Annotated in this window: 217 protein-coding genes, 4 tRNA genes, 2 pseudogenes and 1 riboswitch (2 of these 224 cut by a window edge); of the genes and pseudogenes, 115 read left to right on the top strand and 108 right to left on the bottom strand. The window is 59.3% G+C overall.

What is annotated here, in order from left to right:
• From JZY08_RS08580 to JZY08_RS08560, 5 genes are all read left to right on the top strand, one after another.
• Positions 1-184, top strand: the 3' end of a protein-coding gene (locus JZY08_RS08580; RefSeq protein ID WP_216329921.1) for a methyl-accepting chemotaxis protein. 1631 nt of this gene lie to the left of the window's left edge; only the last 184 of its 1815 coding nucleotides appear in the window; its start codon lies off the left edge, out of view; its stop codon occupies positions 182-184.
• Between the two features lie 397 nt (positions 185-581).
• The gene (locus tag JZY08_RS08575) at positions 582-1859 is read left to right on the top strand and encodes an extensin family protein (RefSeq protein ID WP_216329920.1); all 1278 of its coding nucleotides are present in this window, start codon (positions 582-584) and stop codon (positions 1857-1859) included.
• A 433-nt stretch (positions 1860-2292) separates the two neighbouring features.
• Entirely contained in the window at positions 2293-3114 is an 822-nt protein-coding gene (locus JZY08_RS08570) for a sulfite exporter TauE/SafE family protein (protein WP_216329919.1), read from the top strand.
• 115 nt (positions 3115-3229) lie between these two features.
• Positions 3230-4156, top strand: a complete 927-nt coding sequence (locus JZY08_RS08565; protein ID WP_216329918.1) for an ABC transporter ATP-binding protein — start codon at positions 3230-3232, stop codon at positions 4154-4156.
• On the top strand, positions 4153-4914 hold the full coding sequence (locus JZY08_RS08560) for an ABC transporter permease (RefSeq protein WP_003495259.1): 762 nt from the start codon (positions 4153-4155) through the stop codon (positions 4912-4914). The genes JZY08_RS08565 and JZY08_RS08560 overlap by 4 nt, the downstream gene beginning before the upstream one ends.
• Positions 4915-4993: 79 nt before the next feature.
• Here the strand turns inward: JZY08_RS08560 and ribB are convergent, their stop codons facing one another.
• The 4 genes from ribB to JZY08_RS08540 all read right to left on the bottom strand — a co-directional run bounded on the left by ribB (position 4994) and on the right by JZY08_RS08540 (position 7767).
• The gene (ribB, locus tag JZY08_RS08555) at positions 4994-5635 is read right to left on the bottom strand and encodes a 3,4-dihydroxy-2-butanone-4-phosphate synthase (protein ID WP_216329917.1); all 642 of its coding nucleotides are present in this window, start codon (positions 5633-5635) and stop codon (positions 4994-4996) included.
• Between the two features lie 118 nt (positions 5636-5753).
• Positions 5754-5903: riboswitch (FMN riboswitch) on the bottom strand.
• 160 nt (positions 5904-6063) lie between these two features.
• On the bottom strand, positions 6064-6771 hold the full coding sequence (locus tag JZY08_RS08550) for a TIGR02281 family clan AA aspartic protease (RefSeq protein WP_216329916.1): 708 nt from the start codon (positions 6769-6771) through the stop codon (positions 6064-6066).
• Complete coding sequence (locus JZY08_RS08545) at positions 6768-6962, bottom strand: DUF1289 domain-containing protein (protein WP_216329915.1); 195 nt, start codon at positions 6960-6962, stop codon at positions 6768-6770. The genes JZY08_RS08550 and JZY08_RS08545 overlap by 4 nt, the downstream gene beginning before the upstream one ends.
• 19 nt (positions 6963-6981) lie before the next feature.
• Complete coding sequence (locus JZY08_RS08540) at positions 6982-7767, bottom strand: adenosylcobinamide-GDP ribazoletransferase (protein WP_216329914.1); 786 nt, start codon at positions 7765-7767, stop codon at positions 6982-6984.
• A 153-nt stretch (positions 7768-7920) separates the two neighbouring features.
• Between JZY08_RS08540 and cobT the strand changes: the two genes are divergently transcribed.
• On the top strand, positions 7921-8943 hold the full coding sequence (cobT, locus tag JZY08_RS08535) for a nicotinate-nucleotide--dimethylbenzimidazole phosphoribosyltransferase (RefSeq protein WP_003495271.1): 1023 nt from the start codon (positions 7921-7923) through the stop codon (positions 8941-8943).
• 8 nt (positions 8944-8951) lie between these two features.
• Positions 8952-9356 carry a diacylglycerol kinase gene (locus JZY08_RS08530; protein ID WP_003495273.1) on the top strand — a complete coding sequence of 135 codons (405 nt, stop codon included), beginning with the start codon at positions 8952-8954 and terminating at the stop codon, positions 9354-9356.
• Between the two features lie 6 nt (positions 9357-9362).
• Here JZY08_RS08530 and pdhS2 read toward each other — a convergent pair whose 3' ends face one another.
• Positions 9363-10898, bottom strand: a complete 1536-nt coding sequence (pdhS2, locus tag JZY08_RS08525) for a two-component system sensor histidine kinase PdhS2 (protein WP_003495275.1) — start codon at positions 10896-10898, stop codon at positions 9363-9365.
• Positions 10899-11006: 108 nt separating this feature from the next.
• Between pdhS2 and JZY08_RS08520 the strand changes: the two genes are divergently transcribed.
• The 4 genes from JZY08_RS08520 to JZY08_RS08505 all read left to right on the top strand — a co-directional run bounded on the left by JZY08_RS08520 (position 11007) and on the right by JZY08_RS08505 (position 14061).
• Positions 11007-11600, top strand: coding sequence for a thermonuclease family protein (locus JZY08_RS08520; protein WP_216329913.1), 594 nt, complete (start codon positions 11007-11009; stop codon positions 11598-11600).
• Complete coding sequence (locus JZY08_RS08515) at positions 11593-12246, top strand: uracil-DNA glycosylase family protein (protein ID WP_216329912.1); 654 nt, start codon at positions 11593-11595, stop codon at positions 12244-12246. The genes JZY08_RS08520 and JZY08_RS08515 overlap by 8 nt, the downstream gene beginning before the upstream one ends.
• 70 nt (positions 12247-12316) lie before the next feature.
• Positions 12317-12805 carry an Lrp/AsnC family transcriptional regulator gene (locus JZY08_RS08510; protein WP_003507846.1) on the top strand — a complete coding sequence of 163 codons (489 nt, stop codon included), beginning with the start codon at positions 12317-12319 and terminating at the stop codon, positions 12803-12805.
• Between the two features lie 290 nt (positions 12806-13095).
• On the top strand, positions 13096-14061 hold the full coding sequence (locus tag JZY08_RS08505; protein WP_216329911.1) for an aliphatic sulfonate ABC transporter substrate-binding protein: 966 nt from the start codon (positions 13096-13098) through the stop codon (positions 14059-14061).
• A 269-nt stretch (positions 14062-14330) separates the two neighbouring features.
• Here JZY08_RS08505 and JZY08_RS08500 read toward each other — a convergent pair whose 3' ends face one another.
• The 5 genes from JZY08_RS08500 to JZY08_RS08480 all read right to left on the bottom strand — a co-directional run bounded on the left by JZY08_RS08500 (position 14331) and on the right by JZY08_RS08480 (position 18201).
• Complete coding sequence (locus JZY08_RS08500; protein WP_003495286.1) at positions 14331-15155, bottom strand: class I SAM-dependent methyltransferase; 825 nt, start codon at positions 15153-15155, stop codon at positions 14331-14333.
• 84 nt (positions 15156-15239) lie between these two features.
• The gene (locus JZY08_RS08495) at positions 15240-15506 is read right to left on the bottom strand and encodes an usg protein (RefSeq protein ID WP_035224318.1); all 267 of its coding nucleotides are present in this window, start codon (positions 15504-15506) and stop codon (positions 15240-15242) included.
• A 177-nt stretch (positions 15507-15683) separates the two neighbouring features.
• Positions 15684-16514, bottom strand: a complete 831-nt coding sequence (locus tag JZY08_RS08490; protein ID WP_003495290.1) for an ABC transporter permease — start codon at positions 16512-16514, stop codon at positions 15684-15686.
• Entirely contained in the window at positions 16511-17314 is an 804-nt protein-coding gene (locus JZY08_RS08485) for an ABC transporter permease (protein WP_216329910.1), read from the bottom strand. The genes JZY08_RS08490 and JZY08_RS08485 overlap by 4 nt, the downstream gene beginning before the upstream one ends.
• Positions 17315-17427: 113 nt before the next feature.
• Positions 17428-18201, bottom strand: coding sequence for an ABC transporter substrate-binding protein (locus JZY08_RS08480; RefSeq protein WP_216329909.1), 774 nt, complete (start codon positions 18199-18201; stop codon positions 17428-17430).
• A gap of 346 nt (positions 18202-18547) precedes the next feature.
• Here JZY08_RS08480 and JZY08_RS08475 point away from each other — a divergent pair, with 346 nt between their 5' ends.
• The gene (locus JZY08_RS08475) at positions 18548-20821 is read left to right on the top strand and encodes an OmpA family protein (RefSeq protein ID WP_216329908.1); all 2274 of its coding nucleotides are present in this window, start codon (positions 18548-18550) and stop codon (positions 20819-20821) included.
• A gap of 126 nt (positions 20822-20947) precedes the next feature.
• Here the strand turns inward: JZY08_RS08475 and JZY08_RS08470 are convergent, their stop codons facing one another.
• Complete coding sequence (locus JZY08_RS08470; protein ID WP_003495301.1) at positions 20948-21871, bottom strand: pseudouridine-5'-phosphate glycosidase; 924 nt, start codon at positions 21869-21871, stop codon at positions 20948-20950.
• A gap of 29 nt (positions 21872-21900) precedes the next feature.
• Positions 21901-22842, bottom strand: a complete 942-nt coding sequence (locus JZY08_RS08465) for a carbohydrate kinase family protein (RefSeq protein WP_216329907.1) — start codon at positions 22840-22842, stop codon at positions 21901-21903.
• A gap of 246 nt (positions 22843-23088) precedes the next feature.
• Between JZY08_RS08465 and recA the strand changes: the two genes are divergently transcribed.
• The 3 genes from recA (at position 23089) to JZY08_RS08450 (ending at position 27526) form a co-directional block, all read left to right on the top strand.
• Positions 23089-24180, top strand: coding sequence for a recombinase RecA (gene recA, locus JZY08_RS08460; RefSeq protein ID WP_003495306.1), 1092 nt, complete (start codon positions 23089-23091; stop codon positions 24178-24180).
• A 231-nt stretch (positions 24181-24411) separates the two neighbouring features.
• The gene (alaS, locus tag JZY08_RS08455) at positions 24412-27075 is read left to right on the top strand and encodes an alanine--tRNA ligase (protein WP_216329906.1); all 2664 of its coding nucleotides are present in this window, start codon (positions 24412-24414) and stop codon (positions 27073-27075) included.
• A gap of 67 nt (positions 27076-27142) precedes the next feature.
• Complete coding sequence (locus JZY08_RS08450; protein WP_216329905.1) at positions 27143-27526, top strand: VOC family protein; 384 nt, start codon at positions 27143-27145, stop codon at positions 27524-27526.
• 76 nt (positions 27527-27602) lie between these two features.
• Here the strand turns inward: JZY08_RS08450 and JZY08_RS08445 are convergent, their stop codons facing one another.
• Positions 27603-28229 carry a glutathione S-transferase family protein gene (locus JZY08_RS08445; protein WP_216329904.1) on the bottom strand — a complete coding sequence of 209 codons (627 nt, stop codon included), beginning with the start codon at positions 28227-28229 and terminating at the stop codon, positions 27603-27605.
• Positions 28230-28616: 387 nt separating this feature from the next.
• Positions 28617-29153 carry a DUF1772 domain-containing protein gene (locus JZY08_RS08440; protein WP_216329903.1) on the bottom strand — a complete coding sequence of 179 codons (537 nt, stop codon included), beginning with the start codon at positions 29151-29153 and terminating at the stop codon, positions 28617-28619.
• Positions 29154-29233: 80 nt separating this feature from the next.
• On the opposite strand from JZY08_RS08440, the gene JZY08_RS08435 reads away from it, so the two are divergent.
• On the top strand, positions 29234-29845 hold the full coding sequence (locus JZY08_RS08435) for a TetR/AcrR family transcriptional regulator (RefSeq protein ID WP_216329902.1): 612 nt from the start codon (positions 29234-29236) through the stop codon (positions 29843-29845).
• 32 nt (positions 29846-29877) lie between these two features.
• Here the strand turns inward: JZY08_RS08435 and JZY08_RS08430 are convergent, their stop codons facing one another.
• Positions 29878-31092, bottom strand: coding sequence for an NADP-dependent isocitrate dehydrogenase (locus tag JZY08_RS08430; RefSeq protein WP_035242772.1), 1215 nt, complete (start codon positions 31090-31092; stop codon positions 29878-29880).
• A 214-nt stretch (positions 31093-31306) separates the two neighbouring features.
• On the opposite strand from JZY08_RS08430, the gene JZY08_RS08425 reads away from it, so the two are divergent.
• The 8 genes from JZY08_RS08425 (at position 31307) to JZY08_RS08390 (ending at position 38085) form a co-directional block, all read left to right on the top strand.
• On the top strand, positions 31307-31837 hold the full coding sequence (locus tag JZY08_RS08425; protein WP_216329901.1) for a hypothetical protein: 531 nt from the start codon (positions 31307-31309) through the stop codon (positions 31835-31837).
• A 114-nt stretch (positions 31838-31951) separates the two neighbouring features.
• Positions 31952-32785 carry an RNA methyltransferase gene (locus JZY08_RS08420; protein ID WP_216329900.1) on the top strand — a complete coding sequence of 278 codons (834 nt, stop codon included), beginning with the start codon at positions 31952-31954 and terminating at the stop codon, positions 32783-32785.
• Positions 32769-33590: a glutamate racemase gene (murI, locus tag JZY08_RS08415; protein WP_003495324.1), complete on the top strand. Its 822-nt coding sequence runs from the start codon at positions 32769-32771 to the stop codon at positions 33588-33590. The genes JZY08_RS08420 and murI overlap by 17 nt, the downstream gene beginning before the upstream one ends.
• Before the next feature lie 378 nt (positions 33591-33968).
• The gene (locus tag JZY08_RS08410) at positions 33969-34208 is read left to right on the top strand and encodes a hypothetical protein (protein WP_035242365.1); all 240 of its coding nucleotides are present in this window, start codon (positions 33969-33971) and stop codon (positions 34206-34208) included.
• Positions 34209-34518: 310 nt separating this feature from the next.
• The gene (locus JZY08_RS08405) at positions 34519-34827 is read left to right on the top strand and encodes a HigA family addiction module antitoxin (protein ID WP_216329899.1); all 309 of its coding nucleotides are present in this window, start codon (positions 34519-34521) and stop codon (positions 34825-34827) included.
• A 53-nt stretch (positions 34828-34880) separates the two neighbouring features.
• A complete protein-coding gene (locus tag JZY08_RS08400; RefSeq protein WP_216329898.1) occupies positions 34881-35516 on the top strand; it encodes a LysE family translocator in 636 nt (211 codons plus the stop codon).
• A gap of 37 nt (positions 35517-35553) precedes the next feature.
• The gene (locus tag JZY08_RS08395; protein ID WP_216329897.1) at positions 35554-36441 is read left to right on the top strand and encodes an EamA family transporter; all 888 of its coding nucleotides are present in this window, start codon (positions 35554-35556) and stop codon (positions 36439-36441) included.
• Between the two features lie 126 nt (positions 36442-36567).
• Positions 36568-38085 carry an ATP-binding protein gene (locus JZY08_RS08390; protein ID WP_164056566.1) on the top strand — a complete coding sequence of 506 codons (1518 nt, stop codon included), beginning with the start codon at positions 36568-36570 and terminating at the stop codon, positions 38083-38085.
• A 190-nt stretch (positions 38086-38275) separates the two neighbouring features.
• On the opposite strand, the gene JZY08_RS08385 is transcribed toward JZY08_RS08390, so the two are convergent.
• On the bottom strand, positions 38276-39259 hold the full coding sequence (locus JZY08_RS08385) for a TerC family protein (RefSeq protein ID WP_216329896.1): 984 nt from the start codon (positions 39257-39259) through the stop codon (positions 38276-38278).
• Positions 39260-39710: 451 nt separating this feature from the next.
• Here JZY08_RS08385 and rpsD point away from each other — a divergent pair, with 451 nt between their 5' ends.
• The 5 genes from rpsD to JZY08_RS08360 all read left to right on the top strand — a co-directional run bounded on the left by rpsD (position 39711) and on the right by JZY08_RS08360 (position 44014).
• Positions 39711-40328, top strand: coding sequence for a 30S ribosomal protein S4 (gene rpsD, locus JZY08_RS08380; protein ID WP_003507896.1), 618 nt, complete (start codon positions 39711-39713; stop codon positions 40326-40328).
• Between the two features lie 69 nt (positions 40329-40397).
• Complete coding sequence (locus JZY08_RS08375) at positions 40398-41327, top strand: glutaminase (RefSeq protein WP_003495341.1); 930 nt, start codon at positions 40398-40400, stop codon at positions 41325-41327.
• A gap of 65 nt (positions 41328-41392) precedes the next feature.
• Positions 41393-42316: a tRNA 2-thiocytidine(32) synthetase TtcA gene (ttcA, locus tag JZY08_RS08370; RefSeq protein WP_216331531.1), complete on the top strand. Its 924-nt coding sequence runs from the start codon at positions 41393-41395 to the stop codon at positions 42314-42316.
• Positions 42317-42332: 16 nt separating this feature from the next.
• Positions 42333-43160 (top strand): inositol monophosphatase family protein, encoded by an 828-nt coding sequence (locus JZY08_RS08365; protein ID WP_082182529.1) that lies wholly within the window; start codon positions 42333-42335, stop codon positions 43158-43160.
• A 29-nt stretch (positions 43161-43189) separates the two neighbouring features.
• Positions 43190-44014, top strand: a complete 825-nt coding sequence (locus tag JZY08_RS08360; protein ID WP_003495348.1) for an inositol monophosphatase family protein — start codon at positions 43190-43192, stop codon at positions 44012-44014.
• 228 nt (positions 44015-44242) lie between these two features.
• Here JZY08_RS08360 and JZY08_RS08355 read toward each other — a convergent pair whose 3' ends face one another.
• The 3 genes from JZY08_RS08355 to JZY08_RS08345 all read right to left on the bottom strand — a co-directional run bounded on the left by JZY08_RS08355 (position 44243) and on the right by JZY08_RS08345 (position 46322).
• Positions 44243-45451: a multidrug effflux MFS transporter gene (locus JZY08_RS08355; protein WP_003495349.1), complete on the bottom strand. Its 1209-nt coding sequence runs from the start codon at positions 45449-45451 to the stop codon at positions 44243-44245.
• A gap of 137 nt (positions 45452-45588) precedes the next feature.
• Positions 45589-45924 carry a Grx4 family monothiol glutaredoxin gene (grxD, locus tag JZY08_RS08350; RefSeq protein ID WP_003520429.1) on the bottom strand — a complete coding sequence of 112 codons (336 nt, stop codon included), beginning with the start codon at positions 45922-45924 and terminating at the stop codon, positions 45589-45591.
• Positions 45925-46070: 146 nt separating this feature from the next.
• Entirely contained in the window at positions 46071-46322 is a 252-nt protein-coding gene (locus JZY08_RS08345) for a hypothetical protein (protein ID WP_035242371.1), read from the bottom strand.
• Positions 46323-46432: 110 nt separating this feature from the next.
• On the opposite strand from JZY08_RS08345, the gene JZY08_RS08340 reads away from it, so the two are divergent.
• Positions 46433-47581 carry a hypothetical protein gene (locus JZY08_RS08340; protein ID WP_216329895.1) on the top strand — a complete coding sequence of 383 codons (1149 nt, stop codon included), beginning with the start codon at positions 46433-46435 and terminating at the stop codon, positions 47579-47581.
• A gap of 143 nt (positions 47582-47724) precedes the next feature.
• On the opposite strand, the gene JZY08_RS08335 is transcribed toward JZY08_RS08340, so the two are convergent.
• From JZY08_RS08335 to JZY08_RS08320, 4 genes are all read right to left on the bottom strand, one after another.
• A complete protein-coding gene (locus tag JZY08_RS08335) occupies positions 47725-47958 on the bottom strand; it encodes a BolA/IbaG family iron-sulfur metabolism protein (RefSeq protein ID WP_003507909.1) in 234 nt (77 codons plus the stop codon).
• Between the two features lie 16 nt (positions 47959-47974).
• Positions 47975-50209, bottom strand: a complete 2235-nt coding sequence (gene purL / locus JZY08_RS08330) for a phosphoribosylformylglycinamidine synthase subunit PurL (RefSeq protein ID WP_216329894.1) — start codon at positions 50207-50209, stop codon at positions 47975-47977.
• A 114-nt stretch (positions 50210-50323) separates the two neighbouring features.
• Positions 50324-50920 (bottom strand): acyloxyacyl hydrolase, encoded by a 597-nt coding sequence (locus tag JZY08_RS08325; RefSeq protein ID WP_216329893.1) that lies wholly within the window; start codon positions 50918-50920, stop codon positions 50324-50326.
• 107 nt (positions 50921-51027) lie between these two features.
• The gene (locus JZY08_RS08320; RefSeq protein ID WP_216329892.1) at positions 51028-52446 is read right to left on the bottom strand and encodes a PLP-dependent aminotransferase family protein; all 1419 of its coding nucleotides are present in this window, start codon (positions 52444-52446) and stop codon (positions 51028-51030) included.
• A 93-nt stretch (positions 52447-52539) separates the two neighbouring features.
• Between JZY08_RS08320 and JZY08_RS08315 the strand changes: the two genes are divergently transcribed.
• Positions 52540-52845: a DUF1127 domain-containing protein gene (locus tag JZY08_RS08315; protein ID WP_003495365.1), complete on the top strand. Its 306-nt coding sequence runs from the start codon at positions 52540-52542 to the stop codon at positions 52843-52845.
• Positions 52846-53226: 381 nt separating this feature from the next.
• Here JZY08_RS08315 and JZY08_RS08310 read toward each other — a convergent pair whose 3' ends face one another.
• From JZY08_RS08310 to JZY08_RS08240, 15 genes are all read right to left on the bottom strand, one after another.
• Positions 53227-53631, bottom strand: a complete 405-nt coding sequence (locus tag JZY08_RS08310) for a hypothetical protein (RefSeq protein ID WP_216329891.1) — start codon at positions 53629-53631, stop codon at positions 53227-53229.
• A 78-nt stretch (positions 53632-53709) separates the two neighbouring features.
• Positions 53710-54381, bottom strand: coding sequence for a phosphoribosylformylglycinamidine synthase subunit PurQ (gene purQ / locus JZY08_RS08305; protein WP_082182522.1), 672 nt, complete (start codon positions 54379-54381; stop codon positions 53710-53712).
• 21 nt (positions 54382-54402) lie between these two features.
• Positions 54403-54645 carry a phosphoribosylformylglycinamidine synthase subunit PurS gene (purS, locus tag JZY08_RS08300; protein ID WP_003495372.1) on the bottom strand — a complete coding sequence of 81 codons (243 nt, stop codon included), beginning with the start codon at positions 54643-54645 and terminating at the stop codon, positions 54403-54405.
• 55 nt (positions 54646-54700) lie between these two features.
• Complete coding sequence (gene purC, locus JZY08_RS08295) at positions 54701-55465, bottom strand: phosphoribosylaminoimidazolesuccinocarboxamide synthase (protein ID WP_003495374.1); 765 nt, start codon at positions 55463-55465, stop codon at positions 54701-54703.
• Between the two features lie 203 nt (positions 55466-55668).
• Positions 55669-56232, bottom strand: a complete 564-nt coding sequence (locus JZY08_RS08290; protein WP_003495376.1) for an alpha/beta hydrolase — start codon at positions 56230-56232, stop codon at positions 55669-55671.
• 68 nt (positions 56233-56300) lie between these two features.
• Positions 56301-57608, bottom strand: coding sequence for an adenylosuccinate lyase (gene purB / locus JZY08_RS08285; protein WP_216329890.1), 1308 nt, complete (start codon positions 57606-57608; stop codon positions 56301-56303).
• A 124-nt stretch (positions 57609-57732) separates the two neighbouring features.
• Positions 57733-58257: a hypothetical protein gene (locus JZY08_RS08280; protein ID WP_216329889.1), complete on the bottom strand. Its 525-nt coding sequence runs from the start codon at positions 58255-58257 to the stop codon at positions 57733-57735.
• Positions 58258-58318: 61 nt separating this feature from the next.
• Positions 58319-58996 (bottom strand): ribulose-phosphate 3-epimerase, encoded by a 678-nt coding sequence (gene rpe, locus JZY08_RS08275; protein ID WP_003495381.1) that lies wholly within the window; start codon positions 58994-58996, stop codon positions 58319-58321.
• Positions 58997-59101: 105 nt separating this feature from the next.
• Positions 59102-60229, bottom strand: a complete 1128-nt coding sequence (locus tag JZY08_RS08270) for a branched-chain amino acid ABC transporter substrate-binding protein (protein WP_253204004.1) — start codon at positions 60227-60229, stop codon at positions 59102-59104.
• 616 nt (positions 60230-60845) lie between these two features.
• Positions 60846-62059 (bottom strand): IS3 family transposase gene (locus tag JZY08_RS08265; RefSeq protein WP_149149104.1). Its coding sequence is split into 2 segments (ribosomal slippage): positions 60846-61723 and positions 61723-62059, totalling 1215 coding nucleotides; the frame shifts between segments, so codons are not numbered across the junction.
• 321 nt (positions 62060-62380) lie between these two features.
• Positions 62381-62797, bottom strand: a complete 417-nt coding sequence (locus JZY08_RS08260) for an NUDIX domain-containing protein (protein WP_216329888.1) — start codon at positions 62795-62797, stop codon at positions 62381-62383.
• A 29-nt stretch (positions 62798-62826) separates the two neighbouring features.
• Positions 62827-64332, bottom strand: a complete 1506-nt coding sequence (locus JZY08_RS08255) for a DEAD/DEAH box helicase (RefSeq protein WP_003495387.1) — start codon at positions 64330-64332, stop codon at positions 62827-62829.
• Between the two features lie 219 nt (positions 64333-64551).
• Positions 64552-65850, bottom strand: coding sequence for a M23 family metallopeptidase (locus tag JZY08_RS08250; RefSeq protein WP_216329887.1), 1299 nt, complete (start codon positions 65848-65850; stop codon positions 64552-64554).
• A 166-nt stretch (positions 65851-66016) separates the two neighbouring features.
• Positions 66017-66844 (bottom strand): ferritin-like domain-containing protein, encoded by an 828-nt coding sequence (locus JZY08_RS08245; RefSeq protein WP_216329886.1) that lies wholly within the window; start codon positions 66842-66844, stop codon positions 66017-66019.
• A 13-nt stretch (positions 66845-66857) separates the two neighbouring features.
• The gene (locus JZY08_RS08240; RefSeq protein ID WP_082182516.1) at positions 66858-67325 is read right to left on the bottom strand and encodes a peroxiredoxin; all 468 of its coding nucleotides are present in this window, start codon (positions 67323-67325) and stop codon (positions 66858-66860) included.
• Between the two features lie 119 nt (positions 67326-67444).
• Between JZY08_RS08240 and JZY08_RS08235 the strand changes: the two genes are divergently transcribed.
• Complete coding sequence (locus JZY08_RS08235) at positions 67445-70828, top strand: DUF3971 domain-containing protein (RefSeq protein WP_216329885.1); 3384 nt, start codon at positions 67445-67447, stop codon at positions 70826-70828.
• Between the two features lie 185 nt (positions 70829-71013).
• Here JZY08_RS08235 and tyrS read toward each other — a convergent pair whose 3' ends face one another.
• Positions 71014-72267, bottom strand: coding sequence for a tyrosine--tRNA ligase (tyrS, locus tag JZY08_RS08230; protein ID WP_216329884.1), 1254 nt, complete (start codon positions 72265-72267; stop codon positions 71014-71016).
• A gap of 150 nt (positions 72268-72417) precedes the next feature.
• Here tyrS and JZY08_RS08225 point away from each other — a divergent pair, with 150 nt between their 5' ends.
• Complete coding sequence (locus JZY08_RS08225; protein ID WP_216329883.1) at positions 72418-73539, top strand: anhydro-N-acetylmuramic acid kinase; 1122 nt, start codon at positions 72418-72420, stop codon at positions 73537-73539.
• A 240-nt stretch (positions 73540-73779) separates the two neighbouring features.
• On the opposite strand, the gene JZY08_RS08220 is transcribed toward JZY08_RS08225, so the two are convergent.
• Positions 73780-74457 carry an alpha/beta hydrolase gene (locus JZY08_RS08220; RefSeq protein WP_020012833.1) on the bottom strand — a complete coding sequence of 226 codons (678 nt, stop codon included), beginning with the start codon at positions 74455-74457 and terminating at the stop codon, positions 73780-73782.
• Between the two features lie 210 nt (positions 74458-74667).
• Between JZY08_RS08220 and JZY08_RS08215 the strand changes: the two genes are divergently transcribed.
• The 8 genes from JZY08_RS08215 (at position 74668) to sufA (ending at position 82225) form a co-directional block, all read left to right on the top strand.
• Complete coding sequence (locus JZY08_RS08215; protein ID WP_216329882.1) at positions 74668-75837, top strand: cysteine desulfurase family protein; 1170 nt, start codon at positions 74668-74670, stop codon at positions 75835-75837.
• Positions 75838-76034: 197 nt separating this feature from the next.
• A complete protein-coding gene (sufB, locus tag JZY08_RS08210; RefSeq protein WP_035242383.1) occupies positions 76035-77504 on the top strand; it encodes a Fe-S cluster assembly protein SufB in 1470 nt (489 codons plus the stop codon).
• A gap of 55 nt (positions 77505-77559) precedes the next feature.
• Entirely contained in the window at positions 77560-77901 is a 342-nt protein-coding gene (locus JZY08_RS08205) for a GIY-YIG nuclease family protein (RefSeq protein WP_035242385.1), read from the top strand.
• A gap of 112 nt (positions 77902-78013) precedes the next feature.
• On the top strand, positions 78014-78769 hold the full coding sequence (gene sufC, locus JZY08_RS08200; protein ID WP_003522658.1) for a Fe-S cluster assembly ATPase SufC: 756 nt from the start codon (positions 78014-78016) through the stop codon (positions 78767-78769).
• A 24-nt stretch (positions 78770-78793) separates the two neighbouring features.
• The gene (gene sufD, locus JZY08_RS08195; protein ID WP_216329881.1) at positions 78794-80065 is read left to right on the top strand and encodes a Fe-S cluster assembly protein SufD; all 1272 of its coding nucleotides are present in this window, start codon (positions 78794-78796) and stop codon (positions 80063-80065) included.
• Entirely contained in the window at positions 80058-81308 is a 1251-nt protein-coding gene (locus tag JZY08_RS08190; protein ID WP_080834821.1) for a cysteine desulfurase, read from the top strand. Before sufD ends, JZY08_RS08190 begins: the two co-directional genes overlap by 8 nt.
• Positions 81309-81346: 38 nt before the next feature.
• Complete coding sequence (locus JZY08_RS08185; RefSeq protein ID WP_003495414.1) at positions 81347-81730, top strand: SUF system Fe-S cluster assembly protein; 384 nt, start codon at positions 81347-81349, stop codon at positions 81728-81730.
• Between the two features lie 105 nt (positions 81731-81835).
• Positions 81836-82225, top strand: coding sequence for a Fe-S cluster assembly scaffold SufA (gene sufA, locus JZY08_RS08180; protein ID WP_059760334.1), 390 nt, complete (start codon positions 81836-81838; stop codon positions 82223-82225).
• 217 nt (positions 82226-82442) lie between these two features.
• Here sufA and JZY08_RS08175 read toward each other — a convergent pair whose 3' ends face one another.
• From JZY08_RS08175 to JZY08_RS08160, 4 genes are all read right to left on the bottom strand, one after another.
• Positions 82443-82718, bottom strand: a complete 276-nt coding sequence (locus JZY08_RS08175; RefSeq protein WP_003495416.1) for a hypothetical protein — start codon at positions 82716-82718, stop codon at positions 82443-82445.
• A gap of 62 nt (positions 82719-82780) precedes the next feature.
• The gene (locus tag JZY08_RS08170; protein ID WP_082182509.1) at positions 82781-83989 is read right to left on the bottom strand and encodes an ABC transporter permease; all 1209 of its coding nucleotides are present in this window, start codon (positions 83987-83989) and stop codon (positions 82781-82783) included.
• A complete protein-coding gene (locus JZY08_RS08165; RefSeq protein ID WP_216329880.1) occupies positions 83979-84698 on the bottom strand; it encodes an ABC transporter ATP-binding protein in 720 nt (239 codons plus the stop codon). Before JZY08_RS08165 ends, JZY08_RS08170 begins: the two co-directional genes overlap by 11 nt.
• A gap of 14 nt (positions 84699-84712) precedes the next feature.
• Positions 84713-86011 carry an efflux RND transporter periplasmic adaptor subunit gene (locus JZY08_RS08160; protein ID WP_003495419.1) on the bottom strand — a complete coding sequence of 433 codons (1299 nt, stop codon included), beginning with the start codon at positions 86009-86011 and terminating at the stop codon, positions 84713-84715.
• A 236-nt stretch (positions 86012-86247) separates the two neighbouring features.
• Between JZY08_RS08160 and JZY08_RS08155 the strand changes: the two genes are divergently transcribed.
• From JZY08_RS08155 to JZY08_RS08130, 6 genes are all read left to right on the top strand, one after another.
• A complete protein-coding gene (locus JZY08_RS08155) occupies positions 86248-86403 on the top strand; it encodes a hypothetical protein (protein ID WP_003495420.1) in 156 nt (51 codons plus the stop codon).
• A gap of 226 nt (positions 86404-86629) precedes the next feature.
• Positions 86630-87382, top strand: a complete 753-nt coding sequence (locus JZY08_RS08150; RefSeq protein ID WP_216329879.1) for a MurR/RpiR family transcriptional regulator — start codon at positions 86630-86632, stop codon at positions 87380-87382.
• A gap of 166 nt (positions 87383-87548) precedes the next feature.
• Positions 87549-88748: an ABC transporter ATP-binding protein gene (locus JZY08_RS08145; RefSeq protein WP_035242388.1), complete on the top strand. Its 1200-nt coding sequence runs from the start codon at positions 87549-87551 to the stop codon at positions 88746-88748.
• Positions 88732-89634, top strand: a complete 903-nt coding sequence (locus JZY08_RS08140; protein WP_003495423.1) for a carbohydrate ABC transporter permease — start codon at positions 88732-88734, stop codon at positions 89632-89634. Before JZY08_RS08145 ends, JZY08_RS08140 begins: the two co-directional genes overlap by 17 nt.
• The gene (locus JZY08_RS08135; protein WP_216329878.1) at positions 89631-90467 is read left to right on the top strand and encodes a carbohydrate ABC transporter permease; all 837 of its coding nucleotides are present in this window, start codon (positions 89631-89633) and stop codon (positions 90465-90467) included. Before JZY08_RS08140 ends, JZY08_RS08135 begins: the two co-directional genes overlap by 4 nt.
• Positions 90468-90539: 72 nt before the next feature.
• On the top strand, positions 90540-91832 hold the full coding sequence (locus JZY08_RS08130; protein ID WP_216329877.1) for an ABC transporter substrate-binding protein: 1293 nt from the start codon (positions 90540-90542) through the stop codon (positions 91830-91832).
• Between the two features lie 123 nt (positions 91833-91955).
• On the opposite strand, the gene JZY08_RS08125 is transcribed toward JZY08_RS08130, so the two are convergent.
• Entirely contained in the window at positions 91956-92945 is a 990-nt protein-coding gene (locus JZY08_RS08125) for an aldo/keto reductase (RefSeq protein WP_216329876.1), read from the bottom strand.
• A gap of 114 nt (positions 92946-93059) precedes the next feature.
• On the opposite strand from JZY08_RS08125, the gene JZY08_RS08120 reads away from it, so the two are divergent.
• The 7 genes from JZY08_RS08120 to JZY08_RS08090 all read left to right on the top strand — a co-directional run bounded on the left by JZY08_RS08120 (position 93060) and on the right by JZY08_RS08090 (position 98521).
• On the top strand, positions 93060-93953 hold the full coding sequence (locus JZY08_RS08120; protein ID WP_003495427.1) for a LysR family transcriptional regulator: 894 nt from the start codon (positions 93060-93062) through the stop codon (positions 93951-93953).
• A 120-nt stretch (positions 93954-94073) separates the two neighbouring features.
• Positions 94074-95159, top strand: a complete 1086-nt coding sequence (locus JZY08_RS08115) for an alpha/beta fold hydrolase (protein ID WP_216329875.1) — start codon at positions 94074-94076, stop codon at positions 95157-95159.
• A gap of 167 nt (positions 95160-95326) precedes the next feature.
• The gene (locus tag JZY08_RS08110; RefSeq protein WP_253204003.1) at positions 95327-96337 is read left to right on the top strand and encodes an alpha/beta hydrolase; all 1011 of its coding nucleotides are present in this window, start codon (positions 95327-95329) and stop codon (positions 96335-96337) included.
• Positions 96338-96522: 185 nt separating this feature from the next.
• Positions 96523-96879, top strand: a complete 357-nt coding sequence (locus tag JZY08_RS08105) for a carboxymuconolactone decarboxylase family protein (protein ID WP_253204068.1) — start codon at positions 96523-96525, stop codon at positions 96877-96879.
• A gap of 3 nt (positions 96880-96882) precedes the next feature.
• Entirely contained in the window at positions 96883-97371 is a 489-nt protein-coding gene (locus JZY08_RS08100) for a cupin domain-containing protein (RefSeq protein ID WP_216329872.1), read from the top strand.
• An 8-nt stretch (positions 97372-97379) separates the two neighbouring features.
• Positions 97380-97841 carry a cytochrome P460 family protein gene (locus JZY08_RS08095; protein WP_216331529.1) on the top strand — a complete coding sequence of 154 codons (462 nt, stop codon included), beginning with the start codon at positions 97380-97382 and terminating at the stop codon, positions 97839-97841.
• Positions 97838-98521 (top strand): DUF4405 domain-containing protein, encoded by a 684-nt coding sequence (locus tag JZY08_RS08090; RefSeq protein ID WP_137037840.1) that lies wholly within the window; start codon positions 97838-97840, stop codon positions 98519-98521. The genes JZY08_RS08095 and JZY08_RS08090 overlap by 4 nt, the downstream gene beginning before the upstream one ends.
• A gap of 212 nt (positions 98522-98733) precedes the next feature.
• Here JZY08_RS08090 and JZY08_RS08085 read toward each other — a convergent pair whose 3' ends face one another.
• Genes JZY08_RS08085 through JZY08_RS08065 form a run of 5 tightly spaced genes read right to left on the bottom strand, consistent with a single transcriptional unit; the run spans position 98734 to position 104698 of the window.
• Positions 98734-100578, bottom strand: coding sequence for a TniQ family protein (locus JZY08_RS08085; protein ID WP_003495434.1), 1845 nt, complete (start codon positions 100576-100578; stop codon positions 98734-98736).
• Positions 100578-101567: an ATP-binding protein gene (locus tag JZY08_RS08080; protein WP_003495435.1), complete on the bottom strand. Its 990-nt coding sequence runs from the start codon at positions 101565-101567 to the stop codon at positions 100578-100580. Before JZY08_RS08080 ends, JZY08_RS08085 begins: the two co-directional genes overlap by 1 nt.
• A gap of 2 nt (positions 101568-101569) precedes the next feature.
• On the bottom strand, positions 101570-103795 hold the full coding sequence (locus tag JZY08_RS08075; protein WP_003495437.1) for a Mu transposase C-terminal domain-containing protein: 2226 nt from the start codon (positions 103793-103795) through the stop codon (positions 101570-101572).
• 47 nt (positions 103796-103842) lie between these two features.
• Positions 103843-104481, bottom strand: coding sequence for a hypothetical protein (locus tag JZY08_RS08070; protein ID WP_003495439.1), 639 nt, complete (start codon positions 104479-104481; stop codon positions 103843-103845).
• Between the two features lie 37 nt (positions 104482-104518).
• Complete coding sequence (locus JZY08_RS08065) at positions 104519-104698, bottom strand: hypothetical protein (protein ID WP_035242391.1); 180 nt, start codon at positions 104696-104698, stop codon at positions 104519-104521.
• Positions 104699-105080: 382 nt separating this feature from the next.
• On the opposite strand from JZY08_RS08065, the gene JZY08_RS08060 reads away from it, so the two are divergent.
• From JZY08_RS08060 to JZY08_RS08050, 3 genes are read left to right on the top strand one after another with little or no spacing between them, the layout of a single operon-like run.
• The gene (locus tag JZY08_RS08060) at positions 105081-106064 is read left to right on the top strand and encodes an ABC-three component system protein (protein WP_139009073.1); all 984 of its coding nucleotides are present in this window, start codon (positions 105081-105083) and stop codon (positions 106062-106064) included.
• On the top strand, positions 106048-106299 hold the full coding sequence (locus tag JZY08_RS08055; protein WP_035242392.1) for an ABC-three component system middle component 6: 252 nt from the start codon (positions 106048-106050) through the stop codon (positions 106297-106299). The genes JZY08_RS08060 and JZY08_RS08055 overlap by 17 nt, the downstream gene beginning before the upstream one ends.
• The gene (locus JZY08_RS08050) at positions 106296-108056 is read left to right on the top strand and encodes a DUF2326 domain-containing protein (protein WP_216329871.1); all 1761 of its coding nucleotides are present in this window, start codon (positions 106296-106298) and stop codon (positions 108054-108056) included. Before JZY08_RS08055 ends, JZY08_RS08050 begins: the two co-directional genes overlap by 4 nt.
• A gap of 93 nt (positions 108057-108149) precedes the next feature.
• Here JZY08_RS08050 and JZY08_RS08045 read toward each other — a convergent pair whose 3' ends face one another.
• The gene (locus JZY08_RS08045) at positions 108150-108674 is read right to left on the bottom strand and encodes a DUF6428 family protein (RefSeq protein ID WP_035242394.1); all 525 of its coding nucleotides are present in this window, start codon (positions 108672-108674) and stop codon (positions 108150-108152) included.
• Positions 108675-108717: 43 nt separating this feature from the next.
• On the opposite strand from JZY08_RS08045, the gene JZY08_RS08040 reads away from it, so the two are divergent.
• Both JZY08_RS08040 and arsK read left to right on the top strand, forming a co-directional pair.
• Positions 108718-109059: a helix-turn-helix transcriptional regulator gene (locus JZY08_RS08040; RefSeq protein WP_035242396.1), complete on the top strand. Its 342-nt coding sequence runs from the start codon at positions 108718-108720 to the stop codon at positions 109057-109059.
• A 19-nt stretch (positions 109060-109078) separates the two neighbouring features.
• On the top strand, positions 109079-110281 hold the full coding sequence (arsK, locus tag JZY08_RS08035; protein WP_003495449.1) for an arsenite efflux MFS transporter ArsK: 1203 nt from the start codon (positions 109079-109081) through the stop codon (positions 110279-110281).
• A 105-nt stretch (positions 110282-110386) separates the two neighbouring features.
• Here arsK and JZY08_RS27550 read toward each other — a convergent pair.
• Positions 110387-110571, bottom strand: a pseudogene (locus JZY08_RS27550) (arsenical resistance protein ArsH); the annotation flags it as partial.
• 209 nt (positions 110572-110780) lie between these two features.
• Here JZY08_RS27550 and JZY08_RS08030 point away from each other — a divergent pair.
• Complete coding sequence (locus tag JZY08_RS08030) at positions 110781-111947, top strand: IS110 family transposase (RefSeq protein ID WP_072495381.1); 1167 nt, start codon at positions 110781-110783, stop codon at positions 111945-111947.
• A gap of 132 nt (positions 111948-112079) precedes the next feature.
• Here JZY08_RS08030 and istB read toward each other — a convergent pair whose 3' ends face one another.
• The 8 genes and pseudogenes from istB to JZY08_RS07990 form a co-directional block, all read right to left on the bottom strand.
• A complete protein-coding gene (gene istB / locus JZY08_RS08025; RefSeq protein WP_246669768.1) occupies positions 112080-112985 on the bottom strand; it encodes an IS21-like element helper ATPase IstB in 906 nt (301 codons plus the stop codon).
• Positions 112927-114486 (bottom strand): annotated as a pseudogene (gene istA / locus JZY08_RS08020) (IS21 family transposase). Before istA ends, istB begins: the two are co-directional and overlap by 59 nt.
• An 846-nt stretch (positions 114487-115332) precedes the next feature.
• Positions 115333-116043 carry an arsenical resistance protein ArsH gene (gene arsH, locus JZY08_RS08015; protein WP_035242401.1) on the bottom strand — a complete coding sequence of 237 codons (711 nt, stop codon included), beginning with the start codon at positions 116041-116043 and terminating at the stop codon, positions 115333-115335.
• On the bottom strand, positions 116036-116458 hold the full coding sequence (gene arsC, locus JZY08_RS08010) for an arsenate reductase (glutaredoxin) (protein WP_003495454.1): 423 nt from the start codon (positions 116456-116458) through the stop codon (positions 116036-116038). Before arsC ends, arsH begins: the two co-directional genes overlap by 8 nt.
• A 2-nt stretch (positions 116459-116460) precedes the next feature.
• Positions 116461-117519, bottom strand: coding sequence for an ACR3 family arsenite efflux transporter (arsB, locus tag JZY08_RS08005; protein ID WP_003495455.1), 1059 nt, complete (start codon positions 117517-117519; stop codon positions 116461-116463).
• A gap of 1 nt (position 117520) precedes the next feature.
• Positions 117521-118048 (bottom strand): arsenate reductase ArsC, encoded by a 528-nt coding sequence (locus tag JZY08_RS08000; protein WP_003495457.1) that lies wholly within the window; start codon positions 118046-118048, stop codon positions 117521-117523.
• A 15-nt stretch (positions 118049-118063) separates the two neighbouring features.
• Positions 118064-118504 carry an arsenic resistance N-acetyltransferase ArsN2 gene (arsN2, locus tag JZY08_RS07995; RefSeq protein ID WP_035242403.1) on the bottom strand — a complete coding sequence of 147 codons (441 nt, stop codon included), beginning with the start codon at positions 118502-118504 and terminating at the stop codon, positions 118064-118066.
• Positions 118501-118854: a helix-turn-helix transcriptional regulator gene (locus JZY08_RS07990; RefSeq protein ID WP_035242404.1), complete on the bottom strand. Its 354-nt coding sequence runs from the start codon at positions 118852-118854 to the stop codon at positions 118501-118503. The genes arsN2 and JZY08_RS07990 overlap by 4 nt, the downstream gene beginning before the upstream one ends.
• Before the next feature lie 232 nt (positions 118855-119086).
• On the opposite strand from JZY08_RS07990, the gene JZY08_RS07985 reads away from it, so the two are divergent.
• On the top strand, positions 119087-119704 hold the full coding sequence (locus tag JZY08_RS07985) for a hypothetical protein (RefSeq protein ID WP_035242405.1): 618 nt from the start codon (positions 119087-119089) through the stop codon (positions 119702-119704).
• A 44-nt stretch (positions 119705-119748) separates the two neighbouring features.
• Positions 119749-121722 carry an AAA family ATPase gene (locus tag JZY08_RS07980; protein ID WP_003495461.1) on the top strand — a complete coding sequence of 658 codons (1974 nt, stop codon included), beginning with the start codon at positions 119749-119751 and terminating at the stop codon, positions 121720-121722.
• Here the strand turns inward: JZY08_RS07980 and JZY08_RS07975 are convergent.
• Complete coding sequence (locus JZY08_RS07975; RefSeq protein ID WP_139009075.1) at positions 121678-122253, bottom strand: type II toxin-antitoxin system VapC family toxin; 576 nt, start codon at positions 122251-122253, stop codon at positions 121678-121680. The two genes, JZY08_RS07980 and JZY08_RS07975, sit on opposite strands and share 45 nt — an antisense overlap.
• 114 nt (positions 122254-122367) lie before the next feature.
• On the opposite strand from JZY08_RS07975, the gene JZY08_RS07970 reads away from it, so the two are divergent.
• Positions 122368-122568 carry a hypothetical protein gene (locus tag JZY08_RS07970; protein WP_035224282.1) on the top strand — a complete coding sequence of 67 codons (201 nt, stop codon included), beginning with the start codon at positions 122368-122370 and terminating at the stop codon, positions 122566-122568.
• 186 nt (positions 122569-122754) lie between these two features.
• Positions 122755-128301, top strand: a complete 5547-nt coding sequence (locus JZY08_RS07965; protein WP_003495465.1) for a DUF3320 domain-containing protein — start codon at positions 122755-122757, stop codon at positions 128299-128301.
• Positions 128302-128781: 480 nt separating this feature from the next.
• Here JZY08_RS07965 and JZY08_RS07960 read toward each other — a convergent pair.
• Both JZY08_RS07960 and JZY08_RS07955 read right to left on the bottom strand, forming a co-directional pair.
• Positions 128782-128858 (bottom strand) — tRNA-Arg (locus tag JZY08_RS07960).
• Between the two features lie 42 nt (positions 128859-128900).
• Positions 128901-129206: an ETC complex I subunit gene (locus JZY08_RS07955; protein ID WP_003495468.1), complete on the bottom strand. Its 306-nt coding sequence runs from the start codon at positions 129204-129206 to the stop codon at positions 128901-128903.
• 267 nt (positions 129207-129473) lie between these two features.
• Here JZY08_RS07955 and JZY08_RS07950 point away from each other — a divergent pair.
• A tRNA-Pro gene (locus JZY08_RS07950) sits at positions 129474-129550 on the top strand.
• A 55-nt stretch (positions 129551-129605) separates the two neighbouring features.
• Here JZY08_RS07950 and JZY08_RS07945 read toward each other — a convergent pair.
• Both JZY08_RS07945 and JZY08_RS07940 read right to left on the bottom strand, forming a co-directional pair.
• Positions 129606-130748, bottom strand: a complete 1143-nt coding sequence (locus tag JZY08_RS07945; protein WP_216329870.1) for a ceramide glucosyltransferase — start codon at positions 130746-130748, stop codon at positions 129606-129608.
• Positions 130749-130963: 215 nt separating this feature from the next.
• A complete protein-coding gene (locus JZY08_RS07940; protein WP_035242407.1) occupies positions 130964-131233 on the bottom strand; it encodes a DUF982 domain-containing protein in 270 nt (89 codons plus the stop codon).
• A 213-nt stretch (positions 131234-131446) separates the two neighbouring features.
• Between JZY08_RS07940 and JZY08_RS07935 the strand changes: the two genes are divergently transcribed.
• Positions 131447-131695, top strand: a complete 249-nt coding sequence (locus tag JZY08_RS07935) for a BON domain-containing protein (RefSeq protein WP_003495474.1) — start codon at positions 131447-131449, stop codon at positions 131693-131695.
• Between the two features lie 59 nt (positions 131696-131754).
• Here JZY08_RS07935 and JZY08_RS07930 read toward each other — a convergent pair whose 3' ends face one another.
• Positions 131755-132237: a DUF192 domain-containing protein gene (locus tag JZY08_RS07930; protein WP_216329869.1), complete on the bottom strand. Its 483-nt coding sequence runs from the start codon at positions 132235-132237 to the stop codon at positions 131755-131757.
• Positions 132237-132815 (bottom strand): cold-shock protein, encoded by a 579-nt coding sequence (locus tag JZY08_RS07925; RefSeq protein WP_035242409.1) that lies wholly within the window; start codon positions 132813-132815, stop codon positions 132237-132239. The genes JZY08_RS07930 and JZY08_RS07925 overlap by 1 nt, the downstream gene beginning before the upstream one ends.
• 192 nt (positions 132816-133007) lie before the next feature.
• Here JZY08_RS07925 and JZY08_RS07920 point away from each other — a divergent pair, with 192 nt between their 5' ends.
• The 3 genes from JZY08_RS07920 (at position 133008) to JZY08_RS07910 (ending at position 135722) form a co-directional block, all read left to right on the top strand.
• Entirely contained in the window at positions 133008-133448 is a 441-nt protein-coding gene (locus tag JZY08_RS07920) for a VOC family protein (protein ID WP_035242411.1), read from the top strand.
• A 157-nt stretch (positions 133449-133605) separates the two neighbouring features.
• Entirely contained in the window at positions 133606-134850 is a 1245-nt protein-coding gene (locus JZY08_RS07915; protein WP_216329868.1) for a YcbK family protein, read from the top strand.
• Positions 134851-134978: 128 nt separating this feature from the next.
• Complete coding sequence (locus JZY08_RS07910; RefSeq protein WP_216329867.1) at positions 134979-135722, top strand: glycosyltransferase family 25 protein; 744 nt, start codon at positions 134979-134981, stop codon at positions 135720-135722.
• Between the two features lie 183 nt (positions 135723-135905).
• Here JZY08_RS07910 and JZY08_RS07905 read toward each other — a convergent pair.
• Positions 135906-135981: transfer RNA gene (locus JZY08_RS07905), tRNA-Lys, on the bottom strand.
• 285 nt (positions 135982-136266) lie between these two features.
• On the opposite strand from JZY08_RS07905, the gene JZY08_RS07900 reads away from it, so the two are divergent.
• Together JZY08_RS07900 and JZY08_RS07895 are read left to right on the top strand one after the other, a co-directional pair.
• Entirely contained in the window at positions 136267-137013 is a 747-nt protein-coding gene (locus JZY08_RS07900) for a cytochrome c biogenesis CcdA family protein (protein WP_142172670.1), read from the top strand.
• A 34-nt stretch (positions 137014-137047) separates the two neighbouring features.
• The gene (locus tag JZY08_RS07895; RefSeq protein ID WP_216329866.1) at positions 137048-137986 is read left to right on the top strand and encodes an AEC family transporter; all 939 of its coding nucleotides are present in this window, start codon (positions 137048-137050) and stop codon (positions 137984-137986) included.
• Here JZY08_RS07895 and JZY08_RS07890 read toward each other — a convergent pair.
• A complete protein-coding gene (locus JZY08_RS07890) occupies positions 137970-139178 on the bottom strand; it encodes a UbiH/UbiF family hydroxylase (RefSeq protein ID WP_216329865.1) in 1209 nt (402 codons plus the stop codon). The genes JZY08_RS07895 and JZY08_RS07890 overlap by 17 nt on opposite strands.
• Before the next feature lie 209 nt (positions 139179-139387).
• Here JZY08_RS07890 and pcsA point away from each other — a divergent pair, with 209 nt between their 5' ends.
• The 10 genes from pcsA (at position 139388) to JZY08_RS07840 (ending at position 150859) form a co-directional block, all read left to right on the top strand.
• Positions 139388-140113, top strand: a complete 726-nt coding sequence (pcsA, locus tag JZY08_RS07885) for a phosphatidylcholine synthase (RefSeq protein ID WP_082184713.1) — start codon at positions 139388-139390, stop codon at positions 140111-140113.
• A gap of 351 nt (positions 140114-140464) precedes the next feature.
• Positions 140465-142021: an ABC transporter ATP-binding protein gene (locus JZY08_RS07880; RefSeq protein WP_216331528.1), complete on the top strand. Its 1557-nt coding sequence runs from the start codon at positions 140465-140467 to the stop codon at positions 142019-142021.
• Entirely contained in the window at positions 142011-143102 is a 1092-nt protein-coding gene (locus tag JZY08_RS07875) for an ABC transporter permease (RefSeq protein WP_216329864.1), read from the top strand. Before JZY08_RS07880 ends, JZY08_RS07875 begins: the two co-directional genes overlap by 11 nt.
• The gene (locus JZY08_RS07870; RefSeq protein ID WP_035222932.1) at positions 143102-144022 is read left to right on the top strand and encodes an ABC transporter permease; all 921 of its coding nucleotides are present in this window, start codon (positions 143102-143104) and stop codon (positions 144020-144022) included. Before JZY08_RS07875 ends, JZY08_RS07870 begins: the two co-directional genes overlap by 1 nt.
• 35 nt (positions 144023-144057) lie before the next feature.
• Positions 144058-145131 (top strand): BMP family ABC transporter substrate-binding protein, encoded by a 1074-nt coding sequence (locus JZY08_RS07865; protein WP_216329863.1) that lies wholly within the window; start codon positions 144058-144060, stop codon positions 145129-145131.
• A gap of 311 nt (positions 145132-145442) precedes the next feature.
• Positions 145443-146180 carry a FadR/GntR family transcriptional regulator gene (locus tag JZY08_RS07860; protein WP_082184399.1) on the top strand — a complete coding sequence of 246 codons (738 nt, stop codon included), beginning with the start codon at positions 145443-145445 and terminating at the stop codon, positions 146178-146180.
• A 206-nt stretch (positions 146181-146386) separates the two neighbouring features.
• Positions 146387-147748 carry a bifunctional UDP-N-acetylglucosamine diphosphorylase/glucosamine-1-phosphate N-acetyltransferase GlmU gene (gene glmU / locus JZY08_RS07855; protein WP_216329862.1) on the top strand — a complete coding sequence of 454 codons (1362 nt, stop codon included), beginning with the start codon at positions 146387-146389 and terminating at the stop codon, positions 147746-147748.
• Positions 147749-147850: 102 nt separating this feature from the next.
• Positions 147851-149677: a glutamine--fructose-6-phosphate transaminase (isomerizing) gene (glmS, locus tag JZY08_RS07850; RefSeq protein WP_216329861.1), complete on the top strand. Its 1827-nt coding sequence runs from the start codon at positions 147851-147853 to the stop codon at positions 149675-149677.
• On the top strand, positions 149674-150177 hold the full coding sequence (locus JZY08_RS07845) for a GNAT family N-acetyltransferase (protein ID WP_216329860.1): 504 nt from the start codon (positions 149674-149676) through the stop codon (positions 150175-150177). The genes glmS and JZY08_RS07845 overlap by 4 nt, the downstream gene beginning before the upstream one ends.
• A gap of 13 nt (positions 150178-150190) precedes the next feature.
• Positions 150191-150859, top strand: coding sequence for a DUF502 domain-containing protein (locus JZY08_RS07840; RefSeq protein WP_003495510.1), 669 nt, complete (start codon positions 150191-150193; stop codon positions 150857-150859).
• Positions 150860-150862: 3 nt separating this feature from the next.
• On the opposite strand, the gene JZY08_RS07835 is transcribed toward JZY08_RS07840, so the two are convergent.
• The 5 genes from JZY08_RS07835 to JZY08_RS07815 all read right to left on the bottom strand — a co-directional run bounded on the left by JZY08_RS07835 (position 150863) and on the right by JZY08_RS07815 (position 154151).
• Complete coding sequence (locus JZY08_RS07835) at positions 150863-151246, bottom strand: type II toxin-antitoxin system VapC family toxin (RefSeq protein ID WP_216329859.1); 384 nt, start codon at positions 151244-151246, stop codon at positions 150863-150865.
• Positions 151243-151500 carry a type II toxin-antitoxin system Phd/YefM family antitoxin gene (locus tag JZY08_RS07830; RefSeq protein ID WP_216329858.1) on the bottom strand — a complete coding sequence of 86 codons (258 nt, stop codon included), beginning with the start codon at positions 151498-151500 and terminating at the stop codon, positions 151243-151245. Before JZY08_RS07830 ends, JZY08_RS07835 begins: the two co-directional genes overlap by 4 nt.
• A 54-nt stretch (positions 151501-151554) precedes the next feature.
• A complete protein-coding gene (locus tag JZY08_RS07825; protein ID WP_216329857.1) occupies positions 151555-151827 on the bottom strand; it encodes a hypothetical protein in 273 nt (90 codons plus the stop codon).
• Between the two features lie 14 nt (positions 151828-151841).
• Positions 151842-153947, bottom strand: coding sequence for an ATP-dependent DNA helicase RecG (gene recG / locus JZY08_RS07820; RefSeq protein ID WP_216329856.1), 2106 nt, complete (start codon positions 153945-153947; stop codon positions 151842-151844).
• Between the two features lie 63 nt (positions 153948-154010).
• Positions 154011-154151: a hypothetical protein gene (locus tag JZY08_RS07815; protein ID WP_216329855.1), complete on the bottom strand. Its 141-nt coding sequence runs from the start codon at positions 154149-154151 to the stop codon at positions 154011-154013.
• Between the two features lie 201 nt (positions 154152-154352).
• On the opposite strand from JZY08_RS07815, the gene JZY08_RS07810 reads away from it, so the two are divergent.
• The 3 genes from JZY08_RS07810 (at position 154353) to JZY08_RS07800 (ending at position 158944) form a co-directional block, all read left to right on the top strand.
• The gene (locus JZY08_RS07810) at positions 154353-154664 is read left to right on the top strand and encodes a succinate dehydrogenase assembly factor 2 (protein WP_003508031.1); all 312 of its coding nucleotides are present in this window, start codon (positions 154353-154355) and stop codon (positions 154662-154664) included.
• A 3-nt stretch (positions 154665-154667) separates the two neighbouring features.
• Positions 154668-158165 (top strand): transcription-repair coupling factor, encoded by a 3498-nt coding sequence (gene mfd, locus JZY08_RS07805; protein WP_216329854.1) that lies wholly within the window; start codon positions 154668-154670, stop codon positions 158163-158165.
• A gap of 440 nt (positions 158166-158605) precedes the next feature.
• Positions 158606-158944, top strand: coding sequence for a hypothetical protein (locus tag JZY08_RS07800; RefSeq protein ID WP_035242419.1), 339 nt, complete (start codon positions 158606-158608; stop codon positions 158942-158944).
• Between the two features lie 46 nt (positions 158945-158990).
• Here JZY08_RS07800 and JZY08_RS07795 read toward each other — a convergent pair whose 3' ends face one another.
• From JZY08_RS07795 to JZY08_RS07785, 3 genes are read right to left on the bottom strand one after another with little or no spacing between them, the layout of a single operon-like run.
• Positions 158991-159932, bottom strand: a complete 942-nt coding sequence (locus JZY08_RS07795; protein WP_082184390.1) for a DMT family transporter — start codon at positions 159930-159932, stop codon at positions 158991-158993.
• Positions 159933-159984: 52 nt separating this feature from the next.
• A complete protein-coding gene (locus JZY08_RS07790; RefSeq protein WP_137037765.1) occupies positions 159985-160653 on the bottom strand; it encodes a DsbA family oxidoreductase in 669 nt (222 codons plus the stop codon).
• A 39-nt stretch (positions 160654-160692) separates the two neighbouring features.
• Positions 160693-162540 (bottom strand): extracellular solute-binding protein, encoded by a 1848-nt coding sequence (locus JZY08_RS07785; protein WP_216329853.1) that lies wholly within the window; start codon positions 162538-162540, stop codon positions 160693-160695.
• Positions 162541-162866: 326 nt separating this feature from the next.
• Here JZY08_RS07785 and JZY08_RS07780 point away from each other — a divergent pair, with 326 nt between their 5' ends.
• Positions 162867-163523, top strand: a complete 657-nt coding sequence (locus JZY08_RS07780) for an invasion associated locus B family protein (RefSeq protein WP_003495530.1) — start codon at positions 162867-162869, stop codon at positions 163521-163523.
• 95 nt (positions 163524-163618) lie between these two features.
• On the opposite strand, the gene hspQ is transcribed toward JZY08_RS07780, so the two are convergent.
• From hspQ to JZY08_RS07760, 4 genes are all read right to left on the bottom strand, one after another.
• On the bottom strand, positions 163619-163948 hold the full coding sequence (gene hspQ, locus JZY08_RS07775; protein ID WP_035242421.1) for a heat shock protein HspQ: 330 nt from the start codon (positions 163946-163948) through the stop codon (positions 163619-163621).
• Positions 163949-164040: 92 nt separating this feature from the next.
• Complete coding sequence (locus JZY08_RS07770; protein WP_216329852.1) at positions 164041-164961, bottom strand: DMT family transporter; 921 nt, start codon at positions 164959-164961, stop codon at positions 164041-164043.
• A gap of 96 nt (positions 164962-165057) precedes the next feature.
• Positions 165058-166467, bottom strand: a complete 1410-nt coding sequence (gene glnA, locus JZY08_RS07765) for a type I glutamate--ammonia ligase (protein WP_003495537.1) — start codon at positions 166465-166467, stop codon at positions 165058-165060.
• A 73-nt stretch (positions 166468-166540) separates the two neighbouring features.
• A complete protein-coding gene (locus tag JZY08_RS07760; RefSeq protein WP_003508042.1) occupies positions 166541-166879 on the bottom strand; it encodes a P-II family nitrogen regulator in 339 nt (112 codons plus the stop codon).
• A gap of 358 nt (positions 166880-167237) precedes the next feature.
• On the opposite strand from JZY08_RS07760, the gene JZY08_RS07755 reads away from it, so the two are divergent.
• Entirely contained in the window at positions 167238-168713 is a 1476-nt protein-coding gene (locus JZY08_RS07755; protein ID WP_216329851.1) for an NAD(P)H-hydrate dehydratase, read from the top strand.
• A 257-nt stretch (positions 168714-168970) separates the two neighbouring features.
• On the opposite strand, the gene JZY08_RS07750 is transcribed toward JZY08_RS07755, so the two are convergent.
• Positions 168971-170011 (bottom strand): GlxA family transcriptional regulator, encoded by a 1041-nt coding sequence (locus JZY08_RS07750; RefSeq protein ID WP_216329850.1) that lies wholly within the window; start codon positions 170009-170011, stop codon positions 168971-168973.
• A gap of 271 nt (positions 170012-170282) precedes the next feature.
• Positions 170283-170498, bottom strand: a complete 216-nt coding sequence (locus tag JZY08_RS07745) for a hypothetical protein (protein ID WP_035242783.1) — start codon at positions 170496-170498, stop codon at positions 170283-170285.
• Between the two features lie 241 nt (positions 170499-170739).
• Here JZY08_RS07745 and JZY08_RS07740 point away from each other — a divergent pair, with 241 nt between their 5' ends.
• Positions 170740-171678 carry a LysR family transcriptional regulator gene (locus JZY08_RS07740; RefSeq protein WP_216329849.1) on the top strand — a complete coding sequence of 313 codons (939 nt, stop codon included), beginning with the start codon at positions 170740-170742 and terminating at the stop codon, positions 171676-171678.
• 57 nt (positions 171679-171735) lie between these two features.
• Here the strand turns inward: JZY08_RS07740 and JZY08_RS07735 are convergent, their stop codons facing one another.
• Both JZY08_RS07735 and JZY08_RS07730 read right to left on the bottom strand, forming a co-directional pair.
• Positions 171736-172653, bottom strand: coding sequence for a methylenetetrahydrofolate reductase (locus tag JZY08_RS07735; protein ID WP_216329848.1), 918 nt, complete (start codon positions 172651-172653; stop codon positions 171736-171738).
• Between the two features lie 95 nt (positions 172654-172748).
• On the bottom strand, positions 172749-173525 hold the full coding sequence (locus tag JZY08_RS07730) for a formyl transferase (RefSeq protein ID WP_216331527.1): 777 nt from the start codon (positions 173523-173525) through the stop codon (positions 172749-172751).
• A gap of 176 nt (positions 173526-173701) precedes the next feature.
• On the opposite strand from JZY08_RS07730, the gene JZY08_RS07725 reads away from it, so the two are divergent.
• Both JZY08_RS07725 and JZY08_RS07720 read left to right on the top strand, forming a co-directional pair.
• Entirely contained in the window at positions 173702-173863 is a 162-nt protein-coding gene (locus JZY08_RS07725) for an entericidin A/B family lipoprotein (RefSeq protein ID WP_003495552.1), read from the top strand.
• Positions 173864-173995: 132 nt separating this feature from the next.
• Positions 173996-174748, top strand: coding sequence for a phosphodiester glycosidase family protein (locus tag JZY08_RS07720; protein ID WP_216329847.1), 753 nt, complete (start codon positions 173996-173998; stop codon positions 174746-174748).
• A 9-nt stretch (positions 174749-174757) separates the two neighbouring features.
• Here JZY08_RS07720 and JZY08_RS07715 read toward each other — a convergent pair whose 3' ends face one another.
• On the bottom strand, positions 174758-175108 hold the full coding sequence (locus JZY08_RS07715; protein WP_003495554.1) for a hypothetical protein: 351 nt from the start codon (positions 175106-175108) through the stop codon (positions 174758-174760).
• A gap of 221 nt (positions 175109-175329) precedes the next feature.
• Positions 175330-175743 carry a hypothetical protein gene (locus tag JZY08_RS07710; protein WP_199777860.1) on the bottom strand — a complete coding sequence of 138 codons (414 nt, stop codon included), beginning with the start codon at positions 175741-175743 and terminating at the stop codon, positions 175330-175332.
• Between the two features lie 20 nt (positions 175744-175763).
• Between JZY08_RS07710 and JZY08_RS07705 the strand changes: the two genes are divergently transcribed.
• Complete coding sequence (locus tag JZY08_RS07705) at positions 175764-177167, top strand: L-serine ammonia-lyase (RefSeq protein WP_216331474.1); 1404 nt, start codon at positions 175764-175766, stop codon at positions 177165-177167.
• 65 nt (positions 177168-177232) lie between these two features.
• Positions 177233-177670 carry a DUF1489 family protein gene (locus JZY08_RS07700; RefSeq protein ID WP_216331473.1) on the top strand — a complete coding sequence of 146 codons (438 nt, stop codon included), beginning with the start codon at positions 177233-177235 and terminating at the stop codon, positions 177668-177670.
• A gap of 94 nt (positions 177671-177764) precedes the next feature.
• Here the strand turns inward: JZY08_RS07700 and JZY08_RS07695 are convergent, their stop codons facing one another.
• The 3 genes from JZY08_RS07695 to JZY08_RS07685 form a co-directional block, all read right to left on the bottom strand.
• On the bottom strand, positions 177765-178370 hold the full coding sequence (locus JZY08_RS07695; RefSeq protein ID WP_137037757.1) for a transglutaminase-like cysteine peptidase: 606 nt from the start codon (positions 178368-178370) through the stop codon (positions 177765-177767).
• 786 nt (positions 178371-179156) lie between these two features.
• Complete coding sequence (locus JZY08_RS07690; RefSeq protein WP_216331472.1) at positions 179157-179774, bottom strand: PilZ domain-containing protein; 618 nt, start codon at positions 179772-179774, stop codon at positions 179157-179159.
• A gap of 181 nt (positions 179775-179955) precedes the next feature.
• Entirely contained in the window at positions 179956-180513 is a 558-nt protein-coding gene (locus JZY08_RS07685) for a PAS domain-containing protein (RefSeq protein ID WP_216331471.1), read from the bottom strand.
• Between the two features lie 355 nt (positions 180514-180868).
• Here JZY08_RS07685 and JZY08_RS07680 point away from each other — a divergent pair, with 355 nt between their 5' ends.
• Complete coding sequence (locus tag JZY08_RS07680) at positions 180869-181606, top strand: rhomboid family intramembrane serine protease (RefSeq protein WP_216331470.1); 738 nt, start codon at positions 180869-180871, stop codon at positions 181604-181606.
• A gap of 156 nt (positions 181607-181762) precedes the next feature.
• Positions 181763-182197, top strand: a complete 435-nt coding sequence (locus JZY08_RS07675) for a CBS domain-containing protein (RefSeq protein ID WP_035223011.1) — start codon at positions 181763-181765, stop codon at positions 182195-182197.
• 256 nt (positions 182198-182453) lie between these two features.
• Here the strand turns inward: JZY08_RS07675 and JZY08_RS07670 are convergent, their stop codons facing one another.
• The 3 genes from JZY08_RS07670 to folE all read right to left on the bottom strand — a co-directional run bounded on the left by JZY08_RS07670 (position 182454) and on the right by folE (position 184593).
• A complete protein-coding gene (locus JZY08_RS07670; protein WP_003495567.1) occupies positions 182454-183392 on the bottom strand; it encodes a patatin-like phospholipase family protein in 939 nt (312 codons plus the stop codon).
• A 95-nt stretch (positions 183393-183487) separates the two neighbouring features.
• Positions 183488-183940: a phosphoribosyl-AMP cyclohydrolase gene (hisI, locus tag JZY08_RS07665; RefSeq protein ID WP_216331469.1), complete on the bottom strand. Its 453-nt coding sequence runs from the start codon at positions 183938-183940 to the stop codon at positions 183488-183490.
• Between the two features lie 26 nt (positions 183941-183966).
• Positions 183967-184593 (bottom strand): GTP cyclohydrolase I FolE, encoded by a 627-nt coding sequence (gene folE / locus JZY08_RS07660; RefSeq protein ID WP_003495569.1) that lies wholly within the window; start codon positions 184591-184593, stop codon positions 183967-183969.
• Positions 184594-184879: 286 nt separating this feature from the next.
• Here folE and JZY08_RS07655 point away from each other — a divergent pair, with 286 nt between their 5' ends.
• The 4 genes from JZY08_RS07655 (at position 184880) to thrS (ending at position 188337) form a co-directional block, all read left to right on the top strand.
• Positions 184880-185326 carry an iron-sulfur cluster assembly scaffold protein gene (locus JZY08_RS07655; RefSeq protein ID WP_035223418.1) on the top strand — a complete coding sequence of 149 codons (447 nt, stop codon included), beginning with the start codon at positions 184880-184882 and terminating at the stop codon, positions 185324-185326.
• 3 nt (positions 185327-185329) lie between these two features.
• Positions 185330-185689: a membrane protein insertion efficiency factor YidD gene (gene yidD / locus JZY08_RS07650; protein ID WP_080834697.1), complete on the top strand. Its 360-nt coding sequence runs from the start codon at positions 185330-185332 to the stop codon at positions 185687-185689.
• Positions 185686-186207 (top strand): DUF1697 domain-containing protein, encoded by a 522-nt coding sequence (locus tag JZY08_RS07645; protein ID WP_216331468.1) that lies wholly within the window; start codon positions 185686-185688, stop codon positions 186205-186207. The genes yidD and JZY08_RS07645 overlap by 4 nt, the downstream gene beginning before the upstream one ends.
• A 126-nt stretch (positions 186208-186333) precedes the next feature.
• Complete coding sequence (gene thrS / locus JZY08_RS07640; RefSeq protein WP_035223022.1) at positions 186334-188337, top strand: threonine--tRNA ligase; 2004 nt, start codon at positions 186334-186336, stop codon at positions 188335-188337.
• 240 nt (positions 188338-188577) lie between these two features.
• On the opposite strand, the gene JZY08_RS07635 is transcribed toward thrS, so the two are convergent.
• Positions 188578-189570, bottom strand: coding sequence for a hypothetical protein (locus tag JZY08_RS07635; protein WP_216331467.1), 993 nt, complete (start codon positions 189568-189570; stop codon positions 188578-188580).
• 111 nt (positions 189571-189681) lie between these two features.
• On the opposite strand from JZY08_RS07635, the gene JZY08_RS07630 reads away from it, so the two are divergent.
• The 3 genes from JZY08_RS07630 to JZY08_RS07620 all read left to right on the top strand — a co-directional run bounded on the left by JZY08_RS07630 (position 189682) and on the right by JZY08_RS07620 (position 192140).
• Positions 189682-190263, top strand: coding sequence for a nitroreductase (locus JZY08_RS07630; RefSeq protein ID WP_216331466.1), 582 nt, complete (start codon positions 189682-189684; stop codon positions 190261-190263).
• Positions 190263-190874 carry a flavin reductase family protein gene (locus tag JZY08_RS07625; RefSeq protein WP_216331465.1) on the top strand — a complete coding sequence of 204 codons (612 nt, stop codon included), beginning with the start codon at positions 190263-190265 and terminating at the stop codon, positions 190872-190874. Before JZY08_RS07630 ends, JZY08_RS07625 begins: the two co-directional genes overlap by 1 nt.
• A gap of 111 nt (positions 190875-190985) precedes the next feature.
• Positions 190986-192140 carry a DUF2336 domain-containing protein gene (locus tag JZY08_RS07620; RefSeq protein WP_216331464.1) on the top strand — a complete coding sequence of 385 codons (1155 nt, stop codon included), beginning with the start codon at positions 190986-190988 and terminating at the stop codon, positions 192138-192140.
• A gap of 200 nt (positions 192141-192340) precedes the next feature.
• On the opposite strand, the gene JZY08_RS07615 is transcribed toward JZY08_RS07620, so the two are convergent.
• Positions 192341-192778: a hypothetical protein gene (locus JZY08_RS07615; protein WP_216331463.1), complete on the bottom strand. Its 438-nt coding sequence runs from the start codon at positions 192776-192778 to the stop codon at positions 192341-192343.
• Between the two features lie 105 nt (positions 192779-192883).
• Here JZY08_RS07615 and JZY08_RS07610 point away from each other — a divergent pair, with 105 nt between their 5' ends.
• Positions 192884-193339, top strand: a complete 456-nt coding sequence (locus tag JZY08_RS07610) for a GNAT family N-acetyltransferase (protein WP_216331462.1) — start codon at positions 192884-192886, stop codon at positions 193337-193339.
• 201 nt (positions 193340-193540) lie between these two features.
• On the opposite strand, the gene JZY08_RS07605 is transcribed toward JZY08_RS07610, so the two are convergent.
• Positions 193541-194779 (bottom strand): AI-2E family transporter, encoded by a 1239-nt coding sequence (locus tag JZY08_RS07605; RefSeq protein ID WP_216331461.1) that lies wholly within the window; start codon positions 194777-194779, stop codon positions 193541-193543.
• Between the two features lie 229 nt (positions 194780-195008).
• Here JZY08_RS07605 and JZY08_RS07600 point away from each other — a divergent pair, with 229 nt between their 5' ends.
• On the top strand, positions 195009-196742 hold the full coding sequence (locus tag JZY08_RS07600) for an ABC transporter ATP-binding protein (protein WP_216331460.1): 1734 nt from the start codon (positions 195009-195011) through the stop codon (positions 196740-196742).
• A 25-nt stretch (positions 196743-196767) separates the two neighbouring features.
• On the opposite strand, the gene JZY08_RS07595 is transcribed toward JZY08_RS07600, so the two are convergent.
• Both JZY08_RS07595 and JZY08_RS07590 read right to left on the bottom strand, forming a co-directional pair.
• Complete coding sequence (locus tag JZY08_RS07595) at positions 196768-196995, bottom strand: hypothetical protein (protein WP_082184370.1); 228 nt, start codon at positions 196993-196995, stop codon at positions 196768-196770.
• A gap of 142 nt (positions 196996-197137) precedes the next feature.
• The gene (locus tag JZY08_RS07590; RefSeq protein WP_216331459.1) at positions 197138-197503 is read right to left on the bottom strand and encodes a VOC family protein; all 366 of its coding nucleotides are present in this window, start codon (positions 197501-197503) and stop codon (positions 197138-197140) included.
• A gap of 315 nt (positions 197504-197818) precedes the next feature.
• On the opposite strand from JZY08_RS07590, the gene JZY08_RS07585 reads away from it, so the two are divergent.
• On the top strand, positions 197819-199144 hold the full coding sequence (locus tag JZY08_RS07585; RefSeq protein WP_216331458.1) for an Nramp family divalent metal transporter: 1326 nt from the start codon (positions 197819-197821) through the stop codon (positions 199142-199144).
• A 7-nt stretch (positions 199145-199151) separates the two neighbouring features.
• Here JZY08_RS07585 and JZY08_RS07580 read toward each other — a convergent pair whose 3' ends face one another.
• From JZY08_RS07580 to JZY08_RS07555, 6 genes are all read right to left on the bottom strand, one after another.
• Positions 199152-199484, bottom strand: coding sequence for a helix-turn-helix domain-containing protein (locus JZY08_RS07580; protein WP_164056030.1), 333 nt, complete (start codon positions 199482-199484; stop codon positions 199152-199154).
• Positions 199474-199752, bottom strand: coding sequence for a BrnT family toxin (locus tag JZY08_RS07575; RefSeq protein WP_216331457.1), 279 nt, complete (start codon positions 199750-199752; stop codon positions 199474-199476). Before JZY08_RS07575 ends, JZY08_RS07580 begins: the two co-directional genes overlap by 11 nt.
• Before the next feature lie 114 nt (positions 199753-199866).
• Positions 199867-203685 carry a vitamin B12-dependent ribonucleotide reductase gene (locus JZY08_RS07570; protein ID WP_216331456.1) on the bottom strand — a complete coding sequence of 1273 codons (3819 nt, stop codon included), beginning with the start codon at positions 203683-203685 and terminating at the stop codon, positions 199867-199869.
• A gap of 838 nt (positions 203686-204523) precedes the next feature.
• Positions 204524-205021 (bottom strand): xanthine phosphoribosyltransferase, encoded by a 498-nt coding sequence (gene gpt / locus JZY08_RS07565; RefSeq protein ID WP_035223425.1) that lies wholly within the window; start codon positions 205019-205021, stop codon positions 204524-204526.
• Positions 205022-205300: 279 nt separating this feature from the next.
• Positions 205301-206146, bottom strand: a complete 846-nt coding sequence (locus tag JZY08_RS07560; RefSeq protein WP_003495612.1) for a universal stress protein — start codon at positions 206144-206146, stop codon at positions 205301-205303.
• A 190-nt stretch (positions 206147-206336) separates the two neighbouring features.
• A complete protein-coding gene (locus JZY08_RS07555; protein ID WP_216331455.1) occupies positions 206337-207128 on the bottom strand; it encodes a competence/damage-inducible protein A in 792 nt (263 codons plus the stop codon).
• Between the two features lie 278 nt (positions 207129-207406).
• Here JZY08_RS07555 and wrbA point away from each other — a divergent pair, with 278 nt between their 5' ends.
• On the top strand, positions 207407-208006 hold the full coding sequence (gene wrbA, locus JZY08_RS07550; protein ID WP_035242433.1) for an NAD(P)H:quinone oxidoreductase type IV: 600 nt from the start codon (positions 207407-207409) through the stop codon (positions 208004-208006).
• 483 nt (positions 208007-208489) lie between these two features.
• Here wrbA and JZY08_RS07545 read toward each other — a convergent pair whose 3' ends face one another.
• A complete protein-coding gene (locus JZY08_RS07545) occupies positions 208490-208735 on the bottom strand; it encodes a DUF982 domain-containing protein (RefSeq protein WP_003495620.1) in 246 nt (81 codons plus the stop codon).
• Between the two features lie 93 nt (positions 208736-208828).
• Positions 208829-209134, bottom strand: coding sequence for a hypothetical protein (locus tag JZY08_RS07540; RefSeq protein ID WP_003495622.1), 306 nt, complete (start codon positions 209132-209134; stop codon positions 208829-208831).
• 775 nt (positions 209135-209909) lie between these two features.
• Between JZY08_RS07540 and JZY08_RS07535 the strand changes: the two genes are divergently transcribed.
• The 8 genes from JZY08_RS07535 (at position 209910) to exoR (ending at position 219584) form a co-directional block, all read left to right on the top strand.
• Entirely contained in the window at positions 209910-210062 is a 153-nt protein-coding gene (locus tag JZY08_RS07535; protein ID WP_003495626.1) for a DUF3309 family protein, read from the top strand.
• Between the two features lie 238 nt (positions 210063-210300).
• Positions 210301-210374, top strand: a tRNA-Cys gene (locus JZY08_RS07530).
• 827 nt (positions 210375-211201) lie between these two features.
• A complete protein-coding gene (locus JZY08_RS07525; RefSeq protein WP_216331454.1) occupies positions 211202-211873 on the top strand; it encodes a protein-L-isoaspartate O-methyltransferase in 672 nt (223 codons plus the stop codon).
• 417 nt (positions 211874-212290) lie between these two features.
• Complete coding sequence (popZ, locus tag JZY08_RS07520; RefSeq protein ID WP_216331453.1) at positions 212291-213262, top strand: cell division protein PopZ; 972 nt, start codon at positions 212291-212293, stop codon at positions 213260-213262.
• Between the two features lie 217 nt (positions 213263-213479).
• Complete coding sequence (locus JZY08_RS07515) at positions 213480-216323, top strand: valine--tRNA ligase (protein ID WP_216331452.1); 2844 nt, start codon at positions 213480-213482, stop codon at positions 216321-216323.
• A 612-nt stretch (positions 216324-216935) separates the two neighbouring features.
• A complete protein-coding gene (locus JZY08_RS07510) occupies positions 216936-218225 on the top strand; it encodes an outer membrane protein transport protein (RefSeq protein ID WP_216331451.1) in 1290 nt (429 codons plus the stop codon).
• 269 nt (positions 218226-218494) lie between these two features.
• A complete protein-coding gene (locus JZY08_RS07505) occupies positions 218495-218803 on the top strand; it encodes a hypothetical protein (RefSeq protein WP_246231267.1) in 309 nt (102 codons plus the stop codon).
• Positions 218790-219584: an exopolysaccharide production regulator ExoR gene (gene exoR, locus JZY08_RS07500; RefSeq protein ID WP_035242437.1), complete on the top strand. Its 795-nt coding sequence runs from the start codon at positions 218790-218792 to the stop codon at positions 219582-219584. Before JZY08_RS07505 ends, exoR begins: the two co-directional genes overlap by 14 nt.
• Before the next feature lie 50 nt (positions 219585-219634).
• Here the strand turns inward: exoR and xth are convergent, their stop codons facing one another.
• Complete coding sequence (gene xth / locus JZY08_RS07495; RefSeq protein WP_216331450.1) at positions 219635-220432, bottom strand: exodeoxyribonuclease III; 798 nt, start codon at positions 220430-220432, stop codon at positions 219635-219637.
• Between the two features lie 328 nt (positions 220433-220760).
• Complete coding sequence (gene erpA, locus JZY08_RS07490) at positions 220761-221093, bottom strand: iron-sulfur cluster insertion protein ErpA (RefSeq protein WP_003495641.1); 333 nt, start codon at positions 221091-221093, stop codon at positions 220761-220763.
• Between the two features lie 215 nt (positions 221094-221308).
• Here erpA and JZY08_RS07485 point away from each other — a divergent pair, with 215 nt between their 5' ends.
• The 3 genes from JZY08_RS07485 to JZY08_RS07475 form a co-directional block, all read left to right on the top strand.
• The gene (locus JZY08_RS07485; protein WP_216331449.1) at positions 221309-222526 is read left to right on the top strand and encodes a deoxyguanosinetriphosphate triphosphohydrolase; all 1218 of its coding nucleotides are present in this window, start codon (positions 221309-221311) and stop codon (positions 222524-222526) included.
• Between the two features lie 76 nt (positions 222527-222602).
• Positions 222603-224360 carry an arginine--tRNA ligase gene (gene argS, locus JZY08_RS07480; RefSeq protein ID WP_216331448.1) on the top strand — a complete coding sequence of 586 codons (1758 nt, stop codon included), beginning with the start codon at positions 222603-222605 and terminating at the stop codon, positions 224358-224360.
• 66 nt (positions 224361-224426) lie between these two features.
• Positions 224427-225578: the beginning of an SPOR domain-containing protein gene (locus JZY08_RS07475; protein WP_216331447.1), read on the top strand. Its footprint extends 1911 nt past the window's final position; only the first 1152 of its 3063 coding nucleotides appear in the window; it begins with the start codon at positions 224427-224429; the stop codon falls past the right edge of the window.

The following is a 225578-nucleotide window of genomic DNA, read 5'->3' as shown; positions in this document are numbered from 1 at the left end:
CCTGCAGGAGATCAATACCTCCGTCAACCACATGGATCAGATGACGCAGCAGAATGCCGCTATGGTGGAAGAGACGACGGCAGCCAGCCAGACGCTTGCCGAGGAGAGCCACCAGCTGCGCTCGCTGTTGTCACGCTTCGAACTCGGACAGGGAGCGGGACGCGAGGTTTCAAGGGCGGCGTGATTTTGTCTGTTTCGGGCAAACTGGAGGGCGTGGTTTTGGCTGCGCCTTTGGGTGACTGACAAGCTCTCTTCACACTCGACGTCATCCTCGGGCTCGACCCGAGGATCTACAACCGGGCGTGACCATGGATCCTCGGGTCAAGCCCGAGGATGACGGAGGAGAAGTTTGCGCGCTGGGTGACGGAAGGAGAGGTTTCGGTGCTGGATGTTGGAGGAGAGGCTTCAGCATTTCTGTCATCGCCTTCGAGCCAATTTCGATCGCGACTCCTTCATCTGCAGCGTCACGCACCACCCAGGTTCGTTATTTCCCGCAACCAATAAGGTTTCGTTTACCTCATTTCTTTAAAATTTATCCTGTATTGCCGCGAGTAGCGGCCGCTGAAGGTACAGGTTCTCGTATGGCGTATGTTTCCCTTCCGCGTCGTCTTGTGACGTTGCTGATGATTTCCACGGTTATGGTTTCGTGTTCGGCGGAAGGCCTCGTGCCGCCGGCCGAGGTTGATGGCACCACGCGTGTCAGCGCCATCCGCTCGTCGCGGCAGCAGGGCTACAGCGCGCCATCAGGAGCCGTCTATCAGGCCGAGCGGGTCGGGCAGTCCTCCGATTATCCCGCCGCCGTGTCTCAGCCGATGCCGGAGCCTTACGCCTCGCAGGATCCCCTGCTGCAATCGCCGCAGGGCGGGCAGGGTTACTCAACGCTTGATACCCAGCATCAAGCGCGCATGGCGGCAAGCGGCCACAGCGTACCGACCCAGACCATGCAAAATCAGGCCATGCCCAACCAGCAGGTCGCCTCCAGCCAGATCGCCGAAGGCGAGGGGGTGAACATGGATTCCATGCTGGGCGTGGAGCCGGTGCGCGGGCTTGCGGAAGAGCAGGATGCCGATATTGCCGAGGGCGTTTCGGAGCAGCCGGTGGTGGATGGTATCGGCACCGACAATCCGGTCGCAGTCGCTCCGCCGCGCCGGCAGCAGAGCGCCGGGCAATCGCGGCTGATACCGCCGCCACCCGTTGGCGCGTCTTCCCGCCGCCAGCCGGTGGAGGAGGTGGCCATGTTGATGCCAAACGACCCCATGGCGCGGGGTGGGCCGCAAAGCGATCGCTCCATGCCGCCCGGCGTCATGCCGCCCTCTGAAGTCGCCTGCCGCTCCGAACTGCGTCGCCTCGGTGTTGCTTTCCGCGATGTGGCCCGCATTGCCGATGGTCCGACCTGCGGCATCGACTATCCTATCGAACTTAGCGGGCTCGCCAGCGGCGTTGCCATCCGCCCGGCGGTGAAGCTCAATTGCCAGGTCACGCTTGCCTTCGCCAAATGGGTGAAGTTCGAACTCGTGCCATCCTCGCGCTTCCGTTATTTCTCGGGCGTTGGCCGCATCACGCCGATGGGCGGTTATTCCTGCCGCAAGATGAATTCGCGCTCCAGCAACCCGTGGTCCGAACATGCGCGCGGCAACGCCATCGATATCGGCACCATCACGCTGAAGAATGGCAAGGAGATCGACGTTCGCAGCAAGAGCTTCTTCGCCTTCCGCGAGAAAGCGCTGCTGAAGGCGGTGAGGTCCGATAGCTGCAAATATTTCTCGACCGTTCTCGGGCCGGGCAGCGATCCCAATCACTGGAACCATTTTCACTTCGACCTGCGCACCCGCAAGTCAGGTTATAGGCATTGCGATTAGCGGATTTCAAAGGGTGTTCAGCTTCATTTCCCAGTATTCCGGCGCTGAGCCGGAATCCGGTCGAGGCAGCTCTCGCGTGGCGGGAAGAGTCTTTTCAGCCCAAGGACTTGGGCTGGCTGGATTCCGGCTCAAGGCCGGAATGACGGAGGTGGGGGAGGCGGCTGCATGAGAAGCTCCGCTTGCCTACTCTCGGTCTTCGCAAAAAAAGACCGGCCCGAAGGCCGGTGAAGAAGACTGCCTTATCGGGGGGATATCGGCGTCTTTGCAAGGGCATGCAATGGGACATGGTCCCAAGAAGCGGTCCATCCGGCGCGGGATAGGCGGCAAAAGACATCGCGCCGTACTGACCTGCGGCCAACATGGCTTGCCGCCCGTCTCTGATACGCTATGAGGGTCACATGTTTGTGACAACGGACCCCGGGAGCCCACCTTCATGCCCCCTGTTTCAGAGATAATGGTCTTTGCCGCGGCGCTTGCGGCGGCTGGCGTGATCGCCGGTCTTCTGGCGGGGCTGTTCGGCATCGGCGGCGGCGCGGTGCTGGTGCCCGTCTTCTACCATGTCTTTGGCCTTCTGGAGGTGCCGGAGGCGGTGCGCATGCATCTTTCGCTCGGCACGTCGCTTGCCATCATCGTGCCGACATCCATCCGTTCGTTTCTGACGCATCGCCAGAAGGGCGCGGTCGATATCGATCTGCTGAAGGGCTGGATCGTCGCCGTGCCGCTCGGCACCATCCTCGCATCTGTCGTGGCCGCCCATGCCTCCAGCGTCGCGCTCCGGCTGATCTTCGCCTTCATCGCGCTCGCGCTCGCCTTCCGGATGATCTTCAACCGGGCGAGCTGGCATCTTGGTTCAGACCTGCCGAATAATCCGGGTCGTTTTCTGGTGGGCACGGGCATCGGGCTTTTTTCCGGCCTGATGGGCGTTGGCGGCGGGGTGATGAACAATACCTTCATGACGCTCTACGGACGCACCATCCATCAGGCGGTTGCCACGTCTTCCGGTGTCGGTGTGCTGATTTCGCTGCCGGGTCTCCTGGGTTACATCTGGGCCGGCTGGGGCGATGCGGGCCTGCCGCCATTTTCCACCGGCTTCATCAACTGGATCGCCGTGGTGCTCCTGATCCCCATCACGCTTGTCGTTGCGCCCTATGGCGCGCGGCTGGCGCATGCGCTCAGCAAGAAGCAGCTGGAACGGGCCTTCGGTGTGTTTCTGGTCTTCGTCGCAGCGCAGTTTTTCTATAGCGTCTACGGCTGATTTTCCTTCCCTGCCGAACGCAGTGTTCAGGCCCCTGGACTGGCATTGGACTGGCATTTGCGCGTTCCACGGCCTATATGGCGTGCATCTTACTCGGTTTTTCGAAAGATTCGCGATGAATGCCATTGTTTCGATACGGAATCTGACCAAATCCTACGCAAATGGCTTTCAGGCGTTAAAGGGTGTCAGCCTCGATATCAGAGAGGGCGAAATCCTTGCCCTTCTCGGGCCGAATGGCGCCGGAAAGACCACGCTGATCTCCATCATCTGCGGTCTCGTCAATCCGGGCGAGGGGTCGGTGTTTGTCGGCGGGCATGACGTGGTGAAGGATTTTCGCCAGACCCGCGCCCTGATCGGCCTCGTGCCGCAGGAGCTGACGACCGACCAGTTCGAGACCGTTTGGAACACCGTCAGCTTCTCGCGCGGCCTGCACGGGCAGAAGAAGAACCCGGAGCTGATCGAGCGTATTCTGAAATCCCTGTCGCTCTGGAGCAAGAAGGACAATATGCTGCGGGAGCTTTCCGGCGGCATGAAACGGCGCGTGCTGATTGCCAAGGCGCTGGCGCACGAGCCGAAGGTTCTGTTCCTTGACGAACCCACCGCCGGCGTCGATGTGGCTCTGCGCCGCGACATGTGGAATGTGGTTTCCGAACTGCGCGCCAAGGGCGTCACCATCATCCTGACAACGCATTATATCGAGGAGGCGGAAGAGATCGCCGACCGTGTCGGCGTGATCAATGGCGGCGAATTGCTGTTGGTGGAAGAAAAGACGGCGCTGATGAAGAAGCTCGGCCGCAAGCAGCTTTTCCTTGAGCTTGCGCATCCCGTCGAGAAATTGCCGGATAGTCTTTCGGCTTTCGGCCTGACGCTTTCGGACGACCGCTGCACCGTCACCTATGAAATCGAGGATAATGGCGAGCAGGGACGAATCGCCGATCTTCTCAGCGCTCTTTCCGCCGCCAACATCCATTTCAAGGATATTTCAACGCGGCAGAGTTCGCTTGAGGATATCTTTGTTTCGCTGGTGGGAGGCCAGAAATGAACTTCGAAGCCATCAAGGCCATCTACCTGTTCGAAATGGCGCGTACCCGCCGCACCCTGTTGCAGAGCGTGGTATCGCCGGTCATCTCCACCTCGCTTTATTTCATCGTCTTCGGAACCGCGATCGGTTCGCGGATTCAGGAGGTTGGAGGGGTTTCCTACGGCGCGTTCATAACGCCCGGTCTCATCATGCTGACGCTTCTGACGCAATGCATCAGCAACGGCTCCTTCGGCATCTATTTTCCGAAATTCACCGGCACGGTCTACGAGATTTTGTCAGCGCCCGTATCGATGACGGAAATTGTCGCCGGTTATGTGGGGGCGGCGGCGACGAAAGGCCTGATGATCGGCACGATCATCCTGATAACGGCATCCTTCTTCGTGGATATCACCATCGCCCATCCGTTCATGATGATCCTGTTCTTCGTGCTGACGGCGGTGAGCTTCAGCCTGTTCGGTTTCATCATCGGCATCTGGGCGACGAATTTCGAGCAGCTGAACCTCATCCCCATGCTGGTGGTGCCGCCTCTGACCTTCCTCGGTGGCAGCTTCTATTCCATCGACATGCTGCCGCCCTTCTGGCAGACGGTCAGCCATTTCAATCCGGTGCTGTATCTCATCAGCGGTTTCCGCTGGAGCTTCTACGAGATCGCCGACGTCAATCCCGTCATCAGCCTTGCGATGATCACGCTGTTTCTCGCGATCTGCCTTGGCGTCGTCAGCTGGATGTTCAAGACGGGTTACAGGCTGCGCAACTGAGGTTTCAGCGCTTCAGTTACCCATTTCACGCCCGGCTCACGCCGGGCGTTTTCGTATTCACGACACAGGCATGCGGGGATCACGCAACCTGCTTCTGTGCCACGTCTTCCACAACCTCGCCCTTCAGATGGGAGACGAGGTCCTTGATCGTGACGATGAGCAGGCCGTGGCGCTCGGCGAAGACCTTGAGCTGCGGCAGGCGGGCCATGGTGCCGTCATCATTGGCGATTTCGCAAATGGTCCCGCAGGGGTATTTGCCGGCGAGGCGGCACAGGTCCACCGCTGCTTCGGTGTGGCCGGTGCGACCGAGGACGCCTTGAGGATTGGCGCGCAGCGGGAAGATATGGCCGGGGCGGGCGAAGTCTTCCGGACGCGAACCTTCCGACACCAGTGCACGCACGGTATTGGCCCGGTCCGCCGCCGAAATGCCTGTCGTGGTGCCGGGAATATAGTCCACCGACACGGTGAAGGCCGTCTTGAGGGATTCGGTATTGCGCGACACCATCAGCGGAATGTCGAGCGCATCGAGACGCTCGCCCGGCATGGCGACGCAGATGAGCCCGCGCGCATGGTTCATCATGAAGGCGATCTGCTGCGGTGTGATGCTGTCGGAGGCGGCGATGATATCGCCTTCATTTTCGCGATCCTCGTCGTCAACGACAATCACCATCTCGCCACGGGAAATGGCTTCGATCGCGTCTTCAATTCTAGCAATGGTCATTTTCTTTCAAGCCTTTCAAGGGTTATGCCGTTTTGCGGCATTTTCGCGCTTCGAGAAGCGCCAAATATCCCTTGGGCGAACAATGCAATGCGAAGCCCGCAGAGCGCGGGCGTCAATGCCTTGTCCTCTTCCATCCGGACTATACCGTCGGCTCCGGCCTCTCACCGGATCTGCTGACCTTTCGGTTTTGGAGGCCGAAAGCGCTCGCGGGCTCCGGGAAAATCCCGATACCGCCGGTGGGGAATTGCGCCCCGCCCTGAGAACATTGCCAACATAATTTATCAATCAAGGGGGAATCAAGGGGCAATGCTGCGCTGCGACAGGTGATCGGCGAAAAGAATATCCGATTATTTCCTGACCGGGGAAATTCCTTTCAGAAGCAGGTAACCAGGTCGGAGCAATGTGAATGATCGCCCGGCGGCGAGCTTTTACCGATCCCGCAATCTCAGTTCGTCGGTCTGCATCTGCAGCGAGCCGAGGGTAGACAGGAAGCTCATGCCGAGCAGGCTCTGGCCCAATTGCCCGTCCTGCGCGACGAGAGCAGGGATGTTGCGCCGCATGATGGGGCCGATGCCGATTTCCGACAGGGTGATGGGAGCCGCCGCCGTTCGACCGTTCGCCGTCATGACAGGTACGGTGTAGCGCAGGCTCGTTGTATCGATGCCGATTGTCGCCGCATCCGCATTGGCGAGCACCACGGAGCTTGCACCGGTGTCGACGAGCATGTGGATGGTCTTGCCGTTGACGCCGACATTCGCCTCGAAGTGACCGCTCATCGATTTGTGCAGTATTATCTCCTGTTCGCCACCTGAGGTCGTTACCACCACGGCGCGGCCGGGCATCAACCCGCCCAGCAGCCTGTCGCCGAAGGATTGCAGGTCGTAGCGATAGAGATAAAGCGAGACCAGGCCGAGGATGATGACGAGCCAGACGGCTAGCTGACGAATGACGGTGCCGAAGCTGCCGCGCCTTCCCGCCAGAATGCCGACGGACAGGAGCCCGGCGATCGGCAGGAAATAGATCATCTGTCCGAACTTGTCGTTATCGATGCCGAAGGTGCGGCCGCTGTCGTGATTGACGAGAAGCAGGCCGAGACCGACGGCCAGCAGGAGGAGAACGATAGTCAGCCTGTTCATGCGGTGCGCGTCTCCTTGGCGGCGTCCTTGCCTGCTTTTGCCAGTCTTTCCGGAAGCGCCTGCATGATCTTCCGGCGTTTCTCGTCGCTATAGCTCGCCCAGCCGCCGATTTCCTCCAGCGTGCGGCCGCAGCCGATACAGAGGCTGTTGGTGGCATCAAGGGAGCAGATGTGAATGCAGGGTGTTTCCATGGTGATCTATATCAGGCCGTCATGCTGCGAGGGCAAGGGTGATGAGAATCACGATCTCCGTGATCTGCTGGCAGGCGCCGATGGTATCACCGGTGTGGCCATCGATCTTGCTGACGCAGAGCCTGCCGAATAGCGCCGCCGCCAGATAGGCTGCGGCGACCACGATCACGATCGACACAAAGGACAGGGCGTGCAGCGTGAAGAGCACGAACAGCAAGAGGCCGGTCGCCAGCGCGATGTTGCGCTCGCTTGTCCCCGGCTGCCCGGCGGCGGCGGCGATGCCGGTGGTTTTTGCGGCCGGCAACGCCTGCCAGTGCCACACCATCAGGGCGCGGCTCATCACCAGTGCCGCGATCAGGCAGGCGGCGGCGGTCCTGGCGGGCAGGGTCTCGATCAGCGATGCAAGTGCTGTGGCGCGCAGTGCGAAGGACAGGATCATGGCGATCGTGCCATAGCTGCCGATGCGACTGTCCTTCATGATGTCAAGCGTTCGGGCCCGGTCCTTGCCGCTGCCGAAACCGTCGGCCATGTCGGCCAGCCCGTCTTCATGCAGCGCGCCGGTGATGAGGGCGGTGACGGCGATGGCGAGCCAGCCTGTGAGCTGGGGGGAGGCGTCGAAGGTGGCGAGAAGGACCACAAGGAAAGCCGCGGGCAGGGCGATCAACAGGCCGGCTGCGGGAAAGGCGCGGGCGGTGCGGCGCATCGAGACGTCGTCACCATCACTGAAAAAGCGCGAAGGAACCGGCAGGCGGCTGAGAAAGGCAACGGAATGCACGACATCTGTTATAAAATCCCCGGCCTTCATGCTCTCTCCGCTGCAGTACTTGCATTTCCGGTTGTTCCGCGGCGCATCCGCGATTATGAGAGGCGCAACAAAGACCGATTTGCCGGAAAACACAAGTTTCCGGACGCATGAGCCGATGCGAAAGCCAACCCGGCTACGAAAGAGACTGATACCATGAGCATGAGCGGATTGCCCTTCGATGATTTCCGCGCGCTGCTGCGCGAGCTTCCCGGCCCGGACACGCATGCGCTTGTGGCGGCCAAGGAGCGCAATGCGCAATTGACCAAGCCCGCCGGTTCGCTCGGCCGTCTGGAAGAAATCGCCATGTGGCTCGCCGCATGGTCCGGCCGTTCGCCCGCCGTCACCCGTCCGCTGGTGGCGATCTTTGCCGGCAATCATGGCGTCACGCGTCATGGCATCACGCCCTATCCGACGTCGGTGACGCAGCAGATGGTGGAGAATTTCGCGGCAGGCGGTGCTGCGATCAACCAGATCTGCGTCTCCAACGATCTCGGTCTCAAGATATTCGATCTGGCGCTCGACTATCCGACCGGAGACATCACCTGCGAGCCGGCTCTTTCCGAGCGCGACTGCGCCGCGACCATGGCCTTCGGCATGGAAGCGATTGCCGGCGGAACCGATCTCCTCTGCGTCGGTGAAATGGGTATCGGCAACACGACCATTGCTGCTGCGATCAATCTCGCGCTTTACGGCGGCACGGCGGAAGAGTGGACCGGTCCCGGCACCGGCTCGGAAGGCGATGTCATGGCGCGCAAGATTGCGGCGGTGAAGGCTGCCGTGGAATTCCATAAAGATCACCTGTCCGATCCGCTGGAAATCATGCGCCGTCTTGGCGGACGTGAGATTGCGGCGATTGCCGGCGCCATCCTTGCGGCGCGCGTGCAGCGCATTCCCGTGCTTATCGACGGTTATGTGGCCACGGCCGCTGCCGCATTGTTGAAAGCGGCCAATCCTTCCGCGCTCGACCATTGCCTGATCGGCCATGTCTCGGGTGAACCCGGCCATCTCGCTGCCGTCGAAAAACTTGGCAAGACGCCGCTTCTGGCGCTTGGCATGCGGCTTGGCGAGGGAACGGGTGCTGCTCTGGCCGCCGGTATCGTCAAGGCCGCCGCCGCCTGCCATTCCGGCATGGCGACGTTTGAAGCAGCGGGTGTGGACACCCGCATCAGCCATTGAGGTCGAAGATGGACGCGACGCCGCAAAAGAAGCAAGCTGAGCCCGCCTTCCGCAAGGAAAAGGGTTGGCGGCATCTTTTTGCCGCCGCACGTTATTCCGTGCAGGGGCTGGGAAGGCTATGGCAGGAGGCGGCGTTCCGTCATGAGGTTCTCGCCTTTGGCGTCGGACTTGCCCTGCTTCTGGTGGCCGGAGCGCCCTTTGCGCATCTTCTCGTCTTTACGGTGCTGATGCTGCTTCTGTTTGCGGTCGAGGCGCTCAATACCGCAATTGAGGAACTGGTGGATCGTATTTCGCCGGAAATCTCCTCGGTCGGCCGGCATGCCAAGGATCTCGGCTCCTTCGCCGTCTTCTGCCTTCTGATGGCAAACGGATTTTTCGTGCTTTATTCGCTGGTGACGACGCTGTTCTTCTGAGGTGTCTCAGGCGAAGGATCGCCGGCGCGGCTGGATGGCGTGGGTTTCCTCCACGGCCGGCAGGCTTTGCAGCACGCGCTTTGCCGGCAGGATGGCGATGCCTTCGGTGCCCTCGCGCAATTTCGACTTCAGGATGAACTGGCCATCATGTTTGGCGAGGATGGCCTGAACAATGGGCAGGCCTAGCCCCGTTCCCTGTTCAGCGCTCTTGATAGCGATAGATCCCTGACCGAAGGCCGAAAGGACGATGGGGATTTCGTCTTCGGGAATGCCGGGGCCGTTATCCCTGATCGAGACATATTGCCCGCCGCCCGCCGTCCAGCCTGCCTTTACGAGAATTTCGCCACCCTGCGGCGTGAATTTCACCGCATTGGAGAGGAGGTTCAGGATCACCTGGCGGATAGATTTTTCATCGGCCCATACCTGCGGCAGGCTGCTTTCGAATTGCTGCGAAATCCTGATCGTCTTGGCGCGGGCGCGAAGCTGGATCATGCCGATGCAATCCTCGGCGATTTCCAGCATCGAGATCGATTCCTCGTTGAGGTCGTAGCGGCCGGCTTCGATGCGCGACAGGTCGAGGATTTCGTTGATCAGATCGAGCAGATGCTGGCCGGAGCGGTGGATATCACCGGAATATTCCTTGTAGAGCGGATTATTGAGCGGACCGAGCACTTCCGAGGCCATGACTTCGGAGAAGCCGAGAATGGCGTTGAGCGGGGTCCTGAGCTCATGCGACATGGAGGCGAGAAAGCGTGATTTTGCCAGATTCGCCTCTTCCGCGCGCCGCCGCGCTTCATCCGAGACCGAGTTGGCGACTTCGAGTTCGGCGATCAGATCGTCCTTTTCAGTCTGCGACGAAAGCAGCTTGACGCTGGTCTGATAAAGCCGGCTGGTGATGCGATGACAGAAAAGGATCGCCATGCCGAACATCAGGGCAAGGCCGACATCGAAGGGATCGCGCGATATGGCCGAAGTGACGCAGAGAGCGGCCAGCACCGGCAGGAAGGTCATGAATGTCGCCCGCCGCAGCATGAAATTGGCCATGGCGGTGAGCGAAAGGGCGATCAGCAGTGTCGCGCCCTTGAAGAAGAGGACGAGTGTCGGATCATTGCGCGCCGGTTCGGCGAGCGCAAACATCGCCCAGGCGCAACCGATGAGGATCTGCATGCCAAGGAAGAGATTACGCCAATGCTGCAGATTTTCCGCTGTGATTTCCTGTTTTGCCGCCCTTTTGGCCAGCATCAGCGACATGGCGTGGAAACTGAGGGCGATAAGCGACCAGATGATCAGCCCTATGTCACGGGTGATGTACAAACCGATGATGGAGGCGAGTACGATGAAGAGCGGCATGATCATCGCGCCCTGAAGGGCTTCGGCGATATGCATCGTCAGCATTTCACGTTCATAAGCGTCACTTCCGCCAGCGCCCTGCTGCAGGCGTTCGCGTGTCGTCTTCACCGTGTCGAAAACAGCCTTGTTGCGGTGTTTTTTCGACCGGTCGACGATGATCTTGTCCGTGGACGTGCTGACGCTTTTACTCATTGTTACAACGTGGGGTGACATGAACCCTTGCAGGCTACGCGCAAAATCTTAAGAAGATGCTGCCGTGAAAGGATTTGTTTGCCATTTCTGACAAGGGTTTGTTGTTACATGGGACGAAATGGAGGCAGACGCAGGCGTTTTTCGGCCTTTCGCGACGGCGGGCTTTTTCTGGCGACGGTTTTTCTCGGCATTCTGATTGCCGCCAAGCTGGATCTCGTCAATAGCGAGACCCATAGCGGCCGTTTCTTCGTGATCGATGGCGACACGCTCGCAAAGGGCGGTGAGCGGTTCCGGCTGCTCGGCATCGACGCGCCCGAGCTTTCGCAGACATGCGTGCGCGGCGGCGAGAGCTGGCCCTGCGGCGAGGAGGCGCGCCGCTTTCTGCGAAGGTTGATGGACGACGCCCAAGTCTCCTGTTCCGGCAGTTCCAGAGATCGTTACGGGCGGTTGCTGGTTTATTGTACGGCGGATGAGAAGGATGTTTCGTCGGAAATGGTGGCGGCGGGTTTTGCCGTTGCCTCCGGTTATTTCCAGTTTTCCGGCGAGCAGGCGACAGCGCGCCGCGAGGCACGCGGTATCTGGGCTGGAGAATTCGAAAAACCGGCGGAATGGCGGCGTGAGCACCGTGCGGCCGACATCGAGACGCCAGCGGCTGGGTTTTTGACCATCGTCCGTCATCTTCTGGGGTGGAAAAATGGCTGAGACAGATCGGGCTCCATCGATACCTGATGACGGGCTGGATGGGCTGCGTGCCGAGATCGCCCGCTGTCGCCTCTGTCGTGATACGCCGCTCAAAGGTGCTTCCGATCGTCTGCCGCACGAACCACGGCCGGTGGTGGTGATGTCGAAGAAGGCGCGCATCCTGATTGCCGGGCAGGCGCCTGGGCTTCGTGTGCATGAAACGGGTCTGCCCTTCAACGATGCTTCCGGTGACAGGCTTCGCCAGTGGCTGAATGTGGACCGGGCGACGTTTTACGATCCGGACCGTTTCGCCATCGTGCCGATGGGGTTCTGTTTTCCCGGTTATGACGACAAGGGCAGCGACCTGCCGCCGCGACGCGAATGTGCGCCCAAATGGCGGGAGCGGGTGATGGCGGCCATGCCGCAGGTGGAGCTCATCCTTGCCATTGGCCAATATGCGCAGGCCTTCCACCTTGGTGACAGTCGGCGAAAAACCATGACCGAGACGGTGCGCGACTGGCGCAGCTATTTTCACTCGAATTCGGGGCCGGCCATCTTTGCGCTACCGCATCCGAGCTGGCGTAACACCGGCTGGCTGAAAAAGAACCCGTGGTTTACGGAGGAGCTGCTTCCTGTTCTTCGCCGACATGTGGAAATGCGGCTTTAGTGAAACAATTTTCTGTTTTTCTCTAAAAATTAGTGTATTGAAAGGAAATTAATTCAGGAGGGTAGACGCATTGGATCGCCTAGACCGTAAGATTTTGCGCATTCTGCAAGAAGATTCCACCTTGGCTGTCGCTGATCTGGCGAAGAAGGTCGGCCTTTCCACGACGCCCTGTTGGCGGCGTATCCAGAAGATGGAGGAGGACGGTGTCATCCGTCGGCGCGTGGCGCTGCTGGATCCGGTCAAGGTCAACACCAAGGTCACCGTTTTTGTCTCCATCCGCACCGCTTCCCATTCCATCGAATGGCTGAAGCGGTTTTCCGAGGTGGTGTCCGAGTTTCCGGAAGTCGTTGAGTTTTACCGCATGAGCGGCGATGTCGATTATCTGCTGCGCGTCGTCGTGCCTGACATCGCGGCCTATGACGCCTTCTACAAGCGGATGATCGCCAAGATCGAGATTCGCGACGTGTCGTCGGCCTTTGCCATGGAACAGATCAAATATACGACGGAACTGCCGCTCGATTACATGCTTCTCGACAATCCGAAATCCGGCGAGGAGTGATCCCCGCTTGATCAGGCTTAGATCAATGCCCTTTCCGGCTGCCGGGAAGGGCATTTTCCGTTTGTGGTCTGGTCGGTCCGCAACTGCGCAAGCGGGTTGACTCACAGTCGCGCAAGGAGGTGTGCCAAAGGGCGCTTCCCTGCGGCGCGACAATCTTATTCCGCCCGTAACGGCAAATTCGCACATTCAATTCTCTTCGTGCTGCCGCCGCGCAAAGCGTTATTTTGATAAATTCGCTCGAATATCTACGCTTTCATTATTGAAGGATGGCAACAGCGAAGGATATCCACATGCTCACAAGACGCGGAACATTGGGACTGATTGCGGGTGCGACGGGGGCGGTGTTCCTGCCGCATGTCCGGCGGGCTGGTGCCGCAACCACCACATTGCGGATCGGCTGGCAGAAAAATGGCGTGATTGCGCTGGCGAAAAGCCAGGGTGCGCTCGAAGCGCTGCTGAAGGATCGCGGCATCGAGGTCAAATGGTCGGAGTTTTCCTCCGGACCGCCGCTTCTCGAAGCGCTTGGTGCGGGCGCGCTGGATATCGGGCCGACGGGCGACGTGCCGCCACTCTTCGCGCAGGCCGCCGGTGGCAATCTGCGTTATGTGGGCACCTATAAGGGCGCGGCCGGTGGCTCGGCAATCCTCGTGCAGAAGGATTCGCCGCTGAAGACGCTGGCGGATCTGAAGGGCAGGAAGGTTGCCTTCAAGCGCGGCTCCAGCGCCCACAATGTCACCGTGAAAGCATTGCGGAAGGCGGGGCTGACGCTGAATGATATAACCCCCGTGGATCTCGCCCCGCCGGATGCGGCCGCCGCCTTCCGCAGCGGCAGCATCGATGCCTGGTCGATCTGGGATCCTTATTTCGCGGTGGCCGAAAAAGAACCGACGACACGGGTTCTCGCGACGGCCGAGGGGATTGTCGATCCCTGGAGTTACTTCCTCGCCAATGGCGATTTCGTCGAAAGCAATCCCGATCTCGTGCCCCTGATCCTCAAGGAGCTGGCGAATGTCGGCGCAAGGGCGCAGGCCAATATTGACGCGACGGCGAAGTCGCTGGCGGCGATCACCGGCGTTCCGGAGGATGTCACCAAGGTTTCGCTGACGCGCCCGGGTGCGGATCTCGGACGGGTCTCGCTGGTTCCTGATAAGGCTGTCAGCTATCAGCAGGCGCTTGCCGACGAGTTCTACGATCTGAAAATCGTGCCGAAGAAGCTCAAGGTCGCCGATATCGTCTGGCGGCCGAAGGCGAGCTGAGGCGGGCGGGAAAGTCGAGTCTCTTCAACCGTCTGGCTGTTATTGCTGAGAGATTGATTCAGGTAAGTGCCGTGTTCGTCGCATGCAGGACGAGTGCGTGCCGCTTGTTTCTTCTCCCCGCCGGGGAGAAGGTCGCCGCAGCGGGATTAGGGGGCGACGGCAGGGATATGCGGAGAGCTTACCCTCTCATCTGACCCTTCGGGCCATCTTCTCCCCGGCGGGGAGAAGAAACCTGTGGCAACGTTGAGGTGCAAGAAGTCGAAGCTGCATCAGCCCTTGAGCTTCGCAACCACCAGATGACCCGGTGTCGGGTTGCCGTCCTGCATGCGTACGTTGATATCGGTGACTTCGAGAACCTCGAAACCGGTCGCCGCCAGTCTTTCGCGCACATAGGTTTCCGCATGGGCGAAACGCTGGTGCGGGCCGACGATATAGGGGCGTCCGGCCATGGTCGCTTCCGGTAGAGTTTCCGAGGAGAAGATCAGCAGCCCACCGGGGACGAGGTTTTCGGCGGCGCCGAAAAACAGCGGTTCCAGCGCGCCGAGATAGGGCAGCACATCGGTTGCGGTGATGATGTCGAAGGGCTCGTCGTCATTGTCCTCGAGAAAATCCTCGACTTCGGCGACATAAAGCGTCTCGTAGAGGTCTTTCTCATGGGCGATCTCGACCATGTTTTCGGAAATGTCGATACCGGTGATGTCGTCGGCCATGTCGCGCAGCGCCTCGCCGGTCAGGCCGGTGCCGCAGCCGAGATCGAGCAGGCGCTTGAAGGGGCCGAGCTTCAGCGTCTGCAGGCGCTGGCGCACCATCATCGGCACGGCATAACCGAGTTGTTCGACGAGAATATCTTCGAAGGCTTCGGCATGCTGGTCGAACAGGGTTTCGACATAGGCGTCAGGCGCTTTCGACGGCGGCTCTCCGCGGCCCATGGCGGCGATGCGGACGGCCGCGCCGCCGTGATCTTCCGGATCGATGGCCAGAACCTCTTCATAGGCCTTTACCGCGGCATCCACATCGCCTGCTTTTTCAAGCGCCAGCGCGCGGTTATAGGCTTCGGCAAGCGCCTCTTCGTCAATTTTCTGATTCTTCGTCATCGTGCGGTATCCGTCAGCGTCTTCAGTTGAAGTCTGCTGTAAGCCGCAACGGGCATGGGCGCAATGTTTATATGGCGCGATAGATCAGTGGAGGATGAACTCTCCTTTCAGCGCGCGCCATTCCTGCGCCGAGATCACCTGCCGGTGCACATAGCGGACGGAGTGCAACGGTCCGTCGAGCTTTTCCTGCCAGAATTTGAGGAAACCGTGCATTTCGGGGAAGTCCGGGGCGAGATCATAGTCCTGCCAGACATAGGTCTGAAGAACCAGCGGATGGTCCGGCATGCGATAGAAAATCTGGGCGGTGGTGAGGCCGTAGCCCCTCAGCATCATTTCCATGTCCTTGTTCATGACGGCGGTTCCCGTTTTCATGATTGCCGATAACAGCATTGCCGCTGTATCTGATATGGGAACACGGGATGGTTAATCCAAGCTTGCCAAAGGCACGGACTGTCACAAAATAGTTATATTTTTCAAAATGTTGGCAGCCTTGCTTAGTGAGTGCTGCCAACTCTGCGCGATGGCGCGCTAGCGCTTGAGATGGCGCGTCAGGCGGGCTTCCAGCCATGCCCAGACGTGTCGGAGCGTCTCGACGATCGTCAGGTAGAAGATCGCGGCCCAGAGATAGGCCTGATAATCAAAGGTGCGGGAGAAGGCGTAACGCGTCTGTCCCATCAGGTCGAAGACCGTGACGATGGAGACCACCGCCGAGCCCTTGATCATCAGAATGATCTCGTTGCCATAGGGACGCAGCGCCACGATGAGCGCCTGCGGCAGGATGACCTTGCGCATGGTGATGAATTTCGAGAGGCCGAGCGAGGCGGCGCCTTCGTGCTGGCCTTGCGGCACGCTGCGGATCGCGCCACGCAGGATTTCGGCCTGATAGGCGGCAGTGTTGAGGGTGAGCGACAGGAGGCCGCAATACCACGCCTCACGGAAGAACCACCACAGGCCGACGGTTTCCAGCCCCTGGCGGAAGCTGCCGAGGCCGTAATAGATCAGAAAGAGCTGCGCGAGCAGCGGCGTGCTGCGAAACACGTAGACATAGGCATAGGCCAGCGCGCCGAGGACGCGGTTTTCCGACATGCGGGCAAAGGCGATCGGCACCGAGAGGATGGCGCCGAGGATGATCGAACTGCCGACCAATGTGATGGTGGTAATGAGGCCGTCAATGTAACGCGGCCCGTAACGCTCGAATTTCGCCCAGTCCCAGCCTTCGATCATGGCAAAGAGCAGCCCGGCAGCGAGCAGCAGCCAGAGTGTGATGACGGCAATACCGGCGATGCGCGAGATATTGAGCGGTTTGTCGACGGCAACCGGGGCAGGGCGCGGTGGAATGAGTTCCTGAACGTGGCTCATCGGCTCGCCTCCGATTTGCGCGACCAGCGATCGATGAAGCCGATCCCGATGGAGGAGAGAAGTGCGAGGATAAGATAGAGCAGACAGGCGATACCGTAAAAGAAGAAGGCTTCCTTGCTGACACGGGCGGCGATGCCGGTCTGGCGCACGATATCGGCAAGGCCGATGATCGAGACATAGGAGGTGTCTTTCAGCAGGATGACCCAGAGATTGGTCATGCCGGGCAGGGCGATCCTGATCAGCTGCGGAATGATGATGAGCACCATGGTGCGGCCACGCGAAAGGCCGAGTGCGTGGCCTGCCTCATATTGCCCCTTTGGGATGGCCTTGAAGGCGGATAGCAGCACTTCGGAGGCATAGGACGAAAACACCACGGAAAGCGCGATCATGCCCGCCACGAAGGCGTTGATCTCGACGGGGCCGGTGATGCCGACATAACCCGCGACCGATTGCAGCAATATCTGGATGCCGTAATAGACGATGAAGAGCGTCAGGAGTTCCGGCAGGCCGCGAAAGATGGTGGTGTAGATACCGGCCGCGAGCCTGAGCGATTTTTCCTCGGATTGCGCTGCGAGCGCGATGAGGAAACCGATCAGCAGCCCGACGGGCAGCGTGGCAAGCGCCAGGGTTATGGTGACCTTGACGCCGAAGGCGATTTCGTCGCCCCAGCCGGCATCGCCGCAGGCGACGAGGGTGCCGTTTCCGAAAAGCGAGAAGAGACCGACCGGTCCGCAGAAGGGATCGAGAAGTGTCGAGACATAGGTCCAGAACGCACCTATGGCGGAAAATGCTCCGCTCATGCCAGTTTTCCCCCGCGGTCTTAAGCCGCCGTGATTGTTATGGTTACGTTTTCAAACAAAAATGGCGGAAGGGCAAGCCTTCCGCCACGAGATTTCAACAAGCACTGTGCCTGTTACTGGCCGTAAACGTCGAAATCGAAGTATTTTTTGTTGATTTCCTGATATTTGCCGTTGGCGCGGATGCCGGCGATGGCGGCGGTAAACTTGTCGGCAAGCGCCGTGTCACCCTTGCGCACGGCAACGCCCGCGCCATTGCCGTTGATCTCGACATCCACCGGAAGCGGCGTCAGGATCTTGCAGCAGGCGCCGGCATCCGTCTTCAGCCATTCCGAAAGGACGACGATATCGTCGATGACGGCGTCGATGCGGCCGTTGGCGATATCGAGCTTATATTCGTCCGCGGTCGGATACATTTTCAGGTCGGAACCCGGAAAATGCTTTTCGGCATAGTTGGAGTGGGTGGTGGAGCCCTGGGCGCCGAGCGACTTGCCCTTCAGATCGTCGACCGACTTGATCGTCGAATCCTTCGGCACGGCGATTGCCGGCGGGGTGTTGTAATATTTCTTGGAGAAGTCGACCTTCTCGAGACGCTCGGGCGTGATCGACATCGACGCGATGATGGCATCGAACTTCTTGGCCTGCAGGGCCGGAATGATGCCGTCCCAGTCATTGGTGACGAAGGTGCACTCGGCCTTCATCTCGACGCAGAGCGCCTTGGCGATGTCGATGTCGAAGCCGGTCAGCGTGCCGTCGGCCTCAAGATTGTTGAAAGGCGGGTAGGCGCCTTCGGTGCCGATGACGATCTTGTCCTGCGCGAGGGCAGCACCTGAAAACAGCGAGATGGCGGCAATCGATACGGCTGCAAGCAGACGGGTGGAAATAGGCATTTCGATCCTCTCTTTTGGTCGTTCATCCGCAGTCTGTTGTTTTTTTCAGTGCGGACGCCTTGAGCGCCAGGCGCAACAGAATGGCTTTCACCCTTCGTGGCCTTCGGCATGGCTCAGATTATTCATCCGGTTGGTCAAAAAATGCAACTGCAATATTAGCCAGCGCGATTTGGCCGCGGCGCCATCACGAAAACGCCTTGATCTGTTCATTTCCAGTACAGAAGGCTTTGGTCATCATGGGAACCGAAGCCTGTGCAAGGCGTTGACCAGCGCCTGCACGCGCAGCCGGATTAAAACATGTCGCGACATAAGCGATGTATAACGATTGGCAGATGAGGAAGCACCGATGCTGAAGAAGAACACATTGCTGACGGGGGTGGTTTTCCCCCTCATGTCGCTGGCGATCGCGGTGGAACCGGCCGCCGCCGGTTTTGCCGGGGCCGCGCGGGCGCAGGCGCAGATGCCGCAATCGCAGACTCACGAGTCTGCGGCTCCGATGATATTGGCTCAGGCGCAGCCGGAGGAACAGAACCCGGAAGAGGAGCTGCGAAAGAAGCGCCAGCAGGCCGAAGAGGCGCAGCCGCAGGCCGAACCTCCAAAGCAGGAACAGGCGCCGGAAGCACCACGCGAACGGCCGCCCGAGCCCAAGCAGGAGGCAGCCCCCGCCGAGCCGCGTCCTGAACCTCAACGGGAACCGCAGCGCGAAGCTCAGCCGGAACCCCAGCGCGAGCCTCAGCAGCAGCGCGAGGCCCGCCCCGAGCCTGCGCCTGCCGAGCAGCCGCAGGAGCGCCCACGCCGTCCCGAACGTGCGCAGGAGCCCCAGGGTGGAGGCGAGCAGCAGCCGGCACGCCAGCGTGAAGCCGCACCGGAAGCAGCACCGGCCGAACAGCAGCCAAAGGAACGTCCGCGCAAACCCGAACGGGCAGAACAGCCTGCGGGCGAGGGCGAACAGCGTCCGCGCAAGGAACGCGCGAAGGAGCCGGCTGCCGAACAGCCCGCCGCACGTCCGGAAAATGCCGAACAGCCGGCCAAGCCCCGCGAGCCGGCAGCCGAGAAAAAGCCGCAGGTAGAGGAAAAGGCCCCGGAACAGAAATCGGAACCGGCTGAAAAGGCTGTTCCGGAGAAAAAGCCGGCCGCGCCGGAACCCGCTGCGAAGGAAGCGCCTGTACCCACCGAAGCGCCCACGCCTGCGCGACCGCCGGCTCCCGAGGCGCAGCCCAATCCTGCTCCCGGTCAGCAGCCTTCCGAAAAGCCGCCGGTAGAAGGCCAGGGTAAAACCGAGCCCGCAGCACCGCTGCCAGGCACGCCGACGCCTCCGCCCCCAAATGGCGCCACAACCGGACAGGCGCCTGCCGGCGAACCCGTTCCCAATCAGGTCGCCATTCCGCAGACGGAAGCGCCTGCGTCGACCAAGGAGGAACTGGACAAGGCCAAGGCGATCGCCAAGGATCCGTCCAAGACCGCTGACACGGTCATCCTGCCCGTCGACAAGGGTGCAGCGGTCCTCGATAGCGACAAGGAAGTGGAACGCTCCGGCAACCGTCAGACCCGTGAGGAACGCCGTCGTGAACGCGAACAGGCCGGTGATGTGAAAGTGCCGACCTCCGACGCCGAAGCGCAGCGCGCCGGTGCCGGCGAAGGCAAGGCCCCGCCGCCGCCCGTGAAGATGGAGGCGATCACCTCCCAGCAGGGCGAGCGCATCGACCGCCGTCCGCAATATGAGCGGCCGGAAGGCGTGCGCGAATGGCAGCCGCGTGAAGGCCGTCCACGTGACCGGGACCGCGATGCACCGATCATCCTGCAATTCGGTGATCGCGTTGTGGTGCGCGGCGACGACAACCAGCGCTTCATCCGCGATGGCGGTGAGCCCTATTACGAGCGTCTGCCCGGCGGCCGTGTCCGCGAAACGGTCGAGCGCCGGGATGGCACGCAGGTTGTGACGATCCGCAACCGTTATGGCGACGTGATCCAGCGCTCGCGCATCGACGATCGTGGTCGGGAATATGTGCTGTTCTATGCGCCCGATCTGATGGACGATCCCGACCGTGATTATGTCTATCGCGATCCGGGCCTCGACCTGCCGCCGATGCGCCTGCGCATCCCCGTGCGTGACTACATCATCGACACGTCGAGCGATCCTGACCGCGACTATTACCGCTTCCTGGAACAGCCGCCGGTCGAGCCGGTGGAGCGTGTCTACTCGCTGGATGAAGTGCGCTACTCGGCCCGTATCCGCGACAAGGTGCGCCGTATCGACCTCGATACGATCACCTTCGCCACCGGCAGCGCCGAAATTCCGATGGCGCAGGCACGTTCGCTGCGCAAGGTGGCGGATGCGATCAACAAGGCGCTGGAGAAAAACCCGGGCGAAACCTTCCTCATCGAAGGCCATACCGATGCCGTCGGTTCGGATGAAAGCAATCTCGTGCTTTCCGACGAACGCGCCGCATCCGTCGCCAATGTGCTGACCGATGTCTACGGCATTCCGCCGGAAAACCTGGCGACGCAGGGTTATGGCGAGCGTTACCTGAAGGTTCAGACGCTCGGCCCGGAACAGCAGAACCGCCGCGTCACCATCCGCCGCGTGACACCGCTGGTGAAGCCGGTCGCCCAGAACTGATCGGGTTCAGGTGAAAAACAAAGGCCCGGAAAGCGCAAGCTCTCCGGGCCTTTTTGTTGTTTTTGACGAGCCTTTCCAGCAACTCGGCGTCATCCTCGGGCTTGATCCGAGGATGACTGAGAAGACTCAGTTCAGCGCCACTGCGATCTCTGCCGCAAGCTGGGCATTGTTGCGCACCAGCGCAATATTGGTCTCAAGGCTGCGGCCATCCGTCAGGCGGAAGATATCGCCGAGCAGATAGGGCGTGACTTCCTTGCCGGTGATGTCGTCACGTTCGGCATGGGAGATGGCGCGGTTGATGTAGATTTCCATTTCCTCGCGCGGAATTTCGTCTTCTTCCGGCACGGGATTGGCCACCAGCATGCCGCCATCGATGCCGAGTTGTTCGCGGGTCACCTGGAAATTGGCGATGGCCGCCGGGCTGTTGAGCGACAGCGGGCTCGGCAGGCCGGAGGAACGCGACCAGAAGGCCGGGAATTCTTCCGAACCGAAGGTGACGACCGGTACGCCGTTGGTTTCGAGAACTTCCAGCGTCTTCGGGATGTCCAGAATGGCCTTGGCGCCGGCGCAGACGACGATCACGCCGGTTTTGGCAAGTTCGGTCAGATCGGCGGAAATATCGAAGGTCTCTTCCGCGCCCTTGTGCACACCGCCGATGCCGCCGGTGGCGAAAACGCGGATGCCGGCACGGGCGGCGGCGATCATGGTGGCAGCCACGGTGGTGGCGCCGGTGCGGCGCTCGGCAATCGCGAAGGCGATGTCGGCGCGCGAGACCTTCATGGCGTCGGTGGTCTTTGCGAGCGCCTCAAGCTGGTCCTTCTCGAGGCCGATATGCAGGGTGCCGTGAATGACGGCGATGGTTGCCGGAACGGCGCCCTGATCGCGGATGATCTGCTCGACGCTTTCAGCCATCTCGATGTTGCCGGGATAGGGCATGCCATGGGTGATGATGGTCGATTCAAGGGCGACGATCGGCGCGCCGCGCTGCTTGGCGGCGGCAACCTCTTGCGAATAGACGATGGGCAGGAGCGGGGAGATGGGGCGGGTCATTCTGTCTGTTCCAGGTTCTTAAAACGGGTTCATGCCAGCATTTCGGCCTCGGGGACAAGCCCCAACATGGCCTCGACACTGTCTTTTGATAGGTTTTGGGCGGTGGCGAAGGGTGATTGCACCGTGATGGCGGCTGCCGCGGCACCCAGCCGCAATGCTTGTGCGATGGTTTTGCCCTCGGCGATTGCCGCGAGATAACCGGAGGCCATGGCGTCGCCGGCGCCGGTTACGTCCTTGACCTCGCGGATCAGGGGTGGGTGGAGAATTGCTGTTTCCGTCGCATTGAAGGCCACGACCTCGCTTGCACCACGGGTGACGACGCCACCGGCAAGCCCGGCCTTGCGCAGGATTTCCGGCCAGTCGCGCACATTTGCTGTCGTTTGCCCGGTCAGGGCGCGGGCCTCGGCCTCATTCATGAAAAGCATATCGATATCGGCAAGCGCGCCTTTCAGCTTCACCGCCTTGGCGGGCGAAATGGCGATGGCCGCAAGCGGCTTTTCGCAGGCGCGGGCAACGAGGCCGAGCGCCGTCAGCGTATCTTCGGGCAGATTGGCGTCGCAGAGGAGAAGATCGCTCGCGGTAATCGCTTCACGCACCGCGCGAACTTTAAGGCGGCGCGGGGAAAACAGCCGGTAAAGATCCATATCGGCAAGCGCAATGACGAGATTGCCGTCGCGTTCCATAATGGCGGTGTAGCTCGGCGTGCGGCGGTCGAGGAAGGTGAAGGGCGTATCTTCCACGCCCGCCTGTCTTGCGGCTTCCGCCACGGCTTCACCTGTGACGTCGCCGCCGCGCGGCGCGATGATGCGGACCTGAAAACCGAGCCGGGAGAGATTGCGCGCTGCGTTGAAACCGCCGCCGCCGGCCTCTTCCATCCAGGAGCCGGGATTGCTGGCGCCGGGCGCCGTTTCCGCCTCGATCATGCCGCGCCGGTCTATGTGCGCGCCGCCCAGAACGAGTATTTTCTTCACGCTTGTGTTTCCCTCTCTGGCGGATGGAAAGACCGGACGATTCGGCCTAAAATGGTGTCTTCCTGACCTCGCATCCGGTTTGCGGCGATGGGCCGCGCACGGAAAAACGAAAGCAGAACAAACGACTTATCCCTATTTGTTTTCAATATGCTGGCTCAGCCTTGCTGAATGAGAACAAATAGAGTACATACCATTTCCATACTGCTTCATTGCCTGTGCGGCTTCAATAACCTAAAGGTGGTTCGGATGGCACAAAATTCTTTGCGTCTCGTAGAGGATAAATCGGTGGATAAAAGCAAGGCACTGGAAGCGGCGCTCTCCCAGATCGAACGGTCGTTCGGCAAGGGATCGATCATGAAGCTCGGTTCCAATGAAAACGTGGTTGAGGTGGAGACCGTTTCGACGGGTTCGCTCAGCCTGGATATTGCGCTCGGTATCGGCGGCCTGCCGAAGGGGCGTATCGTTGAGATTTACGGTCCGGAAAGCTCGGGCAAGACCACGCTGGCGTTGCAGACGATTGCGGAAGCCCAGAAGAAAGGCGGTATCTGCGCCTTCGTGGATGCCGAGCATGCGCTCGACCCGGTCTATGCCCGCAAGCTTGGTGTGGATTTGCAGAACCTCCTGATCTCGCAGCCGGATACGGGCGAGCAGGCCCTCGAAATCACCGATACGCTGGTGCGTTCCGGTGCCGTCGATATTCTGGTCGTGGACTCGGTTGCGGCGCTGACGCCGCGGGCCGAAATCGAAGGTGAGATGGGCGACAGCCTGCCGGGTCTTCAAGCGCGTTTGATGAGCCAGGCGCTGCGCAAGCTGACAGCCTCAATCTCCAAGTCCAAGTGCATGGTGATCTTCATCAACCAGATCCGCATGAAGATCGGCGTCATGTTCGGTTCGCCGGAAACGACGACGGGCGGCAACGCGCTGAAGTTTTACGCTTCCGTGCGCCTCGACATTCGCCGCATCGGCGCCGTCAAGGAACGCGAAGAGGTTGTCGGCAACCAGACCCGCGTCAAGGTCGTCAAGAACAAGATGGCGCCGCCCTTCAAGCAGGTGGAATTCGACATCATGTATGGCGAAGGCGTTTCCAAGACCGGCGAGCTTGTCGATCTCGGTGTGAAGGCCGGTATCGTCGAGAAATCCGGTGCCTGGTTCTCCTATAACAGTCAGCGTCTGGGGCAGGGGCGTGAAAACGCCAAGACCTTCCTGCGCGACAATCCGGAAACGGCAAATGAGATCGAGCTGGCATTGCGCCAGAATGCCGGTCTGATCGCCGACCGCTTCCTGCAGAATGGTGGCCCGGACGCCGGCGAAGGCGACGACGGCAGCGACGAAGGCTGATGCATTTCGCGAAGGTCCGGGCATCTTCGCCCGGAGACTTCGCAGAACTTGTATAGATCAAAAGGGGCCGTGCGATTTTTCTTCGCGTGGCCCTTTTTCTTTGCCTATATGTCTTGCTTCGCCTCCATGGCTGGACAGGGCAGGATGCGAACGATAAAAGCCAGTGATTTTGCAATAGAGCCATCGTTTCCGATGGCGGTGATGGACTCCAGCTGTGAGCGGTGTGTGGGCATGAGCGGTGTGAATGAAATTCGGTCGACCTTTCTCGACTACTTCAAGAAGAACGGACACGAGATCGTGCCCTCCAGCCCGCTGGTGCCGCGCAACGATCCGACACTGATGTTCACCAATGCCGGCATGGTGCAGTTCAAGAACGTCTTCACCGGTCTTGAAAGCCGTCCCTATTCCACCGCGGCATCGGCGCAGAAATGCGTGCGCGCCGGCGGCAAGCACAATGATCTGGACAATGTCGGTTATACGGCCCGCCACCATACCTTCTTCGAGATGCTCGGTAATTTCTCCTTCGGCGATTATTTCAAGGAAGAGGCGATCACCCACGCCTGGAACCTGATCACCAAGGAATTCGGCATCGATCGTAACCGTCTGCTGGTCACGGTCTATCACACTGACGACGAGGCCTTTGATCTCTGGAAGAAGATCGCCGGCTTTTCCGACGACCGCATCATCCGCATTCCGACCAGTGACAATTTCTGGGCCATGGGCGATACCGGTCCCTGCGGTCCCTGCTCGGAAATCTTCTACGACCACGGCGACCATATCTGGGGCGGCCCGCCCGGTTCGCCGGAAGAGGATGGCGACCGGTTCATCGAAATCTGGAACCTCGTCTTCATGCAATATGAGCAGCTGACGAAGGAAGAACGCATCGACCTGCCGCGCCCGTCGATTGACACCGGCATGGGTCTCGAGCGTATTTCCGCGCTGCTGCAGGGCAAGCACGACAATTACGACACCGATCTGTTCCGCGCGCTGATTTCGGCCTCCGTTGAAGCAACCGGCGTTCCGGCGGAGGGTGAAAAGCGCGCCAGCCACCGCGTGATCGCCGACCATCTGCGCTCCTCGGCCTTCCTGATTGCCGATGGCGTGCTGCCGTCCAATGAAGGCCGCGGTTATGTTCTCCGCCGCATCATGCGCCGCGCCATGCGCCATGCCGAACTTCTCGGCGCGCGCGAGCCGCTGATCTACAAGCTTTTGCCGGCGCTGGTGCAGCAGATGGGCCGCGCCTATCCGGAACTCGTCCGCGCCGAGGCGCTGATCTCCGAGACGCTGAAACTTGAGGAAACCCGGTTCCGCAAGACGCTGGAACGCGGCCTTTCGCTGCTTTCCGACGCCACTTCGACACTGCACAAGGGCGACATGCTGGACGGCGAAACGGCCTTCAAGCTTTACGACACCTATGGTTTCCCGCTCGATCTGACGCAGGACGCATTGCGCGCCCGCGAAATCGGCGTCGATATTTCCGGCTTTACGGATGCCATGGAGCGCCAGAAGGCGGAAGCGCGCTCGCACTGGGCCGGCTCCGGCGACAAGGCGACGGAAACCGTCTGGTTCGAGCTGAAGGAAAAATTCGGCGCGAGTGAATTCCTGGGATATGACACGGAAACCGCCGAAGGCGTCATTCAGGCGATCGTTAAGGACGGGAAGTCGGTTGACAGCGCCGCCGATGGCGAAACGGTGCAGATCGTCGTCAACCAAACGCCGTTTTATGGTGAGTCCGGTGGTCAGATGGGCGATACCGGCGTGATCTCCTCGGACAATGGCGCCTTTACCGTTTCCGACACCCAGAAGAAGGGTGAAGGCCTCTTCGTGCATACGGGCACCGTTTCCAAGGGCGGCTTCAAGCTCGGCGAAGCCGTGCAGCTGACGGTCGATCATGACCGTCGTTCCCGTCTGCGCGCCAACCACTCCGCCACCCACCTGCTGCATGAGGCGCTGCGCGAGGTACTCGGCACCCATGTGGCCCAGAAGGGTTCGCTGGTCGCGCCCGAGCGCCTGCGCTTCGACGTTTCGCATCCGAAGCCGATGTCGGCCGAAGAGCTGAAGGTTGTCGAAGAAATGGCAAACGAGATCGTGTTGCAGAATTCGCCGGTCGTCACGCGTCTGATGAGCGTTGACGACGCCATTGCCGAGGGCGCCATGGCGCTGTTCGGTGAAAAATACGGCGATGAGGTTCGCGTGGTGTCCATGGGCACCGGCGTGCAGGGGGCGAAAGCCAACCGGCCCTATTCCGTCGAGCTTTGCGGTGGCACCCATGTTGCCGCAACCGGCCAGATCGGCCTTATCCGCATTCTCGGCGAAAGCGCCGTCGGTGCAGGTGTGCGTCGTCTTGAAGCCGTGACGGGGCAGGGCGCGCTTGCCTATCTCGCCGAGCAGGATGAGCGGGTAAAGGCGCTGGCCTCTTCGCTGAAGGTGCAGCCGAGCGATGTGCTGTCGCGTGTCGAGGGCCTTCTCGACGAACGCAAGAAGCTGGAGCGCGAGCTTGCGGATGCCCGCAGGAAACTCGCCATGGGTGGCGGTTCTTCGGATGCCGGCGCCAATGACGTCCAGCAGGTTGCAGGCGTCAATTTCCTCGCAAAATCCCTGTCCGGCATCGATGCCAAGGACCTCAAGGGTCTTGCCGATGAAGCCAAGGCCAATCTCGGTTCCGGCGTCGTGCTGCTGATTGCGGTTTCCGAAGATGGCAAGGCGAGCGCTGTCGCCGCCGTGACCGAAGATCTGACGGCCCGTTTCAGCGCCGTCGATATCGTCCGCACGGCCTCTGCCGCTCTTGGCGGCAAGGGTGGCGGTGGACGCCCTGATATGGCGCAGGCCGGCGGCCCGGATGGCGCCAAGGCGCAGGAGGCCATCGAAGCGGTGGCTGCGGCGCTCGCTGCATGATCTGGAAGAATTGAAGAGGCGGGGTTTTACCCCGCCTTTTTATTCTGGATGGTCCGAAAGGAATGCGATGCGCTTTGTAAATCCCATCCCTTTCGTGCGCGATATCAATCGCTCCAAGGAATTTTATCGTGACAGGCTCGGCCTCACCATAGTGGAGGATTTCGGGAATTTCGTCCTCTTCGAAACCGGCTTTGCAATTCATGATGGGCGGTCGCTTGAAGAGACGGTCTGGCGGACGTCGCGGGGTGCGGAAGAGCCCTATGGCAGACGAAACATGCTGCTTTATTTCGAGCATGCGGATGTGGAAGCGGCTTTTCAAAGCATCGCGCCGCATGTGGAGCTTGTTCATCCTCTTGAGCGGCAGGCCTGGGGCCAAAGGGTGTTTCGTTTTTACGATCCGGATGGGCATGCAATAGAGGTCGGAGAGCCGCTCGGCCAATCCGGGGAGTAACCCGTCGCGAAGATCGAGCCCGACAGACGGCGTCCGCACGGACCACGGTTGATTTGTTGCAAAAGGGGCGGGCTGTTTATCCCGTTGCCTGCAAATCCTTCGCCGCTTCGTCATCCAGCTGGGCGGCCCGCTTGAAGGCCGGGCGGTCGGTCAGATGCGACATGTAATCGATGAAGGCGGGACGTTTTTCGATCGTGCCGAAGTGCAGTCCCCAGCCGACATGGGCGCCGACATAGACATCCGCCGCGGTGAAAAGATCGCCGGCGACATAGCGGTTTTCACTGACGGCGCGTTCAAGGGTGTTCATCACATCCGCATAGCTGCCGCAGCCCGCCATGCGCAGCTTTTCCTTCGGCACTTCAAAACCCATCGCCTTCATGCTGGCCGCCATTTCCAGCGGTCCGGCGGCGAAGAACATCCAGCGGTAATAAAGTCCGCGCGCTTTCGGCGTCGGTGCGAGATTGGCGCCCGGAAAAGCATCGGCGAGATAAGCGCAGATCGCCGCCGCCTCGGTGACTATGGTATCGCCGTGTTTGATGGCGGGCACCTTGGCCATCGGGTTTATCAGCCGGTAGGCGGGCGATTTCATCGAGGTTTCGAAGCCCAGTATCTCCGTTTTATACGGAACGCCGACTTCTTCGAGCATCCAGCGCGCGATGCGACCGCGCGACATGGGATTTGTGTAGAAGATCAACTCACTCATGGCTTTGCCTCCCCAAGCAAAATCGCCTAAGCATCATGAGAAAACCGGTGCGGATTTCTTGCTGTCACGGTGCGTTTTTATGGTCCGCGGCATCATTCGCGCGTCTTTCAGGTTTGCGCCGACGCTGCGTTGAAATTTTGACTGTGCCGGGCAAGTCATGTGTGAGTAAATGCTGTTTCAGCTTTGTCTTATTGTTGTGCTGGCCGCGGCACGGTGCGGAATGGAAGTTTGCGCCTAGTGCAACGTCTAATCAAGATACTGTGAACAAAAAAAGAAACCCGGCGTTGCGGCCGGGTTTTTGTTTCCTGGATATTTCATGCCGCCTGTCAGGACGTGATCACGTCTTTCCTCGAAGGGTCGGCGGATGTGCAGCGAGTGTGGTGCGGGTTAAGCGGCCATGCGTCTTTTGCCATGTCTTGTGGCAGCAAGCAGCGCCACAAAAAAGGCGAGGGTGGTAAGCACGGTGCGGACGAGGTTGGAAAGCGCCCATCGGTCACGCAGTTCCTGCCAGTCGCTCGGTATTTCAGTCGAAACCGTCTTGAAGAACTCGTTGATGGGCACATTGACCATGCGGGTCTGGATCACGACAACCGCGTAGATGACCAGGGCCACGACCCATAGCAGCCGGCTGTCGCGGTCGATGAGTGCTGCGCCGAGAAGCACGGCGAGCGGAACGAAGAAGGCCGCAAAGAAAATGCCGTTGCGGACGCTGATATTGATGCCGTTGAACGCCTGAATGAAAATATCCGCCTCCAGTTGCTGGAAGGCCATCATGACGGGATTGCTGAAGGCGAAGAAAAAACCGGCCATGATGCCAAGACTAAGCGGCGCGAAAAGGCGCAGGGCAATGCGCGCCGGTTCTCTTGTCATTTCCAGTGCGGGAAAGTGCTTTGTTTTTATGTCATGCAGAAATGAGCTGGACATGAAAATCTCCATAGAATATCCGTACGCTATCGTACGGATATTCCGTACGTATCTGTACGGTTTTTGTCAAGGGAGTGCTGATGCGAAGCGAGAGCAAGGAATTACGCCGGCGTGAAATTGTCGAGCACGCCTTCGCCATGCTTGCGCAGGACGGTTACGCCGCGTTTTCCATGCAGGCGCTGGCAAAGGTGAGCAGGTCTTCAAAGGAGACGCTCTACGGCTGGTTCGGGGGAAAGGCCGGTCTTTACGAAGCCATGGTCGCCGAGAATGCCGCAACGCTGGTATTGCCATCGGCGGAGGCGGCGGATGGCGTTGGCGAGCTCTCGCGTTTCGGGGCCGATCTCCTGACGGTGCTTTTGGGAGAACGGGCGGTGCTGCTCAACAGGGTGGCGGCGGCGGAGGCAGGCAGCGAAACCACGCTCGGCGAATTTCTCTCGGCTAAGGGCCGTAGCCATGTCATGCCGAAGCTTGCCATATATTTTGCGGCTTTGGCGCAGCAGGGCGCCATATGTGTCGAGGCTTCGGAAGAGCCTGCGGAAATCTGGTTGTCGCTTCTCGTTGGGGATTTGCAGATCAGACGCGCCACGGGTGCGATTGGCCTTCCGACGGAAGAGGACATAAGGGCGCGATCGGCGCGCGCCGCGATGCTGATATTCCGGCTCTATGGCACGAATGAAAAAACCCGGCGCTGAGGCCGGGTTTTAAAGCTGCTGAGCAAAGAGGCTTAAGCCGCCATCGCCGTCTTGAGGTTCTCGTCGATCTTGTCGAGGAAGGCGGTGGTGGAGAGCCACGGCTGGTCCGGTCCGATGAGGAGCGCCAGATCCTTGGTCATGAAGCCGCTTTCGACAGTGTCGACGCAGACGGTTTCGAGCGTCGTCGCGAACTTCGCCAGCTCGGCATTGTCATCCAGCTTGGCGCGGTGGGCAAGGCCACGGGTCCAGGCGAAGATCGACGCGATCGAGTTGGTCGAGGTTTCCTGACCCTTCTGGTGCTGGCGGTAGTGGCGCGTCACCGTGCCGTGTGCCGCTTCGGCTTCGACCGTGCGGCCGTCCGGCGACAGAAGAACGGAGGTCATCAGGCCGAGCGAACCGAAGCCCTGGGCAACCGTATCGGACTGCACGTCGCCATCGTAGTTCTTGCAGGCCCAGACGTAACCGCCGGACCACTTCAGGGCGGAGGCGACCATGTCGTCGATCAGGCGATGCTCGTAGGTGATGCCGATTTCGTCGAACTTCGCCTTAAACTCGTTCTGGTAGACTTCTTCGAAGATGTCCTTGAAGCGACCGTCATAAGCCTTGAGAATGGTGTTCTTGGTGGACAGGTAGACCGGCCACTTGCGCATCAGGCCGTACATCATGGATGCGCGGGCGAATTCGCGGATGGATTCGTCAAGGTTGTACATGGCGAGTGCAACGCCGGCGCTCGGGGCGTCGAAGACGTCCTTTTCAATGACCGTGCCGTCTTCACCGACGAACTTGATCGTCAGCTTGCCCTTGCCGGGGAACTTGAAATCGGTTGCCTTGTACTGGTCGCCGAAGGCGTGACGGCCGACGACGATCGGCTTCGTCCAGCCGGGAACGAGGCGCGGAACGTTCTTGCAGATGATCGGCTCGCGGAAGATGACGCCGCCCAGAATGTTGCGGATGGTGCCGTTCGGGCTCTTCCACATCTGCTTCAGGCCGAATTCCTCGACGCGCTGCTCATCCGGCGTGATCGTCGCGCACTTGATGCCGACGCCGTGTTTCTTGATGGCGTGTGCCGCATCGATGGTGACCTGGTCGTTGGTGGCGTCGCGGTTTTCAACCGAGAGGTCGTAATATTCGATGTCGAGATCGAGGTATGGCAGGATCAGCTTGTCCTTGATGAGCTGCCAGATGATACGGGTCATTTCGTCGCCGTCGAGATCGACGACCGGATTGGCTACCTTGATCTTTGCCATGAATTCCTCACCTTCGAAGCTGTGGCGCCTGATAACGCCAATAGTCGGAAAAATATCCGGTGCGGCTATAGCATCGCACGCGCCTGAGGCAAAGCCATGGGGGGCGCTTTTTTGGCGCAGCGCAATAACGCTTTGCGCATTGCCAAACCACAATGCCGGAATACAGTCAGGCGAATCGCTTCGCCCGCCATCGGGCCTATCCCGGGATCACATCATGCGGAATATTCTGCTTCTGACTGCCGCCGTCCTCTTTTCCCATAGCGCCCTTGCGGCGGGGCCTGCCGATCCCGTCCAGAAGGTGATGGACATCACCGTCAAGAACTGGTCCGGCGATGCCGAGAACTGGAAATACATCTTCGACGAGGACATGCTGGTGAGCCTGTTCAGCAAGGACTTCGTTGCGCAATATCGCGAAGCCTCCAAGAAGCCTGCCTATGAGGCCGAGAGTGGCGAGACAGGCGACCCCTTCGGTTACGACGTCGTCACCAATTCGCAGGATGGTTGCCCGCTGGAGGATGTGTCGGTGACCGCGGGTGCAGTGAAGGACGGCGTGACGGATGTGACGGCGAAGTTCAAGCTTTGGGCCTGCATGGACGAGGCGGAAATGAAGGCAACGGTCGACGAGGTGCATTTCGATGTCATCGAGGAAGATGGCCGGCCGGTCATCAGCGACATTCACCGGGTTGGCGACGAGGGCAGGGATTCGCTGCGCGAAGAGATGGCGACGATCATCAAGGGGGAGTGAGGGGTGCTTGCATCCCTCCGCCTTTGATTTTAGCGCCGATCTGTGCCAGTGAAGCGCGCTTTAGCGCTTCGGCTCGAAAACCGATGCGACGCTTCAACACACGGACAAACGACGATGGCAGGCACAAACAGCGAGCTTGAACTTGTGGCGGAAGGCCCGGCGATCATTCTGGTCGAACCGCAGCTCGGCGAAAATATCGGCATGGTGGCGCGGGCGATGGCCAATTTCGGCCTTGCCGAATTGCGTCTGGTCAATCCGCGTGACGGCTGGCCGAGCGAGAAGGCGCGGGCTGCCGCTTCCAAGGCCGATCATGTCATCGACGGAACGAAGGTGTTCGAGACGCTTGAAGAGGCGATCAGGGATCTCAACTTTGTTTACGCCACGACCGCACGCGAACGTTACGGTTTCAAGCCGGTGCGTGCGCCCGTCACCGCCGCCGAAACGCTGCGGGCAAAGTTCAAGACGGGGGAAAGAACCGGCATCCTGTTCGGACGTGAGCGCTGGGGCCTGACCAATGAGGAAGTGGCGCTGGCCGACGAGATCGTGACATTTCCGGTTAACCCCGCCTTCGCCTCGCTCAACATCGCGCAGGCCGTGCTTTTGATGTCCTATGAATGGATGAAGTCCGGCATGGACGATCTGGGTGAAACGCTTTTCCAGTCCGTTGAGCAGCGGCCCTCGACCAAGGAACAGGTGTTCGGCCTGTTCGAGCACATAGAGGAAGCGCTCGATGCGCGCGGTTATTTTCATCCGCCCGAAAAAAAGCCGAAAATGGTCGACAATCTGCGCGCGGTGCTGTCGAGACGCGGCTTTTCCGAGCAGGAAATCAGTGTTGTCCGTGGCGTGATCAATTCGCTCGACCGTTTTCCGCGGCAGTGGCCGAAGCAGACGGGAAGAGCAGCGGGGCCATCGGCCGAAAGGGCAGGGGAGAATGCTGAAGACGAGTGAGGCCGCGGCCGACGTGCTGAAACCGGTGCTGGTGTTCGATTCCGGCATTGGCGGGCTGACGGTTCTGCGCGAAGCGCGGGTGTTGATGCCCGAGCGCGGCTTCATCTATGTAGCCGACGATGCGGGCTTCCCGTATGGCGGCTGGGAAGAGGAGGCGCTGAAGGCGCGCATTCTCTCACTCTTCGAAAAGCTGCTTGAAGATTACAGTCCCGAAGTCTGCATCATCGCCTGCAACACCGCCTTCACGCTGGCCGGGGCAGATCTTCGGGCGCGCTTTCCGGACATGACCTTCGTGGGCACCGTTCCCGCCATCAAGCCCGCCGCAGAACGCACCCGCTCCGGTCTCGTTTCCGTGCTGGCGACGCCGGGCACCGTCAAACGCGCCTATACGCGCGACCTCATTCAGTCCTTCGCCACGCAATGCCATGTCCGCCTCGTGGGATCGGAAAATCTGGCACGCATGGCAGAAGGCTGGATCAGGGGCGAGGCTATATCCGACGAAGCCGTGCTTGCCGAAATCGAGCCCTGCTTCATCGACAGCGACGGCAAGCGCACCGATATCGTCGTGCTTGCCTGCACCCACTATCCCTTCATGGCCAATGTGTTTCGCAGGCTGGCGCCCTGGCCGGTCGACTGGCTCGATCCGGCGGAAGCGATTGCCAGGCGCGCGCGTCATCTGGTGCCGCTGCCGCAGGATGCGGAACATCCCGATGGTTTCGACTTCGCCGTCTTCACCTCCGGCAAGCCGGATTTCGCGACGCGGCGGCTGATGCAAGGTTTCGGGCTCAGTGTCTCGTTGAGCTGAGTGTGTGTTGCATTTTTGCATCTTCTCCATCTGAGTTTTGCAATTCGAGATTGCGACCTCTTGTCGCGTCCGGCATCTTGTGTAAGATGCATCTTGTCTGTAACCGCTATAAAAGGAGGCGTGGAATGACTGATTACATGAATATGCGCCTTAACGGCATGTCTGGCATTTCCGGCATGGTCATCGGTGGTTACATGTCCCGAGGCATCGACCTCCGATAAGGCTTATGGCCTGATTTCCCTGCCGTTTGGCATTCTCACTTCGTCCGACATCTGATTGTGCGTCCGCGTGGCCGACAGGCTGCCCCACGCGCTCCCGGCATGTCGTTTTCCATCGATAAAGGACCTGGCCGCTTTGCCGCGCCGGGATGGATTCCCCATGCAGAAAAATCAACCAATGGTAGTATATGCGCTGCCGGATGCGGTCGATCGTTTGTTCGTCACATTCGGCGTCTGGAAGACCCTGCGGGCGGTCATCGTCGCCGCCCTCGTGCCGCGCGCGCCACCGACCGATCTTACCGATCTGCCGGAACGCCTGCTGGACGATATCGGCGTCGAGCCATCCGAGCGGAAGGTGCGTCGGGACTGGGCACCGCCTTACTGGGCGCCGCGGTTTTGATCCGTGGCGGCCTCCTCAGTAAAAGGTGTCGCGGAGGCTCCGTCGCTAGTTTGGATGGCTAATGACAGCCAAAATGCGTTCTCCGTCATGCCGGACTTGATCCGGCATCCAGCCACGGCGCGTCCGCGCCGTGAGAAGAGCCTCTTGCGATCAAAGACTTGATCGCACTGGACCCCGGATCTAGTCCGGGGTGACGGAGCTTGGGGCTGTCATGTCGCCCAAAAGTACCTGTCTCGCGGGATTTCGATCAACAGCTGCCGTCGTCGAATGATGCGTGATACTTTGATTATCATTGAAGGGAGTGGTTCGAATGATGAAATTTCCGGTTCACCCTGGTGAATTGCTACGGGAGGAGGTCATTGCCGCACTTCAGCTTTCCGTGACAGAAGCTGCGGAAAGGCTCGGCCTGTCGCGCGTAGCGCTTTCTCGTGTGCTAAACGGGCGGGCAGGGATCAGTCCCGACCTTGCCTTGCGGCTGGAGCGGGCCGGCGTCAGCACGGCGCGGGCATGGCTTGCCATGCAGTCGAATTACGATCTCGCACAAGCGATGAAACGGGAGCAGCCACCCGTTCGGCCGCTAGATGACAAAGGCGGCATGATCTCCGAAAATTTGGCTTGATGCCGGGCGCTTTTGGTGGCTTGCTCCCAAAATCGCGCAAGGGAGATTTCATCATGCCGCTTGAGAACTGGCTGGCCTTCGTGGCCGCATCCGCCATCATGCTTGCCATTCCGGGACCGACGATCCTGCTGGTAATTTCCTATGCGCTGGGCCACGGCCGCAAGGCAAGCACCGCGACGGTAACGGGTGTGGCGCTTGGGGATTTCACCGCCATGACGGCTTCCATGCTGGGGCTCGGGGCGCTGCTTGCAACATCGGCGGCGCTTTTCACTGGTCTGAAATGGATCGGTGCGGCGTACCTCATCTATCTCGGCATCAAGCTGTGGCGTTCGCCGGTTGGTGACGCGGCGGAAAACACGGGCGTGACGGGCCGTGAAAGACCGCTCAAAATCTTCCTGCATGCCTATATCGTGACGGCGCTGAACCCCAAGAGCATCGTGTTCTTCGTGGCCTTCCTGCCGCAGTTTCTGGTGCCGACGCTGCCATTCTGGCCGCAGGTGTTGATTTTCGAAGCGACATTCCTGGTGCTTGCCACCGTGAACGCGGCGCTTTATGGACTTCTGGCAAGTGCCGCCCGCAATACGATCCGCAAACCGAAGGTTCAGCGCATCGTCAACCGCACGGGTGGCGGTCTCCTGATCGGCGCCGGTCTTGTTGCCTTCGGCTGGAAGAGGGCGGTTTCGGTGTAAAACGCCCGTCGATCGCCTGAAATTCGGACATAACAAAATGGCATTGCCGCATATTCTTCTCGCCCTGATCACCGTGTTTTTGTGGGGCTTCAACTTCGTCGTCATCAAGGTGGGCGTCGCCGACATGCCGCCTTTGTTTCTGACGGGCGTGCGTTATCTCTTTGCGGCCGTGCCCCTGATATTCTTCCTGCCGAAACCCAACGTGCCGTGGCGGCATATGATCGTTTACGGCATGGCGATGGGTTTCGTGCAGTTCGGCCTGCTTTACCCGGCCATCAAGTTCGGCCTGCCTGCGGGGCTTGCTTCGCTCGTCATGCAGTCGCAGGCCTTCTTCACGCTGGCGCTGGCCGTGGTGTTTCTCGGCGAGCGGCCGTTGCCGTCACAGATCATCGGCGCGATCGTTGCTTTTGGCGGGCTGGCGGTCATTGGCGTGGAGCGCATGACGGCCGCAGCGCTGATACCGCTCCTGATGGGCGTCGGCTCGGCCATTGCCTGGGCCTGCGGCAACATCGTCAATCGCCGCATCGGCCAGGTGAACGCGGTCTCCTTCGTCGCATGGACGAGCCTTGTGCCCGTTCTGCCGTTGATCCTGCTTTCGCTTGTGGTGGAAGGACCTGATGCGATTGCGGAAGGGTTGCTCAACGCAACGCCGACGATGGCTTTCGTGGTGATCTACATGGCCTATGGTGCGACCATCGTCGGCGCGGGCATCTGGAGTTACCTGCTTCTGCGTTATCCGGCCGGAACGGTGGCGCCGTTTTCGCTGCTGGTGCCGATTGTCGGTTTCATCAGCGCCTATCTCGCTTTTGCGGAGCATATCACCGTCTTCGAAGTGGTCGGTGCCGCATTGGTTATCACCGGACTGATGCTGAATGTGTTCGGCAGGCGGCTTTCATTTTTGCGGGTCTCATCCGGAGCCGCATAGATGGGGCGTAATTGCCTGTGCATTATCGGCATGGGGCAGACGCAACCGGCGATTTTTTGGTAAAGAGCATGTTCGGCCGCCGTCAAGGGAATCGGCCGGATGACATGCAGCACGAGGAACGGAACATTGCAGGTCGGCATCGACATGGGAACCCTATCGGGCGGGCAGCAGGCCAAGCTCGATATCGAGGAATTGCTTGCGACGCGTTTGCTGGTGCAGGGCAATTCCGGTTCCGGCAAGTCGCATCTTCTGCGCCGGCTGCTGGAGCAATCGGCGCAATGGGTGCAGCAGGTCATCATCGATCCCGAGGGTGATTTCGTCACGCTTTCCGACAAGTTCGGCCATGTGGTGGTGGATGGCGAGCGTACCGAAGCGGAACTTGCCGGCATCGCCAACCGCATTCGCCAGCACCGCGTTTCCTGCGTGCTGACGCTGGAAGGCCTTGATATCGAACAGCAGATGCGGGCCGCCGCCGCCTTCCTCAACGGCATGTTCGATGCGGATCGTGAATTCTGGTATCCGGTGCTTGTCGTGGTGGATGAGGCGCAGATGTTTGCGCCCTCCGTCGGCGGCGAGGTGACGGAAGATGCCCGCAAGGCCTCGCTCGGCGCCATGACCAATCTGATGTGCCGTGGCCGTAAACGCGGGCTTGCCGGCGTCATCGCCACGCAGCGTCTTGCCAAGCTTGCCAAGAACGTGGCGGCGGAAGCCTCCAACTTCCTGATGGGCCGCACCTTTCTCGATATCGACATGGCGCGCGCTGCCGATCTGCTCGGCATGGACCGGCGACAGGCGGAAATGTTCCGCGATCTGCAGCGCGGCAATTTCGTGGCGCTTGGGCCTGCGCTGTCGCGCCGCCCGCTGCCGATCGTCATCGGTGCCGTGGAAACCTCGGCGCGCTCGTCCTCGCCGAAGCTGATGCCGCTGCCGGATGCGCCCCAGGATGTGGAAGACCTGATCTTCACGCCGGACCCGGAAGAGTTCACGCGACCCGCCACGCGCCGCACGCCGCCGGCGCCGCGCCCGACAACCGATATTCTGGCCGAACTCTCCCGTTCCACCCCTGCGGTCGGCGGTCCCTCGCCGGAACAGTCTCCGCGTGCTGGCCAGCCGGAGCTGACGCCGGAGGAGCGCGAGGAGAAGATCGCCGCTGTGCTGGTCGAAATTCTCGACGATCCGCAATCGGCCTATCGCACCGATGCCGTGCTGTACCAGGATTTTCTGGTGCGCGCCCGCATGCGCCGTATTCCCGGAACGCCGATGACGCTTGCGGATTTCCGCCGGCAGGTGGCGATTGCACGCTCAGGCGTGGATGCGACGATGGCGGCAAGCGAAGGCTGGCAGAAGGCGCTGGAGCTGTCGATGTCGGTTTCCGACGATCTGCAGGGGGTTTTCCTGCTGCTGGTCAAGGCGGCGCTGGGTGAAGAACCCTGCCCGTCGGATGCCCGTATTGCTCGCGCTTATGGCACCCATTCCGCCCGCCGCGCGCGCCGGCTGCTCGGTTATTTCGAGGAGAAGGAGCTTGTGGTGGTGCATGCCGATTTCTCCGGCAAGCGCATTGTGGCTTTTCCCGATCTCGATGCAAAGACCGCACCCGGCGATGCGGATGCGGCGGAGGATGATGCGAGGCTGGCGGCGGAGTGAAGTTACGGCAGGTCTGTCTGCGTCGATATACTTACCCGTCATGCCGGACTTGATCCGGCATCCAGCCACGGCGCGTCTGCGCCGTGAGTAGGGTCTTTTGCGATCAAGGACTTGATCGCGCTGGACCCCGGATCAGGTCCGGGGTGACGGCGTGTGAGGAGGCGTTACCGCCTCCTCATCTTGCTCATCCTTATTCGATGGCCTTTGCTTCCTTGCGCGTCGCAATCAGCGAACCGATGATGCCGGTTGCGAGGATGGCGACGGTGACGCCGAGCGAGACTGCCGGCGGGATCTTGGCGATGCCGAGCATGTCGGCCACGAAGATTTTCGAACCGACGAAGACCAGAACCGCAGCCAGCGCATATTTCAAATAAGCGAAGCGGTGGATCAGGGCGGCAAGCGCGAAATAGAGGGCGCGCAGGCCGAGGATCGCGAAGATGTTCGAGGTGTAGACGATAAAGGGATCGGTGGTGATCGCGAAGATCGCCGGGATCGAATCGACCGCGAAGATAAGGTCGGCGATTTCGACCATGATGAGAGCCAGGAAGAGCGGCGTCACGAAGGTCTTGAGTTTGCCGGTGGTCGTATCCGTCTCCTTGACGAAGAATTTCTCGCCATGCAGCTTCTCCGTCACCGGCAGGCGGCTGCGCAGGAATTTCAGGATGCGGTTGTTGCCGATGTCCGATTCGTCATGGTCGGACGAGAACAGCATCTTGAGGCCGGTGAAGACGAGGAAGGCCGCGAAGAGATAAAGCACCCAGTGGAAGTTTTCGACGATGGCCGCACCGCCGGCGATCATGATGCCGCGCAGGACGATGACGCCGAGGATGCCCCAGAGCAGCACGCGATGCTGATATTGGCGGGGAATGGCGAAATAGGAGAAGATCATGGCGATGATGAAGATATTGTCCATCGCCAGGCTTTTTTCGACCACGAAGCCGGTGACATATTCCATCGCCGACTGCTGGCCGGACTGGTACCAGATCCAGCCGCCGAAGGCCAAACCGATGGCGATATAGAAGCCTGACATCAGCAGGCTTTCACGGATGCCGATTTCCTTGGAATTCTTGTGCAATACGCCAAGATCAAGCGCCAGGAGGCCAAGGACAAGAGAAATGAAGACCGCCCACATCCATGTGGGGGTACCGAGAAAATCGTTGAGGAGGAACTCCATCAGTCAACCTTTAGCCGGACGAGGTTGGCTTTGCGGATGGGGAACGTGTGTCAAGAATATACGTGGGCCCCAACCTAAAGAAACTCGACATCACGTGTTGTCCGGTAACACGCCAGAGGGGCCCGAGTTCTGATCACGAGGGAGAGATAGGAGAGCCTTCAGGCTTTTCAAGGGCCGGTTCGAGAAAAAAGCGGCAGGCTTTGTTTGACAAATTTGTAAAACATGTTTAGAAGCCGCCCCAACGCCGGGCAGTGATGTCCGGTGTGTTTTGTTGACTGCCCTGCAGTTTAATAACTGACGTTCGGCGGTCAATATCACCGACATGTCCCGTGGTTTCTCCATTTGCATGTGAGAAGCCTGTCAGAGGCCCTGAAACGGGCTTCAGAGGAGGGCGTGTTTCCTTAAACCGGTTTGGTAACAGACCGGCATAACCTTTTGAGAAGGAAATACGATGAGCAAGCGCGAATCGGCTAAGTACAAAATCGACCGCCGCATGGGCGAAAACATCTGGGGCCGTCCGAAGTCTCCGGTAAACCGCCGCGAATACGGCCCGGGCCAGCACGGCCAGCGCCGCAAGGGCAAGATGAGCGACTTCGGCACGCAGCTGCGCGCCAAGCAGAAGCTCAAGGGCTACTACGGCGAACTGCGCGAAAAGCAGTTCCGCGCCACCTACGACGAAGCAAACCGTCGCAAGGGCGATACCTCCGAGAACCTGATCGGCCTGCTCGAGTCGCGTCTGGACGCCATCGTCTACCGCGCCAAGTTCGTTCCGACCGTTTTCGCATCGCGTCAGTTCATCAACCATGGCCACGTCACGGTTAACGGCGTTCGCGTCAACATCGGTTCTTACCGTTGCAAGCCGGGCGACGTTGTTGAAGTTCGCCAGAAGTCCAAGCAGCTGGTGACCGTTCTCGAAGCCGTTCAGCTCGCAGAACGCGACGTTCCTGATTACATCGAAGTCGATCACAACAAGATGGTTGCGACCTATGCTCGCATCCCGGCTCTGTCTGATGTTCCGTACCCGGTCGTCATGGAACCGCATCTGGTCGTCGAATTCTACTCGCGTTAATCGACGCGTTTCAGTATTGAGAAAGCCGCCCCTCGGGGCGGCTTTTTTGTTTGCTGGGGAAGGCTTTGCATGCAGGACATTCAGGCGATCGTCGATTCCATTTACGACAGCATGGTGCCGCGGCTGGGCGAGGGCAAAGTTGCGGACTATATTCCCGAGCTCGCCAAGGTCGATCCGAACCAGTTCGGCATCGCCATCACCACTGTCGATGGAACCACCTATACGGCCGGCAATGCGCTCACGCCGTTTTCGATCCAGAGCATTTCCAAGGTTTTCATGCTGACGCTGGCGCTCGGCAAGGCGGGAGAGACCGTGTGGAACCGGGTGGGGCGAGAGCCTTCAGGCTCTTCTTTCAACTCCATCGTCCAGCTGGAGCATGAGCACGGCATTCCGCGCAATCCCTTCGTGAATGCCGGCGCCATCGTGGTGACGGATATCGTTCTTTCCGGCCACCAGCCGCGTGAGGCGATCGGCGAACTCTTGCGCTTCGTGCGTTATCTCGCTGACGATGACACGATCAGCATTGACGACACGGTGGCGAAATCCGAGCAGGCGACGGGTTTCCGCAATTTCGCACTCGCCAATTTCATGCGGTCCTTCGGCAATCTGCATCACCCCGTCGAATATACGCTGGGCGTTTATTTTCACCAATGTGCGCTGTCCATGACCTGCGCGCAGCTCTCGCGCGCCGGGCTGTTCCTTGCCAATCGCGGCCGCAATCCGCTGAGCGGCCATACGGTCGTGTCAGACCGGCGGGCGCGGCGCATCAATGCGCTGATGCTGACCTGCGGCCATTATGACGGATCGGGCGATTTCGCCTATCATGTCGGCCTGCCCGGCAAGAGTGGTGTGGGTGGCGGCATCATGGCGGTTGCGCCGGGCAAGGCGTCCATTGCCGTCTGGTCGCCGGGTCTCAACAAAGTGGGCAATTCGGCGCTTGGGTCACATGCGTTGGAAATGCTGGCGACGAAAACCGGCTGGTCGGTATTCGGGGCTTGATATTGCAGGCAGATGCGGGCATTTGCCTGCATTGAGAACGGCAGTCGTGCCGGAGCGAGCTAATGATGAACATTCTCACCAGGATCGATGACATCGCCGATAAGGTCGAGGCAGATCAGGACGCGCCCGAGGAAAACGGCAGCTCGCATCCTCTGTTCGACAATGCACCGCGTTCGGTCTCGTTCAACAAGCTGCGCAAGCGTCTGCTGCGCAATGTGCGTCAGGTCTTTACCGATTTCGGCATGCTGAGCGGCCAGAAACGCTGGCTGGTGGGCCTTTCCGGTGGCAAGGATAGCTATGGGCTGTTGGCGCTGCTGCTCGATCTGAAGTGGCGCGGCCTTTTGCCTGTCGAACTCATCGCCTGCAATCTGGATCAGGGCCAGCCGAATTTTCCCAAGCACGTGCTGCCGGAATATCTGGCGAAGATCGGTGTCGCCCATCGCATCGAATATCGCGATACCTATTCCGTGGTGAAGGAGAAGGTGCCGTCCGGCGGTACCTATTGTTCGCTCTGTTCGCGGCTGCGGCGCGGAAATCTTTATCGCATCGCGCGGGAAGAGGGCTGCGACGCGCTGCTGCTCGGCCACCACCGCGAGGATATTCTCGAGACCTTCTTCATGAATTTCTTCCATGGTGGCCGGCTCGCCGGCATGCCGGCGAAGCTGCTGAACGACGAGGGCGACCTGATGGTCATGCGCCCGCTTGCCTATTGCGCCGAGGAAGATATGGCGAAATTCGCGGCGGCGATGGAGTTCCCGATCATTCCCTGCGACCTCTGCGGCTCGCAGGACGGGCTTCAGCGCAATGCCATGAAGGAGATGCTGGCCGACATCGAAAGGCGCATGCCCGGCCGCAAGGATGTGATGCTGAGGGCGCTTGCCCACGTCAATCCGTCGCATCTGCTCGATCCGAAGCTTTTTGATTTTTCCGCGCTCGCTGTCACCGGGGCGTCACCTGAAGAGCGTACGGAGGCCCGCCCTCCCTTATGAAGAAGTGCCCCGCGCGATGACCCTTTCCGATAAAGATATCGACTTTCTGATTTCCACCGTTGCCGCTGCCGGCCGCCAGGAAATAATGCCCCGCTTCCGCAATCTCGACGCTGGCGCGATCTCCGAAAAGACCTCCGCCGTCGATCTCGTCACCGAGGCGGATATTCTTACGGAAAAGGCGATAACCGCCGCTCTTCTGCAACGGTTTCCGAAGGCCCATATCGTTGGCGAAGAGGCCTATGATGCGGATCAATCCGTCATTCCAGCTCTTGCCGATGCGCCTTTCGCCTTCGTGATCGATCCAATCGACGGCACTTTCAACTATGCTTCGGGCTTTCCCGCTTTCGGCACGCTGCTCGCCGTCACCGTCAAGGGTGAGACGGTCGCGGGCATCATCCACGATCCCGTCATGGGCGATACCATCATCGCGCTGAAAGGTGAGGGCGCGTTTCTCAACCGCAGGGATGGCTCGCAGGCAAAGCTCAAGGTCGCCGATCCTGTGCCATTGTCCGAAATGGTCGGCATCTTTTCCTGGGGTCACAGCCATGAAGATCGCCGCCCGGTGATCGCCGCCAATATGGCCAAGATCAAGATGGCGCTTTCAATCAATTGTTCGGCTCATGAATATTGGCTTGCCTCCGCTGGCAAGCTGCACTTCATCGGCCATGAAAAGCTGATGCCCTGGGATCATCTTGCCGGTGTTCTCATTCATCAGGAAGCGGGCGGCTATACGGCCCGTTTCGACAATACGCCCTACCGGCCGGGACAGACGACGGGTGGCATCCTGTCGGCGCCCGACAAGGAAAGCTGGAAGATGCTGCGCCGGGAAATCGTGGCTTTATAGTTTTACGCTTAGAAGGAAGGATATCGCCCATGGCTATCGAACTCGACATCGCCTCTCTCGCCAATGCGCTTCAGGAGGCGGCGGCAGTGGAAATCCTGCCGAGGTTCCGTAATCTGGGTGAGGGCGACGTCAGGATAAAGAGCGAGGCGATCGACCTCGTGACCGAGGCCGACGAGGCTGCAGAACGGTTGATCCGCGCACGCGTGCAGGAAATCATGCCGGACGCTCTGTTCATCGGCGAAGAGGCCGTTGCGGCAGATGCCTCGCTGCTTGGCAAGCTTGCCGATGCCGATCTTGCCGTGGTGGTCGATCCGATTGACGGCACCTACAATTTCGCCTCAGGCCTGCCGCTGTTCGGCGTGATGATGAGCGTCATCTCCAAGGGCGAGACCGTTGCCGGCCTGATTTTCGATCCGATGGGCAATGACTGGGCTATTGCCGAAAAGGGCTCCGGCGCCTGGCTTTGCAGCGCCGATGGTACGCAGACAGAGATGTCCGTCGTACCCGCGCCTGAACTGTCGCAGATGGTGGGCATCGCCAATACCGGTTATTTTGACGTGGAGACACGCCGCAAGATCCTCATGAACCTCGCGGATGTGCGCCTCTTCACCAGCTATCGTTGCGCCGCGCACGAATACCGCCTGTTCTGCGGCGGCCACATGCATTTCCTGATGTATAACAAGCTGATGCCCTGGGACCATCTGGCCGGCACGCTGCTCTCGCAGGAAGCGGGCGCCTATGCCGCGCGCCTCGACGGCTCGCCCTATCTGCCGCGCCACACGGATGGCGGCCTGCTGCTGGCGCCAAACCAGGAGACCTGGGAATTGCTGCGCGAGAAGATTTTCACGGTTTGAGGCGGTGTTGTGTAAGGGGCCGGGCGGAACGGTTTTTGCCCGTCATGCCGGACTTGATCCGGCATCCAGTAGCCGCGCGTCTGCGTGGCGGAAGACTCTTCTTAGCCCAAAGACTTGGGCTGGACCCCGGATCAAGTCCGGGGTGACGGAATGCGTATGACGTGAACCATCAATCAATAAAAAGGGCGCGGAACAGAATTCCGCGCCCTTTTATTTTTCTAACCGCCCTTACCGTGTCGGCTTGTTGTGCGCCTGAAACAGCACGCCCTTTTCGCCGATCAGCACGAAGACGAGGCCGATGATGGAGACGACGAAGAAGCCCGCCACCATGGGCAGCGCCGTGCCGTCGAAGGCCTGGCCGATGGCTGCGCCGATCAGCGAGCCGCCGACCGTTCCCATGAAGCCGATGACGGAGGAGGCGGTGCCGGCGACGTGGCCGAGCGGCTCCATGGCGAGCGAGTTGAAGTTCGAGCCGATCCAGCCGAACTGGAACATGGCGAGCGCGAAGAACACAATGAAGATCGCAAAGGGCATCGGTTCCGGGCCCATCACTTGCACCAGCAGCCAGATGAAGGTGATGGCGATGAAGCCCAGCAGCGATCCGTGCGACAGCTTGCGCATGCCGAACCTGCCGACCAGCCTTGCATTGATGAAGGACGAGAAGGCCATGAACAAAGCAACGCCCGCAAAGGCCGCCGCAAACCATGCACCGAGCCCGTAAATGCCCTTATAGACCTGTTCAGCCGAATTGATGAAGCCGAACAGCGCACCGAAGATGAAGGTGCTGGAGAGCGTGTAACAGAGCGCGATGCGGTTGGTGAGCACGATCTTGAAGCCGCCAAGCACCGAACGGGCGGTGAAGGGGCGGACATCGTCCGGATGCAGGGTTTCCGGCAGGCGGAAATACATCCAGGCCGTCACGACGGCGGCAATTCCCGCCATGAAGGCGAAGATCAGATGCCAGTCACCGAAAAACAGCACGATCTGGCCAGTGCCGGGTGCAATGACCGGAACGACCATGAACACCATCATGATCAACGACATGACTTCCGCCATCTGACGGCCGCCATAGATGTCACGCACGATCGAGATGGTGATGACGCGCGTTGCCGCCGAACCGATGCCCTGAATGAAACGCAGGACCAGCAGGCCGGAGAATGACGGTACGAAGACCACCGCAATGGCGGAGATGATGTAGATTGCCAGACCGACGAGCATCGGCTTGCGGCGTCCGAAACGGTCCGAGATCGGGCCGTACAGAAGCTGTGCGACGCCGAAGCCGAGAAGATAGGTGGAAATGACATATTGGCGGTGGTTTTCATTCACGACGCCAAGCGATGCACCGATTTCCTGAAGGCCGGGCAGCATGATGTCGATGGCAAGCGCGTTCAGCGCCATCAGCATCGCGGCGAGCGCGATGAATTCCGTGCGCCCCATCGAGCCTGCGCGCGAAGTGGTGGATTGTGAAAGTTCTGTCACAGGATTGCCCCAAAAAGAACGGCAAAGGCGTTGCATGAAGCAACGCCTGGCATAGTTTTCTGACAATCAGGGTGGGCCGGATGAACCGGCCGAAATCAGGCCGCGCCGCGGACGCTGATACCCTGTTCTTGGAAGTGGTTTTGAAGTTCGCCGGACTGGAACATCTCTCTTACGATGTCACAGCCGCCGACGAATTCGCCCTTGACGTAGAGCTGCGGGATGGTCGGCCAGTTGGAATAGTCCTTGATGCCCTGACGGATATCGGCATCGGCAAGCACGTTGATGCCCTTGTAGTCGACGCCGAGATAATCGAGGATCTGTACGACCTGACCGGAAAAACCGCACTGCGGGAATTGCGGGGTTCCCTTCATGAAAAGAACGATGTCGTTGCTCTTCACTTCGCTGTCGATCATATCGTGAATGCCGCTCATAGGCCTATTCCTTTCACATGCGGTTCAAGGCCGCTGCTTTTTCTTTGTCCCTAAATAACATGTCGCGGCGCGATTTCCACCCGTCGGACGGAAAAAATGCGTGGGTGTTGCAATGCGTCACAGCTCGGAAAAGCCCGTTGTTTGGCTCATCGAAGCCGCTGTCTGCTGCGCGCGGCGGCGGTGCGTCTTTTGCTCACCTGTTTCTTGGCCGGCGTGGGTTTGACCGCGGCGTTGATTGCTGCTTCCAGCACGGAGCCGACGATTCCGCCTGCAAGGGACGTGTTGCTTTTTGTCCGGCGGCGGGTGCGGCGGGTCTTGCGAAGACCGGTCTTGGTGAGGATTTCAGACAGTGCGCCCTTGACGACGCCGTTGAGCACTTGATCGACGATGCCAGACAAATTTCCCTCGCCAATAAATAAATCACATTTCCGTCGCGATTTTTACTATACGTGCATCGCCCACTGTATCAAGCGATGCTTTCGGGTGTCTCTAGCCTGAAGGTTTATGCATGCCGACCGTCAAGTCACGACTTGTTCTTTATTTCCCCGGTTTCGATCCGCTCGATGCGGCGGCCCATCACCTGCGTTACCAGCGGGCAGCGGCGCTGGCCGGCAAGACATGGGATGTAGATTATAAGGTGGGAGCGCTGGAGACTTCGCCGGCGGGTGAAACATTCACGGTGGAGGCTTCGGCGGGCGACTGGCGGACGCGTTCGGAGATTTTTGTCTATGACCATAACGACGTTATCTCGCAGTTGCGGGATGCGCCCGTCTGGCGGCAGACATGGCTCGGGTTCAAGGCCGGGGCGGGCATTGTCAGTGAGGGCGGTGCTGCGCGCTATTTCCGCCATGCCTGGCGTTTTGGCCTGTTCTTCATCTTCCCGTTTTTGCTGATGCTTGTCGGCGGTGCGCTTGCTGTCGGCATTGCGCTTTCACCATGGCTTTTTGGTTTGCCGCTCTGGCTGTTTGCGATCAGCCTTCCCGCCGCCGCGCTGTTTTTCGTGAAGGCGTTCCTGCCATTTGCGGAGCGGTTTCACACCCTGCATCTTTATGCGGACTGGCGCTTCGCGCTCGCGGTCGGCCGCGATGAGCCGATTGCGCGTGACTGGATAGAGGAGAGGGCGGCACTTGTTCTGACGGCGCTGGAGCAGCCCGCAGATGAGGTTCTGGTGGTTTCCCACAGCATGGGCGCCAGCCTCGCGCTCGCCGTGATCGGCCGTGTGCTGGAACTCGAACCCGATGCGCTGGATGGCCGGAAATTGTCCTTTGCCACGCTCGGTGGTGCTGCCCTGCAATGCGCGCTGCTGTCGAGTGCGGACAGGCTGCGACAGAGCGTCGGCACGATCGCGCATCACCCGGAGGTGACATGGTTCGATATCCAGTGTCTGACCGATCCGATCCACCTCTACCGCTGCAACACGGTTGCGCTGACCGGCCACAAGGATGCGCCGCAGCCGAAGATCGTGCCGATCCGTTTCAAGCACTCGCTTTCGCCGGAGCGTTATAAGAAGAACAAGCGCAACTTCCTGCGCATGCACCGGCAATATGTTCTGGGGCCGGACCGTAAATCCGGTTACGATTTCACCCTTTTGACGGCAGGGCCTTTGCCGGCCGCAACCTTCGCCGATCTGGATTCGCAGAGCCCGCCCGTTTTGTAAGCGGTTACGTCCCCTTCTGCCGGACAAGAAAAAGCCCGCATGAGAGTATCACGCGGGCTTTTGATTTTAGTCCTGAGCCTTCGTGCGTTTGCTTCAGGCAGGACAGTGAAACTGTCTTGCCCGAACCGCTCTCACGGCCGCGATCATTCGGGAGCCGAGGTCTGCAGGGCAAGGGCGTGCAGAACACCGCCCATATTGCCCTTCAGCGCGTCATAGACCATCTGGTGCTGCTGCACGCGGGTCTTGCCCTTGAATGCTTCCGCGACGACTTCCGCCGCGTAATGGTCGCCATCACCGGCCAGATCGCGGATCGTGACCTTTGCCCCGGGAATTCCCGCCTTAATCATGTCTTCAATGTCGCCGGGTTTCATGGGCATGGTGTTTCTCCTTAATTCATTCTGCGGCGATCAAAGTTTCGCCGTCCATGAATTGAGGGAACCACGATTCATAGGCCAAGTGCAATTCTTTAATCTCGACAGCCCGCGCCGTGCCCAGCTTTACGCTTGCACCGCCGGTGACGCCGATTGCCGGGCAGGAAACGCCTGCCGCCTTGGCCGCCGCCTGCACCTTGTCGAGATCGGCCTTCTTCACCGTCAGAACGTAACGACCCTGGTCTTCGCCATAGAAGGTGAGGACCGGATTGTGGCCTTCGACCGCATCGATCGTCGCGCCAATGCCCGAGGAAATCGCCATTTCGGCAACAGCAAGTGCGAGACCGCCCGAAGAGCAATCGTGAACGGCTGTCGTAAGACCGTCGGTGATGAGCGTGCGGACGAAATCGCCGTTCGTCTTTTCGGCTGCCAGATCCACATGCGGTGCCGGGCCATCGATGCGGCCATGGATGTCGCGCATGTAAACGGACTGGGCGATGTGGGTGCCGAGGCCGGCAGGGGCGCCGATGAGTAGTACCACTTCGTCAGCGGCGGCAAAACGGATGCGCGCCATACGGCCCCAGTCCTTCAGCAGGCCAACGCCGCCGATGGTGGGGGTGGGCAGGATCGCCTGACCGTTGGTCTCGTTATAGAGCGAGACGTTGCCGGAAACGATCGGGAATTCCAGCACGCGGCAGGCTTCGCCGATGCCCTTGATGGCATGCACGAGCTGGCTCATGATCTCCGGCTTTTCCGGATTGCCGAAATTGAGGTTGTCGGTGGCCGCCAGCGGCAGAGCACCGGTTGCGGTGATGTTGCGCCAGCATTCGGCAACGGCCTGCTTGCCGCCTTCGAAGGGATCAGCCTCGACATAACGCGGCGTCACGTCGGAGGAGAAGGCCAGCGCCTTCTTGTCATGGCCTTCGACGCGAACCACGCCCGCATCCCCACCCGGCAGCTGCAGGGAGTTGCCCTGGATCAGCGTATCGTACTGTTCGTATACCCAGCGGCGCGAGGAGTTGTTGGCCGAACCGACCAGCGATACCAGCGCGTCGGCAATGTCTGCGTCTGGAACGTCGTTCTCCGAAAGCGGCGCCTGAACCTTGGCGGGCGTCCACGGACGGTCATATTCCGGGGCCTGATCGCCGAGATCCTTGATCGGCAGGTTGGCGACTTCCTCGCCATTGTGCAGCACGCGGAAGCGCAGGTCGTCGGTGGTCTTGCCGACGATGGCGAAGTCCAGACCCCATTTGACGAAGATCGCCTTGGCGACTTCTTCCTTGGAGGGCTCGAGAACCATGAGCATGCGCTCCTGGCTTTCCGACAGCATCATTTCGTAAGCCGTCATGCGCTCTTCGCGCACCGGTACGGCGTTGAGATCGAGCTCGATGCCGAGATCGCCCTTGGCGCCCATTTCGACGGCCGAGCAGGTGAGGCCGGCTGCACCCATGTCCTGAATGGCGATGACCGCGCCGGTCTTCATCAGTTCGAGGCAGGCTTCCAGCAGGCACTTTTCGGTGAAGGGGTCGCCGACCTGAACCGTCGGGCGCTTTTCTTCGATCGACTCATCGAATTCGGCCGAGGCCATGGTCGCGCCGCCGACGCCGTCGCGGCCGGTCTTCGCACCGAGATAGACCACCGGCAGGCCGACGCCCTTGGCTTCCGACAGGAAGATCGCATTGGACTTGGCAAGGCCGGCGGCAAAGGCGTTAACGAGGATGTTGCCGTTGTAGCGCGGGTCGAACTCCACTTCGCCGCCGACGGTCGGCACGCCGAAGGAGTTGCCGTAACCGCCGACACCGGCGACGACGCCAGCCACTAGGTGGCGGGTCTTCGGATGATCGGGTGCGCCGAAACGCAGGGCGTTCATGGCGGCGATCGGGCGGGCACCCATGGTGAAGACGTCACGCAGGATGCCGCCGACGCCGGTCGCCGCACCCTGATAGGGCTCGATATAGGATGGGTGGTTGTGGCTCTCCATCTTGAAGACGACGCAGTCGCCATCATCGATATCCACCACGCCTGCATTTTCACCGGGGCCCTGAATGACGCGTGGGCCCTTGGTCGGCAGGGTCTTCAGCCACTTCTTGGAGGACTTGTATGAGCAGTGCTCGTTCCACATGGCCGAGAAGATGCCCAGCTCGGTAAAGCTCGGCTCCCGTCCGATCAGGTCGAGGATACGCTGGTATTCGTCGGGCTTCAGCCCGTGGGATGCAACGAGTTCCGGGGTGATCTTGATGGAATTTGAGATAGACATAGGTCTCACGCGGTTCGAGCCGAGGAAAGTTTCCGGTTCTTTACCGCAAGAGGCTTGATCGTGCGACAGGAAAATGCGCCGTTTTGCCGGCAAAACGCTGCTTTGTTGGCTTATTCAGAACTTGTAGCCGACCATTAGTCCCACACGCGTCAGCCCGTCATTGGGGCCGTCGCACAGATTGGCGTGGGAGGCATGTTCGATCTGGGTCGAAATATTCCAGTTGCTGTTGAAGCGATATCCGATGGCGGCATATTCATGAAAAAGCACGCGGCAGCCGAATTCCGCGCCGGTTTCGCCCGGGCCGTTTCTCAGCCTGCCGTCATGCCACAGGCCGCCAAAGCCGAGGTCGACGAAAATTTTCGGATTGAGGTCGAAGGTCCAGTTGACGCCGCCGTAAATAGTATTTGCTTCGCCCTCGGTGCCGATTTCCGCACCCAGATGCAGGCGCGGGCGGGCAAGCTTTTCGCCAAGGGTGATGGCCGATGCGCTCGCGAAGGGATCGAAATACGCGGTAAAGGCCGGGAATACGCCGTCTTCGCCACCGCCACCGCCACCGCGATCGGCGAGCGAGGTTGTGACCCCGAAACGCAATTCATCGAACACCGTGCCGTCTGCGGCGGCGGCCGGCGTCACGTCACTCAACACACATGCTGCGAAAACCATCGCGAGGGCAACAAATACCCTGGCTGAAGTGGAACCGAATGCTGCCATCGAATCATTCCCCGCTCCGGAGTAGGGAAAGGATGGCAGATTCGCCGGTTTGGTAAATAATGAGTTACTGAATTAGAGGTCGTGTTGCAGGAAAGACTCGCTCCCGCTCACGCCTCGCTTTCATAACCGGCCGAACCATTGTCGAGCAGATGCCGCAAGGTGCCGAAGGCATGGGTGAGATCCTCGCGTTTGGGAGGCCCGGAGAAGCTGATGCGGACACGGTGGAAAACCTTCTCCGTGCGCCCGGCCTTGAACTCGTCCTCGTCGTCGATCAGCACGCCTTCCTTCATGGCGGCATTGCGGAATGTGCCGGAAAGCCAGGGCTCGGGCAGCCGCAGCCACAGGAAGGCGATATCCGGCAGGGAGTTGAATTCCAGCCCGGTAAAAACGCGTCTGGCGATCGCCTCGCGCTGGTTGATCTCGGCAATGCAATCCTTGCGGATGTCATCGGCGTCGCCGCTGTTGACGAGCCGCGCATTCAGTTCTGCCAGCATGAAGGGCAGGCCGCCGGTTATCATCGAATGCGAAATGCGTATCCGCGATGAGAATTGTGCCGGGCAGGCGACCCAGCCGCCGCGGACGCCGGCGGAAACGGATTTGGACAGGCCGCCGACAACGAAGGTGATATCGGGCGCAAATTCCGCAATCAGGGGAATGGCCTCGCGGGTCATCGCACCATAGAGATTGTCCTCGACGATCCATACGCCGTATCTGCGGGCGATATCGGCGATTGTACGCCGCCGCTCTTCGGGCAGGGTGGCGCAGGTCGGGTTCTGGCCGGCCGACATCAGGAAGATCATCTTGGGGTGCTGCTGGGCGCAGATGCGCTCGAAATCATCAGGGACAATGCCCTTCTCATCCGCTTCCACCAGCGTTACCCGCCGTCCGGCGAGCGCGGCGCTGCGGCTGATATGGGAATAGGTGAGGGGTTCGAAAACGATCCGGTCGCCCGGCGCCGTCATCGCCGTCACCACGCTCATCACCGCCGCATGGGCGCCGAGCGTCGAAACGATGTTTTCCGGTTTCGGCGACCAGCCGTTCTGGGAAAGCCAGCGGACGCCCGCCATACACCAGCTGTCTGGAAGCGCGCGGGTATAGTTGGCGACTTCGAAAGGATGGTCCCGGGTGACTGCCTCGATGTGCCCGGTGATCAGCGTGCTCTGGCCGACATCGGGTGCTGCGGTGGTATTCAGCCGAAACTCCGCGCTGGTTTCGATCGGGTGGCGTGTGCCGCCGAATGCAGACGCTGCCGGTTCGATACGTGACGACGGGGCAGGGGTCTTGCTCTCGTTGACATAGGTGCCACGCCCGACTTCGCCGCTGACGAGACCACGTTCGTGGATGAGCGCATAGGCCCGGCTGATTGTGCCGATTGTCACGCCGAGATCATAAGCGAGATTGCGTTGCGGCGGCAATTTCGAGCCCGCCTTCAGAATGCCGTCCGAAATCGCGCCTTCGATACTGTCTGCAAGGCGCAGGTAAATGGGCCCATTGCCCTCGGTAATGTCGGGAAGCCAATTTGTCATGGTGACAATTTATGCATTGTATCTGTATCCAAGTCAATTGTATTTATTGGATGCATTAAGTGAGGCTAAACGCACGGAGACAATAGGTGCAATATGCGCAAGATGGATCAATACCTTTCGACAACGGATACAATTTATCCTGACGGTTACGAACGGGAACGCGTGTTCCGCGATGCCGGCGACATGGTCGCACCGGCGCCGTATCCGGCTGAGATCGCTCGCACGCTTATTGGTCGCCTGATTACGGGCTTGTTCAAGTGGCACGACAAACGACAGGGACGGCTCGCTTTGCGTGAACTGTCGGACGATCTTCTGCAGGATATCGGCGTCACGCGCGACGAGGCCTTGAAGGAGGCCGCAAAGTCGCAGCTTTTCTCGTGGCCAACGCGGCCGCTTTAATTTTCTGCCGGAGAGCGGCGCCATCTTTCCCCGGTGCCTGAATTGCCATTCGGCAGGCCCGCCACGCCAGTCCCAACCGGCGTTGGCGGGTCTTTTTGTGTTTGGACTGCTTGGAGCATTTTCGCCAAACCAATACACCTAAACATATGACGTGAGGAGTTTCCTGCCGCGATGCATCCCCACGCCCCTCATTCCTGTGCTTGTCACAGGAATCCAGTCGACGCGGCTCTCGCGCGGCGGTGAGAGTCCTTTCAGCCCAAGGACTTGGGCTGGCTGGATTCCTGTGACAAGCACAGGAATGAGGAAGCGAGCGCGTACTCCAAAGGGCAAGCGTCTTAACCGACGCGCCGGCCTAGAATCTTTTTGTCGCGTACGATGAGATCAGCAGCCCTTGCCGCCATTCGCCCAGCGTTTGACATCGGTTGCGATGCGGCCTGAAACGGTCTCGTTCATCATGGGGCCGAAAGCATCGAGCTTTGCCGGGTTACCCTCGGCCTGTACGACCAGCATGGGGCGCGATTCCGGGCTGTTGCGCGGCACGAGCAGAATGCGCGGCCGACCGGAGAAGGAGTTCAACTCCGGCGCCAGACGGTAGGCCTTGAAAGCTGCATCCCCCGACTTGAACCAGCAGGCATTGGCACCTAGCGCGATCCGTTCCATCGTCGGCAGGGCGGCGCGGGAAACGGAGGCCGCCGGCTGCGGTTTCGGCTGGCAGGCGGCGAGTGCGACGGCAGCAAGGATCAGTCCGGTAGCTTTGTAGGCATTCAGTCGAAAAGCAAGAGACATCAGGTCATCCAGAAGAGAGGCCGAAGCGGCAGCCGCAAGCGGGCATTAAAAAGGCGGGCTTGAAGCCCGCCCGGTCTGTCAGGCTGCGATGACGCCGAGCGCCGAGGCAAAGAGGCCGCGGCCGTCATTGCCGCCATGGGCGGCCTCGATCAGGTTTTCAGGATGCGGCATCATGCCGAGAACGTTGCCCTGAGCGTTAATGACGCCGGCAATGTCGTTCAGCGAGCCGTTGGGGTTGGTGCCGTCAGCATAACGGAACACGACCTGACCGTTGTCTTCAACGGACTTGAGCTCATCCGTATCGAGGAAGTAGTTGCCGTCGTGATGGGCGACGGGGCAACGCAGGACCTGGCCCTTGTCATAGGCACGGGTGAATTCGGTGTCGTTGTTGACGACTTCGAGTTTAACTTCACGGCAGACGAATTTCAGGGAGGCGTTGCGCATCAGAGCGCCCGGCAGCATGCCCGCTTCGACCAGTATCTGGAATCCGTTGCAGACGCCGAGAACCTTGACGCCCTTTTCGGCCTTTTCGCGGATGGCCTGCATGACCGGCATGCGGGCGGCAATGGCGCCGCAACGCAGATAGTCACCGTAGGAGAAGCCGCCGGGAATGACGATCAGGTCCACATCCGGAAGTGCCGTTTCCGTCTGCCAGATGGTGACGGGCGCCGTGCCGGAGATTTTCGTGAGCGCCGCGATCATGTCGCGGTCGCGGTTCAGGCCGGGAAGTTGGACGACAGCGGATTTCATGGTCGGCGGCTCCTGCGGCTTTTAGAGAATGGCGATAGAGTAGTTTTCGATAACCGTATTGGCCAGAAGCTTTTCGCACATCGCCTTCAGGTCGGTCTCGGCCTTGGCCTTGTCGGCGCCTTCGAGCTCCAGGTCGAAGACCTTGCCCTGACGGACATGGCCGACGCCGCCGAAACCGAGGCTGCCGAGCGCGCCTTCGATTGCCTTGCCCTGCGGATCGAGAACGCCGTTCTTCAGCGTAACAGTCACCCGTGCCTTGATCACCTGATCTTCTCCTGATTTTACCTTGCTAGGCCAATATTACTTCACGCGGCCGATATTACTTTACCAGGACTGGGCCGGTGCCGCGGATCGGTTCGTTTTCATTGATGATGCCGAGACGGCGCGCAACTTCGGAATAGGCTTCGAGAAGCCCGCCCATGTCGCGGCGGAACAGATCCTTGTCCATCTTCTTCTGGGTCTCGATGTCCCAGAGACGGCAGCTGTCTGGCGAAATCTCGTCGGCGAGGATGATGCGCATCATGTCGCCTTCGAAAAGGCGGCCGCATTCGATCTTGAAATCGACGAGCTGGATGCCGACGCCGAGGAAGAGGCCGGACAGGAAGTCGTTGACGCGGATGGCAAGCGCCATGATGTCGTCAAGCTCGGCGGGGTTGGCCCAGCCGAAAGCCGTGATGTGCTCTTCGGAGACCATCGGGTCTTCCAGCTCGTCCGACTTGTAATAGAATTCGATGATGGAGCGCGGAAGAACCACGCCTTCCTCGATGCCGAGACGCTTGGAGAGAGAGCCGGCGGCGACATTGCGCACGACGATCTCGAGCGGGATCATCTCCACTTCCTTGATCAACTGCTCGCGCATGTTGAGGCGGCGGATGAAGTGCGTGGGAATGCCGATCTTGTTCAGATGCGTGAAGACATATTCGCAGATACGGTTGTTCAGCACACCCTTGCCGTCGATGACTTCGTGTTTCTTCTTGTTGAAGGCGGTCGCATCGTCCTTGAAGAACTGGATAAGCGTGCCTGGCTCCGGACCTTCGTAAAGGATCTTGGCCTTGCCTTCGTAAATACGGCGGCGACGGTTCATAATGGCAGGTCTCTTGGTTGACGCCGATTCTGGTGGCGTTACGTTTCTGTCTTTGAGCGGTCCCATAAAGGAAAAGAGTGCATTCTACAATGCAGCGCGCATATCTTCCCTTCAATTCTTATGTCGGGCCGACAATGTCCCATGGCTGAAAATCGGCCGGCGCGAGCGGCAAGGGGCGGGACGGGTCTCGCCCTTCGTACCTCTCAGGGCTCGTTTGCCTTCAGGCGGCTCAGGAACTGGGCGAACACCATGCCGCCTTCGGGCCATGGGCCATGGCCGGACTCGGCGTTGATATGACCGGACATGCCGGCATCGATCAGCAGCGAACCCCAGGCGGCGGCAATATCGTCGGCATGTTCGTAGGAGCCGAAGGGATCGTTGCGGCTGGCGATGGTGATGGCCGGAAATGGCAGCGGATCGCGCGGATAGGGGCCGAAGGTCATCAGATGTTTCGGCCGGATATCCGGATTGGCGACATCCGGCGGTGCGACGAGAAGCGCGCCTGCAACTTTCCTGCCGATTTCCGGAATGGCGTGGATGACGGTCGGCACACCCAGCGAATGGGCGACGAGAACGACGGGCTTGGTCGAGGCGTTGACCTCTTCCACGAGCCGCGCCACCCAATCGTGCCTCACCGGTTTTGTCCACTCCGCCTGCTCGACACGGCGCGCGGTGGAAAGCTTGCGCTCCCAGCGGGTCTGCCAGTGGTCTGGGCCGGAATTGGTGTAACCCGGTACGATGAGGATATCTGCTTCTGAAACTTTCATGCGCCCATATCTGTGTCGTGATGCCGCCGCGATCAAGGCCGCGACGGCATTAACTTCAGGGTGTTTGCTCAGGCGTTGCCGAAGACGCGCTTGAAGATCGTGTCGACATGCTTGGTGTGGTAGCCGAGATCGAACTTCTCGCGGATGGCATCTTCGGGAAGGGCGGCACGCACTTCCTCGTCGCCCAGCAGTTCCTCCAGGAAATCCGCACCATGTTCCCAGACCTTCATGGCGTTGCGCTGCACCAGGCGGTAGGCGTCCTCGCGGGAAACGCCGGCCTGCGTCAGCGCCAGCAGCACGCGCTGCGAATGCACGAGGCCACGGAACTTGTTCATGTTTTTCAACATGTTGTCCGGGTAGATCACCAGCTTTTCGATGACGCCGGCCAAACGGTTCAGCGCGAAATCGAGGGTAACGGTGGTGTCAGGGCCGATGGCGCGCTCCACGGAGGAGTGGCTGATATCGCGCTCATGCCAGAGCGCCACGTTTTCCATCGCCGGAACGACCGACATACGCACCAGACGGGCAAGGCCCGTCAGGTTTTCGGTGAGCACCGGGTTGCGCTTGTGCGGCATGGCGGAGGAACCCTTCTGGCCGGGAGAGAAGAACTCTTCCGCTTCCAGAACCTCGGTGCGCTGCATGTGGCGGATTTCGATGGCGACGTTTTCGATCGACGAGGCGATGACGCCGAGGACGGCGAAGAACATGGCGTGACGGTCACGCGGGATGACCTGCGTGGAGACCGGCTCGGGAATGAGGCCGAGCTTGGCGCAGACATGCTCTTCGACGCGCGGATCGATATTGGCGAAGGTGCCGACGGCGCCGGAGATCGCGCCAGTGGCGATTTCCGCGCGGGCATTGACGAGGCGCTCGCGGTTGCGGTGCATCTCGGCATAAAAGCGGGCAAAGGTCAGGCCCATGGTGGTCGGCTCGGCATGGATGCCGTGGCTGCGGCCGATGCGCACCGTGTTCTTATGCTCGAAGGCGCGGGTCTTCAGTGCGGCGAGCACCCGGTCCATATCGGCGAGCAGCAGATCGGCGGCGCGGACGAGCTGGATGTTGAGCGTGGTGTCCAGCACGTCCGACGAGGTCATGCCCTGGTGAACGAAACGGCTGTCGGGGCCGACAAATTCGGCAAGGTGCGTCAGGAAAGCGATGACGTCGTGCTTGGTGACGGCCTCGATCTCGTCGATGCGGGCGACATCGAAGGTGGCGCTGCCGCCCTTTTCCCAGATCGTCTGTGCTGCCGATTTCGGAATGACGCCGAGTTCGGCAAGCGCGTCACAGGCATGCGCCTCGATCTCGAACCAGATGCGGAACTTCGTTTCCGGCGACCAGATGGCGACCATTTCCGGTCGGGAGTAACGAGGGATCATGGCAATGACTTTCTTAGTGGAGGAATTCTTGGTGGAGGAATTTGCTGCCCGTTTAGCAAAGTGTTCCGATAATCTCAATCAACTATAGAGCCAGCGCACCGGCTCGATGCGCCTATTACAAATGTCAAAGCGTCCTTTGGACGTCCGGACGGTCATGGGTCCGTCGGCAGAGGATTGCGCCCGCCAGCGCCAGCGGAACAGCGGCAAATGGAAAATAGAGGCGAAGGCCGAGAATGCAGAACTGGTAGATCGCGCCGAGGGAGGTGAAGAGCTGCTGGAAAAACCAGATGCGGGAAAGTGCCGGTGCATGCCATTGCGCATAAAAGATGCGGTACTGGAAAGCGAAAAGCGCCGCCGCGACCGCTATGGTGAAGAATGCGATGGCAAGGCAGCTTGCCGCAAAGCGCAGCGGCAGGCCGGCGGATGCGGGGAGGAAGCGCAAGGCAACCATGGCCAGTGGCCAGCCGAGGAGGCCGCCGCAGAAGAACAGTATGGCGATATCAGCGGCATGGTCGGTTTCGAACCGGTTTCTTGAATAAAGACCAAGGGCGGCGCTGGCCGCCGAAGAGGCGGCCCAGACGAGCGGGGCGAGAAGTGGAAACAGCCATGCCGATAATGTGTTGCCGGATTCCTGCCTGTCGCTGTCCATCAAAGCCCCCACCCAAACGCCCTGTCGTCCCGCTTGCGGCGTCTCCGCGTTCGGCGGCGGGTCAGGACTGCCCGGCTTCAGCCGCCGTGCGCAGCAGCGAGACCGTTTTGCGATAATCTTCGACGCCGTCGCCCTTGAAGACGGCGGAACCGGCCACCAGCGCATTGGCGCCGGCGGCAATGATTGCGCCGGCCGTCTGTGCCGTTACGCCGCCATCCACTTCAAGCTCGATCGGCCGGTCGCCGATCATCGCTTTTGCCGCGCGGATTTTGTCGAGCATGGCGGGAATGAATTTCTGGCCGCCGAAACCGGGGTTGACGCTCATGATCAGAATGAGATCGACATCATCAAGCACGTTTTCGATGACGGAAAGTGGTGTGGCGGGATTGAGCGTCACGCCGGCCTTCAGCCCGAGTGTGCGGATGGTCTGGAGCGAGCGATGCAGATGCGGCCCGGCCTCCGCATGGACGGTGATGCCGTCACAGCCCGCCTTGGCGAAGGCTTCGAGATAGGGATCGACGGGGGCAATCATCAGATGGCAGTCGAAAAAGGCATTGCTGTGCGGGCGGAGCGCCTTGATGACGTCAGGACCGAACGAGATGTTGGGCACGAAATGGCCGTCCATGACATCGAGGTGGATCCAGTCCGCGCCTGCTTCCGTGACATCGGCGACTTCCTGTCCCAGCTTGGCGAAATTGGCAGCCAGGATGGACGGTGCTATGCGGATGGGCAGGGACATGGGGCAAACTCCTCTCGACGCGTTAAGCTGCCTTTAGCATCATGTTTCGGGGTTTGAAACGGCCTCGGCCGCGACTTGTTGAATTTCCGGCACGACCGGCTTCGCTTACTGTCTTTCGGCCTTGTCCGCAGGTTCGAAGCGCTGGCCATTCCAGCGCTGCAGGCGATAGGGGTTGTCGGAAACCTCATGCGACGGATTGAAAACGATATCGCCGATGATCGTTTTGAACGGAGTGCCGCTTGCCAGTATTTCGGGTGCAGGTTTTCCCTGCGATTGCGCCGCCTCCGCGAGTGCTGCGGTCAATTCCGTCGCCGCATAGGCGGGCAGGGTGTAACCTTCGGGTTCAATGTTGGCGGCGCGCAATTCACCGGCGACGGCCTGTGCCGAGGGCAGCGTGTCATAGGCGGGGCGCGTGATCGCCAGCACGTTCTGAGCAAGTGCGACGGGATTGTTCGCCGCATTCATGGCATCGCCGCCCATGATGGTGAGGGGAATGTTTTCGGAAGCAGCATCCCTGGCGATGATGGCGACATCGTTGCGCTCGGCGCCGATGAAGACATGGGTAATGCCGGTTCGTGCCAGCCGGCGCACGAGTGCCACCTGCTGTTCCTGGCCCGGACGTATCGTATCGGCAAAGGTGGGTTTCAGCCCGTTTTGCTCCAGCGTCGAACGAATGCGGTCCACCAGGTCGCGGCTGAAGATCGTGCCGTCATCCACAAGTCCGATGGAATGTCCTTTCCAGTCGCGCAGGATGATTTCTGCGGCCCTGTCCGACTCGGCCTTGTCCGATGGGGCAAGGCGGAAAAGCGGCCAGCCGTATTTAAGGGCGTCTTCCATCAGGATCGGGGCACGGCTGGAGAGCGTGATCGCCGGAATGGCGGCCGCCTTGAGAGGCGGCAGAACGCCCTGCAGCGTCTCGGTGCATAAAAATCCGATCGCGGCGCTGACCTTGGCGGCCACAAGACCGTCGGCAATCGCGCCGCCGCTGCCGTCTTCGCAGCTTTCATGGATTTCGACGATATCCAGCCCGAGCTTGGCGGCCGCTGCCTTTGCGCCCTGCCGCACCTGCTGCCCCAGAAGCTCATAAGGACCGTTCTGCGGAGCAACGATGCCAATCGATGCCGCACTTGCTGAGCCCGCAAAGGCAAAACCGGCGATAATCGTTAGCAGGCGAAGTGAAAGCATGACGTGATCGAAATCCTGTTGTCCCGGCTTGATGTTTATCGGCAACAATCGGTTTTCCAAAGGAAAAATCACCGATACCCCAGCAGAATCGCACATCGCCGGCCCTGACACGGTGGTTCAGGCCAGACCTTACATGATTTGAAAGATCGGAAGACGACAACACGTCCTGGTTGTTGGGCTTTGATGCAATTATGTGCGATCTGCCGATTATATCTGCTCTGGAGCTAAAGGAATTTCCGTCGAGTGCCAAAAGAAGTATCGACTGCGCTCAGTGAGAGGCTCTTTACTTTATAATGCTGTAACATGTCGCGGTTATAAGCAGATTTTGTGCAGAATAGTAGCATAATCTGCACTTTTAAAGTGCAGCGCGATAGGCTGCACATTTTATTTTCATTTCTTTAATGCATTGATATACAAAGCTAATATTCGGCTTTTTTTGTTCGACATTTGCTTTTTGCCATGTTTTTTTCGCATTTGCGAGAAGATTTGCTTGACGGAAAGTAAATGTTTAGCTTAGATATACGTGTTTCAGGGGACGACTGAAATTGGCTGTAAAAAGCCTCGGAAGTGTTCCGATTATAAGCACTGCCAGACTATATTACATTCTTTATTGTATTTATTTCATCACGTATTGGAGTGCTCCCCGTTTCACCGGACAGGTCGGCTAGATTGATTTTGCCCTGATGAACTGCCGAGGGGAAGCCATCTTGAGCGCTGAATGTGGATGGATTTCGTTGTAGTCTTCGATCCATCCGTCGATGAGCCGGAGCGCCGTTTCGGCGTCCGGTAGTGCAGAGATGCGGATGTAATCCCGCTTCAGGGTTTTGACGAATGCCTCGGACATTCCGTTCGACTGCGGGCTGGCCACCGGCGTGAAGCAGGGCGTCAGATTGAGCGCCTGGGCAAACAGCCTCGTGTCCCGTGCTGTATAAGCCGAACCGTTGTCCGAGAGATGCTCGATAGCATGCGGGGCTCGGGTTGCATGGAAGCGTTTCTCGACCGCCTCCAGCATCATGTCGCGGACATCCGAGCCGGATATTCCGGCATTGGCGACCGCTGTCCAGGCGATGATCTCGCGGTCGAAGGCGTCAATGATGAAAGCGAGGCGAACGACCTCCCCATCCCAGCAGGTGAACTCCAGACCATCGGAGCACCAGCGCAGGTTGGAGCGCATGACCATGACCTTGCCGTCGTGGAGGCGGCCCTTGCGAACGGCCGTATGCTTCTCCAGCAGCATGGCGTGGTTGCCCATGATGCGATGGACCCGTTTGGCGTTGACGACAGGCTTATCGGCGGCTCGCCTTTCGCGATTGAGGAGCGCGGCGATCCGCCGATAGCCATAGGTTGGCCTTTGATCCACCAGCCTGCGGATGGCGGGCAGAAGCTCTGCATCCCCGACCTTATGGTATGCTCCACGCGGCTTCGATCTACCTTTCAGCCGCTCGATGACGTTGGAACGGGAGACGCCCAGCGTGTCTGCGACGGTCTTCATCGGGAACCGTCCTTCGGCAACAAGATCGGCCGCGATATCCGTTTTTTTGAGTCCGCTTTGGAAAGGGCTTCGCGGAGGATTTCGACCTCCATCGTCTTGCGGCCGAGCATGCGCTCCAACTCGCGGACGCGATCTTCCAGTTTCTTCACTTCCGAATTGCCGACTACCGGCTCGTCAGAATCCACGGCTGCAGCACCTCCCTCGCTCAAGAGCCTACGCCACCGATAAAGCAGATTGGGGGCAACGCCGTGACGGCGAGCGGTCGAAGATACCGTCTCGCCTGGTTCGAAACTCTGCTCAATGATCGTCAGCTTTTGCTCGGTTGTCCATCGCCTGCGGCGAACATCACCCGTCAGCAGTTCAACGTGTCGATACTCGTTAGACATAAGCCTATCCTCAAGCCTGTGCTTGAGCCTTTCTGCTTATGCCGACTGTCCGGTCGAAATGGGGGGCAGTTCACGTATAAACCGCTTCAGGCAACTGAGGCGGTTTTTTAAATGGTGCTAAATTAAGCAATTTAAAATTGTATTTGCGCGGCTTTGCGCAAAAGCATTCTCTTATAATTATATTTACCGAAAAGAAATCGCGCGCAGAGTTGGTTTATACCGGGTGTGAGAGCATGTCTGCTCCCTGGCAGATATTCCCCTGTGGACGAGAAAACCCCGCCGTGCTCCGCTGAATCGGTGATGTCCGTTTGTTGTCCGGCTTTATTTCAGGGCGCTCAGCGCGTCTTTTGCAAAGGCGGAGATCGGTGCAGGAAGCGCATCGAGGTCGAACCAGCCGATATCGGAAAGCTTGTCCGGTTCGGTCAGCGCCGGCTCGCCCTGTGCATCGCGTGTCACGAAGATCAGCGAGACCCAGTGATGGCGGTCTTGCGGATTGATATATTCGCTGTGACAGAGAAATTCGACCGTGCCGATCGTTAGCCCGGTCTCTTCTTCGGCCTCTCGCCTTGCTGCGGCGAGGGCGGATTCCAGGTGGTCAACCTTGCCGCCTGGAATATTCCAGTATCCGACCTCCGGCGCTTTCAGGCGCCGGCATAAAAGCAGCCTGCCGTCACGTAAAATGGCAAGGCCAACGCCGACGCCCGGAAAATCTTGTCCTGGCTTGATGGTCGGCGTCATGCCGTCATTCCTGCGTCAGTCTTGTGGGCTCAGGCCTTGGCGTTGGCCACGATCAGCATGAATGCGGGAATGTCGTCGCCGAAACCAACGGGCGTCGGGCCATCATCATGGTCGCGATAATGGCGGCGGCGGTCGCGGTTATCGTCATTGGCGTGCGGCTGGTTGCGATTGTTGCGCTCAGAATTGCGCGGGGTCTTTTCCGGTCTGCGTTCTGCTTTCACCTTGTCGTCTCCATGAGCCGGGATGTCCGTGTCCACAGCGGATTGTGCAACCTGATTGATGTTTTCGACCGGCGATACGGGTGCATCGCGACGGTTCCTGTCGCGGCCCCTGCCGCCACGTTCCTTGCTGCCCCGGCGGCCTGCATTGCTCTCAAAGCTTTCCATGGGGGCGGGGAGTGAGGAGAGATCACCATTCAGCCACTCGATCTTCTCGGCGATCAGCTTCTCGATCGCGTCCAGATATTTTGCGTCGCTTTTGGTGACGAGGGTAAAGGCCTTGCCCGAACGGCCCGCGCGACCTGTGCGGCCGATGCGGTGGACATAGTCTTCAGCATGAATGGGAACATCGAAGTTGAAGACGTGGCTGACATCGGGAATGTCCAGTCCGCGTGCGGCAACGTCGGAAGCGACCAGCAGCGTCAGGTTTCCATCGCGGAAATTCTGCAGCATCGTGGTGCGCGAACGCTGGTCCATGTCGCCATGCAGGGCGCCGACGGAAAAGCCGTGACGATCCAGCGAACGGAACAGGTCGGCGACATCCTTTTTGCGGTTGCAGAAGATGATGGCGTTCTTCAGTTCGGCCTCTTCGGCACGGACGAGATCGCGCAGGACAGCGCGCTTCTCATAGTCCTTGTTGTGCGCGGCGACGATGCGCTGCGTCACGGTCTTTGCCGTGGAGGAGGGCTTGGCAACCTCGATACGGGTCGGGTTCTGCAGGAAGCGATCGGCTAGCTTCTGGATTTCCGGCGGCATCGTGGCTGAGAAGAACAGCGTCTGCCGGGTAAAGGGGATCATCTTGGCGATACGCTCGATATCGGGAATGAAGCCCATGTCCAGCATGCGGTCGGCCTCGTCGATGACGAGGATTTCCACGCCGGTCATCAGAAGCTTGCCACGTTCGCAATGGTCGAGAAGACGGCCGGGTGTACAGATGAGAACGTCGGCGCCGCGCTCAAGCTTGCGGTCCTGATCTTCGAAGGAGACGCCACCGATCAGAAGGGCGACGTTCAGCTTGTGATTCTTGCCGTATTTCTCGAAGTTTTCAGCCACCTGCGCCGCGAGTTCGCGGGTCGGCTCGAGGATCAGCGTGCGCGGCATTCTGGCCCGCGCGCGGCCCTTCTCGAGCAGAGTGAGCATGGGCAGAACGAAGGAAGCGGTTTTCCCCGTGCCTGTCTGTGCGATACCGCAGATATCACGCTTTTCCAGCGCGGGCGGAATTGCGCCGGCCTGAATGGGTGTCGGCGTCGTGTAGCCGGCATCTGCAATAGCGGAAAGAACTTTTTGGCTCAGGCCAAGATCAGAGAATGTTGTCAAAGGAAGAACTTTTTCCGTTCTGGTTCGGGAAGAACACCTGCGTGCCGCTGCGACACTTGCAAAGACTTGGCGCGGGGATATGCCCAAATTGCCGGAAAGTCAAGGAAACAACGGGAAATGCACGCGAAACGTCGCGGTTCGGGCGACGCATTTTAGCCTTCTGCACCGTTTTGCGCGATTTATCGTCAAAAGCGCAAAAAAAGCGTTAAAATCGGGCCACTATTTAAGATAGGTTTTAAGCTCTGCCCCGGCGATCAGGAACCGCATCGGATCAACGGGCGTATCGTTGCGGCGTACCTCGTAATGCACATGCGGACCGGTCGAGCGACCGGTGCTGCCGGCACGGCCGATGACGTCGCCGGCCTCCACCTTGTCGCCGGCCCTGACCAGAATGGCGGAGAGATGACCGAATCGCGTTGATACGCCCTGGCCGTGATCGATCTCGACCATATTGCCGTAGCCGCCGGAATTTTCCGCCACCGTGACCTTGCCAGCCCCCGTCGCTTTTACGTCGGCACCGGTTTCGGCGCGAAAATCGATGCCGGTGTGCAAGGCGGGCCGCCCGAGGAACGGATCCATCCGGTTGCCGAATCGGCTGGTGATCGTTCTGCCGGGGGCCGGATTGCCGAAGGGCAGGGCGGTAGCACTTTCCTTGACGATATCCAGCCGGTTGAGTGCGTTGTCGAGATTGGTGAGGGACAGATTGAATGGATCGGCCTCGCTGCGCTGCGGGTCGGCGTAGGGGCCGCCAACATCGTCCATGCCGCTTTCATCAATTTTCAGTCCCGCCTGGCGGATGATGTCCTGCATCGCGCTCGCCTTGTCCTCGGCGTCGCTGGTCAGTCTCGCTATGCGCGATATCTGCTGGCGCTCGATGTCCTTCAGTGAAAGCGTCACCTTGGAGAACACCCGGTCGGCCCGGTCGGAAGGTGTTTCGCCGGCTTCGGGCGCGTAGGCTGCCCGTTTGTCGGCGCCGGCGGCGTTTTCCGGCTGCAATTTCCGGGGCGCCATCAGCTTTTCGATGGCGGAAAGACCGCCTGACATATCGGCGCGTTTTTCCGGCGCCATCGCGTTTGAAAGAGGGGAAGGTGCGGCCGGCGAGGCGGCGATGCCGGAATTTTCCGCGCGTTCCAGCAACTCGCTCATGCGTCCGTGCCTGGAGGTGAGGGCGGCCTGCTGTTCCAGCAGTTTTTCCACTTTCTTTTCAACCACCTGCTGATCAAGCAATTGCCGTGAGGTAACGCGGTCCACCTGCGCCCTCAGCGCTGCGATGCGGTCTTCGTAATCGTTCTGTATGCGGGTCTGGCGCGCCATGGTTGCGCCGATCAGGTCGTCGCGCAGGATGAGATAACCAGTAGCCCCGAGATAACCGAGCGAAAAAAGACCGATGGTGCAGCCGGCAAGTGCCGACATCCATGGCCGGATCGTCAGATGCCGGACCTTGTCACCGCGCGCCAGAATGAGGACGTGTGGCTCACGCTTTTTGCCGAATACCCGGTTTTCCGTTGTATCAGTCAAAATCTCTCTCCGGGCTGGCCGATTTTCGCAAAGCACGACGCGCAGATTCAACAGTTTGGAGCGTCATTTGCGCGTCCGAGTGGACGCACGGTGCTCTAAAGGAAATCATAATTCGTTAAGGTTAACGAAGTTTTGCCGGAGAGGCCCTCAGGGCGGGAAAGTGGCGTCAGCTGTTGCTGACGGCGGTAAGCGAGCGATAAAAGGCTGGCGTCAGCCCGGCTTCGGCACGGGCGAGATCGTTGAAAGGTGGCTTCAGCGGACCGCGGAAATTGCTGCGCACCAGCTGTTTGAAGGTGGCTGCCGGGTCCTTCTTTTCGCGCGCGCACAGAAACCGGAACCATTTGGCGCCGATGGCGACGTGGCCCTTTTCATCATTGTAGATGACATCGAGAACGGCCGCACTGTCGAGGTCTCCGGTTTCCCGCATCTTCGCCTGCAGGGAGGGCGTCACATCCAGCCCGCGGGCTTCAAGAATGAGAGGGACGACCGCGAGCCGCGCGGTCAGGTCGTTGCGGGTCGAGTGGGCCGCCTGCCAAAGCCCGTCATGGGCCGGCAGATCGCCATAGTCGGCGCCCAGGCTTCGCAGCCGGTCACGCACCAGCCGGAAATGTTTCGCCTCCTCGAAGGCAACCTGCATCCACCCATCGAAAAAGGAGTGTGGCACCGGCTCGCTGGCATAACGGGCAACGATGTCGAGCGCGAGATCAACGGCGTTCAGCTCGATATGGGCGATGGCGTGAAGGAGCGCTATGCGGCCCTTGACGGTGTGAAGCGAGCGGCGCTCGACGGCGGTCGGCGGAACGAGTTCCGGCTTTTCCGGCCTGCCCGGACGTTCGGGCAGAGGTGGATCGAGCGGGGAGCGCAGCGACAGGCGACGTTCAAACCATCGCGTCGCCGTCTCCTGCGCCAATGCGGTTTTTCGGTCGAGATCGGCGCTGGCGATCGCCTCGGTGGCGCCGCCGCGCAGCGAGATGATTTTGAAAGGGGGCGTCACGAGGCGCCGTCTCTCAGAGCTTGCCTGCTGCCTCAAGGACGGCCTGTGCGTGGCCCGGAACCTTCACCTTGTTCCAGATTTCCGCGATCTTGCCATCCGGTGCTACGAGGAAGGTGGTGCGTTCGACACCCATGTATTTTTTGCCATACATGCTTTTTTCCTTCCAGACGCCATAGGCCTCGAGAGCTTTCCTGTCCTCGTCGGAGGCAAGCATGACGCTGAGCGCGTGTTTTGCGGCAAACTTGTCGTGGCTTTTGACGCTATCAGGGGAAATGCCGATGACAACCGTGTTGGCGGCCTCGAATTCTCCGCCAAGGGCGCTGAAGTCGATCGCTTCGGCGGTGCAGCCGGATGTATCGTCCTTCGGGTAGAAATAGAGAACGACCGCCTTGCCTCGCAGGCCGGACAATGTCACCGTTCCTTCACCGTTACGGGGCAAAGTGAAATCCGGAGCCGGGCTGCCAATCGTCAAGTCTGTCATAATCCACCTTTCTTTCGCCGGGATGTTGAGTGAAAGTCGCCACATTCGATATATAGCGAAACGGCGCGTCGTCCAGTGTTGGGGCGAAACAAAAGCTATTCAGGGGCAAACACGGGCGTATGGCTGAAATACGGGGTGAAAAGGTTACGTTCGGCAAGCGTGATATCGTTGCGCTGCACGATCTCCCTTCGGCGCAGGCGGAAGATCCGATCATCGTGCATTGCCCGCCGCCCCGTTCCATGGCGCGCGCCTTCATCAAGATTTTCGCGGCTCTTTTCGTGCTCGCCTTTCTGTCGATCGGCGGCATCATCGTCTCCGTCGAGACCGGATCGATTGACAAGACCCTTTCCAGCCAGGCGCAGCAGGCGCTGGAAAGGGCGCTCGGCCCTCACTACAGCGCGCGGATAGGCTCGTCGGCCATCCGGTTCTCGACCGGGCTGCGGCTGGCGCTGGTGGCGCAGGATGTCGATATCGTCGAAAAGGAGTCCGGCCAGCATCTGAGCCGGGCGCGGGCGATCGGCATGGCGCTCGATCCGCTTGCGCTTCTGGCAGGCCGTGTCTCGGTGCAAAGCCTTGAAGCCGACGGCATGGAACTGGACACCGCGCTGCTGCCCAAGGGTAACGGGTTTGATCTGTCCAGCGTCAAGCTCGACGCCGTGCCGCAGCAATTGCAGGCGGCCTTCGGGCAGCTTGACAAGCTCGCGCAGGCTTTCTTGAGCAGCGGGACCGAGGAAATCGATATTTCCAGCGTCTCGGTTCACCTGCCGCCTGGCGAACTGGGCAAACCGCGCACCATCGAGGTGCGGGAACTGTCACTGACGCCCGACCAGCAGGGCGGATATTCGCTTGATGGCGAAACGTTGTTTAACGGGGAAATTGCCAGCGTGTCGCTGAAGACCTCCGGGGCTGGCGGTACGATCGATGGCTTTCAGGCCCGGATCGACGGTTTCGATATCGGTCCGTTTCTGGAGAAATATGATCCGCAGGGCAATCTTCATGAGGGGCTGAACGTCAAGACCGGTGTCAGCATCGTGGCCCGCCGCGCCATGGAAGGGCATGAGCCGCGGCTGGAAGTCTCGGTCGGCATGGGCAACGGAACGCTTCTCATCGGTGGCGAGGCCCAGCCCTTTACCACCGGCACCGTCAATGCGCGCTACGATTTTCAAAAGAGCACGCTTTTGATCGAAAATTCACGGGTGGAGCTGGGGCGGACGGTTGTTCCGGTTGTTGGCGAGATCAGGGATACGGAGGAGGGCTTCGGTCTTTCGCTGCGGATCGACAATGCCGTGGCTTCCGCCGAAGCTTCGGGCGAGGAGCCCGTACCTTTCAGCCTGAAGGCGGACGGGCAGTTCACGGCGGCCACGAAGCAGCTTGAGGTTCCCTCGCTCTATGTCAGCGGCCCGCTTGGAGACATGGCGGGATCGCTGAAGATCCGGTTCGGCGAGGGATCGCCGGAAATCAGTTTCGCGGGGCAGATTCCGAAGATGGAGGCGACGGCTGTCAAGCAGCTCTGGCCGTTCTGGATGGCGCACAAGCCGCGTGAATGGGTGGTTTCCAATCTCTATGGCGGCACGATCACGAACGGCTCGATTGCCGTCTTCATTCCGCAGGGGCGGATGTGCGGTCCCGGTTGCCCGCTGGTGCTCGGCGACAGCGAAATGCAGATTCGCTTCGATATTGACGATACGCGGCTTAACACCACCGGCGATATTCCGCCGCTGCGCGATGTCGATGCGCATTTCAATCTCGTCGGCGGCCAGATGGGTGTCGATATCAAGCGGGCGACATCCTATTTCCCGTCCAACCGCTCGCTGGCGCTGGAAAACAGCCGTTTCATCATCTCCGACGTTTATGACAAGCCGCTGCTCGGCAACCTCGAACTGAATGTTGCAGGTGCGGCTGATGCGGTTGCCGAACTTGCGACGCTGAAACCCATCAATGCCCTCAAAGATACGCAGTTCAAGCCGGATGACTTCACCGGTGACGTGAAGGCGAATGCGAAGCTGACCATCGGGCTGCTCTCCAGCCAAAATCCGCCGCCGCCGGTATGGACGGCCGATCTCGATCTCAAGAACCTGTCGCTGACAAAGCCGTTCGCCGGACACAAGGTGACCGCGCTCGACGGTTTCATGTCGTTGAACGACCATCAGCTCAGGCTTGAGGGCAAGGGCCGTGTCGACGACGTGCCGATGGATATCGCGATGACGGAGCCTGTGCGCAAGAACAGCGACGTTGCACCGACGCTGTCGCTGAAGGCAACCCTGAACGAGACGCAGGTCGCCAAGCTCGCGCCGGAGCTGTCCACCGTTCTTGGCGGCACGACGGTGGTGGAAATCGAGGGTGCAGATCCGAAACGTCAGAACATCCGGCTTGATCTGGCCAAGGCGTCGATCATCCTGCCGGGGCTCGGCTGGAGCAAGGGCATCGGCATTCCGGCAAAAGCCGCCTTCACCCTGGAAGCCGCCGATGGCCGCACCACGATCAGCGATTTTTCCCTCGACGGTGACGGTTTCGGCGCTGCCGGTGACATTGCTTTCAGCAAGAACGGGTTGATCTCGGCCGATCTCAGTCGCGTGCAACTGTCGCCTGCCGATAATTACGCCGTTTCGGTCGCCGCCTCGAAGAATGGCTATAATATCAATGCTTCGGGAAAATCCGCTGATCTCCGGCCCTTCATATCCAAGCTTCGCAGCCCTTCGAGTGGGGGCGACGGCGCATCACGCTCGCAGCCATCCCTTGCCGTCAAGGCGCAGTTCGACAAGGTCTACGGTTTCAACGACGAAATCCTCGCCAATGTCAGTGCCGATGTCAGCGTGCGGGACGGCAAGGTTCGGTCGGTCGATGTGCGCGGTGTCACCGGCAATGGCCAGGCCGTCGTCGCGCAGACCACCAATCGCGGCGCGACGGGGACTGTGACGCTGACCAGCAGCGATGCCGGATCTCTGGCGCGCTTCGCCAATATCTATAGCCGCATCCGCGGCGGTCTGCTCAATCTTGCGCTGACGACTGCCAATGGCAGCGACTGGAGCGGCTCGCTCGACCTGCGCAATTTTTCCGTCGTCAACGAAGCGAAGCTGCAAGACATCGTCGCCACGCCCGCCGGTGAGGATGGCAGGAGCCTCAACAATGCGGTGCGCCGCAATATCGATGTCAGCTCGGAAAAATTCCAGCGCGGTTTTGCCCGGCTCGTTTACGTCAATGGCTCGGTTGCGGTGGAAAACGGGGTGGTGCGTGGCGAACAGATCGGCGCAACCTTCCAGGGGCTGTTGAAAGACCAGAGCGGCCGCATGGACATGACCGGCACCTTCATGCCCGCCTATGGGCTGAACAGGCTGTTCGGCGAGTTGCCCTTCATCGGCATCTTCCTCGGCAACGGCCGCGACCGGGGGCTGCTCGGCATCACCTTCAAATTATCAGGCCAGACGGATCAGCCGAAGCTGACGATCAATCCGCTGTCGCTGATTGCGCCTGGTGTGTTCCGGCAGATATTCGAGTTTCAGTAAGAAACCTCACATCGCGAGGCAGCCTCACACCCCACGTCATCCTCGGACTTGATCCGAGGATCCATGGTGCGCCGGATTGTGGATCCTCGGGGCAAGCCCGAGGATGACGGTGGAGGGATCGCTGCCTCTTATCGTCACTCCCGAGAGCCGTTTTCGCGGCTCCCGGAAGACTATCTTTATGCCCCTTACGCCGGGCGAACCAGAACGTGCTTCTTCTTGCCGACCGACAGCTTGATGACGCCGTCACCGGTCACTTCACCGGTGCCGATCATCTGGCGCTCATCGGAGACGCCCTGATCGTTGATCTTCACCGCACCGCCCTGGACATGGCGGCGGGCCTCGCCGTTCGAACCGGCAAGACCGGCACGGACGATGAGCGAGAGGACACCGATACCGGCTTCGAGTTCTGAGGCGGGAACCTCGATGGAGGGCAGGTTTTCAGCAAGCACGCCTTCCTCGAAAGTCTTGCGCGCCGTCTCGGCTGCTTCTTCCGCAGCGGCTCGGCCATGCAGCATGGCGGTGATTTCGGTTGCGAGGATTTTTTTGACTTCGTTGATTTCCGAACCGCTGAGGCTGGAAAGGCGAGCGATTTCGTCCATCGGCAACGTCGTATAGAGCTTGAGGAAGCGGGACACGTCGGCATCCTCCGTGTTGCGCCAGTACTGCCAGAAATCATAGGCGGACAGCATGTCAGGATTGAGCCATACCGCGCCGTTCAGCGATTTACCCATCTTCGCACCCGAAGAGGTGGTCAAAAGCGGCGATGTAAGCGCGTAGAGCTGCGGCGTCCCCATGCGGTGACCGAGGTCGATGCCATTGACGATGTTGCCCCACTGGTCCGAACCGCCCATCTGCAGCCGGCAGCCGGTTCGCTTGTTCAGCTCAACGAAGTCGTAGGCCTGCAGGATCATGTAGTTGAATTCGAGGAAGGACAGCGACTGCTCGCGGTCGAGACGCGTCTTCACGCTGTCGAAGGACAGCATGCGATTGACCGAGAAATGGCGGCCGACGTCGCGCAGGAATTCGAGGTAATTGATCTCGCGCAGCCAGTCGCCGTTGTTGATCATCATGGCTGGTTTGTCGGCACGGTCGTAATCGAGGTAGTTCGAGAAAACGCGCTTGATCGAGGCGATGTTGCTTTCAATGGTGTCGACGGTCATCAATTGCCGTGCATCGTCCTTGAAGGATGGATCGCCGACCATGCCGGTGCCGCCGCCCATCAGCGAAATCGGCTGATGTCCGGTCTGCTGCATCCAGTGCAGCATCATGATCTGAATCAAACCGCCGGCGTGAAGACTTGGCGCTGTCGGATCAAAGCCGATATAGGCGGTCACGGTTTCCTTGGCGAACAGTTCGTCGAGACCCGACTCGTCGGAGATCTGGTGAATGAAGCCGCGCTCGTCGAGCGTGCGGAGGAAATCGGACTTGAACCTGGACATAACCTTTTTCTTTCTGGTTGGACCTTTGCCGTCATTGTCTGTCAATGAACGCGGGGGGCTTTACCATTGTTTTTTGAAAAGTGCACCCGTTTCGGCCATGAATAACCGCGATTCATCTCCGCATGATTCGATATTGAAAGGGAGCGGCGCGTGGGCGAGGTCAAAACGGCGATCGGACTGATGAGCGGGACATCGATGGACGGCATCGATATCGCCCTCTTGCACACGGATGGCGAAAGCGTGGTCCGGCACGGGCCGAGCGGTTATTTTCCCTATGATCCGGGCCTGCGTGCGATCTGGCAGAAGGCGCTGGTTACGGCCAAAGCCATTCGCGAACGGTGCGAACGCCCCGGTGATCTGGCTGAGGCCGAGCGCAAATTGACGCTTGCCCATGCGGCGGCGGTGAAATCCTTTCTCCACCGTCACCGGCTTGAAGCCAGCGATGTCGACGTGATCGGTTTTCACGGCCAGACGGTGCTGCACCGGCCGGATGAGGCGCTGACCGTGCAGATCGGCGACGGCGCACTGCTGGCCGAGGAAACCGGTATCAATGTGGTTTACGACATGCGCGCCAACGACATGGTGCATGGCGGCCAGGGCGCGCCGCTCATTCCCGCCTACCACATGGCGCTCTCCGCCAATCTGCCTGATGGCTTCGAAACGCCGGCCGTCTTCGTCAATATCGGCGGCATCTCAAATCTGACCTATATTGGCGAGGCGGGGCGGCTTGCGGCGTTCGACAGCGGGCCGGGCAATATGCTGATCGACCAGTGGATCGAGGCGCATACCGGCAAAGCTTTCGACAAGGGCGGCAGGACGGCGGCGGGCGGCAGCGTCGTTGCCTCGCTTGTGAAGCGCTACATGGAAAGCCCGTTCTTTTCGGCCAATATCCGTCGGTCGCTTGACCGCAGCGATTTCGTTCCGCCGCAAAAGGGGGAGATTTCGCTGGCGGACGGTGCGCGCACGCTATCGCATCTGACGGGCGCTGCGATCCTCAAATCGGCGAGCTATCTGCCGGAAGCGGCGAAAACCTATGTCGTCTGTGGTGGTGGGCGGCTCAATCCGGTGATCATGGAGGAGTTTGCGAGCCTTGCCGCGAAGGTGGGCGCGCGGGTAATTGCGGCGGAGGAGGCGGGGTTCGATGGCGGTGCAATGGAGGCGGAGGCCTGGGCCTATCTGGCCGTGCGATCGCTGAAGGGGCTGCCGCTGACCTATCCCGGTACGACGGGGGTGAAGGAGCCGGTGACGGGTGGGGTTTTGGTGCGGGGGTAATAGAGGACGGTGCGTGTGGCTTACCCCCCTCTGCCCTGCCGGGCATCTCCCCCTCAAGGGGGGAGATCGAATCGGGGCGACCTTCCGGTCATCTTTAATGCAGAGGCTTAGGCGAGGAGCAGGCGTCTAGCTGATCTCCCCCCTTGAGGGGGAGATGCCCGGCAGGGCAGAGGGGGGTAAGCCACAACCGCCTGCGATCACTTTAGAAAAATCGAGCCGCCCGCCAAGAGGCGCAGCCAATCACCGAATGCGCTTGGCCGCCGGTTCCGGCACCAGCTCGCCGTTGAGGCGGCGGTCGAGATAGTCCTCGCATTCGCCCATCAGCTCATCCACCTTGCCGTTGAAGAAGTGGTTGGCGCCGGGAAGCGTGCGGTGGGTGATGAGGATGCCCTTCTGGGTCTTCAGCTTTTCAACCAGACCGTTCACGTCCTTCTCAGGCGCAACCTTGTCGCTATCGCCGTTGATGATGAGGCCCGACGACGGGCACGGCGCGAGGAAGGAGAAGTCGTAGGTGTTGGGCTGCGGCGCAATCGACATGAAGCCTTCGATTTCCGGACGGCGCATCAGAAGCTGCATGCCGATCCAGGCGCCGAAGGAATAACCGGCAACCCAGCAGCTCTTCGAATCGGGATGCAGGCTCTGCACCCAGTCGAGAGCGGAAGCGGCGTCTGAAAGTTCGCCAGCGCCGTGGTCGAACTCGCCCTGGCTGCGGCCGATGGAGCGGAAATTGAACCGGAGCGTCGTGAAACCGCGCTTCTGGAAAAGATAGAAGAGCTGATAGACGATCTGGTTGTTCATCGTGCCGCCGAACTGCGGGTGCGGATGAAGGATGATCGCTATCGGCGCGCTCTTTTCCTTGGAGGGTTGATAACGGCCTTCGAGGCGACCCGCAGGGCCGTTAAAGATGACTTCGGGCATTGGTACTCCGGTCGTGTTTTTTCATTCTCCAACCGCATTCTTCCGATGAGAAGACTTGACGAACTGTGTCATCTTTTCTAGAACGCAGTTTAGAATAATTCGAAACTTTGCGTGTGCTTAAGCACTCGGGTCGTGTCATAAGGCAAGCGCAACTGTAATTTCAAGAAAAATGCGTTTTGGCGCATTGAAGATTGGGCGAAGCCTCTCGTTATGACGGTTTTGACGCGCACATATATGGATTGGAACGCCACGGCGCCGCTTTTGCCCGCCGTGCGGGATGTTCTTGTCTCTGCGCTCGACCTTGCCGGCAATCCGTCTTCCGTTCATCGGGAAGGGCGTGCGGCGCGCGCTGCCGTTGAGACCGCCCGCCGCGAGGTTGCGGCGCTTGCCGGGGCTTCGGCGTCTCATATCACCTTCACCAGCGGTGCGACTGAAGCCGCCAATCTGGTGCTTTCGCCGGATTTCAGGATGGGGCGCGCTCCCGTGCGCTATGGTCGTCTTTATGTGTCCGCTATAGAGCATCCCGCTTTTCGCGAAGGCGGCCGCTTCGCCAAGGCTGACGTTACGGAAATTCCCGTTACGTCAGCGGGCGTCATCGATCTTGCCGCACTTGAGGCGCTGTTGTCGTCACACGATGCGTCCGCCGGCCTACCGATGGTTGCCTGCATGCTGGTCAATAACGAGACGGGCATTGTTCAGCCGGTAACGCAAGCCGCACGGCTTGCGCATGCTGCGGGTGGGTTGATGGTCGTCGACGCCGTGCAGGCGGCAGGTCGTATCTCGCTCGATATCAATGCTCTCGATGCCGATTTTCTGGTCATCTCGTCCCACAAGCTCGGTGGCCCCAAGGGGGCTGGCGCGCTGGTGTCGCGCGGCGAGGTGATGATGCCGAAGCCGCTGATCCATGGCGGCGGGCAGGAAAAGGGGCATCGTTCCGGTACGGAAAACACCCTGTCGGTCATTGGTTTCGGTGCCGCTGCTGCTGTGGCGGCCCGAAATCTCGAGATTGAAGCGGCGCGTCTTGCCGCTCTGCGGGCGCGGCTGGAAGACGGCATGCGGGCGAGTGCGCCGGATGTGATCATCCATGGCGAGGATGTCGCCCGCGTCGGCAATACCACGTTTTTCACCCTGCCGGGCCTTAAGGCGGAAACGGGCCAGATCGCCTTCGATATCGAAGGCATCGCGCTCTCTGCCGGCTCGGCCTGCTCATCGGGCAAGGTGGGGGAAAGCCATGTGCTGACGGCTATGGGGCGTGATCCCAAGCTTGGCGCACTCAGGATTTCCCTTGGCCACGCCACGACCGAGGCGGATATCGAGCGCACGCTCGCGGCGTTCATGAAAATTGCCGGGCGGCGCAAGCTGGCCGGTCAGGCCGCGTAAAATGCGGCAAAGAATTGCGGAATAGCAATTTTCCGCTTGCCGGGATGTGTGAAAAGCGCCATCCCGCACTTACATGGGTATAAGCTCCGCCCCGCTTAACGGCGCGGTGACATTGCCCGAAGATGGATAAGGCGGCTTTCCGCCTTGATACGTTGACAAGCCACCGGACCTTTGCTCCGGCGAGATTGGAGAACGACATGGCAGCGGTTCAGGAAACGATCGATCAGGTCCGCCAGATCGATGTGGACCAGTATAAATACGGCTTCGAAACCAATATCGAAGTCGACAAGGCCCCCAAGGGCCTTTCGGAAGAGGTGATCCGCTTCATCTCGGCCAAGAAGCAGGAGCCGGAATGGATGCTGGAATGGCGTCTTGAGGCTTACAAGCGCTGGCTGACGATGGAAGAGCCGACCTGGGCGCGCGTCAGCTATCCCAAGATCGACTTCAACGATCTCTATTATTATGCCGCACCGAAAAGCACGCCCGGCCCGAAGTCGCTTGAGGATGTCGATCCCGAGCTGCTGAAGGTTTACGAGAAGCTCGGCATTCCGCTGAAGGAACAGGAAATCCTGGCCGGCGTGGAAAACCGCCGCGTGGCCGTGGATGCCGTGTTCGACAGCGTCTCCGTCGTCACCACCTTCAAGGCGGAACTGGCGAAAGCCGGCGTGATCTTCATGTCGATTTCGGAAGCCGTTCGCGAATATCCGGATCTGGTGAAGAAATATCTCGGTTCGGTCGTTCCGACGACGGACAATTTCTATGCGACGCTGAACTCGGCCGTCTTCACCGACGGTTCCTTCGTGTTCGTGCCGAAGGGCGTGCGGTGCCCGATGGAGCTTTCCACCTATTTCCGCATCAACGAAAAGAACACCGGCCAGTTCGAGCGCACGCTGATCATCGCTGAAGAGGGCGCCTACGTTTCCTATCTGGAAGGCTGCACCGCACCGCAGCGCGACGAGAACCAGCTTCACGCTGCCGTTGTCGAACTGGTGGCGCTCGATGATGCCGAAATCAAATATTCCACCGTCCAGAACTGGTATCCGGGCGACAAGGAAGGCAAGGGCGGTATCTACAACTTCGTGACCAAGCGGGGCGATTGCCGTGGCGACCGTTCGAAGATTTCGTGGACGCAGGTGGAAACCGGCTCGGCTATTACCTGGAAATATCCGTCCTGCATTCTGCGTGGCGACGACAGCCGTGGCGAATTCTATTCGATCGCCGTTTCCAACGGTCACCAGCAGATCGATAGTGGCACAAAGATGATCCATCTCGGCAAGAACACGTCGAGCCGCATCATCGCCAAGGGCATCGCTGCCGGCTTTTCGGAAAACGTCTATCGCGGCCAGGTTTCGGCTCACCGCAAGGCGACCAACACGCGCAACTTCACGCAGTGCGACTCGCTCCTGATCGGCGACAAGTGCGGCGCGCATACCGTGCCCTATATCGAGGCGAAGAACTCCTCCGCTCACTTCGAGCACGAGGCGACGACGTCGAAGATTTCCGAAGACCAGCTGTTCTACTGCCTGCAGCGCGGCATTCCCGAGGAGTCGGCGATCGCACTGATCGTCAATGGCTTCGTGAAGGACGTCATCCAGCAGCTGCCGATGGAATTTGCGGTTGAAGCGCAGAAGCTGATCGGCATTTCGCTGGAAGGGTCTGTCGGATAAGTTTTCCTCGTCATCCTCGGGCTTGTCCCGAGGATCTGCTGCGGTAGCTGTTAGAATGAGTGGCTTCGTCTACATGATGTCTGACAAACCGCGCGGGGTAATTTACACCGGTGTCACTAGCGATTTATTGGGACGGTTATGGGAGCATCGAAACGCTGAACGGAAGGGTTACACAGAAAAATACCAGGCGAAAAATCTTGTCTGGTTTGAAACCCACCCAAACATCGTTTTGGCGATCCAACGGGAGAAATCGTTGAAGCGCTATCTTCGTGAATGGAAAATCAAGTTGATCGAAGAGCTGAACCCAACGTGGCTCGATCTTTTTGAGCGCATTGATGAGATCGAAAATGCTTATGTGCCGCACCCGAATACGCTGGCGTCGGATGACTATAATTGACGTGATTAGATCCTCGGGACAAGCCCGAGGATGACGGATGTGAAAGTTGAGACGGCCCCTCAGGGGTCTACGAGGCGGTCCTTGAAACCGCACCATGAACAGGAACAAAACCATGCTTGAAATCATCGACCTGCACGCAAAGATCGCCGATACCGAAACCGAGATCATCAAGGGCCTCAACCTGAAGGTTGCCGCTGGTGAAGTCGCCGCCATCATGGGCCCGAACGGTTCCGGCAAGTCCACGTTGTCCTATATCCTGTCGGGCCGCGAAGATTATGAAGTCACCTCCGGTGACATTCTTTACAACGGCGAAAGCATTCTGGAACTGGATGCCGCCGAGCGCGCCGCCAAGGGCATCTTCCTTGCCTTCCAGTACCCGGTCGAAATTCCCGGCGTCGCCACCATGCAGTTCCTGAAGGTTGCGATGAACGAACAGCGCAAGGCGCGCGGCGAGTCCGAGCTGACGACGCCGGATTTCATCCGCCGCGTCAAGGAAGCCGCCGGCGATCTGAAGATCGACATGGAGATGCTGAAGCGTCCGCTGAATGTCGGCTTCTCCGGCGGTGAGAAGAAGCGCGCCGAAATCCTGCAGATGGCGCTGTTGGAGCCGAAGCTCTGCGTTCTCGACGAAACCGATAGCGGCCTCGACATCGACGCGCTGAAGATCGTGGCTGACGGCGTCAACGCGCTGAAGTCGCCGGATCGTGCCACCGTCGTCATCACCCACTATCAGCGCCTGCTCGACTACATCGTGCCTGACAGCGTTCACGTTCTCTACAAGGGCAAGATCATCCGCTCGGGTGACAAGGCTCTGGCGCTGGAGCTGGAAAACAATGGTTACGCCGACATCATCGGTGAAGCGGCCTAAGCCAGAGGCCAGGAGGTGATGTCCATGAACATTCAAGCTACCAACCGGCTGACGCCAGCGGAAACCGCGCTGGTCGATGCCTATACCGCAAAGTTCAGCGAACTGCCCGGCGACGGTGCCGTGGTTGCCGCGCGTGACGTTTTGTTCGACGATCTGAAGACCGGGGGTCTTCCGACCCGCCGCATCGAGGCGTGGCACTATACCGATCTGAAAAGCCTGCTGCGGACTGTTCCTGAAGACCGGCCCGCGCCTGTTATCGAGAAGCAGGCGCCGACAGTTGCCGGTTCTCTGGTTGCCTACGTGCAGCATGGCACTGCCGACGTCGGCAAGATCGATGACATCCGCGTGTCGCGCTTTACCGAAAGCCTGCTCGACGGTTCCGCCGCCGCCGGCCTTGCGGAAGCCAGCAAGGACGACGTGATCGGCCGTATCAACGGCAGCTTCGTGCGAGATGGTCTGGTGCTCGACATCCCGGCTGATGCCGAGATCGAAAAGCCGATCGAATTGCAGGCGATCCATGGCGCAGGCCAGGTTCACAGCCGCTTCCCGGTGCGCTTCGGCAAAGGTTCCAAGGCGACCGTCATCGAGCGTCACCTTTCGGTGACTTCGGATTCAGCCTTCGTTTCCTCCGTCAGCGATATCGTTGTCGAGGATGGCTCGGAAGTGACCTGGATCATCCTGCAGCAACAGGGTGCGGCCGATATCCATCTTGGCCAGCTGCGCATGAAAATCGGCGCGGACGCCAAGATTCGCCTGTTCATTGTCAATGCCGGCGGCAAGCTGGTGCGTCAGGAACTGCGCATCGATGTGGAAGGTGAGGGCACTGATCTCATCGTTCGCGGCGTCAACCTTCTGGGTGGCGAAACCCATACCGACGTGACGATGGTTCTCGGCCACAACGTGCCGAACACGACCTCGACGGAAGTGTTCCGCAACGTGGTGTTCGACCGTGCCAAGGGCATTTTCCAGGGCATGATCCGGGTGGCGCCCGATGCCCAGAAGACCGATGCGAAGATGGCGTGCAATACGCTGCTGATGTCCGACGATGGCGAGTTCTCGGCAAAGCCGGAACTGGAAATCTTCGCTGACGACGTTCAGTGCGGCCATGGTGCGACGGTTGCCGATATCAGCGACAATCATCTCTATTATCTGATGGCGCGCGGCGTGCCGCGGGCGAAGGCACGGGCGATGCTCGTCAACGCCTTCGTTGCCGAGATCGTCGAGGAACTGGAAGAAGAAAATCTGGTAGAGGCGCTGGAGACGATCATCTCCGGCTGGCTGGAACATCATGCCTGAGAGCGAACGCGCCGCATTGGCGGCCCCTTATGACATCGAAGCCGTGCGCAAGGATTTCCCGATCCTGTCGCGCGAGGTCTATGGCAAGCCGCTGGTCTATCTCGACAACGGCGCGTCCGCTCAAAAACCGCAGGTGGTGATCGACGCCGTTTCGCATGCCTATGCCAATGAGTATGCGAATGTGCATCGCGGCCTGCATTTCCTCTCCAATGCCGCAACCGACGCCTATGAGGCGGCGCGCGAAAAGGTGCGCCGTTTCCTGAACGCCGGTTCGGTGGATGAGATTGTCTTTACCAAATCCTCAACGGAAGCGATCAACACGGTCGCTTACGGTTACGGCATGCCGAAGATCGGCGAGGGCGACGAGATCGTCATCTCGATCATGGAGCATCATTCCAACATCGTGCCGTGGCATTTTATCCGCGAGCGGCAGGGTGCGAAGCTCGTCTGGGTGCCGGTGGACGATGACGGCGCGTTTCATATCGAGGCTTTCGAAAAAAGCCTGACGGAGCGCACCAAGCTCGTTGCCATCACCCATATGTCGAATGCGCTCGGCACCATCGTGCCGGTCAAGGAAATCTGCCGTATCGCGCATGAGCGCGGCATTCCGGTGCTGATCGATGGTTCGCAGGGCGCGGTTCACATGCCGGTGGATGTGCGCGATATCGATTGCGACTGGTATGTGATGACCGGCCACAAGCTTTACGGTCCCTCGGGCATCGGTGTGCTCTATGGCAAGGCCGACCGCTTGCGCGAGATGAGGCCGTTCCAGGGCGGCGGCGAGATGATCCTCGACGTTACCGAAGACAATGTGACCTATAACGAGCCGCCGCACCGTTTCGAAGCCGGCACGCCGCCCATCGTGCAGGCCATCGGCCTCGGTTACGCGCTGGATTACATGGACAATCTCGGCCGCGCCGCGATTGCCGCGCATGAGGCCGATCTTGCCGCTTACGCCGCGGAGCGTCTGCGCGAGATCAATTCGCTGCGCATCATCGGCAATGCGCCTGACAAGGGCGGCATCTTCTCCTTCGAACTCGAGGGCATTCACGCCCATGATGTCTCGATGGTGATCGACAGGCGTGGCGTTGCGGTACGTGCGGGCACCCATTGCGCCATGCCGCTCTTGAAACGCTTTGGCGTCACCTCCACATGCCGGGCATCGTTCGGCCTTTACAATACCCGCGCCGAAGTAGACTCTCTTGTTGAGGCGCTGGAATATGCGCGCAAATTTTTCGCCTGATATCGGGATTTGAGAGATCAGGATTGAGGTTTAAGACCATGACTGCCGAAGCCACTGCAAAGACACAGGATACGACCGAAGACGCGGCAAAGCCGTCGTCTATCCCGCCTGACGAACTGGCGCGCCTCAGCGATGACGTGATCGCGGCGCTGAAGACCGTCTACGATCCGGAAATTCCGGCCGATATTTTCGAACTCGGTCTCGTCTACAAGATCGACATCGAGGATGACCGGATGGTCAAGATCGTCATGACGCTGACGGCGCCCGGTTGCCCGGTGGCCGGTGAAATGCCAGGCTGGGTGGAAAATGCGGTCGGCGCCGTCGAGGGTGTTTCCGGTGTCGTGGTCGAAATGACCTTCGATCCGCCATGGACGCCGGACCGCATGTCGGAAGAAGCACAGGTCGCTGTCGGATGGTATTGACGTGATTTGACTGATGTCATCCCTTGATGACACTCTCAGGCGCTACTAAATTGAAATCCATAAGCATCGAGCCTTGAACTCGATTGTCGAAGGAGAATTAAGCCCATGGGCTTTGCGATCATGACCATGACCGGGGCTGCTGCCTCGCGCGTTAAAGCAATCGTCGAAAATTCCGGACCGGATGCCAGGGGCGTGCGCGTCGGCATCAAGAAGGGCGGCTGCGCGGGCATGGAATATACCATCGACCTCGTGACCGAACCGGATGCGAAGGATGATCTGGTCGAATTCGAAGGCGCAAAGGTCTGGGTTCAGCCTTCCGCCGTGCTTTATCTGCTCGGCACGCAGATGGATTTCGAAGTGACCAAGATGCGCTCCGGTTTCACCTTCAACAATCCGAACCAGACATCCGCCTGCGGCTGCGGTGAATCGGTCGAGTTGAAGCCCGCCGATCTGGCGGCGCTGGCGAAGCAGCGTGAGGCTGAAGCCAGCGTTTGATTGGTTACGCTATCTCTGCGATGGAGAGACAGACCTTTCTTATGCACACAGCGCTCCCACAAACGCGACGTCATCCTCGGGCTTGACCCGAGGATCCATCCCCGTCAAATCCCTTGAGACCTTTGTGGATCCCCGGGTCAAGCCCGAGGATGACGGATGAGAGGTTTCAGATTCATTTTCCGCAAACTGCGCCACGCGCAAATCAGCTTTCGAAGGATCATGATTGCTGTTTCAGCGTATCGATGAAATCCGCCAGCGGATGAATCGATGGTGTCGTCGTCAATAGAGGCTCCAGAGCCGCGGCGATCGTCCCGCAATCCTCCTCGGTAAGTGATCGCAGGCTTGAGCTGACCTTGTTGTAGTCGGGCGTTTCGCGTGACGCGAGGGAGCGATTGATCACAAACAGCTCCGTCTGTCCGTCAATTCGTTCCACGAAGAGCGCGAGCGAACCGCCGTCCGCGGCGGCGGCGCTGTCAGATACCGATTTGAACATCGAAGCCCTCCGTGAATCATCAATCTGTTCCGTCGGGGCCGTTGCAGCCTCGACGGCTTGTCTCACTCGTGCCGCAAAGCCTCGATCGGGCTCAGGCTTGCCGCTCGTCGCGCCGGGAAATAGCCGAAAATCACCCCGATGGCCGCCGAGAAGGCGAAGGCGAGGAAGATGATCGACGGGCTGGTGACGAAGGGCACATTGAGAAAGCTGACGACGCCGTAAGCCAGACCGAGGCCGGTCAGGATGCCGACGATGCCGCCGAAGGCGGAGAGCATCACGGCTTCCACCAGAAACTGCGTCAGGACCTGCTTCTCCAGCGCACCGATGGCGAGACGAATGCCGATCTCGCGGGTGCGTTCCGTCACCGAGACCAGCATGATGTTCATGATGCCGATGCCGCCAACCAGCAGGCTGACGGCTGCGACTGCGCCCAAAAGCCCGGTCAGCAGCGTCGTTGTGCCGGTCATGGCCGAAGCGATCTGCGTCATGTCGTTGACGGTGAAATCGTCCTCGCGGCCGATACCGATGCGGCGGCGCTCGCGCAGCAGGTTCTGCAGGTCGCTCTGCACCTTGGCAGTCGAAACGCCGTCCTGCGCCGAAACCATGATCGAGGAAATGGTGGTGGTGCCGCCGATGCGCCGCTGGTGGATTTTGAGCGGCATGATGACCGTGTCGTCCTGATCGTCGCCGAGGCCTGACTGACCTTTCCTGCCCAACACACCGATGACGGGGCAGGAGATGTTGCTGACGCGGATCGTCTGTCCCACCGGGTTCTCTGCACCGAAGAGTTCCTGCCGCACCGTTTCGCCGATGATGCAGCCGATCTGGCCGCCGCGATCTTCGGCCGGCTGGAAATCGCGCCCGAGCGCGATGGTCCAGTCCTGCGCGATCAGATAGTCGTTGGTGGTGCCGATGACGCTTGTCTGGTGGTTCTTGCCACCGAAAATGACTGTGGCGGCGGAGCTGCGGTTCTGCGGCGCGACGGCACGCACGCCGCTGATCTGGTTGCGGATGGCCTCGACATCGCGATCATCGAAGCGCTTGGCCTCGGTGCTCGCCCTTCCGGGCCCGAACTGTCCGGGGCGTACGAACAGCATGTTGGTGCCGAGCCGTGACAATTCCGATTTCACCTGTTCCGTCGTGCCGTTGCCGATGGTGACCATGGCGATGACGGCGGCCACACCGATGACGACACCAAGCACGGTGAGAAAGGAGCGCAGCAGGTTGCGGCTGATGGCGCGCAACGCAAGACGCGACGTTTCAAAGAACATCGGCGGTCTCCTTTTTGTCCGTCGCGCTGTCGGAGGCAAGATGGCCGTCGACGAAACGCAGGAGACGCCCGGCATGGGCGGCGATATCCTCTTCATGGGTGACCATGACGACCGTGATGCCCCTGTTGCGGTTAAGGGAGGTGATAAGATCCATGATCTCGGCGCTGGTTTTCGTATCGAGATTGCCGGTCGGCTCGTCGGCGAGAAGCAGGGCAGGGCGGGTGACGATGGCGCGGGCAATGGCCACACGCTGCTGCTGGCCGCCGGAAAGCTCCTGCGTGGTGTGATCCTCGCGGCCTTTCAGACCCACCTGCGCCAGCGCCTCCATGGCGCGGGCGCGCCGCTCCGATGCCTTCATGCCGCGATAGACCAGCGGCAGCTCGACATTTTCCACCGCCGAGGTGCGCGAAAGCAGATTGAAGCCCTGAAACACGAAGCCGAGCATATGCCGGCGCAGCAGCGTCAGATGTTCATTGTCGAAGCCGCTGGTCGGCACGCCCTGAAACAGATATTCGCCAGCTGTCGGCACATCCAGACAACCGATGATGTTCATCGACGTGGATTTGCCGGAGCCTGATGGTCCCATGATGGCGACGAATTCCTTTTCGCGGATCGACAGGCTGACGCCGTCAAGCGCGCGGATCGTCGCTTCGCCGCGGCCATATTGCTTGACGACATTGCGGAATTCGATGAGCGGCGGCTGTTGCATGGGCTTGTCCTCCGTCAGCCCGCGTTGCGGGCCGTTGCGTCGGTAATCACCTGGTCATCGGCTTTCAACTCGCCCGATTTTACCACGGTATGCTGGCCGTCGGTGGAACCGGTTTCGATGGCGACGGAGACCGGATTGTTGTTGCGCAACACCCAGACCGTTCTTTTGGCCGTTGCCGCCGGGCCGGCGTCGCGGTTCTGCGAGCGGCCCATGCGCGGCGGGCGGAACAGGCTCATCAGCCCGCCGCCACGGGAGGCGGATTCGCGCGGCGGCGTATAACGAAGCGCGGAATTCGGCACCAGCAGGGCATCCTTGATTTCCTCGACGATGATATTGGCGGTCGCCGTCATGCCCGGGCGCAGCAGCAACTCCTCATTGTCGACTGTCAATATCCCCTTGTAGGTCACGACGTTGGATACGGTTTCCGAGGCGAAGCGGACGGTTTCGATCTCAGCCGGAAAGCTGCGGTCGGGATAGGCATCGACGTTAAAATTGGCCTTCTGGCCGGTTTCGACCTTGCCGACATCCGCCTCATCCACCGAGACCTGCAACTCCATATGGCGCAGATCGCCGGCGATGGTGAAGAGAACAGGGGCATTGAGCGAGGAGGCGACGGTGGCGCCGGGATCGACGCTGCGGGTGAGGATGACGCCATCGATGGGCGAGACGATCTTGGCTTTGCCGAGATTGACCTCGGCAAGCCTCAGATCCGCTTCCGCCGAAAGCACGGTGGCCTCGTTGACTTCAAGCGTGGCCGCGGCGGCATCGTGGCTGAACTGCGCGGCGTCGAGATCCTGCTGGCTGGAGACGCGGTTCTGCACCAGTGATCTCAGACGCTCCATGGATGTCTTTGCCGAGCCGAGATCGGCGCGCGCTTTCAGCACATTGGCCTTGGCAGAGGCAAGCTTGGCGCGGGCGCTCTGCACGTCGGCTTCCAGCTTGTTGGTGTCGAGTTCGGCAAGGATATCGCCTGATTTGACCGGGCTATTATAGGTGACGTTGACCTTGCGCACCGTGCCGGACAATTCGCTCGATATATCGACCTGATCCGTTGGCTGAACCGAACCGGTGGAGGTGACGATGACGGAAAGATCGCCCTGGCGCGCCGCTTCCGTGGTGTAGTTATAGGCAACGCCTGCTGCGCGGGATTGGTAATAATAGCCAAGTCCGCCGCCGATCAACACGATGGCTGCTGCGGCATAGAGATACCGGCGCGACTTCTTCTTCCTGCCGGACCTGTTCGTACCCAGAATCTCCCGCAGATCGGGCTGGCTGTTTTCCGTGTCGCGGCCATTGGTGTTGGCATCATTCATTCTCGTCACCCGCAAAATTCAAAATACCACAGGGGATTGTCGCCAACCCTGTTTTCCGGTCCGTCTGTCGCTGTTTGTATTCCTCTGATTGTGGGAAGTGACATAGCTTGCCCAAAGGGGGAAGTGAAAACTTGGTAATATTTATGATAGCTCTGGTCTGGTAGAGATAAATCCGGAAATGCCGATGCCATTGATGTGGCACCGGTTTCAGCAGCGACATGCAGGACGATGATAGAATGAACGACAACGTGGTGAAGTTCCGCAAACCGGTGCCGCCGAAAAAACCGCGCGAACCGCTGGGGCCGAAAGCAAAAAAGGCCCTGACGATTGCCGCCGTGATCTTATTCTTCGCGGCCGCGTGGGGGTACTTCACGTTGTTCGGGCAGGGGTAAGGCTTCGCAAAGCAAAGAACGCGGCCTGTTTTCTATTGGTTGAGATCGGACAAAGCGGCATGCCGCACAGATGTGAGAGAAATTTCTTTGCCCGAGTTTCCACACGGGGGCTGCCGCCCTGCCGGCCTTGCTGGCGCAAACCGAAAGCAGATCGTTGAAAGAATACCGCAAGACCCTCAGCGGGAAAAATAGCGTTGCTGATCTTATTGCCAGGCGGATCGATGATATGTCCGGTGCGGTGGCGCGCATCGGCCGCTATGTGTCACTCTATCCGGAACGGGTTATCAACCAGACGATCGTCGAGCTGGGGGAGGCGACAAACACCGGGCAGGCAACGATCATCCGGTTTTGTCGGCTTCTGGGTTTTCACGGCTTTCGCGATATAAAGCTTGCCCTCGTCGATGATATTGCAACGGAACGCAACTTCGTTTCTGGGCAAGCCAAGGCAAATGCCGACCTGGGGATCGAACGCCTGAATTCGTCTTTGCAATTGTCCATTCAAAAAACCGCCGAGCTTGTCGATGCCGCCGACATGGCGACTCTGGCTCGCGCCATTTCGGCGACGCCGCGGGCGGTGGTGTTTGGCGGCGGCGTTTCGCAGATATGTGCCTCGCTGCTGGAATACCGGCTGCTGCGATTGGGTGTTCCCGTCTTCTGTGTGACCGACAGTCGCCTGGCCTATATTGCGGCACAGAAACTGCCCGCGAACGGCATGGCTTTTGCCGTTTCGCTTTCGGGCATTACAGCCGATACGCTGGATTTTATGAAGGCGGCGCAGGAAGCGGGCGCGAAAACCGTGGCGATCACCGCGCGGGAAAAAGGACCACTTGCCGACATTGCCGACCACGTCCTGCCGTTTCACCTGCCCGGGCCCTGGCCCATGGAGGGATCGATCCGCTATATAGCGCCTTTCGTCGTCGTGGTCGAAGCGCTGGCCCAGGCGCTGGACGACGAGATGCTGGAACGACGAGGGATTTGAGTGGCCAGCCTCACGCTTCATGCTGCTGTCATGTCGATCGATTAGTTCTGCTGCATAGCTAAATTCGCTCCTTACGGGCGATATTTTTTTGCATAGGCATGAAGAAAATCTCCATTGTTTTTAATTTTTAGAGTTTTTCACGCATTCATTCTTGGTGGAGAAATTTGTGGGACGGCAACTCACGATCAACGGCTTGGGAAAACGCTTCGGCAATGTCGAGATATTGCGCGACGTGAGCCTTGAGGTTGAGTCAGGGGAGTTTGTGACCCTGCTTGGGCCGTCCGGATGCGGCAAATCCACACTTCTGCGTCTCATCGCCGGACTGGATACGCCGGATACAGGTGAAATTCGCATCGGTTCGGTACCGCTGAACGGGCTTGCGCCGAAAATGCGTGATGTCGCCATGGTCTTCCAGTCCTATGCGCTTTATCCGCATATGAGCGTGCGGCAGAATATCGCCATTCCGCTGATGATGAACAGGCTTTCCTTTTTGCAACGTCTGCCGTTGATCGGCCGTCATATCGGCGGGGCGAGGGCGATCTGGAGCGGTATCGATAAGGATGTTCAGGCCGTCGCCACGCAGCTGGAACTGGACGCTTTTCTGGAGCGCCGGCCATCACAACTTTCCGGCGGCCAGCGTCAAAGGGTGGCGGTTGGGCGGGCCATGGTACGCCAGCCCGCCGTCTTTCTGATGGATGAACCTCTCTCCAATCTGGATGCCCGGTTGCGGCTGCAGCTGCGGGACGAGATTTCCGAGCTGCACCGCCGCACCGGTATTACATTCATTTTCGTGACCCATGATCAGACGGAAGCAATGGCGCTCTCCGATCGTATTGCGGTCATGGACGAGGGGAGAATCGTTCAGTTCGGTTCCCCGGACGATATTTACCGGCGTCCGGCGCGCCTGTCGGTTGCCCGTTTTATTGGTACGACACCGATCAACATCCTGCCGGTCGATGTGGAGGAGAGGGGCGATCTCGTTGCCGCTGGCGTACAGTTGGGTCTGCGCGCGCCGTCCGTCGGTAACGGAAGCTACCGTCTCGGTGTGCGCCCGGAATCGATCGAGCTTGTGTCGGCTGAGGGTGGCGGGGCGCATTTTGCACTTCCCGTCGTCAGGACGGAGCGTCTCGGCGCGGAAGTGATCCTGCGACTGGATGGAGCGCGGCTCGGTTCAGGTCCGGTGCGGGTGCAGCTTCGTGCCGAAACTTTCAACACACAGCCAAAATACAGCAGGTCCGGTGACATCGCATGGCTGCGCATCACGTGTGCGGATGCGCTGCTGTTCGACAGCCTGGGAGTGCGGATCGACGCCGGGATCGTGGATGCGGGCGTTGCGGCGGGAGGCTCACATGCTGCTTTCCGTTAGGGTCTCCGCCAGCGGACCGGGGTTTGCGGCCCTTGCCTATCTATTCGCGGGTCCGGCCTTCTTTCTTCTGACGGCGACGACGATTCTTCCGGTGCTGACGGTCTTTGCCCTGAGCTTCACCGACTATGAACTGGGAAGCGTTGCAGTGCGTTTCATCGGTCTCAGCCACTATGCGCAGCTGTTGCAGGATCCCTATTTCTGGCGGGCGCTCAACAACAGCGCCATCTACACCGCGATCGTCGTGCCCGGCTCGGTAGTGCTGGCACTCGTCCTCGCTTTGCTGGTTCATGGACGGACGACGACGCGCCGCTTTTACGAAATCATCTATTTTCTGCCCGTGACCGGTACGCTCACGGCAATGTCCATCGTGTGGAGTTTCCTTCTGAACGGACGCATCGGCCCGCTTGCGCAACTGATGGCATCGGTCGGGTTGACGCCGATCGATTTCTTCGCGAATGCCGACTATGCTCTCTTCGGTCTGGCGATCATTGGTATCTGGCATCTCGTCGGCTTCAATCTGGTTCTCTTTCTCGCCGGTCTGGCGACCGTATCCAAGGAGTTACAGGAAGCCTCCCGGCTCGACGGCGTCGACGGCTTTTTCGACCGGCTGCGTTATGTCGTCTGGCCGCTGCTTTCACCGACCACCATTGTCGTTGTGGTGCTCAGTTCGATCCAGGCCTTCCAGGTGTTCGATACGGTTGCAGTGCTGACGCGCGGGGGACCGAACGGCGCGACCGACATGCTGCTCTATAAAGTCTACAGCGAGACCTTCGAGGCCCTGAAGATCGGTTATGGCAGCGCCCTGACGGTGGTTTTTCTCGCCCTGCTTGCCGCCTTTTCCATTGTGCAGGCTTTCCTGCTGGATAAGAGAGCGCACTACCGATGAAGCTCATGTTACGCTCCCTGTTCAATTCCGTGACAGCGCACATCGTCCTGCTGAGTGGCGCCTTCGTCATCGCCTATCCCTTCCTGTGGATGGTGCAGGCGTCGTTGCGGTCAAGCGGCGAAATTTTTGGGGCGGTGGCTGATCCGATCACGCCCATTCAGGCGCTGTCCGACAATTACGGTCGCGCGCTGTTCGAGACGCCGTTGCTGCGCTTCATGGCCAATGGCATCATCGTCTGTGGCGGCATCCTGTTCTTTCAAATATTGACCACCGTTACCTGTGCCTTCGCGCTTGCGAAATATGAGTTTCGGGGGGCGCGGTTCATGTTCGCCCTGGTGCTTGTGATGCTGGCCGTGCCCGCCCAGGTGCCCGCCTTGCCAATCTTCCTGACGCTTGCCGAATTCGGGCTGCTGGACAGTTACTTTGCCATGATGCTGCCCTATCTCACCTCGGCTTTCGCAATCCTCCTGTTTCGCCAGTTCATCAAATCCTTTCCCGACGATATTCTCGCAGCAGCGCGACTTGACGGCATGACGGAAATCGAAATTGTCGCCCGCGTCGTCCTGCCAGCCATGCTGCCCGCCATTGCGGCCTTCGCGGTATTTTCCGTCAGCTTTCACTGGAACGATCTTTATTGGCCGATGATCGTCATCAGGTCGGCCGAGCTGGCTCCGCCGACGCTCGGCATATTGTTTTTCAAAGGTCAGGAGGGTGGCGACAATTTCGGCGCGCTCATGGCCAGCGCCACGCTTGTTACCGCCCCGCTCATACTGGTGTTTCTGGCATCGCAACGACGCTTCGTCCAGGGCGTAACCATGAGCGGAGTGAAATGAGAAACAGGCCTGCCGGGCGGCAACCCGACAGGCCTGATGCAGTCAACCGGTATCTCAAAGGATCAAAATACCATGAAGACCAAGACAATTTTCGCATTTGTCGCGGCGGCGATCGCCAGCGCCCTTGCCGTTCCGGCCAAGGCGCAATCGACCGATATCACCCTCAATTTCTTCCATGCCTATCCCAGCACGGCGGCGTTTCTCCAGCCTGTGGTCAAGGATTTCATGCGGGACAATCCGGGCATCGCCATCAACCTGCAGGTGCCGGCAGAAGATTATGCCAAGGCGCATCAGACGATCATGCGCGATGTGCTGACCAACAACCTGCCGGATATTTACCTGCCTGCATATTCGTGGCTGCGTCCGCTTGTCAAGACGCTTGAGGAGCGCGGTCTCGCCGTTAACCTCCAGCCGTTCATGGATAAGGAAACGGCTGGCTGGGCCAAGGAGAATTATGCGGAATCCGTACTCAATCTTGGCAAGGTCGAGGGCAAGCAATTTGCGGTTCCATTCAATGCATCCACCCCCATCCTATACGTAAACGCCGATCTGGTGACAAAAGCCGGCGGCTCGATGGATAAATTTCCCGATGAATGGCAGGGCGTTATCGACCTCGCCAACAGGATCAAGGCTTCGAGCAGCGATGTTGCCGGTCTCAACTTCTCGGTCGGGGCGCTTGCCAGCGACTGGTACTGGCAACTCATGGTGCTTTCGCAAGGCGGCCGCATCGTCAATGCCGATGAGACCGGGATCGGTTTCGACAACGAAACCGGCCTCAAGGCGCTGCAATTGGCGCAGGACATTTCGCTAAAAACCGGCATGACCGTCGATACCAGCACCGACCCCGCCCACCAGCAGTTCTTCGCCGGCAAGCTCGGCATGGTCGTCGCTTCACCCTCCGGCGTCGCAAACTTCACCAAGGCCGTTGGCGGTCGTTTCGATATGCGCACGGTCCGTTATCCCATGCCCGACAGGAACAAGGGCGGTCTGCCCACCGGCGGTAACGCTGTCGTCATCCTGGCTCAGGAGCCCGCAAAGCAGGATGCGGCGTGGAAATTCGTCAAATATCTGACCAGCGCCAAGGTTCAGGCGCAAATTGCACAGACGACGGGTTACATGCCGACGAACCGGAATTCCGCTGCCCTCCTGACGGAATTCTACGCCGCCAATCCGAATTTCCGAACTGTATTCGCGCAGATGGACAATGCGGCCACTTGGTATGCCTATCCCAACAATATGGGCAGCACAGTCTGGAAAGCGCAGGCTGAGATTCTCGATCAGCTCCAGCGCGGCGCGCTGACGCCCAAGGATGCTCTCGCCAGAATGGCCGAGCGGGTTGCTGCAATCTTGAAAAAGGGATCCTGAAAAACACGACGCGCCGGAGCATTTTCCGGCGCGTCGTGGTCTCGATGAATATTGTCGAACGCCCTTGAGGCTTAGATCGGACAGTCGATTTTCCAACAGGTCCCTACGGCATCGCCGTCCAAATCAGAGGCCGGTCATCTTCAGGACCGCGTCTGGAAGCCTGTTGCCGACAACTTCAATCTTCGAAAGAACCGTGTTGATGTCCGCAAGATCGGTCGACGTCAGTTCAAGATCGACACTCCCAAGGTTTTCTTCAAGACGGTGCTGCCTGGTCGTGCCGGGGATCGGGACGATCCACGGTTTCTGTGCCAGTAGCCAGGCGAGCGCTACCTGGGCAGGCGTCGATTGCTTGGTGTCTGCTATGACCTTGATGGCGTCGACCAGGGCGAGGTTGGCCTTGCGGGCCTCGGGGGAAAACCGGGGAACGGCATTGCGGAAATCGGTTGGGTCGAATTTGGTATTTTCGTCGATCTTGCCCGTCAGGAAGCCGGCACCGAGTGGGCTGAACGGTACGAAGCCGATCCCAAGTTCTTCAAGTGCGGGAAGGAGTTCTGCCTCAGGCCCGCGCCAGAACAGGGAATACTCACTCTGGACGGCGGTGACGGGCTGAACGGCATGAGCCTTGCGGATGGTGCCGACACCCGCTTCGGAGAGGCCGAAATGCTTGACCTTGCCTGCATCGATCAGATCTTTTACAGCGCCTGCGACATCCTCTATCGGCACAGCCGGATCGACGCGGTGCTGGTAGAACAGGTCGATGCGGTCGGTCCTGAGACGCCTGAGGCTCGCTTCTGCGACGGCTTTGATATGTTCCGGGCGGCTGTTGGTGCCGTGGCGACGTTCACCTGTTTCAAGGTCGATGTCGAAGCCGAACTTGGTGGCGATGACGACCCCGTCGCGGATGGGGGCGAGCGCCTCGCCGAGAAGTTCCTCGTTGACGAAGGGGCCATAAGCCTCGGCGGTATCGAACAGCGTGATGCCCTGCTCATGGGCGAAACGGATCAGCTTGATCATCTCCGCTTTATCGGCCGCTGGCCCATAGGCCGCGCTCATGCTCATGCAGCCGAGGCCGAGGGCGGAGACTTCGAGGCTTCCGATTTTGCGTTTCAGCATTTCTCTACTCCTTGATCGGGCCATTTGAGGCCGCGTCTGATGGAAAAGATATTCCTTGCCGACATTTTCGAATAGGGGCACTAATCAGCATGAAGCTATAAGGATGCCTAATGAATGCCGCAGGAGAACTTCAACGATCTGGCCGCCTTCGTCACGGTGGCGCGCGAGCAGAGCTTTACCCGGGCGGCCGTCAAGCTGGGTGTCTCGCAGTCCGCGTTGAGCCAGACGGTGCGCGGCCTTGAAGAGCGGCTGGGCCTGAGGTTGTTGACGAGAACGACGAGGCGCGTTTCACCCACGGCGGCCGGTGAGCGTCTGCTTCAGACAGCAGGTCCAAGGTTCGACGAGATTCAGTCCGAGCTTTCGGCACTGAGCGACATGCGGGATAAGCCCGCGGGCACCGTGCGCATCACGGCGGGGGAACATGCCGCCATTTCCGTCCTTGCGCCAGCGCTGGACAAAATCCTCCCGAATTACCCTGATATCAATGTCGAGATTACCGTCGATTACGGGCTGACGGATATCGTTGCGGAGCGTTACGACGCCGGCGTGCGGCTCGGCGAGCAACTTGCCAAGGACATGATCGCGGTCAAGATCGCCCCCGAAATGCGCATGGCCGTGGTGGGTGCGCCATCCTATTTCCGGCAGAACCCCTGGCCAGAGGTGCCCGAGGATCTGACGGCGCATAATTGCATCCAGATACGCATGCCAACCTACGGCAACATCCTTTTCTGGGAGTTCGAAAAGGATGGTCATGAACTCAAGGTGAGAGTGGAAGGGCAACTCGTCTTCAACAACATCGCCATGCGCCTCGATGCCGCGAAACGGGGTCTTGGCCTTGCCTATATGCCTGAGGACATCGTTGCGGAGGATATCGCGAAGGGAACGCTGATCCGGGTTCTCGAAGACTGGTGCGCGCCTTTTTCCGGCTACCACCTTTATTATCCAAATCGGCGTCACGCGTCTCCGGCTTTCGCACTCGTGGTGGACGCGCTGCGATATCGCGGATAACGCCCTAATGAACTAAAAGTGATTGATAAGCGGAGCTAATGGCTTCAATCGTAAATGGGTATCTAATCACCGGAATGCCGGTCGCGTAGCCTTCTTTCAACGTCATGTTGTGAGAGAGCCATGCCAAGAATTTTTACCAAAACCATTTCAGTCTTCGTATTTTTCGCCATTGCCGCGTCTTCGAGCGTCGCGTTTGCGCAGACCGCGACAAAGGCCGAGCCGCTCGTCATTGAGCAGCAGGGCAGCTTCGCGGTTGGCGGCACGGTGTCGAGCAAGCCCGGCGCCTATAACAACAACGCGCCGACGGCCGAAGGCCAGACGCTGCATGGCGACCACGCCTATGTGTTCCATCAGGTTCCGCAAAACCCGAAGCCGTTGCCGATCGTCATGCTGCATGGCGCATTTCAGTCGGCGCGCAGCTGGGAGACGACGCCTGACGGTCGCGAGGGTTTTCAGAATATCTTCCTGCGCCGTGGCTACTCCACCTACCTCGTCGACCAGCCGCGCCGAGGCCGCGCGGGCAACAGCACGGTCGCAACGACGATCGAGCCGACGCCCTACGACCAGCTGTTCTTCGACCAGTTCCGCATCGGCAAGTGGCCGAACTATTTTGACAACGCGCAATTCTCCCGTGATCCGGCAGCGCTCGACCAGTTCCTGCGCTCGGTCACGCCGAACACCGGGCCATACGACGCCAAGCTGATCTCGGATGCCATGTCGGCACTTTTTACCAAAACAGGACCCGGCATCCTGTTCACCCATTCGCAGGCAGGTGGTCCCGGCTGGCTGACGGCCATCAAGAACCCGAATGTGAAGGGCATCGTGGCGCTGGAGCCCGGCAGTGGTTTCATCTTCCCGGAAGGTGAGGTGCCTGCGGAAATGCCGAGTGCCGCCGGCACGCTGAAGGCTGAGGCCGTACCTGTTGCCGACTTCGAGAAACTGACACGCCTGCCGATCGTCATTTATTACGGCGACAATTTCCCGACCGAACCGACCACGGAGCGTGGACAGGACAACTGGCGTGTAAGGCTGGCCATGGCGAAGCTGTGGGCGGAGACAGTCAATAAGCATGGCGGCGATGCAGCGCTTGTCCACCTGCCGGAGATTGGCATCAAGGGCGGCACGCATTTCCTGATGTCGGACCAGAACAATGTCGAGATTGCCGACCAGATCTCGAAGTTCCTCGCCGACAAGAAGCTGGACTGAAGCACGGGTGCGTTCGCGTGAAACTGCCGTTGCGCGCATCCCCATCAGACCATTTCCGATCAACAAGGAGCCTGACGATGGCGAATGATATCATTAACGGAAAGAGACGCGAGTTCCTCGGAGCGTCGGCTCTCTTCATCTCCGGTGCAATGTTAGGAGTGTCAACCATGACGACGACCCAAGCTGCCGCAGCCGACTACAGGCAGAACCCTTTCACGCTTGCTTATGATGGGGCGATCACCAAAAACGAACCCGGCAAGGTGAACATCCACCCGGTGACATACAGGCTGAACAGCCTCGACATCGTCGCCAACGTCTATACTCCGGCCAATTACGATCCCGGCAAGACGTATCCTGCCATCGTGCTTGCGCATCCGAATGGCGGCGTGAAGGAGCAGACGACCGGCCTCTACGCCCAGCGTCTGGCCGAACGGGGCTTTATCACCATTTCGGCCGATGCCGCCTATCAGGGTGGCAGCGGCGGCACGCCACGCAGCGTCGACAAGCCCCAGAACCGCATCGAGGACATCCACGGGATGGCGGACTTCATCAGCGGCTTCCCCGGCGTGGATACGGCGCGTCTGGGGCTGCTCGGCATCTGCGGCGGTGGTGGTTACTCGCTGGCGGCGGCCAAGACCGACAAGCGTTTCAAGGCGGTGGCGACGCTCAGCATGTTCAACTCCGGGCGCGTGCGCCGCAACGGCTTCAAGGACAGCCAGGTGGATACGATCCAGAAGCGACTGCAGCAGGCCTCTTTGGCCCGGGCGCAGGAAGCGGCTGGCGGCGACGTTCTTTATGCCGGCGACGCGAACCTCACGGATGCGCAGATCGAGGCTCTGCCCTTCGATCTCTATCGGCAGGGCTATCACTACTACTGGCGTACCAACGCGCATCCGGGCTCGACCTTCAAATATACGATGAGCAGCCTGATGGACCTGATGCGCTGGGATGCGACGGACGAACTCGAACTCATCGACGTTCCGCTGTTGATGATTGCCGGCAGTGAAGCGGACACCCTTTACCTAACGGAAGATGCTTTCCCTAAGGCTACCGGCACGAAGGACAAGGAACTCTTCCTGATCAGGGGCGCAAAGCATATCGAGACCTATTGGGTGCCCGAATATGTACAGGCGGCGCTTGACAAGCTCACACCGTTCTTCGGCCGGACGCTGGCCTAAGACCGTCAACGACGGTTTATCCACCCTTCATTCAAATCCAGGTTTCGTGGCGGCAACGGGCATCTCGATGCCTGTCGTTGCGTGGGAGCCTGCGACACAAGCCATCCAAGGAGTTCCCTTTGAAACGACCTACCAAGAGCCTCTTTCTCGCAACGGGTATCACTCTCATTCTCGGTTCGATCACCATGACAAACGCCCAGACAGCAACGCCTTCGGCACAGCCGGAAAAGCAGCAGACGCGCGCCCAGCAATTGATGGGCGATACCGCACCGAAACTGGCCGAACTCACCGACGGGGTTCTCTACACCGACATATGGGAACGCCCCGAAATATCCAAACGTGACCGAAGCCTCGTGACAATCACGGCGCTGATCGCGCTCAATCGTCCTGACCAGCTTCGCTCCCATATCCGTCTCGGCCTGCAGAACGGGCTGACGAAGGAGGAGATCGTCGAAACCATCACCCATATGGCTTTTTATTCGGGCTGGCCGAGCGGCGTTTCCGCAGTCGCGGTCGCCAAAGATGTGTTTGCGGAGAAATAAGCCATGAACACAAAATCGATGATCACCGCCGCCATGGCCCTTGGCGCCACGACTGCTTTTGCCGAACCGGACCGTGCCATAACGGTGACCCGTTTCGGCAATGAGGCGACGACTATGGGGTCGCCGGACTATTTTACCGGTTCCGTCAAGGTGCAGTCACGCTTCCAGACCCCACCGCCCGCTCGCGTCGGCGGGGGTCTCGTCTCCTTCGAACCCGCCGCCCGCACCGCGTGGCATACACATCCTCTGGGTCAGACACTGATCGTGACGGAGGGTGAGGGCCGCGTCCAGCACTGGGATGGCGACATTCAGGAAATCGGACCCGGAGACGTCGTCTGGATTCCTCCGGGCGTGAAACACTGGCACGGCGCATCACCGGAATACGGGATGTCGCATATCGCCTTGGCGGAAGCCCTTGATGGAAAGACCGTCGAGTGGATGGAACACGTGACCGACGAGCAATACGCCAAGACGGATGGAGGCATGGATTGAATAAAGTCATGCAGATGGCGTGCGCCGCCGCCTTCGTAACAAGCGCCGTATTCCTCGTCGGCATGCAGGTCCGCGCCGAGCCGACCCGTGCGACGATGCCTGACATCGGCAAGCTCATCCACTATACGACGGTGGAGCGGGGTGAGGTTACCGAACATATCATGACCACCCGCGAGGCGATCGAGGCCGTCAAGCGCGGCGATCCCATTCCCAACGGCACCCACGTGGCGCTCGTCGACTATCGCGGCGGCAAGGTCTTCCGTTATTTCATCATGGAGAAGGGCGAGGGCTGGGGACAGGACTACGACGAGAACCGCCGCACCGCCGACTGGCAGTTCCAATGGTTCAAGCCGGATGGCACGATCAACATGGAAGAGAACACCGCCCGCTGTCAGCGCTGCCACACCTCACGGTCCGACAGGGACTTTCTCTACACGTTCAACGACATGCGCCGGTTCGAACTGAAATGAACGGCGTCCTGCGGTTTCGTCTGGTGCTCGATCTCATCGCCGTCGGTCTGATTATTGCCTGCCTTGCCTATTGGTGGCTCGACAATCTCTCGCATGAACTGTTCGGGGCGGCGCTTTTCACGCTGGTCATCGTCCACAACGTCTTCAATCGCCGCTGGTATGGCGGCGTGACGAAACGGAGGCTGGATGCCGTCCGCATTGTCAATCTGATGACGATTGCAAGCCTTGCAATCGCGATGACAATCATGCTCGTGACCAGCCTGCTGATATCCCGCGACCTCTTGCCCTTCACTTCGATGGGCGGCGCTTTCGCCGTCAGGGAAATCCATATGTTTGCGGGATACTGGGTGCTGCTCATCATCGCCATCCATCTCGGGACGCGCTGGCAGGTGGTGATGAGCGTCGGCCGTGGACTGGTTGGCGTTTCAGACGCGAGTTCCTTTCGGACCGCCATTCTGCGGCTGATGTCGCTCGCAGTGGCGGTTTGGGGAATAAGAAGCTCTTTCGAGATGGCGTTCGGGCGGAAGTTGATGCTGAGCTATTCGCTGGACATGTGGGATTTCAACGAGTCGACGCTCGAATTTTTCGTGAATTATGCCTCGATAGTCGGCTTGTATGCCGCCATGACCCATTACGGCTTGAGGCTGATTTCCATGCGCTCCGGAGCGCCGGGGAGGTAACCGCATCGGAAACGATCGGCGCATTCTGCCCAGATGATTACGCGGTCTTGGTTTGTCCATTTTGCAAATAGACCTATTGAATTCACATGGGAATTTTTTGACCTTCCAAACAGATGCGGGCATTCCGCTGCGTTTGATTTGGGCACATTTCCAGATAGGGCGCGAAAAAGCCCGCCGGAGCGGGCCTCAAAGCGTCAAAATGTAAGACTTCGCTAGAGACGAATGCCAGCCTGGATCAGGTCCGACCTTCTGTAAAAGCGGGCGATGAACCCCTCGGGTTCGAAGATCGGCGCAATGCCGGCGGTTTCCAATTCAACCTTGATCGCGGCCCTGTATCCTTGGCGAGACTTCGCGATCTCCGTTAGGGACGCATAGGCTGCCTGAAACTCTGCCAGGGACTGCCGCTCAATGAACTTCACCGCCCTCCCTGTTCCACGACGGAGGGTTCTCTGGCGGAGGTAACCGCGCTTGATGAGGTCCGCGACCGTGATGGTCGTTGTGCCGAGCGCGAGTTCAGCCTCCTTGAGCCGCATCAGTTCGCCGTCGCCTCCGGCCAGAGGGGTGCCTTTTTTCTGCTCTTTTCGGGCCTCTGCAGACGCCGGGGCCGGTGGAGCAATATGGACCCGTTCGAAGATTGGTCCGTCGCGGGAAACGATGAACGCCTCGACACCCCCGTCCAAGACCATTTCCACAAGTCGGTTGAACGGCTGACGAAATGCAGGAGCCGCTGAGGCAAGCGACACCAAACCCTCCGTGACGCCTACAACGGTCGATTTGTTCTCGAGAGATTGAACTAGAGCGTCCAACGCACTCATTTCGATTCTTACGAACGCTCGCTCGCCGTCGGCCCGCTTCTCGACTTGCGTCAGGACACCGACGCTCAAAAGGCGGTGTACCATTTCTTCGCTGACCCCCAGCAGGTCTCCCGCCTCCCTGCTATTCAGCGTGTCGCGTGCCGCTTCAAGGATCGGCCGCAAAGCGGCGGCATAGAAATACGTGGAGGCGTCAGAGAGACCATCCCGAAAATCCGGATCATTTGCCTTCATCAAGGCTCTGATCCGATTTTCGGTGAGACCATACTCGGCGTACGCAGAGCTTACACTGTGGATGTGCCTGGTTTTAACCGGCTTGAGAATGGTCTGCCCCTCCCCAAACGGCATGTTGCGCTCGAGGATGTCCTGCACGAGATCGGTGACTGGTCCATACGCCCCCTTGTCGAGGTTGCGACGAAGCCATTTGATCATCGGCCCCACGAACGACTCGGCATAATGGGTTGTCGGTCGCTTGTGATCGATCACGTCCGCAAAAACGCGTCGGATTTCCTCTTCCCCCTGTACCGCGAGGTTGAAGCCCCATTCGCGCAGATCAGTGTCCTTGTGCGTCCAGGCCCTGACATCGTGGAGGACCAAGAAGTCACCGAGATAGCGCGAGAACTCAGCCGCGACGTGTGCGTCGAGTTCGTCGAGGAAGCTCTCTCCGCGCTCCCTGAAAACTCTGTCGCGAAGATACCGATCCAATCGCGGCTGACTGCTTGGGGCAGAAGTCGCCGCGGCTTCCGTGATCGATCCGAGATTGGCATTCACGAACTGCGGGAAGTCGTGAACGTCGCCGGCGGCGTCCACTGCCACCTCCGTCAGTTGGCAGCTGTGAACTTGACATCCTTCGATCCCGCGAATGGTCCACCACGCACGGCGATAAGCGCGGGACGCCAAACGCCCTGCCTCCCTTACTCGGTCTTCCAGCACACATTGGGCGCAGAAGCGATGCCTCCGGCCCGGCCGCATGTCCTTGCTGAGGGTTGCACAGCCCATCTGCCAGGTGCCGCCAGCCCCAGACGCCCTCGCGGCCAGTTTTCCCAGCGCAGCGACTGGCACCCCAGACCACTCGCTGACCAACGACAGGGCATCCATATCTCCGTGGACGATGGCATTTGCCGTGGTGTCCGTGTGTGCGAGAAACTCCCGCAGAGACGGATATCCGTTGGCGGCGGCAAGACGGGCGACCAGATCGATCGCCGCCTCGTCCTCGTGATGGGCAAGCGTTACGGGCAGAACCATCACTTGCCTCCCTTGCCAGCGGTGGCCAAGTCGGCCAGCGCGTTGCCGGGATCGATTTCGCTCCAGCGCGCGGCGGTGAACACGTTATCGCTCGGAAGGCAACCACTGTCACGCTGGTAGTTGTGGGCGAAGGCGCGGCGATCCACCGTACCCTTTCCCTTATGCATGACGAGGAAGCACGCTGCCTGGACTGCCTCGATGATTTTCCCGTAGCACCCGCTGTTGGCGGCGCACAGGCGGCCGAGGAAGTCGTCGGTGCGGAGCTCATCGGTTAGGTTAAGTCCGCACTTGCCTTCCACGATGTCGGCCAATACCTGCGCGACGCTTGCCTTGTCTCCGGGCAGGCTCAGAGGAATGAAGCGCATGACCATCGAACGGTTGGCCAACTGCTGATCCCCCGTAAGCAGTTCCGCGAGCTCCGGCATTCCGGAATAGATCGTGTGCAACGGCCAATCCTCGATCTGCATCAGGCTCTTGAGGCGATCCTGGAGGTCGAGGATCGCGCGGCTGCTGCTGTGGCGCAGCAAGTGCTGGGCTTCGTCCACGTGAAGATAGATGATCCCGCGCTCGCGCAATTGGGCCTTCACGGTCGCGAAGAGCTGGCCCTCCGTCATCTTGGCCTTCGACGGCACTCCGATCGCATCCAGGATCGCCATGGCGAAGTCTTTCGTCGTGCACGGCTTCGGTGCCTCGATGCTCAGCAGCGGCCGGACAGTCTCGCCGAACTCGTTCTTCCACGGTTGGAATTCGGGGATACGGCTGAAGTGATGGCGCAATGCGAAGGACTTACCGCTGCCCGAGGCCCCGATAAGGAACAGCGCGCGCCGGCGCGATCCTACGCCGCGGCGGCAAGCCTCCACGTTCTCGACCAGATCGCGCAGCATCGTTCCCAACCGCGTGTCGCGTGCGTGTTCGATGTAGCCGCTGTAGACTTCAGCCTTCTTGTCGGCGATACCGTCGAAAGCGATGACGTTCGTAGCGTTTTCCATACTCAGTACTCCTCGTAGTAGTTGTCAGTGGTTTCGGTGGGCGTGGGCGTCTCGATCGGCGTCTGGTCGACGGCGGCGGCACGCTTCTTCTTCCGCGCATCGCGTTCGCGTTCGGCGTGGAATTCGGGGATCAGACAGGAATCGGATACCGATCCCTCGCGGAGAGGGTCCGCGGGAAGCGCAAAGGCCTGCGTCAGGGTCGGCGTGTCCGCCGCCTTCACGGCGACCCACGCGCCGAACAGTTCGACCTCGAGGGCCTCATAGTGTTCGGCCGTCATGTTGCGCGGGGTCAGGTTCGCACGCAGCGCCGCTGCCCTGCCGCTCTCGGCGAGACGATTGATGGTACGGTACATCGCCGCCAGACCTGCCTCCGCCTCCGCGGCGTGTTGCGTCCGCAGGTCAGCGCGAGCGACAATCCACTCGGCCAGCGTCAGGTTGCGCGCGATACCGACCTTGTTCTCGACGACGAACCAGCCCTTGTCGCTGCGGACCGCGATGTGTTCGAGGTTTTCGGGGTCAACCTTGATCTCGAATTCCATCTGTCCGTACTTCTTGCGCTGGCGGTCCAGTTCCTCGTTAGCGTACGGGATGCCCATGAATGGGATGCCGTATTGCCCGATGCGGCGTTTGAACTTCGTACCGAAGACATGCAGCATGAATTCGGGGTCTTGGCTCGGGAACTCGATGTCGTGTTCTTGGGTCGCCCGCACCCAGGCGTTATGCGGAGATGCCCCACCAAGGCCACTGTGCGGCTTGTTGTGGTAGATGTCGCAGATCGCCAGGGTGAAGAGCTGGATCATCTCGTCGACCTGCAGGCTGATCTGATGTTCCGGGTTGTAATCACCCTTCTCGGCGATCGACCCGAACGTTCTGCCGTCGAAGAACGACGCGATCAGCGGCCCGATGGAGTGGAACAGGCTCTCGATGAAGGGACGAGCTTTAGGATTGCCCGCCTGCGGCCGGTTAAACGTGATCTTCGCCGCGCGCATGATGCCTTCGACAAGCGCGTTGGCAAATTCCGTGCCGTTGTCGCTGAAGATGTTGCGCGGCTGGACCATCCCGATCCACGGCGTCTCCGCCCCGACGAAGTCGGAAATGTGCCGCTTGTCGGACATGATCATACGGATGGCCGCCGCTGCCGAAACGGCGTTCGGGTTGACGCTCGCCCTGAACGCAAGAATGTAGCGTGTGGCAACATCAATTGCCGCCACGAACCAGATGCGCTTGCCGACCACCGCCTCTTTGTACGATGGCGGAAGGATGTCCCACATCCCGGTTTCAACGAACAGGGTCATGAGATCGACGTTCCAGAAGTCGATCTCGATGCGCTCGCCGACGAACAACGCCGGGATGCCACCTCTCTTCGACATCCCGAAGCGCTTGAGCGCCGAGGCACGACCGTGGCGGCCGTCCCATTTGTCGAACTCGTCGAACTTCGAGATCATCGTCTCGAACTTGTGACGCGTGACCTTCAGAAGTGGCGTGGCGCGCTCTGCGTTCACCTTCTCCAGTGCGGCAAGATAGTCACGGTAGACCTTAGCCATCGTGGGCTTGCGGTCCGTCATGTAGTTGAGGGCTTGCTTGTGGGCGAACGCCGTTGAATCCGCGTCAACCTTGCGAAGGTGCAGGCCAGGACCATGATGGCGGTGGACGATCCCGAGGACTTCGCCGCCGCAGGCGTGATAACGCTTGTAGTCGCGGCGGAACGTCTTCACCGACGGTGTCGGAAAGGTCTTTACTTCGACCATCGCGTCGGCGCGGACGTCAGCGTCCTCGTCATCGAGACCTAGCATCTCGGCGATGATTTCCCTGCGCCAGGCTCTGAGCTTCGCCTCGAACTTCTCCTTCGACCATCGCGGCTTTTTGCCGAGCGTCAGCCATTCTGCATCGAAACGCTTGATAAGCTTCTCACGAAACAGCGCGAGATCGCGGCGCTTACCGACAATGTCTGAGAACGTGTTGTCGCCGAAAATCGCGCGCAGACGCTGGTTTTCAGGATCGTTGTAGCCATAGCGGATTTTGGCGGCTCCGCCGACGAGTTTCGAATAGACCTCACCATGCAACACGAAGCGTTCGTCGCTTGTGTTCGCCTCGTTGCTGAAGGTCCACCCCTCGGCGTCTCGTTTCTTGGGTTTCCAGTTGACGTCGCTTTCGGTGAAGCGGTCCGCATGGCGCATCCGGACGATGGCGTGGTGGAAGAGGCTCGGCTTGTGGAAGTCAGTCAGCATCGCAGGCTCCTTGTAGGGCGATCGGAAGTCGGGGTGATGGGTTGGGGTTATCGGCGGACCATCAGCATGGTCAGATCGTCGATCCGGCCGGGTGTCTCCGTCAGAAGGACACACTCATCGATCAGCAACAGGAGTGCCGTGCGACGAGCCGCCCGGTTCTCGCACCCACGGAGAAGTTCACCGAAGCGAAAGGGGCCATGAAACTTCTGGACGGCTTCAAAAGCTCGGTCGTATTCGGCGTCGACACGCATTCGACGGGCGCGCAGGATGCGTTCGGCGTTTTCATAAGCACCGTATGTCGCCTCCCGTTCGGTCATGAGACGGATGTCGTGGACCGCGCCAGGCGTCGTCGATCCGTTCCGGTTCTTCCGGAGGAAGCCTTCCGCCTTGATACGCTTCAGCAGGTCCGCCATCACCTCCGACTTGCGGGCGTGTTTCACCGCGACGGCTACAATCTCGCCGTCGTCGAAAACCACGCAGAAGTCACAGATATGCTCGCGCCATACTCCGTCGGCATCGCGATACAGCAGCACCGGGAATTGCGAGTAGATAGCCTTCACGTCCTTGCGGAGCTGGAGGACCTTCGAGACGCGGCGTTCGAGATCGCTCTCGTGATAGACGACCGTTTCCTTGAAGATCGAGAAACCGCGCAGCGTCTTGGCGTGCGTAGCCGGAGGTTTGCGCACCGCACGTTCGGCTACCGGCTCGTTCCAGAACTTGGTTTCAGTCGTCGTTGCTACGACGATGCCGCGTTATACCAGAGTCCCCGGAATTGGACGTGCCGTTCTCCGCCTTGCGGTTGGCATAACCGAAGGTGCGAGGCTGGATTGGAGGCATGCTCAGGAAGCCGAGACCTGCCTTATGAAGCGCGATGTGTTTGGAAACCTGACGTGCAAAATGCATGAAGCCCTCCTTAGGCTTGAACACGATGACGACATACGGTGCTTCCAGACGGGATGATCCGCCCGAATGGTCACTTTGCTCGTATGCCTATCTCGTTCATGCCTGGCTCCTTGGTCAGCGATTTCCCAATACCGATTTTTTCGGCACTGCATAGAGTATCAGAGCTGGATCGGGGCAATTTGTGCCCCGGATTGGTGCACATCGTTGATCTTGGTTAATGGGAGCCTGCAAAGAAATCTTCATTTTTAATCTCTTAGAGGGACTTGTCGGCCACTTTCACCGATTCCTCCGACAAGGCACAAGCGCGTCCAGCTCTTATTTGACCTTGTTTCACCTCGATAACGATGTGCAAACCATTCCCTGACAACCTATGGTCACAGTTATGGGTGACGATTCGGGGTCTTGGATTATGGAGGTAGATAAGGGCGGATATTGGGAATTCCTACTCGGCGCAAAGCTTAGGATGAGCCACGGCGACGGATTTCAAGCGCTGTTCAATGACTTCATGCTACGAGTGCACGGGGATGGTTTCACCCCTGTCAAACCCCACGGCTCACAGGGCGACGGGGGCATGGATGGTGCACTTGGGAACGACGTTTTCCAGTGTTATGGTGCTGAAAACGGTCATGTTATCAATGCCGCCCGGGTCTGCAAAAAAATGACCGCAGACTTCAATCGCGCGTGTGATACCACTCCCTCGATGGAGAGGTGGTTTTTCGCCCACAATCTGGTTGATGGCGTTTCTCGGCCTCTAGTAGACACTCTCGAACAGATCAAGACGCGTGCGACAAAGATCAATGTTGAAGCCGGGTTCTTCGGCTTGCATAGCTTTCGACAACTGCTGAAAAAAATGACCGAGGAGGATCGCGCTGCGGTTCTCGGCGTGCGTGCTCAAGATGATTTGATGCTGGCCCGCCTTCCTGCCGCGGTTAACAACCTCATTTCGGCGTTGATGGAGGAAATCAAGCCGATTATGGAGACCTACACAAGTCGTTCCCGGGTGCCACGAGATAAGCTCACGCTGAACAACATCTCCAGACATTGGACGTATCAATTTGAATATTTTCTGATGTTCTCCCCAATTTCGAGAGCGGTTATGCGTCGCCTCGGTGGAGAAAAGCAAAGTTTGTTGCTCCCTTCTTTTTTTCGTCTCCGGTACGAAGAATTGAAGCATGAGGGGATGACATCGAGTCAAATTCTAAACACCATGAAAGCATTGTTGGCCGGAAACGTCAGAAATCTCGACGACGATCTAAGGGAATTTGCAGCTATGACAATTCTCGCGGACCTTTTTGAATCGTGCGTCATTTTTGAAGAAACTCGGCAGGAAGCCAATCAGGACGAAATTTATGATCTTGCCGACTAAATATCTTACCGCGGATCGTTCATTGATCGTCGTCGGAGCTGAGATCATCAAAGTCCTTACTGAAACGCCGCGATCAGTCAGCGAAGTTTGGGAACGCGTCACCGCGTCGAGAACACCTCATGCCGCGCCCCTGACGTATGATTGGTTTTTGCTCGCCATAACCCTCCTGTATGCTATCGGCACGCTCGATATGCGCAACGGACTTCTGGCGATTGTGTCTGGGGCCAAGCAATGATTATCGCTCTAGGCAGTTCGATCGAGGGGTTCAAAACTCTCAATTTTCACAAGGGCCTGAACATCCTCCTCGCCGAGCAGGAGACAAATTCGGAAGAGACTAAGACCCGCAACAGTTCAGGGAAATCTAGCGTCCTGGAACTGATCCATTTTCTCCTCGGCGGCTCAATCCGCAACTCCGTGGTCAAGGCCCAAGCACTGCACGAACACTCGTTCTGGGGCGAATTTGACATCAATGGGATAACATTTCGCGTCGAACGGCGAGTTTCCGATCCCAAGAACGTTCAGGTCGTTGCGAATGATATGCGAGGTCTGATCTACGAGGGTGATCTGCTAGGTAATGCGACGGCAACAAACCAAGCATGGTGTGACTGGTTGGGTCATATCGTTTTCGGTCTCCCCGCGAACACTGTCGGGACTCCTTTCAACCTGCCGCATGCGCCCACCTTCCGATCGATGTTTCCATACTTTGCCAGGCGTCGCGACGACATTGGCTTTCAATATCCAGAGAAATTCGCTGCCAAAAACCAGACCGATGGCAGTGCGCAGATTGCTCTCTCCTATCTACTTGGCCTGGATTGGCTTCTCGCTCGTGATTTTGAACTGGAGCGCGGGGAAAAGCGCGATCTTGCTGCTCAGAGGAAGAGGATAAAGGCGCGACGTTCCGAAAATCTGGACACGTCATCGGCAATCCAATCAGCGATGACACTTGCAGCGCACGAAGCCGAAGTCCAACGAGCGCGGATTGCCTCCTTCCAGGTTGCGGAACACTACGAGGAAATGATCGCGGAGGCATCCCAAGCTAAAAACTTGCTCGAAAAACTCAGCGTCGAAGCCGCCTCGCTCAAGAGTTCTCTGGATTTTATCGAGGAAAGTCTTGAAGCGGAAAAACCCGGGGACGGCGAGGCAGTCGCGGCGTTGTATCGAGCGGCAGGCACGGAGCTGCCGGGTAGTGTGGTGAAATCCTTCGAGGACATCGCCGATTTCCATCAGTCGGTGGCGGACAATCGGCGCTTCCACCTGTCCTCTCAGTTGGATGCGATCCGTCGGCGTATCTCCACGGTAACCGTCGAGATGAATACTGCCCGTGCGCGTAGGGATGAAATCCTTCGTGACCTCAAGGGAAAGGGAGCGTTCAGCGATCTGGCCGCCATGCAGAAGGTAGCTGCCGAGAAGTCCGAAAAACATGCTCGACTCCAGACTCAGTATGAAGAAGCTCTTGAGGTTGAGGCCGGCCGCGCAGCGAGGAAAATCCAGGAGAGTAACCTTTTGGCCCGCCTGCAGAATGATCTGCGAACCCGTGAAGCAACCGTGAGCGCCATGGTGCTGGCCGTAATGGAGGCAAAGAAGGCCCTTTACGCCGACAGAGGGGCGTCGTTCGAGGTTCAGGCTACTGTGAATGGACCTCATTTCAGGGTGAATATCGATGGCTCCCGGAGCGGCGGTATCGCCAACATGGAAATCTTCTGTTTCGACTACGCGCTCTATAAACTCACAACGGCACGCCTCGGCGGTCCAGGTTTCCTCATCCACGATAGCCACCTCTTCGATCCTGTAGATAGCAGACAGATCGCCACTGCCATCCAACTTGGGGCTGGTCTCGTTGACGAGGTCGGTGGCCAGTACATAGTCATGCTCAACACCGACATGTTTGATCGCCTGCCTTTCGACGACGACTTCGACGTAAAGTCAAAGATTATGGACATCAGGTTGGACGACACCGATCGCGGAGGATTGTTCGGCTTCAGGTTCGCATAAAAACGGTCTGCCTCGCGCTTGGGAGTAAGTGCGCTGGCGAATGCGGAGCCTATTCGCCGATACCAATGACATTGCCAGTCTCCGATGGCACCCTCATTGTGAACAGCATTGGGTAACGGTTGCGGTGCCACAGCAGACGGTTGTTCTCGCGGTCTCCTCGGCCACCCAGCGGTCACGCGGTTTGCAACTCGCAGGCCTCGGGACTAGCGAGATAGTGAGGACGCCGTCGGCCTCCACAGGTTCGTCGGCGCAGAATAGTTGCATAGGTTGGATGCCGTCGCTCACCTCGAAGGTCAGCTTGACGGAGCCGTCGAGACGGACGTGTTCGGAAACCTTGCTGATGATGGCCGAGAACTTCCCGGCCGTCATGTGGGTCCGCTCGCCGTCCTCGACGTCCCATAGCTGTACGAAGATTTCTGCCCAGGCTTCCGGATTGGCCCCGCAGTCGAGCGCGGAGAACTGGCCAGCTTTGACCTCGGTCACGTGATAGCCAGGTTTCACGGTTTTGCCATCGTACAGGAAGACCAATGGCAGGTCCGGTGTCTCTGCCGCTCTGCCGAGTAATTCCCCGAGCGAAATGTCGGTTTTGTCGAAATGGCTATTGTCGATCGTGCTCATTTGTGGATATCCTCGATTTCAACAATTCAAGGATTATTGAAATATGGATGATCGTCAAGCCCTCTCCTCGTTCGCCGCACTCGCACAGGAAACCCGTCTCTCCATCGTGAGGACCCTGGTCGTCGCCGGCCCTGAAGGTCTAGCCGCCGGCGCTATTGCCGAACGAATGGGAGTCTCGCCATCGAATGTCTCGTTCCATCTCAAGGAACTCGAGCGCTCCGGTCTCATCGTCCAGCGCCGGGAGTCGCGTTCGATCCTCTACAGCGCAAGCTACGACACACTGGCCGACCTCGTGACGTTCCTGATGGAAGACTGCTGCGCGGGACATCCCGGCATTCGTGGGTCCGTCGAGCGATCCGCCAGTTGCTGTTCAAACGAAGCATAGGTTGTCAAGGAATACGTCATTGCATTCGACCAAGGTTCCAGCGGGCATCGTCTCCGCTCTCGGTGTCACGCAGATCATCGGCTACGGCACTCTCTACTATTCCTTCAGCATCCTCGCCCCCGGAATGGCCAAGGATTTCGGCATCAGCGTGGAGCGGGTCTTCGCCATCTTCTCGGTCTCGCTGTTCATCGGTGGCCTGTCTGCTCCGTTCATCGGCAGGCACATGGACGGGATCGGCGCTGCGACCGTGATGACGCTGGGATCGGCCCTTGCGGCGTTCACTCTGGCGCTGTGTGCATGGTCGCCGTCCGTATCGCTCTTCGCTCTTGCGATCGTCCTACTGGAGGTGTCCTCCGGGATGGTCCAGTATCAGGCAGCCTTTGCGACGCTCGTCGAAAGCGAACCCCGGACGGCGTCACGCAGCATCACCTATCTGACACTCATCGGCGGCTTTGCCTCCACCATTTTCTGGCCGATCGCGGCGACACTGTCCGGATACTTGTCCTGGCGGGAAATCTATCTGGTGTTCGCCGCTCTGAACCTTATCGTCTGCATGCCACTGCACTACTGGATCAGGCGTGACGGAAGGCGTGTTTCCAAACTCGACGGGACAAGAACCCGCGAGGTCGTCGCCGCCGCTCTCGAACCCCAGGCGCGCCGCCGTGGCATGCTGCTGGTCTCTCTTGCCTTCTCGCTCTCGGGTTTCTCCCTGGCCGCGATCCTCGCCCATATGGTGCCTATGCTCGGCGCGATCGGACTCGGCAGCGCGGCGGTCGTGATCGGCTCCCTGTTCGGTCCAGCACAGGTCATGAGCCGTCTGATCAACATGGTCTTCGGAAAGCACCTGTCGCCGCCCGCTCTGGCGATTGTCTCCGCGGCGCTCATGGTCGCGGGCGCGGTGATACTCGGGATGTCGGGTGACTGGTTGCCCGGCGCGGTGGCTTTCGCCATCTGTCTGGGCCTTGGATCAGGGATCAACAGCATCGCTCAGGGAAGCCTGCCGCTCTATCTCTTCGGGTCTGCCGGCTACGGCGCGATCACGGGCAAGATGGCGGCGGCAAGGTTGGCGACTGGCGCGACTGCCCCGTTTGCGTTCGCAGCCGCCATGAACCACTTCGGGACAACCATTTCCCTTTTCGTCATCGCGGCGTTGGGTACGTTCGGAATCCTGGCGTTCGGCGCTGTCGCCACATCGGTGCGTCGCGAACGCGTTGCTGGATGACGGAGGAATGTTCGTAGGTCACCGGATCGCAGCTATTCCCGGCTCGCAATGATCTTGTTGCCGTCGATCGTTCATCTCTGGCGTCACAGCCGACGACGTTTCTCGTCAGATCAACTTGAGGTGGACCCGCATTTCAAGTTTGGCCACATGCTCTTCCACCCGTTGTAGCGGTCAGTTAGGCATGCGGAAGAATCCCTCGTCAGCAGGATGAACTTCACGAGTTCTTCGCAGATATCGACGACACGGTCGTAACGCGCCGATGGTTTCGTCAAATGTCAATCGGCGTCGTAACGGGACCCCTTATCGGCTCCCAAAAGGGACCCCTGCCTCTAGTTGCATCGGGTCAGCGCGCGTAGGCCCGGGGCTCTCCATTTAGCGCAAGGGCCTGCGGGCGCGGGTTGTTTGTCTTTTCGGCTTTAGATCCCATGAGGAGTGAACAGCGGCCGCCGCTCTGGCAGAGTGAGGTTGCATCTAAACACTCGCTCAGGAGGAGCAGTTTATGGAACCTGCATCCATTCAACCGACCGCTGTCCGCATCGATCTTGGCGCAATTTTTGTGTCATTGGAACTGAGCCGATCGACCTGGTTGATCACTTCGTTGTCGCCAGGCAGCGGCGAGAAGATGTCGAAGCATGTAGTGGCCGGTGGCAATGTAGCCGAGTTGCTGGAACGATTTGAGCAGCTACAGCAGAAGGCGCGATTGAGAACAGGGAAATTATTTCCCATCGTAACGATCCAGGAGGCAGGATTGGACGGCTTCTGGATACACCGCGTGCTGGAGGCTCACGGCATCGAGAGTTACGTCGTCGACGCAGCTTCGATCGCGACTTCCCGTCGACGTCGGCGTGCTAAGACCGACAAGATCGATGGAGAGGCTCTGACGCGCACATTGCTCGCGTTCAAGCGCGGCGAGCCACGCGTATGTGCGATGGTCAGAGCGCCAGATCCGAGTGACGAAGATCGGCGTCGGATTTGCCGGGAACGCAAAGTTTTGATTGCTGAGCGGGTCAGGCATGTCAATCGCGTGAAGGGGCTACTCTTTACTCAAGGCGTCAGCGGCTATCAGCCGCTCCGTAAAGATCGCCGTCAGCGGCTGGAGGAGCTTCAGACTGGAGATGGGCGTGAGTTACCGAAACACTTGAAGGCTCAAATCAATCGGGAACTCGACCGTCTCGAGTTGCTGCTAGAGCAGATCGCTGCAGTGGAGAGCGAGCGTAATTCTCTTCTATCGATGGAGGACCAGCCAGCGGTTGAGGCAACCTCGCCCGCAGCGATGCTGCTGTCCTTGAAGGGTGTTGGCGCTGAATTTGCCGCCGTTCTTTGGACCGAAGCCCTGTCCCGGCATTTTGATAATAGGCGGCAGATTGCCGCCTATGCCGGTTTGACACCAACCCCATGGATGAGCGGGACCATCGACCACGAGCAGGGTGTCTCAAAGGCAGGGAACCCTCGGCTGCGCACTACGATGATCCAACTATCGTGGCTGTGGCTACGCAATCAGCCAGCATCAGCGCTCAGCCGTTGGTTTGTGGATCGGGTTCAGTCGAATGGTGGACGCTTAAAGAAAGCCGCGATAGTTGCCTTGGCGCGCAAACTCCTTATCGCACTGTGGAAATTTGTCACTGCGGGTGTTCTCATCGAGGGGGCTGTCATGAAGACCGCCTGACAACCAAAAAATTGCCGAACACACAATCTTCCAGGACTGATCACTCCTGGCGGATCCAGGTGAGCGAACCGCCTCGAAGTCGGGCTTCAAATGCCGCGCTTTAGATTGGTCCCGTTCTCCTGAGCCTTGCCGCTACGCAAGCGGGATAATGGTGCTGCCGGACAAAACGGCGACCGTATGTGAGTTTGAACCGGTGAAGGAAACGTGCCGCGTCAAGCAAGGTGGCTCAGACCATGGGTTCGATACGAAATCGAAGGGGCACGCTATGAAACGATGATTGATCTTGACGACGAAATCCTCATGTGAGCTTTGAGAGCGGTTTTTAAAGCGCCAGGATTCGTTCCCGGTTTCCACGATCTCGCAATGGTGGGTGAGCCTGTCGAGCAGAGCGGCGGTCATCTTGGCGTCGCCGAATACGGCCGGCCACTCGCCGAAGGCCAGGTTCGTCGTGACGATGATGGACGTCCGCTCGTAGAGCCTGCTGATGAGGTGGAAGAGGAGCTGGCCGCCCGCCTGGGCAAATGGGAGATAGCCCAGTTCGTCCATGATGACGAAGTCGAGCCTGGTGATGAAGTCGGCCAGCCGTCCCTGTTTGCCGCTACGTGCCTCCGTCTCGAGCCGATTGACGAGGTCGACGACGTTGAAGAAGCGGCCGCGTGCGCCATTGCGGATCAGAGCACGAGCAAGGGCGATGGACAGGTGAGACTTTCCCGTGCCGGTTCCGCCGACCAGAACGATATTGTGCTGCTCGGCGAGGAAGGCCCCGGTTGCGAGTTGGCGCACCAGGCCTTCGTTGACCGGCGTGTCGGTGAAGTCGAAGTCGTCGATGTCCTTGGCCAGCGGCAGTTTGGCGACGGTGATTTGGTATTTGATGGAGCGCGCTTGCTTCTCGGCGATCTCCGACTGAAGCAGGTCACCGACGATGCGCGGCGGTTCGTGCTGTCGCTTGATGCCGGAGGCCATGATCTCGTCATAGGCGCTACGCATGCCGAACAGCTTCAGCGTGCCCATCATGTCGAGGATTTGGGATCGTTCCATATCAGCTTGCCCTCCTCAGGCTGTCGTAACGGGCGCAGTCGGCCAGAGGCTCATGGGTCAGGCGAAGCGCATCGGGGATGGAAAGGATGGCGGCCGGCTGCGGATCACGCTTGCGGGCCAGAATGTTGATGATGACGGCGGCCGAGAACACGCCCTGATCGATCGCCTCCTGGCAGGCCGCTTCGACGGCGGGGAGCCCGTCCAGGCCCACGCATTCGAGGATCGACACCATCTGCCGGTCGCCGTCATGCATTGCCTTCAGCCGGCGGCGCACCTTCTCCATGGCGGCGGGCAAAACCCAGTCGTGGAACGGCGCACCGTTGCGCAGTGCTCCCGGTTTGCGGGTCAGGACCGGCACGTAATGCCAGGGATTATAGATCGTCTCGCCACGGCCGAAGCAGCGATCGTGTTGGCCGATTTCCACGCCATCCTGCCGGATGACGATGCGATCTGCATAGGCATGTATCTCGGCAGGGCGGCCGACTGCCGTAGACAGTACCGAGTATTTGTTGTTGTCGAAACGCACGAGGCAGGTCTTGCCGATCGAGGCCTGCACAGCGTGGAAGCCGTCGAATTTGCCGGGATAGCCGACCAGGTGCGGCCGCTCCGCATCGAACACCTCCCAGATCGTGCGCTCCGTCTGATCGACGTGCTTATGAGCGCGGGCGTAACTGATGCACTTGTCCAGCAACCAGCCATTCAGTTCATCGTAGGATTTGAAGCGCAGTCGCGGCGTGAAGAAGCGTTCGCGCACCAGATTGACCTGGTTCTCGACCTGGCCTTTCTCCCACCCCGACGCCGGCGTGCAGGCCACCGGTTCGATCAGGTAATGGCTGCACATCTGTAGGAAGCGGCGATTGTATTGCCGTTCCTTGCCGACGAAGACCGTCTCCACCGCGGTCTTCATATTATCATAGATGCCGCGCGTGCAGGCCCCGCCGAAGAAAGCGAACGCCCTGTCATGGGCGTCGAAGACCATCTCTTGCGTCTCGCGCGGATAGGCTCTCACATACATCATCCGGCTGTGGCAGAGCCGGATATGCGCAACCTTCACCGTCGTCGTCACGCCGTTCAGCACGACAATCTCGTGGCTCCAGTCGAACTGGTAGGCCTCGCCCGGCGCGTAATAGAGCGGCACATAGGCTTGCGCCGTCACGGACCCGCGCTCCTTCGCCCATGTTCGGGCGTAACGCCGGACTGTGTCGTAACCGCCCTCGTAGCCGAGGTCGCGCAAGTCCTCGAATATCCGGATCAGTGTCAGCCGTTCGCGAGAAGATTTGGCCTCATTGGCGAGGAGCATTCCATCGAGCTGACCGCGCCAGGGGCCGAGCTTCGGCTGAGGTTGACGGGTCCGTTCGTATTTGAACTCCGTCTCATCGGTGCGCAAAACCTTCCGCACCACTTTCCGCGATATGCCCAACTCCCGGCAGATCGCCTTGATCGACTTGCCCTGAACATGGGCTAGCCGCCGTATCTTCAGAATTGTTTCCACAATAAGCATCCGAACAAAAAGCCTCCGATGAAACCGGAGGCTGTTGTAACCCCATTGCAGATGGGGGTCCCGTTTGGACGCCGATCACCCCATGTGCGGGGTCCTTATTCCATGCCTAATCACAGTTCCCGTGGAATCGTTCAGCTGGATTCCTGCGCCTGGAGGGCCTCCAGGCTATAGGTTATTCGCCCGTCGATATTCCAGCGGCCATATGAGTGTTGTCGTCCTTGGGCCGTTCGGCATGCTGCCTGGCATTTACCCGTCCCCAGAAGCAGCCATCGGAGCTGCCGACGAAGACTATAGGTTCAATAGCGAGGCAAAGCCCATAATTCAGAAAACCGCGTCGGCTTCGCTCACGTAGCCAGATTCAGCGCGGGGACGTCGGAATCCATAGTCTGGCGTACGTCAAGGAGGCCACTCATGATTAGTTGCCTGATGTGGGGATGTGAGAGTTTTAATTGACTACCGGAGCCATATATCCTTTCAGCCTCGGAGGCTGCCTCTGCTCGACTGAGTAGTGTACGATAGGTTTCTAATTGGTCTTGAGTCGCGGTAGTTATGATGGTCGCATGGTTACGATTTATCTGGGTGACCAGCGTGCGAACGTTGCCACATTCCTCGCTGAGGGCCATCGCCCTCAGCATAAAATCCACTGGATTACCCTGCGTATCGGTGAAATCGTGCATATCGCCCCCATATCCTCCTCTACAGGGTGACGTGCACGTTCCGTCGGCGCAACGGGTACATTGGCTTTGGTCCACGGAGTTGAGAAGCCGATAAACTTGGTCGTTCACCTGCTTACCAAGCCGGCAGGATCACCACATTCGCACGTTGCGCTCCTACGATAGAAGGGCTTCAGATGGACTTCAGGGCAACCCGCTTTTCAAGTTCGACCGATTGCTCCTTCCGCTCGCTGTAGCGGTCCGTCAGATAGGCCGAGCCATCCCGTGTTAGCAGCGTGAACTTCACCAGCTCCTCGCAGACGTCGACAACGCGGTCGTAGTAGGACGACGGTTTCATCCGGCCGTCGGCGTCGAACTCCTGGTATGCCTTGGCGACCGACGACTGGTTGGGGATCGTGATCATCCGCATCCAGCGGCCGAGGACGCGCATCTGGTTCAGAGCATTGAAGGACTGGCTGCCACCGGAGACCTCCATGATCGCCAGCGTCTTGCCTTGTGTCGGCCGAACCGATCCGAGCGACAGGGGAATCCAGTCGATCTGGGCCTTCATGATGCCCGTCATCGCACCATGGCGCTCGGGGCTGACCCACACCTGACCCTCAGACCATTGCGACAGGTCGCGCAGCTCCTGCACCTTCGGATGGCTTGCCGGAGCCTCGTCGGGAAGCGGTAGCCCCCTCGGATCGAACATGCGCACCTCGCACCCCAAGCGCTCGAGCAGACGTCTGGCTTCGTGCGCCAACAGGCGGCTGTAGGAAACCTCCCGGAGCGAGCCGTAGAGGATCAGGATGCGCGGCTTGTGCGTCGAAAACGCTGGACGCAACGCGTTGAGGTCAGGCTGACGAAGGTGCCGTTCCTGTAAAGCGGGAAAGGTCTCAGACAATGCGCTTTCCCTCCTGGTCGAGGACCTGCTCGCCGTCTTCCTTGAAGAAGGCCCCCTTGAAGGCACCCGGCAGGATGTCGAGCACGACCTCCGAGGGGCGTGCAAGCCTGGTGCCGAGCGGCGTGACGACGAACGGACGGTTGATGAGGATCGGGTCCTTCAACATCGCGTCGAGCAACAGGTCGTCCGTCAGCTTCGGATCATCGAGGCCCAGCTCGCCGTAGGGCGTGCCCTTCTCGCGGATCGCCTGACGGACAGACAATCCGGCATCGGAGATCATCCTTGCCAACTCGTCACGCGACGGCGGGGACTGGAGGTACTCGATGACGGTCGGTTCGATCCCGGCTGCGCGGATCATCTCCAGCGTGTTGCGGGACGTACCGCAGGCGGGATTGTGATAGATGGTGGCGTCCATTGTCATGTCCTTTCGGTAATGGTGTTCCGGGAGACGGCGGGTGCTGCCTCGTACCAGCCCTTGGTGCGGTTGACGGCCCAGACGACCGTGAGCATCACGGGAACCTCGATGAGCACCCCGACGACGGTCGCCAACGCCGCGCCGGACTGGAAGCCGAACAGGCTGATGGCGGCCGCGACCGCGAGTTCGAAGAAATTGCTTGCCCCGATCAGTGCCGAAGGCCCGGCGACGCAATGGCGCTCGCCCGACATCCGGTTCAGGAGATAGGCCAGCCCCGAGTTGAAATAGACCTGGATCAGGATGGGGACGGCCAGCAGCGCAATGATCGTGGGCTGGGCGATGATCTGCTCGCCCTGGAAGCCGAAGAGGAGGACGAGCGTCGCGAGCAATGCGACGAGAGAAAGCGGCTGCAGCTTCGCCAGCATTGCGTCCAGCGCCGTCGTCGTGCCGTCGGCGGTCAACCGCCCTCTCAGGACCTGGGCGATGATGACCGGGACCACGATATAGAGGACGACCGACAGAACGAGCGTGTCCCACGGTACGGTGATCGCGGATAGCCCAAGCAGCAACCCGACGATCGGTGCGAAGGCGACGACCATGATCGCATCGTTGAGCGCGACCTGGGAGAGCGTGAACAGTGGCTCGCCGCGCGTCAGATTGCTCCAGACGAACACCATCGCGGTACAGGGGGCGGCCGCGAGGATGATCAGGCCAGCGATATAGGAGTCGATCTGGTCGGCCGGTAGATACGGACGGAAGAGCCATCCGATGAACAGCCATCCCAGCAGCGCCATGGAGAACGGTTTGATGGCCCAGTTGATGAACAGGGTTACACCGATGCCGCGCCAATACGTGCCCACCTGCACCAGCGAGCGGAAATCGATCTTGATGAGCATTGGGATGATCATTAGCCAGATCAGGATGGCGACGGGCAGGTTCACCTTCGCGACCTCAGCCGCACCAATGATCTGGAATACATCGGGCATCAGATGGCCGAGGGCGACGCCAACGACGATGCAGAGGAACACCCAGATGGTCAGATAGCGTTCGAAGGTGGACATCTCATTCGGCCTTTGCGGACTTGGCGGAAGCGCCTTCGAGCGAACCGATCCGGCGGACGTGCTGCTCGAGCGCCAGGCGATCGATGGAAGCCAGAGGCAGATTGATGAAGGCCATGATGCGGTTCTTGAGGAAGCGCGCGGCCTGTGCAAACGCCCGCTGGATTTCGACTTCGGAACCCTCGACGGCTGCGGGGTCTTCGACACCCCAATGTGCAGTCATCGGATGTCCGATCCAGACCGGGCAAGCCTCGCCGTGCGCGCTGTCACAGACGGTAAAGATGAAGTCCATTTCGGGCGCGCCCGGCTGTGCGAAAACGTCCCAGCTCTTCGACGAGAAGCCAGTCGCCGGATAGCCGAGGACGTCCAGTTCCTTCAGGGCATGTGGATTGACTTCGCCCTTGGGCTGGCTGCCTGCGGAAAACGCCTGGAAGCGTCCGCCGCCCTCCTTGTTGAGGATGGATTCGGCGAGAATAGAACGTGCGGAGTTGCCCGTGCACAAGAAGAGCACGTTGTAAGCCTTGTCGGTCATGGTCGTTTTCCGTGGTTAGGTCGAAGGTCTGTCGAGTTTCATAATCGTGGCCGATGCCGGGCAAATGCCCGAGAGCTGACGGGTTGCTAGAACGGCGGCTGGCACGTCGGAGCGCTGTACCACTACGAAGCCAAGGTTTTCGAAGAACTGAGCAGCCGTCGTCGTAGCGAGGAAGACTGCCGAGCTTACATTGGCGGACCTCAGCGTCTCCTTGGTCAGCGCTTTTCCAAGTGCCTTGCCGCGATGCTCAGGCAAGATGACTATCGATCTGAGAAGCACGTCGCCGCCGCACGCCTCTATGCCAGCATAACCAACCGTGCCGCCATCGGAAGTAACCGCCCTGAAAAACGAGCACTCAGCGTCTTCGAGGTCTTCCGTTGGAAGACCGGAAGCTGACAACGCTAGCTTCAGTCCAGCGTCGCCTCCCAAGACTGGTTCGAGTCTAATATCATTCATGATACTTGCACCCCGGGAGTGCAGCAGGGCGTGAGTTCGGCGATCAGCGGCGCGCAGAGTTCGGCAGAGCCGCCGCAGCAATCTTTCAAAAGGAAGAGAGTCAGATTACGTAGCCCCTCCAGATCGGCTCGATAGATGATCGAGCGGCTTTGCCTCTCATTTGTCACGAGGCCTGCTCGCGTCAGTGTGGCGAGATGAGCGGACATGGTATTCTGCGGAATGTCGAGAAGTCGTGCGAGTTCGCCAGCCGGTACGCCATCTGGCTCATGCCTGACAAGGAGCTGGAATGTATCCATCCTGGTGGATTGTGCGAGGGCAGCGAGCGCCATAATTGCTGAATCTTTTTCCATATATCGACAATGCTGGATATATGGATTTTTGTCAACGCCTTTAAACTATGACTTCTGAAGTGCTTTCGTCTTATATTTTCGCCTAAGTCATTGCTGGAAGTTGACATTATCAAATATGTTCTCTAATTGTTCACGCATGAAAAATCTTACCCGCCTCATACGAATAGGTTGATCTCCGCCCGCCGTGACATTCGCGGCGACGAGCAACTGTGTTTTGTTGAGGTTTTAGAAAATGGGTATCGCACAGCGCGCGAAGTCGCTCCGCGCAAGCCGTCATTCCGCTTCCATCCGTACGCTCTATCCAATGGCCACCGTTAAATGCGATGGCCCCCCAGTCTTCCGATCACAGGCGGCGCGTGATGCTGCCTGCCTGTTTGACGTCAACCCATCAATCACGTCATGGCACTGCATGCCACTCTCGCTCGATTACGGTGGTGGCGTCCACGTCCCTGATTTTGGTATTCTCGACGATGATGGCGGGCGCTTGTTAGTCGATGCGTCCGACAGGGTGATGCTGGTCGACGTAGGCAGGATTGAGGCCGCAGCCCAAAACCATGGCGTCAGATATCGACGTCTGATCACCGATGAAGTCTACGATGGCCCGCGTCTTCAGAATGCCAAAGACCTGCTTCGGTATGGCGGTACGGTTCTAGCGCTCGGTGACCGTTTGCGGTTACTCGCCGTCTTGGAAGAGCACGGCAATCTGACGATCGCCGAATGCCTGACAGTTTTTACCGAAACCAAGCCGGTTGCCGGACTGTCCCAGATGATCTTGCGCGGTTTCGTCGAAGTCGATCTCGATACGGAATTACTCGGACCCGAGACAATGGTGCGGCGGATACGGACCTGACCGCCCGTAATCGTCATCATCATTCCCAGTGTTCCGAGGCATACATGCAGTCTTATAGCGATAACCTGATCGCCAATCGCGATCCGTTCCATAGCTCGAAGTACGAGCTTACCCTGCCGACCCATCTAGCCATCATCGCAATGTCGAGATCGATCCGCCAGTTCCTGAAAAGGCGATCGTCGTTCGTCGCGGTTTTCGTCATGCCGCCGAAGGCAGACATCCATGCCTACAAGATGGCCGCGAAATGGTTGCTTGAGGGGACTGTGCCGGTTGGTGGCGAACACGGCAACAACTACGTTCTCGTCATCGGCGAAGAGACCGAACTTGCCGACGATTTCCAGGCGTTCAGAAAACTTCGAGAACTCAAGCGGGCGATCATTCTTCTCCCGGACGAGGAGCTTCTGTCTGACGAGGTCCGCATCGTCGCTGATATCGTGGTCTCTTTGCCCCTGCCGGCTCCGACCGATTATCGGATCGCGGCGCAGCGGATGAGGCTCGGGACTATCACGAATGCCGATGCCGATTTTTTGGCGAAGCAATCTCCCAAACGGGTCGAACTCGGTTGGCGGCGCGGACGATCCCTGGCTGTGAGCATCGGGCGTCTCCATCGGTATCCTCATATCGAGAAAGGAAAACGTCCCTCTGAACCCTTGTCGACTGGGCCGAGCCTGCAAGACCTATCCGGATACGGCGAGGCTAAAACATGGGGCCTCGAACTCACTGAGGACTTGGCGGCATGGAAGGCCGGGAGACTTGCCTGGGACGATGTCGATCGCGGCGTCCTGCTTTCGGGTCCTCCGGGATCGGGCAAGACGTCCTACGCGGCAGCTGTGGCAAGAACCTGTAACGTTCCCCTGATCCTCGGGTCGGCAGCTAGATGGCAGGCGACGGGTCACCTCGGCGATATGCTGAAGGCAATGCGCAAGGCGTTTGCCGAGGCTGCGCGGCAGGCACCGTCGATCCTTCTGATTGATGAATTCGATAGTTTCACCAGCCGCGACGACAGAACAGGCAGTAGCAACGACAACTACCATCGTCAGGTCATCAACGCCCTTCTGGAACTTTTGGACGGGGCACAGTCACACGAAGGCGTTATCGTGATCGGTGCGACGAACCACCCGGAGATTATTGATCCGGCGCTTCTTCGAGCAGGACGCCTGGAGCGCCATTTCTCGATTCCTCTCCCGGATGAAGTGGCACGCCATGACATCTACCGTTTCTATCTCCGGGGAGACCTTGCAGACGAAGCGCTGGACGACGTGGTGTCGGCAAGCGACGGCTGGTCTGGTGCCGACATCGAACGGTGTGTCCGTGACGCCCGTCGCTACGCGCGACGTGCGAAGCGACAGATGATTCTTACTGATCTCATCGCAGCCTTGCCGCCCCTTGTGCCGATCCCTATGGCGGTACGGCGCTGCGTCGCTGCCCATGAACTCGGACATGCTATTCTCGGTGTTCTGCTCGAGGCCGATCCGTTGGTGTCGGTCTCGATCGAGAAAGCCATTCAGACTGATAGCCGATCACGATCGCTGGGTTACACGGCGTTCGAGGAGCGGCTGTTCAGTCGAAAGACTTCGACGTATTTTCGAAGCAAGATCGCCACGCTTCTGGGTGGTATCGCAGCCGAAGAAGTGTTGTTCGGGGAATTCGGTAGTGGTGCTGGTGGCGATCCATCGGCGGACCTCAACCGTGCAACTGATCTGGCGACGATGATGGAAACTAGGTGGGGACTTGGTAAAACCCTGTCTGTCGAACCTGGCGACAGTCCACGTGAATTGTCGGCATTCCGTCACCGCCGCAAGGCTCTCAGCAAATCAGTCGAGGCGACATTGCAGGCGGAGTTTCGGCGCGCGAAATCCCTGCTCGAAGAACATAGGGATGCCCTTCTCGATCTTCATGCCAGTCTTCTGCGGGAGGGCAGTTTGGCCGCCGCGGTGGTCAGAGCTGCCGTAGAAAGGAGCGAGAGCTTCGGTCTACCTCATAAAGCCAAAACCGCTAGAGACGAACTCGGGCAATGAAGGCGGCGTCATTCCGTAATCGTCGTTGGGTATCACAGCGTGGCATGGAACGTGCCATTGAACTTCAACGGGGTGAAAAACGCCCGGTAACGGGAAGTACCTGTCGATCAGGATGAAATCTTTCACGTTGAAGGAAGCGATCGGCATCTCATGGGTGATCGACAGAGCCGCGAACAGGAGATCGTGTCCGATCTTATCCTTCTTCTGCTCTGGACTTGGCACATATAGGTGTCGGAGGGGTCCGACGGTGGTCATTTCGGCATAGAGATTGGCGGCTTTGGCTGTGAGTTCGGCGAACTGGAAGTCCACGGAGAGGATGTCATCAATCCAGTTGTGGAGTCGTTGCGCTTTTTGTGGATCGTGTTTCAAGGCCAGATGGGCACCCCGCCTCAACTCTGCTATAGCGGGGAACGAGATGGCGAGTGAATCTGCTCCCATGGCTTTCATCCAGGCACGCAACCCTGGCGGAGGTCGTTGCAAACCGGCATTGCTCAGGATGTTCGTATCCAGCAAAAAAATGGGGCCTGCCATTTCGAAACCCTCGGACGTAAACGGAATCACCAAAGGTCGTAGCCGGCATGTGCCGGTTTTCCGTAAACGTCGAAGTATAGAAGTCATAATTCGAAAATTGGAGAGACGGTGACGATGTCACGAACCTGGACGATCGATGAAGCATCTGCCGACCTGCCGAGCCTTCTGGAAGCGGCACGGACGTCGTCGCAATATATCATTGTCCCCGATGGCAAGTTCGAAGTGTCGTTCAGACAAACAGGGCGGAAATCCCTAGACGATATCTTGGATAAGGAAGGCCCGCTCAAGCCGGAGGACATCGCGCCTCAAGCTTAGTCCAACCAGAGGATACTCACATATAAAGATTTTCGGGCCATTGGACCTTCATGCCTCCTCCGCCGGCAGTCACTGACATGCTGTGAAAAAGTCGGAGGGATACTGCAAGTTGTTATCGTCTTTTCGGTGTTGCTACTAGACGTTCTAATTTGATTGTGCATTCTCACTGGAAGCAGGGGGCATGCCATGACAAATTTGATTTCTGACACAGACCTGAACGCTGAGAACTCGGTTTTCCAGAGCTCGCTTTCCGTAGAGGCCAAGATCGAGCGGGCGCGAACCGAACTGCTTGATTTTTCGGCTCGTAATCGCCTGCTGAATGTCCCCCGGTTCTCAAAAAGCGCGAAGACCGTCGATATCGTCGACGAGCGTTCCTCTGAGGTCTTCCGTATTCTTGTGAGCGAAGGCAAAGCGATGACCTTCCTCGCAGGCGCAAAAGGCCGCGATTCCAAAAGCGGCGAGGGGTCGGAAGACCTGATCGAGCTCGCGCTACCAGAGGACGATGACCGTGATGAGAACGGTCGTCTCGTAAGGCATGGTGATACGAAACTACAGACGCGGATGACCCCGAACGCGCTTCAGAAGCGTCTGCTTGATCTCTATTTTGACGCACGGACCCTCGAAGAGGAGCAGGGGGTTAACATCCTCTATCTCGGCCTCGGTACGTTGAAATGGATTGATCCGAACAATGCCGAGAATATCAGATATGCCCCTCTTATTCTTGTGCCGGTTATGCTGGAGCGTGGTAGTGCAGCCGAGCGTTTCAAACTGAAAGCGCGACAGGAGGACTACGCCTCCAACTTGTCGCTCGAGGGTTTTCTTGATCGCGTCCACAAGATCACGATGCCGACGTTCGACGCGACCGATCAGTTTTCGTTTGAAGATTATGCCGCGCAGGTGGCTGCGGCGATCTCTATCAAGCCAAATTGGTCTGTTCAGCCTGACGACATCGTCCTTGGTTTCTTTTCGTTCGCAAAATTTCTGATGTACAGGGACCTCGACCCAAGCCTCTGGCCGCAGAACGCCAAGTTTACCGATCGCCCACTTATTACGTCCCTTGTTTCAAACGGTTTCACCACGAGCGAGGAACTGTTGTCCGAGGACGCAAACATCGATACGCATATATCTCCGAGTGAGATGACGCACATTGTCGATGCAGACAGTTCACAGACAGCGGCGATCCATGAAGTCAGAAGGGGACGCGACCTCGTTATTCAGGGGCCTCCGGGAACAGGGAAGTCCCAGACCATTGCAAACATTATCGCCGCTGCGGTGGCAGATGGTAAGACTGTCCTCTTCGTGGCCGAAAAGATGGCAGCCCTTGAAGTTGTCAAACGTCGCCTTGATAACGCCGGAGTGGGAGACGCCTGCCTCGAGTTGCATTCGAACAAGGCGAACAAGCGTGCCCTTCTAATGGAGCTTCAGCACACCTGGGAACTGGGTGCCCCGAGGGGTGAGTCTGCGGATGCGCTGAACAGGAGTCTGGTTGATGCGCGTGATAACCTGAATAGTCACCCCGCGCGTCTTCACGAAAAGTACCAACCGTACGGTATGACGCCGTTTCAGGTGATTGGACATTTGTCGCGGTTGCGACGGATCGGAATGCCCCCATCGGACATTGAGCTTACAGATGCAGTCAGCTGGACGCCTGACTATCGCGACCGGGTTGTCGCGTTATTGAGTGAACTCGCACAGCGCATCGATGATATCGGGCTTCCTGCCACACATCCTTGGCATGGTGTCGGCCTTACAGGAATTACCCCTCTCGATCTCGAACGACTGGTCGTGAGATTAAATGACGCCAAAGCTTTTTCCGAGCGTGTAAGCGACGGAATGAGATCAGTCACGGATGCGCTGGAAACTGAACCTTCGAAAACCTTCACGGCATTCGCTGCGAGCGTGAAGGTTGCTGAACGCCTGGCAACGAGACCTGAGGGCGCGGATTACGAGGCGCTTGGAAATGGCGTATGGTTAGATGCGTTGCCCGACGTAGATCGGCTGATCAAAGACGGTGCTGAATATAGCCGGCTCGCCGCGGACGTTGATAAAACGATGGTTGCAATCGCCTGGGATGCTGATCCGGCTTCACTAATTGGCATATTCCGGCGTCTACCTTCGGATTTTCCGCAATCAGGCTTTGCGACGATTGCACAGTTAAATGGGTTAATCCCGCGCTTTTTGAGCGCCTCGATGTCGCTGGGAACGACGCTTGGGGTAAAGGCATCACCGACTCTCGGATCAATTTCCCGGTTGGTTACGATCGGTGAACGCGTTGCCGACGCGCCTGATGTCAGCCCAGACGCGTTCGTTGCAGCAATTTGGGAACGAGGATTGGAACAGGCGGGTGATCTCGCTGAGGCGGTAGCAACGTACCGCAAAATCCGAACGGAACTGGTGGGGAAAATCGCCGACCAAGCCTGGGATATGGATTTGATTGTTACCCGCACGGCCGTGGCAATGCACGGGGATCGCTTCCTCAAATTCCTCAGCGGCGATTGGAGAAGAGCGAAGGCGCTGCTAAAAACTGTGATGCCGGAGACGCCGCCCGCAGAAACCGTCCACATTCTCGATCTCCTTCAGAAGGGCAAAGATGCCCGCAATACGATCAGAGAGGGTGACGGTCTTGGACGCTCGGCATTCGGAGCTGACTGGCGTGGCGAGAAATCTGATCCACGTCCACTTGAGAGCCTGGTCCTTTGGATGAGGAGCCTGCGAGGTGTAGGATCGGAAGCTCGGGCGATTGCGGGTAGGCTGACAGATAAATCAGCGGTGGCGTCTCGCTGTGAGCAGGTCCGGGCTTTGCTTGATGAAACCCGTCGAGCACTTCTTTCCCTTTGGACAGACATGGGGTCGGGTAATGCCGAATTTTTCGGCGGTTCGTTGGACGTCGACGAGATATCTTTGCTCCAAACTGCGCCTGCAATTACCGATCTGACGCATGCGGATGCGGCGTTTTCCGACTTGCTTCATGTGCCGCTTACTAACGCCGCAGCCCGAGTGAAAGCCCTCGGGACTCTCGCGACGGCGCAGCGTTGCAAGCAAACGCTGGAAACCAGCGGTGTCATTGGCGTCGCTGCGTTCGGCTCGCTTTGGTCAGGAGCTACGTCAAACTGGCCGAAGCTCTCTCAAATCTACGCTTGGTCGACCTCAAACGCTGACATTCGCAAGCTTGCGTCTCGTATCGACGACCCGGTTGCGATTTACGGTCATGCCAAAGAAGCGTACGCCCTCGGAAGAGAGTTCCTCGATCGGATGACGGAACTCCTGGCGTTTCTGAAATCGGATACCGAGACGCTGTTCGGCGTGGGCGTGGCGGCTGATGCCTCACTTGATGAAATGATCCGGAAGTTGGGTGAGTGGATCGCCAACGAGGAGCAACTCTCGAAGTTTGCAGCTTTTAATGGTCGAGCAAAGGAGGCTGCAGAGGCCGGTGTTGCGGAGATCGTTGCTCGCCTCGAGGATGGACGTCTAACAACGGCGAACGTCATTCCGTATTTCGAAATGGCTTACTACGAGGCGTTGCTGAGGGACCAGCACGACAGGACCCCGGAACTCGCGCGGTTCGACGGTGAAGTACACAATCGCCTTGTCGCCGATTTTGCCAACCTTGATCTCGGCCGTATGAAGCACTCGAAGCTGGAGGTCGTCCGCGCTCACCACCGCAAGATTCCTTCTGTCAGTGGTATTGGCCCGGTAGGCGTCCTACGTAGCGAAATGGCCCGCCGTCGAAACTATATGCCGATCCGGCAACTGATGCAGCGGGCGTCTCCCGCAATTCAGGCGCTCAAGCCCGTCTTTATGATGAGCCCACTTTCTATTGCTCAGTTCCTCCCCCCTGGGGTCATTGAGTTCGATCTTCTCGTGATGGACGAAGCCAGTCAGATACAGCCCGTTGATGCATTAGGCGCGGTCGCACGTGCAAAACAGGTTGTGGTCGTCGGCGACGAGCGTCAGCTTCCGCCAACGATGTTCTTCTCGAAAATGACATCCGACGGATCGGAACAGGATGACGAAGATGACGGCGCGAAGGTGTCGGATATCGAAAGCATCCTCGGGCTGTTCTCCGCGCGAGGTCTTCCGAGCCGTATGCTGCGGTGGCACTACCGTAGCCGCCACCAATCGCTGATCGCAGTGTCGAACAGTCAGTTCTATGAGAACAAGCTTTTCATCGTACCCAGCCCTTATACGGCGGAGGCCGGTATGGGGCTACGCTTTCACCACGTCCCAGGCGGTGTGTTCGAGGACAGCGTGAACAAAGTTGAGGCAAAGGTGGTTGCCGAAGCTATCATCAGGCATGCGCTCGAGACGCCACATCTCTCGTTAGGCGTAGCCGCATTCTCGATAAAGCAGCGTCGAGAAATCCAGGACCAACTGGAACTCCTTCGTCGTCTCAATCCGGAAACGGAACCCTTCTTTCACTCGCATCCGACGGAACCTTTCTTCGTCAAGAACCTCGAAAACGTGCAGGGCGACGAGCGTGACGTCATACTAATCTCGGTGGCTTACGCGAAGAATGCCCAAGGCTACATGAGTATGCGCTTCGGTCCGCTTGGCGCAGAGGGCGGAGAACGCCGGCTCAACGTGCTCATCAGTCGTGCAAAGCAGCGCTGTGAGGTCTACGCCTCGATTACGGACGAGGATATCGATCTCGAGCGCGGCAAGGGCAAAGGTGTCTTTGCATTCAAGCTGTTCCTCCACTATGCGCGTACGGGACGGCTCTCAATGGCTGCCCGGGCTGATCGAGGAATGGATAGCGTGTTTGAAGAGCAGGTCATGGTGGCACTTCAGGACCGGGGTTATCAGGTCCATCCACAAGTCGGCATCGCCGGGTTCTTCATCGATTTGGCGGTTGCAGATGATCAGGTGCCGGGTCGCTACCTTGTGGGAATCGAGTGCGACGGTGCGTCGTATCACAGCGCGCGATCGGCCCGCGAGCGTGACCGCCTACGTCAGGCGGTGCTTGAGGACCACGGTTGGAATATTCACCGTATCTGGAGTTCCGATTGGTTCCAGCGACCTAAGGCGGAACTCGAACGGCTTATTGAAACGATAGAGCGAGCAAAAACCGACGCTATTGCGGGAGGTAACGGTCCAGCAGCGAGGAAGCGTGCTGTACCTGTTGAGGTCGTTACAATTGATCGAGCGGACGTTACTGAAATAGGGCTGCAGGAGGTGGGGTCGGGCGTTGACGTCAACATACCCTATGAAGAAGCCTCTTTGTACGTAAATACGTCGTCGGAACTGCATGAAGCCTCTTTGTCAGTGATTGGTTCGCTGGTGAAGAGCGCGGTTAAAACGGAGAGCCCTATTCACAGTGGTGAAGTCATCACCCGTATTCGGACCGCGTGGGGTCTACAGCGTGCGGGTGGGCGGATTGAAGCGCACGTTAATCAAGCTATCAAGCTTTTAGTCGACCGTAGAGAAGTCGTTCGATCTGGTCAGTTTCTTCTTGAACCCGATTCCGAAATCAGACTGCGCGATCGCAGCTCGGCATCCTCTCCTAGCCTCCGTCGGCTCGAGTTGCTTCCCCCTATGGAGATCGACCATGGCCTCAAGACAATCATTGATCAAAGTCTTGGTGGTACGGAGGAGCAGGCAATCAATGCTGTTGCTCGTGGGCTCGGCTTCAAGGCAACGAGCGCTCAACTCAGGGAAATCATTCGCGGGCGTATCGAGGTCCTCGTTACACGAGGCGAGCTAGAAGTTCGCGATGGAATGTTGGTGACCGTCTAGGAACTGAAAGAGGTCTATGCGTTTCTAATCGCCCATTATTCCTCAGGAGTGGGCGTCTCGGCGACCATATCCCGCCAACGTGTGGCTTTGCCCGGCCCACACCCAAGGGCTAGTCAGTCTATGTCGCCGAGTTTTTCCCGGCGGCCGACTCGCGCGGTCGGCCACTGGTCTAGTGAGCGAACCAGAAGCTATTTGTCAGGTTTTCACGAGCCGACGTAGACCTGACGAAGTGCAGGCAATCCCATCGGCGCGTCAAACATGATCTCCGGGTGTATGTCATTTTTCCTCGCACAGGCGTCATTGAAGGCCTCACGCTCGAGGTCTCGCGCTACGACGCGAAATCACTATAAGTAGGAAAAATCGAAGATGCCCAAATCAAATGCCGCGAGTTGCCCCGATTAACCAGCACAGGGACAAACCAAACCCGCGAAATCACCAGATATCCGAGCAGACTTTCTCATCAGTTTTTTCAAGGGAAGGTGGCGACCCCTGCAGGACTCGAACCTGCGACCTACTGCTTAGAAGGCAGTTGCTCTATCCAGTTGAGCTAAGGGGCCGTCATGCCGGGCAGGGATGCTCCGGTCTAAAGTCGTCTTGTTTCAGTGCGTCCAGGGCTGGGTGCGGTTGAAACGGAAATTGTCGGTATAGGAAACCACCTTGCGGGTCGCTTCCTTCGGCTGGATGACGCGGTATTCGATGCCCTTGCGCTGCGCATAGGCTTCGGCCTGTTCCTGCGTCTCGAATGTCAGCTTGACCTGCTGCTTCATGTCGGAGGTGGACGTGTATCCCATGATCGGATCGATCTTGCGCGGAACTTCGGCGTCGAATTCCAGAACCCAGACATTGGTTTTCGCCTTGCCGGATTGCATGGCGGTTTTTGCAGGGCGGTAAATCTTCGCAGACATGTCGAAACTGCTCCGGTTGGGCGGTGGGGCGCAACACCCCAGATTACTCTTCACGTACCTGAATAGAATAACCAAATCGTGTCAGGAACGCTGAAATTTGAAATGGACCGACTTCATGTGAGAGTCAAGACGATTATCCCTTGCCATCGCTTTGCTGCCCCGTGGCGCCAAGGCGCTTTTGAGCGATGGAGAGAATGGGCTGAACAAAGATGAATTTCCCTGTTGCGGAGTTTGGGTGAACCGTGTATTCCCCAGCCATCGCCTCGGCGGAGTGTAGCGCAGTCTGGTAGCGCATCTGGTTTGGGACCAGAGGGTCGGGAGTTCGAATCTCTCCACTCCGACCATTTAAAGCAATATATCCGCTTGTCGGCGTAACCTCCTTAAAAGAAAAGCTTCCGTTCAGTCCGCTGATGGTCCGGCCAAAGTGCTCTCGGCTGTGCCGATCGTCATGACATTGCCGCGCCATGCGACCGCGCTGCCGATCCAGCTGCGCGCCCAGACAAAGGGCATGATCACGTCGCGCGCGATCATGGCCGGCAGGGTATAAAGAGAGACCGGCCACCGGTTGAGTGCTGTGAGCGCCAGCTCCGGGCCGTACATGATGGTGAGAACGGCGATGGCGGTGACGCTAAGATCGGCGTCCGCGGCAAGGGCGGCGGCGAGCGCGAAGAGGAGCGGGGGCAGCGCGCCGGTGAGGATTTCCGGGGCGAAATATTGCGGGAAGGTCACGCGCCGCAGTCGCGCCCAGCGGGTCTGCCGCGACCAGATCTCGCCGGCATGACGCTGGCCGAGCGGCTGTTCAAAGGGGGCGGAGACCAGGTGCACGCTGCGGCCGGCATTTCTGACCAGCTTCGTCGAGGCGGCGTCCTCGGCGATTTCAGCGGCAAGCGCGCGAATTCCGCCATGCTCTTCCAGGAACGGCTTGTTCCACAACATCGATTTGCCCTGCGCAAAACCCATGCCGATTGCTTCGGCCGCATATTGCCAGCGGCCCTGTGAGCCGTTGAGGAAAGCGCACTCGACATGGGCCCAGAAGCCCGTCGGGCGGGAGCCGAGCGGCGGCGAGCAGACAAGCCCGCTATCCGGCCGCCAGGCTGACATCATGGTCGCGATATAGGATGGCGGCATCAGCACGTTCGAATCGGCCAGAATGACCCATTCGTGGCGGGCGGCGCGCCAGCCTTTCACGCAATTGTTCAGTTTCGGATTGGCGCTGATGCGGTCATCACCGATGAGCAATTGCGCTGAAACCGCTGGCGAGACGGCGCTGGCTTTGCGCACTTCCTCGATCACGGGATCGAGTTCGTCGGCAACGCAGAACAGCAGTTCGTAATCCGGCCAGTCGAGCTCAAAGGCGCGCGAGAGTGTCAACGGTGTGAAGTTTTCCACGCCACGCAGCGGCACTACCAGCGAGACCGGCGGTTTTTGCCGAACAAGTGCGTTTTCCGTGTCCCGTCTTGTCAGGCGCCAGCCGGCGAGAACAATCCCGAGAAGATTGAAGGCGAGGAGCAGAATTGCGCAAAGGGCAAAAACAGTTTCCATGCTGGCCAGTTCCACTCCCAAGCTTTCGGCGATTTGCGCCAATCGATTCCATGGAATTCGTTCCTGCCGATTATAACGTTTGAGTGACAGTTACATGTCATCATCGGCAGGCGGGCAGGGTGCGCGGTGCGGGAAACGGCGCCGCAGCACCGGTCCGGCGGCAAAGAAAAGCCCTTCGTGAAGAAGGGCAAAGTCATCATCGCAGCTAACGAACCTTAGTGGATGTTCAGGATATGCGCGTGACTGCTTGCGACGAGAAACGATTCCCGCGCTTTTTCGATATCGCATTTTCCGGCGATCGCATCGAGGCAGTTCCTGCGCGCTTCCTCATATTCCGGGCCATGTTCCTCGGGCCAGCGGTACATCAGCATGTCCAGCGCCACCAGAGGGCTGTAAATCTCCACGGCCACGCAAAGTGGCAGATGGATCGCTACCGGCTTCATCCACGAGGCGTGGTGACACGGCTCCGTTCTGTTTATCAGCATGTCATTCTCCTCCCTGTTTCATGTCCCTTTCAGGCTGTTCTCTCTCCCATGCGCGAAATGCCCGCCTCACGAAATGGTTCCCGATCACCTAAAATGTGATCGGTCAGGGGGTTCCAATTTTCCAAGATGAATGGAAGATGAACGAAATGATGAACCGGAGATGAACAAAACCGCTATTGGCGCGTTGTAATGTCCATAAGAAGGAGAACGCATATGTTCAATTTGTCAGGCATTCAGGAAAGCTTCTTCGGAGACCGCATGGCTGGCGTATGTCAGGCGATCACCTCTGCCCTGGCCTTCGAAACGGGACTTGAGAAGTCGCGTATTTCCGCAATCGTCGAAAACGACGTGATCTATCTGGAAGGCACGGCCGATTCGGTCGAGGCGATCGATATTGCCATCAACCTTGCCGCCTCCATCTCCAATTGCCGGATTTTGAGCCATATCGAGCCGGTATACTGATATTCTGCAAGCCGGGCGAAACGTCGTCCGGCTTTTTCAGACACCATAACGCGGCAATGTTATTTCTGGTTGCCGATCTGAGCACTGCGCACCATGTCGCCCGGCTTGATGCCATAACGCTTCGCAGTGCCGCCATTCAGTTCAAGCACAAATTTTACCACTCCGCGGGAGCTGATGATCGCTTCCGAATGGGGAACCGCGTTTTCGTGGATATGGGTGATTCGGCCATCCCGGGCGATGAACAGCATATCGAGTGGAATAAGGGTATTCCTCATCCACATTGCCACCTCCCGCTCCTGGCCAAAATCGAACAGCATGCCGTTTTCAAGCGGCATTGATTTGCGAAACATCAGCCCCTGTTCGCGCTGGGCGTTGTTGAGGGCAAGTTCCGCAACGAAGTCATGGCTTTTCCCGGCGGCGCTTTCGATCGTCAGCGGCTCGGATGTGAAATTCTGCTGCTGAGCCTGGGCGACGCCTGCGAAGGTGAAAAAAAGAAGCGCCAGAACGGCGCTCTTCATCACTGTGCGAAACAAGGCGGTCATCAGTGGGACATCCCGATCGGGGCGGGGTTGTCGGGATGGATTTCCGCCGCCATCAAACCCTTGTCGCCATCACCATAACGCACCAGCACCACCTGGCCGGGGCGCAGTTCCGTCAGGCCGAAACGACGCAGCGTTTCCATATGCACGAAAATATCTTCGGTTCCTTCGCCACGCGTCAGGAAGCCGAAACCCTTGGTGCGGTTGAACCACTTGACGATGGCGCGCTCAAGCCCGCTCGAGGGTGTGACCTGCACATGGGTGCGCACCGGCGGCAGCTGCGAGGGGTGAACGGCAGTCGACTGATCCATCGACAGGATGCGGAAAGCCTGAAAGCCCCGGTCGCGCCGCTGGATGAGGGCGACGATGCGGGTTCCTTCGAGAATGGTCTGGTATCCGTCGCGGCGCAGGCAGGAGACATGCAGCAGCACGTCCTGAATGCCGTTATCGGGCACGATGAAGCCGAAGCCCTTGGCGACGTCGAACCATTTCACGACGCCGGTGATCTCGACCAGGTCCACGGCATCGCCCGAAAGGTCCTCGACATCGACTATCGTTTTCGATGACATCCTATCAGCCATATCCTGCCAACCCCTCGATTACGCGCCATACACCGGTCAACTGATTCCTGTTTACCAGATTAACATCTTGGTAACGGTTCCACGCAAGCCCTAGTTTTTGATTTGCGTAGCTGCTTTTATGTCGCGGTCCTTGTCCGGGGCTTGCCATGATGCGTTTAACGGCACCGGACCCGTGTATTGGAGAGGAAGAAAATGCGGTATCTGCACACAATGGTTCGCGTCAAAGACCTTGGCGAATCAATGAAATTCTATTGCGACCTGCTTGGTCTCGAGGAAATACGCCGAATCGAAAACGAAAAAGGCCGATTCACTCTGGTGTTTCTTGCGGCGCGCGACGACATTGCTGCCGCACGAGAAAAAAAAGCGCCTTCGCTTGAGCTCACCTACAATTGGGATACCGAGGATTACACCGGTGGCCGCAATTTCGGGCACCTGGCCTATGAGGTCGACAATATTTACGACTTCTGTGCGCGGCTTCAGCAAAATGGCGTCGTGATCAACCGGCCGCCGCGTGACGGTCACATGGCTTTTGTCCGTTCCCCCGATGGTATTTCCTTCGAAATTCTTCAGAAGGGCGAAAGCCTCGCACCAGCCGAACCGTGGATATCTATGCAGAATACCGGTTCCTGGTAGGGATTTTCCCGCCAACAGCAGCGGTTTCGGGCGCTCTTGCCTTGTCACAATCGGATGAGGCATAGTCCGCGAATCGAAACGGCCAATCCCGTTTTGGGGAAAGCAGACGATTCCGTTCCCGTGCTGCTGTTGTAAATGCAAGATACGGAGGCCACCCATGAAAGCTGCAGATGGCGCGAAAGGACGCGTTTCCTGTCAGCGTCTTGTCATTGCCGTTTCGCTGCTCGGGCTTTCCGGATGCGTTTCGGCCATGACTGACGACGAGATGGTCGCCAATAACAAGAAGCCGGAGATTGCCGCACAGCAGAAGCCGCAGACGGCCGCCGCCACTCCGGCGGCGGGCGCGCAGCAGGGGCATTATGTCGATCCTGCCGTGGCATCGGCGGCCGGCGCAGCAGGTCCGGCCCAGCAGCAGGCTGCGGCCGGTCCGGCCCAGGGTTATGGTGCTGCTGCCGATATTGGCGGGCTTACAACGCAGCCGACTGCGATTTCCGCCGGGACATCCAGCATCTATTCCACAGCACCTTCCGTTGCGGCGGCGGGCGCATCCGGTACGGTTGGCACGCCCGGCGCGCCATCGCAGAAAATCATCCCCGCCGTCAGCAGCGTCTATTCGGCACCGGTGCAGGCGGCACAGCCCCAGCCCGTTGCAGCGCCGGTTCAGGTGCCGGCAGCGGCGCAGCTGCCAGCGGAACAGCACAGTGAAAACCGCCAGGCAGTTCCCGTGCCGCAGACGGCGTCTGAGCAACTTGCTGCGGTGGCTGCCGCACAGCCGGCTGGCGAAAGTGGGCAGGAAGGCGAGGGCAAGGGCGTGACGCTTGCGGCGTTTTTCGCCGGCGCGGCCAAGAAGCGCCTGCCGAAAATGATTGAAAGCGGTTCCGCCGAGAACACGCAGGTTGCGGCGCTGCCCGGCGCTGCGGACAGGACGATGGGCATTGCGCTTTCGGGCCGCTCGATGATGTCCGATGAATTCGATGACGCGCATCTCGAAGACGAGGATGATCAACCGACCGGCCTGATGAAGCTTGCTTCGCTCTCCGGCCTCACCCGCGTTTCGCCGAACGGGCTTTTCCTGCAGACGGATCACGTTGAAGTCGGTTGTTTCAAGCCGGAGCTGGTTCGGATGATCAAGGATGTCGAGCGTCATTACAACAGCCCGGCCATTGTTACCTCGGGTTATCGCCCGCCAAAGGGCATAAGGCAGGGTTCCAAGCATTATACCTGCGATGCCGCCGACATTCAGATCAAGGGCGTCTCCAAATGGGAGCTTGCAACCTATCTGCGTTCCCTGCCGGAGCGCGGTGGCGTCGGCACCTATTGCCATACCGAATCGGTGCACATGGATACGGGTGAACCGAGAGACTGGAACTGGCGCTGCCGCCGCACCGCTGCGCGGAAATAATCTCCGGCGTGACTGCAAAATCCGGAGCGTTCGCGCCTGAAATCCATCCAGTCTGAGTGCGAATGGACGTGCGGCACGCCATGCTGTAGGAGACGGTTCCCTGTCTCCATGCGCATGGTGTCCTGTAAATGCTGCCGATCTCCACCTTTCCCGTCTATATCATCTCCATTGCCAGGGCGCGTGCACGGCTCGACAAGATGCTGGACGGCGCTTCCGGTCTCGGTCTTGATTTGCGGCCGGTCGAGGGTGTCGACGGCAAGACCATTCCTCCTGCCGAGTGGACGGACTTCAACCAACGCGGCTTCGAGCTGCGCAACGGCCGCCATGCCTTGCCTGGCGAATATGGCTGCTATGCCAGCCACATCAAGGCGCTGGAGATTTTTCTGGCGAGTGACGCACCGGTTGCTGTGATCGTCGAGGACGACGTTGCCTTTACCCCGGACTTTTCCGAACGGGTCAAAGCCATGGCTGCGATCATGCCGGAAAACGCGATCGTGAAGCTGACCAACCACCGCCGCAGCGGCTTCAAGGGCAGGAAGACCAGCGCTCTCGGAGACACGTTCGGGCGCTGCATTTTCGGCCCGCAGGGATCCTCGGCCTGCTACATCATCTCACGCGGCGGCGCTGAACGTTTCCTGAAAGCTGCAAGGGTAATGACGCTGCCCTTTGACCGGGCGCTGGAATGCGGCTGGGGCTATGGCACGCGCGTTTATGTGACTGACAAGGATTTCCTGCCCTTTGGCGACCCGGACACGCTGGTCGGCACGCGTGCCGAATATCGCGGCAGCAAGTTTGCCCGGTTCAAGCGGGTGCCGGCTTATCTGTCGAGTTTTTACGACAATATTGCGCGATATGTTTATGCTTATCTTTAGCGGTGGTCGTTTGCGGGCTGTCTGATAACGGCTCGCTCGGGATATCGATTTTCCGAACCCGATGTTGAGAAGGGGCTGTGTTATGCCCCAGGAAAGCGGGAATCGGCTTTTCGATTTTCTGCCGGCTGCTGTCATCAGTTACTGATGGCAATTCATAAGCTATTGAAAAATATATGCTTGAGGTGGTGAGAGCGCAGGGATTCGAACCCTGGACCTACTGATTAAAAGTCAGTTGCTCTACCGGCTGAGCTACGCTCTCCCGTGTCGGGGCTTGGTTGCCCTTCGGAAGTGCGCGGAACATAGGTAGAGCGATCCGTTCGGTCAACCCAAAAAAAGCGCTTTCTACAATCAATCCGGTTTTTTTTGTCGCACCCCCGAAAAGGTGATTGGAGACAGGGGGCGGCTGGGGATAAAAGCGGCTCAGACATGTCGGGCAAACGGGTGAAATCGTTTTACGGCAATGACATGTGCGAAAATGAAAGCGTGAAGTGCCGGCGAATCTTTTACGAATCGCGGCGGGCTTTGCGGGATCCGGAGTTCTTTCTTGTCGATTGCCGATATTTCCCTGTTCAGCGCGCTTCTGGCCGGTGCCTTGTCTTTCCTGTCGCCCTGCGTCCTGCCGCTGGTGCCGCCTTACCTGTGTTACATGGCGGGTATTTCTGTCGAGCAGTTCAAGACAGAGGATGCGGCGCCCCGGCCCGAGGTGCGCAAGGCGGTGCTGGTTTCGGCTTTCTTTTTCACGCTCGGTTTTGCCACGGTGTTTGTGGCGCTGGGTGCCGGCGCCTCGACGATCGGCACGCTTTTGCGTCAGAATCTCGATATTCTCGCCAAGATCGGCGGTTTCATCATCATCCTGATGGGCCTGAATTTTCTCGGTGTTTTCCGCATCGGCGTGTTTTCGCGCGAAGCGCGGTTTCAGGGGGCGGGCAAGCCGGCCACGCTTTCCGGAGCCTATGTCATGGGCCTTGCCTTCGCTTTCGGCTGGACGCCCTGCATCGGTCCGGTTCTGGGTGCGATCCTCGGTGTTGCCGCTTCGCGCGACACGGTTGGCGACGGTGCGGCGCTGCTTGCCGTCTATTCGCTTGGCCTTGCCGTGCCGTTCTGGATCGCGGCTGCTTTTTCCGGTTCCTTCATGCGTTTCCTCGTGCGCTTCCGCCGCCATCTTGGCCTCGTGGAAAAGCTGATGGGCGTGTTGCTGGTGCTCACCGGTATCGCTTTCATGTCCGGTTTCATCACCAATGTGGCGATCTGGTTCCAGGAGACCTTTCCGATCCTGATGAAAATCGGCTAAGCCTCCCGCGTATTTTAGAGGCAGGGGAAAGACCGTGGCCGATATCGTCGGATTGCTTTTGCCGTTTTTCGGCCTGATCTTCATCGGTTACGGCGCGGCGCGCATCACGAAACAGCCCGTTGAGGCGATGGGCTGGCTGAATACATTCATCATCTATGCGGCGCTTCCGGCGCTGTTTTTCAAGCTGGTGTCTAAAACGCCGGTGGAAGAGCTGGCGCGCATGGATTTCGTTGCCGCAAGCCTTGCCTGCACCTATGGCATTTTCTTGGCTGTATTCCTGATCGGCCGGTTCGTGCGAAAGAACAGCCTCGCAGAAACCACCATCCAGAGTTTCGCGGCGAGCTATGGCAATATCGGCTATATGGGGCCGGGTCTTGCGCTGCTGGCGCTCGGCGAAAAGGCGGCGGTGCCGGTGGCGCTGATCGTCTGTCTGGAAAACGCTGCCCATTTCATTGTCGCTCCGGCGATGATGGCGGTTGCGGGCGGTGACAAGCGCTCCCCGGCGAAGCTTGCACTGGATGTGGCGAGCAAGGTCATTACCCATCCCTTCATCGTGTCGGTGATAGCAGGCTTCCTCGCTGCCTCGCTGTCATGGCAGCCGCCGGAGGCGGTGCAGCGGCTGGTGGATTATCTGGCGCAATCGGCGGCGCCCTGCGCTCTGTTTGCCATGGGCGTGACGCTGGCGCTTCGGCCGATGAAACGGGTGCCGGTGGAAATCAGCTATATCGTGCCGGCCAAGCTGATCCTGCATCCGCTTGCGGCTTATCTCCTGCTCTCGTCGCTCGGGCGTTTCGAGCCGGTGTGGATCTATTCCGCCGTGCTGTTGGCAGCGCTGCCGACTGCGACGAATGTGTTCGTCATCGGCCAGCAATATCATGTCTGGCAGGAGAGGGCGTCGGCGACCATCCTCATCTCAACGGTGTTGTCGGTCCTCACGCTGACGGGCGTGGTCTATTTCATCCAGCCTTTTTGAAGCTACCGAACAGCAGCGAGGGCAGGGCCTTCAGCCCGCGTCCCGGCTCGATGCCTTCGCGCATCACCATGCTTCTGAGCGTGCCGATGCCGGAAAGGACATGCAGGCCAGCCGCGCGCGCCATCTGCACCGGCAGAAGATCGGAAAGCAGAGAGCGGTTCAGAAGGTCGACGCTCAGCGTGCGGCTGTAGACATCCGCCCGCCGCCTGCGGTCAAAGCTGCTGCCGGCGTCAGCGGCAATGGGGCGGTCGGAGACGGCACCGAGCAGTTCCGTCAGCGAAATGATGTCGCGCAGGCTGAGGTTCAAACCCTGCGCGCCGATGGGCGGGAAACTATGCGCGGCCTCACCGATCAGGGCGACGCGGCCCTTGCCGAAGCGATGTGCCGTCATGGAAGAAAGCGGCCATGCCTGCACGCTGTCCTCTACGGTAACAGCGCCCAGCATGGATTGCATGCGCTCCTCGATCCGCAGGCTGAGCGCCTCCAGCGGCAATGCCGTCAGTTCCTCCGCCTGTTGCGGGGTGACGACCCAGACGAGGCTGGAGCGGTTGCCGGGCAGGGGAACCTGGGTGAAAGGGCCGGTGGGGGTGTGGAATTCCGTCGAGACATTGCCATGCGCCCGGCTATGACCGAAGTTCAAAACAATGGCCGTCTGCGGATAGGACCAGGATTTGACCCCGATGCCGGCCGCATCCCGCACCATCGACTTCCTGCCATCCGCGCCGATGAGGAAATCGGCCGAGAGCGTTTCGCCGTCTGCAAGCGTCACGGAGACGCGGTCGCTGCCGATGTCGATCGTCTCGGCGGTGGTGTCGAGGCGGGTAATATTGTGTTCCTGTTCGACAGCCTCACCAAGCACGCCGAGCAGCGCCTCATTGGGAATGTTCCAGCCGAAGGCATCGAGCCCGATTTCGGAGGAGCGGAACTGTACGGTCGGTGCGCGCAGCAGGCGCTCGGTGCCGTCAATTATCTGCATGGTGGAAAGGCGTGCGGCCGAAGGTGCGATGCGTGACCAGAGGCCGAGACGGTCCATGAAACGGATGGACTGGTCCATCAGCGCCGTGGTGCGCTGGTCCTTCCTGTCGCTGGAAGGTGCAATGAGCGCCACGTGGCGGCCCGCCCGCGCCAGCGCGATGGCCGCGATCTGGCCCGCAAGCCCCGCACCTGTGATGGCGATATCGAAGTGTCTCATGGTCCTGATCCGTTGTTATTTCCAGAACATCATAGTGTCTTTGCGCGGGCAAATCCACTTCGGGGCCGGAACATTCAGTCACGAAGATTCGTTGGTTGTGCCGCTATATTAGTCTTAGGATAAGCGGATTGAGCCGGTTGCAAAGCGTGGTGAATGGCCGCATACCGGAATGAACAGGGCGGATGAAAAGCGGGGCGCAGACGCTGACCATGAAAATTTTCAACTACAAGCGTGTTCCCTACGCGGAAATCCGCGCCTTTTCCGTCCATATGCTTACGGCTTCCGGTTCGTTTCTGGCCTTTCTCGGCGTCGTCGCCGCCGCCGAACACCGATTTGTCGACATGTTCTGGTGGCTGGGGCTTGCGCTTCTGGTGGATGGTATCGACGGGCCCATCGCCCGCAAGGTGCGGGTGAAGGAAGTTCTGCCCAACTGGTCGGGCGATACGCTCGACAATATCATCGACTACGTGACCTATGTGCTTTTGCCCGCCTTTGCGCTTTACCAGAGCGGCATGATCGGCGAGCCGCTATCCTTCGTCGCGGCGGGCATGATAGTGGTATCGAGCGCCATCTATTATGCCGATATGGGCATGAAGACGGATGAATATTTCTTCTCCGGCTTTCCAGTGGTGTGGAACATGGTGGTGTTCACGCTCTTCGTCATGGATGCCAGCGCCACCACGGCCATGACCGTGGTTACCGTTTCGGTTTTCCTGACATTCCTGCCGATCAATTTCCTGCATCCAGTGCGGGTGAAGCGCCTGCGGCCGCTCAATCTGTTTGTCGTCTTCATCTGGTGCGCGCTTGGCGGCTATGCGCTGCTGATGCATTTCGAAACCCCCATGTGGGCGGTGATCGCATTCGTGGCAAGCGGTATCTATCTTTACTGCATCGGTGGAATATTGCAGTTTTTCCCCTCGCTCGGCGCGAAGTAGTATGCATGGCGTTTCGGAGCGGTTCTGCACACTCGACGTCATTCTCGGGCTTGACCCGAGAATCCATGATTTCAACGGGTTATGGATCCTCGGGTCAAGCCCGAGGGTGACACGGTAGAGATTTCGACGCTGCTATTGGGAAAGGGATGCGGTGCCGTTTATTGCTTGTGCAAATTGCATTTAAGCAACGTGTTTTTCAGTTGTGCGCAGCAGCAAAACAGTTATCAATACATCATGGTCGCGCAGCATTGCATACGCATTGCCCCGTGATTGGGAACAATAACCGCAGCTGGTGAAGTGCTTCAAAGAAAGCATGAGCTGCCGGTGAGAGAGGGACCAGTGACTGGAAATTTGGCGCCGGAGGCCGTGCCTCTCCTGTCCGTTCGCAAGCTGACAAAGCTGTTCGGCAATTTCGCCGCCTGCAACGGCATCGATCTCGATATAGCGCCGGGCGAAATCCACGCGCTTCTGGGTGAAAACGGCGCGGGCAAGTCCACGCTTGTCAAGATGCTGTTCGGCGTCCTTTCGCCCACCGAGGGCGATATCATCTGGCAGGGCCAGCCGGTTTCAATCGGCTCGCCAAGCGAAGCCCGCCGGCTCGGTATCGGCATGGTTTTCCAGCACTTTTCCCTGTTCGAGGCGCTGACGGTTGCTGAAAATATCGCCCTGTCGCTGGACCCGAAAATTTCACTGAAGGAAATCGCCAGGGAAGCGGAAACGCTGTCGCGCGCCTATGGCCTGCCGCTCGACCCTTATGCGCATGTGGCCGATCTTTCGGTCGGCGAGCGCCAGCGCATCGAAATCGTGCGCGCGCTGTTGCAGAACCCGCGTCTCATCATTCTCGATGAGCCGACTTCGGTGTTGACACCGCAGGAGGCCGACAAGCTGTTCGAGACGCTGGCAAAGCTGAAGGCCGAAGGCCGTTCGGTGCTTTATATCAGCCACCGTCTGGAAGAGGTACAGCGTATCTGCGACCGCGCCACCGTCCTACGCCACGGCAAGGTGACGGGCGCCTGCGATCCACGCAGGGAAACGCCTGCATCTCTGGCGCGTATGATGGTCGGCAGCGATGTTGCGAGCGTTTCGCGGCCGACGGGAGCCGCGCTCGGGCAACCGCAGATCGAGGTCATGGGGCTTTCGGTTGCGCCACGCACGCCCTTTGCCGTGGCGCTGAAATCGATTTCGATGAATGTGCGCGCCGGAGAAGTGCTGGCGATTGCCGGTGTGGCCGGAAACGGCCAGGGCGAGCTGTTCGATGCGCTTTCCGGCGAATATCCGGTCTATAATAATGATGCGATCCATCTGCGCGGCAAGCCGGTCGGCCGCATCGGCATCAATGGCCGCCGGCTGATGGGCGCGGGTTTTGTGCCGGAAGAGCGCCATGGCCACGCCGCCGTTCCCGGCATGAGCCTTTCCGATAATCTGTTGCTGGCGCGGGCGCGTTCTGATCGGAAGGCGTTTCTGACCGGCGGTTTCCTGCGCATCATCCGTGGCTCGACCATCAAGGCGGCGGCGCGGCGCATCTCGGAAACCATGGATGTGCGCAAGAGCGGGGCCGATCCGCTGGCGGGGTCGCTGTCGGGCGGCAATCTGCAAAAATTCATTGTTGGGCGAGAGCTTGACCGTCAGCCTGCCGTGCTGGTGGTCAACCAGCCGACCTGGGGTGTGGATGCTGGTGCGGCGAGCCGAATTCGCCAGGCGCTTGTCGATCTCGCCAAGGCGGGCTCGGCGGTCATCGTCATCAGCCAGGATCTCGATGAAATATTCGAGGTCGCCACCAATATCGCTGTCATTTCCGACGGGAAGCTGTCAGAGACCCATCCCGTGGAAGACATGACGCTTGAAAAGATCGGCCTGCTGATGGGCGGCATCCACACACATTCGGGAGCCGCCCAGCATGCGCATTGAGCTTGAAAAACGGGCAGGGGTCTCAAAGTTATTCACTCTTCTTTCGCCGCTTCTGGCGCTCACGCTGACGCTGCTCGTCGGCGCTGTCATGTTCGCCATGCTCGGCAAGAACCCGCTGGACGCGCTTTACGCCTTTTTCGTCGAGCCGCTTCTGGAGGTCTGGTCGCTGCATGAGCTGGCGATCAAGGCCGCGCCGCTGATCCTGATCGGCGTCGGCCTGTCGATCTGTTATCGCTCCAATAACTGGAACATCGGCGCGGAAGGGCAGTTCACCATCGGCGCGATCACCGGTTCCATCCTGCCGGTTCTTTATCCCGACTGGCATTCGCCGCTCATCCTGCCGCTGATGATGGTGATGGGCGCCATCGGCGGCGCGCTTTATGCCGGTATTCCGGCGCTGTTGAAGACGAAGTTCAACACCAATGAAATCCTCGTCAGCCTGATGCTGGTCTATGTCGCGCAGCTTTTTCTCGACTGGCTGACGCGCGGCATCTGGCGTGATCCGGGCGGCTATAACTTCCCGCAGACCAAGCCCTTCAACGACAGCGCCGTTCTGCCGGAAATGCTGGCCTCGGGCCGGGCGCACTGGGGTTTCGTTTTCGCCATCGTTGCGGCCATCGCGCTGTGGTTCATGATGCGCTACATGCTGAAAGGCTTCGAGGTTACCGTGCTCGGCCAGTCGGCGCGGGCAGGGCGTTTTGCCGGTTTCTCATCAAGCCGCATGGTGTGGTTTTCGCTGCTGCTCTCCGGTGCGCTGGCGGGGCTTGCGGGCATATCTGAGGCTTCCGGTTCCATTGGCCATCTCCAGCCCAGCATTTCGCCGGGTTACGGCTTTACCGCTATCATCGTCGCCTTTCTCGGTCGTCTCAATCCGCTCGGCATCATCCTTTCCGGGCTGGTGCTGGCGCTGACCTATCTGGGCGGCGAGGCGGCGCAGCTTTCGATTGGCGTCTCGGACAAGGTGACGCGCGTGTTTCAGGGGCTGATGCTGTTCTTCGTGCTCTCCTGTGACACGCTGATCTTCTATCGCATCAGGGTCGTCTTCACCGGCAAGGCGCATCACAAAGAAGGAGCGGCATGATGGATATGCTTCAGGCCATTCTTCTCACCGTCATCACCGCCGCGACACCGCTCGTGCTTGCCGCCTCCGGCGAGCTCGTGGCGGAGCGCTCCGGCGTCCTCAATCTCGGTGTCGAGGGCATGATGATCATGGGCGCGGTCTGCGCTTTTGCGACCGCCCATATGACGGGGTCTCCCTATCTCGGCATTCTGGCCGGCATCGCTTCCGGCGCGGTTTTTTCGCTGCTGTTCGGCTTCCTTACACTGACGCTGGTGACCAACCAGGTGGCGACGGGCCTTGCGCTTACCATTCTCGGTCTTGGTGTTTCCGGCATGCTGGGCGAAAGCTTCGTCGGCCTGCCGGGTGTCAAGCTGCAGCCCATCGTCTTTCCGGTTCTGTCCGAGATTCCCTTCTTCGGCCCCTTGCTGTTCCGGCAGGACCTGATCTTCTACATGTCCATTGCGCTCGTTGCCGGTATCAGCTGGTTTCTGTTCAAAAGCCGCACGGGTCTCAAGATTCGTGCGATCGGCGACAATCATGGTTCCGCCCATGCGCTCGGCATCAATGTCATCCGCACGCGGTATCTGGCTGTCATGTTCGGTGGCGCCTGCGCGGGTCTCGCCGGCGCGCAGCTCTCGCTTGTCTACACACCGCAATGGGTGGAAAACATGTCGGCCGGGCGCGGCTGGATTGCGCTGGCGCTCGTCGTCTTCGCCTCCTGGCGTCCCTGGCGCCTGCTGGCGGGCGGCTATCTGTTCGGCGCCGTCACGATCGGGCAATTGCACGCGCAGGCCTTCGGCATCGGCGTCCCGTCGCAACTGCTTTCGGCACTACCTTACCTTGCAACTATTGTCGTGCTCGTCATCATCTCGCATAATCGCCGCACGACCTTGATCAACACGCCGGCATCGCTGGGCAAATCCTTCGTGCCGGACAGGTGAAGAAGTCTTAAGTCTCCAAACCAACAGGGGTAAAAATGAAAAAACTGGTCATCGCACTCGCCGCTTCCGTTGCGGCTCTCGGCGGCGTCGTTTCCTCGGCTGAGGCCGCCGACGCCAAGAAGGTCTGCTTCATCTATGTCGGTTCAAAGACCGACGGCGGCTGGACGCAGGCGCATGATATTGGCCGCCAGGAACTGCAGGCGCATTTCGGCGACAAGATCGAAACGCCTTTTCTTGAAAGCGTTCCGGAAGGCCCGGATGCCGAACGCGCCATCGAGCGCATGGCCCGCTCGGGCTGCGAACTGGTCTTCACCACCTCCTTCGGCTTCATGGATGCGACCGTGAAGGTCGCCCAGAAGTTCCCCAAGGTGAAGTTCGAGCATGCCACCGGCTTCAAGACCGCCGAAAATGTCGCGACCTACAATTCGCGCTTCTATGAAGGCCGTTACATTCAGGGCCAGATTGCAGCGAAGATGTCGCAGAAAGGTCTCGCCGGCTACATCGCTTCCTTCCCGATCCCGGAAGTGGTGATGGGCATCGACGCCTTCGTTCTCGGCGCGCAGTCGGTCAATCCGGAGTTCAAGGTCAAGGTCGTCTGGGCCAACACCTGGTTCGACCCCGGCAAGGAAGCCGATGCCGCCAAGGCGCTGATCGACCAGGGCGTCGACATCCTGACGCAGCACACCGATACGACAGCGCCGATGCAGGTTGCAGCGGAACGCGGCATCAAGGCCTTCGGCCAGGCCTCCGACATGATCGCGGCCGGCCCGCAGACGCAGCTGACCGCCATCAAGGACACCTGGGGCGCCTATTACATCAAGCGCACGCAGGCTCTTCTCGATGGTACCTGGAAGTCCGAATCCGTCTGGGACGGCCTGAAGGATGGCATCCTGACCATGGCGCCCTATACCAACATGCCGGATGATGTGAAGAAGATGGCGGAGGATACCGAAGCCAAGATCAAGTCGGGCGAGCTGCATCCATTCACCGGCCCGGTGAAGAAGCAGGACGGTTCGGAATGGCTGAAGGCCGGTGAAAAGGCTGAAGACAAGGTTCTTCTCGGCCTCAACTTCTACGTTGCAGGCGTGGACGACAAGCTGCCGCAGTAATCGGTGATTTCGCCAAACTCAACGTCATCCTCGGGCTTGACCCGAGGATCCCTGCCTTCGACGGCCTATGGATCTTCGCCTCAAGGGCAAGGATGACGTGGGAGAGGCTACTCATCGTTCACATTCTGGCCGCGCGTGACATTCATGCGCGGCCTTTGTTATTTTCATGTGTTTTACGCCGCGAACGAAGTTTGCCTTTGCTTTTCATGCGACTTGATGTTTTTCACTATAGTCTGACTTGAGATACACACGTCTGGCGCGATTTTTGAGATCGCCGGCCGAACGGAAGGACATGACATTTGCAGCGCGGAATGCTCGATGCGGCGATCGGTTTTCGAAAGTTGCGGACAAATCATGCACAGGTCGTTCACAAGCTCGGTCTCGATATCGTGTCCGGCGTTTTCAAGACGGGTGACATCCTGCCGGGCGACGCCGAGCTAATGGAGCGGCTGAAAGTATCCCGCACGGTTCTGCGCGAAGCGATGAAGACGCTGACGGCCAAGGGCATGATTTCTCCCAAGGCGCGTATCGGCACCCGGGTGACGGAGCGCGAAAGCTGGAACATGTTCGACAGCGAGGTGCTGCTCTGGCACTTCGAGGCGGGTGTCAGCGATGAATTCCTTTTGCATCTCTATGATATCCGCCAGGCTTTCGAACCCTATGGCGCGGGGCTTGCGGCTGTCAGGGCAAAAGATGCGGATATCGCAAAGCTCGCCGCTTACGCCAACGAGATGGGCAATACGGCGTATTCGAAGGAAAAGCGCGCGCTTGCGGATATGAACTTCCATGTCCTCATCACCGAAATGTCCGGCAACCCTTTCATGCGCACTGTCGGTTCGCTGATAAAGGCGGCTCTCGCAGGCATTTTCCGGATGAGCAACCCGGAAGCCGACCCCAACGAGATTTCCGACGTGTCTGCCTCTCACCTGCGACTGGTCGAAGCGTTTCGCCTGCGTGACGACACCACCGCCCGACGCGAGATGGAAAGGCTGATTGAAAACGGCCGTCAGCAAATACTGGAATTCACCGCCCGCAACCCCCGCCGATAGATCATGCCGGCCCGCCGCTGATCACGTTTGATGAAAATCTGCGTGGAAATTTGGTGGAGATTTGCATGGTTTCTTAAGTGGGGCGCCATTATAGCAATGCCGGAAAGAAATCACCGATACGCCTGTCCGTTAAAGCGGCCGGCGTAAAGTCAAACATTGCCACTGTCGCGGTCGTTCTTTGGCCGTGACAGGGTGTTGGAGGTCTTATGGAGCGTAGCTCTCTAGCCGTTATTCTCGCAGCGGGCGACAGCACGCGCATGAAGTCTTCGAAATCCAAGGTGCTTCATACGGTCGCCGGACGTCCGATGATCGGGCATGTGGTGGAGGCGGTGGCTGGAGCGGGCGTCGGCGCAGTGGCGCTGGTGGTCGGGCGCGATGCAGACAATGTTGCCGCAGCCGCCGGTCTCAAGGGTGTTCAGGTCGAAGCTTTCCTGCAGAAGGAACGCAAGGGTACGGGCCATGCGGTTCTTGCCGCACGCGAGGCGATCGAGCGCGGCTTCGACGACCTGATCGTCGCCTATGGTGACGTGCCGCTCATCACATCCGCAACGCTTGACAGGGCGCGGGAGGCGATTGCCGCCGGTGCCGATGTCGCCGTGATCGGTTTCCATACCGAGCGCCCCACGGGTTATGGCCGGCTGCTGGTCGAGAATGGCGAGCTGGTGGCGATCCGCGAGGAAAAGGATGCCACCGACGAGGAGCGCAAGGTCACCTGGTGTAACAGTGGGTTGATGGCCGTCAACGGACGCAATGCGCTGGACTTGCTCGACCGGATCGGCAACAGCAATGTGAAGGGCGAATATTATCTTACCGACATCGTTGAAATCGCCCGCTCGCTCGGCCGCCGTGCCGTTGCCATCGATGCGCCGGAAACCGAGCTGATCGGCTGCAACAACCGCGCCGAACTCGCCTTGATCGAAAGCCGCTGGCAGCAGCGCCGCCGCCACGAATTGATGGTCGATGGCGTTTCGATGATTGCGCCTGAGACCGTGTTCCTGTCCTTCGACACCAAGATCGGTCAGGACGTGCTGATCGAGCCCAATGTCGTTATTGGTCCCGGCGTGACGATCGAGCCCGGTGCCGTCATCCATGCGTTTTCGCATCTGGAAGGGGCCTATGTGGCCGAGGGTGCGGCAGTCGGACCCTATGCGCGATTGCGCCCCGGCGCCAATCTGCACGCCAATGCCAAGGTCGGTAATTTCTGCGAGGTCAAGAAGGCGGAAATCGGCGAGGGCGCCAAGGTCAACCATTTGACCTATATCGGCGATGCCTTCATCGGCGCAGGCAGCAATATCGGTGCTGGCACCATCACCTGCAATTATGACGGTTACAACAAGTTCGAAACGCGGATTGGGGCCAATAGCTTCATCGGCTCTAACTCATCGCTGGTCGCTCCCGTCACCATTGGCGACGGTGCCTATATCGCCTCGGGCAGCGTGATTACCGATGACGTTCCCGCTGATGCGCTCGCTTTCGGACGCGCGCGGCAGGAGGTCAAGCCGGGCCGCGCAACCGTCGTGCGCGATCGGGCGAAAGCGCTGAAGGAAGCGAAGAAAAAGTCCTCTTGAAAGACGTTACCGAGAGATACCGAAAGTGACCGGCGGCGTAATTGCCGATTTCAGGGAAACGATTAGTAGTTTCGGCGAAGAGATCGCCGTCTGGAGAAATATATGTGCGGAATTGTCGGAATTGTCGGAACCCAGCCTGTTGCTGAACGGCTTGTCGATGCGCTGAAGCGTCTCGAATATCGCGGTTACGATTCGGCTGGTGTCGCCACCATCGACAATGGCGCGATGGATCGCCGCCGGGCGGAAGGCAAGCTCTTCAATCTGGAGAAGCGATTGTCCGAAGAGCCGCTGCCGGGCGTGGTCGGCATTGCGCATACGCGCTGGGCGACGCATGGTGTGCCGAACGAAACCAACGCCCACCCGCATTTCGTCGACGGCGTTGCGGTCGTTCATAACGGCATCATCGAAAATTTCTCCGAATTGCGCGAGGAGCTGAGTGCCGAAGGTGCCACCTTCACCACCCAGACCGACACCGAAGTGGTGGCGCAGCTTCTGGCAAAATACACCCGCGAAGGCCTTGGCCATCGCGAAGCGATGCTGAAGATGCTGAACCGCGTCACCGGCGCCTATGCGCTGGTCGTCATGTTCAAGGATGATCCCGGCACGCTGCTTTCGGCGCGTTCCGGTCCGCCGCTTGCCGTCGGTTATGGCCGCGGTGAAATGTTCCTGGGATCGGACGCCATCGCGCTCTCGCCCTTCACCAACGAAATCACCTATCTGGTGGATGGCGACTGCGCCATCGTCACCCGTGAAGGTGCGGAAATTATCGATTTCTCCGGCAAGCCGGTGAAGCGCGAGCGCCAGATGTCGCAGGCGACGGCTTTCGTGGTCGACAAGGGCAACCACCGCCACTTCATGGAAAAGGAAATCTACGAGCAGCCGGAAGTCATTTCCCATGCGCTCAGCCATTATGTGGATTTCGCCTCCAAGACCGTGAAGGAGGCCGATAAGGCCATCGACTTCGCCAAGCTTTCCGGCCTTGCCATTTCCGCCTGCGGCACGGCCTATCTGTCCGGCCTGATCGGCAAATACTGGTTCGAGCGTTATGCGCGTCTGCCGGTGGAAATCGATGTCGCCTCGGAATTCCGTTACCGCGAAATCCCGCTCGTTCCCACGCAGGCGGCACTGTTCATTTCGCAATCGGGAGAAACCGCCGATACGCTGGCGGCCCTGCGCTATTGCCAGCAGGAGGGATTGAAGATCGGCGCGGTGGTCAATACGCGCGAATCGACCATGGCCCGCGAATCCGATGCGATCTTTCCGATCCTCGCCGGTCCGGAAATCGGCGTCGCCTCCACCAAGGCCTTCACCTGCCAGCTTGCAGTGCTCGCATCGCTAGCCGTCGCCGCCGGTAAGGCGCGCGGCACGCTGAAGCCGGGTGAGGAAAAGGAATTGGTGCAGCATCTGATCGAGATGCCGCGCATCATGAGCAAGGTGCTGAACATAATCCAGCCGCAGATAGAGGCGCTGTCGCGCGATCTGTCGCGCTTCAAGGATGTGCTTTATCTCGGCCGCGGCACCAGTTTCCCGCTGGCGCTGGAAGGTGCGCTGAAGCTCAAGGAAATCTCCTATATCCATGCCGAAGGTTATGCCGCCGGCGAGCTGAAGCATGGGCCGATCGCGCTGATCGACGAGAACATGCCGGTCATCGTCATCGCCCCGCATGACCGTTTCTTCGAAAAGACCGTTTCGAACATGCAGGAAGTTGCCGCGCGCGGCGGCCGCATCATCTTCATCACTGACGAGAAGGGGGCTGCGGCCTCCAAGCTCGATACCATGGCGACGATCACGCTGCCCAATGTCGATGAACTGATCGCGCCGATGGTCTTCTCGCTGCCGATCCAGCTGCTCGCCTATCACACCGCCGTCTTCATGGGCACGGATGTGGACCAGCCGCGCAATCTGGCGAAATCGGTAACCGTGGAATGATCATCCGGCCGGAGCGGCAGGGTGACGAAGAGGCGATCGGAACGCTGACGGAAGCAGCGTTCCGGGATATGCCGTTTAGCGACCAGACCGAACACCTGATCGTCGGCAGGCTGCGCGATGCGGATGCGCTCACCGTTTCTCTGGTGGCGGAGGATGGCGGACAGATCGTCGGTCATATCGCCTTTTCGCCCGTTACCGTTTCGGAGGCGGAAGGCCGCTGGTTTTCTCTTGGCCCGATTTCTGTCTCTCCCGAGAGGCAAGGTCAGGGCATTGGATCGCGCCTCGTCCATGAGGGGCTTTCAATGCTGGATCGGCTCGAAGCGGCAGGGTGCGTTCTGGCGGGCAGTCCCGCCTATTACGGCCGGTTCGGATTCGAGCGTTTCGACGGCCTGCACAGCAAAGGCATTCCTGACAAATATTTGTTGGCCCTGCGCTTGCATGGCGGAACTCCATCCGGCATTGTCGGTTTTCATCCGGGTTTCGATAGCGTCAACGCTTAATTCCGAACGGTAAATGACCGATATTCCAGTCAAAATTTCATTCGCAGCCCGTCTGCGCAACAGCTTCCTCACGGGCGTGCTCATCCTTGCGCCCGTCACCATCACCATGTGGCTGGTGTGGAGCTTCCTGCAATGGGCGGATAGCTGGGTTAAGCCCTATATTCCCGCCCGTTACGATCCCGAGCAATATTTCGATGTGGCAATCCCCGGTTTCGGCCTCCTGATCGCCGTCATCGGCATCACGCTCATCGGCTTTCTCGGCAACAACCTGATCGGCAAATGGATCGTCGGCGTCGGCGAATCCATCCTCAACCGCATGCCGCTGGTGCGGCCGATCTACAAGAGCATCAAGCAACTGTTCGAATCCGTTCTGAAGGAGCATTCGAACTCCTTCAAGAAGGTCGGCCTTATCGAGTTTCCCTCGTCCGGCACCTGGGCGATGGTGTTCGTATCCTCCGAGGTCAAGGGCGAACTCGCTCACCGTTTCAACGAGATGGGCCAGCAGATGGTCGCCGTCTTCCTGCCGCCGACACCGGTGCCGACAGCGGGTTTCCTGCTGTTCGTGCCCAAGGACAAGATCGTGATGCTGGACATGACGCCGGAAGACGCGGCGAAACTGCTGATATCCGGCGGTCTCGTGGCGCCGGATTTCACGCCGCCGAAGATGATCGCGCCGGTTTGAGGGTTAGAGAACGCTGGCGATGTCCGTTTGGGAAAAGTCGTTGCCGACATAAAGCACAGGGCAGCCTTCGGTCTTCGCCAGATCGTAGGCAAAGCAATCCCCGAAATTCAGCCCGGCCGGATGAATGCCCTTGCCCCAGATACGATAGGCTTCGGAAACGCCGTGCGCCGATTTTGGGGTGACGTGTCTGACGTCGATGCTCAGCCCTTCAATCAGCATGTCGAGTTCGCGGACGCGGTTACGCCGTTGTGCGACGATCATGGCTTCTGCGAGAGTGCCGGCGGAAATGAGCAGAGGCTCGTCCGTTTCGAGAGCTGCGGTACAGGCATCAGCTGTGGGTTCATCAAGCAGGATCGCCATCAAAGCCGACGTATCGATGACGATCATTTGGGCAAGCCGTGCTCGTCATAGAGGAAATCCTGACTATGCGCGGCGTCCGGGCCGTCATCTGCTCTGTTCGCGATTGCCGCGCGCACTTTTGCAAGCGCGGCTCTGCGGGATGTTTTATCCGGCACGGCAGTGACCGGAACCAGCCGCACGGCGGCATGGCCATGACGGGTGAGAATGACCTCATCACCAGCTTCGGCGCGGCGCACCAGTTCGGTAAGCTGACTTTTTGCATCCGTCACGGATATCTGCACGGCTAACCTCGGGCGTTAAAGTTAGCATTATATTAGTCCATTCAATGGACCATATCAATCCTCGTCATCCAGATCATCCACTTCCGTACCGGTGGTCGTGGCGTGGAACACGGGAACGAAAAGCCGCATATAGACCAGCCGCACGCTCCAGCCTTCCTCCAGTGCCTGCGTCCAGGCCTTCTTGCGGCCGGGCTTCTTGAACGCCTTGCCGATTGCCTTTTTCGCGCTCTTCGCAAATGTCTCCGGTTGCAGAATATTCTGCGGCGAACACAGCGCATAACCTTTGCGGAAGGCGGGCGGCGGGCGGCGCGGGTCGATCATGTTCATGGCGGTCACAACTTTCAGCCGGCGTGCAGGAAGCGGATCGCTTCGTCGCGGCGGTGCAGATAGAGCAGGGTGCGGAGCGCGTCGCCGCGCGGGCCGGTCAGTTCGGGGTCACGCTCGATGACATAGGCCGCGTCCTTGCGGGCGATTTCCAGAAGGTCGGCATGGGCCTCCAGGCTGGCGATGCGGAAGCCCGGTGTGCCGGACTGGCGGGTGCCGAGGAGTTCGCCTTCGCCGCGCAGTTTCAGGTCCTCTTCCGCAATCAGGAAGCCGTCCTCGCTGTCGCGCAGGATGGAAAGCCGGGCGCGGCCGTTTTCGCTGAGCGGCCCCTTGTAGAGCAGGATGCAGGTGGAGGCCTCGTCGCCACGCCCGACGCGGCCGCGCAGCTGGTGAAGCTGGGCAAGGCCGAAACGTTCGGCATGTTCGATGACCATGATCGTGGCATCCGGCACGTCAACGCCGACTTCCACCACCGTTGTCGCCACCAGCAGGCGGGTCTCGCCGCTCTTGAAGGCCAGCATGGCGGCGTCTTTCTCCGGGCCGCTCATGCGCCCGTGGATGAGGCCGATATTGGCGCCGAGCATCTGCGAGAGAACCGCGTGCCGTTCTTCCGCCGACATCAGGTCGGATTCTTCCGTTTCCTCTACCAGCGGGCAAATCCAGTAGGCCTTCTTGCCATCCTTCAACGCGGCGCGCAGCCGCTCGACAATGTCGCCGATCCGTTCGGTGGGGATCGTCACCGTCTGGATGGGTTTGCGGCCGGCCGGTTTTTCCGTGAGCTTGGAGACATCCATGTCGCCGAAGGCGGCCAGAACCAGCGTGCGTGGAATGGGCGTGGCGGTCATGACCAGCATGTGCGGTGTGATGCCCTTGGCGGTGAGGCGCAGGCGCTGGTGAACGCCGAAACGGTGCTGCTCGTCCACTACGGCCAGCACCAGGTTTTTATAGCTGACGCTATCCTGAAACAGCGCATGGGTGCCGATGACGATCTGTGCTTCGCCGGAGGCCACACGCTCCTCGATCTCGCGGCGCTCCTTGCCCTTGGTGCGGCCGGTCAGGACCTCGACGGTGATGCCTGCGGCATTGGCGAGTTTGGAGATGGTGGTGAAATGTTGCCGGGCAAGGATTTCGGTCGGGGCCATCAGCACCGCCTGTCCGCCGGCCTCGACGGCGGTTGCCATGGCCATCAGCGCCACCAGCGTCTTGCCGGCGCCGACATCGCCCTGCAGCAGGCGCAACATGCGGTCTTCACCTGCCATATCGGTCAGGATGTCCTTTACCGCGGCGTTCTGACTAGGTGTCAGCGAGAATGGCAGCAGCGAGAGGATTTTTGCGGCAACGTCGCCTTTGGCGCGGATCGGCTGGCCCGCAACCTTGCGCAGCCGCTGGCGCACCAGCGCCAGCGAAAGCTGGCCGGCGAGGAACTCGTCATAGGCAAGACGTCTGCGCGCCGGGGCCTGCGGCTCGATATCGGCGCTGTCGCGCGGGTCGTGCAGTTCGCGGAAGCTCGAAGCCACATCGCCGAAGCCCTGCCGGGTCTTCAGCGTCTCGTCGATCCATTCGGGAAAGGCGGGCAGTTTCGAAAGCCCGCCGTCGATCGCCCGCCGCAGCACCTTGGGAGACAGTCCAGCCGTCATCGGGTAAACGGCTTCCACCAGCGGCAGGTTTTCCGCCTCGGAAAGCTTCACCATGAAATCCGGATGCACCATGGAGGCACGGCCGTTGAACCAGTCCACCTTGCCGCTGACGAGAACTTCTTCATCGACGGGCAGGGCCTTGGAGAGCCAGTCGCCCTTAGCGCGGAAAAAGGTCAGCGCCAGTTCGCCGGTTTCGTCGTGCAGGAACACGCGGTAAGGCGCGGAACGATTGCCGGATGGCGGGGGTTGATGGCGATCGATGTGTCCCTGAATGGTGACAATGGCGCCGGGGGCGGCAAGCGCGATGCCCGGGCGGTTGCGCCGGTCGATGACGTTTGACGGTGCGTGGAACAGAAGGTCGATCACACGGGTATCGTCGGCGTTTTCCCGGCTGAGGAGCTTGGCCAGAAGATCAGCAAGCTTCGGCCCCACACCGGCAAGGGTGGAAACGGAGGCAAACAGCGGATCGAGAATGGCCGGACGCATGTGTCGCAAAATCGGGGAAGGGGGCGGGTTATGCAAGACGTGCCCGCCGACAAAGACGGGTTATCACCGGCAGTTTTTAGCTGCCGTGGCATTATTTCGATAAAAACCGGTTCCCAAGCGTTCGCTTCTTGTTCTATAGGAGGTCACAATAGACGAGGCAAAGATTGAAGGGCGCGCTGCAAGTTCGAAGCCTGCTGTTTTCACGATGCTCTCCTCTTCCTCATCCCTGTGCCTGTCACAGGGATCCAGCCAGCTCAAGTCTTTGGGCTGAAGGGACTCTATTCGTCGCGCAGACGCGCGCCGACTGGATTCCTGTGACAGGCACAGGAATGAGGGTGGTGGGGATGGACCGGCAGATGAAACCATTGAACCCTGCACCGCGATCCATACGAGAAGGAAAATGCGATGACTGGACTGGTGCGCACGAGTGCCGACCTCGATCCGAGACGCAGGCGGATACTTTACCGCTGCTGGCACCGGGGCATTCGCGAGATGGATCTCGTGCTCGGGCAATTCGCGGAAGACAATATTGCCGGGCTTTCCGACGATCAGCTCGATGAGCTTGAGATCATCATGGCGGAAGAGGATAACGACCTCGTCAAGATGGTGACGGGCGCTCTTGCCATACCGGAAAAATTCCAGACGCCGCTGTTTGAGAAGATCGCCTCCTATCGTCCCGATTTCGATCTCGTCACAGCCGAAACCCTGAAAGCCTGAAACATGATAGCCGGATTCGATGCAAAGCTGGTGGCGTCGGCCGATACGCCGCTGACCATCGGAAATGTGCCCTCCGGCATGGAAGCCCTGCTTTTGGCCGACATGGCGCGGGCAGGGACATCGGTGGCCTATGTGATGTCGGACGGCCAGCGGGTCGCCGATCTCGAACAGATCCTCGGTTTCGTCGCGCCTGACATTCCGGTGCTGACTTTGCCTGCCTGGGACTGCCTGCCCTATGACCGCGTGTCACCGAGCGCAGACACCTCGGCGCGCAGGCTGGCTGCGCTCTCCGGCCTCATCAGTCACGCGAAGAAACCGCATCCGGCCATCGTTCTCGTCACCGTCAACGCCATGCTGCAGAAGATGGCGCCGCGCGACATCATCGAGAGCCTCGGCTTTTCCGCAAAACCCGGCAACCAGATCCGTATGGAAGACATCGCCGCGCGACTGGAGCGCAACGGTTTCGACCGGGTGGCGACGGTGCGTGAAGTGGGTGAATTTGCCGTGCGCGGCGGCATTCTCGATGTTTTCGTTCCCGGTACGGAAGAGCCGGTACGGCTCGATTTCTTCGGCGATACGCTGGAAAGCATCCGCACCTTCGATCCGGCCAGCCAGCGCACCATCGGTCAGGCGCGCTCGCTTGATCTGAACCCGATGAGCGAAGTGACGCTGACGCCGGATACGATCAGCCGTTTCCGCAAGAATTACCTGTCGCTGTTCGGCGCGGCGACCCGCGACGACGCGCTTTATCAGGCCGTCTCCGAAGGCCGCCGTTATGCCGGCATGGAACACTGGCTGCCGCTGTTTTACGAGCAGCTGGAGACCGCCTTCGATTATCTGAAGGATTTCCGCATCGTCACCGATCACACGGCGCGGGAGGCGGCGAAAGAGCGCTCCAAGCTGGTGCTCGATTATTACGAGGCGCGTCGCGCTTCCGGCGAGACCAAGGGATCGACGCAGGGCGCGCCTTACAAGCCGGTATCGCCGGGGCAAATCTATCTCGACGGCAAAAGCTTCGAGGCGGCACTTTCCGCCGTCAATGCGGTGCGGCTGACGCCCTTCAACGAACACGATACCGAAGGCCGTCCGGTTGCGACGCTGGACGCTCATGTTGGGCCACGCTGGGCACGCCCACCGACCGAAGGCGATAGCGAAGAGCGGGTCAACGTCTTCGATCTGGCGGTGAAGCACATTGCCGAGCGCCGCGCCAAGGGCTGGAAGGTGCTGATCACCGGCTGGTCGGAAGGCTCTCTCGACCGGCTGCTGCAGGTCTTGAACGAGCACGGGCTTGAAAAGATCAAGCCGGTGACATCTCTGAAAGAGGTCGATAGGCTCGGCAAGGGTGAGGCGGCTTCGGCAGTGCTCAGCCTCGAAGCCGGTTTCGAGACCGGAACGCTCGCGATCATCGGCGAGCAGGATATTCTCGGCGACCGTATGGTGCGTCGCTCCAGACGCCGCAAGCGCGGCGCGGATTTCATTTCGGAAGTGGCGGGGCTGGACGAGGGTTCGCTCGTCGTTCACGCCGAACACGGTATCGGCCGCTTCGTCGGTCTGCAGACCATCGAGGCGGCGGGTGCACCGCGCGCCTGCCTGGAACTGCATTATGCCGACGACGCCAAGCTGTTCCTGCCGGTCGAAAACATCGATCTTCTCTCGCGTTACGGTTCTGACGCTGCGGAAGCAACGCTCGACAGGCTGGGTGGCGGCGCATGGCAGATGCGCAAGGCCAAGCTCAAGAAGCGCCTGCTCGACATGGCAGACGAGCTTATCCGCATCGCAGCCGCGCGTCTGGTGCGCCATGCGCCGGTTCTGGCCGCGCCGGACGGTCTTTACGATGAGTTTGCCGCCCGCTTCCCCTATGACGAGACCGAAGACCAGCTGAACGCCATTGACGCGGTTCGCGAGGATCTCGGTGCCGGGCGTCCGATGGATCGCCTCATCTGCGGCGATGTCGGTTTCGGCAAGACCGAAGTGGCGTTGCGCGCCGCCTTCCTTGCCGCCATGAACGGCGTTCAGGTGGCGGTCGTCGTGCCAACCACGCTGCTTTCCCGCCAGCATTTCCGCACCTTTTCGGAGCGTTTTCGCGGGCTGCCGATCCGGGTTCAGCAGGCCTCGCGGCTTGTCGGTTCCAAGGAACTTGCGCTCACCAAGAAGGAAGTGGCCGACGGCAAGACGGATATCGTCGTCGGCACCCACGCGCTGCTTGGTGCGGGCATCAATTTCGCCAATCTCGGCCTGCTGATCATCGATGAGGAGCAGCATTTCGGCGTGAAGCACAAGGAGCGCCTGAAGGAGCTGAAAAGCGACGTGCATGTGCTGACGCTTTCAGCGACGCCCATTCCGCGTACCCTGCAACTGGCCATGACCGGCGTGCGCGAATTGTCGCTGATCACCACGCCGCCGGTGGACCGCATGGCGGTGCGTACCTTCATTTCGCCCTTCGATCCGCTGGTGATCCGCGAAACGCTGATGCGCGAGCATTATCGCGGCGGCCAGAGTTTCTACGTCTGCCCGCGTCTTGCCGATCTCGCCGATATCCATGCTTTCCTGCAATCGGATGTGCCGGAGCTGAAAGTGGCGGTGGCGCATGGCCAGATGGCGGCGGGCGAACTCGAAGACATCATGAACGCCTTTTATGACGGCAAATATGACGTGCTGCTGTCGACAACCATCGTCGAATCCGGCCTTGATGTACCAACTGCCAATACGCTGATCGTGCATCGCGCCGATATGTTCGGTCTCGCCCAGCTTTACCAGCTGCGCGGTCGTGTCGGCCGTTCAAAGGTGCGCGCCTTCGCGCTGTTCACCCTGCCGGTCAACAAGGTATTGACGACGATGGCGGAGCGGCGGCTGAAAGTGCTGCAGTCGCTCGATACGCTGGGCGCCGGTTTCCAGCTTGCCAGCCACGATCTTGATATTCGCGGCGCGGGCAATCTGCTCGGCGAAGAACAGTCCGGTCACATCAAGGAAGTCGGCTTCGAGCTCTATCAGCAGATGCTGGAAGAGGCCGTGGCCGAGGTGAAGGGCGACGAGCAGGTGCAAGATAGCGGCTGGTCGCCGCAAATCTCGGTCGGCACCTCGGTGATGATCCCGGAAGACTACGTGCCGGATCTGCATCTGCGCATGGGTCTTTACCGCCGTCTCGGCGAGCTTGCGGATATAAGCGAGATCGACGGTTTCGGCGCGGAAATGATCGACCGTTTCGGCCCGCTGCCGAAGGAAGTCCAGCATCTCCTCAAGATCGTCTACATCAAGTCGCTCTGCCGCACCGCCAATGTCGAGAAAGTCGATGCCGGGCCGAAGGGCGTGGTCCTGCAGTTCCGCCACAAGGAATTCCCGAACCCGGCGGCCCTCGTCGCCTATATCGGCAAACAGGGCACGATGGCGAAGATCCGCCCCGATCACAGCCTGTTCCTGACCCGCGATCTGCCTACGCCGGAAAAGCGGCTGGCGGGTGCGGCGATGATCATGACGCAGTTGGCGGAACTGGCGCGTTCCTGAGGTTGTCGATCCATAGCGGACCGAGGCGTGTGGGGCTTACCCCCCTCTGCCCTGCCGGGCATCTCCCCCTCAAGGGGGGAGATCGATATGCGGCTAGGTTTCGCCCATCTCGATGTTCGAGAATGAAGTGGTGTCAGCGCCTCTTTCCGATCTCCCCCCTTGAGGGGGAGATGCCCAGCAGGGCAGAGGGGGGTAATCCCCACACGCCTCCGGTCGACCGTCAATGGGAAACCCCTGAAAGCCAAGACCTAAAGCACGTCCAGACAAACGAAAACAGAAGGGTCCGACATCGTCTGCTTTACCGGACCTGACAACCTCCACAAACATTACAGCGATGTAATGAAACGGACATGCGCCGGTAGCGTCGGCGGGCGTAGTCTTGTCTTCCTGTCCTGTGCTGCGTTCACCTACGCGCAGCCGGAAGACGAAGGAGCAAGACAATGTGGACCAGGATGAACAGGTTCGTCTCCGCAGGTCTGGTTGCTTTGACAATTGCGGGCACCACAATTGCCACCACCAGCCAGGCGGAAGCACGCGGTCATTTCGGACATGGGCATGGCGGCGCGGGTATTGCCGCGGGTATCGCTGGAGCAATTATCGGCGGCGCCATCATCGCCGGGGCGCGGCATCCCTATGGCGGCCCCTATTATGACGAGCCTTTTTACGGCCCGCCGGTTTATGGCCCTCCGGTGATCTATCAGCCCGCATATCCACGCTGCCACGTCGTCTGGCGGCAGAATAGCTGGGGTGATATGTACCGCGCGCGCGTCTGCGACTGACCCTTCGCTGCCAACAGTAAAATAGCTATGGAAGAACGAGCCGGGACTAAAGGGTTCTGGGCGCGTCTTCCGGCGTGATGCCGACGGCGACATTCTGGTCGGTGGCGGCGATGGAGGCTGGCATCGGCACTTTTCGCTGTTTTTCACGGATGAGCGTCAGAAGACCCGAGCCGACGATGAGCGCTATGCCGATCAGCATCCAGCCATCGATATGGTCGCCAAAGATAAGGTAACCGAACAGAATGGCCCAGAGCATCTGGCTATATTGCGTCGGTCCGATCATGGCGGCCGGGGCGTAACGGGCGGCATACATGACCAGCACGTTGCCGACGGCGGCAAACAGGCCGTAACCGGCCAGAAGCAGCCATTGCTCGCCGCTTGGCGGCACGAAAGTGGGGATCATGGCCAGGCCGCTGATCACCAGACAGCCCAGCACGCCCGCGCCATAAAGCGAGACGTTTTTTTCCGACGGCCCCATGGCGCGGAAGATCACGATGGACAGCGCGCCGCTTAGACCACCGAGGATAGCGCCGAGATGGCCGATGCCCAGTTCGCGGAAGCCGGGCCGCAGGATGATCAGCACACCAATAAAGCCGATGATGACCGCCGACCAGCGCTTGATGCCGACCTGTTCCTTCAAAAACACCACAGACATAATGGTGACGAAGGAAGGCAGCAGGAAAATCAGCGCAAAGGCTTCGGCCATGGAGAGGTGCGTGAAGGCGGTGACGCTGCCGACCGCCCCGATGCCGGAGGCAAAAAAGCGGATGAGCCAGAGCGGGCGGTTCGTCGTCCTGACGATGTCCATCCAGCGGTCGTTGCGCTTTCGGATGAGAGGCAGGGCAACGAGGCCGAAGACGGCGCCGAAGAAGGCCGATTCGATCGGTGAAATCTGGCCTTCTATGAGTTTAACGCTCGCGTCGCTCCATGCGTAGGCAGCGAAGGCGGCGAAGGCAAGCAGAATGCCTTTCAGGGTCTGGTCGGACACGGGAAAACACCAACAGTTTATCGGTTAGGGTAAGCTGCCGGTGGTTCGACCGTCAGTTCATCGACTTATGCTCGTCCGCCTTGATTTTTGCAATATCCCGCAGTGCAGCAATTAATACATCAGGCGTTTGCGCGCCGCTGATGGCATATTTCTGGTCGAGGATGAAAAACGGCACGCCGGCGACGCCCATTTGCTGCGCCGCATCAATTTCTGCAATGACGGTGTCCTTGTCCGCATCCGATGCGAGCAGCCGCGTCACCACCTTGGCGTCCATGCCTGCCTTTTCGGCAATGTCGGTCAGTACGGCGTGATCGCCGATGTTGCGGCCTTCCTCGAAATTCGCTTTGAACAGGCCGGTGACGATCTTCTCCTGAACGTCGCGACCTTCGGCATGTGCCCAGAGCGACAGGCGGTGGGCGTCGAGCGTGTTCGGGCCGATCTTGATCGCATCGAAATCGTAATGGATGCCGACTTCCCTGCCGAGTTGCACCAGAGTGGTGTGCGCCTGTGCGAGGCGCTCCTTGCCGAGCTTTTCTTCGAGAGCAGCTTTCTGGTCGACGCCTTCCGGCGGATAATCCGGGTTGAGGCGGTAGGGCCGCCAGTTCACGTCGATGCTGATTTCGTCCTGCACCTCGGCAATGGCAAGATCGAGCCTCGCCTTGCCCAGATAACACCAGGGGCAGACCATATCCGATACGACGTCGATAACGATGCGTTCCATGGCTTTATCTTCCGTTGTCTTGGACCGGGCAGGGGCGGTCTATTGCGCCCGTGCATCCCACCAGGTCTGTTTCTGATTGCCTGATATCGGGGTCATATCCGGGCGGTCGATATATTTCCAGCGGGCTATCCATTGTGCGCCGATGTAGTAGAGCGGAATGACGTAGTGACCGGCAACCAGCAGGCGGTCATAACCGCGCACAGCCGCCTGGAAATCCTCCGTCGAGCGGGCCTGCAAAAGGGCCTCGATCATGCGGTCTATGTCGGGGCTCGCCGCGCCCGCATAGTTGAAGCTGCCCTGTGCATCCCGCGACAGTGAACTCCAGCGGTTGAGCTGCTCGGCCCCCGGCGAAAGCGAGGAGGGCAGGGAGCGGATGATCATGTCGTAATCGAAGCTGTTGGAGCGGGCCTGATACTGGCCGTCGTCAACAGAACGGATGCCCATGGCGACGCCGATCAGGTTCAGCGAACGCTGATAGGCAAGTGCGATGCGCTCCTGCGCCGGGTTCTGCGTCATGATCTCGAATGCAAGCTGACGGCCATTGGCGTCGGACATTTTGCCATTCTTGATGCTGTATCCGGCCTCTTTCAGCTTATCGACTGCCAGTTTCAGGACCTTGCGATCCGCACCGGTCCCGTCTGTGGTCGGCAGGGCGTAGGTTCCCGCCAGAAGTTCGGGTGGCATGGTTTTGGCCGCATCGCCGAGCAGCGCAAGCTCGCGCTCGTCGGCGGCATTGCCATAGGCGCCGAGCGCGGAATTCTGCCAATAGCTCTGCGTACGCTTGAAGGCGCCGCCGAGGATGTTCTTGTTCATCCATTCGAAATCAAGCGCGTAGGACAGGCCCTCGCGCACCTTTTCGTCGGCAAAGACCGCGCGGCGGGTGTTGAAAACCAGGCCGAACATGCCGGATGGCAGGCGCGGCTGGAAAACGTCCTTGGCGATATCGCCGCGATGGACGGCGGGGAAGTTGTAGGCCTGCCCCCAATGCGAGGTGTCGGAGGTGCCGTTGATGGCGTCGCCTTCGGGATAGATGTCGATATCGCCCTTCTTGAAGGCCTCGAACATGGTGGTGACCTGGAGGAAATAGGTGACGCTGATCTCGTCGTAATTCTCGAAGCCGACCTTGCTTGGAATGTCCTTGCCCCAGTAGTCCGGGTTTCGCTCCCAGATGATTCGCTCTCCCGGCCGCAGGGTCTTGATTCGGTACGGACCCGAACCGACGACCGGGCCGAGGCCCGCCTGCTCGAATTTTTCCGGATCGATTGCGTGTTTCGGCAAAATCGGGGTGGAGGAGGCGAGAATGAGCGGCGTTTCGCGGTTCGCCCTGTCGTTGAAGGTGAAACGCACGCCGTGATCGCCGATCTTTTCCAGCTTCGCCACACCGTCGAGGCGGCTGTTGAAAGGCGGGCGGCCTTTTTCCTTCAGGAGGTTGAAGGTGAAGATCACATCGTCAGGCGTCACCGGTTCGCCATCCGACCACTTGGCCCTGGGATTGATGTTGAACTGGATGAAAGTGCGCTCTTCATCCCATTCCGCGGTTTCGGCCAGCAGGCCGTAAAGGCTGAAAGGCTCGTCGCTTGAGCGCTGCATCAGCGGTTCGTAGAGGAGATTGCCGAATTCCGGGTCCCAGACGCCGCGCGCCGTGGTGCGCATTCCCTTGAGAACGAAGGGGTTGAGGCTATCGAAGGTGCCGACGACACCATAGGAAATGCGGCCGCCTTTCTTCACATCCGGATTGACATAGGGGAAGTGGTGGAAATCTGCCGGCAGCGCCGGCGTGCCGTGCATGGAAATGCCATGAAGCGGCTGCGCCTGGGCGCTCCCGGCGGGAAGCAGGGATGAACCCAAAAGAAACAATGCGGGGATGAGGGCCGCAAGGTCGCGCATCTTATTATCCTGTCTCAACTGTCCGTCCGATTTGTCATGATGATCGGTTTATCGTCATGATTGGTTTTTTCGTTATGATTCTGGCAAATATGTAGCACAGGCCCATGGCCGGACCCATGCGAGGGCGGGAAATCTTGGCCCACCTCAAGAAAAAGTTAAAGAAGTGCTGGATATCGCCGCGATCGGCATGTAACAGGGTGGCCGGAAGAGACGGGTCACGCATTTGCCTCATTTAAACGACAGTTGAACGGGCAGAAGGATACCGCCATCGGCGAGCAGAACCTTAGCGGTGCTGTTCTGGCAGACATTCAGGAGACGGAACTCTTATGATGCAAAAGGCAAACACATTCACCCGGACGGCTCTGTCCGCTCTGGTCCTCTCTCTCGGCGCAATGTCCGCTCCGGCCATCTCGCAGGCGCAGGATGCTGCTCCCGCGGCTCAGGGAGCCGGCGCTCCTCCGCTCGGCTGGTTCAAGACCTGCTCCAAGCAGGAAGACAACGATGTCTGCGTTGTGCAGAACGTGGTTCTTGCCCAGAACGGCCAGATGATCACCGCTGTCGGCCTCATCACCGTCGAAGGCAAGGTTAACCGCAAGCTGCTGCAGGTCTCCGTTCCGACCGCGCGTCTCGTGCCCCCGGGCGTGATGATGCAGATCGACGGCGGCAAGGGCCAGAAGCTCGATTACGCCGTTTGCCTTCCCGACAAGTGCACGGCCGAAGTTCCGCTGACGGACGCCATGATCGCATCGCTGAAGAAGGGTAGCGAGGTGGTCTTCACCTCGATCAACTTCCGCCGCGCGCCGAACCCCATCAAGATTGCGCTGACCGGCTTCACGGGTGCTTATGACGGCCCGGCGATCAGCCAGTCGCAGCTTGCCGAAAGCCAGCGCAGCCTTCAGGAAGGCATGCAGAAGAAGGCTGAAGAGGCCCGCAAGAAGCTGGAAGCCGCCCAGGACGCCGCAAAGGGCGCGCCGAAGCCCTGATTGCAAGCGCAAGCTTCAAGAACAAAAAACCGGTCTGGAATCAGACCGGTTTTTTTATGTCTCGGGATTGGTGAGGTCCGCCGCCTTAACCGCGTTCAATGTGCGGTCGACATCTTCGGGCGCCATTCTCCATTCGGCGCCTTGTCGAAGATGCGGCCGATATTGGGATTGCGCAGCGGTGTCTCGCTTTCGTCGTGGACGAGGTTCTGCTCGGAAACATAGGCGACATATTCAGTCTCCTCGTTTTCGGCCAGAAGATGATAGAAGGGCTGGTCGCGATCCGGCCTGATTTCCGCAGGGATGGCGTTCCACCATTCCTCGGTATTGGCATATTCCGGGTCCACGTCGATGACCACACCGCGGAACGGAAACACCTTGTGGCGGACGATCTCGCCAAGCGTGAATTTTGCGTCTCTTTGTTTCATGGCATGAACTTCCTTTCCCACTAATAGTTGGGTGCGGAATGCGAAATATCAAGGGCTAGCGGTTGTGCCGCCCTTGGCCACCGCCTGGGCGTTCAGGCCCTGCGGCCGATCGGCGCCGTGGCGATGACGACGCCGCCGGTGACGAGCACGATGCCGATGGCGTGATAGGTCTCGAAGGTCTCGCCAAGGAAGAGCGTGGCCATCAGGATCGACACGGGCGGCATCATATAGAGCGTGATCCCCGCCGTGGCGGGGCCGAAAACGCGCACCGTATGTGTAAAGTAATAAAAGGCAAGCAGCGAGGCAAAAAGGATGATGCCGCCGATCTTTGCCCAGGCTATCGGGGTGGCCGGCAGCAATCCGCCCTGCGCCAGTTCCAGCGCGGCAGGCGGCAGAAGGACAAGCGCGCCGGAGAGCGCGATCAGGCCGAACAGGCTGAATGAGGCCATCTGCCGCGCCGCCGGATCACGCAGCAGCAGCGAATAGACCGCAAAGGCAATCGCCGCCGTCAATATGGCGAAATCGCCGATGTTGAAATTCAAGTGCCAGAGAGCGGACATATCGCCCTTGAGCACGATGGCTGCCACGCCCGCAAAGGCGATGATCATTCCAGCGACTTCGAGCTTTCTGATGGGGCGGCCCTGGAAGATGCGCTGGAACAGAATGATGAACAGCGACGACGTCGTATAGATCAGGGTGCCGTTGGCGGCCGTCGTCATGGTCAGGCCCCAATAGACCACGCCGCCGCAGATGCCCATGCCGAGAATGCCGAGAACGAGCCAGAGCAGCGTTTTATGGCGCACGAAGGCGAGGCAGTTTCGCCAGTCGGCGATCATGAAAGGTGCGATGATAAGGGTCGATCCAATCCAGCGGATGAAGGCGGCGATGAAGGGCGACACTTCGCCGACGACGCCGCGACCGAAAATGACATTGCTGGAGAAAAAGAACGGCACAGCCAGAAAGATGAGCCAGTCCGTGAGGCGGGTTTGCTGAGAGGCTGGCTTGTTCGACATTGTTCGCAATATGGCTGGGCTTCAAAAGAAAACGGCGGCCTCCTGGGAAGCCGCCGGAATGGAAAGGGACGCCCCAAAGAGCGTCCCGAATGCCGATCAGGCCGAGTAGTACATGTCGAATTCGACCGGATGCGGGGTCATTTCGAAACGCATGACTTCCTGCATCTTCAGCTCGATGAAAGAGTCGATCTGGTCGTCGTCGAACACGCCGCCGGCGGTCAGGAACTTGCGATCCTTGTCGAGGCTTTCCAGCGCTTCGCGCAGCGATCCGCAGACGGTCGGGATCTTCTTCAGTTCCTTGGCAGGAAGGTCGTAAAGGTCCTTGTCCATCGGCTTGCCGGGGTGGATCTTGTTCTTGATGCCGTCAAGGCCGGCCATGAGCATGGCCGCAAAACCGAGATAGGGGTTCTGGGTCGGGTCCGGGAAGCGGACTTCGACGCGCTTTGCCTTCGGGTTGGAGCCGAAGGGAATGCGGCAGGATGCGGAACGGTTGCGCGCGGAATAGGCGAGCAGAACCGGCGCTTCATAACCCGGCACCAGACGCTTGTAGGAGTTGGTGGTGGGGTTGGTGAAGGCGTTGATGGCCTTGGCGTGCTTGATGATACCGCCGATGTAGTACAGGCAGTTTTCAGACAGGCCGGCATATTCGTCGCCTGCGAAGGTCGGTTTGCCGCCTTTCCAGATCGACTGGTGCACGTGCATGCCAGAGCCGTTGTCACCGAAGATCGGCTTCGGCATGAAGGTTGCCGTCTTGCCATAGGCATTGGCGACCTGGTGCACGACGTACTTGTAGATCTGCATCTTGTCGGCGCTGGAAACCAGCGTGTCGAACTTCACGCCCAGCTCGTGCTGTGCAGCGGCCACTTCGTGGTGGTGCTTTTCAACGACGACGCCCATTTCCGACAGAACCGTCAGCATTTCGGAGCGCATGTCCTGCAGGCTGTCGATCGGAGGAACCGGGAAATAGCCGCCCTTGACGCGCGGACGGTGGCCGAGGTTGCCGGTTTCATAGTCCGTGTCGTCGTTGGACGGCAGTTCGGACGAGTCGAGCTTGAAGCCGGTGTTGTAGGGGTCGGCCTTGTACTTCACGTCGTCGAACACGAAGAATTCCGGCTCGGGGCCGACGAATACGGTGTCGCCAATGCCGGATGCCTTGAGGTAGGCTTCGGCCTTCTTTGCGGTGCCGCGCGGGTCGCGGTTATAGGCTTCGCCCGAGACCGGGTCGAGAATGTCGCAAAGGATAACGAGCGTGGACTGGGCGAAGAACGGGTCGGTGTGAGCGGTTGCCGGATCGGGCATCAGCACCATGTCGGACTCGTTGATGGCCTTCCAGCCGGCGATCGAGGAGCCGTCGAACATGACGCCATCGGCGAACATGTCTTCGTCAACGCAGACGACATCCATGGTGACGTGCTGCAGCTTGCCCTTGGGATCGGTAAAGCGCAGGTCCACGAACTTGATGTCGTTATCCTTGATCTGCTTCAAGATATCGTTTGCGGTCGTCATTTAAACGTCTTCCTTGAGTGTGGTGGTGACGAGGTGAAAACCCAAGCCTCCCCGGCTTGAGACCTGGTTCTGATTATATGGCGTCCACGCCTGTTTCACCGGTACGGATGCGGATGACTTCCTCGATATTGGAAACGAAAATCTTTCCGTCGCCGATACGTCCGGTCTGTGCCGCATTGCGGATCGCCTCAATGACGGCTTCCGCATTCTCATCCGCCAATACGACTTCGACTTTCACTTTCGGCAAAAAGTCCACGACGTACTCCGCTCCGCGGTAAAGTTCCGTGTGGCCTTTCTGACGACCAAAGCCTTTTGCTTCCGTGACCGTGATTCCCTGAAGTCCGACTTCCTGAAGGGCTTCCTTCACTTCATCGAGCTTGAAAGGCTTAATGATCGCTTCGATCTTTTTCATGAGAAAATATCTCTCCGCTTCTCCCGTTAAAGCAGGTTCTTCCCGCTCTGCCACAAGAATGCACGTATTGTGCCAGATCGGAAGCGGGCTTGAAGAAAAAACTTCGCTCCCTCGGCTTTCCGGCACAAAATGCATTCGGTTTTTGCGGTTTTCCGGCCAATTTCTCGCCAAAACCCGAAAATTCCATCACCAGTTCTGTGGATTTGTATTATTTTAGGAATCTTTAATATTTCGAGATGTGCGGACGACGCTCGGGCGGTTTGGTTATATTTTATGCATTTGACTATTATTTCGCCGTGGCGATCTGCTTATTTTTGTATCGATTGCCTTTCCGATGTTTTGAAGGGATGATCGGGCCATGAAATCCCTGTCGCACCTCTTCCTCATCGACCCGGTTGTGATGGCACGCATCGATGCGGCGGCCGGTCAATCCGGCATTCCCCTTTACGATCTGATGGAGCGGGCGGGGCAGGCTGTCGCCGCCTCGGCGCTGCGTCACTACCCACAGGCGCTGCGTTTCGTCGTGCTCTGCGGCGGTGGCAATAATGGCGGCGATGGTTACGTGGCGGCGCGTGTGCTTTTGCAAAGCGGGGCAGCGGTTGCGGTCCATCATCTTGGCGATGTCGCAGCGCTCAAGGGCGATGCGCGGAAAGCTTTCGAGCAAAGCGGGGTGAGGCCACTGCCGCTTGGCGACTATGCGCCGCTCTCCGGCGACGTGGTGATCGATGCTGTTTTCGGGGCCGGATTGTCCCGCGATATTCCCCCGGAACTCAACCGGGTGATCGATGCGGTGACAGAGGCGGCAGTGCCGGTTCTCTCTGTCGATCTGCCGTCGGGTCTCTGTGGCCGCCGGGGCGTGCCGCTCGGGGCCTCGTTCAGGGTGCAGCGGACGGTGACATTCATGGCACGTAAACCTGGCCATCTGTTGATGCCGGGGCGCGAGCTGTGCGGCGCGCTGGAGGTTTTCGATATCGGCATTCCCTCCCGCATTCTTGCTGTTTACGAGGGCTCCGTGGCGGAAAACGACCCGCTCGTCTGGCGAGGTGCCTTGCCGCGTTCCGATATGGAAACGCATAAGTTCCGACGCGGGCACCTGACCGTCTTTTCCGGCCCGCCGCATGCCACCGGGGCAAGCCGGATGACGGCGATTGCGGCGCTGAAGGCGGGGGCGGGCATTGTGACGGTCGCCGCCCCGAAGCAGGCGCTGGACGTGCTTGCGGTGACGCTGACGGCGGTGATGAGTGCCGGTCTGAATGATGCCGAGGATCTGGGGCGCTGGCTGGAGGATAAACGCCATGGCGCATTCGTTCTCGGGCCCGGTTTCGGCGATCTCGAAAAGGCGCGGCAATTCGTGTCCCTGCTTGGCGACAAGGCCGTGGTTCTGGATGCAGATGCGATCACCGCTTTCAGGGATCGTCCGGAGACCCTGTTCGAGCGCGTGACATCCGGCACGGGAAAATTCGTGCTGACGCCGCATGAGGGAGAATTTGCGCGGCTGTTTCCCGATCTTGTTGAGGATGCCGGATTGAGCAAGATCGAGAGGGCGCAGGCCGCCTCGGCGCGCAGCGGCGCGGTGCTGGTCTATAAGGGCGCGGATACGGTGATTGCCACGCCGGACGGCCGGGCGCTGGTCAACACGAATGCGCCTGCGAGCCTTGCGACGGCCGGATCAGGTGATGTGCTGGCCGGCATCATCGGCGCGCTGCTGGCGCAGGGAGCCCCCGCCTTCGAAGCGGCTGCGGCCGGTGTCTGGCTGCATGGGGAGGCGGGCAAGAGGGCAGGAGCCGGCATGACGGCGGAGGATTTGTCCCATGCGGTTCGGCCGTTTGGATGAGTTAGCCTGATTGTGTTCGCTGTTTGCTGGCTGCCGACCGCTCGCTGATCCGGTGGTTTTTGCACAGTTCCATCATCCGCACTCCGTCACCCCGGACTTGATCCGGGGTCCAGTGCGATCAAGTCCTTGATCGCGAGAGAGTCTTTTCACGGCGCGGACGCGCCGTGGCTGGATGCCGGATCAAGTCCGGCATGACGGAGGAGAGGTTTTTAACCCGGAAACAAGTTCCGTCGCGTTTGAGGCATTCAATCCAGCATTCAATGCGCGGCCTTGCCTGCCTGGCTCGCCATTGCCATTCGCGATGCGCTGATCAGCAGCTTGCGTTCGGCCCGCTCCTGCTGCGGGGTGCGATTGTAGATTTCGCGATAACATTTGGAAAAATGCGAGGCCGAGACGAAACCGCAGGCAACGGCGACCTCGACCACTGGCATCGCCGATTGCACGAGCAGGTGGCGGGCGCGGTCGAGGCGGATTTCAAGATAATAGCGGGCGGGTGAGCGACCCATTTCCTGCCTGAAGAGGCGTTCCACCTGCCGGCGCGACAGATCGGCAGCGTCGGCGATATCGAGCAGCGACAGCGGCTCGGACAGGTTGCCTTCCATCAATTCGATGATCGACAGGACCTTGCTGTTCTGGACGCCGAGGCGCGCGCGCAGCGGCAGGCGCTGGCGGTCGTTGGGGCTGCGGACCCGGTCCGTCAATTGCTGTTCGCAGACGCGGTTGACGAGGTTCTCGCCGAAATCCTGGCCGATCAGGCTCAGCATCATGTCGAGCGAGGCGGTGCCGCCGGCGCAGGTGTAGATGTTGCTGTCGACTTCAAAGAGATCGGCATAGACTTCCACCTGCGGGAAGGCCTCTGAAAAACCCGGCAGGTTTTCCCAGTGGATCGCGCAGCGCTTGCCGTTCAGCAGACCCGCCTGTGCAAGGATATGTGCGGCGGTACAGAGGCTGCCGATGGCGATGCCGCGATTGTAAGCTTCGCGCAGCCAGGCGTTGACGGATTTGTTGATGTGCTGATCCACATCGATGCCCGAACAGATGATCGCCATTTCCGGGCGGTTCTCGCCGCTCACATAGCGCCGTTCGTCGGCAAGACAGGTATCGGCCTCGAGACAGATGCCGCTTGATGACATGACCTTCTGGCCATCAAGCGAGGCGATGCGCCATTCGTAGGCCGGGTAACCCAGCATTCGGTTGGCGATGCGAAGCGTTTCAACCGCTGCAGCGAAGGGCAGCAAGGTAAATTGCGGAATGAGAAAAAAGACGATTGAGCGTTTCTTCTGGGAGTTCTTGCTCATTTGCCCGTGCTCCGTTGCGAATACGCAATTCCTCCCTTGGAATTGGTCTTCTGGATGTCCTGTTTACGACATCTTTAACGAAAAATACGCCGTGGAATCGGGGCTGTCAAAAAATAGCTTTTGAAATATGCAAAATTTGCCGTGAGCCTTTTTAAGAGGCGTTGTGTCGCATGTAAAACAGGCAGGTCATTTTACGCCGTTGCCGTTGTTTTGAAGGGTGAGTGGCGGTGGTTCGCAAGTCTCTAAGCGGTTGCGAACCACCGGTCTCGGTTTATTTGCGAACAATGCGTATGCGGTTGTTGTCTGTCGTCGGCCATCCAATGTCCTTCAATGTTTCAGGGGGCAGCCCTTCCAGCGCACGCAGCATTCTTGCGCGCTGCCACGACTGGTAAAGTCCGGAAACATAGCCCGACAGGCGATTCAGCCAGCCGGGCGAAGGACGATGCGGGGAGCGTGTCACCGTCGGGAGATAATGTATCATGGTCATTGTCTTGATCCTTTCCTGAACCACGATCCTGTTTGCGACTTGGGTATGCGCCTGCATATTTCATCAAACAAGAGAATGAATTTTATATCACTCATCAATGTTCTGAATGACTGGCCGGCGTAGTCTGCCGGCTTCGGCGCCTGCCTGTGCAGGATCAGTGCCCGGCTCCGAAGAGGCCTCGTTCGGCCCTGTCATTCGATGTCCCGGATGGTGCGCCCTTGTTGACATTCAATCAAACGAAATGATATCCATCTATAAATCAAAATATTTGAAGGCACGTGTCATGACCGTAACTTTCCGCCAACCCCTGCCGTTGCTGGATAACGACATATTGAGAACCTTCGTCGCCATTGCGGAAACGGGAAACTTCTCCACCGCCGCCGAGGTGGTGTTCAGAACGCCGTCGGCCGTTTCCATGCAGATCAAGAAGCTCGAGGAACAGTTGAAGACGACATTGTTCCTGCGCGATGCCCGCTCGGTGACGCTGACGGCGCATGGCGAAACGCTGCTGACCTATGCGCGCCGCATGATCGCGCTTTCCAACGAGGCCGTGTCGCGTTTCGTCATGCCCGAACTTTCCGGTGTGGTCCGTCTCGGCGCGCCGGAAGATATTGGCGAACGTGGTCTGCTGCCGGGCATCCTCAAGCGTTTTGCCGAGGTTTTTCCCGGTATCATGATCGACGTCACGATCGATTCCAGTTCCAACCTCTATAAGCGCATGGATGAACGGCGGCTGGATCTGGCGCTGGTCAACTGTGCCTCGCATCCGCTGAGGGATACCGGCGAGGTGCTGATGCGCGAGCGGCTGGTCTGGGCGGGGGCGAAATGCGGCACGGCCCATCTTCGCGATCCGCTGCCGATCTCGATTTGGGAAGAGGGCTGTATATGGCGTTCGGAGGCGATCAATTCGCTTGAAAAGCGCGGGCGCAATTTCCGCGTGGCCTATCTCAGCGGTCACACGATGGCGCAGCGCGCGGCGATTGCCGCCGATCTTGCCATCGCACCCCTGCCGCGATCCTATGTGTTAAACGACATGGTCATTCTCGGCGACAAGGAAGGTCTGCCGGAACTTGGCTGTTTCGATATTCGTCTGATCACGGCCGAAAAGCCCTCGCGTCCCATCCTCGCGGTGGCGGAAAGCATCCGCAACGCCTTTGTCGAAGTCGCCAAGGCGGCGTAAGGTGCATTGAGGAAACGCGCGGCGGACCGTGTCCGTCGCGCCAAAGCAGGCCCGTTCTCAGACAGCCATCGAGCCTGGCGATGCCGAACCATCCTTATCGTACGGCCAGCTTCCGCGCCCCACCAGCCAGTCGGCGGAATTCTGCAATCCGCCAAAGGGGAAAACGTGGATCTGCCGGATCGGCCCTTTCGGGTTGGCCTGCCAGTGCCGTTCGATCGGTCCGACGATGCTTTCCGGCGAGTGGCCCTTTGCAAGCGTCGTCAGCGAGAGCGCATTCTTCTTCAGATAGGCGATGGAGTTGCCGACACCGCAGAGAGCGGCATATTTCAGCAGCGTCGTGATCTTTGCCGGGCCGGAAACGCCGATATGTACCGGCAGGTCGATGCCTGATGCCGCAAGCCCTTCCGCCCAGGTGATGAAGCGTGCGGGATCGAAGCCGAACTGCGTGACGATGCGCATTGTCGCATCGGTTCTTTCGCCAAAATCGCGTTTCAGCCTGAGCGCGGCCATTGCCGTCTCCTCGCTGAAATCGGGGCTGCCCTCGGGGTGGCCGGCAATCGCGATATGATTTATGCCGCAGCGATCGAAGATGCCGGTCGATAGCATGTCCATGCTGGAGGCGAAGGGACCGGCTGGCCTGTCGACGCCACCGCCGACCGCCAGCACCTCCGACACACCCGCTTCGCCCGCAAGCCGCTTCACCTGTTCCTCAAAGTCCGCGCGGGAGGATATGCGCCGCGCTGCAAGATGCGGCACGGGGTTGTAGCCGAGTTCACGAAGATGTCTGGCGGCATCCACGAGCCTGCCTTGCGAGGCCGCTCCGGTGTCGGTCAGGTAGACGCGCACACCCTGCGGGAACAGGCCGGCAAGACTTGCCGGGCCAAGCACCTGTGTGGGTGAGGCCTCTATGGAAGCAGGGATAATGGAAGAGGTGGCGATATCGGGCAATTTGTGCATGGTCCTTTTTATTATCATGCACCGGTTCTTCACCCAAGTCTTTGCCTGTTGCGGCAAGACAGACCTGCATCTGCGACGAAGCTTGGGCTCAGGTGGCCTGATGATGGGCCTGCCTACCAGACCCGCTTCGTCAGCCCGTTCCACAGCCATGTCCAGATCGGCGGCGGAAACCGCAGCACGGATTTTCCGGGCGAGGGCGGCTTTGGTGACAGGCTGCCGGAAAGGGCGTCCTCTATGGCGCTGACGGCAATATCGACCGAACCGGCGGTCAAGAGCAGGGGGTAGGTGGCGATCGTGTCGGAAGGCGAGGGCTTCAGCCGTTTTTCATAGAGCGTCGCGCCGGTATCCACGCCCCTGTCGACCAGATGAACGGTGGCGCCGAAATTACCCCGGTCCTTTTCCACCAGCGCCCAGTAACCACCCATCTGGCCGCGATAGGCCGGATTGATGCCGGCGTGGAAATTGATGACCGGGCACTGCAATGAATGAAGGGTGGCCGGCGACAGAATTCGGCAGGAAATGGTGAAGATAGCCGCCGGTTGTAAAGTATTGGCCGCCTTGTGGCATTCCGCGTCGTTCAGTGAGGAAAACTGCGTGACGGGCACCGCGTGATGGAGATCGGGAAGCAGCCCGTGTTCGGCAATGATCTCCCGCGTTCTTTTAAGCGTGAAGCGTTTGCCAAGCCTTGAAGCAACCATGGTTGCCATCTGGCCTGCGGCAGCGATCCAGCCGAGCCGGCGCGCCCGTCGCTTGAGAATCGCCGCTTTGCTCTCGGGCTGTTCCACAAAGACGTGGATGTCGGGGAAACGGGAGGCCAGCGCATTGATCATGACATTGGGGTTCAGGCCACCCGCCGTCATCACCAGAAGCCGATTGTTGATATCAGTCATGTCACTCACACGATTTTCCTCAGGCGCGAGTTTCCGTTACGAACTTGAAAACCATGTTAATTTTCATTGACGTGATTTTTTGAACCGCAGGTGGAACCGATTTTTACGGCTCACGTTATTGTGACGCATATCACATTGGCGCTTGCTTTGGACGCAAGTCATAGGGGAGTTTTCAAATGATCACACGTATTCTTTCGACTGTCTTCGTCGCTTTGCTGACCGTCGTGACCTTGAGTTCATGCGGCAATACCATTCGTGGCATGGGCCGGGATACGGCGAACGCCGTCGATGCAACGCAGGACGCCGGCCGCAACGTTGACCGCGCCGCCCGCCGCTAAACATCTCCCCTTGGAAAAGTGGCGCCATCCGAAATCCGGCTGGCGCCTTTTCTTTGACCTGATTTCACGGTCACAGTTCATGTTGTGAGAATCGCGCCATGATGCGGGCGGGAAGGCATGAACGGACGATCTATGAAAAGACTGATGAGGTTCCTGCTGCCATTGCTTTTGCCGTTCTCGGCTCAGGCAGGTGGACAGGTGGATTTCTGCAAGACCATGGACCATGCGGGAGGCCGCTATACCGTCTGCAGTTTCGATCCGGCAAAAAGCACGATCCGTATTTACGATCGCGACCATGTCTCGGGTGAGGGATATCGCACCTTTTCCGATCTTTCCTCTGCGCTCTGGCGGCAGCACATGTTCAGCATCTTCGCCATGAATGGCGGCATGTATCATTCGGACTATTCACCGGTCGGTCTCTTTATCGAAAATGGTGTCGAGACCTCGCCGATCAGCACGGGTGGCGGCTGGGGCAATTTTCATCTTCTGCCGAATGGCGTCTTTTATCTAAAGGGAACCACGGCGGGCGTTCTCGAAACGCAGGCCTATCTGGCGGCAGGTGTTAAGCCGGATTTCGCCACCCAGTCCGGGCCGATGCTGGTAATCGACGGAAAGCTGCATCCGCGATTTCTGCCCGACAGCGACAGCCTGAAACGCCGCAACGGCGTTGGCGTGTCCCGCGACGGCAGGGTGCATTTCGCGATTTCGGAAAATACCGTGCGGTTTTACGACTTCGCGACGCTGTTCCGCGACGTGCTGGATGCGCCGAACGCGCTTTATCTCGACGGCACGATTTCCAGCGTCGACATTCCCGCGATGAGAAGGCGAGATTCGCTGTTCCCCATGGGGCCGATCATCGCTGTCGTCGAGAAGGTGCCCGATTAAGCCGAAAATTCAGATCGGGGCCTTGGGGTAGGCTTTTTCCAGACCCGCTGATGCCGTCAGCCCCTTGCGGAAGGCAAGATAGGCCGGATGCTGGCTCGCCTTGGCTGTTTCCATGAGGCGGATCTGCAGGCGCGCCGGGGCGTTGCCGCCAAGCCATTCGCCTGATGTCTCCAGCTTCAAGCTGTTGAGGAACGGAGCGTTGGCCTGCTGGTCGAGATAAAGATTGAGGCCGGCCAGCAGATTTTCATCCTGCACGGCGTTTTCCATCAACAGCAGCACCCAGGCCTTATCCTCGCTCGCAAGCGAGGCCAGTTTCGATGCGACCGTCTCGCGATCGGGAAAGGATGATGCCTGCTGCATGAAATGACGTGTCCCGTTGCCGTTGTCTGTCGATAGAGCAGTGGTCGCAGGCTTTCAAGGCGCAACAGTCCAGCTGCGGAAATTCGACCTTAACGTGCCGGTGGCAACGGTTTTCAACAGGCGTTTGTGCGAAACCTTCATAAACCGGTTACACTTTGGTTCAAATTGAGGCGAGGGGTGGAAATGGCTTTGTTGACACCTGCCTCTAAGGCTTTGTTTTTTCATATACCTATGCAATGGGCGAATGGCAGCCTGTCAAAAACGCCTTCATTTAGCCGCTTTTTGCATTTGCGTTCCCCGCCGGATTTTAATAAATGCTTCACCCACGGGCCGGGTCTTGAAGATCCCCCGGAGAGTGAATAGCTGGAGTAATCATGGAAGAAACCGCTCAGAAATCCTGCTGGGGCGTCACCTTGCGCGCACTTGCAGGCTTTGCCGCTTTTCTCGCATTGACGTACATTTTTGGCAGCCCATAAGCACTTCTCCTGAATTGACGGGTTTTGAAACGGCGCGGTTTTCCTTTGGAAACCGTGCTGTTTTCGTTTCTGCGGATGAGATGTCGCAGCTGTACAAACCACTGACGCTCTTTTGTGGCGATCCGCCCCGGCTTTGGATATGATGGTGGTGGAATCCATTATTATTCAGGACAAACCTCATGTTTCTTTCGGTTTTCGACGTCTTCAAGATCGGTATCGGTCCTTCGAGCTCCCACACGATGGGGCCGATGACGGCGGCGAACCGTTTTCTGGCACTGATCCTTTCCGATGAGTGGCCGCGTCCGGCGGGTGCCTCCGTTTCGCATCTGAAGGTCAGCCTGCATGGCTCTCTTGCCTTTACCGGCATTGGTCACGGCACCGGGCGTGCGGTCATTCTCGGTCTGACGGGCGAGCGGCCGGACCTTGTCGATCCCGATGCGATGGACGCCATTATCGAAAAGGTGGAAAAGGCCGGCACCGTGTCACCGCCCGGCCATCCTTCCTATGAGTTCCGGCCGGCCGAGGATCTGGTCTTCGACAAGAAGAACCCGCTGCCGGGCCATGCCAACGGCATGACTTTCTCCGCCTTCGACAATCAGGGCCGGCTGCTGATCAAGCGCATCTATTATTCCGTTGGCGGCGGTTTCGTCGTCACCGATACGGAACTGGAGGCGATCAAGCAGCGCGGCAAGACAATCGATAACGGTCCGCGCGTGCCTTATCCTTTCGCCACCGCGCGGGAAATGCTGGAGATGGCGGGCCGTTCAGGCCGAACCATCGCGCAGATGAAACGTGCGAACGAGGAAACGGTGGTTTCCCGCGAGGAGCTGAACGAACGTCTCGACCAGATCTGGGAAGCGATGAACGGCTGTATCGAGCGGGGCCTTAAGGTCGATGGCATCATGCCGGGTGGCCTGAAGGTGCGCCGCCGCGCCCGTTCCATCTATGAGAAGCTGAATGAGGAGTGGCGCAGCAACCGGATGAACCCGGTTCTGGCGAATGACTGGCTCAGCGTCTACGCCATGGCCGTGAATGAAGAAAACGCCGCCGGCGGCCGCGTGGTCACTGCACCCACCAACGGTGCCGCGGGTGTCGTTCCGGCGACGGTCAGATATTTCCGGCATTTCCATGAGGATGCGACCGTCGATGACGTGCGTGATTTCCTGCTGACGGCTGCGGCCATCGGCGGCATCATCAAGCACAATGCTTCCATTTCCGGTGCCGAGGTGGGCTGTCAGGGCGAGGTTGGCTCCGCTGCCGCGATGGCAGCCGCAGGTCTTGCCGCCGTCATGGGCGGTTCGCCGGAACAGATCGAAAATGCCGCCGAAATCGCGCTCGAACATCATCTCGGCATGACCTGCGATCCGATCGCCGGGCTGGTGCAGGTGCCCTGTATCGAGCGCAACGCGCTGGGTGCCGTGAAAGCGGTGACGGCGGCGTCGCTGGCGCTGAAGGGTGACGGCCAGCATTTCGTGCCTCTCGACGCCTGTATCGAAACCATGCGTCAGACCGGCAACGACATGAGCGAGAAATACAAGGAAACCTCCACCGGCGGCCTTGCCGTCAACGTTGTGGAGTGCTGAGCGGGCAGGGCGGCGGGCATTGTCCAGATGCTTGACGCCCGCCGCAAAAAGGCATTGATAGGGCCATGCCTCTACATCTGATAAAACTTTGCGTCGGCGCGGATTCACTCCAGGATTTGAGAGACTGGGTCGCCCATCGCTCGCTCACCGCCATTGCCGCTGGCCTTGAGCCGCATAGCGTCCACACCACCCGGATGATCCCCAAAAGAGTTGAGGAACTGCTGGAAGGCGGCTCGCTCTATTGGGTCATCAAGGGGCAGGTGCAGGCGCGGCAGAAGCTTCTCGATCTCCGCTCCTTCAAGGGCGACGACGGTATTAGCCGCTGTGATCTCATTCTCGGCCCAGAGGTGATCGAAACCTCGCCAGCGCCGAAGCGGCCGTTTCAGGGCTGGCGTTATCTCAAGGACGACGAGGCGCCACGCGATCTCGGCGGCGGCGGTGCGGGCGGTGAGGATATGCCTTCCGATCTGCGCCGGGAGCTGGCCGAGCTCGGTCTGCTCTGACGCTCAGCGAATTGCATGAAAACGAAAAGGCCGGCTTCCTTGCGGAGCCGGCTTTTTCGTTTGGGGAGACGGTATTGCTGCCCTTTGAAAGGCTTTAGTTGATGCCGCCGACGGCGTTGGTGGCGCGGCCATCCTGAATTTTCATCCAGCGGCCGGGATTGGCCGTGTCTTGGCGCTTCAGGTAGGTATATTCGGTCTCCGACCAGTTCATGACCTTGTTGCGCATGTTGTCGAGGATGAAATCGCCGCGATCGGTGCGAACAGTCAGGACAGCGTGGCCTTCGCCATTCGGCTGCAGAACTACCGTGATCAGCAGGTTGGAGGCGGAGAAGCCCTTGTTCATCAGCATCTTGCGCTTCAGAAGCACGAAGTCTTCACAATCGCCGACCGTGGTCGGATAGGCCCAGCGTTCCTCAACGCCGTAGATTTCCATGTCGGTCATCGGCGTGATCGTCGTGTTGACGGTGTAGTTGACGTCCAGCATCGTCTTCCAGCGCTCTTCGGTCAGCTTCATCGGACCGGCGTCCAGCGAGGTCGGCTGGCATTCGCTCTGATAGGTCTGGCAGAATTCATAGTGGCCGATCGGCGGGTTGGCCTTGCCGATCACACGCATGACGGCGGCCGGCGATGCGCTTGCCTGGCTTGCGAAGGCGCTTACGATGAATGCGATCAGGACGAAAACGATACGGTTGTTGTTCATTGCTTGTCTCCCCGTGTTGAGGAGACATTCGCAGGTATATTTTGACCCGCCGGAAATTTAGGTGGGGCAATTTGAGCTTAAATTTCAGCAAATTAGCCGCTATTTTGAACTGTATTTGAGTGAGTTTTTATGCGTGTTTGAGATAAATTTTATTAGAATTTTACGCATCCAGCCCTTAGTCTTTTGGTAGCCATTTATTCCCCTGTATTGACAGCGATTTTCTGACCGGGGCTGTTTTCACGGCCGCGTGAAGTCATCCGGTGTAGCAGGGCGGGAACGTGGATTTCCCGTTTTGGGATGGCTGTTTCAAGCCGGGACAGCATGAAAAGGCAGCCAAAAAAACTTCAAAAAAACTGCTTTTTTCTTGGAAAAAGTTTTGGAACGGGCGTTTTCCTGACGGGCCATGTGCGGGAAACTGCCCGCAGTGGCGCTAAGTTACGCGCTGTGACCGGCCATATGGCATCTGGGTTAAGCGGAATAGACGTTGCAGGAAGTGCTGTTTAAAACCCAATCTCCGCCGCCGCCATTCCGGTTTTGCGGGAATCGCGTCGATGCGCGTCCGCGCGGTGGCATGTTTGTTCTGAACTAGGGACTTGAGCTTACTTGATCCGGCTCGAGGCTGTCATAACGGCAAGCAGCATTCGTGACCGGCTCTGGCGCGCACCGAAATGCTGCGCCCGCATCAAGCCTGTTTCACGTTCCATGGATCGAATTTGTCGGGGCATTTCGCACCCCGGATTTACGCATTCTGTGCGTAAAAGGATTCCAGACTGTCGCTGGAAATGTCTAGAGAAATTCGATCAGAGCGTCGGGCGACTGGACGCGGTCGAACTCGACCGCCACGCCTTCCATGAAGTGGCGCACGATCTTACCGCTCATGGCCTTGCCGAGCTGCACGCGGCTGCCGAGTGGCGGCCGATTTTCGATTTCGATTGCAGCACCCGACAGCGAAAGGTCGATCAGCCGGCAGGTGACGAGGACGCCGTCTTCCAGAACCAGCTGCGCCTTGGCATTGCGCGGTGTCAGGCGGTCGTGGCGGCGGTCTTCCGGCAGGCCAAGCAATTGGCGCTTGGCGATCCATGCCAGCTGGGCGGCCAGCTTTTCGCGTTTGCGCTCCGGTGCATTGATGGCGATGACGAAGCCTGATGCCGTGAGCGATGTCACGGTGCCTTCGATCCGGCCGATATGCTGGAGATAGGCGATGACGCGGTCGCCGTTGCGGGCGATGCCGGAGCAACTGAACTGTGCTTTCTCGGCAGTCATCTCGGTCGCTGTGCAATCATATTCCTGATGGTCGGGCAACATGAGACGGCCGGTGAACGACACACGGACAGCCTCATCGAGGGATGCCTCTTCAACCGGACGCAGGATTTGGGCGGTGTTGACCGAGCGAGATGAAAACATGGACAGCGCAATTGAAAGGGATGATGATGAGAAGTCTCTACCTTATCCGAGTTAACAGACTGTATTCTTTGATCTCTACAATTTTCCCAAATAACAATAATCGTTACATGCCTGACGTTTTCGCAGGACGTTTCGCGGCGCTTTCCCATCTACCGGGCGCAGGGGCGGGTACGTCACTTGTTCAATATCCTCCTGCGCGCGGTGTAGCCGCGGCTTCCACGCTTGCTGCATATTCCGCCGAGGCGATGTCCAGATGCAGCAGACGACTGCTTTTCATCAAAAGGCAGTTGATGGGCGCGTCGAATTCATGACGCGGCCGTTCCGCAAGCAATGCGCCAAGCAGCCGCGGAGCGGTGCCTTTATCCGTGTGCAGCGGCAGCAACAGCATCTCGAATGCCAGCGGCGCCGCGCCATGATTATCCTCAGCCTCTACGTCGAACACCACGGGTAACCTATGCTGCAAGATGCCGCGCGCGACGCGGCAGGGGAAAACGGCTTTTTCCGCCGGCCATAGCTCCGAAAACGGACGATCCCGCAATTCCCGACCGAACAGATCGCAGAGACGAGTCCCGGCCAGGCGAAAGAACGGTGAGTGTTCTCCCTTGTCCGTGAGGATGAAGAGATCGCCCAGATGATGTTTGAGCTTTGCGGGATCGATGTCTTCGCGACGGGGGGCGGGCTTATTGCCGCGCAACTCGTCCCAATAGTTATATATGTCCAGTCCGCCGATGCTTTTCATGGCATTGTTCTCCATGTTCGTTTTTGGGACATCATGTCGTTTCGAACGTCTGTATGGACAGGTGTAGCGAATTTCGTGCCAGCCGATTTTGTTAAGGTTAACAAATGGTTGAGATTGCGCGGCGGCAGAGGCCATGGCATCGGTGCAGCCATGTCGGGGTAACGTCCGTCAGCACAATTGATGGCTCCGCCCGAGACTTTCAGGGCGCTGTCTCAAGCCGGACTGTCCTTGATCCCGGCGCTTGGACCGATAGGGTTTTCGCGCTAGGTGCATCAAAGGCAGCACGGCTTTTTTTTCGTCCGGGCTTCCTATATTGCTCGGAGACGCAAATTTCTAAAAAGACAGGGATGGGATCATGTCCTATGGCGACGGCGAACAGCCGCCGGTTTCGGAAACTCCGGAGCCGAAAGACGACACGAACAATCCCGTCTTCAACCTGCCGCCGTTTCTGGTCGGTCTATTGGCTGCATTGCTCCTGGCCTATGTGCTTCCGGCCTATTTTCTGTCGGAAGAGGGCACCGCCTGGTACATTTTCACATTTGGCTTCATTCCGCTGCGTTATGCCATGTCTTTCTCCCAGCAGGGAATGGAATGGCTTTGGACGCCGGTCACCTATTCTTTCCTGCATGGCGGCATCGAGCATATTCTGTTTAACGGATTGTGGCTGATGGCCTTCGGCGCGCCGGTTCTGCGCCGGATCGGCACACTTCGATTCGTGTTGTTGTGGTGCATTTCCGCCGCCGTTTCGGCCTTTGGCCATGCGGCGCTGAACTGGGGTGATGTCACGGTCCTGATCGGGGCGTCAGGTGTGGTTTCGGCGCTTATGGGGGCCGCCTGCCGTTTCGCTTTCCCCGCTCGCGGCGGCTACAGCGCTTCTTTCGGGCATCTGATGCCGCGGCAGAGCATTCTGGCGGCGCTTTCAAACAGAACAGTGCTCGTCTTCACGCTGATGTGGCTTTTCGGCAATGTGCTGATTGCGGTCGGGGTTCCGCTGTTCGGCGATGTCGGCGGTGCAATCGCCTGGGATGCGCATATTTTCGGCTTCCTGCTTGGTTTTCTTTTCTTCGGCCTGTTCGATCGTCCGCTGCGCTGAAGCAATCACGCTCCTTGTCGGCCGTGGCGCAAATTTGCTTGCGCGCGTCCCATCCGGGATTGCATTCACGCGGGCCTCAGCGCACCATGCTCCATGATTTGCAACCGTCGGGGGAGACCGCGGCGTGATGCGAATTGCTGAAAAGAGGAGGAAGGCATGGCAACATTCGTAAAAGATCTTCTCGACCGCAAGGGCCGGGATGTCGTGACTGTCGGTCCGGGCGTAACCATTGGCGAGGCGGCGGGAACGCTGCATGCGCACAAGATCGGCGCTCTCGTGGTGACCGATGCCGACGGTGTCGTTCTCGGCATTTTCACGGAACGCGATCTGGTGAAAGCCGTGGCAGGCCAGGGCGCCGCTTCCCTCCAGCAACTGGTCTCGGCGGCCATGACCAGAAATGTCATCCGCTGTCATCACAATTCCACCACCGACGAGTTGATGGAGATCATGACGGGCGGACGTTTCCGCCATATCCCGGTCGAGGAAAACGGCCGTCTTGCCGGCATCATCTCCATCGGTGACGTGGTGAAGGCGCGGATCGGCGAGATCGAGTTGGAGGCCGAACATATCAAGGCCTATATCGCCGGCTGAGATTGTGCGACGGCAGACGATGGTTTGCAACGGGGCATTCCCCAAGGTTTGACTGAGTGCCCCGACTCCCTCATTCCTGTGCTTGTCACAGGAATCCAGTCGATGCGCGTCTGCGCGGCGGAAAGAGACCTCTCAGCCCAAGGACTTGGGCTGGCTGGATTCCTGTGACAAGCACAGGAATGAGGGTGTGGGGACGAAGTGTGCTACCCCAAGCTCGAAATTCTCAGCGCTGACATAGACCCCTGTGCGCCACGCTTCAGCGTCGGAACGCCTGCTGCATGCGGGTGAGTTCGGGTATGCGGGAGCGCGTTTCCTCATATCCTCTGTCGATGGCCTCGCTGGCGCGATGGAATTCCGACAGGCCGATATCGTTTATGCGGGGATGCAGCATGAGGTCGGGCGGATCGCCCGCCAGGCGCGAGCGCGAAATCCGGTCCTGAATGATGTTGAAGGCCTGCACCATAACGCCCGGCAGGCCGGGGCGCGGCGGGTGGTCCGCAGGCGGTGCGCCGCCGCCGGGTGACGAAGCCGAGTGCTTGACCACGGCGGAGCGGCCGAACAGATCATAATTGAGGTTGACGGCAACGACGAGCGCCTGCTCATAGGCCCGGCAGACCGAAACCGGCACGGGGTTGACCAGAGCGCCATCGATCAGGGTGCGGCCATTGCATTGCACCGGCTCGAAAATCCCCGGCAGCGCATAGGATGAGCGTAGCGCCGTGACGAGATCGCCCTGATGAATCCAGACTTCATGGCCGGTGCGCAGTTCCGTGGCGACAGCGATGAAGGGATGATCGAGATTTTCGACGCGCAGGCCTTCCAGATGTTCCTGCATGCGCTTGGTCAGCCGCATGCCGCCGAAGAGGCCGCCGCCGCCGATCGTCAGATCGAGCAGGCCGGCAATGCGGCGCATCGTCAGCGAGCGGGCGAATTCCTCCAGCTCATCGAGCTTGCCGGCCAGATAACAGCCGCCCACGAGCGCGCCGATCGAAGTGCCGGCAATCATGCCGATCTTCACTCCGGCCTCGTCCAGCGCCCGCAAAACGCCGATATGGGCCCATCCACGCGCTGCACCGCCGCCGAGCGCCAGCGCGATGCGGCGTGTGTCGACAATCTCGGTGACGGGCGGCTCGTTGCCGATGTTTTCGGGATTTCCAACCGCAAGAGGATTGTGACGATTTCCCCATCCCAACATGACCGCACTCCCTGCCAGTTTTCAGGTCCCGCCCTTTATCTCCCGGAACCCGCTATATTGGTAGCAAATTGGTGCGGCCGATGGAAGATCGAGGTTCACTTGTCCGAATAGATGGCGGATGGATCGAAATGGCGGGTATCGTCGGTGATTTTTGTCACGGCATTGCCATCGGCAAGTTCCACCGTGCGGTAGAAGCACGAGCGGCGGCCGGTATGGCAGGTCGCATCGTGGCCGGCGACGGACACTTTCAGCCACACGGCATCCTGATCGCAATCGGTGCGGAATTCCTTCACCGTCTGCAGGTTGCCTGAGGTCTCACCCTTCTTCCAGATCTTGTCGCGCGAGCGGCTGTAATAGTGGGCGATGCCGGTTTGGAGCGTCAGCGACAGGGCTTCCGCATTCATGTGGGCGACCATCAGCAATTCGCCGTCACGGGCATCGGTGACCACGGCGGTGACGAGGCCGTGGGCATCGAATCGCGGTGAAAAAAGGCCTGCGTTTTCTAGCACTTCCTTGTCCGCGGGCGCGGACGGAAACGATATGGACATTGCTACCCCGGAGGAAAAGCGGAACCTTAACGGTTCCGCACCATGGTCATGAAGCGTACCTGCTCGGCCGGATCGTTCTTGAACGTGCCGGTGAAGCTGGTGGTGAGGGTCGTGGACCCCTGCTTGTTTACGCCGCGCATGGACATGCACATATGTTCGGCGTCGATCATGACGGCCACGCCGCGCGGTTTCAGCGTTTCCTCGATGGATCTCGCAATCTGCGCGGTCATGTTTTCCTGCGTCTGCAGGCGGCGGCCGAAGATTTCGACGACGCGGGCGATCTTCGACAGGCCAAGAACGCGTCCGGCCGGAAGATAGGCAACATGCGCCTTGCCGACGATCGGCACCATATGGTGTTCGCAATGGGAGAAGAAGGGGATGTCGCGCACCAGCACCACATCGTCATAACCGCCGACTTCCTCGAAGGTCGTGCCGAGCACGTCCTGAACGTTCAGCTCATAACCGGCGAAGAGTTCGCGGTAGGCCTTGGCGACGCGCTTGGGCGTATCCAGGAGACCTTCGCGGGCGGGGTTTTCTCCTGCCCAGCGCAGAAGAACGCGTACTGCTTCTTCCGCTTCCGCCTGGCTTGGGCGAGCCTCGGCCACATCGGGTTTTGCGCCAGCGCCGGGGAAATTCTTCACGATCGCATCCATTCCGTCTCTCCCGATGCGGGTCAAGGCCGCACCTGAACTTCGTTTTTTTAAAAGCGGACTTCTGTCCGCTGTTGCTGCTATCTGGTTGTTTTACAGCATTTTGGCAAGACCGATGCTAATATTTCGGTATCAGAGCCGTTAATTTCATCGCAGCTTGATGTCCAGAAAGCTCGTTAGCATATAATGAGAATGAAGGGCAGGAAAGCTTCACCGCGAGAAACGCTGTGTTTGAAAAATTTGACCTGTCCTGTTTTTGGGCATTCTTGAGCGCGCCGGACACCTGACGATGGACGATATCTACAATAATCGCATTCTGGAATTTGCCGGGAATATTCCGCTGATCGGTGTTCTCGAGGATGCCGATGCCAGCGCCGAGAAACACTCGCGGCTGTGCGGCTCGAAACTCAAGGTCTATCTGAAGCTCGAAGGCGGCATCGTCACTGCGTTTTCGCACGAAGTTCGCGCCTGTGCACTGGGGCAGGCCTCCGCCTCCATCATGGCGCATCATATCGTCGGTGCTTCCAGTGCAGAGCTTCGGCAGGCGCGCGAAGACATGCTTGCCATGCTGAAACAGGACGGCGAGGGGCCGACGGGGCGTTTTGCGGATATGCGCGTGCTTTCACCTGTCCGGGACTTCAAGGCCCGCCACGCCTCGACCATGCTGACTTTCGAAGCGGTGATCGATGCGCTCGACCAGATCGAGAGCCGGCCGGTTCTGAACGCTGCGGGTTAGGCGATGTGCGGCGAACCGGGCTGCCGGCATAATGAGACGGCGGTGAAGGCCGGGCGATCCCGCAACTGGGGCGGCGCCTTTGCCAAAACGCCGGGGCGGCTTCTGGGTGTCGGTTTCATCCGGCTTTATCAGCTTACGCTTTCCGGCTTCATCGGAAACTCCTGCCGCCACATCCCCACCTGTTCCGAATATGGTTATGAGGCCATTGCCCGTCACGGGCTTTGGGCGGGGGGATGGATGACGCTGTTTCGCGTCGCGCGCTGCGGGCCGGGCGGCACCAGCGGGCTTGACCCGGTGCCGGAAACGCTCGGCGGCAACAGGCGCTGGTGGGCGCCCTGGCGTTACTGGAAGCTGCGCCGATGACCTATGTGGCTCTGCTGCACAGTATCGTGCTTGGTGCGGGCAGGCGGCTCCTCATGGCCGATCTGCGTGAAATGGCGCAGGAGCTCGGTTTAGGTGACTGCAGAACGCTGGTCGCGACTGGAAATCTTGTCTTTCACGCGCAGGCTGCCCCTGTTCGCGATATCGAGGACAGGCTTGAACGCGCCTTCGAGAAACGGTTCGGCAAACACGTGGATATTCTCGTTCGTTCAGCCCCTGACTGGCTGAGACTGACCGCCGAGAACCCGTTTACTGACGGTCATCCACCGGACGTCTGCGTGCGGGTGATGCGCGAACCACTCGGCAGCGACATCCTTGGGTTTCTGGAGAAATATCGCCGGGATGAAAAGATCACCCTTGTCGGCGGCGACCTCTGGATCGATTTTGGCGGCAAGCCAAGCGAAAGCCGGCTTCTATCGGTATTGACCACCAGGAGGCTTGGGGTAGGGACGACCCGCAACGCCAATACCGTCAACGGACTCGCTGAAATGCTCCGGTGAAATGCCGTTCACCTTTGACTGGAACGGCAAAATTCTTTATCAGCCTGCCTGCCCATTACTAGTCGGGCGATTATTATTCCAACACCACCCGCATTCGTTGGCGGGACTGGACAGGAGAGTTAGACAATGTCTGAAGCTGTTTCCCTTACATTTCCCGATGGATCCGTGCGCAGTTACCCCGCCGGTACGACCGGCCGCGAGGTCGCCGAATCCATTTCCAAATCGCTTGCCAAGAAGGCTGTCGCCATTGCGCTTGACGGCACCGTGCGCGATTTGTCCGAGACCATCACCGATGGCAAAATCGAGATCGTCACGCGTGAAGACGGGCGTGCGCTGGAGCTCATCCGCCACGATGCCGCCCACGTCATGGCTGAAGCCGTGCAGGAACTGTGGCCCGGCACGCAGGTGACGATCGGCCCTGTGATCGAGAACGGCTTTTATTACGACTTCGCCAAGAACGAACCTTTCACGCCGGAAGATCTGCCGAAGATCGAAAAGCGCATGAAGGAAATCATTCTGCGCAACAAGCCGTTTACCCGCGAGGTCTGGTCGCGCGAGAAGGCCAAGGAAGTGTTCGCCGCCAAGGGCGAGAACTACAAGGTCGAGCTGGTCGACGCCATTCCGGCAGGTCAGGACCTGAAGATCTATTACCAGGGCGACTGGTTCGATCTCTGCCGTGGCCCGCATATGGCCTCCACGGGGCAGATCGGCACGGCCTTCAAGCTGATGAAGGTGGCCGGCGCCTATTGGCGCGGTGACAGCAACAATGCGATGCTGTCACGCATCTACGGCACGGCCTGGGCGACGCAGGAAGAGCTGGACAATTATCTGCATGTGCTGGCGGAAGCCGAAAAGCGCGATCACCGCCGCCTCGGCCGCGAAATGGACCTGTTCCATTTCCAGGAAGAAGGCCCGGGCGTCGTGTTCTGGCACGGCAAGGGCTGGCGGATGTTCCAGACGCTGACGGCCTATATGCGCCGCCGGCTTGCCAATACCTATCAGGAAGTCAATGCACCGCAGGTGCTGGACAAGTCGCTGTGGGAAACCTCCGGTCACTGGGGCTGGTATCAGGAAAACATGTTCGCGGTGAAATCCGCCCATGCCTTCACCCATCCCGATGACGAGGAAGCCGATCAGCGCGTCTTCGCACTGAAGCCGATGAACTGCCCGGGTCACGTACAGATCTTCAAGCATGGCTTGAAGTCTTACCGCGAAATGCCCGTCCGTCTTGCGGAATTCGGCACCGTGCATCGTTATGAGGCTTCCGGGGCTCTGCATGGCCTGATGCGCGTTCGCGGCTTCACGCAGGACGATGCGCATGTCTTCTGCACCGAAGAGCAGATGGCGGCGGAATGCCTGCGCATCAACGACCTCATCCTCTCCGTCTATGAGGATTTCGGTTTCAGCGAAGTCGTCGTCAAGCTCTCCACGCGTCCTGAAAAGCGCGTCGGTTCCGACGATCTCTGGGACCGTGCCGAAAGCGTGATGATGGATGTTCTGAAGACCATCGAGGAGCAGTCCGAAGGTCGCATCAAGACCGGCATCCTGCCGGGCGAGGGCGCGTTCTACGGGCCGAAGTTCGAATATACGCTGAAGGACGCCATCGGCCGTGAATGGCAATGCGGCACGACGCAGGTGGACTTCAACCTGCCGGAACGTTTCGGCGCCTTCTATATCGACCAGAACTCCGAAAAGACGCAGCCGGTGATGATCCATCGCGCCATCTGCGGTTCCATGGAGCGCTTCCTCGGCATTCTCATCGAGAACTTCGCCGGCCATATGCCGCTGTGGTTTGCGCCGCTTCAGGTCGTGGTCGCGACGATTACCTCTGATGCCGATGATTACGGCCGTGAGGTTGCCGAAGCGCTGCGCGAGGCCGGCATGGCGGTCGAGACCGATTTCCGCAACGAGAAGATCAACTACAAGATCCGCGAGCATTCGGTGACCAAGGTTCCGGTCATCATCGTCTGCGGCCGCAAGGAAGCGGAAGAGCGCACCGTCAACATCCGCCGTCTCGGTTCGCAGAACCAGACGCCGATGTCGCTGGAAGATGCGATTACGAGCCTTGTGGACGAAGCGACGCCGCCGGATGTGAAGCGCAAGCTTGCGGCGAAGAAGCAGGTTGCCTGATAATACTTACGGCCCCTTCGGGGGCCGTTTTGTTTGTGGGGATGTGCTGGCAGAAGGCGGGGCATCCGCACTCCGTCACCCCGGACTAGATCCGGGGTCCAGTGCGATCAAGTCCTTGATCGCGAAAGACTCGTTTCTCACGGCGCAGACGCGCCGTGGCTGGATGCCGGATCAAGTCCGGCATGACGGAGGAGAGGTTTTTGGGGCATACCGCTGGCCTCGCGATTAGTTCAATCGAACCTACTCGAAATCCCCGGTCATATCTTCCGGCGCCTGATCCTTCATCAGCACTTCCACATCCGAATCCCGTCCCGACGTAACCTTGAAGTTGCGCTGGAAGACCTTGTCCTTGTTGCGGGCGATGGCGGTATATTCGCCTTCCGCCAGCACCATGGTCGAAAAGGCGCTGACGCTTTCGTTGACCACGTCGCCGCCGCCGTTCAGCACCGACCAGGCCGTATCGGCAATGGCCTCGCCGCCTTCTTCGGAGACGAGCTTGAGGGTGATCTGGGCGGCCTGATGCTGGAGCGTTGCTTCCGTCAGCTTGCCGGCTTCCACCTGGATATCGGCGCGCACCACCGCATTGACGTTGCCATATTCGGAAACCACGTGATAGGTGCCGGCATTGACGCGGACGATGGTGTTGGGCTTGATATCGGCCATGACGAGGCCGCGCTCGCCATCCGGCCGGGCATCCGACGAATAGACGGAAAATTTCAGCTGGGTGCCGGCGATCTGCTTGTCGGACCCTGCGACCGCGTTCAGCACAAAGCCGCCGGCATCGAGAATAAGCACCTGCTTTTGAACGTTGCCCGAACTTGGCACATTGAGCTTCTTTGTGACCCCGGCGCGGCCGAAGGCGACGTTGACGAAATATTCGCCGGGTATCAGATGAAATTCAGCCGAGCCGCCCTCGGAGCTTGCCAGCATCGGCAATTTGCCGTCAGCGCCGGGAATGGGGCTGAAAACGCGCCAGGAGAGGCCTTCCTTCACCGCTTCGCCTTCGCTCGTCAGCTTGGCTTCCATGGCGATATCGCGGGCGGTGCTTGTCGGGGCATTGGGCGCAGTCGGGGCGGTAAAAGCATTGAGTTTCGGCATTTTCGGTGTGCCGCCAAGCTGCTTGAAGTCCTTGAAAGCGTCCTGCGAAAAAGCCGATTGTGATAAAACGCCGACCGCGGCCAACGCAATGGCCAGACGTGTCGCGAATTTGGCCACGAATTTGATTGCCGACATTTTTGGATACCGATTGACTTCTAGAATTTCCCGGACCACTTCAAAACCAATGCCGTGGCTATTTCAAGGCCCATAATTTCGCGATGACAGCAGAATGGAAGATTTTTGATCATGACAAGCGATATCAAGCTCCTCGACTATCTCAAGATTCGCCGCTCCACGCCCGCTTTGCAGCTTGCCGAGCCGGGGCCGGCGAAAGCGGAAATCGAGGAAATCCTGCGTCTTGCCGTACGCGTGCCCGATCACGGCAAGCTCGCGCCCTGGCGTTTCGTCGTTTACCGCGGTGAAGATCGCGTACGTCTTGGCGAGGCCGCGCTCCGGATCGCACTGGAGAAGAACCCGGAGCTGGATCTCCAGCAGCAGGATGTGGAGCGCACCCGCTTCACCCGCGCGCCTGTCGTCATCGCCGTCATCAGCACCGCCAAGCCGCATTTTAAAATTCCGGAATGGGAACAGGTCATGTCCGCCGGCGCTGTTTGCCTCAATCTCATCTTTTCGGCCAATGCCAATGGTTATGCGGCGAACTGGCTGACGGAGTGGCTTGCTTTCGACGCGGCATTCCTGTCCGAGCTGGGCGTTGCCGCAGACGAGAAGGTGGCGGGCTATATCCACATCGGCTCGACGACATTCCCGCTGGTGGAGCGGCCAAGGCCGGAGCTCGCGGATGTGGTCACCTGGGTTGGGGACGTCTGATGTTCTACACCACCGACACCAACCAGCACGGTCTCCCGCACGATCCATTCAAGGCCATCGTCGCGCCGCGACCGATCGGCTGGATCGGTTCGAAGGGCAGGGACGGCTCTCTCAACCTCTCGCCCTATTCCTTCTTCAACGCGATTTCGGATAGGCCGAAGCTCGTCATGTTCTCTTCCAGCGGCAGGAAGGACAGCCTGCGCAATGTGGAGGAGACCGGCGTCTTTACCGCCAACCTCGTCAGCCGCCACTTGATCGATCGGATGAATGCCTCTTCCGCACCGGTTGCCTATGATGTTGACGAGTTTGCCCTTGCGGGTCTGACGGCTGTTGAAGGCCGGGTCGTTGATGCGCCTTTCGTTGGGGAGGCGCTGGCCGTTCTGGAATGCCGGGTGACCCAGATACAGCAGCTCACGGACATCGACGGCAAGCCGGCGGATTCCTGGATGGTGATCGGACAGGTCATGGCGATCCATATCGACGATGCGATCATTCGCGACGGGCGCATCGATATGGGGCTCGCGCGCCCCGTGGCGCGCATGGGCTATATGGATTATTGCGACGGTGGCAGCGATGTATTCCAGCTGCAGCGCCCTTCTACTGCGCCTTAAATATAGTTCTTCGCCGGCAACGGTTAAATTTTATGGTGAACCAAACGTAAACCATTTGCGCCTAGAGTTTTATACATGGTGGCGGCGATGATGCCGTCATCCATTGTGTGAATGTGTTTCGAGGCTCAGGTGATCGTACAGGCATTTCTTCGCTGGTCTGAAAAGGCTGGATCGACCGAGCGGGCGAAAGCCGCCAATGCTCTCGGCCGCGCCTATCTGCAGTCCGACATGGTGCGGGAAAACCGCGATGCCGCCTATATGGCGATGACCTATCTTCTCGACGATCCGTCGCCGCGTGTCAGGCTGGCGCTTGCCGAGGCGCTGGCGGATGCTCCAGAGGCGCCGCGCGCCATTCTCGTTTCGCTTGCCGAAGACCAGCCGGAAATCGCCTGCACCGTGATTGCCCGCTCGCCCGTACTCACCGAGGCCGATCTGGTCGATCTTGCCGGGCGCGGCGAAAGCCTCACCCGTGCCCTCATCGCCGCAAGGCCGGGCCTGCCGCGCGGGGTCTGCGCGGCGCTCGCCGAAGTCGGCGACCTCTCTGAAACGCTTGTGCTTCTCGAGAATGACGATGCTTTCATCACGCCATTTTCCTTGCGGCGCATTGCCGAGCGGCATGGCTGCGATGCCGACATCCGCGCTCTCCTGCTTTGCCGCGAGGCGTTGCCGGCCGATGCACGCCACCTGTTAATGGGACGCGTCAGCGAGGCTCTGGCGGGTTCGGCGCTGGTGCATGCCCTGATCGCGCAAAACCGCGCCGACAGCATCTTTCGCGAGGCGGAGGATTCCGCCACCATCCTTATTGCCGGCAACGTTCCTTCGCCCGAATTGCCGGCACTGGTGGAGCATCTGCGGCAGCGGCTGGAACTGACGCCGGCGCTTCTCATTCATGCCGTCTGTTCAGGCAGGCTGGAATTCTTCACGGCGGCGATGGTCAATCTCTCGGGCCTCGACGACCGCAAAGTGCGCGCCATTCTGGCGACGGGACGGCCGCATGCGCTGAAGGCGCTGTTCAAATCCGTTGGCCTTCTTGGTGATGCCATCGATGTCTTCACGGAAGCGACGCTGATGTGGCGCCGCGCCGCACGTTCGCATCTTTCAGAGGCAGCAGCCTCCGTCTCGGCCGAACTGCTTGCGCATTTCCGCCATGTCGATGGTTCCGAAACGCTTTTTGAGCTGCTGCACGCCGTGCGCAAGCTTGCCATTGCCGAAGAACGACAGAAGGCGCGGCACTATGCGGAAGCGCTGACCGTGGAAGCGGCCTGAGGGCTGGGGAATTTCGGCGATCGCCACCTGCACTGGACGTTGCGATGTTTCGGGATTGGTTTGGCGCCCCTCATGCCTGTGCCTGTCACAGGAACCCAGCCCGACGCGTGTCTACGCGGCGAGAGGTGTCTTTTCAGCCCAAGGACTTGGGCTGGCTCGATTCCTGTGGCAGGCACAGGAATGAGGGGAGGTCATTTTCCTTATTTCTCGAACCGCTTGGCAATCCACGAATAGCTGTTTTCAACAATCCGTACCGGCGTGCCGAGAAGGTGCTTTATACCTTCTGTGGAGGGCAGGATACGGCTGACGCGGCTGATCGCCTGTCGGGTCAGGCTCTCTTCTTCCTTCTGCGTCACCTGTTCGCTGGCCGGCGGCTGGGTCTGCGCCTGTGCTGCGGCGGCCGGAGGCTGGGTGCCAGGGGTGTTGCCCGCCGTCTGGGGCGTCTGCTCGCCCGGCGTCTGGCACACGGCCACCACGACCGGATAGGACGCATTGGCGTAGCGTTCCAGTTCCTTCTCGGAAACCGCGTCGCAGAGTTCGATGCTCGTCCAACGCTGCTGCGATGTGGCGATGTAATGGCAATCGGTGGCGCTGTCGTCGCAGCCTAGAAAGGTCATGAGAACGAGGGCTGTTTTCATGGTGTGTGTTGCCTCTGTCGGGAGTAATGCTCTAGAAACTCATCTATCCGGATTGCAGTGACATTACGACGAAATACGCATTTTATAGAGAAGGCAGGCATCGCAATGACTCCCGAAATCAAGCTTGAATCCCCCCGGCAGGAGGCGGTTCTGCGTCTCATCGATTTGTCCAATGCCTATATGGCATCGCTTTATCCCGCCGAAAGCAATCATCTGGTCGATATCGGTCAGCTGGAAAAGGACAATGTCTCCTTCTTTGTCGTGCGGCATGACGGCCGCGTCGTCGGCTGCGGCGCGCTGGTGGAGGCGGGCGATGGCACGGCGGAGATCAAGCGCATGTTCGTTGACCCCGAAGCAAGGGGACTGCGGATCGGCAAGCTGATCATGGATACGCTTGTTGCGCGTGGCTTGGAGCTTGGCCTTGCCGCCATCCGGCTCGAAACCGGCATCAGCCAGCCGGAAGCGATCGGCCTTTACCGCAAGGCGGGGTTTGTGGAGATCGAAGCCTTCGCACCCTACAAGCCTGATCCGCTAAGCCTGTTCATGGAAAAGGCGCTTTAAGCCTGCTGCGGGCGTTTGCCGGCAAGCCGTGCTGCACACTCGACGTCATCCTCGGTCTTGTGCCGAGGATCCAACCAGGTAGCGTGAAATCAATCGGTCGCAGATGCTCGGGACAGGCCCGAGCATGACGGAGGCGGGGTTCAGGGATTTTTCCCCAGCTGAGCCGCGTTAGAGCAAGCCCTTCACTGCAGGCATCAGCAATCAGAAAGCGGCTTTCCGAAATGCCGTCGTTTCCTCGCTATCGTCTTCAAGCGTGGCGACCTCATCAACGGGATCGTCCTGCGTGGGCGGTGAGGGCGGAAGCTCGGCGCTTGCGGTGCCGGAGAGTTCCACTTCGCGCACCCATTCGCGCCAGATTGCGACCAGAAGCGCCATCAGCACCGGGCCGATGAAGAGGCCGAGGAAGCCCATGGTCTTGACGCCGCCGACGAGGCCGAAAAAGGTCGGCAGGAAGGGCAGCTTGATCGGGCCGCCGACGAGTTTCGGGCGGATGGTCTTGTCGACGATGAAAAGCTCGACCGAGCCCCAGACGAACAGCGCCAGCCCGTAAGCGGGGGAGCCGCTGGCAACGAGATAGATCGACACCAGCGTAAAGGAGAGCGGCGCGCCGCCCGGAATGAGGGCCATGACGCCTGTGAGAACACCGAGCGTAACGGGTGAGGGCACGCCGGCGATCCAGTAGGCGATGCCGAGAATGATGCCTTCACCGATGGCGATCAGCGTCATGCCCGTAACGGTGGAGCTGATGGTGGCGGGCACGACGCGGGAGATGCGTTCCCACCGTGTCGGCAGGATGCGTTCGCCCACAAGGTCGACCTGGCGGGTGAAGCCGGCGCCGTTGCGATAGACGAAGAACAGCGCGATCAGCATGAACAGCAGCGTCAGCACGAGGTGGAAAGCGCCGTTGCCGGCGGCAAGGATCGCCCGGTAGATATTGCCGATATTGGCGCCGCTGACGAGCTGGATGACTTCGCCGATGGCGCCCGGCGTGCCGATATATTTCACCCATTGCTCGCCGAACCAGGGGCCGACGCCGGGAAGTGCGGCGATCCAGTCCGGTACGGGAGCGCCCGTCTTGTTGACATGAACAGCCCAGCCAAACCATTCGCGAATTTCGCTGGCCGTGTAGGAGGCGGCGATGAAAATCGGCACGACGAGGAAGGCGAGAATGAGGATGATGGCGATGGTTGCGCCAAGTGTGGTGTTGCCGCCCACCTGCCGCAAGAGCCGTGTATAGACCGGCCAGCTGGCAAAGCCGATGACGAGGGCGGCGAGAACGGGGACGAGAAAGCCGTGGAAGAAATAAATACCGGCAAGGGCGACGAGAACGAGCAGCCAGCGCGCAGCCGAGATGGGCGGGATCAGGGCGATCCGCGTCGGGCTGGCGGGACCAAGCCATCTCGGTTCGCCACTGGGCTTACGGCTGTCAATATTACTCACGGCAGGCTCTTTCTCGCATTCTCCCCGAAGGGTGCATTCACTCTGTCACACCGATACATATAAGTGCAATATAATCGGATCACATTACCGTTGTGTGTTTATTGCCTAGCCTATTGAACGATTTTGGTAAAAATAGAACATCGGTCTTGGCTCGCGCATTGAAATATGACAATTGAACTCCGTTTTTCTTGCGGCGTAAGGTTGCCGCGTCCGATCTCCAGGTCATGCCATGCTCCGCCGTTTCTTTTCTTATTACCGTCCCTATCGCGGTCTGTTCATTCTCGATTTTTCCTGCGCGGTTCTGTCGGGCGTGCTCGAACTCGGCTTTCCCATGGCGGTGAAGGCCTTTGTCGACGTGCTTCTGCCGGGCGGTGAATGGGCCATCATCCTTGCGGCGTCGGTGGGTCTTCTCGTCATTTACGTGCTGAATACCGGGCTGATGGCGACCGTCACCTATTGGGGACATATGCTCGGCATCAATATCGAGACCGACATGCGGCGTCTGGCCTTCGATCATCTGCAGAAGCTTTCCTTCCGTTATTTCGACAATCAGAAGACCGGCCATCTTGTCGGGCGGCTGACGAAGGATCTGGAGGAGATCGGCGAGGTAGCCCATCACGGCCCCGAGGATCTGTTCATCGCCATCATGACCTTCATCGGTGCTTTCCTTTTGATGCTGTCGGTCAATGTCCAGCTGGCGTTCATCACTGCCGCCGTCGTACCCGTCACAGCCTGGGTGACCAGCCGCTACGGTGGCCGCATGACGCAGAATTTTCGCGCGCTTTACGGTCGTGTCGGCGACTTCAACGCCCGTATCGAGGAAAATGTCGGCGGCATGCGGGTGGTGCAGGCCTTCGCCAATGAGGACCACGAGCGCGCGCTGTTCGAGAAGGACAACCAGAAATACCGCCGCACCAAGCTAGACGCCTACAAGATCATGGCTGCCAGCACCTCGCTCAGCTATATGAGCATGCGCCTGACGCAGATGATCGTGATGATCTGCGGCGCCTGGTTCGTGCTGACGGGCAGCCTGACCGAAGGCGGCTTTGTTGGCTTCCTACTGCTGGTAGGCGTATTTTTCCGGCCGGTGGAAAAGATCAATTCGGTCATCGAGACCTATCCCAAGGGCATTGCCGGTTTCCGCCGCTTCACCGAGCTGCTGGATACGGCGCCTGATATCGTTGATGCGCCGGATGCGGTGGAAGCGCCGCCGCTGCGCGGCGATATTGAATATCGCCATGTCGGTTTCGGTTATGCCGAGGGCAAGACGGTTCTTACCAATATCGACCTGAAGATCAGCGCCGGCGAGACGGTGGCCTTCGTTGGCCCTTCAGGAGCTGGCAAGACGACGCTCTGTTCGCTTCTGCCGCGCTTTTACGACGTCACCAGCGGCGCTATCACCATTGACGGCGTCGATATCCGCAGGATGAAGCTTACGTCGCTGCGTAACCAGATCGGCATCGTGCAGCAGGATGTCTTCCTGTTCGGCGGCACGATTCGCGAGAATATCGAATATGGCCGGCTCGGTGCATCGGACGAGGAAATCATGGATGCGGCACGGCGCGCGCGTCTCGATGGCGTCATCGAGGCGATGCCGCTCGGGCTTGACACAGTTATCGGCGAGCGCGGCGTCAAGCTGTCGGGCGGCCAGAAACAGCGTCTTGCCATTGCCCGCATGTTCCTCAAGAACCCGCCGATCCTCATTCTCGATGAGGCGACGTCGGCGCTCGATACCGAGACCGAACGGGCCATCCAGCAATCGCTGACGGAGCTTGCCAAAGGCCGCACCACGCTCGTCATCGCCCACCGGCTGGCGACGATCCGCGATGCCTCGCGCATCGTGGTGGTGGACCAGACAGGCATTGCCGAAACCGGCGCCCATGCCGAGCTTCTGGCCGCCAAGGGCCATTACAGCCGCCTGCATGAGGCGCAGTTCAGCGCGCATCTTGCAGGCCTGAGCTGATGGGCGGCGCATTCTGCGCCGCCGCTTAAACGCCGTTTTCGGCTGCCTGTTCCTCGGCGATGCCGGGGTTGGGCTCCGGCTTGCCGGGATGGCTGGTGACGAGATACCCCATGGCGACGGCGCCAGCGACGATGAACAGCAGAACGATGCCGCTGATCGTCATCAGCCAGTCGCGTGGCCTTCGATGCGCCATGATATATTTCGGCCATCGGCTCGGATGGTTCACCACGCTGAATTTATTGCCGTATCGCATGAACTTCCCCGGACTATCGTTGCTTCGTGAAAGATCAACGCAGCCACGCAAGCGGCTGTTCCGCAATGACGGGGCAGGGGCGATGACAAGGCTGTGAGGATCGGCCTCGCCACCTTCACGCAACTTCGCAGCGGACGCTGCCTCAGGCGGACTGGATGGCGATGCGATTTCCCTCGCTGTCGGAGATTTCGGCGACGAAGAGATTCTCGTTGACCGGCGTTTTCGGAAACAGGATTTCGCTGCCGTGCTGAACGGCTCTGGCAAGAACATAATCGATATTCCGGACGCCAAGATAGATAATCGCCCCGTCTTTCGTCGGAACATAGGTCTCGCCCTCGGCGAGCGCGCCGCTCGCTCCGTCCTTTCCCTCCTCGAAGGGGAAATAGGCCATCCGGTTATCATGGATCGTGACGATCTCTTCGAAGCTCACATCAAAAACGGCGGTGTAGAAACGCATTGCCCTTTCAAGATCAAGGACCGGAATTTCGACGTGGGCAATCAGGTTCACTTCGCTGTTCCTTCTGAAATATTGCCGGAAATGTATCGACCGTCTGTGTACACGGAACGACATCCCGGCTGTCAATCGCCAAACGAAATTGTCCTCCATGCGGTGGCAAAAACCCACCGCTCCGGGCGCATTTAGTGCCACTGATGTCCTGCGGCGCTGCCGGAGCAGGGGCTTCCCGTGCCGGGATAACCGCCGGCAAAATGACCGACAATCTCCCGCATCGAAAAGAGGTCAAAAAGCCCGCTTGCCAGTCAATCCCGTTTATGCGAATGATTTGCAATTGCATTAATAAAATTCCATTTGAAAGTTCGCAAGATGGACAAGCCTGTCTTTGGATGGCGGCGGAATGGCGACGACCTTTCGCTCTCCGACGTTCACAGCACGATCAGGGTCAAGCCGAATGCCGGCACGTTTCGCCGGGCCATGGCCTTTTTCGGACCCGGATATCTCGTCGCGGTTGGTTATATGGATCCCGGAAACTGGGCGACCTCGCTCGCCGGCGGTTCCAGATTCGGCTACACGCTGCTGACCGTTGCGCTGGTGTCGAACATCATGGCCATTGTCCTGCAATCGCTCTGCGCGCGTCTGGCGATTGCTTCCGGGCGCGATCTCGCCCAGGCCTGCCGCGATGCCTATCCGAAACCGGTGGCGATGGTGCTGTGGCTGCTGGCCGAAATCGCCATCATCGCAACCGATATCGCCGAGGTCATCGGCACGGCGATCGGCCTCAACCTGATCTTCGGCATTCCGCTTGAGCTTGGTGTCCTCATCACCGCGCTTGATGTATTTCTCATCCTTTATCTGCAAAGGCTTGGCTTCCGCTGGGTGGAGGCGCTGGTCATCACGCTGCTTGGCGTCATCGCCGTGTGTTTCGCCATTCAGGTGGCGCTCGCCGATCCCGACTGGGGGCAGGTGATCCTCGGTTTTGCACCGACGACTGATATCGTCACCAATCCGGACATGCTTTATCTGGCGCTCGGCATTCTGGGTGCGACGGTGATGCCGCATAATCTCTACCTGCATTCGGGCATCATCCAGACCCGCGCTATCGGCGAGACGCTGCCTGAAAAGCGTGAGGCGCTCAAATTCGCCACGCTCGATTCCACCATCGCCCTGATGTTCGCGCTGCTCATCAACGCCTCGATCCTCATTCTGGCGGCCGCAACTTTCAATAAAACCGGGCAGACGAATGTCTCGGAACTGGGGGAGGCGCATAATCTGCTCGCGCCGCTGCTCGGCCTTGCCATTGCGCCGACGCTGTTCGGCGTGGCGCTCCTGTGCTGCGGCATCAACTCCACCGTCACGGCAACGCTTGCGGGCCAGATCGTGATGGAGGGGTTCCTGAAGATGCAACTCGCCCCCTGGCTGCGCCGCCTCATCACCCGCGCCATCGCCATCATCCCGGCCGCCGGTGTGACCATCTTCTATGGCGATAGCGGCACGGCCGAACTGCTGATCCTGACGCAGGTGGTGCTTAGCCTGCAACTCTCCTTCGCGGTCTTTCCGCTCGTCATGTTCACCGCCGACCGGACGAAGATGGGCGAGCTGCGCTCACCGCTCTGGCTTTCGGCCTTTGCCTGGCTGATCGCGGTGGTGATTGCGGCGTTGAATGTGAAGCTGCTGGTGGATTTTATGGGATGAGGGGAGGTCAGGCCGCGCCTTTACGGAGCGCGGCCGCTGTGCCTTCCGGATCGACGGCAATGACCTTTAGATAAGCGCGGGCCGGTTGATCCGGCTCGCTTCGGCCCTGTTCCCAGTCGCGCAGTGTGCCGAGCGGAATATGATACCGCGCAGAAAACTCCTCCTGCGTCAGCTTCAGAGCCCTGCGGATGATCTTGATGCGCGGCATTCTGGGAGCTGCGGCGAGCTGTTCGGCGGAAAGCGGTATATTATCAGGGTCGGCCAGCGCATTGGCCTCCGCTTCTTCGTCGGTCATGGCGTGAAGACGGGCCCAGTCGGTTTGATCGGTTTTACCAGCCATTGTCGTCATATTCCTTGCGCTCTGCGCGTGTCGCCTTTCGTGCGGAGATGATGCGGATCACTTCGCTTCGTTCGGTATAGATCACGGTCAGAACCAATCCGTTGCCCAAACCTACTATACGCCGTCGGACTTCACCGTAATTCGCTGAACGATCCTCGATATCCACGGCAAGTGGATCGTCAAAAACCCTGCGGGCGGTTTCAAAACTGACGCTATGTTTGGCGAGATTGGCTGACGCCTTTTGCGCATTCCATTCGAAATGTAACATTCTAAACTACGGGTTTCCAGTAGTTGCAATAAATAAAACATCAAAACAATAAGGGCTCTTCCATATCTGAAAGAGCCCTCAAGACTAATCATTTTTTGGTGCCTAAGCTAAAACTTAGCTGCAACCGCTCGTCGCACCGCAAGTATCGCACTTCTCGCAAGTGCCGTTCCGCACCATCGTGAAGTTCTGGCATTCCGAGCACATGTTGCCCGTGTAGCCCTGTGCAATGGAGCGCATGCGGCGTTCGTTTTCCACCTTCTTGGCTTCCGCCTTGGCCGATGCCGCGTCGGCGGCGGCCTTGTCGGAGAAGAGGGCGGTGGCGGTCTGGTTGGCTTCCTGGGCCACGTCGTCGATTACCTCTTCGGCAATCTCTTCCGCCAGCTCCTTGGCGCGCTCTTCATAGTCCCGCTTGAAGGAGACGATTTCGGAGGTTGCGATGGCGACCGTCGGTTCCAGCTTGCGGGCGGCGGAGCCGGCGAAGGAGGTCACGTTGGCCGAGGCGCGGGCGGGGGCTGCCGTTGCCGAGCCCTTGGGTTCGGAAGCGGAGCGTTCGCCTTCGTTGCTGGAAACCAGCGTCGGCTTGTAACCGCGTGTCCAGCCGGTGGAAAGCAGGTTGGTCTTGCCTTCCTGGATGCCCTTGCCGAGTGCGGTATTGGAGAAGTCAGACGTATCGACATGGGCGAGGTCGTGACGGCCGAGATAGGAGACGGCGAGTTCACGGAACACGTAGTCGAGGATCGACGTGGCGTTCTTGATCGCGTCGTTGCCCTGCACCATGCCGGCCGGTTCGAACTTAGTGAAGGTGAAGGCCTCCACATATTCTTCCAGCGGCACGCCATATTGCAGGCCGAGCGAAATGGCGATGGCGAAGTTGTTCATCATCGCACGGAAGGCGGCACCTTCCTTGTGCATGTCGATGAAGATTTCGCCGATGCGGCCGTCGCCGAATTCGCCGGTGCGCAGATAGACCTTGTGACCGCCGACCGTTGCCTTCTGGGTGTAGCCCTGACGGCGGTTCGGCAGCTTTTCACGCTCGCGCGATACCCGCTCGATGACGCGTTCGACGATCTTTTCGGTGATCGTCACGGCCTGCTGGGCGAGCGGCTGCTGGACCAGTTCTTCGACCAGATCCTCTTCATCATCGTCTTCCACCAGCGAAGCGTTGAGCGGCTGGGAAAGCTTGGAACCATCGCGGTAAAGGGCGTTGGCCTTCAGCGCCAGCTTCCAGGAGAGCATGTAGGCTGCGCCGCAATCTTCCACCGTCGCGTCATTCGGCATGTTGATCGTCTTGGAGATCGCACCCGAGATGAAGGGCTGTGCCGCCGCCATCATGCGGATATGCGACTCGACCGAGAGATAACGCTTGCCGATCTTGCCGCAGGGGTTGGCGCAATCGAACACCGGCAGGTGTTCGTTCTTCAGGAACGGTGCGCCTTCCAGCGTCATCGCGCCGCAGACGTGCACGTTCGCCGCTTCGATGTCCTTCTTGCCGAAGCCGAGATGCTCCAAGAGGTTGAAGCTGATGTCGGAGAGCTGCTCGTCGGTGACCTTCAGGGTGCCCTTGAGGAAATCGGCGCCGAGCGTCCACTGGTTGAAGACGAACTTGATGTCGAAGGCGCTCTTCAGCGCGGCGTTGACGGCTTCGATCTTCTCATCGGTGAAGCCCTTGGCCTTCAGCGTCGAGGGGTTGATGCCGGGCGCCTGGTTGAGATTGCCATGGCCGACGGCATAGGCCTCGATCTCGGCGATCTGGCTTTCGGAATAACCGAGCGAACGCAGCGCATCCGGAACCGCGCGGTTGATGATCTTGAAATAACCGCCGCCGGCGAGCTTCTTGAACTTCACCAGCGCGAAGTCGGGCTCGATGCCGGTCGTGTCGCAATCCATCACGAGGCCGATCGTGCCGGTCGGCGCGATAACCGTGGTCTGGGCGTTGCGGTAGCCGTTCTTTTCGCCGAGTTCCAGCGCCTTGTCCCAAGCGGCAGTGGCGTGGGCGATGAGGTCCTGATCCGTGCAATCGGCATGGATGAGGGCAACCGGGTTCACCGACAGGCCTTCATAACCATCGGAGAGGCCATGAGCGGCGCGGCGGTGGTTGCGGATGACGCGCAGCATGTTGTCGCGGTTCGGTGCAAAGCCCGGGAAGGGGCCAAGCTCGCCGGCCATTTCAGCCGAGGTGGCATAGGAAACGCCCGTCATGATCGCGGTCAGCGCACCGGCAATGGCGCGGCCTTCGTCGCTGTCATAGGGAATGCCGGAGGACATCAAGAGGCCGCCAATATTGGCGTAACCGAGGCCGAGCGTGCGGTATTCGTAGGAGCGTTCGGCAATCTGGCGCGAGGGGAACTGCGCCATCATGACGGAGACTTCGAGCACGACAGTCCACAGGCGCACGGCATGTTCGTAATCGGCGATGTCGATGCGCTTCGTCGCCTGATCCTTGAACTGAAGCAGGTTCAGCGAGGCAAGGTTGCAGGCCGTGTCATCGAGGAACATATATTCCGAGCACGGGTTGGAGGCGCGGATCGGGCCTTCGGCCGGCGAGGTGTGCCAGTCGTTCATGGTGGTGTTGAAGTGCAGGCCCGGATCGGCCGATGCCCAGGCGGCGTGGGAAATCTTTTCCCAGAGATCGCGCGCCTTCAGCGTCTTCATGACCTTGCCGTCCTTGCGGGCGGTGAGGTTCCAGTCGCCGTCATTTTCGACAGCGCGCAGGAAGTCGTCCTTCAGCGAGACGGAGTTGTTGGAGTTCTGGCCCGACACCGTGAGATAGGCTTCGGAATCCCAATCCGTGTCATAGGTCTTGAACTGGATGTCCTTGTAACCCTGTTCGGCGAACTGGATGACGCGCTTGACGTAGTTTTCCGGCACCATGTCCTTCTTGGCAGCGCGGATTTCGCGCTTCAGGGCAGGGTTCTTGGCCGGGTCGAAGCAGTCACCATTGTCAGCCTCGCAGTTGACGCAGGCCTTCATGATCGCCTTGAGGTGCTTGGCGACGATCTTGGAGCCGGTGACGAGAGCGGCAACCTTCTGCTCCTCGTTCACCTTCCAGTCGATATAGGCTTCGATATCCGGGTGGTCAGCATCAACAACGACCATCTTCGCTGCACGGCGGGTGGTGCCGCCGGACTTGATGGCGCCGGCTGCGCGGTCGCCGATCTTGAGGAAGCTCATCAGGCCGGAGGACTTGCCGCCGCCCGAAAGCTTTTCGCCTTCGCCACGCAGGTAGGAGAAGTTGGAGCCGGTGCCGGAGCCGTATTTGAACAGGCGCGCTTCACGCACCCACAGGTCCATGATGCCGCCTTCATTGACCAGATCGTCTTCGACGGACTGGATGAAGCAGGCATGCGGCTGCGGATGTTCGTAAGCGGATTTGGACTTGGTCAGCTTGCCGGTGAAGGGGTCGACATAGAAGTGGCCCTGGCCGGGGCCGTCAATGCCATAGGCCCAGTGCAGGCCGGTGTTGAACCATTGCGGGCTGTTGGGGGCGACGCGCTGGGTGGCGAGCATGTAGGCAAGCTCGTCGCGGAAGGCGAGTGCATCTTCCTCGGAAGAGAAATATTTGCCCTTCCAGCCCCAATAGGCCCAGGTGCCGGCCAGACGGTCGAAAACCTGACGCGCATCGGTCTCGGAGCCGTAACGCTCGGATTCGGGCAGCTCTTTCAGGGCTTTCTCATCGGCAACCGAACGCCACAGGAAGGAAGGAACATCGTTTTCCTCGACCTTCTTCAGCACCTTCGGCACGCCGGCCTTGCGGAAATATTTCTGCGCCAGAACATCCGTGGCGACCTGCGAAAACTGCGCGGGAACGTCGATATCCGCCAGACGGAACACGATGGATCCATCCGGGTTCTTGATTTCACTGACGGCCTTGCGGAATTCGATTTCCGCGTAAGACGATTGGCCGGGCTTCGTGAAGCGGCGTTCAATGCGCATGGTTTCCTGTCCTCGTCCATTGGGCGCCCGGTGAAGGGCGCAAAAATCCAGTCCAGCCGTGCGAACTATGCGCGCAGCCGGTTGTTGCCGTTCTGTAAGGGATGTTCATCCTTGGATGTGATCCCTGTATCTCGTGGCTTATTCGGCTGCAAGCATCGTGTGGAATACTAAATATAGTATCAACAGCTTCCTGCCGCCAGTCCCCGCGTCATGTTTTTGGCGGTACTCGAAAGCACGCGGAATCCACCGGCGAACCGCCCCCTGATGGCCGGGACGCCCCGTTAAGGACTTGCGAGCTGAGATTGAGAGGAACCGGCCTCGTTACTTTCCGGTCCGTTGCCGCCGCAACATAACTGTCACTTTCCTCCCGTGGCATAGATTCGTCAAGCCATAGATTGAAACCGTTTTTTAACCACAAGATATTGTGTGAACAGCCTGTGGAAAACGGGGAAAGCAAAAGCGTTCAAAAAAATCAGTGACTTGGCGAGAGAATTTGAAGCTTGCGCGAGGCTGGTTTCCGCAGCGGAATGCGAAAACCGCACATTTCCGGGGTGAGGCATAAAGGCGACACTGCGGTTTTTCCGTGTTTTTCTGTCGTCGTCAAAAAGGCCGTTTCACACAAAAAAGCCGCCCCGGCAGGACGGCGAAAGAGTGGATATTGCTGAGGCAAGTTTTGCGCGGTTGGTGCATCCGCACTCCGTCACCCCGGACTTGATCCGGGGTCCAGCGCGATCAAGTCCGTGATCGCGAGAGACTCTTCTCACGGCGCAGACGCGCCGTGGCTGGATTCCGGCTCAAGGCCGGATGACGGATGAGAAATGGGTTCCTCTGTGGGCAATCAGCCGCGCGATCCCTTGGCGATCGGCTCCTGATAGGTGAAGCCCATGTCCCAGGGAAAATAAATCCAGGTGTCCTGGCTGACTTCGGTCACAAAAGTGTCGATGGTCGGCACGCCCTTCGGCTTGGCGTAAACACAGGCGAAATGCGCCTTCGGCAACATTTCGCGTACTTCCAATGCCGTCTTGCCGGTATCGGTCAGATCGTCGACGACGAGCACGCCTTCGCCGCTATCCGTCATCAGTTCCGGCGCCACGCCCTTCAGAAGAACCGTGTCGCCCTGATTGACGTAATCATGGCGGGTGGCGATGCAGACCGTATCGATCATGCGGATGTTCAGTTCGCGGGAAATGATCGCCGCCGGCACGAGGCCGCCGCGGGTGATACAGACGATTGCCCGGAACTCTTTGTCGAGACCGGCAAGACGCCAGGCAAGCGCGCGGGCGTCGCGGTGGAACTGATCCCAGGATACGGGAAAGGCTTTATCGGGAAGGGACATGTCGTCTACCATCTGGTCAAAATTGTCGATGGCTTTGGCTAATAGCCGCAAGACCTGCAAAAAGGCAAGCTTTCCGCGCAGGGAGCATTGTGTTGACTGCAAGATCGCAGCTTGTTTCTTCTCCCCGCCGGGGAGAAGGTGGCCCGAAGGTTCGGATGAGGGGGAAACGTTGCCGGATTTCGGAGAGCTTGCCCCTCATCCCGCTGCCGCGACCTTCTCCCCGGCGGGGAGAAGAAACACGCGGAAGGCGCTCGGCCCACATTCAGACGTCAATGTATCTTAGCGCGACAGCAGCGTCAGCGCCGTCATGGAATCGAGGAGCGTGCGGGTCACGCCGCCGAACAGCAGCTCCCACCAGCGGGAATGGCCATAGGCGCCCATGACCAGAAGGTCGATGCTGTGGTCGGACAGGCGGTTTTCGATGGCCGCCTGCGGCGAGACGCCGGCGATCTTTTCCTGCGAGGTGACCGTGACGTTGACGCCGTGGCGGGCAAGTGTGGCGGCGAGTTCCGCACCGGCAAGGCCCGAGGACTGCGTTTCGCTCTCGGCCTGATCGACGGAGAAGATCTCAACGCTTTCGGCCGCGATCAGGAAGGGCAGGGCGTCGAAGGTAGCACGTGTCGCTTCACGGGAGCCGTTCCAGGCGATCAGCACGCGCTTGATCGGTTTGGCGACGGTGAGCACATGCGGGACAAGGAGAACGGGGCGGCCGCTTTCATAAAGAAAACCATCGATGTCAGAGCGGCTGTCGGAGAGTGCAGAAGAACTGCTTTGGCGGGCAACGATGAGATCGGCGCAGCGGGCGCTGTCGATCGCCGATGCGGAGGCGTAACCAACCGAGGTGACGAAACTGCGCCATTCATGCGAAATGCCGTTGGCCGATAGCGTGCGCTCGAAAAGCGTACCGACATCGGTGGTTTCCTTATGCGCGACGTCCTGAAGCGCCTGGACGGTTGCGGGGTCGGGAATTTCCATCGGCGCGACAAGCGGAACGGCGGCGAGTGTTTCCATGTGCAGGCCAATCACATGCGAGGAAAACTGGTCGGCAAGGCTTACGACGAATTCGCCGAGCTTTTGCGTGTTCGCAACATTATCGACCACTGTCAGTATCGTTTTATAACCCATTTTTCTCTCCTCGGTGACACGTCGTTTTCAGATTGTTCCGGCTTGTCTTCGAATAGCCGGAACGATCTAGGTCATTGTTTTTCGCATTGTCCGGACAGAAAAGCGGTTCCGCTCTTCCTGGAAATGCTCTGGGGGGAGAGTGGCCGCCTTTGCTGGCCGCCACCTTGATTTTGGTCAACCCGCTTCCAGCTCAGGCGGTTGCATCGCCCTTGCTGGCTGCCAGCCGTTTTTCCTCGCCGATTGTTTCGATCATCGATGCAACCGCGTCCGCCGCTGCCTTCAGGACGGTGGCGTCGCGGGCGCGAACGACGATCTCCGTCGAAAAGCGCTGTCCGTCATATTTGGGGTAGGAGCCGATGCTGGTTTCGGGATGTGCTTTCTGGATGGCCGTCAGTGGCGTGCCGATGTCGCCTTCGCCATAGGGCGAGCGCACCGCCTGCGACATGACTTTCGAACCGGTGCGCAATGTCGGCATGACATTGTCGAGCATGGCCTGAAATACCTGCGGCACGCCGGCCATGACATAAACATTGCCGATGACGAAGCCGGGGGCGACGGAAACGGGATTGGCGATATGCCTTGCACCTCTTGGCATGCGCGCCATGCGCTTGCGCGCTTCGGTGAATTCCATTTCGCGGACGCGGTACATCTCGCCGAGGAGGCGCAGCGCCTCGGCATCGTGTTCGCAGGGCAGGCCGAATGCCACTGATACCGCATCGGCAGTGATGTCATCATGGGTCGGGCCGATGCCGCCGGAGGTGAACACGTAATCATAACGGCTGCGAAGGGCGTTCAGCGCCTCGACGATCGCATCCTCCTCGTCGGCGACGATGCGCACCTCCTTGAGGTCAATCCCCGACATGGTGAGAACATCCGCGAGATGCCCTATATTCTTGTCCTTGGTGCGGCCCGACAGCAATTCATCGCCAATGGCGAGCATGGCGGCGGTCACGACGGATTGGGTGGAGGAGGGATTGGACATGGTTGCACTCGTCATCTGTTTCGAGCGACGTTAACGCCGCCTCGGCGTGAATGCAAAGCGGTTTTGAATAAACGCAAAACGGGAAATGGTTGACGATGCCAGTTTGCGTTCACTCATGGTGAACAGTGCGTATGCCAATCCCCGGCTGGCGGGATGCGGGCTCGTCCGCTACCTTTCCTTCACACACATTTGACGGGTCAACGCCGATGATCATCGAGTTTTTAAAGAAACTTATCGCCGGTACGCCGGAAACAGTTCCAACAAGGGAAACGAAGAGAATGACGAAAGTTTTGGTCCTCTATTATTCTTCTTACGGTCACATCGAGACGATGGCCTACGCTGTTGCAGAAGGCGTGAAGTCGACCGGCGCGGAAGTCGTCGTCAAACGTGTACCGGAACTGGTGCCGGAAGAAGTCGCCAAGTCCTCGCACTTCAAGATGGATCAGGCAGCGCCGATCGCCACCGTGGACGAACTGGCCGATTATGACGCCATCATCGTTGGCGCCGGCACGCGTTTCGGCACGGTCGCTTCGCAGATGCGCAATTTCTGGGATCAGACCGGCGGTCTCTGGTTCAACGGCAAGCTGGTCGGCAAGGTCGGCTCTGCCTTCACCTCGTCCGCCACGCAGCATGGCGGTCAGGAATCGACCATCCTCGGTTTCATTCCCACCTTCCTGCACCACGGCATGGCCGTTGTCGGTCTTCCCTATGCCTTCCAGGGCCAGATGGGCGTCGATGAAATCAAGGGTGGTTCGCCCTATGGCGCCTCCACCATCACCGACGGTGACGGTTCGCGCCAGCCTTCGCAGATCGAACTGGAAGCTGCTCGCTATCAGGGCGCGCATGTGGCGAAGCTTGCCGCCAAGCTTTCGGCTTGAGCCCGAATTGCTGAAAAAAGAAATGCGGCCCGAAAGGCCGCATTTTCTTATTCCGGCGTCTCACATCGCCGGTCCCGGAGGGGAATGATTTTAAGGCGGGTCAGATCGGCAGGTTGACCATGAAAAGGCAGCTTGCGACCACGAAGCCGAGCATCGAGATTTCTAGAAAACCGTTCAATCCGTCACGCATTTCAATCCTCCTTGTTTGATCGAAAAGAGAACGGAAAAAATCTATCGCGGTTCCATAACAGAAGAATGAAATTTAGGAATTTTTAACGGGCCACCGTTCCGCCGTGCGGCGGAGAGGGATTTCGCGTTCAGCCGGTAACGACGAAGGCAACGACGAGATGGCCGAGAAGGCCGATTGCGAGGCAGGAGAGGAGGAATATGAACAGGGCTTTTTTCATGTTTCCGGAAGCTTCCATCTGTTTCGTTCCATCAAACCCGTTATCTTGAAAATTCAGCATCAAAGAGCGCGTATTGTTACGCCTTGATATCGAGACCCGCTTCGATTGCCGCGGCGATGAAGGCCTTGCGCGCATCTTCGGGCTTCTTTTTGCCGGCGTCGACGGCGGCGCAGACCAAGAGCGCCTTGTCCAGCGCGTCGCCATCCTCTATCGGCCAATCCTCGATCAGCGCCCAGGAAGCCGCCTGCGTGGTCTCGATACTCGTATAGTCGCCCGGCGTTTCGAACGCGATCAGGACGGGTTTTTGCCAGCGCGTGTTCATCGCTTATCCGTATTGGTTATCGTCCCCGGCTCTAAACGAAGCGGGTGGGATGCGCAATCCCGTTAGCGGGCCGTTTTGCCGGGTGCGTTGCGGTCAGTCGTCGCGCCCGAACAGCCAGTCGCGAATGATCCGGCGGTCGATGAGCTCCAGCGAGCGATCCGGCGCGATTCGATAGGTTTCCACCGCCCTGGTGCTGCCGTCGATACGGAATTCATGGCTGAAGGTGCTGCCGATCGGCGACTTCGTCAGCTTGGTGCGCGGCTGGCCTCTGTAGATGATGCTGCCGGGGATGGGTTCGACATAGGGCGCGGGGCCGACATAGCCGGCCGGCCCGGCTGTGGTGCATCCGGTAAGTGCCAGCGCAAGCGCGATAGTGGCCGATGATACGAGCGTTTTCATTCTGTCCTCCGAAGTGCGTCTGCGAAAACGATATGGAGGCGCGGCGGTTCCCGACAACGGCAGGGACAATTTGCCCCGGCTATTTGCTCTTTGGATTTTGAATGTCGCGCGCAACCCAGCGAAAGAAAGCGTAGACGACGAGGCCGAAGATGAAAAGCGGGATGAGGTTCGCAAAACCGGACATATGATTCTCGTTTCTCCCTCCCATTCCGGGGGTCTAACCGGAGACAAAGAGGCAAGGCAAGAGCTGCGTACGGCACCGCCGGTCAAAATTCCGTGTGCCTGTGGGGAGGGGGTAATTGTCGGCTGAAGAGGTAATGTCTGTGCGGTGGAGCCTGCGGGGGGAGGCCTGGCGCACTGCCGGTGATACCAGGCCTCTCCGTCCTCCCGCCAGTTTCAGGGGTCGGGTGACTTCTTCAAGTATGACGAGTGATCGCTAATATACATAGACCGAGAAATTACCTCGAATAAATAGCTACCATGGTTGATGTTCGGGGCAGGACGCCTGTGGTGCACCGTGACATGCGGCTGCAGTCTCCGGATCCTGAGGATATTATCCGGCAAATCTTTATACAGCCATGGAAACGGAAGTCGCTTTTTCCCGCCATGCGGGAGCTCAATTGGCCGCACTGTTCGTCAAGGACGGTTTAACCCGTTGAAAGGGAACGGGATGCCCGTTTCGCTTCAAGTTGCAGCAGACGAAGGAAACGGGAACCATTTGCACCCTTCCATCATTAAAGCCGGCAGGACACATGCCAATAATGGAGGGTTATACATGCTCGGCACCATCCTCGTTATCCTGCTCATTCTTTTCCTGATCGGCGCTCTGCCAAGCTGGGGTTACCACAATTACGGCTATGGCCCATCGGGCGGCCTCGGGCTCGTTCTTGTCATCGTCCTGATCCTGGTTTTGCTTGGGCGTATTTGACCGACAGCATTGAAGATGCAGCAACGCCCGCATTGGCGCAAAGGCGTCAATGCGGGCGTTGTTTCTTCTGAAATATGAGGAAGATACAAAAAAACACGAAATTCGAATGGCTTAGAGGGCCGCCGCCCGAGCTTGTTCGATCGGGTCCTAAAAAACATCACATTCGGAACGAACCCTCTTGCGCCCAAAATGGATTCGTTCTAAATGCCCGCCATCGCTCGAATTGAAGAGCGTGTGAGGCCTCGTGGCGGAGTGGTGACGCAGAGGACTGCAAATCCTTGTACCCCGGTTCAATTCCGGGCGAGGCCTCCAATCGGCTCCTTCACCGGGAGCAAATATCTGAAATACCTTCCTTATTATCCAGGTGTGGCCATGTGAACCGTTTGCCGTCCTTTGGCCGGGGCTTTCCATATCCAATTTATCCCATCATCGCGTCATCGGCGGGGTAACACCTGCGATCCGGCTCCACGTTCGGCGTCCCTCGTGTACATTCTCGATGATGAGTGCCAAACGGGAGATCGTTGCTGCATGACGCAAGCCCCCCGACGAAGCGAACCCGTTGGCTGCGTCAAAAAGACCCTGCGTGGGGACATGGATTGAAGTTGTTGACGCCCCTATTTTGAGATAGCGCTCTTCACGATCGATAGTGTCACGTAACAGCTTGGAAATATTCGAAATGATGGATTGGGATTGGGTAGATTTATTCCCTATAGTCGTCTTTCCGCTCAAGGTTCTCGTCTTGGGGACGGGCATGTTCTTCGCCATCAAGTGGCATCACGATCAGGCGAAGAAGGACAAAGAAACGAGACCGTAAATGTCCGCAGGACACACAGCTGACGCGTGAGAGTCGTCAGCCAGTATAAGAGCCGACGTTTGGAATTTCGGGCGAAGCCTCCAAAATCTCATCAACAGAACCTGTCGTCCTGGCCACGTCGCACTCTGTTACGGTCATTCCCGTTCCTATTGTTCTAAAAATCCCCGCCATTTCGCTTTTTCCCGCACTTCCGGTTCACCGCGCTTGAAAGCGCAGGCTTGGGCAATTATGAGATTGTTTAAAGGCGAGGGGAGACCCGTGCCGTTTTGAGCTTTTGGAGCCGAGGCTTCCCGACCGGCATCCGCGAAATTGAGGCGATAACGATATGATGGATTTCGAAACCGCACGCGCCAATATGGTCGATAGCCAGTTGCGCACGACCGATGTGACGTCGCATTCGGTGCTGAAGGCGTTTTTGAGCGTGCCGCGCGAGGCTTTCGTGCCGGCGGGCGTGCGGCAGATTGCCTATGTGGACGAGGATCTGCAGATCTGTCCCGCCCGGGATGGCCGCCCGGCCCGTTACGTCATGAAGGCTTCGCCGCTGGCAAAGCTTCTGCAGCTTGCTGCCGTGTCCAAGGAGGACGTGGTTCTGGAAGTCGGCGGCGGCGCCGGTTATACGGCCGCCATTCTGTCCCAGCTCGCCGGTTCGGTTGTGTCGCTCGAATGCGACGAGACGCTGGCGGCTCAGGCGACCGAGACCCTGGCGTCGCTTGGATATGACAATGTTGCCGTCGTCACCGGCGATCTTGAAAAGGGTTATGCGGGCGAAGCGCCCTATGACCTGGTTTTCGTCAACGGTTCCGTCGAGGAAGTGCCGGCCGCGCTGACCGATCAGCTGCGGGACGGCGGACGTCTGGTCGTGGTTGTCGGATATGGCAATGCTGCCAAGGCCACCGTCTATCGCCGCGACGGCAACAGCACATCGGCCGTGACATCCTTCAATGCCTCGATCAAGCCCCTGCCGGGCTTCGCCAAGGCGGCCGAATTCGTTTTCTGATCCACGGAAACGATTATCCTGTTTTGACGCCGGGGTGGAGTTTTCACCCCGGCGTTTGTTTTTGCGGGCAGGGGCCGCCGTTTGCTCAGACATAATCCTCGGCCTTGCCGAAAAAAAAGGCTGCTCTCACAAAGCTGTGCATCACCGCGAAAGTTGTCGAATCAGTGATTTAGTTCCTGACTATGCTGCCCTAAACTAAGGGTGATTCGGGGTGTGCGTATTTCTGCCCCGCATGAGCCTGCGACAGGGATGGCAAAGACGCTTGGCGGTTTTGACCTGACATGTTTCAGAGCATCGGGGCGGCGATCGGGTGCGATTGTCGCAAACGCGATGTAGGAATTGAACAGGTGCAAAGCGCCCTTTCCGGCATCCAAGGTGATGCGGCCGGGTGCTCGAGAGTGGAAACCGGGGATTGATATGGCTCAGCCAAGCGTAGCGCGTGAACCGTCCATGGAAGAAATTCTGGCGTCCATACGCCGGATCATCGAGAGCAACGAGCCCGGGCCTGCCGGTGCGTTTTCCGGACAGTTGCCGCCCGTCTATGACGATGAAGACGATGCCGCGAGCGAGGCGGCCTTCGTGACGGAGCCCGTCAGCCCGCCGGCCCGTGTTCCCCCCGCCGCAAACCAGGCATACGGCGCAAGGCCGGTGCAGGATTTTTCGCCGGCCTCGGAAAGGCCGACCTCCGAAAAGCCGATGTCTGAACAGCAGGAAGGCTCTGACAGGAGCATGTCGCTGGCCGATGTAGCTGCGCGTGTTCGTGCCGCCGCCGACCGCAACGCGGCCATGGGGCCGCAGGCATTTGCCGCGCAGGCTCAGCGTGAGCCCGTGCAGGCGGCTCCCACCGCCCATTCCCCAATCGCAACACAGCCTTCGGCGGTGCAACAGGTTGAACGCGCCGCGCCACAGCGCCCGACGGATGTGCGTCCGCTGCTGGCGGCCGCTGCCGCGAGCAGCAATGAACAGCCTGCACCTTTCGCCGCTGAGGATCGCGCTGCCGCCGCCGCTGTGGAAAGTGCAGCTTTTGAGAACCGCTTCGATCAGCTGACGCTGCGCGGCGCCATTGAAGCACCTGCCGCCGAGGAACGTTTCGAGGTTTCCGTGCAGGAACCCGCCGTCGAGATGCCGACATTCGATCTGGCCGAGCCGAAGGATGAGGGAGGCCTCTCGCTCAACCTCATTTCCGCCGCCGCCGGTGCGCAGATCGCCCGATCCTTCAGCGAGCTTGCCGAAGTTTTCGATGGCGTCGAGCGTCGTTCGATCGAAGATATGGCTGCCGACATGCTGCGCCCGATGCTGCAGGACTGGCTGGAAGACAATCTGCCGACCCTGGTGGAGCGTCTCGTGCGTGAGGAAATCGAGCGCGTGGCGCGCGGCTCGCGCCGCTAAGGCCTGTCCGGACGCATCCTGGAATGCGCGCAAGGTATTGAAACAGAGGCCGCTCCGGCACCGGGGCGGCTTTTTTGTTGAAGATGAAGGCGTTATCGGGTCATAGTCGTTGACGGGGCCTCTCAATAGGTCGCTCGGGGGTCGGTTTCTGTTGACTCTCGACCGTCCATCCTTATTTAAAAAATCCACACAAGAACTCTAAAATTCAGGTCAGGAAATGCTCGAAAAGACCTACGATTCTGCAACCGTCGAACCGAAGATCGCGAAAGCCTGGGACGAGGCGAACGCTTTTCGTGCCGGCGCCAACGCCAAGCCGGGTGCGGAAACCTTCACCATCGTCATCCCGCCGCCGAATGTGACGGGCTCCCTGCATATGGGCCACGCGCTCAACAACACGCTGCAGGATATATTGGTCCGCTTCGAGCGCATGCGCGGCAAGGACGTGCTGTGGCAGCCGGGCATGGACCATGCCGGCATCGCCACGCAGATGGTGGTCGAGCGCAAGCTGATGGAACAGCAGCTTCCGGGCCGCCGCGAAATGGGCCGTGAGGCCTTCGTGGAGAAGGTCTGGGAATGGAAGGCCGAATCCGGCGGTCTGATCTTCAACCAGCTGAAACGTCTTGGTGCTTCCTGTGACTGGTCGCGCGAGCGCTTCACCATGGATGAAGGCCTGTCCGAGGCCGTGCTCGAGGTCTTCGTCACCCTGTACAAGCAGAACCTGATCTACAAGGACAAGCGCCTCGTCAACTGGGATCCGAAGCTGCAGACCGCGATTTCCGACATGGAAGTCGAACAGCTGGAAGTGAAGGGCAATCTCTGGCACTTCCGTTATCCGCTGGAAAAGGGTGTGACCTATCAGTATCCGATCGCGTTTGACGAGGAGGGCAAGCCCACCGAGTTCGAAACGCGCGACTACATCGTTGTCGCCACCACCCGGCCAGAGACCATGCTGGGTGATACCGGCGTTGCCGTTAACCCGGAAGACGAGCGCTACAAGGGCATCGTCGGCAAGCACGTCATCCTGCCGATCGTCGGCCGCAAGATCCCGATCGTTGCCGACGACTATGCCGATCCGACCGCCGGCACCGGCGCCGTGAAGATCACGCCCGCACATGACTTCAACGATTTCGAAGTCGGCAGGCGTTGCGGCCTGCGCGCCATCAACGTCATGAATATCGACGGCACAATCTCCATCAAGGAGAACGAGGATTTCCTCGAGGGCCTCAATCACCCGGCGGCGCTGCACGGCGCATGGGACCGCCTGGAAGGGCAGGATCGCTTCTTCGCCCGCAAGGTCATCGTCGAAATCTTCGAGGAAGCCGGTCTGCTCGACAAGATCGAGCCACACAAGCACGTCGTGCCGCATGGCGACCGTGGCGGCGTGCCGATTGAGCCGCGCCTGACCGATCAGTGGTGGGTGGACAACAAGACGCTGGCCCAGCCTGCTATTGCTTCTGTTCGCGAAGGCCGCACCAATTTCGTACCGAAGAACTGGGAAAACACCTATTTCCAATGGATGGAGAACATCCAGCCCTGGTGTATCTCGCGGCAATTGTGGTGGGGACACCAGATTCCGGCATGGTACGGCCCGGACGGGCAGGTCTTTGTTGAAAAGACCGAGGAAGAGGCGCTTCAGGCGGCCATCCAGCACTATATCGCCCACGAAGGCCCATGGAAGGCCTGGGTCGAGGAGAAGCTTGAGAACTTCAAGCCGGGTGAAATCCTGACGCGTGACGAAGACGTTCTCGATACCTGGTTCTCGTCGGCGCTGTGGCCCTTCTCGACGCTTGGCTGGCCCGAGCAGACGCCGGAACTGGCGCGCTACTATCCGACCAATGTCCTCGTCACCGGCTTTGACATCATCCCATTCTGGGTTGTCCGCATGATGCAGATGGGCCTGCATTTCATGAAGGACGATGCGGGCAATCCGGTCGAGCCGTTCAGCACCGTCTATATCCACGCTCTGGTTCGCGACAAGAACGGCCAGAAGATGTCGAAGTCCAAGGGTAACGTCATCGACCCGCTGGAACTGATCGATGAATACGGCGCGGATGCGCTGCGTTTCACGCTTGCCATCATGGCGGCGCAGGGCCGCGACGTGAAGCTCGATCCGGCGCGTATTGCCGGTTATCGCAACTTCGGCACCAAGCTCTGGAATGCGACGCGTTTTGCCGAGATGAACGGCGTGAAGCGCGATCCGCATTTCCTGGCGGAAACCGCCTCGCTGACCATCAACCGCTGGATTCTGACCGAACTTGCCAACACTGCGCGCGATGTGACGGCGGCCCTTGAAAACTTCCGCTTCAACGATGCCTCCGGCATTCTCTACCGCTTCGTCTGGAACCAGTTCTGCGACTGGTATCTGGAACTGCTGAAGCCCGTCTTCAGCGGCGAAGACGAAAAGGCAAAGTCGGAGTCGCAGGCCTGCGCGGCCTATGTTCTGGATGAGATCTACAAGCTCCTGCACCCCTTCATGCCCTTCATGACGGAAGAGCTGTGGGCGCATACGGCCGGCGAAGGCGAGGAGCGGGCTGATCTTCTCTGCCTTACCGACTGGCCGGTGCCGGAGTTCCGCGACGATGCTGCGGCTGCGGAAATCAACTGGCTGATCGATCTGGTTTCGGGCATCCGCTCGACACGCGCGGAAATGAACGTTCCGCCGGGCGCCACCGCGTCGCTGGTGGTCGTCGGCGCCAACACCTCGACCGAAGCACGGCTTGACCGCCATGCCGCCGCCATCCGGCGTCTGGCGCGGGCGGATGAAATCCGTGGCGCCGATGTTGCGCCGAAGGGTTCCGCACAGATCATCGTCGGCGAAGCCACGGTGTGCCTGCCGCTCGGTAACCTCGTCGATCTTGGGGCTGAAAAGGCCCGTCTCGAAAAGGCGATCGGCAAGGTGGATGCGGAAATGGAGCGCATCGACAAGAAGCTGTCGAATGAAAAATTCGTGGCCAATGCCGATCCGGAGGTCGTGGCAGCCGAGCGTGAGCGCAAGGCGGAGCTGGAAGTTCAGCTGGCAAGCCTTAGAACCGCCCTGCAACGTGTCAGCGAAGCGGGATAAGGTTTGCCCGAGCGGCATGTTGTAAATGGGTCGTGAGGAGGGCAGCACCATCGCGGATGCCCTCCCGTTAAATACAACGTCATCCTCGGGCTTGCCCCCCGAGGAGCCTCGGCCTCGATCGACAACGGCTCCTCACCCTTAGGCTGGGGTGAGGGCTGAGAGTTTTTCGACTTTTATCGATTACATGAAGCCCGTGAGAGCGGGCGTTTTTTGCGTTTTGTCAGGATTCATTTCTTTTCATTGCTGCGCCGCACCGACGAATCGCTCCAGCCTGACAGCGCAATTATTTCAGTCCGATCCGGGCGGAAAACGCTGCAAAAAGCTGAAAAAACCAATGAAAACGGCCTGATAAGCGGGTTTGGTCGGGAAACCCACAACTGTGGTTATTTGGCGACATTTCCAGTTCGGGTTGGGAATTTGTTTCGTTTTGTATCAGTTTTTCCAACCGGGTTAGAAAAATAGCCTAAAATGATTATATAAGAGGGCATCCATAAAAAACTTACGTAAAAAAATGGCTGTGCGGGCAGGATCGCGCCGCGCTGCGGCACATTGTCATTTGCCCGTTAGCACTTCACTCTACCATCGATCACATTGCCTTGATTGGGGAGAGAGATGGCAAAAACTGCAATTTTTCGCGGCGCGGTATGTTTCGCAGTCAGCATCGCGGCGGTCACGCCTTCACTGGCGGGTGGCCTTGAGCGCGGTGGTTATAATATCGACCTGCTGTTCGACCCGTCCGACTATGTTCTGGATAGTTCCGCCACCTTCGTCGCGCCGCAGCGCGAGGTAAAGAATGCGCGTGACAATCCTGCCAAGAGCGGTCCTTTGCCTGCCTCCTGGTCGAGTACAGCAGACGATTCCGAAAATTTCTGGTCGACCCGCATCGGTGCCAAGGTTGCTGTTGGCGATCTGGGCGACTGCATGTTCGATTATTCGCAGCCGTGGGGCGCGCATCTCAATCCCGGCATCTGGCAGGGGTCGAGCTACAATATCGAAACCAAGGTCAAGTCGCACAATTATGCCACCACCTGCCGTGTGAAGTTCGATGTCGGCAAGGGTGACTTTTCGATCATCGGCGGCGGGTTCTACCAGGAGATCAGCGGTTATAAATACCGTCAGGTTCTTGGACCGGCCGTTCTTGGCCTCAATCCGGCCTGGTCCAGCTTCAGCGGCGTCGGCAAACTTGAGATGGAAGGTGATGGTTGGGGTTGGCGCGCCGGCGTTGCCTACGAAATCCCTGAGGTCGCCTTCCGTGCGAGCCTCGTTTATAACAGTGCCGTCGATCACGACCTGACCGGTTTCGCCGACGTCAGAGGTGTTCCGCAGACACCGCCGTCCATCTCTCCGACGCTCGCGAAATACGGCGGCAAGCTCGTGCCGATCTATGGCTCTGTTTCGATGCCGGACAGCATCGAACTCAAGGTGCAATCCGGCATAGCGCCGGACTGGCTTGCTTTCGGTTCGGTGAAGTGGACTGACTGGAGCCAGATTCAGGTCATTCCTTTCTGCGCGGTCGGCACGTCTCCATGTGTTCCAAGCGGCGCGGACACGCTGAACACGCTCGACCTGTTTTACCGCGATGGCTGGACGATTTCCGGCGGCGTCGGTCACAAGTTCAATGAGCAGTGGAGCGGTGCTGTGAGCCTGACCTGGGATCGCGGTACATCAACTATCATCGGCACCCAGACCGACACCTGGACGCTTGGCACGCAGATCGTCTACTCGCCGAACAAGAACATCGAGTTCAAGATTGCCGGTGCTCTCGGCCTCCTGACCTCGGGTAGCTCTTCCATCAACGGCGGACCCTGTGGTGCAGGCTTCACCTGCGGCAACGAGGCTGGCTACGACTTCGGCAACGATCTGGTGGCGGCGATCTCGACGGGCGTCAAGGTCAAGTTCTGACGCCATTCGCCATGCCTGAACAAAAAGAAAGGTCCGGTTTACCAACCGGGCCTTTTTTCGTTTTCGACTGTGATTCTTTCTCGATAAAATTTTCTAGCCCGAAAGTTTTGTGACGATTTGGCAACACTTTTCTGCAAGCGTGGGGACGCGTTGGAATGTGGGCATATCCGTCCATTTCCCGCCACAAACAGAGTGCTTGGCTTATGTTTATGGACGCGGGAATGGAAGAACATGCAGGCGTTTGATGTGGATCTCTGGAATTGCAAAAAGTGAAAACGGGTTTGGATTCAGGGTTTAAGCAAGTAATACGGGAACTTCGTCCGGCTTTCTTGTTTGGCGCTGACCGGCAGGCGGTGAAACGCCGTTATATTGCCGGAAATTATGCCTATATCTGTCTCACTGAAAATTTTGAGCAATTACCGCATGAGACCACCGGCGGTGCGCTGGAAAGTGCTGCCGGAAAGACGCAGTGTGTTCGAAAAATCGCGACCCGGCGGGGTTCGGCTTTGCAGTATTCCGCAAGTATTGGCTATATGCCGGGAAGAGTGAGAGAAGTTCGCCGAAATGCTGAAATGTGAAGCCAACGTTTTAAAGCCGCTCCTTATGGGCATGTTGCTTGCGTCGCTCGCAATGCCTGCCGCGGCTTTTGACATCAATGCCGGCGTAACCAAGGAATCCGGCCCCTTCGACCTGTTCAAGTTCGGCTTCAAGGCCTACAAGAACGGCAACAAGGGCGAAGCCGTCGAGGCCTATCGCTACGCGGCCGAAAAGGGCCATACCGGCTCACGCTGGGCGCTTGCCAATATGTACGCTTTCGGCGATGGCGTTGCCAAGAACGACTTCGAAGCCTTCAAGATTTACAGCGAAATTGCCAGCCAGGGCGTCGAGCCGGGCTCCGAGGATACCGGCTTTTTCGTCAACGCGCTTCTTTCTCTTGCAGATTATTACCGGCACGGCATTCCCGGCAGCCCGGTGAAGATGGACCTTTCACAGGCCCGCCAGCTTTATTTTCAGGTTGCTTCCACCTTTGGCGTGGCTGAGGCCCAGTTCCGTCTGGCGGAAATGATCCTTGCCGGCGAGGGTGGCCGGGCGGATGTGCAGCAGGCCAAGAAGTGGCTTAATCAAGCGCGCAAGCACGGCCATGCCGGCGCCATGTCGATTTTCGGCAATCTGCTCTTCCAGGAAGGCCAGACGACGCAGGGGCTCGCTTTCATGACGGCCGCGCTGGACAAGTGCACGGCGGTGGACTGCACCTGGATCCAGAGCCTTCAGGAACAAGCGTTTTCGCTCTCTGGTGAAAACGACCGCCGTGCGGCCATCGCGATGGCACAGAACATGCGGATCGACGATCCCGATTGAGTTGATGCCGCCTGCGGCTGGGGCGAACTCAGCCGCCTGTCGAGATCCCGTCAGCCGACCGGGCTGAAATCGAAATAACCGCAGACCGGTACGTGGTCGGACGGTTTTTCCCATGCCCGCACACGTTTTTCGATGTTGACCGATTGCAGACGGTCAGCCGCTTCCGCCGACAGCATCAGGTGGTCGATGCGGATGCCGTTGTTTTTCGGCCATGCGCCGGCCTGATAATCCCAGAAGGAATAAAGTCCGGGCTGATCCGTCGTCGCACGTGCGGCATCGGTGAAGCCGAGATTTTCCAGCTTGCGGAAGGCCGAACGCGTCTGCGGCAGGAACAGGGCGTCACCTTCCCACACGCGTGGGTCGTGGCAATCGAAGGGTTCGGGGATGACGTTGTAGTCACCGGCCAGAATGAGCGGTTCCTCAAGCGCAAGGCGATCTTCGGCAAAGCGGCGCAGCCGTTCCATCCAGGCGAGCTTGTAGGGATATTTGACCGGATCATCCGGCGGATTGCCGTTCGGCAGGTAAAGCGAGCAGACCCGGATCGCGCCGCCATCGACGGAAAAGACGCCCTCGATGAAACGCGCCTGTTCGTCCGCATCGTCTCCCGGCAGGCCGCGATTGATCTCGTCCGGCCTCATCTTCGAGAGCAGGGCGACGCCGTTGAAGCCCTTCTGACCATGTGTCTCGACATGATAGCCGAGAGCCTCGATCTCAAGGCGGGGAAAGCCCTCATCGACGGATTTGATTTCCTGAAGGCAGACGATGTCCGGCGATGAATCCTTCAGCCATTGGCAGAGGTTTTCGATACGCGCCTTGACGCCATTGATGTTCCAGGTGGCAATCTTCATCGGAGTTTCCCTTTTGTGGGGGTACTTTTACCCGATGCAAAAGCGATTGCCACCGTTTTTGGAAATGGCTGGTGAGGATGTGGTGGAAAGAAGCCCGGGGCAGGGTAGATCAACACCTGTGGATGCACTGCTGCGTCCCAAGCCCTCATTCCTGTGCTTGTCACAGGAATCCAGTCAGCCCAAGTCCTTGGGCTGAAAAGGACTCTCTCGCCGCGCAGACGCGCGCCAGCTGGATTCCTGTGACAAGCACAGGAATGAGGGCGGAGAGAGATGCGAGCTAGTTCAAAGCTTGGCGGTGGCGTACGGATCGCACGCCGTTGTTTCCCACTCAGATCGAGAAGCTGGTGCCGCAGCCGCAGCTTGCGACCGCATTCGGGTTCTTGATCTGGAAGGACTGGCCGAGCAGGTTGTCGACGAAGTCGATTTCGGAGCCCGCCATATAAACGACCGACATGCTGTCGATCAGCACCTTGGCGTCGCCGCGCGCAATCACGATGTCGTCATCGGCGGGGTCTTCCGCCAGATCGAACTTGTAGGAGAAGCCCGAGCAGCCGCCGCCTTCCACCGAAACGCGCAGTGCCTGCTTGCCCGCATCCGCCGCCACGATCTGGGCGATTCGCTTTGCTGCGGCTTCCGAAAGTGTAATGTCGCTGTTTTCCATGTCGTTCCTCGTGCCGGGGTCAAGAACCGGAGAGCAATAGATTTGTCGTCGCTATTATAAACCAGTCAAATAAACGGTCTATAGCGATGTCCACAACGGCCTTTGCCGCGATGATGCTTTGCGCCGACCTCTGCGATAGGTATGAAGGGTGGATGAAAAGGTCAATGGCCGAGGCTAAAAGGAAGTCACGGCCAGAGAACAGTACAGGTGGATGCATGATCATAGACCAGCGCGCATTGGGTTTCGGAAGTGGCGAGAGGGCGGTTTTCGCCTCAGATCCATGGACCACGCGCGGGCGTCTTTTTGCCGAAGAGGGAAGCCTGACGCGTTCGGAATTCCAGCGCGACCGGGACCGCATCGTCCACACAACGGCGTTTCGCCGGCTGAAACACAAGACACAGGTTTTCATCAGCCCGGATGGCGACCACTACCGCACGCGTCTTACCCACACCATCGAGGTGGCGCAGATTGCACGGGCGCTGGCGCGGGCGCTGAAGCTCGACGAAGACCTGGCCGAAGGCGTGGCGCTGGTCCACGATTTCGGCCATACGCCCTTCGGTCACACCGGCGAGGATGCGCTGGACGCGGTGCTGTTGCCCTATGGCGGCTTCGATCACAATGCGCAGTCATTGCGCATCGTCACCAAGCTGGAGCGCCGTTACGCTGAATATGACGGCATCAACCTGACATGGGAGACGCTGGAGGGCCTCGTCAAGCATAATGGCCCGCTCATCAACGCCATGGGCGAGGGGATCAAGGGTCCGGTTCCGCTGCCCATCCTTGAATATTGCGAGCTGCAGGATCTGGAAATCGGCAGCTATGCCAGCCTCGAGGCGCAGATGGCGGCGATTGCCGATGACATCGCCTATAATACCCACGATATAGATGACGGGTTGCGCGCGGGTTATCTTACCTTCGACATGCTGGAGGAGGTGCCGTTCCTCAGCAAGCTGATGGCCGAGGTGCGGGCGAAATATCCCGTGCTCGACAAGGAGCGCTTCGCCAATGAAATCATGCGCCGGCAGATCACCCATATGGTCGAGGATGTGATTGGCGTTGCGCAGCAGAATCTGGCCCGTCTGAAGCCGAAGAGTGCGGCGGATATCCGCGCTGCCGATTTCACCGTTGCGACCTTCTCGCCTGAGATGGCCGAGACCGACCGACAGATCAAGAAGCTGCTGTTCGGTCATATCTACCGGCATCCGGAGATCATGCGCATCCGTGCCGGCGCCACGCAGATCGTCACCGATCTTTTCCACCGTTATATGGAGACGCCGGCGGAGATGCAGAGCCACTACTGGGTGGACAGCATTTCCGGTATGAGCGTGGCCGCAAAAGCCCGGCATGTGGGCGATTATCTGGCGGGTATGACCGACAGTTATGCACTGCGCGCCCACCAGCGGCTGTTTGACCACACCCCCGATTTGCGATAGGGCAGCGGGCGATCGCGAAGCCAACCCGGTTATGATGGCCGGACATAAACAGAAGCCCTTCGCGCAGGTTGGAACGATGAACATTTTTGCCGATTTCGATACCAGGATCAAAAACGCGCTCGAGACCCTCGATCTCGTGAAAGAGAACCGCGACAAGGTCGATTTCAGTCGAATTACCGTCGAATCCCCGCGCGATCTGAGCCATGGCGATGTCGCAACCAATGCCGCCATGGTGCTGGCTAAGCCGCTTGGCACCAATCCCCGGGCGCTGGCCGAACTCATCGTGCCGGCACTTCAGGCGGATGGCGATGTCGACAGCGTCAATGTCGCCGGTCCCGGCTTCATCAACCTCAAGGTCTCCGTCGGTTACTGGCAGCGTCTTCTTGCCGACATGATCGGGCAGGGCATCGATTTTGGCCGCTCGCAGATCGGTGCCGGTCAGAAGATCAACGTCGAATATGTCTCCGCCAATCCGACCGGCCCGATGCATGTCGGCCATTGCCGCGGTGCCGTGGTGGGTGACACGCTGGCGAACCTGCTTGGCTTTGCCGGCTACGGCGTGACCAAGGAATATTACATCAACGATGCCGGATCGCAGATCGACGTCCTGGCGCGTTCCGTCTTCCTGCGTTACCGCGAAGCACTCGGCGAAGATATCGGCGCCATTCCCTCCGGTTTTTATCCCGGCGACTACCTCGTTCCCGTCGGTCAGGCGCTGGCGGATGAATATGGCATCAAGCTGCGCGCCATGCCCGAGGAAAAGTGGATGCCGATCGTCAAGGACAAGGCGATTGCTGCAATGATGGCGATGATCCGCGAGGATCTGGAGACGCTGAACGTCAAGCATGACGTGTTCTTCTCGGAGCGCACGCTGCATGAGGGCAATGGCGGCCCCATTCTGTCCGCCATCAACGATCTGACGTTCAAGGGCCATGTCTACAAGGGCACGCTGCCGCCGCCGAAGGGCGAATTGCCGGAGGACTGGGAAGATCGCGAGCAGACGCTGTTCCGTTCCACCGAAGTGGGCGATGACATGGACCGCGCGCTGATGAAGTCTGACGGTTCCTACACCTATTTCGCCGCCGACGTTGCCTATTTCAAGAACAAGTTCGATCGCGGTTTTTCCGAGATGATCTATGTGCTCGGCGCCGACCATGGCGGTTACGTCAAGCGTCTGGAAGCCGTCGCGCGCGCCGTCTCGGAAGGAAAGTCGAAGCTGACGGTTCTTCTGTGCCAGCTCGTCAAGCTCTACCGTGATGGTGAGCCGGTGAAGATGTCGAAACGCTCCGGTGATTTCGTCACGCTGCGCGATGTTGTCGACGAAGTGGGTCGCGATCCGGTGCGATTCATGATGCTTTATCGGAAGAATTCCGAGCCGCTGGACTTCGATTTCGCAAAAGTGACCGAACAATCGAAGGATAATCCGGTCTTTTACGTGCAATATGCGCATGCCCGCTCAATGTCGATCTTCCGGCAGGCGCAGGAAGCGTTTCCGGGGCTTGCTCCCTCTGCGGAAGAGATGGCGGCATCTGTTACTTTGATCAGCGATATCAACGAGTTGCAGCTGATTGCAAAACTCGCCGAATATCCGCGTCTGATCGAATCCGCTGCCCTTTCGCATGAGCCGCACCGGCTTGCTTTTTACCTATATGATCTCGCCAGTTCCTTCCATGGACACTGGAACAAGGGTAAAGACCAACCGGAATTACGTTTTATTAACGATAAAAACCGAGAATTGAGCATTGCCAGACTTGGGCTGGTGAATGCTGTCGCAAATGTTTTGAAGTCTGGCCTTACGCTTTTAGGAGCGGACGCACCTGACGAGATGCGATAACATATCACCATTATTTGCTCACAATACGCTGGCAAGAGCTGCAATGCGTAGATGGTGGAACACGTAATGGTCGAAAAAAATGTCGCGTATAACCGGGACGCCCGGTCCGAAGGCTTCGCTGACAACGATCCTCTGGCAGAACTGGCGCGTATCGTCGGCTTCGAAGATCGTCCTTCGCATGCGGGTTCCGAGGCTGCGCCATCGGCTACCCGCCGCGAGCCCGAATTCAATCTCGAAGATGAGCTTCTGAGGGAATTCGAGGTTTACGACGCGCCGCATGCCGATCCGGTCGTTCTTGATCCGGCAAACGATGTTCGTGCCGGCATCCACCCCAACGACTTCATGCAGCGTGTCGAGCAGGTCTTCGCCCGCCGCGAGCCGGAGCTTTCTCCCGTGGCCGAGCCGCAGGTCGAGGCCCGGTATGCGCCGGAGCCGATGCCAGCCTACGAGGTTGCACCCGAGGTCACGGAAGAGCCGCTTCCGGAGGTCGATCAGGCCTATATCCACAATTACGTCGAAACCTCGACGCAGGACATTCGAGCGGATTTCCGTGACGATGCCGGCGCGGTTGCAGAAGTTTTTGATGTGCATTCGCGCCAGCCGCGTGCTGCCGAGCCGGTGGTTTACCAGCAGGCCGCCCAACAACTGGCATGGGAAGGGCCGCAGGCCATTGAGCCAGCCCAGCCCGAATGGCACGCCATGCCGGAACTTCCGGCCGACGTTTCCAGCAACATTCCTTCTTCGCATGGTTACGCGCCGGAGCCTCAGGGCTTCGATCTTGCCGATGAGGTGGAGATCGCGGTTGCCGAGGAAGCGCCCGCACCCGTTTCCGTGCGTCCGCCTTCGCAGGGCGGTCGTTCTTCGCTGGAATTTTCCAGCCTGCGCCTGCCGCTTGCCAATTTCGGCGCGCGTCGCGATGTTTCGGCTGTTGATCCGCGGCGGGTCGAGCCAAGGTCTGAACAGCAGCCCGCAGCCCGAACCGAGCCGCAGGTCGAGCCAGTACCGGCACCTGCCGTCATTCAGGCGGAAGAGACAGCGCCAGCATTTATGCCTCCGGTCGCTGAAGCCTTCGTGCCCGCAGCGCAGACTGCAACGCCTCCGGTCGTTCAGAAGCCTCTTGCGACCAATCTGTCGCCGATGGACGAGCTGATCTACGACGTCGCGAAATATTCCATTCCCGGCCGTGGCGAAGAACCCGTTGTCCAGTCTACGCCGGTC

Origin of the sequence: Rhizobium sp. X9 (genome assembly GCF_018873185.1) — a bacterium.
Taxonomy (GTDB): Bacteria; Pseudomonadota; Alphaproteobacteria; order Rhizobiales; family Rhizobiaceae; genus Agrobacterium; species Agrobacterium oryzihabitans.
Note: the sequence above shows the minus strand (reverse complement) of the source record. Positions and strands in the feature narration are given on the sequence as shown.

What these genes read in the sequence shown, in the direction of transcription:
- JZY08_RS08085 (WP_003495434.1), bottom strand. Translation starts at nt 100,578, where the DNA reads ATGGTTCTGCCCGTAACGCTTGCCCATCACGAGGACGAGGCGGCGATC.
- JZY08_RS07800 (WP_035242419.1), top strand. Translation starts at nt 158,606, where the DNA reads ATGTGGACCAGGATGAACAGGTTCGTCTCCGCAGGTCTGGTTGCTTTG.
- JZY08_RS07920 (WP_035242411.1), top strand. Translation starts at nt 133,008, where the DNA reads ATGCGGTATCTGCACACAATGGTTCGCGTCAAAGACCTTGGCGAATCA.
- purQ (WP_082182522.1), bottom strand. Translation starts at nt 54,381, where the DNA reads ATGAAATCCGCTGTCGTCCAACTTCCCGGCCTGAACCGCGACCGCGAC.
- JZY08_RS07655 (WP_035223418.1), top strand. Translation starts at nt 184,880, where the DNA reads ATGGACGATATCTACAATAATCGCATTCTGGAATTTGCCGGGAATATT.
- JZY08_RS07825 (WP_216329857.1), bottom strand. Translation starts at nt 151,827, where the DNA reads ATGAACATGATCGACCCGCGCCGCCCGCCGCCCGCCTTCCGCAAAGGT.
- recG (WP_216329856.1), bottom strand. Translation starts at nt 153,947, where the DNA reads ATGCGTCCGGCCATTCTCGATCCGCTGTTTGCCTCCGTTTCCACCCTT.
- glmS (WP_216329861.1), top strand. Translation starts at nt 147,851, where the DNA reads ATGTGCGGAATTGTCGGAATTGTCGGAACCCAGCCTGTTGCTGAACGG.
- JZY08_RS08430 (WP_035242772.1), bottom strand. Translation starts at nt 31,092, where the DNA reads ATGGCAAAGATCAAGGTAGCCAATCCGGTCGTCGATCTCGACGGCGAC.
- JZY08_RS08355 (WP_003495349.1), bottom strand. Translation starts at nt 45,451, where the DNA reads ATGGGGCGCACGGAATTCATCGCGCTCGCCGCGATGCTGATGGCGCTG.
- arsC (WP_003495454.1), bottom strand. Translation starts at nt 116,458, where the DNA reads ATGGACGCCACCATCTATCACAATCCCGCCTGCGGTACGTCCCGCAAC.
- JZY08_RS08385 (WP_216329896.1), bottom strand. Translation starts at nt 39,259, where the DNA reads ATGGAGTTCCTCCTCAACGATTTTCTCGGTACCCCCACATGGATGTGG.
- JZY08_RS08425 (WP_216329901.1), top strand. Translation starts at nt 31,307, where the DNA reads ATGCGGAATATTCTGCTTCTGACTGCCGCCGTCCTCTTTTCCCATAGC.
- JZY08_RS07680 (WP_216331470.1), top strand. Translation starts at nt 180,869, where the DNA reads ATGTCCTATGGCGACGGCGAACAGCCGCCGGTTTCGGAAACTCCGGAG.
- JZY08_RS07625 (WP_216331465.1), top strand. Translation starts at nt 190,263, where the DNA reads ATGTTCTACACCACCGACACCAACCAGCACGGTCTCCCGCACGATCCA.
- mfd (WP_216329854.1), top strand. Translation starts at nt 154,668, where the DNA reads ATGATAGCCGGATTCGATGCAAAGCTGGTGGCGTCGGCCGATACGCCG.
- JZY08_RS08545 (WP_216329915.1), bottom strand. Translation starts at nt 6,962, where the DNA reads ATGGAAACACCCTGCATTCACATCTGCTCCCTTGATGCCACCAACAGC.
- JZY08_RS08310 (WP_216329891.1), bottom strand. Translation starts at nt 53,631, where the DNA reads ATGTCTCTTGCTTTTCGACTGAATGCCTACAAAGCTACCGGACTGATC.
- JZY08_RS07720 (WP_216329847.1), top strand. Translation starts at nt 173,996, where the DNA reads ATGAAAAGACTGATGAGGTTCCTGCTGCCATTGCTTTTGCCGTTCTCG.
- alaS (WP_216329906.1), top strand. Translation starts at nt 24,412, where the DNA reads ATGAGCGGTGTGAATGAAATTCGGTCGACCTTTCTCGACTACTTCAAG.
- JZY08_RS08495 (WP_035224318.1), bottom strand. Translation starts at nt 15,506, where the DNA reads ATGAACAAGGACATGGAAATGATGCTGAGGGGCTACGGCCTCACCACC.
- JZY08_RS07860 (WP_082184399.1), top strand. Translation starts at nt 145,443, where the DNA reads ATGCTCGATGCGGCGATCGGTTTTCGAAAGTTGCGGACAAATCATGCA.
- JZY08_RS08075 (WP_003495437.1), bottom strand. Translation starts at nt 103,795, where the DNA reads ATGCTGACTGACTTCCACAAGCCGAGCCTCTTCCACCACGCCATCGTC.
- JZY08_RS08490 (WP_003495290.1), bottom strand. Translation starts at nt 16,514, where the DNA reads ATGAGCCACGTTCAGGAACTCATTCCACCGCGCCCTGCCCCGGTTGCC.
- glmU (WP_216329862.1), top strand. Translation starts at nt 146,387, where the DNA reads ATGGAGCGTAGCTCTCTAGCCGTTATTCTCGCAGCGGGCGACAGCACG.
- folE (WP_003495569.1), bottom strand. Translation starts at nt 184,593, where the DNA reads ATGGATGCGATCGTGAAGAATTTCCCCGGCGCTGGCGCAAAACCCGAT.
- grxD (WP_003520429.1), bottom strand. Translation starts at nt 45,924, where the DNA reads ATGAGCGGCATTCACGATATGATCGACAGCGAAGTGAAGAGCAACGAC.
- JZY08_RS08475 (WP_216329908.1), top strand. Translation starts at nt 18,548, where the DNA reads ATGCTGAAGAAGAACACATTGCTGACGGGGGTGGTTTTCCCCCTCATG.
- JZY08_RS07600 (WP_216331460.1), top strand. Translation starts at nt 195,009, where the DNA reads ATGCTCCGCCGTTTCTTTTCTTATTACCGTCCCTATCGCGGTCTGTTC.
- erpA (WP_003495641.1), bottom strand. Translation starts at nt 221,093, where the DNA reads ATGGAAAACAGCGACATTACACTTTCGGAAGCCGCAGCAAAGCGAATC.
- JZY08_RS07975 (WP_139009075.1), bottom strand. Translation starts at nt 122,253, where the DNA reads ATGGCAGGCCCCATTTTTTTGCTGGATACGAACATCCTGAGCAATGCC.
- pcsA (WP_082184713.1), top strand. Translation starts at nt 139,388, where the DNA reads ATGAAAATTTTCAACTACAAGCGTGTTCCCTACGCGGAAATCCGCGCC.
- JZY08_RS08135 (WP_216329878.1), top strand. Translation starts at nt 89,631, where the DNA reads ATGAAGCTCATGTTACGCTCCCTGTTCAATTCCGTGACAGCGCACATC.
- JZY08_RS07555 (WP_216331455.1), bottom strand. Translation starts at nt 207,128, where the DNA reads ATGTCCAATCCCTCCTCCACCCAATCCGTCGTGACCGCCGCCATGCTC.
- JZY08_RS08540 (WP_216329914.1), bottom strand. Translation starts at nt 7,767, where the DNA reads ATGAAGGCCGGGGATTTTATAACAGATGTCGTGCATTCCGTTGCCTTT.
- JZY08_RS07715 (WP_003495554.1), bottom strand. Translation starts at nt 175,108, where the DNA reads ATGCAGCAGGCATCATCCTTTCCCGATCGCGAGACGGTCGCATCGAAA.
- JZY08_RS08050 (WP_216329871.1), top strand. Translation starts at nt 106,296, where the DNA reads ATGATTATCGCTCTAGGCAGTTCGATCGAGGGGTTCAAAACTCTCAAT.
- JZY08_RS08315 (WP_003495365.1), top strand. Translation starts at nt 52,540, where the DNA reads ATGCGCAAGATGGATCAATACCTTTCGACAACGGATACAATTTATCCT.
- JZY08_RS07980 (WP_003495461.1), top strand. Translation starts at nt 119,749, where the DNA reads ATGCAGTCTTATAGCGATAACCTGATCGCCAATCGCGATCCGTTCCAT.
- JZY08_RS08325 (WP_216329893.1), bottom strand. Translation starts at nt 50,920, where the DNA reads ATGGCAGCATTCGGTTCCACTTCAGCCAGGGTATTTGTTGCCCTCGCG.
- JZY08_RS07645 (WP_216331468.1), top strand. Translation starts at nt 185,686, where the DNA reads ATGACCTATGTGGCTCTGCTGCACAGTATCGTGCTTGGTGCGGGCAGG.
- JZY08_RS07515 (WP_216331452.1), top strand. Translation starts at nt 213,480, where the DNA reads ATGCTCGAAAAGACCTACGATTCTGCAACCGTCGAACCGAAGATCGCG.
- JZY08_RS07780 (WP_003495530.1), top strand. Translation starts at nt 162,867, where the DNA reads ATGATGCAAAAGGCAAACACATTCACCCGGACGGCTCTGTCCGCTCTG.
- JZY08_RS07725 (WP_003495552.1), top strand. Translation starts at nt 173,702, where the DNA reads ATGATCACACGTATTCTTTCGACTGTCTTCGTCGCTTTGCTGACCGTC.
- ttcA (WP_216331531.1), top strand. Translation starts at nt 41,393, where the DNA reads ATGAACATTCTCACCAGGATCGATGACATCGCCGATAAGGTCGAGGCA.
- JZY08_RS08375 (WP_003495341.1), top strand. Translation starts at nt 40,398, where the DNA reads ATGCAGGACATTCAGGCGATCGTCGATTCCATTTACGACAGCATGGTG.
- JZY08_RS07685 (WP_216331471.1), bottom strand. Translation starts at nt 180,513, where the DNA reads ATGAAAAGCATCGGCGGACTGGACATATATAACTATTGGGACGAGTTG.
- JZY08_RS07740 (WP_216329849.1), top strand. Translation starts at nt 170,740, where the DNA reads ATGATATCCATCTATAAATCAAAATATTTGAAGGCACGTGTCATGACC.
- JZY08_RS08110 (WP_253204003.1), top strand. Translation starts at nt 95,327, where the DNA reads ATGACGACGACCCAAGCTGCCGCAGCCGACTACAGGCAGAACCCTTTC.
- JZY08_RS07560 (WP_003495612.1), bottom strand. Translation starts at nt 206,146, where the DNA reads ATGGGTTATAAAACGATACTGACAGTGGTCGATAATGTTGCGAACACG.
- recA (WP_003495306.1), top strand. Translation starts at nt 23,089, where the DNA reads ATGGCACAAAATTCTTTGCGTCTCGTAGAGGATAAATCGGTGGATAAA.
- JZY08_RS07970 (WP_035224282.1), top strand. Translation starts at nt 122,368, where the DNA reads ATGTCACGAACCTGGACGATCGATGAAGCATCTGCCGACCTGCCGAGC.
- JZY08_RS08260 (WP_216329888.1), bottom strand. Translation starts at nt 62,797, where the DNA reads ATGACGCCGACCATCAAGCCAGGACAAGATTTTCCGGGCGTCGGCGTT.
- sufC (WP_003522658.1), top strand. Translation starts at nt 78,014, where the DNA reads ATGCTTGAAATCATCGACCTGCACGCAAAGATCGCCGATACCGAAACC.
- JZY08_RS07525 (WP_216331454.1), top strand. Translation starts at nt 211,202, where the DNA reads ATGATGGATTTCGAAACCGCACGCGCCAATATGGTCGATAGCCAGTTG.
- JZY08_RS08105 (WP_253204068.1), top strand. Translation starts at nt 96,523, where the DNA reads ATGACAAACGCCCAGACAGCAACGCCTTCGGCACAGCCGGAAAAGCAG.
- rpe (WP_003495381.1), bottom strand. Translation starts at nt 58,996, where the DNA reads ATGTCCCTGCCCATCCGCATAGCACCGTCCATCCTGGCTGCCAATTTC.
- JZY08_RS07635 (WP_216331467.1), bottom strand. Translation starts at nt 189,570, where the DNA reads ATGTCGGCAATCAAATTCGTGGCCAAATTCGCGACACGTCTGGCCATT.
- JZY08_RS07755 (WP_216329851.1), top strand. Translation starts at nt 167,238, where the DNA reads ATGAAATCCCTGTCGCACCTCTTCCTCATCGACCCGGTTGTGATGGCA.
- JZY08_RS08280 (WP_216329889.1), bottom strand. Translation starts at nt 58,257, where the DNA reads ATGGACAGCGACAGGCAGGAATCCGGCAACACATTATCGGCATGGCTG.
- arsB (WP_003495455.1), bottom strand. Translation starts at nt 117,519, where the DNA reads ATGTCCACCTTCGAACGCTATCTGACCATCTGGGTGTTCCTCTGCATC.
- JZY08_RS08215 (WP_216329882.1), top strand. Translation starts at nt 74,668, where the DNA reads ATGACGGTTTTGACGCGCACATATATGGATTGGAACGCCACGGCGCCG.
- JZY08_RS08220 (WP_020012833.1), bottom strand. Translation starts at nt 74,457, where the DNA reads ATGCCCGAAGTCATCTTTAACGGCCCTGCGGGTCGCCTCGAAGGCCGT.
- argS (WP_216331448.1), top strand. Translation starts at nt 222,603, where the DNA reads ATGAACATTTTTGCCGATTTCGATACCAGGATCAAAAACGCGCTCGAG.
- JZY08_RS07865 (WP_216329863.1), top strand. Translation starts at nt 144,058, where the DNA reads ATGAAAAAACTGGTCATCGCACTCGCCGCTTCCGTTGCGGCTCTCGGC.
- JZY08_RS08420 (WP_216329900.1), top strand. Translation starts at nt 31,952, where the DNA reads ATGGCAGGCACAAACAGCGAGCTTGAACTTGTGGCGGAAGGCCCGGCG.
- JZY08_RS08560 (WP_003495259.1), top strand. Translation starts at nt 4,153, where the DNA reads ATGAACTTCGAAGCCATCAAGGCCATCTACCTGTTCGAAATGGCGCGT.
- JZY08_RS08150 (WP_216329879.1), top strand. Translation starts at nt 86,630, where the DNA reads ATGTCCGGTGCGGTGGCGCGCATCGGCCGCTATGTGTCACTCTATCCG.
- JZY08_RS07675 (WP_035223011.1), top strand. Translation starts at nt 181,763, where the DNA reads ATGGCAACATTCGTAAAAGATCTTCTCGACCGCAAGGGCCGGGATGTC.
- JZY08_RS08365 (WP_082182529.1), top strand. Translation starts at nt 42,333, where the DNA reads ATGACCCTTTCCGATAAAGATATCGACTTTCTGATTTCCACCGTTGCC.
- JZY08_RS07835 (WP_216329859.1), bottom strand. Translation starts at nt 151,246, where the DNA reads ATGATCGTCATCGATACGTCGGCTTTGATGGCGATCCTGCTTGATGAA.
- JZY08_RS08100 (WP_216329872.1), top strand. Translation starts at nt 96,883, where the DNA reads ATGAACACAAAATCGATGATCACCGCCGCCATGGCCCTTGGCGCCACG.
- JZY08_RS08445 (WP_216329904.1), bottom strand. Translation starts at nt 28,229, where the DNA reads ATGAGTGAGTTGATCTTCTACACAAATCCCATGTCGCGCGGTCGCATC.
- JZY08_RS08160 (WP_003495419.1), bottom strand. Translation starts at nt 86,011, where the DNA reads ATGAATGATGCCAACACCAATGGCCGCGACACGGAAAACAGCCAGCCC.
- hisI (WP_216331469.1), bottom strand. Translation starts at nt 183,940, where the DNA reads ATGTCCATATCGTTTCCGTCCGCGCCCGCGGACAAGGAAGTGCTAGAA.
- gpt (WP_035223425.1), bottom strand. Translation starts at nt 205,021, where the DNA reads ATGTCCCTTCCCGATAAAGCCTTTCCCGTATCCTGGGATCAGTTCCAC.
- JZY08_RS08530 (WP_003495273.1), top strand. Translation starts at nt 8,952, where the DNA reads ATGGACGCGACGCCGCAAAAGAAGCAAGCTGAGCCCGCCTTCCGCAAG.
- yidD (WP_080834697.1), top strand. Translation starts at nt 185,330, where the DNA reads ATGTGCGGCGAACCGGGCTGCCGGCATAATGAGACGGCGGTGAAGGCC.
- JZY08_RS07535 (WP_003495626.1), top strand. Translation starts at nt 209,910, where the DNA reads ATGCTCGGCACCATCCTCGTTATCCTGCTCATTCTTTTCCTGATCGGC.
- JZY08_RS07990 (WP_035242404.1), bottom strand. Translation starts at nt 118,854, where the DNA reads ATGGAAAAAGATTCAGCAATTATGGCGCTCGCTGCCCTCGCACAATCC.
- purC (WP_003495374.1), bottom strand. Translation starts at nt 55,465, where the DNA reads ATGAACCGTCGCCGCCGTATTTACGAAGGCAAGGCCAAGATCCTTTAC.
- JZY08_RS07925 (WP_035242409.1), bottom strand. Translation starts at nt 132,815, where the DNA reads ATGGCTGATAGGATGTCATCGAAAACGATAGTCGATGTCGAGGACCTT.
- JZY08_RS07845 (WP_216329860.1), top strand. Translation starts at nt 149,674, where the DNA reads ATGATCATCCGGCCGGAGCGGCAGGGTGACGAAGAGGCGATCGGAACG.
- JZY08_RS08550 (WP_216329916.1), bottom strand. Translation starts at nt 6,771, where the DNA reads ATGAACAGGCTGACTATCGTTCTCCTCCTGCTGGCCGTCGGTCTCGGC.
- JZY08_RS07785 (WP_216329853.1), bottom strand. Translation starts at nt 162,540, where the DNA reads ATGCGCGACCTTGCGGCCCTCATCCCCGCATTGTTTCTTTTGGGTTCA.
- JZY08_RS07945 (WP_216329870.1), bottom strand. Translation starts at nt 130,748, where the DNA reads ATGGAAACTGTTTTTGCCCTTTGCGCAATTCTGCTCCTCGCCTTCAAT.
- JZY08_RS07810 (WP_003508031.1), top strand. Translation starts at nt 154,353, where the DNA reads ATGACTGGACTGGTGCGCACGAGTGCCGACCTCGATCCGAGACGCAGG.
- wrbA (WP_035242433.1), top strand. Translation starts at nt 207,407, where the DNA reads ATGACGAAAGTTTTGGTCCTCTATTATTCTTCTTACGGTCACATCGAG.
- JZY08_RS08505 (WP_216329911.1), top strand. Translation starts at nt 13,096, where the DNA reads ATGCTCACAAGACGCGGAACATTGGGACTGATTGCGGGTGCGACGGGG.
- JZY08_RS08060 (WP_139009073.1), top strand. Translation starts at nt 105,081, where the DNA reads ATGGGTGACGATTCGGGGTCTTGGATTATGGAGGTAGATAAGGGCGGA.
- JZY08_RS08130 (WP_216329877.1), top strand. Translation starts at nt 90,540, where the DNA reads ATGAAGACCAAGACAATTTTCGCATTTGTCGCGGCGGCGATCGCCAGC.
- ribB (WP_216329917.1), bottom strand. Translation starts at nt 5,635, where the DNA reads ATGACCATTGCTAGAATTGAAGACGCGATCGAAGCCATTTCCCGTGGC.
- JZY08_RS07485 (WP_216331449.1), top strand. Translation starts at nt 221,309, where the DNA reads ATGATCATAGACCAGCGCGCATTGGGTTTCGGAAGTGGCGAGAGGGCG.
- JZY08_RS07570 (WP_216331456.1), bottom strand. Translation starts at nt 203,685, where the DNA reads ATGCGCATTGAACGCCGCTTCACGAAGCCCGGCCAATCGTCTTACGCG.
- JZY08_RS08165 (WP_216329880.1), bottom strand. Translation starts at nt 84,698, where the DNA reads ATGCAACAGCCGCCGCTCATCGAATTCCGCAATGTCGTCAAGCAATAT.
- JZY08_RS08140 (WP_003495423.1), top strand. Translation starts at nt 88,732, where the DNA reads ATGCTGCTTTCCGTTAGGGTCTCCGCCAGCGGACCGGGGTTTGCGGCC.
- murI (WP_003495324.1), top strand. Translation starts at nt 32,769, where the DNA reads ATGCTGAAGACGAGTGAGGCCGCGGCCGACGTGCTGAAACCGGTGCTG.
- JZY08_RS07985 (WP_035242405.1), top strand. Translation starts at nt 119,087, where the DNA reads ATGGGTATCGCACAGCGCGCGAAGTCGCTCCGCGCAAGCCGTCATTCC.
- JZY08_RS07870 (WP_035222932.1), top strand. Translation starts at nt 143,102, where the DNA reads ATGGATATGCTTCAGGCCATTCTTCTCACCGTCATCACCGCCGCGACA.
- JZY08_RS07695 (WP_137037757.1), bottom strand. Translation starts at nt 178,370, where the DNA reads ATGAACAACAACCGTATCGTTTTCGTCCTGATCGCATTCATCGTAAGC.
- exoR (WP_035242437.1), top strand. Translation starts at nt 218,790, where the DNA reads ATGCTGAAATGTGAAGCCAACGTTTTAAAGCCGCTCCTTATGGGCATG.
- JZY08_RS07710 (WP_199777860.1), bottom strand. Translation starts at nt 175,743, where the DNA reads ATGGATTCCACCACCATCATATCCAAAGCCGGGGCGGATCGCCACAAA.
- pdhS2 (WP_003495275.1), bottom strand. Translation starts at nt 10,898, where the DNA reads ATGAGTAAAAGCGTCAGCACGTCCACGGACAAGATCATCGTCGACCGG.
- JZY08_RS08335 (WP_003507909.1), bottom strand. Translation starts at nt 47,958, where the DNA reads ATGCCCATGAAACCCGGCGACATTGAAGACATGATTAAGGCGGGAATT.
- JZY08_RS08095 (WP_216331529.1), top strand. Translation starts at nt 97,380, where the DNA reads ATGCAGATGGCGTGCGCCGCCGCCTTCGTAACAAGCGCCGTATTCCTC.
- JZY08_RS07965 (WP_003495465.1), top strand. Translation starts at nt 122,755, where the DNA reads ATGACAAATTTGATTTCTGACACAGACCTGAACGCTGAGAACTCGGTT.
- sufD (WP_216329881.1), top strand. Translation starts at nt 78,794, where the DNA reads ATGAACATTCAAGCTACCAACCGGCTGACGCCAGCGGAAACCGCGCTG.
- purL (WP_216329894.1), bottom strand. Translation starts at nt 50,209, where the DNA reads ATGTCTATCTCAAATTCCATCAAGATCACCCCGGAACTCGTTGCATCC.
- JZY08_RS07745 (WP_035242783.1), bottom strand. Translation starts at nt 170,498, where the DNA reads ATGACCATGATACATTATCTCCCGACGGTGACACGCTCCCCGCATCGT.
- JZY08_RS08155 (WP_003495420.1), top strand. Translation starts at nt 86,248, where the DNA reads ATGAACGACAACGTGGTGAAGTTCCGCAAACCGGTGCCGCCGAAAAAA.
- JZY08_RS08435 (WP_216329902.1), top strand. Translation starts at nt 29,234, where the DNA reads ATGCGAAGCGAGAGCAAGGAATTACGCCGGCGTGAAATTGTCGAGCAC.
- xth (WP_216331450.1), bottom strand. Translation starts at nt 220,432, where the DNA reads ATGAAGATTGCCACCTGGAACATCAATGGCGTCAAGGCGCGTATCGAA.
- istB (WP_246669768.1), bottom strand. Translation starts at nt 112,985, where the DNA reads ATGGAACGATCCCAAATCCTCGACATGATGGGCACGCTGAAGCTGTTC.
- JZY08_RS07840 (WP_003495510.1), top strand. Translation starts at nt 150,191, where the DNA reads ATGACCGATATTCCAGTCAAAATTTCATTCGCAGCCCGTCTGCGCAAC.
- JZY08_RS07670 (WP_003495567.1), bottom strand. Translation starts at nt 183,392, where the DNA reads ATGTTGGGATGGGGAAATCGTCACAATCCTCTTGCGGTTGGAAATCCC.
- JZY08_RS07575 (WP_216331457.1), bottom strand. Translation starts at nt 199,752, where the DNA reads ATGTTACATTTCGAATGGAATGCGCAAAAGGCGTCAGCCAATCTCGCC.
- JZY08_RS08360 (WP_003495348.1), top strand. Translation starts at nt 43,190, where the DNA reads ATGGCTATCGAACTCGACATCGCCTCTCTCGCCAATGCGCTTCAGGAG.
- JZY08_RS07585 (WP_216331458.1), top strand. Translation starts at nt 197,819, where the DNA reads ATGGACAAGCCTGTCTTTGGATGGCGGCGGAATGGCGACGACCTTTCG.
- JZY08_RS07610 (WP_216331462.1), top strand. Translation starts at nt 192,884, where the DNA reads ATGACTCCCGAAATCAAGCTTGAATCCCCCCGGCAGGAGGCGGTTCTG.
- JZY08_RS08040 (WP_035242396.1), top strand. Translation starts at nt 108,718, where the DNA reads ATGGATGATCGTCAAGCCCTCTCCTCGTTCGCCGCACTCGCACAGGAA.
- JZY08_RS08170 (WP_082182509.1), bottom strand. Translation starts at nt 83,989, where the DNA reads ATGTTCTTTGAAACGTCGCGTCTTGCGTTGCGCGCCATCAGCCGCAAC.
- JZY08_RS07760 (WP_003508042.1), bottom strand. Translation starts at nt 166,879, where the DNA reads ATGAAAAAGATCGAAGCGATCATTAAGCCTTTCAAGCTCGATGAAGTG.
- JZY08_RS08405 (WP_216329899.1), top strand. Translation starts at nt 34,519, where the DNA reads ATGATGAAATTTCCGGTTCACCCTGGTGAATTGCTACGGGAGGAGGTC.
- sufA (WP_059760334.1), top strand. Translation starts at nt 81,836, where the DNA reads ATGGGCTTTGCGATCATGACCATGACCGGGGCTGCTGCCTCGCGCGTT.
- JZY08_RS08450 (WP_216329905.1), top strand. Translation starts at nt 27,143, where the DNA reads ATGCGCTTTGTAAATCCCATCCCTTTCGTGCGCGATATCAATCGCTCC.
- JZY08_RS07955 (WP_003495468.1), bottom strand. Translation starts at nt 129,206, where the DNA reads ATGTCTGCGAAGATTTACCGCCCTGCAAAAACCGCCATGCAATCCGGC.
- popZ (WP_216331453.1), top strand. Translation starts at nt 212,291, where the DNA reads ATGGCTCAGCCAAGCGTAGCGCGTGAACCGTCCATGGAAGAAATTCTG.
- JZY08_RS08470 (WP_003495301.1), bottom strand. Translation starts at nt 21,871, where the DNA reads ATGACCCGCCCCATCTCCCCGCTCCTGCCCATCGTCTATTCGCAAGAG.
- JZY08_RS07910 (WP_216329867.1), top strand. Translation starts at nt 134,979, where the DNA reads ATGCTGCCGATCTCCACCTTTCCCGTCTATATCATCTCCATTGCCAGG.
- JZY08_RS08055 (WP_035242392.1), top strand. Translation starts at nt 106,048, where the DNA reads ATGATCTTGCCGACTAAATATCTTACCGCGGATCGTTCATTGATCGTC.
- JZY08_RS08485 (WP_216329910.1), bottom strand. Translation starts at nt 17,314, where the DNA reads ATGAGCGGAGCATTTTCCGCCATAGGTGCGTTCTGGACCTATGTCTCG.
- JZY08_RS08410 (WP_035242365.1), top strand. Translation starts at nt 33,969, where the DNA reads ATGCAGAAAAATCAACCAATGGTAGTATATGCGCTGCCGGATGCGGTC.
- JZY08_RS07630 (WP_216331466.1), top strand. Translation starts at nt 189,682, where the DNA reads ATGACAAGCGATATCAAGCTCCTCGACTATCTCAAGATTCGCCGCTCC.
- JZY08_RS07510 (WP_216331451.1), top strand. Translation starts at nt 216,936, where the DNA reads ATGGCAAAAACTGCAATTTTTCGCGGCGCGGTATGTTTCGCAGTCAGC.
- JZY08_RS07615 (WP_216331463.1), bottom strand. Translation starts at nt 192,778, where the DNA reads ATGAAAACAGCCCTCGTTCTCATGACCTTTCTAGGCTGCGACGACAGC.
- JZY08_RS07915 (WP_216329868.1), top strand. Translation starts at nt 133,606, where the DNA reads ATGAAAGCTGCAGATGGCGCGAAAGGACGCGTTTCCTGTCAGCGTCTT.
- JZY08_RS07620 (WP_216331464.1), top strand. Translation starts at nt 190,986, where the DNA reads ATGTGTTTCGAGGCTCAGGTGATCGTACAGGCATTTCTTCGCTGGTCT.
- JZY08_RS07730 (WP_216331527.1), bottom strand. Translation starts at nt 173,525, where the DNA reads ATGACTGATATCAACAATCGGCTTCTGGTGATGACGGCGGGTGGCCTG.
- JZY08_RS08565 (WP_216329918.1), top strand. Translation starts at nt 3,230, where the DNA reads ATGAATGCCATTGTTTCGATACGGAATCTGACCAAATCCTACGCAAAT.
- rpsD (WP_003507896.1), top strand. Translation starts at nt 39,711, where the DNA reads ATGAGCAAGCGCGAATCGGCTAAGTACAAAATCGACCGCCGCATGGGC.
- JZY08_RS08235 (WP_216329885.1), top strand. Translation starts at nt 67,445, where the DNA reads ATGGCTGAAATACGGGGTGAAAAGGTTACGTTCGGCAAGCGTGATATC.
- thrS (WP_035223022.1), top strand. Translation starts at nt 186,334, where the DNA reads ATGTCTGAAGCTGTTTCCCTTACATTTCCCGATGGATCCGTGCGCAGT.
- JZY08_RS07735 (WP_216329848.1), bottom strand. Translation starts at nt 172,653, where the DNA reads ATGATAATAAAAAGGACCATGCACAAATTGCCCGATATCGCCACCTCT.
- JZY08_RS08030 (WP_072495381.1), top strand. Translation starts at nt 110,781, where the DNA reads ATGGAACCTGCATCCATTCAACCGACCGCTGTCCGCATCGATCTTGGC.
- JZY08_RS08120 (WP_003495427.1), top strand. Translation starts at nt 93,060, where the DNA reads ATGCCGCAGGAGAACTTCAACGATCTGGCCGCCTTCGTCACGGTGGCG.
- JZY08_RS08125 (WP_216329876.1), bottom strand. Translation starts at nt 92,945, where the DNA reads ATGCTGAAACGCAAAATCGGAAGCCTCGAAGTCTCCGCCCTCGGCCTC.
- JZY08_RS08205 (WP_035242385.1), top strand. Translation starts at nt 77,560, where the DNA reads ATGAGTGGCTTCGTCTACATGATGTCTGACAAACCGCGCGGGGTAATT.
- JZY08_RS08175 (WP_003495416.1), bottom strand. Translation starts at nt 82,718, where the DNA reads ATGTTCAAATCGGTATCTGACAGCGCCGCCGCCGCGGACGGCGGTTCG.
- JZY08_RS08080 (WP_003495435.1), bottom strand. Translation starts at nt 101,567, where the DNA reads ATGGAAAACGCTACGAACGTCATCGCTTTCGACGGTATCGCCGACAAG.
- JZY08_RS07890 (WP_216329865.1), bottom strand. Translation starts at nt 139,178, where the DNA reads ATGAGACACTTCGATATCGCCATCACAGGTGCGGGGCTTGCGGGCCAG.
- JZY08_RS07595 (WP_082184370.1), bottom strand. Translation starts at nt 196,995, where the DNA reads ATGCGATACGGCAATAAATTCAGCGTGGTGAACCATCCGAGCCGATGG.
- JZY08_RS08395 (WP_216329897.1), top strand. Translation starts at nt 35,554, where the DNA reads ATGGCATTGCCGCATATTCTTCTCGCCCTGATCACCGTGTTTTTGTGG.
- JZY08_RS08520 (WP_216329913.1), top strand. Translation starts at nt 11,007, where the DNA reads ATGGGACGAAATGGAGGCAGACGCAGGCGTTTTTCGGCCTTTCGCGAC.
- cobT (WP_003495271.1), top strand. Translation starts at nt 7,921, where the DNA reads ATGAGCATGAGCGGATTGCCCTTCGATGATTTCCGCGCGCTGCTGCGC.
- JZY08_RS07935 (WP_003495474.1), top strand. Translation starts at nt 131,447, where the DNA reads ATGTTCAATTTGTCAGGCATTCAGGAAAGCTTCTTCGGAGACCGCATG.
- JZY08_RS07790 (WP_137037765.1), bottom strand. Translation starts at nt 160,653, where the DNA reads ATGGAACGCATCGTTATCGACGTCGTATCGGATATGGTCTGCCCCTGG.
- JZY08_RS07690 (WP_216331472.1), bottom strand. Translation starts at nt 179,774, where the DNA reads ATGTTTTCATCTCGCTCGGTCAACACCGCCCAAATCCTGCGTCCGGTT.
- JZY08_RS08185 (WP_003495414.1), top strand. Translation starts at nt 81,347, where the DNA reads ATGACTGCCGAAGCCACTGCAAAGACACAGGATACGACCGAAGACGCG.
- JZY08_RS08515 (WP_216329912.1), top strand. Translation starts at nt 11,593, where the DNA reads ATGGCTGAGACAGATCGGGCTCCATCGATACCTGATGACGGGCTGGAT.
- hspQ (WP_035242421.1), bottom strand. Translation starts at nt 163,948, where the DNA reads ATGAAACAAAGAGACGCAAAATTCACGCTTGGCGAGATCGTCCGCCAC.
- JZY08_RS08440 (WP_216329903.1), bottom strand. Translation starts at nt 29,153, where the DNA reads ATGTCCAGCTCATTTCTGCATGACATAAAAACAAAGCACTTTCCCGCA.
- JZY08_RS07545 (WP_003495620.1), bottom strand. Translation starts at nt 208,735, where the DNA reads ATGAACACGCGCTGGCAAAAACCCGTCCTGATCGCGTTCGAAACGCCG.
- JZY08_RS08290 (WP_003495376.1), bottom strand. Translation starts at nt 56,232, where the DNA reads ATGAAAGTTTCAGAAGCAGATATCCTCATCGTACCGGGTTACACCAAT.
- JZY08_RS08240 (WP_082182516.1), bottom strand. Translation starts at nt 67,325, where the DNA reads ATGACAGACTTGACGATTGGCAGCCCGGCTCCGGATTTCACTTTGCCC.
- JZY08_RS08190 (WP_080834821.1), top strand. Translation starts at nt 80,058, where the DNA reads ATGCCTGAGAGCGAACGCGCCGCATTGGCGGCCCCTTATGACATCGAA.
- arsN2 (WP_035242403.1), bottom strand. Translation starts at nt 118,504, where the DNA reads ATGAATGATATTAGACTCGAACCAGTCTTGGGAGGCGACGCTGGACTG.
- JZY08_RS08320 (WP_216329892.1), bottom strand. Translation starts at nt 52,446, where the DNA reads ATGACAAATTGGCTTCCCGACATTACCGAGGGCAATGGGCCCATTTAC.
- tyrS (WP_216329884.1), bottom strand. Translation starts at nt 72,267, where the DNA reads ATGTCCAGGTTCAAGTCCGATTTCCTCCGCACGCTCGACGAGCGCGGC.
- JZY08_RS08065 (WP_035242391.1), bottom strand. Translation starts at nt 104,698, where the DNA reads ATGCATTTTGCACGTCAGGTTTCCAAACACATCGCGCTTCATAAGGCA.
- JZY08_RS07580 (WP_164056030.1), bottom strand. Translation starts at nt 199,484, where the DNA reads ATGGCTGGTAAAACCGATCAAACCGACTGGGCCCGTCTTCACGCCATG.
- JZY08_RS07705 (WP_216331474.1), top strand. Translation starts at nt 175,764, where the DNA reads ATGTTTCTTTCGGTTTTCGACGTCTTCAAGATCGGTATCGGTCCTTCG.
- JZY08_RS08570 (WP_216329919.1), top strand. Translation starts at nt 2,293, where the DNA reads ATGCCCCCTGTTTCAGAGATAATGGTCTTTGCCGCGGCGCTTGCGGCG.
- JZY08_RS07770 (WP_216329852.1), bottom strand. Translation starts at nt 164,961, where the DNA reads ATGTCGAACAAGCCAGCCTCTCAGCAAACCCGCCTCACGGACTGGCTC.
- JZY08_RS08115 (WP_216329875.1), top strand. Translation starts at nt 94,074, where the DNA reads ATGCCAAGAATTTTTACCAAAACCATTTCAGTCTTCGTATTTTTCGCC.
- JZY08_RS07940 (WP_035242407.1), bottom strand. Translation starts at nt 131,233, where the DNA reads ATGCTGATAAACAGAACGGAGCCGTGTCACCACGCCTCGTGGATGAAG.
- JZY08_RS08340 (WP_216329895.1), top strand. Translation starts at nt 46,433, where the DNA reads ATGCCGACCGTCAAGTCACGACTTGTTCTTTATTTCCCCGGTTTCGAT.
- JZY08_RS07930 (WP_216329869.1), bottom strand. Translation starts at nt 132,237, where the DNA reads ATGACCGCCTTGTTTCGCACAGTGATGAAGAGCGCCGTTCTGGCGCTT.
- JZY08_RS07540 (WP_003495622.1), bottom strand. Translation starts at nt 209,134, where the DNA reads ATGAAAACGCTCGTATCATCGGCCACTATCGCGCTTGCGCTGGCACTT.
- JZY08_RS08575 (WP_216329920.1), top strand. Translation starts at nt 582, where the DNA reads ATGGCGTATGTTTCCCTTCCGCGTCGTCTTGTGACGTTGCTGATGATT.
- sufB (WP_035242383.1), top strand. Translation starts at nt 76,035, where the DNA reads ATGGCAGCGGTTCAGGAAACGATCGATCAGGTCCGCCAGATCGATGTG.
- JZY08_RS07750 (WP_216329850.1), bottom strand. Translation starts at nt 170,011, where the DNA reads ATGAGCAAGAACTCCCAGAAGAAACGCTCAATCGTCTTTTTTCTCATT.
- JZY08_RS08480 (WP_216329909.1), bottom strand. Translation starts at nt 18,201, where the DNA reads ATGCCTATTTCCACCCGTCTGCTTGCAGCCGTATCGATTGCCGCCATC.
- JZY08_RS07700 (WP_216331473.1), top strand. Translation starts at nt 177,233, where the DNA reads ATGCCTCTACATCTGATAAAACTTTGCGTCGGCGCGGATTCACTCCAG.
- JZY08_RS08045 (WP_035242394.1), bottom strand. Translation starts at nt 108,674, where the DNA reads ATGAGCACGATCGACAATAGCCATTTCGACAAAACCGACATTTCGCTC.
- JZY08_RS08400 (WP_216329898.1), top strand. Translation starts at nt 34,881, where the DNA reads ATGCCGCTTGAGAACTGGCTGGCCTTCGTGGCCGCATCCGCCATCATG.
- purB (WP_216329890.1), bottom strand. Translation starts at nt 57,608, where the DNA reads ATGATCCCTCGTTACTCCCGACCGGAAATGGTCGCCATCTGGTCGCCG.
- JZY08_RS08090 (WP_137037840.1), top strand. Translation starts at nt 97,838, where the DNA reads ATGAACGGCGTCCTGCGGTTTCGTCTGGTGCTCGATCTCATCGCCGTC.
- glnA (WP_003495537.1), bottom strand. Translation starts at nt 166,467, where the DNA reads ATGACGACCGCAAACGATATCTTGAAGCAGATCAAGGATAACGACATC.
- JZY08_RS07875 (WP_216329864.1), top strand. Translation starts at nt 142,011, where the DNA reads ATGCGCATTGAGCTTGAAAAACGGGCAGGGGTCTCAAAGTTATTCACT.
- JZY08_RS08000 (WP_003495457.1), bottom strand. Translation starts at nt 118,048, where the DNA reads ATGACCGACAAGGCTTACAACGTGCTCTTCTTGTGCACGGGCAACTCC.
- JZY08_RS08500 (WP_003495286.1), bottom strand. Translation starts at nt 15,155, where the DNA reads ATGACGAAGAATCAGAAAATTGACGAAGAGGCGCTTGCCGAAGCCTAT.